The 224,369-nt window shown below is 61.4% G+C and carries 220 protein-coding genes and 1 pseudogene (1 of these 221 running past the window's edge); 90 read left to right on the top strand and 131 right to left on the bottom strand.

Translation table 11 applies throughout. The annotated features are described in order from the left end of the window. The first annotated feature begins 161 nt into the window (after positions 1-161). Positions 162-2,162, top strand: a complete 2,001-nt coding sequence (locus AC1DPR_RS03840; RefSeq protein ID WP_037215007.1) for a copper amine oxidase — start codon at positions 162-164, stop codon at positions 2,160-2,162. 148 nt (positions 2,163-2,310) lie between these two features. Here AC1DPR_RS03840 and AC1DPR_RS03845 read toward each other — a convergent pair whose 3' ends face one another. Then, complete coding sequence (locus tag AC1DPR_RS03845; protein ID WP_477815775.1) at positions 2,311-3,897, bottom strand: DHA2 family efflux MFS transporter permease subunit; 1,587 nt, start codon at positions 3,895-3,897, stop codon at positions 2,311-2,313. Continuing rightward, a complete protein-coding gene (locus AC1DPR_RS03850; RefSeq protein ID WP_018855292.1) occupies positions 3,894-5,009 on the bottom strand; it encodes an HlyD family secretion protein in 1,116 nt (371 codons plus the stop codon). The genes AC1DPR_RS03845 and AC1DPR_RS03850 overlap by 4 nt, the downstream gene beginning before the upstream one ends. 131 nt (positions 5,010-5,140) lie before the next feature. On the opposite strand from AC1DPR_RS03850, the gene AC1DPR_RS03855 reads away from it, so the two are divergent. Next, positions 5,141-5,830, top strand: coding sequence for a TetR/AcrR family transcriptional regulator (locus tag AC1DPR_RS03855; protein WP_477815776.1), 690 nt, complete (start codon positions 5,141-5,143; stop codon positions 5,828-5,830). A 121-nt stretch (positions 5,831-5,951) separates the two neighbouring features. Here AC1DPR_RS03855 and AC1DPR_RS03860 read toward each other — a convergent pair whose 3' ends face one another. The 16 genes from AC1DPR_RS03860 to AC1DPR_RS03935 all read right to left on the bottom strand — a co-directional run bounded on the left by AC1DPR_RS03860 (position 5,952) and on the right by AC1DPR_RS03935 (position 24,012). Continuing rightward, positions 5,952-6,425 (bottom strand): hypothetical protein, encoded by a 474-nt coding sequence (locus tag AC1DPR_RS03860; protein ID WP_477815777.1) that lies wholly within the window; start codon positions 6,423-6,425, stop codon positions 5,952-5,954. Positions 6,426-6,491: 66 nt separating this feature from the next. Next, complete coding sequence (locus AC1DPR_RS03865; RefSeq protein ID WP_477815778.1) at positions 6,492-8,732, bottom strand: xanthine dehydrogenase family protein molybdopterin-binding subunit; 2,241 nt, start codon at positions 8,730-8,732, stop codon at positions 6,492-6,494. An 11-nt stretch (positions 8,733-8,743) separates the two neighbouring features. Then, positions 8,744-9,232 (bottom strand): (2Fe-2S)-binding protein, encoded by a 489-nt coding sequence (locus AC1DPR_RS03870; RefSeq protein ID WP_018855288.1) that lies wholly within the window; start codon positions 9,230-9,232, stop codon positions 8,744-8,746. Beyond that, positions 9,229-10,599 (bottom strand): c-type cytochrome, encoded by a 1,371-nt coding sequence (locus AC1DPR_RS03875; RefSeq protein WP_477815779.1) that lies wholly within the window; start codon positions 10,597-10,599, stop codon positions 9,229-9,231. Before AC1DPR_RS03875 ends, AC1DPR_RS03870 begins: the two co-directional genes overlap by 4 nt. Positions 10,600-11,083: 484 nt before the next feature. Beyond that, entirely contained in the window at positions 11,084-11,785 is a 702-nt protein-coding gene (locus AC1DPR_RS03880; protein WP_246733555.1) for a gamma-glutamyl-gamma-aminobutyrate hydrolase family protein, read from the bottom strand. 223 nt (positions 11,786-12,008) lie between these two features. Then, the gene (locus AC1DPR_RS03885; RefSeq protein WP_192240658.1) at positions 12,009-13,151 is read right to left on the bottom strand and encodes a M24 family metallopeptidase; all 1,143 of its coding nucleotides are present in this window, start codon (positions 13,149-13,151) and stop codon (positions 12,009-12,011) included. A gap of 260 nt (positions 13,152-13,411) precedes the next feature. Further along, complete coding sequence (gene msrA, locus AC1DPR_RS03890) at positions 13,412-13,933, bottom strand: peptide-methionine (S)-S-oxide reductase MsrA (RefSeq protein WP_018855284.1); 522 nt, start codon at positions 13,931-13,933, stop codon at positions 13,412-13,414. Positions 13,934-14,067: 134 nt separating this feature from the next. Next, positions 14,068-14,460: a hypothetical protein gene (locus AC1DPR_RS03895; RefSeq protein WP_018116705.1), complete on the bottom strand. Its 393-nt coding sequence runs from the start codon at positions 14,458-14,460 to the stop codon at positions 14,068-14,070. A gap of 108 nt (positions 14,461-14,568) precedes the next feature. Next, positions 14,569-15,873, bottom strand: a complete 1,305-nt coding sequence (pncB, locus tag AC1DPR_RS03900; protein ID WP_018116706.1) for a nicotinate phosphoribosyltransferase — start codon at positions 15,871-15,873, stop codon at positions 14,569-14,571. 171 nt (positions 15,874-16,044) lie between these two features. Further along, positions 16,045-16,350 carry a hypothetical protein gene (locus AC1DPR_RS03905; protein ID WP_018116707.1) on the bottom strand — a complete coding sequence of 102 codons (306 nt, stop codon included), beginning with the start codon at positions 16,348-16,350 and terminating at the stop codon, positions 16,045-16,047. Positions 16,351-16,440: 90 nt separating this feature from the next. Continuing rightward, a complete protein-coding gene (locus tag AC1DPR_RS03910) occupies positions 16,441-17,400 on the bottom strand; it encodes a 2-hydroxyacid dehydrogenase (protein ID WP_026371528.1) in 960 nt (319 codons plus the stop codon). A gap of 8 nt (positions 17,401-17,408) precedes the next feature. Then, positions 17,409-19,046: an ABC transporter ATP-binding protein gene (locus AC1DPR_RS03915; protein WP_018855281.1), complete on the bottom strand. Its 1,638-nt coding sequence runs from the start codon at positions 19,044-19,046 to the stop codon at positions 17,409-17,411. After that, on the bottom strand, positions 19,043-20,191 hold the full coding sequence (locus tag AC1DPR_RS03920) for an ABC transporter permease (protein ID WP_018116710.1): 1,149 nt from the start codon (positions 20,189-20,191) through the stop codon (positions 19,043-19,045). The genes AC1DPR_RS03915 and AC1DPR_RS03920 overlap by 4 nt, the downstream gene beginning before the upstream one ends. Next, positions 20,191-21,285 (bottom strand): microcin C ABC transporter permease YejB, encoded by a 1,095-nt coding sequence (locus tag AC1DPR_RS03925; RefSeq protein WP_018116711.1) that lies wholly within the window; start codon positions 21,283-21,285, stop codon positions 20,191-20,193. The genes AC1DPR_RS03920 and AC1DPR_RS03925 overlap by 1 nt, the downstream gene beginning before the upstream one ends. Before the next feature lie 157 nt (positions 21,286-21,442). Next, positions 21,443-23,281, bottom strand: coding sequence for an extracellular solute-binding protein (locus AC1DPR_RS03930; RefSeq protein WP_018855280.1), 1,839 nt, complete (start codon positions 23,279-23,281; stop codon positions 21,443-21,445). A gap of 116 nt (positions 23,282-23,397) precedes the next feature. Continuing rightward, complete coding sequence (locus tag AC1DPR_RS03935) at positions 23,398-24,012, bottom strand: TetR/AcrR family transcriptional regulator (protein WP_018116713.1); 615 nt, start codon at positions 24,010-24,012, stop codon at positions 23,398-23,400. A 51-nt stretch (positions 24,013-24,063) separates the two neighbouring features. On the opposite strand from AC1DPR_RS03935, the gene AC1DPR_RS03940 reads away from it, so the two are divergent. The 7 genes from AC1DPR_RS03940 (at position 24,064) to AC1DPR_RS03970 (ending at position 30,741) form a co-directional block, all read left to right on the top strand. Beyond that, positions 24,064-24,636 (top strand): hydrolase, encoded by a 573-nt coding sequence (locus AC1DPR_RS03940; protein WP_477815780.1) that lies wholly within the window; start codon positions 24,064-24,066, stop codon positions 24,634-24,636. Between the two features lie 118 nt (positions 24,637-24,754). Next, positions 24,755-25,825 (top strand): penicillin-insensitive murein endopeptidase, encoded by a 1,071-nt coding sequence (gene mepA, locus AC1DPR_RS03945; RefSeq protein WP_477815781.1) that lies wholly within the window; start codon positions 24,755-24,757, stop codon positions 25,823-25,825. 91 nt (positions 25,826-25,916) lie between these two features. Then, complete coding sequence (locus AC1DPR_RS03950; protein WP_018116716.1) at positions 25,917-26,297, top strand: methylglyoxal synthase; 381 nt, start codon at positions 25,917-25,919, stop codon at positions 26,295-26,297. Positions 26,298-26,333: 36 nt separating this feature from the next. Continuing rightward, complete coding sequence (locus AC1DPR_RS03955; RefSeq protein WP_018855276.1) at positions 26,334-27,359, top strand: glucokinase; 1,026 nt, start codon at positions 26,334-26,336, stop codon at positions 27,357-27,359. A gap of 95 nt (positions 27,360-27,454) precedes the next feature. Next, complete coding sequence (locus AC1DPR_RS03960) at positions 27,455-29,242, top strand: ABC transporter ATP-binding protein (RefSeq protein WP_018855275.1); 1,788 nt, start codon at positions 27,455-27,457, stop codon at positions 29,240-29,242. Between the two features lie 17 nt (positions 29,243-29,259). Continuing rightward, positions 29,260-30,084, top strand: a complete 825-nt coding sequence (gene dapB / locus AC1DPR_RS03965; protein WP_018855274.1) for a 4-hydroxy-tetrahydrodipicolinate reductase — start codon at positions 29,260-29,262, stop codon at positions 30,082-30,084. A 21-nt stretch (positions 30,085-30,105) separates the two neighbouring features. Then, entirely contained in the window at positions 30,106-30,741 is a 636-nt protein-coding gene (locus AC1DPR_RS03970; RefSeq protein WP_018855273.1) for a 2,3-bisphosphoglycerate-dependent phosphoglycerate mutase, read from the top strand. 64 nt (positions 30,742-30,805) lie between these two features. Here AC1DPR_RS03970 and AC1DPR_RS03975 read toward each other — a convergent pair whose 3' ends face one another. Continuing rightward, the gene (locus AC1DPR_RS03975) at positions 30,806-31,219 is read right to left on the bottom strand and encodes a winged helix-turn-helix transcriptional regulator (RefSeq protein ID WP_477815782.1); all 414 of its coding nucleotides are present in this window, start codon (positions 31,217-31,219) and stop codon (positions 30,806-30,808) included. A gap of 86 nt (positions 31,220-31,305) precedes the next feature. Between AC1DPR_RS03975 and AC1DPR_RS03980 the strand changes: the two genes are divergently transcribed. Next, positions 31,306-32,172 (top strand): oxidoreductase, encoded by an 867-nt coding sequence (locus AC1DPR_RS03980; RefSeq protein WP_477815783.1) that lies wholly within the window; start codon positions 31,306-31,308, stop codon positions 32,170-32,172. Between the two features lie 59 nt (positions 32,173-32,231). Here the strand turns inward: AC1DPR_RS03980 and phnF are convergent, their stop codons facing one another. Then, entirely contained in the window at positions 32,232-32,963 is a 732-nt protein-coding gene (gene phnF, locus AC1DPR_RS03985) for a phosphonate metabolism transcriptional regulator PhnF (RefSeq protein WP_477815784.1), read from the bottom strand. A 98-nt stretch (positions 32,964-33,061) separates the two neighbouring features. Here phnF and phnG point away from each other — a divergent pair, with 98 nt between their 5' ends. From phnG to AC1DPR_RS04030, 9 genes are all read left to right on the top strand, one after another. Beyond that, complete coding sequence (phnG, locus tag AC1DPR_RS03990) at positions 33,062-33,529, top strand: phosphonate C-P lyase system protein PhnG (protein ID WP_018855269.1); 468 nt, start codon at positions 33,062-33,064, stop codon at positions 33,527-33,529. Then, positions 33,529-34,152, top strand: coding sequence for a phosphonate C-P lyase system protein PhnH (gene phnH / locus AC1DPR_RS03995; protein ID WP_113470504.1), 624 nt, complete (start codon positions 33,529-33,531; stop codon positions 34,150-34,152). The genes phnG and phnH overlap by 1 nt, the downstream gene beginning before the upstream one ends. 3 nt (positions 34,153-34,155) lie before the next feature. Continuing rightward, on the top strand, positions 34,156-35,265 hold the full coding sequence (locus AC1DPR_RS04000) for a carbon-phosphorus lyase complex subunit (protein WP_018855267.1): 1,110 nt from the start codon (positions 34,156-34,158) through the stop codon (positions 35,263-35,265). Next, positions 35,262-36,143 carry an alpha-D-ribose 1-methylphosphonate 5-phosphate C-P-lyase PhnJ gene (locus AC1DPR_RS04005; protein ID WP_018855266.1) on the top strand — a complete coding sequence of 294 codons (882 nt, stop codon included), beginning with the start codon at positions 35,262-35,264 and terminating at the stop codon, positions 36,141-36,143. Before AC1DPR_RS04000 ends, AC1DPR_RS04005 begins: the two co-directional genes overlap by 4 nt. Next, a complete protein-coding gene (gene phnK / locus AC1DPR_RS04010) occupies positions 36,140-36,916 on the top strand; it encodes a phosphonate C-P lyase system protein PhnK (protein ID WP_018855265.1) in 777 nt (258 codons plus the stop codon). Before AC1DPR_RS04005 ends, phnK begins: the two co-directional genes overlap by 4 nt. 64 nt (positions 36,917-36,980) lie before the next feature. After that, positions 36,981-37,691 (top strand): phosphonate C-P lyase system protein PhnL, encoded by a 711-nt coding sequence (gene phnL / locus AC1DPR_RS04015; protein ID WP_018855264.1) that lies wholly within the window; start codon positions 36,981-36,983, stop codon positions 37,689-37,691. Next, positions 37,688-38,305, top strand: coding sequence for a DapH/DapD/GlmU-related protein (locus AC1DPR_RS04020; RefSeq protein ID WP_018855263.1), 618 nt, complete (start codon positions 37,688-37,690; stop codon positions 38,303-38,305). The genes phnL and AC1DPR_RS04020 overlap by 4 nt, the downstream gene beginning before the upstream one ends. 356 nt (positions 38,306-38,661) lie before the next feature. Beyond that, positions 38,662-39,063, top strand: coding sequence for a hypothetical protein (locus tag AC1DPR_RS04025; protein ID WP_018116731.1), 402 nt, complete (start codon positions 38,662-38,664; stop codon positions 39,061-39,063). A gap of 78 nt (positions 39,064-39,141) precedes the next feature. Then, positions 39,142-39,672 (top strand): ribonuclease H family protein, encoded by a 531-nt coding sequence (locus tag AC1DPR_RS04030; protein ID WP_113470506.1) that lies wholly within the window; start codon positions 39,142-39,144, stop codon positions 39,670-39,672. 153 nt (positions 39,673-39,825) lie between these two features. On the opposite strand, the gene AC1DPR_RS04035 is transcribed toward AC1DPR_RS04030, so the two are convergent. Further along, entirely contained in the window at positions 39,826-40,038 is a 213-nt protein-coding gene (locus AC1DPR_RS04035; protein ID WP_016552344.1) for a hypothetical protein, read from the bottom strand. A gap of 262 nt (positions 40,039-40,300) precedes the next feature. Here AC1DPR_RS04035 and phnC point away from each other — a divergent pair, with 262 nt between their 5' ends. From phnC to AC1DPR_RS04075, 8 genes are all read left to right on the top strand, one after another. Continuing rightward, positions 40,301-41,146, top strand: a complete 846-nt coding sequence (gene phnC, locus AC1DPR_RS04040; RefSeq protein WP_018116733.1) for a phosphonate ABC transporter ATP-binding protein — start codon at positions 40,301-40,303, stop codon at positions 41,144-41,146. Positions 41,147-41,234: 88 nt separating this feature from the next. Continuing rightward, complete coding sequence (phnD, locus tag AC1DPR_RS04045) at positions 41,235-42,140, top strand: phosphonate ABC transporter substrate-binding protein (RefSeq protein WP_018855261.1); 906 nt, start codon at positions 41,235-41,237, stop codon at positions 42,138-42,140. Positions 42,141-42,210: 70 nt separating this feature from the next. Then, a complete protein-coding gene (phnE, locus tag AC1DPR_RS04050; RefSeq protein ID WP_113470507.1) occupies positions 42,211-43,182 on the top strand; it encodes a phosphonate ABC transporter, permease protein PhnE in 972 nt (323 codons plus the stop codon). A gap of 8 nt (positions 43,183-43,190) precedes the next feature. Then, the gene (phnE, locus tag AC1DPR_RS04055; protein WP_018855259.1) at positions 43,191-44,531 is read left to right on the top strand and encodes a phosphonate ABC transporter, permease protein PhnE; all 1,341 of its coding nucleotides are present in this window, start codon (positions 43,191-43,193) and stop codon (positions 44,529-44,531) included. A 131-nt stretch (positions 44,532-44,662) separates the two neighbouring features. Further along, positions 44,663-45,358 carry a DUF1045 domain-containing protein gene (locus tag AC1DPR_RS04060; protein ID WP_477815785.1) on the top strand — a complete coding sequence of 232 codons (696 nt, stop codon included), beginning with the start codon at positions 44,663-44,665 and terminating at the stop codon, positions 45,356-45,358. 13 nt (positions 45,359-45,371) lie between these two features. Continuing rightward, entirely contained in the window at positions 45,372-46,511 is a 1,140-nt protein-coding gene (locus AC1DPR_RS04065; RefSeq protein WP_018855257.1) for an alpha-D-ribose 1-methylphosphonate 5-triphosphate diphosphatase, read from the top strand. Continuing rightward, positions 46,508-47,107: a phosphonate metabolism protein/1,5-bisphosphokinase (PRPP-forming) PhnN gene (gene phnN, locus AC1DPR_RS04070; protein ID WP_018855256.1), complete on the top strand. Its 600-nt coding sequence runs from the start codon at positions 46,508-46,510 to the stop codon at positions 47,105-47,107. The genes AC1DPR_RS04065 and phnN overlap by 4 nt, the downstream gene beginning before the upstream one ends. A 14-nt stretch (positions 47,108-47,121) precedes the next feature. Beyond that, a complete protein-coding gene (locus AC1DPR_RS04075; protein WP_018855255.1) occupies positions 47,122-47,631 on the top strand; it encodes a GrpB family protein in 510 nt (169 codons plus the stop codon). Between the two features lie 434 nt (positions 47,632-48,065). Here the strand turns inward: AC1DPR_RS04075 and AC1DPR_RS04080 are convergent, their stop codons facing one another. Together AC1DPR_RS04080 and polA are read right to left on the bottom strand one after the other, a co-directional pair. Further along, a complete protein-coding gene (locus AC1DPR_RS04080; protein WP_018855253.1) occupies positions 48,066-50,414 on the bottom strand; it encodes a DNA translocase FtsK in 2,349 nt (782 codons plus the stop codon). Positions 50,415-50,586: 172 nt separating this feature from the next. Next, on the bottom strand, positions 50,587-53,586 hold the full coding sequence (polA, locus tag AC1DPR_RS04085; RefSeq protein ID WP_477815786.1) for a DNA polymerase I: 3,000 nt from the start codon (positions 53,584-53,586) through the stop codon (positions 50,587-50,589). A gap of 422 nt (positions 53,587-54,008) precedes the next feature. On the opposite strand from polA, the gene AC1DPR_RS04090 reads away from it, so the two are divergent. The 3 genes from AC1DPR_RS04090 to AC1DPR_RS04100 all read left to right on the top strand — a co-directional run bounded on the left by AC1DPR_RS04090 (position 54,009) and on the right by AC1DPR_RS04100 (position 57,221). Then, a complete protein-coding gene (locus tag AC1DPR_RS04090; protein ID WP_016552356.1) occupies positions 54,009-54,425 on the top strand; it encodes a MarR family winged helix-turn-helix transcriptional regulator in 417 nt (138 codons plus the stop codon). Positions 54,426-54,629: 204 nt separating this feature from the next. After that, positions 54,630-56,018, top strand: coding sequence for a M20/M25/M40 family metallo-hydrolase (locus AC1DPR_RS04095; RefSeq protein WP_018855251.1), 1,389 nt, complete (start codon positions 54,630-54,632; stop codon positions 56,016-56,018). A 471-nt stretch (positions 56,019-56,489) separates the two neighbouring features. Next, the gene (locus AC1DPR_RS04100) at positions 56,490-57,221 is read left to right on the top strand and encodes an SH3 domain-containing protein (RefSeq protein WP_018855249.1); all 732 of its coding nucleotides are present in this window, start codon (positions 56,490-56,492) and stop codon (positions 57,219-57,221) included. A gap of 183 nt (positions 57,222-57,404) precedes the next feature. Here the strand turns inward: AC1DPR_RS04100 and AC1DPR_RS04105 are convergent, their stop codons facing one another. After that, positions 57,405-57,587: a hypothetical protein gene (locus AC1DPR_RS04105; protein ID WP_018855247.1), complete on the bottom strand. Its 183-nt coding sequence runs from the start codon at positions 57,585-57,587 to the stop codon at positions 57,405-57,407. 167 nt (positions 57,588-57,754) lie between these two features. Continuing rightward, positions 57,755-58,075, bottom strand: coding sequence for a GCG_CRPN prefix-to-repeats domain-containing protein (locus AC1DPR_RS04110; protein WP_026371524.1), 321 nt, complete (start codon positions 58,073-58,075; stop codon positions 57,755-57,757). 233 nt (positions 58,076-58,308) lie between these two features. Between AC1DPR_RS04110 and AC1DPR_RS04115 the strand changes: the two genes are divergently transcribed. The 5 genes from AC1DPR_RS04115 (at position 58,309) to AC1DPR_RS04135 (ending at position 66,479) form a co-directional block, all read left to right on the top strand. Continuing rightward, complete coding sequence (locus tag AC1DPR_RS04115) at positions 58,309-60,648, top strand: transglycosylase domain-containing protein (protein ID WP_018855245.1); 2,340 nt, start codon at positions 58,309-58,311, stop codon at positions 60,646-60,648. Between the two features lie 236 nt (positions 60,649-60,884). Then, positions 60,885-62,804, top strand: a complete 1,920-nt coding sequence (gene dnaK / locus AC1DPR_RS04120; protein ID WP_018855244.1) for a molecular chaperone DnaK — start codon at positions 60,885-60,887, stop codon at positions 62,802-62,804. 85 nt (positions 62,805-62,889) lie between these two features. Next, the gene (gene dnaJ, locus AC1DPR_RS04125; protein WP_018855243.1) at positions 62,890-64,023 is read left to right on the top strand and encodes a molecular chaperone DnaJ; all 1,134 of its coding nucleotides are present in this window, start codon (positions 62,890-62,892) and stop codon (positions 64,021-64,023) included. Between the two features lie 209 nt (positions 64,024-64,232). Continuing rightward, complete coding sequence (locus AC1DPR_RS04130) at positions 64,233-66,125, top strand: TPR end-of-group domain-containing protein (protein WP_477815787.1); 1,893 nt, start codon at positions 64,233-64,235, stop codon at positions 66,123-66,125. A 147-nt stretch (positions 66,126-66,272) separates the two neighbouring features. Next, positions 66,273-66,479: a hypothetical protein gene (locus AC1DPR_RS04135; RefSeq protein ID WP_018855241.1), complete on the top strand. Its 207-nt coding sequence runs from the start codon at positions 66,273-66,275 to the stop codon at positions 66,477-66,479. A 10-nt stretch (positions 66,480-66,489) separates the two neighbouring features. On the opposite strand, the gene AC1DPR_RS04140 is transcribed toward AC1DPR_RS04135, so the two are convergent. After that, on the bottom strand, positions 66,490-66,858 hold the full coding sequence (locus tag AC1DPR_RS04140; protein ID WP_018855240.1) for a helix-turn-helix domain-containing protein: 369 nt from the start codon (positions 66,856-66,858) through the stop codon (positions 66,490-66,492). A 318-nt stretch (positions 66,859-67,176) separates the two neighbouring features. Between AC1DPR_RS04140 and mbfA the strand changes: the two genes are divergently transcribed. Beyond that, the gene (gene mbfA, locus AC1DPR_RS04145) at positions 67,177-68,160 is read left to right on the top strand and encodes an iron exporter MbfA (protein ID WP_477815788.1); all 984 of its coding nucleotides are present in this window, start codon (positions 67,177-67,179) and stop codon (positions 68,158-68,160) included. Positions 68,161-68,314: 154 nt separating this feature from the next. On the opposite strand, the gene AC1DPR_RS04150 is transcribed toward mbfA, so the two are convergent. Both AC1DPR_RS04150 and AC1DPR_RS04155 read right to left on the bottom strand, forming a co-directional pair. After that, positions 68,315-68,914, bottom strand: a complete 600-nt coding sequence (locus AC1DPR_RS04150; protein ID WP_018855238.1) for a transglutaminase-like cysteine peptidase — start codon at positions 68,912-68,914, stop codon at positions 68,315-68,317. Positions 68,915-69,064: 150 nt separating this feature from the next. After that, positions 69,065-69,865: an alpha/beta hydrolase gene (locus AC1DPR_RS04155; RefSeq protein WP_018855237.1), complete on the bottom strand. Its 801-nt coding sequence runs from the start codon at positions 69,863-69,865 to the stop codon at positions 69,065-69,067. A gap of 179 nt (positions 69,866-70,044) precedes the next feature. On the opposite strand from AC1DPR_RS04155, the gene infC reads away from it, so the two are divergent. Then, the gene (infC, locus tag AC1DPR_RS04160; protein WP_025658610.1) at positions 70,045-70,581 is read left to right on the top strand and encodes a translation initiation factor IF-3; all 537 of its coding nucleotides are present in this window, start codon (positions 70,045-70,047) and stop codon (positions 70,579-70,581) included. A 251-nt stretch (positions 70,582-70,832) separates the two neighbouring features. On the opposite strand, the gene AC1DPR_RS04165 is transcribed toward infC, so the two are convergent. Next, positions 70,833-71,216, bottom strand: a complete 384-nt coding sequence (locus AC1DPR_RS04165; protein WP_477815789.1) for a hypothetical protein — start codon at positions 71,214-71,216, stop codon at positions 70,833-70,835. A 253-nt stretch (positions 71,217-71,469) separates the two neighbouring features. Here AC1DPR_RS04165 and AC1DPR_RS04170 point away from each other — a divergent pair, with 253 nt between their 5' ends. From AC1DPR_RS04170 to pheT, 7 genes are all read left to right on the top strand, one after another. Beyond that, positions 71,470-72,015, top strand: coding sequence for a PepSY domain-containing protein (locus AC1DPR_RS04170; RefSeq protein ID WP_477815790.1), 546 nt, complete (start codon positions 71,470-71,472; stop codon positions 72,013-72,015). 5 nt (positions 72,016-72,020) lie between these two features. Beyond that, a complete protein-coding gene (locus AC1DPR_RS04175; protein ID WP_018855233.1) occupies positions 72,021-72,686 on the top strand; it encodes a response regulator transcription factor in 666 nt (221 codons plus the stop codon). After that, entirely contained in the window at positions 72,683-74,035 is a 1,353-nt protein-coding gene (locus AC1DPR_RS04180) for an ATP-binding protein (RefSeq protein ID WP_018855232.1), read from the top strand. The genes AC1DPR_RS04175 and AC1DPR_RS04180 overlap by 4 nt, the downstream gene beginning before the upstream one ends. Before the next feature lie 231 nt (positions 74,036-74,266). Beyond that, entirely contained in the window at positions 74,267-74,470 is a 204-nt protein-coding gene (gene rpmI, locus AC1DPR_RS04185; protein ID WP_007529267.1) for a 50S ribosomal protein L35, read from the top strand. A 39-nt stretch (positions 74,471-74,509) separates the two neighbouring features. Then, positions 74,510-74,914, top strand: a complete 405-nt coding sequence (gene rplT, locus AC1DPR_RS04190) for a 50S ribosomal protein L20 (protein ID WP_007798644.1) — start codon at positions 74,510-74,512, stop codon at positions 74,912-74,914. Between the two features lie 274 nt (positions 74,915-75,188). Next, positions 75,189-76,271: a phenylalanine--tRNA ligase subunit alpha gene (gene pheS, locus AC1DPR_RS04195; RefSeq protein WP_018855230.1), complete on the top strand. Its 1,083-nt coding sequence runs from the start codon at positions 75,189-75,191 to the stop codon at positions 76,269-76,271. A 15-nt stretch (positions 76,272-76,286) separates the two neighbouring features. Beyond that, on the top strand, positions 76,287-78,710 hold the full coding sequence (gene pheT / locus AC1DPR_RS04200; protein ID WP_018855229.1) for a phenylalanine--tRNA ligase subunit beta: 2,424 nt from the start codon (positions 76,287-76,289) through the stop codon (positions 78,708-78,710). Between the two features lie 279 nt (positions 78,711-78,989). Here pheT and AC1DPR_RS04205 read toward each other — a convergent pair whose 3' ends face one another. Next, positions 78,990-79,349: a nuclear transport factor 2 family protein gene (locus AC1DPR_RS04205; protein ID WP_018855227.1), complete on the bottom strand. Its 360-nt coding sequence runs from the start codon at positions 79,347-79,349 to the stop codon at positions 78,990-78,992. Between the two features lie 101 nt (positions 79,350-79,450). After that, entirely contained in the window at positions 79,451-80,446 is a 996-nt protein-coding gene (locus AC1DPR_RS04210) for an aldo/keto reductase (RefSeq protein WP_018855226.1), read from the bottom strand. Between the two features lie 125 nt (positions 80,447-80,571). On the opposite strand from AC1DPR_RS04210, the gene AC1DPR_RS04215 reads away from it, so the two are divergent. Continuing rightward, on the top strand, positions 80,572-81,462 hold the full coding sequence (locus tag AC1DPR_RS04215; protein ID WP_018855225.1) for a LysR family transcriptional regulator: 891 nt from the start codon (positions 80,572-80,574) through the stop codon (positions 81,460-81,462). 39 nt (positions 81,463-81,501) lie between these two features. On the opposite strand, the gene AC1DPR_RS04220 is transcribed toward AC1DPR_RS04215, so the two are convergent. After that, a complete protein-coding gene (locus tag AC1DPR_RS04220; RefSeq protein ID WP_018855224.1) occupies positions 81,502-81,996 on the bottom strand; it encodes a YciE/YciF ferroxidase family protein in 495 nt (164 codons plus the stop codon). A gap of 158 nt (positions 81,997-82,154) precedes the next feature. Between AC1DPR_RS04220 and AC1DPR_RS04225 the strand changes: the two genes are divergently transcribed. Beyond that, complete coding sequence (locus AC1DPR_RS04225) at positions 82,155-82,772, top strand: hypothetical protein (RefSeq protein WP_025658617.1); 618 nt, start codon at positions 82,155-82,157, stop codon at positions 82,770-82,772. On the opposite strand, the gene AC1DPR_RS04230 is transcribed toward AC1DPR_RS04225, so the two are convergent. Next, on the bottom strand, positions 82,762-83,205 hold the full coding sequence (locus tag AC1DPR_RS04230) for a GNAT family N-acetyltransferase (RefSeq protein WP_018855222.1): 444 nt from the start codon (positions 83,203-83,205) through the stop codon (positions 82,762-82,764). The genes AC1DPR_RS04225 and AC1DPR_RS04230 overlap by 11 nt on opposite strands. A 12-nt stretch (positions 83,206-83,217) precedes the next feature. Next, positions 83,218-84,168: an aldo/keto reductase gene (locus AC1DPR_RS04235; protein WP_018855221.1), complete on the bottom strand. Its 951-nt coding sequence runs from the start codon at positions 84,166-84,168 to the stop codon at positions 83,218-83,220. Positions 84,169-84,347: 179 nt separating this feature from the next. On the opposite strand from AC1DPR_RS04235, the gene AC1DPR_RS04240 reads away from it, so the two are divergent. Next, on the top strand, positions 84,348-85,334 hold the full coding sequence (locus AC1DPR_RS04240) for a Gfo/Idh/MocA family protein (RefSeq protein ID WP_477815791.1): 987 nt from the start codon (positions 84,348-84,350) through the stop codon (positions 85,332-85,334). A 2-nt stretch (positions 85,335-85,336) separates the two neighbouring features. Here the strand turns inward: AC1DPR_RS04240 and AC1DPR_RS04245 are convergent, their stop codons facing one another. Together AC1DPR_RS04245 and AC1DPR_RS04250 are read right to left on the bottom strand one after the other, a co-directional pair. Then, entirely contained in the window at positions 85,337-85,714 is a 378-nt protein-coding gene (locus AC1DPR_RS04245; RefSeq protein ID WP_018855219.1) for a GtrA family protein, read from the bottom strand. Further along, positions 85,711-86,724: a glycosyltransferase gene (locus tag AC1DPR_RS04250; protein ID WP_477815792.1), complete on the bottom strand. Its 1,014-nt coding sequence runs from the start codon at positions 86,722-86,724 to the stop codon at positions 85,711-85,713. The genes AC1DPR_RS04245 and AC1DPR_RS04250 overlap by 4 nt, the downstream gene beginning before the upstream one ends. A 155-nt stretch (positions 86,725-86,879) precedes the next feature. Between AC1DPR_RS04250 and AC1DPR_RS04255 the strand changes: the two genes are divergently transcribed. Then, positions 86,880-88,721, top strand: a complete 1,842-nt coding sequence (locus AC1DPR_RS04255) for a hypothetical protein (protein WP_477815793.1) — start codon at positions 86,880-86,882, stop codon at positions 88,719-88,721. A 3-nt stretch (positions 88,722-88,724) separates the two neighbouring features. Here the strand turns inward: AC1DPR_RS04255 and AC1DPR_RS04260 are convergent, their stop codons facing one another. Beyond that, entirely contained in the window at positions 88,725-88,961 is a 237-nt protein-coding gene (locus tag AC1DPR_RS04260) for a hypothetical protein (RefSeq protein WP_018855216.1), read from the bottom strand. 50 nt (positions 88,962-89,011) lie between these two features. Beyond that, complete coding sequence (locus AC1DPR_RS04265; protein WP_477815794.1) at positions 89,012-89,350, bottom strand: spike base protein, RCAP_Rcc01079 family; 339 nt, start codon at positions 89,348-89,350, stop codon at positions 89,012-89,014. Positions 89,351-89,567: 217 nt separating this feature from the next. Here AC1DPR_RS04265 and xseA point away from each other — a divergent pair, with 217 nt between their 5' ends. Further along, positions 89,568-91,157, top strand: a complete 1,590-nt coding sequence (xseA, locus tag AC1DPR_RS04270) for an exodeoxyribonuclease VII large subunit (protein ID WP_477815795.1) — start codon at positions 89,568-89,570, stop codon at positions 91,155-91,157. 86 nt (positions 91,158-91,243) lie between these two features. Continuing rightward, positions 91,244-92,353, top strand: a complete 1,110-nt coding sequence (locus AC1DPR_RS04275; RefSeq protein WP_112666261.1) for an endonuclease/exonuclease/phosphatase family protein — start codon at positions 91,244-91,246, stop codon at positions 92,351-92,353. A 66-nt stretch (positions 92,354-92,419) separates the two neighbouring features. Here the strand turns inward: AC1DPR_RS04275 and AC1DPR_RS04280 are convergent, their stop codons facing one another. Beyond that, entirely contained in the window at positions 92,420-92,902 is a 483-nt protein-coding gene (locus AC1DPR_RS04280) for a MarR family winged helix-turn-helix transcriptional regulator (RefSeq protein ID WP_477815796.1), read from the bottom strand. Positions 92,903-93,002: 100 nt separating this feature from the next. Between AC1DPR_RS04280 and AC1DPR_RS04285 the strand changes: the two genes are divergently transcribed. Continuing rightward, entirely contained in the window at positions 93,003-93,911 is a 909-nt protein-coding gene (locus tag AC1DPR_RS04285) for an EamA family transporter (RefSeq protein WP_477815797.1), read from the top strand. Here AC1DPR_RS04285 and AC1DPR_RS04290 read toward each other — a convergent pair. Beyond that, the gene (locus tag AC1DPR_RS04290) at positions 93,859-95,112 is read right to left on the bottom strand and encodes an aminopeptidase (protein ID WP_018855209.1); all 1,254 of its coding nucleotides are present in this window, start codon (positions 95,110-95,112) and stop codon (positions 93,859-93,861) included. The two genes, AC1DPR_RS04285 and AC1DPR_RS04290, sit on opposite strands and share 53 nt — an antisense overlap. 119 nt (positions 95,113-95,231) lie before the next feature. Next, a complete protein-coding gene (locus AC1DPR_RS04295) occupies positions 95,232-95,948 on the bottom strand; it encodes a glutathione S-transferase family protein (protein ID WP_477815798.1) in 717 nt (238 codons plus the stop codon). Between the two features lie 77 nt (positions 95,949-96,025). On the opposite strand from AC1DPR_RS04295, the gene AC1DPR_RS04300 reads away from it, so the two are divergent. Beyond that, entirely contained in the window at positions 96,026-96,475 is a 450-nt protein-coding gene (locus AC1DPR_RS04300) for a MarR family winged helix-turn-helix transcriptional regulator (protein WP_018855207.1), read from the top strand. Between the two features lie 2 nt (positions 96,476-96,477). On the opposite strand, the gene ybaK is transcribed toward AC1DPR_RS04300, so the two are convergent. From ybaK to AC1DPR_RS04320, 4 genes are all read right to left on the bottom strand, one after another. Next, on the bottom strand, positions 96,478-96,951 hold the full coding sequence (ybaK, locus tag AC1DPR_RS04305; protein ID WP_018855206.1) for a Cys-tRNA(Pro) deacylase: 474 nt from the start codon (positions 96,949-96,951) through the stop codon (positions 96,478-96,480). 3 nt (positions 96,952-96,954) lie between these two features. After that, positions 96,955-97,305 (bottom strand): ArsC family reductase, encoded by a 351-nt coding sequence (locus AC1DPR_RS04310; protein ID WP_018855205.1) that lies wholly within the window; start codon positions 97,303-97,305, stop codon positions 96,955-96,957. Next, complete coding sequence (locus tag AC1DPR_RS04315) at positions 97,306-98,361, bottom strand: M14 family zinc carboxypeptidase (RefSeq protein WP_018855204.1); 1,056 nt, start codon at positions 98,359-98,361, stop codon at positions 97,306-97,308. It abuts the gene before it with no gap. 65 nt (positions 98,362-98,426) lie between these two features. Beyond that, a complete protein-coding gene (locus tag AC1DPR_RS04320; RefSeq protein ID WP_198011792.1) occupies positions 98,427-98,915 on the bottom strand; it encodes a 2'-5' RNA ligase family protein in 489 nt (162 codons plus the stop codon). Positions 98,916-99,175: 260 nt separating this feature from the next. Here AC1DPR_RS04320 and AC1DPR_RS04325 point away from each other — a divergent pair, with 260 nt between their 5' ends. Beyond that, positions 99,176-99,739, top strand: a complete 564-nt coding sequence (locus AC1DPR_RS04325) for a methylated-DNA--[protein]-cysteine S-methyltransferase (RefSeq protein ID WP_477815799.1) — start codon at positions 99,176-99,178, stop codon at positions 99,737-99,739. Between the two features lie 32 nt (positions 99,740-99,771). Here the strand turns inward: AC1DPR_RS04325 and guaA are convergent, their stop codons facing one another. The 3 genes from guaA to AC1DPR_RS04340 form a co-directional block, all read right to left on the bottom strand. Beyond that, positions 99,772-101,334 carry a glutamine-hydrolyzing GMP synthase gene (gene guaA / locus AC1DPR_RS04330; protein WP_018855201.1) on the bottom strand — a complete coding sequence of 521 codons (1,563 nt, stop codon included), beginning with the start codon at positions 101,332-101,334 and terminating at the stop codon, positions 99,772-99,774. Between the two features lie 93 nt (positions 101,335-101,427). Beyond that, a complete protein-coding gene (locus AC1DPR_RS04335; protein ID WP_112641943.1) occupies positions 101,428-102,066 on the bottom strand; it encodes a 5'-methylthioadenosine/S-adenosylhomocysteine nucleosidase in 639 nt (212 codons plus the stop codon). Then, on the bottom strand, positions 102,063-102,512 hold the full coding sequence (locus AC1DPR_RS04340; protein ID WP_025658634.1) for a PaaI family thioesterase: 450 nt from the start codon (positions 102,510-102,512) through the stop codon (positions 102,063-102,065). Before AC1DPR_RS04340 ends, AC1DPR_RS04335 begins: the two co-directional genes overlap by 4 nt. A 241-nt stretch (positions 102,513-102,753) precedes the next feature. Between AC1DPR_RS04340 and AC1DPR_RS04345 the strand changes: the two genes are divergently transcribed. Both AC1DPR_RS04345 and AC1DPR_RS04350 read left to right on the top strand, forming a co-directional pair. Next, positions 102,754-103,830 (top strand): GH25 family lysozyme, encoded by a 1,077-nt coding sequence (locus AC1DPR_RS04345; protein WP_113470523.1) that lies wholly within the window; start codon positions 102,754-102,756, stop codon positions 103,828-103,830. 44 nt (positions 103,831-103,874) lie between these two features. Beyond that, complete coding sequence (locus AC1DPR_RS04350) at positions 103,875-104,450, top strand: dienelactone hydrolase family protein (RefSeq protein WP_062371425.1); 576 nt, start codon at positions 103,875-103,877, stop codon at positions 104,448-104,450. On the opposite strand, the gene AC1DPR_RS04355 is transcribed toward AC1DPR_RS04350, so the two are convergent. The 7 genes from AC1DPR_RS04355 to AC1DPR_RS04385 all read right to left on the bottom strand — a co-directional run bounded on the left by AC1DPR_RS04355 (position 104,447) and on the right by AC1DPR_RS04385 (position 112,163). Then, positions 104,447-104,899 carry a TspO/MBR family protein gene (locus AC1DPR_RS04355; protein ID WP_018855196.1) on the bottom strand — a complete coding sequence of 151 codons (453 nt, stop codon included), beginning with the start codon at positions 104,897-104,899 and terminating at the stop codon, positions 104,447-104,449. The genes AC1DPR_RS04350 and AC1DPR_RS04355 overlap by 4 nt on opposite strands. A 61-nt stretch (positions 104,900-104,960) precedes the next feature. Continuing rightward, positions 104,961-106,049: a DUF1513 domain-containing protein gene (locus AC1DPR_RS04360; RefSeq protein ID WP_113470524.1), complete on the bottom strand. Its 1,089-nt coding sequence runs from the start codon at positions 106,047-106,049 to the stop codon at positions 104,961-104,963. Between the two features lie 4 nt (positions 106,050-106,053). Continuing rightward, the gene (locus AC1DPR_RS04365; protein ID WP_113470525.1) at positions 106,054-107,151 is read right to left on the bottom strand and encodes an imelysin family protein; all 1,098 of its coding nucleotides are present in this window, start codon (positions 107,149-107,151) and stop codon (positions 106,054-106,056) included. Beyond that, on the bottom strand, positions 107,151-108,689 hold the full coding sequence (locus tag AC1DPR_RS04370; protein WP_477815800.1) for a di-heme oxidoreductase family protein: 1,539 nt from the start codon (positions 108,687-108,689) through the stop codon (positions 107,151-107,153). The genes AC1DPR_RS04365 and AC1DPR_RS04370 overlap by 1 nt, the downstream gene beginning before the upstream one ends. A 47-nt stretch (positions 108,690-108,736) precedes the next feature. Then, a complete protein-coding gene (locus AC1DPR_RS04375) occupies positions 108,737-110,017 on the bottom strand; it encodes an imelysin family protein (protein WP_113470527.1) in 1,281 nt (426 codons plus the stop codon). A 340-nt stretch (positions 110,018-110,357) separates the two neighbouring features. Then, complete coding sequence (locus AC1DPR_RS04380) at positions 110,358-111,647, bottom strand: RsmB/NOP family class I SAM-dependent RNA methyltransferase (protein ID WP_113470528.1); 1,290 nt, start codon at positions 111,645-111,647, stop codon at positions 110,358-110,360. A gap of 153 nt (positions 111,648-111,800) precedes the next feature. After that, positions 111,801-112,163, bottom strand: a complete 363-nt coding sequence (locus AC1DPR_RS04385; RefSeq protein ID WP_018116842.1) for a septal ring lytic transglycosylase RlpA family protein — start codon at positions 112,161-112,163, stop codon at positions 111,801-111,803. Positions 112,164-112,759: 596 nt separating this feature from the next. On the opposite strand from AC1DPR_RS04385, the gene AC1DPR_RS04390 reads away from it, so the two are divergent. Then, positions 112,760-113,974 carry an MFS transporter gene (locus AC1DPR_RS04390; protein WP_113470529.1) on the top strand — a complete coding sequence of 405 codons (1,215 nt, stop codon included), beginning with the start codon at positions 112,760-112,762 and terminating at the stop codon, positions 113,972-113,974. Between the two features lie 7 nt (positions 113,975-113,981). On the opposite strand, the gene AC1DPR_RS04395 is transcribed toward AC1DPR_RS04390, so the two are convergent. Genes AC1DPR_RS04395 through AC1DPR_RS04405 form a run of 3 tightly spaced genes read right to left on the bottom strand, consistent with a single transcriptional unit; the run spans position 113,982 to position 116,707 of the window. After that, complete coding sequence (locus AC1DPR_RS04395; protein WP_018855189.1) at positions 113,982-114,854, bottom strand: SDR family oxidoreductase; 873 nt, start codon at positions 114,852-114,854, stop codon at positions 113,982-113,984. Further along, a complete protein-coding gene (queG, locus tag AC1DPR_RS04400) occupies positions 114,854-116,002 on the bottom strand; it encodes a tRNA epoxyqueuosine(34) reductase QueG (protein WP_113470530.1) in 1,149 nt (382 codons plus the stop codon). Before queG ends, AC1DPR_RS04395 begins: the two co-directional genes overlap by 1 nt. Before the next feature lie 12 nt (positions 116,003-116,014). Next, entirely contained in the window at positions 116,015-116,707 is a 693-nt protein-coding gene (locus AC1DPR_RS04405) for a glutathione S-transferase family protein (protein WP_018116838.1), read from the bottom strand. A gap of 249 nt (positions 116,708-116,956) precedes the next feature. On the opposite strand from AC1DPR_RS04405, the gene AC1DPR_RS04410 reads away from it, so the two are divergent. Next, positions 116,957-117,754 carry an undecaprenyl-diphosphate phosphatase gene (locus tag AC1DPR_RS04410; protein WP_018116837.1) on the top strand — a complete coding sequence of 266 codons (798 nt, stop codon included), beginning with the start codon at positions 116,957-116,959 and terminating at the stop codon, positions 117,752-117,754. Between the two features lie 107 nt (positions 117,755-117,861). Here the strand turns inward: AC1DPR_RS04410 and AC1DPR_RS04415 are convergent, their stop codons facing one another. The 7 genes from AC1DPR_RS04415 to dnaN form a co-directional block, all read right to left on the bottom strand. Then, on the bottom strand, positions 117,862-118,014 hold the full coding sequence (locus AC1DPR_RS04415) for a hypothetical protein (protein WP_007799501.1): 153 nt from the start codon (positions 118,012-118,014) through the stop codon (positions 117,862-117,864). Positions 118,015-118,296: 282 nt separating this feature from the next. Continuing rightward, positions 118,297-119,277, bottom strand: a complete 981-nt coding sequence (locus AC1DPR_RS04420) for a complex I NDUFA9 subunit family protein (protein WP_018855187.1) — start codon at positions 119,275-119,277, stop codon at positions 118,297-118,299. Between the two features lie 112 nt (positions 119,278-119,389). Next, positions 119,390-119,677, bottom strand: a complete 288-nt coding sequence (locus AC1DPR_RS04425) for a DUF1330 domain-containing protein (protein ID WP_018855186.1) — start codon at positions 119,675-119,677, stop codon at positions 119,390-119,392. A gap of 27 nt (positions 119,678-119,704) precedes the next feature. Continuing rightward, the gene (pyrF, locus tag AC1DPR_RS04430; protein WP_018116834.1) at positions 119,705-120,397 is read right to left on the bottom strand and encodes an orotidine-5'-phosphate decarboxylase; all 693 of its coding nucleotides are present in this window, start codon (positions 120,395-120,397) and stop codon (positions 119,705-119,707) included. Between the two features lies 1 nt (position 120,398). After that, positions 120,399-120,986 (bottom strand): histidine phosphatase family protein, encoded by a 588-nt coding sequence (locus tag AC1DPR_RS04435; protein ID WP_018855184.1) that lies wholly within the window; start codon positions 120,984-120,986, stop codon positions 120,399-120,401. 4 nt (positions 120,987-120,990) lie between these two features. Next, entirely contained in the window at positions 120,991-121,584 is a 594-nt protein-coding gene (gene pmtA, locus AC1DPR_RS04440; protein WP_018116832.1) for a phospholipid N-methyltransferase PmtA, read from the bottom strand. 117 nt (positions 121,585-121,701) lie between these two features. Then, positions 121,702-122,820, bottom strand: coding sequence for a DNA polymerase III subunit beta (dnaN, locus tag AC1DPR_RS04445; protein ID WP_018116831.1), 1,119 nt, complete (start codon positions 122,818-122,820; stop codon positions 121,702-121,704). A 270-nt stretch (positions 122,821-123,090) separates the two neighbouring features. Here dnaN and rsmI point away from each other — a divergent pair, with 270 nt between their 5' ends. The 9 genes and pseudogenes from rsmI (at position 123,091) to AC1DPR_RS04490 (ending at position 132,142) form a co-directional block, all read left to right on the top strand. Continuing rightward, a complete protein-coding gene (gene rsmI / locus AC1DPR_RS04450) occupies positions 123,091-123,993 on the top strand; it encodes a 16S rRNA (cytidine(1402)-2'-O)-methyltransferase (protein WP_018116830.1) in 903 nt (300 codons plus the stop codon). Further along, a complete protein-coding gene (locus tag AC1DPR_RS04455) occupies positions 123,983-124,387 on the top strand; it encodes a YraN family protein (RefSeq protein ID WP_477815801.1) in 405 nt (134 codons plus the stop codon). Before rsmI ends, AC1DPR_RS04455 begins: the two co-directional genes overlap by 11 nt. Positions 124,388-124,474: 87 nt before the next feature. Beyond that, on the top strand, positions 124,475-125,773 hold the full coding sequence (locus AC1DPR_RS04460; protein WP_113470533.1) for an extracellular solute-binding protein: 1,299 nt from the start codon (positions 124,475-124,477) through the stop codon (positions 125,771-125,773). A gap of 76 nt (positions 125,774-125,849) precedes the next feature. Next, complete coding sequence (locus tag AC1DPR_RS04465; RefSeq protein WP_018855179.1) at positions 125,850-126,731, top strand: ABC transporter permease subunit; 882 nt, start codon at positions 125,850-125,852, stop codon at positions 126,729-126,731. Positions 126,732-126,740: 9 nt separating this feature from the next. Continuing rightward, positions 126,741-127,583, top strand: a complete 843-nt coding sequence (gene ugpE / locus AC1DPR_RS04470) for a sn-glycerol-3-phosphate ABC transporter permease UgpE (RefSeq protein WP_113470534.1) — start codon at positions 126,741-126,743, stop codon at positions 127,581-127,583. 11 nt (positions 127,584-127,594) lie between these two features. Continuing rightward, on the top strand, positions 127,595-128,692 hold the full coding sequence (locus AC1DPR_RS04475) for an ABC transporter ATP-binding protein (protein WP_477815802.1): 1,098 nt from the start codon (positions 127,595-127,597) through the stop codon (positions 128,690-128,692). Between the two features lie 99 nt (positions 128,693-128,791). Then, a complete protein-coding gene (locus AC1DPR_RS04480; RefSeq protein ID WP_018116824.1) occupies positions 128,792-129,301 on the top strand; it encodes a cupin domain-containing protein in 510 nt (169 codons plus the stop codon). A gap of 96 nt (positions 129,302-129,397) precedes the next feature. Continuing rightward, positions 129,398-130,345, top strand: coding sequence for a glutathione synthase (gene gshB / locus AC1DPR_RS04485; RefSeq protein ID WP_018855176.1), 948 nt, complete (start codon positions 129,398-129,400; stop codon positions 130,343-130,345). Positions 130,346-130,611: 266 nt separating this feature from the next. Then, a pseudogene (locus tag AC1DPR_RS04490) lies at positions 130,612-132,142 on the top strand (YifB family Mg chelatase-like AAA ATPase). 48 nt (positions 132,143-132,190) lie between these two features. Here the strand turns inward: AC1DPR_RS04490 and cysK are convergent. Both cysK and AC1DPR_RS04500 read right to left on the bottom strand, forming a co-directional pair. Then, positions 132,191-133,153: a cysteine synthase A gene (cysK, locus tag AC1DPR_RS04495; RefSeq protein WP_113470535.1), complete on the bottom strand. Its 963-nt coding sequence runs from the start codon at positions 133,151-133,153 to the stop codon at positions 132,191-132,193. 132 nt (positions 133,154-133,285) lie between these two features. Further along, positions 133,286-133,903 carry a LysE family translocator gene (locus AC1DPR_RS04500; RefSeq protein ID WP_018116817.1) on the bottom strand — a complete coding sequence of 206 codons (618 nt, stop codon included), beginning with the start codon at positions 133,901-133,903 and terminating at the stop codon, positions 133,286-133,288. Positions 133,904-134,109: 206 nt separating this feature from the next. On the opposite strand from AC1DPR_RS04500, the gene AC1DPR_RS04505 reads away from it, so the two are divergent. Next, positions 134,110-134,628 (top strand): Dps family protein, encoded by a 519-nt coding sequence (locus tag AC1DPR_RS04505; RefSeq protein ID WP_018855168.1) that lies wholly within the window; start codon positions 134,110-134,112, stop codon positions 134,626-134,628. Between the two features lie 32 nt (positions 134,629-134,660). Here AC1DPR_RS04505 and AC1DPR_RS04510 read toward each other — a convergent pair whose 3' ends face one another. Then, positions 134,661-135,557: a DMT family transporter gene (locus tag AC1DPR_RS04510; protein ID WP_018855167.1), complete on the bottom strand. Its 897-nt coding sequence runs from the start codon at positions 135,555-135,557 to the stop codon at positions 134,661-134,663. A gap of 103 nt (positions 135,558-135,660) precedes the next feature. Between AC1DPR_RS04510 and AC1DPR_RS04515 the strand changes: the two genes are divergently transcribed. Beyond that, the gene (locus AC1DPR_RS04515) at positions 135,661-136,131 is read left to right on the top strand and encodes an Lrp/AsnC family transcriptional regulator (RefSeq protein ID WP_025658657.1); all 471 of its coding nucleotides are present in this window, start codon (positions 135,661-135,663) and stop codon (positions 136,129-136,131) included. A gap of 1 nt (position 136,132) precedes the next feature. Here AC1DPR_RS04515 and AC1DPR_RS04520 read toward each other — a convergent pair whose 3' ends face one another. Further along, positions 136,133-137,035, bottom strand: a complete 903-nt coding sequence (locus tag AC1DPR_RS04520; RefSeq protein ID WP_477815803.1) for a GNAT family N-acetyltransferase — start codon at positions 137,033-137,035, stop codon at positions 136,133-136,135. Beyond that, positions 137,032-137,502, bottom strand: coding sequence for a dUTP diphosphatase (dut, locus tag AC1DPR_RS04525; protein ID WP_018855164.1), 471 nt, complete (start codon positions 137,500-137,502; stop codon positions 137,032-137,034). Before dut ends, AC1DPR_RS04520 begins: the two co-directional genes overlap by 4 nt. Positions 137,503-137,592: 90 nt before the next feature. Between dut and AC1DPR_RS04530 the strand changes: the two genes are divergently transcribed. After that, a complete protein-coding gene (locus tag AC1DPR_RS04530; protein WP_018116811.1) occupies positions 137,593-139,176 on the top strand; it encodes a peptide chain release factor 3 in 1,584 nt (527 codons plus the stop codon). 54 nt (positions 139,177-139,230) lie between these two features. Then, on the top strand, positions 139,231-139,752 hold the full coding sequence (gene tsaA, locus AC1DPR_RS04535) for a tRNA (N6-threonylcarbamoyladenosine(37)-N6)-methyltransferase TrmO (protein ID WP_113470537.1): 522 nt from the start codon (positions 139,231-139,233) through the stop codon (positions 139,750-139,752). Between the two features lie 3 nt (positions 139,753-139,755). Here tsaA and AC1DPR_RS04540 read toward each other — a convergent pair whose 3' ends face one another. Together AC1DPR_RS04540 and betC are read right to left on the bottom strand one after the other, a co-directional pair. Next, positions 139,756-139,965 carry a TOBE domain-containing protein gene (locus AC1DPR_RS04540; RefSeq protein ID WP_018855162.1) on the bottom strand — a complete coding sequence of 70 codons (210 nt, stop codon included), beginning with the start codon at positions 139,963-139,965 and terminating at the stop codon, positions 139,756-139,758. Between the two features lie 54 nt (positions 139,966-140,019). Continuing rightward, entirely contained in the window at positions 140,020-141,534 is a 1,515-nt protein-coding gene (betC, locus tag AC1DPR_RS04545; RefSeq protein WP_113470538.1) for a choline-sulfatase, read from the bottom strand. A gap of 182 nt (positions 141,535-141,716) precedes the next feature. On the opposite strand from betC, the gene AC1DPR_RS04550 reads away from it, so the two are divergent. Continuing rightward, positions 141,717-142,619 carry a choline sulfate utilization transcriptional regulator gene (locus tag AC1DPR_RS04550; protein ID WP_113470539.1) on the top strand — a complete coding sequence of 301 codons (903 nt, stop codon included), beginning with the start codon at positions 141,717-141,719 and terminating at the stop codon, positions 142,617-142,619. A gap of 8 nt (positions 142,620-142,627) precedes the next feature. Here the strand turns inward: AC1DPR_RS04550 and otsA are convergent, their stop codons facing one another. From otsA to AC1DPR_RS04580, 6 genes are all read right to left on the bottom strand, one after another. Continuing rightward, positions 142,628-144,004 carry an alpha,alpha-trehalose-phosphate synthase (UDP-forming) gene (gene otsA, locus AC1DPR_RS04555; RefSeq protein WP_477815804.1) on the bottom strand — a complete coding sequence of 459 codons (1,377 nt, stop codon included), beginning with the start codon at positions 144,002-144,004 and terminating at the stop codon, positions 142,628-142,630. Positions 144,005-144,045: 41 nt separating this feature from the next. Further along, positions 144,046-144,840 (bottom strand): trehalose-phosphatase, encoded by a 795-nt coding sequence (gene otsB / locus AC1DPR_RS04560; RefSeq protein ID WP_113470540.1) that lies wholly within the window; start codon positions 144,838-144,840, stop codon positions 144,046-144,048. Positions 144,841-144,929: 89 nt separating this feature from the next. Continuing rightward, positions 144,930-146,393, bottom strand: a complete 1,464-nt coding sequence (locus AC1DPR_RS04565) for a S10 family peptidase (protein ID WP_192304089.1) — start codon at positions 146,391-146,393, stop codon at positions 144,930-144,932. A gap of 147 nt (positions 146,394-146,540) precedes the next feature. Further along, entirely contained in the window at positions 146,541-147,833 is a 1,293-nt protein-coding gene (locus AC1DPR_RS04570; protein WP_113470542.1) for a CynX/NimT family MFS transporter, read from the bottom strand. Beyond that, the gene (locus tag AC1DPR_RS04575; RefSeq protein WP_018116802.1) at positions 147,830-148,507 is read right to left on the bottom strand and encodes a FadR/GntR family transcriptional regulator; all 678 of its coding nucleotides are present in this window, start codon (positions 148,505-148,507) and stop codon (positions 147,830-147,832) included. Before AC1DPR_RS04575 ends, AC1DPR_RS04570 begins: the two co-directional genes overlap by 4 nt. A 449-nt stretch (positions 148,508-148,956) precedes the next feature. Beyond that, positions 148,957-149,868: a pirin family protein gene (locus tag AC1DPR_RS04580; protein WP_112666230.1), complete on the bottom strand. Its 912-nt coding sequence runs from the start codon at positions 149,866-149,868 to the stop codon at positions 148,957-148,959. A gap of 259 nt (positions 149,869-150,127) precedes the next feature. Here AC1DPR_RS04580 and AC1DPR_RS04585 point away from each other — a divergent pair, with 259 nt between their 5' ends. After that, positions 150,128-150,937 carry a class II glutamine amidotransferase gene (locus AC1DPR_RS04585; RefSeq protein ID WP_113470543.1) on the top strand — a complete coding sequence of 270 codons (810 nt, stop codon included), beginning with the start codon at positions 150,128-150,130 and terminating at the stop codon, positions 150,935-150,937. Here AC1DPR_RS04585 and coaBC read toward each other — a convergent pair. Then, complete coding sequence (gene coaBC / locus AC1DPR_RS04590; protein ID WP_018855154.1) at positions 150,927-152,135, bottom strand: bifunctional phosphopantothenoylcysteine decarboxylase/phosphopantothenate--cysteine ligase CoaBC; 1,209 nt, start codon at positions 152,133-152,135, stop codon at positions 150,927-150,929. The two genes, AC1DPR_RS04585 and coaBC, sit on opposite strands and share 11 nt — an antisense overlap. Before the next feature lie 123 nt (positions 152,136-152,258). On the opposite strand from coaBC, the gene AC1DPR_RS04595 reads away from it, so the two are divergent. Beyond that, positions 152,259-152,663: a DUF2946 family protein gene (locus tag AC1DPR_RS04595; protein ID WP_113470544.1), complete on the top strand. Its 405-nt coding sequence runs from the start codon at positions 152,259-152,261 to the stop codon at positions 152,661-152,663. 63 nt (positions 152,664-152,726) lie between these two features. After that, a complete protein-coding gene (locus tag AC1DPR_RS04600; protein ID WP_477815805.1) occupies positions 152,727-154,097 on the top strand; it encodes a PepSY-associated TM helix domain-containing protein in 1,371 nt (456 codons plus the stop codon). A gap of 130 nt (positions 154,098-154,227) precedes the next feature. Here the strand turns inward: AC1DPR_RS04600 and AC1DPR_RS04605 are convergent, their stop codons facing one another. Further along, positions 154,228-154,965, bottom strand: a complete 738-nt coding sequence (locus tag AC1DPR_RS04605) for an SDR family oxidoreductase (protein WP_018855151.1) — start codon at positions 154,963-154,965, stop codon at positions 154,228-154,230. Positions 154,966-155,097: 132 nt separating this feature from the next. Further along, positions 155,098-155,862, bottom strand: a complete 765-nt coding sequence (locus tag AC1DPR_RS04610; protein ID WP_113470546.1) for an SDR family oxidoreductase — start codon at positions 155,860-155,862, stop codon at positions 155,098-155,100. Positions 155,863-155,988: 126 nt separating this feature from the next. Between AC1DPR_RS04610 and AC1DPR_RS04615 the strand changes: the two genes are divergently transcribed. Further along, positions 155,989-156,894: a LysR family transcriptional regulator gene (locus AC1DPR_RS04615; RefSeq protein ID WP_113470547.1), complete on the top strand. Its 906-nt coding sequence runs from the start codon at positions 155,989-155,991 to the stop codon at positions 156,892-156,894. On the opposite strand, the gene AC1DPR_RS04620 is transcribed toward AC1DPR_RS04615, so the two are convergent. Next, the gene (locus AC1DPR_RS04620; protein WP_018855148.1) at positions 156,895-157,767 is read right to left on the bottom strand and encodes a LysR family transcriptional regulator; all 873 of its coding nucleotides are present in this window, start codon (positions 157,765-157,767) and stop codon (positions 156,895-156,897) included. A gap of 97 nt (positions 157,768-157,864) precedes the next feature. Between AC1DPR_RS04620 and AC1DPR_RS04625 the strand changes: the two genes are divergently transcribed. After that, entirely contained in the window at positions 157,865-159,145 is a 1,281-nt protein-coding gene (locus tag AC1DPR_RS04625) for an MFS transporter (protein WP_113470549.1), read from the top strand. Positions 159,146-159,169: 24 nt separating this feature from the next. Here the strand turns inward: AC1DPR_RS04625 and AC1DPR_RS04630 are convergent, their stop codons facing one another. From AC1DPR_RS04630 to ubiE, 9 genes are all read right to left on the bottom strand, one after another. Beyond that, positions 159,170-160,048 carry a DMT family transporter gene (locus tag AC1DPR_RS04630; protein WP_113470550.1) on the bottom strand — a complete coding sequence of 293 codons (879 nt, stop codon included), beginning with the start codon at positions 160,046-160,048 and terminating at the stop codon, positions 159,170-159,172. Between the two features lie 136 nt (positions 160,049-160,184). Further along, positions 160,185-161,846: a urocanate hydratase gene (locus tag AC1DPR_RS04635; protein ID WP_113470551.1), complete on the bottom strand. Its 1,662-nt coding sequence runs from the start codon at positions 161,844-161,846 to the stop codon at positions 160,185-160,187. Positions 161,847-161,900: 54 nt separating this feature from the next. Beyond that, positions 161,901-162,230 carry a TfoX/Sxy family protein gene (locus tag AC1DPR_RS04640; RefSeq protein ID WP_018855144.1) on the bottom strand — a complete coding sequence of 110 codons (330 nt, stop codon included), beginning with the start codon at positions 162,228-162,230 and terminating at the stop codon, positions 161,901-161,903. 4 nt (positions 162,231-162,234) lie between these two features. Continuing rightward, a complete protein-coding gene (locus AC1DPR_RS04645) occupies positions 162,235-163,332 on the bottom strand; it encodes a DUF917 domain-containing protein (RefSeq protein ID WP_113470552.1) in 1,098 nt (365 codons plus the stop codon). Next, positions 163,332-164,597: a Zn-dependent hydrolase gene (locus AC1DPR_RS04650; RefSeq protein WP_018855142.1), complete on the bottom strand. Its 1,266-nt coding sequence runs from the start codon at positions 164,595-164,597 to the stop codon at positions 163,332-163,334. The genes AC1DPR_RS04645 and AC1DPR_RS04650 overlap by 1 nt, the downstream gene beginning before the upstream one ends. After that, a complete protein-coding gene (locus tag AC1DPR_RS04655) occupies positions 164,594-165,976 on the bottom strand; it encodes a dihydroorotase (protein WP_477815806.1) in 1,383 nt (460 codons plus the stop codon). The genes AC1DPR_RS04650 and AC1DPR_RS04655 overlap by 4 nt, the downstream gene beginning before the upstream one ends. 30 nt (positions 165,977-166,006) lie before the next feature. Then, positions 166,007-167,590, bottom strand: coding sequence for an aromatic amino acid lyase (locus AC1DPR_RS04660; RefSeq protein ID WP_018855140.1), 1,584 nt, complete (start codon positions 167,588-167,590; stop codon positions 166,007-166,009). Between the two features lie 89 nt (positions 167,591-167,679). Next, the gene (gene ubiB / locus AC1DPR_RS04665) at positions 167,680-169,254 is read right to left on the bottom strand and encodes a 2-polyprenylphenol 6-hydroxylase (RefSeq protein ID WP_018855139.1); all 1,575 of its coding nucleotides are present in this window, start codon (positions 169,252-169,254) and stop codon (positions 167,680-167,682) included. A 56-nt stretch (positions 169,255-169,310) separates the two neighbouring features. After that, complete coding sequence (gene ubiE / locus AC1DPR_RS04670) at positions 169,311-170,087, bottom strand: bifunctional demethylmenaquinone methyltransferase/2-methoxy-6-polyprenyl-1,4-benzoquinol methylase UbiE (RefSeq protein WP_018855138.1); 777 nt, start codon at positions 170,085-170,087, stop codon at positions 169,311-169,313. A 151-nt stretch (positions 170,088-170,238) separates the two neighbouring features. On the opposite strand from ubiE, the gene mutM reads away from it, so the two are divergent. The 5 genes from mutM (at position 170,239) to AC1DPR_RS04695 (ending at position 175,966) form a co-directional block, all read left to right on the top strand. Continuing rightward, positions 170,239-171,129 carry a bifunctional DNA-formamidopyrimidine glycosylase/DNA-(apurinic or apyrimidinic site) lyase gene (mutM, locus tag AC1DPR_RS04675; RefSeq protein ID WP_112641833.1) on the top strand — a complete coding sequence of 297 codons (891 nt, stop codon included), beginning with the start codon at positions 170,239-170,241 and terminating at the stop codon, positions 171,127-171,129. Between the two features lie 14 nt (positions 171,130-171,143). Beyond that, positions 171,144-171,917 carry an enoyl-CoA hydratase gene (locus AC1DPR_RS04680; protein WP_018855136.1) on the top strand — a complete coding sequence of 258 codons (774 nt, stop codon included), beginning with the start codon at positions 171,144-171,146 and terminating at the stop codon, positions 171,915-171,917. A 185-nt stretch (positions 171,918-172,102) separates the two neighbouring features. Continuing rightward, a complete protein-coding gene (gene rpsT, locus AC1DPR_RS04685) occupies positions 172,103-172,381 on the top strand; it encodes a 30S ribosomal protein S20 (protein WP_016552476.1) in 279 nt (92 codons plus the stop codon). 836 nt (positions 172,382-173,217) lie between these two features. After that, entirely contained in the window at positions 173,218-174,765 is a 1,548-nt protein-coding gene (gene dnaA, locus AC1DPR_RS04690; RefSeq protein WP_026371516.1) for a chromosomal replication initiator protein DnaA, read from the top strand. A gap of 121 nt (positions 174,766-174,886) precedes the next feature. Then, the gene (locus AC1DPR_RS04695; RefSeq protein WP_477815807.1) at positions 174,887-175,966 is read left to right on the top strand and encodes a saccharopine dehydrogenase family protein; all 1,080 of its coding nucleotides are present in this window, start codon (positions 174,887-174,889) and stop codon (positions 175,964-175,966) included. Here AC1DPR_RS04695 and AC1DPR_RS04700 read toward each other — a convergent pair. From AC1DPR_RS04700 to gcvA, 4 genes are all read right to left on the bottom strand, one after another. Further along, positions 175,963-177,090 carry an ABC transporter substrate-binding protein gene (locus AC1DPR_RS04700; RefSeq protein WP_477815808.1) on the bottom strand — a complete coding sequence of 376 codons (1,128 nt, stop codon included), beginning with the start codon at positions 177,088-177,090 and terminating at the stop codon, positions 175,963-175,965. The genes AC1DPR_RS04695 and AC1DPR_RS04700 overlap by 4 nt on opposite strands. Continuing rightward, positions 177,087-177,836: a siderophore-iron reductase FhuF gene (gene fhuF, locus AC1DPR_RS04705; RefSeq protein WP_113470555.1), complete on the bottom strand. Its 750-nt coding sequence runs from the start codon at positions 177,834-177,836 to the stop codon at positions 177,087-177,089. The genes AC1DPR_RS04700 and fhuF overlap by 4 nt, the downstream gene beginning before the upstream one ends. Before the next feature lie 4 nt (positions 177,837-177,840). After that, positions 177,841-180,018, bottom strand: a complete 2,178-nt coding sequence (locus AC1DPR_RS04710) for a TonB-dependent siderophore receptor (protein WP_477815809.1) — start codon at positions 180,016-180,018, stop codon at positions 177,841-177,843. Between the two features lie 136 nt (positions 180,019-180,154). After that, complete coding sequence (gene gcvA / locus AC1DPR_RS04715) at positions 180,155-181,039, bottom strand: transcriptional regulator GcvA (protein ID WP_169679247.1); 885 nt, start codon at positions 181,037-181,039, stop codon at positions 180,155-180,157. 214 nt (positions 181,040-181,253) lie between these two features. Here gcvA and AC1DPR_RS04720 point away from each other — a divergent pair, with 214 nt between their 5' ends. Next, positions 181,254-182,171 carry a DMT family transporter gene (locus AC1DPR_RS04720; protein WP_062371337.1) on the top strand — a complete coding sequence of 306 codons (918 nt, stop codon included), beginning with the start codon at positions 181,254-181,256 and terminating at the stop codon, positions 182,169-182,171. On the opposite strand, the gene hemW is transcribed toward AC1DPR_RS04720, so the two are convergent. From hemW to rph, 4 genes are read right to left on the bottom strand one after another with little or no spacing between them, the layout of a single operon-like run. Beyond that, entirely contained in the window at positions 182,168-183,343 is a 1,176-nt protein-coding gene (gene hemW, locus AC1DPR_RS04725) for a radical SAM family heme chaperone HemW (protein WP_018855128.1), read from the bottom strand. The two genes, AC1DPR_RS04720 and hemW, sit on opposite strands and share 4 nt — an antisense overlap. A gap of 35 nt (positions 183,344-183,378) precedes the next feature. Then, entirely contained in the window at positions 183,379-184,023 is a 645-nt protein-coding gene (rdgB, locus tag AC1DPR_RS04730) for an RdgB/HAM1 family non-canonical purine NTP pyrophosphatase (RefSeq protein WP_025658695.1), read from the bottom strand. A 7-nt stretch (positions 184,024-184,030) separates the two neighbouring features. Next, on the bottom strand, positions 184,031-184,447 hold the full coding sequence (locus tag AC1DPR_RS04735; protein ID WP_018855126.1) for a VOC family protein: 417 nt from the start codon (positions 184,445-184,447) through the stop codon (positions 184,031-184,033). Next, positions 184,444-185,163, bottom strand: coding sequence for a ribonuclease PH (gene rph / locus AC1DPR_RS04740; RefSeq protein WP_062371335.1), 720 nt, complete (start codon positions 185,161-185,163; stop codon positions 184,444-184,446). The genes AC1DPR_RS04735 and rph overlap by 4 nt, the downstream gene beginning before the upstream one ends. 175 nt (positions 185,164-185,338) lie before the next feature. Between rph and hrcA the strand changes: the two genes are divergently transcribed. Next, positions 185,339-186,427, top strand: coding sequence for a heat-inducible transcriptional repressor HrcA (gene hrcA, locus AC1DPR_RS04745; protein ID WP_018855124.1), 1,089 nt, complete (start codon positions 185,339-185,341; stop codon positions 186,425-186,427). Positions 186,428-186,432: 5 nt separating this feature from the next. On the opposite strand, the gene AC1DPR_RS04750 is transcribed toward hrcA, so the two are convergent. Beyond that, a complete protein-coding gene (locus tag AC1DPR_RS04750) occupies positions 186,433-186,867 on the bottom strand; it encodes a GFA family protein (protein WP_018855123.1) in 435 nt (144 codons plus the stop codon). Between the two features lie 219 nt (positions 186,868-187,086). On the opposite strand from AC1DPR_RS04750, the gene grpE reads away from it, so the two are divergent. Further along, a complete protein-coding gene (grpE, locus tag AC1DPR_RS04755; RefSeq protein ID WP_018855122.1) occupies positions 187,087-187,707 on the top strand; it encodes a nucleotide exchange factor GrpE in 621 nt (206 codons plus the stop codon). A gap of 30 nt (positions 187,708-187,737) precedes the next feature. On the opposite strand, the gene AC1DPR_RS04760 is transcribed toward grpE, so the two are convergent. Then, complete coding sequence (locus tag AC1DPR_RS04760; RefSeq protein WP_169679244.1) at positions 187,738-188,682, bottom strand: nucleoside hydrolase; 945 nt, start codon at positions 188,680-188,682, stop codon at positions 187,738-187,740. A 260-nt stretch (positions 188,683-188,942) separates the two neighbouring features. Here AC1DPR_RS04760 and AC1DPR_RS04765 point away from each other — a divergent pair, with 260 nt between their 5' ends. Then, a complete protein-coding gene (locus tag AC1DPR_RS04765; protein ID WP_062371331.1) occupies positions 188,943-189,374 on the top strand; it encodes an Hsp20 family protein in 432 nt (143 codons plus the stop codon). A gap of 49 nt (positions 189,375-189,423) precedes the next feature. Then, complete coding sequence (locus tag AC1DPR_RS04770; protein ID WP_007799651.1) at positions 189,424-189,681, top strand: BQ00720 family protein; 258 nt, start codon at positions 189,424-189,426, stop codon at positions 189,679-189,681. Between the two features lie 6 nt (positions 189,682-189,687). Here AC1DPR_RS04770 and trmB read toward each other — a convergent pair whose 3' ends face one another. From trmB to AC1DPR_RS04855, 17 genes are all read right to left on the bottom strand, one after another. Then, positions 189,688-190,389, bottom strand: a complete 702-nt coding sequence (gene trmB / locus AC1DPR_RS04775; protein ID WP_018855118.1) for a tRNA (guanosine(46)-N7)-methyltransferase TrmB — start codon at positions 190,387-190,389, stop codon at positions 189,688-189,690. After that, a complete protein-coding gene (metK, locus tag AC1DPR_RS04780) occupies positions 190,386-191,639 on the bottom strand; it encodes a methionine adenosyltransferase (RefSeq protein WP_018855117.1) in 1,254 nt (417 codons plus the stop codon). The genes trmB and metK overlap by 4 nt, the downstream gene beginning before the upstream one ends. A 182-nt stretch (positions 191,640-191,821) precedes the next feature. Then, complete coding sequence (locus AC1DPR_RS04785; RefSeq protein WP_018855116.1) at positions 191,822-192,241, bottom strand: helix-turn-helix domain-containing protein; 420 nt, start codon at positions 192,239-192,241, stop codon at positions 191,822-191,824. A gap of 152 nt (positions 192,242-192,393) precedes the next feature. Then, a complete protein-coding gene (gene lnt, locus AC1DPR_RS04790) occupies positions 192,394-193,995 on the bottom strand; it encodes an apolipoprotein N-acyltransferase (protein WP_477815810.1) in 1,602 nt (533 codons plus the stop codon). A 76-nt stretch (positions 193,996-194,071) separates the two neighbouring features. After that, positions 194,072-195,223, bottom strand: coding sequence for a hemolysin family protein (locus tag AC1DPR_RS04795; RefSeq protein WP_026371511.1), 1,152 nt, complete (start codon positions 195,221-195,223; stop codon positions 194,072-194,074). Further along, positions 195,220-195,735, bottom strand: coding sequence for an rRNA maturation RNase YbeY (gene ybeY / locus AC1DPR_RS04800; protein ID WP_018855113.1), 516 nt, complete (start codon positions 195,733-195,735; stop codon positions 195,220-195,222). The genes AC1DPR_RS04795 and ybeY overlap by 4 nt, the downstream gene beginning before the upstream one ends. After that, positions 195,735-196,784 (bottom strand): PhoH family protein, encoded by a 1,050-nt coding sequence (locus AC1DPR_RS04805; protein ID WP_025658708.1) that lies wholly within the window; start codon positions 196,782-196,784, stop codon positions 195,735-195,737. Before AC1DPR_RS04805 ends, ybeY begins: the two co-directional genes overlap by 1 nt. Positions 196,785-196,803: 19 nt before the next feature. Beyond that, the gene (miaB, locus tag AC1DPR_RS04810) at positions 196,804-198,213 is read right to left on the bottom strand and encodes a tRNA (N6-isopentenyl adenosine(37)-C2)-methylthiotransferase MiaB (RefSeq protein WP_477815811.1); all 1,410 of its coding nucleotides are present in this window, start codon (positions 198,211-198,213) and stop codon (positions 196,804-196,806) included. Positions 198,214-198,261: 48 nt separating this feature from the next. Continuing rightward, positions 198,262-199,059, bottom strand: coding sequence for a lyso-ornithine lipid O-acyltransferase (gene olsA / locus AC1DPR_RS04815; protein ID WP_025658710.1), 798 nt, complete (start codon positions 199,057-199,059; stop codon positions 198,262-198,264). Positions 199,060-199,088: 29 nt separating this feature from the next. After that, positions 199,089-199,517: a Fur family transcriptional regulator gene (locus tag AC1DPR_RS04820; protein WP_007789354.1), complete on the bottom strand. Its 429-nt coding sequence runs from the start codon at positions 199,515-199,517 to the stop codon at positions 199,089-199,091. Positions 199,518-199,554: 37 nt separating this feature from the next. Next, on the bottom strand, positions 199,555-200,055 hold the full coding sequence (locus AC1DPR_RS04825) for a GNAT family N-acetyltransferase (protein WP_018855109.1): 501 nt from the start codon (positions 200,053-200,055) through the stop codon (positions 199,555-199,557). After that, complete coding sequence (gene tsaB / locus AC1DPR_RS04830; protein ID WP_477815812.1) at positions 200,052-200,711, bottom strand: tRNA (adenosine(37)-N6)-threonylcarbamoyltransferase complex dimerization subunit type 1 TsaB; 660 nt, start codon at positions 200,709-200,711, stop codon at positions 200,052-200,054. The genes AC1DPR_RS04825 and tsaB overlap by 4 nt, the downstream gene beginning before the upstream one ends. A 102-nt stretch (positions 200,712-200,813) precedes the next feature. Beyond that, positions 200,814-201,380, bottom strand: a complete 567-nt coding sequence (locus AC1DPR_RS04835; RefSeq protein WP_018855107.1) for a NifU family protein — start codon at positions 201,378-201,380, stop codon at positions 200,814-200,816. Between the two features lie 110 nt (positions 201,381-201,490). Beyond that, positions 201,491-201,982: a universal stress protein gene (locus AC1DPR_RS04840; RefSeq protein WP_007789346.1), complete on the bottom strand. Its 492-nt coding sequence runs from the start codon at positions 201,980-201,982 to the stop codon at positions 201,491-201,493. A gap of 82 nt (positions 201,983-202,064) precedes the next feature. Beyond that, positions 202,065-202,490 carry a cupin domain-containing protein gene (locus tag AC1DPR_RS04845; RefSeq protein ID WP_018855105.1) on the bottom strand — a complete coding sequence of 142 codons (426 nt, stop codon included), beginning with the start codon at positions 202,488-202,490 and terminating at the stop codon, positions 202,065-202,067. Between the two features lie 101 nt (positions 202,491-202,591). Then, entirely contained in the window at positions 202,592-203,656 is a 1,065-nt protein-coding gene (gene trpS / locus AC1DPR_RS04850; protein WP_018855104.1) for a tryptophan--tRNA ligase, read from the bottom strand. 97 nt (positions 203,657-203,753) lie between these two features. Next, the gene (locus AC1DPR_RS04855) at positions 203,754-204,149 is read right to left on the bottom strand and encodes a VOC family protein (RefSeq protein ID WP_192240317.1); all 396 of its coding nucleotides are present in this window, start codon (positions 204,147-204,149) and stop codon (positions 203,754-203,756) included. A gap of 401 nt (positions 204,150-204,550) precedes the next feature. Here AC1DPR_RS04855 and AC1DPR_RS04860 point away from each other — a divergent pair, with 401 nt between their 5' ends. After that, positions 204,551-204,976, top strand: a complete 426-nt coding sequence (locus AC1DPR_RS04860; protein ID WP_018855102.1) for a YcbK family protein — start codon at positions 204,551-204,553, stop codon at positions 204,974-204,976. A 3-nt stretch (positions 204,977-204,979) separates the two neighbouring features. Here AC1DPR_RS04860 and murJ read toward each other — a convergent pair whose 3' ends face one another. From murJ to mutS, 4 genes are all read right to left on the bottom strand, one after another. Continuing rightward, positions 204,980-206,560, bottom strand: a complete 1,581-nt coding sequence (gene murJ / locus AC1DPR_RS04865) for a murein biosynthesis integral membrane protein MurJ (RefSeq protein WP_169679236.1) — start codon at positions 206,558-206,560, stop codon at positions 204,980-204,982. 10 nt (positions 206,561-206,570) lie between these two features. Further along, on the bottom strand, positions 206,571-209,480 hold the full coding sequence (locus tag AC1DPR_RS04870) for a [protein-PII] uridylyltransferase (protein ID WP_169679233.1): 2,910 nt from the start codon (positions 209,478-209,480) through the stop codon (positions 206,571-206,573). Between the two features lie 105 nt (positions 209,481-209,585). Continuing rightward, complete coding sequence (locus AC1DPR_RS04875; protein ID WP_113470564.1) at positions 209,586-209,861, bottom strand: hypothetical protein; 276 nt, start codon at positions 209,859-209,861, stop codon at positions 209,586-209,588. Between the two features lie 3 nt (positions 209,862-209,864). Further along, positions 209,865-212,597, bottom strand: a complete 2,733-nt coding sequence (gene mutS / locus AC1DPR_RS04880) for a DNA mismatch repair protein MutS (protein WP_169679226.1) — start codon at positions 212,595-212,597, stop codon at positions 209,865-209,867. Between the two features lie 111 nt (positions 212,598-212,708). On the opposite strand from mutS, the gene AC1DPR_RS04885 reads away from it, so the two are divergent. Continuing rightward, positions 212,709-214,994, top strand: a complete 2,286-nt coding sequence (locus AC1DPR_RS04885; protein ID WP_477815813.1) for an NADP-dependent malic enzyme — start codon at positions 212,709-212,711, stop codon at positions 214,992-214,994. Between the two features lie 54 nt (positions 214,995-215,048). Here the strand turns inward: AC1DPR_RS04885 and olsB are convergent, their stop codons facing one another. From olsB to AC1DPR_RS04910, 5 genes are all read right to left on the bottom strand, one after another. Continuing rightward, positions 215,049-215,924 (bottom strand): l-ornithine N(alpha)-acyltransferase, encoded by an 876-nt coding sequence (olsB, locus tag AC1DPR_RS04890; RefSeq protein ID WP_018857739.1) that lies wholly within the window; start codon positions 215,922-215,924, stop codon positions 215,049-215,051. A gap of 109 nt (positions 215,925-216,033) precedes the next feature. Then, the gene (locus AC1DPR_RS04895; protein ID WP_477815814.1) at positions 216,034-218,304 is read right to left on the bottom strand and encodes a hybrid sensor histidine kinase/response regulator; all 2,271 of its coding nucleotides are present in this window, start codon (positions 218,302-218,304) and stop codon (positions 216,034-216,036) included. 56 nt (positions 218,305-218,360) lie between these two features. Next, on the bottom strand, positions 218,361-218,864 hold the full coding sequence (gene lspA, locus AC1DPR_RS04900; RefSeq protein WP_029867569.1) for a signal peptidase II: 504 nt from the start codon (positions 218,862-218,864) through the stop codon (positions 218,361-218,363). Next, a complete protein-coding gene (locus tag AC1DPR_RS04905; protein ID WP_026371839.1) occupies positions 218,861-219,721 on the bottom strand; it encodes a TrmH family RNA methyltransferase in 861 nt (286 codons plus the stop codon). Before AC1DPR_RS04905 ends, lspA begins: the two co-directional genes overlap by 4 nt. Further along, the gene (locus tag AC1DPR_RS04910) at positions 219,711-220,817 is read right to left on the bottom strand and encodes a class I SAM-dependent methyltransferase (RefSeq protein WP_025658725.1); all 1,107 of its coding nucleotides are present in this window, start codon (positions 220,815-220,817) and stop codon (positions 219,711-219,713) included. The genes AC1DPR_RS04905 and AC1DPR_RS04910 overlap by 11 nt, the downstream gene beginning before the upstream one ends. A 120-nt stretch (positions 220,818-220,937) precedes the next feature. Between AC1DPR_RS04910 and AC1DPR_RS04915 the strand changes: the two genes are divergently transcribed. Both AC1DPR_RS04915 and AC1DPR_RS04920 read left to right on the top strand, forming a co-directional pair. Next, the gene (locus tag AC1DPR_RS04915) at positions 220,938-221,390 is read left to right on the top strand and encodes an SRPBCC family protein (protein ID WP_018857734.1); all 453 of its coding nucleotides are present in this window, start codon (positions 220,938-220,940) and stop codon (positions 221,388-221,390) included. A gap of 45 nt (positions 221,391-221,435) precedes the next feature. Further along, positions 221,436-221,891: a GNAT family N-acetyltransferase gene (locus tag AC1DPR_RS04920; protein WP_025658727.1), complete on the top strand. Its 456-nt coding sequence runs from the start codon at positions 221,436-221,438 to the stop codon at positions 221,889-221,891. On the opposite strand, the gene AC1DPR_RS04925 is transcribed toward AC1DPR_RS04920, so the two are convergent. The 4 genes from AC1DPR_RS04925 to sppA form a co-directional block, all read right to left on the bottom strand. Then, complete coding sequence (locus AC1DPR_RS04925; protein ID WP_018857732.1) at positions 221,885-222,790, bottom strand: S1C family serine protease; 906 nt, start codon at positions 222,788-222,790, stop codon at positions 221,885-221,887. The two genes, AC1DPR_RS04920 and AC1DPR_RS04925, sit on opposite strands and share 7 nt — an antisense overlap. 157 nt (positions 222,791-222,947) lie before the next feature. Then, on the bottom strand, positions 222,948-223,280 hold the full coding sequence (locus AC1DPR_RS04930) for a hypothetical protein (protein WP_018857731.1): 333 nt from the start codon (positions 223,278-223,280) through the stop codon (positions 222,948-222,950). A gap of 122 nt (positions 223,281-223,402) precedes the next feature. Then, positions 223,403-223,702 (bottom strand): integration host factor subunit beta, encoded by a 300-nt coding sequence (locus tag AC1DPR_RS04935; RefSeq protein WP_003544934.1) that lies wholly within the window; start codon positions 223,700-223,702, stop codon positions 223,403-223,405. Between the two features lie 30 nt (positions 223,703-223,732). Further along, a protein-coding gene (sppA, locus tag AC1DPR_RS04940) for a signal peptide peptidase SppA (protein WP_112665779.1) crosses the window boundary here: on the bottom strand, positions 223,733-224,369 show its 3' portion. 314 nt of this gene lie beyond the right edge of the window; 637 of the gene's 951 nt are visible here — the last part of the coding sequence; the start codon falls outside the window, past its right edge — the gene reads right to left on this strand; the stop codon is at positions 223,733-223,735.

Below are 224,369 nucleotides of genomic sequence, written 5' to 3' on the forward strand. Positions count from 1 at the left end.
TTGGTTCGAGAACCGAAGGGCGAGGAACCACCTGTCCAGCGGAAGCACGAGATTTAGCCGATCGGCGAAAACGTCGATCAACACGAAACCGAACCCAAGGAAAAGCTGCCAGTTGAAGGCGTTTTGCCCCTTGTGTTCTTTCATTGGAGGAGATTATGACAATGAAGCGATATCTGGCTTCGGCCAGCCTCGTGCTGGCGCTTGGCGCGCCCGCTGCCTTCGCCCATCCGCTGGATGGCCTGACGGCGGAGGAATACCAGAAGATCAACAAGATCCTGCGCGACGAGAAGGTGGTGGACGACAATACGCTCTACCCGCTGATCGAGCTTAAGGAGCCGGCCAAGGCCGACGTGCTTTCCTGGAAGGACGGCGACAAGCCGCTCGACCGCGAGGCGAAGGTACAGCTGACGAGCCCGCAGGGCTTCAAGGAAGCCGTCGTCAACATCACCACCGGCAAGGTCGAAAGCACGACGCCGATCAAGGGCCAGCCGATGGTCCTCTTCACCGAATTCATGGACGCGCTGGCCGGCGCGCTGCAGAATCCGGACATGGTGGCGGGCCTGAAGAAGCGCGGCCTGACGCCGGAGCAGGCCTTCTGCCTGCCCCTGACGGCCGGCAACTTCTTCACCGAGGAATACAAGAATTCCCGCCTGATGAAGGTGCCCTGCTATCGTGTGCCGGATGGCTCCAACTACTACGCAAAGCCGATTGAAGGTCTCTTCGCCGTCTACGACATCGGCAAGAAGAAAGTGCTGAAGGTCATAGACAACGGTGCCATCGAAGGCCCGAAGGACAATTGGGGCTATACCGAGAAGGAAGTGGAGGCTCGCGAGCCGCTGCGCCCGAAGATGAACATGGCCACGCTTTCCCAGGAAGGCGGCCCGAACTACAAGATCACAGGCAGCCATCTCGAATGGGACCTGTGGCGCTTCAACTTCCGCGTCGACAAGCGTCCGGGCCTGGTGCTTTCCAACCTCGACGTCAAGGACGGCGACAAGTGGCGTTCGGTCATCTACCAGTCGCACCTGTCGGAAGTCTTCGTGCCCTACATGGACCCGACCGAAGGCTGGTACTGGCGCACCTACATGGATAGCGGGGAATACGGTTTCGGCCTGTTCCTGAGCCCGCTGCGCGCCGGCGTAGACTGCCCGAGCTACGCTACCTTCCTGCCGGCGACGATTGCCGACGACAAGGGCAATCCACTGACGATTCCGGATGCGATCTGCGTCTTCGAGCGCTCGATCGGTGATCCGGCCTGGCGTCACTTCGAGGTCTTCGCCCAGACGCCCGAAAAGCCGCTTCCGGCTGAAGGCCGCCCGGCCACCGAGCTGGTCGTGCGTACGGCTTCTGAAGTCGGCAACTACGACTACCTGATGGACTATCGCCTGCAGCAGGACGGCCAGATCCGCATCATGATCGGTGCAACCGGCCTTGATGCGGTGAAGGGTGTCGCATCGACCTCGATGAACGATCCGACCGCCGCTGCGGATACCGCCCACGGCACGCTGATCGCGCCCAACCTTGTGGCCGCCAACCACGACCACTACTTCAACTTCCGCATCGACTTCGACGTCGACCAGCCGGCCAACCACTTCGGCACCATGGACATCGTTCCCTCCAAGGTCGACCCGAAGAACCCGCGCCGGTCGATGTGGGAAGTGCAACACACCATGCCGAAGACGGAGATGGAAGCTCGCTATCAGCTCTCGGCGATGAAGCCGCGCTATTTCATGATCTCCGATCCGTCGCGCGAAGGCTATCTCGGCCAGGAACCGGGCTGGATGGTCCATCACGGCGACGTGGCCTACGGTCCCTTCGATTTCGCCAAGGACCCGCCGATGAAGCGCAATGCCTACATCGAGTACTCGGTTTGGAATACGGTCTACAATGCGGACCAGCAGTATGCAGGCGGCAAGTTTGCCATGCAGAGCGACGGCTCCGACACACTGCCGGAATGGGTGAAGGCGAATAAGCCTCTGATGGGCAAGGATGTCGTGACCTGGTTCACTGCAGGCTTCCACCACATCCCGCGCATGGAAGACTGGCCGGTCATGTCAACCGAGTGGAAGACCATCCACATCGAGCCGCACAACTTCTTCGCCCACAACCCGGCGCTGACGATCCGCAACGTTCCGCCTGCGATCCAGAACGCCCAACAGTAAGCGAACATACGATGACGAAGGGGCGCCCACTGGGCGCCCCTTTTCCTCTGCCTTGCCCATTCACCGAGTACGATCCTTGTGATGGATCGAACCGCAGTCTTGAGCTTGCCAATCGGCGCGACACTGCGATGTCGCGCGCATGACATATTCAGTGTCCAGCGACGAGCCCCGCCGCAGCGGTCTTCTTGGGTTGCCGCAGCAGCAAGACGACTGGCGTCATCGCGATGATCATAACGCCCATCAGCCAGAAGCAATCGCTATAGGTCATAACGAGCGCGTTGCGTTCGATGAGGCTCGACAGCTGCGATATTGCGCGAAGCTTCGCCGTGGCCGCATCGATGCCTTGGCTGACACCGCTCACCGCAAGGCGCGCCTGTCCGGCGATCGAATTTGCCGTGAGCGCCTCGCGTATGGTGTCCGAATGGGCAGCGCTGCGCTGGTCGATGACGACGCCGCTCAAGGCGAGGCCCATCGAGCCCCCGAGATTGCGGGCCATGCTGTAGATACCGGCGCCGTCGGCCGCATTTTCGCGTCCGATAGCGGCCATGGAGACCTGGTTGAGCGGCATCGCAGCCAGGATCTGTCCCACGCCCCGCAGCAATTGCGAGATGGTGAAATCACCTCCGGCGCTATCCGGACTAAGCCCGATGTCGACGAAGCAGCTTGCCGCGAAGAAGACCAGGCCGAGCGCGACCATGATCCGCGCGTCGAAACGGCCGACGACACGGGGAAGGACCGGAACGAGCAACAGCACTGGAACTGCGGACAGAGCCATGATGCCGCCCGCCTGTCTTGGATTGTATCCGGCGATCGTGCTCAGGAACTGTGGAAGGATGAAGGTCGCGCCGTAGGTGGCTGCCCCCACGGCGAGGGCGATCAACGTAGCGCTGGCGAAGGCACCATTCCGGAGCAAGGAGAGCTTGATGACCGGGTCGGCACTGGTCTTCTGAGTCACGAACAGCACGACGAACCCGAGGAGCGAGGCGAGGCTCAGCTGCACGATCATCGGAGACTCGAACCAGGCCTCGCGTTGCCCCTCTTCGAACACGACCGTCAGGCAGCTGAACGCCAACGTCATGCCCGCGATTCCCCACCAATCCGCCTTGGCCAACAGCCCAAGGTTTGGACTTTGGCGCGGCAGGCCGACAAGCAGCAGAACAGCGAGCGCGATGCCGACAGGCAAATTGAGGAAGAAGCACCATCTCCAGGTGATCTCTTCGGCGAGATATCCTCCGAGCACCGGTCCGAGGATCGGCCCGATGAGCACGATGACGCCGAAGATGCTCATTCCGACAGGCATCTGGCGGGGCGGCAGCCGGGTTCTGACGATGACCTGCGCGGTCGGTATCAAGGCGCCGCCGAAAAATCCTTGCCCGACGCGCCCGATGATCATCGCGAGCAGGCTGTCGGACAGGCCGCAGAACATGGAGAATAGAACGAATGCCGTGGTCGTCACCAGAAGCAATGTTCGCAGCCCCAACAGACGCGTGAACCATGCGGTCAGGGGGATCATGATGACCTCGGCAACGAGGTATCCCGTGCCTATCCAGGTCCCCTCTGTGCCGCTGGCTCCGATGGCTCCCTGGATTTGCGGCAGCGCGGTGTTGGTGATCGAGATGTCGAGCGTGGCCATCAGCGCGCCGATCGCGCCGGCGACGACGGCGACCCAGTCGGTGAGGCTCGCGGCATCCGGCTGAGGCGCAGCCGCCTGGACCGATATCGTTTGCGCGCTCATTGCACCGACGCCACCTTGTCGAAGGTCGAAACCTTGGTGTTGACCGAGACTTCAATGGAGAGGCCGGGCAGCAGCGGCGGCATCTTCTGTCCCGTCTCCAGCTTGATGCGGACAGGAACACGCTGGACGATCTTTGTGAAGTTGCCCGTCGCGTTCTCCGGAGGCAGCAGGGCGAATTGCGCGCCTGTTCCCGGCGCGAAGCTGTCGACGACACCTGTGACCTTGAAATTGGGATAGGCGTCGATCGTGACCGTGGCGGGCTGGCCCGCGTGCATGTCCCCGATCTGCGTTTCTTTGAAGTTGGCCACAAGGTAGATGTCGTCGGTTGGAACGACCGTCATCAGCTGCGTGCCGGGCTGGACGAATTGTCCGACCTGGACCGTGCGATCGCCGATCCTGCCGGAGATCGCACTACGAAGCACCGTGTCGTCGAGATCAATTTCTGCCTTGCCGAGGCTCTCTTGGGCGGCAACCAGTTGCGCATGGGCCTGTTCGACCTGCGCCTTCAGGGCGGTCGTCTGCTGCCGGGCCGCAGCAAGGACAGCCTGCTTCAGCCGAACAACGGATTTCGCCTGTTCGAGCGCGCTCCTCGCCTGCTCGCCCTTGTGCTGGCTCTCGATGCCGCGGGCGGCGAGGGGCGACGTCCGGTCGAAGTCCTTCTGGGCGAGTTCGGCATTCTCGGTCGCGTTTTCGAGGTCGGCCGCAGCCTGTGCAATCACAGAGTCCTGCTGCTTGATGTCGGCCTCGCTCTTGGCGACGTCCGCCTGGCGGGCGTTGACGGTGGCCTTGGCCTCGCGGACCGCCATTTCGTAGCGGCGGGGATCGATCTTGACGAGCGGCTGGCCCGCCGTGACCGTCTGGTTATCGGAGACATATACCTCCGCGATCTGCCCGGAAAGCACGGGGGCCATCGAGACCTGATCGGCGCGAAGATAAGCATTGTCGGTGCTCTCGATAAAGCGTCCGTTCTTATGCCAGTCGTAGCCATAATAACCGCCGCCGATGGCGACAATGGCTCCAATGGTGGCCAGCGCATATCGCGCGCGGCTGCGCTTCGTTTGTATTTTTGCTTCCGGCAAGGAAGCGGTTTTTGGGGAGACAATAGCGTCCATGGTCAAGTCGCTTGGTGTTCGTTGAATTGCGTGAATTATTACACGCGTAATAATTCTGTCAACTGGAAGAATTTTTACAGATGGAATAAATTTTATCGTCATGGTATTGTCCGCTGGACAAGGAGTGATTGATGACGAGTTTGAGACGACGCAATGCCGAGAGCGGCTACCCAAGGGGTGACGAAACCAAGGCGAGGATCATCAAGACGGCAATCTCGTTGTTCGGTGAGAACGGATTTGCTGGCGTTTCCGCCCGGGAGATCGCCAGCGCGGCAGGCGTGCCGGCACCGTCCTTGCAGTATTATTTTGAGAACAAGGAAGGTCTTTACGAGGCCTGCATCGCGGACATTCATGCCTCCGCTTGGGAAGCTATCGGACCTGTCACGTGTGAGGTCGAGGAACTCCTCACGGCCAAAGCGGACGCGGACAAGGTCATCGACGGTTATTGCAGAATTCTGGAGGCTCTCGCGGATTTTCTGTTCGCGATGCCGGATGCGGCCAGCCGTGCGTTGTTCGTGGCCCAGCATCGTTCGCCGTCAAATTCGCCGACCAGTAAATCGAGCGGCAAAAGTGCCACGGGCAGGCGAATTCAGGAGTGTTGCGCTGCCATCGTCGCTCGCGCCTCCAGAAATCGTCTAACTGACGAGGAGATCGGCATGGTGTGTACCACGATCAACGGGCAGCTGATTATCGTCCATCTTGCTCGGGAGCATGTGGAAGACATGATGGGCTGGCAGGAAATCACACCCGAGAGGATCGAGGCCCTGAAATCGGTCGTGAGAAAACACACAACCGTCATCCTGAATTCCTATCGATCATGACGTCTTGAGGGAACCTGGGCACGGACACGGCGGGGCAAGCGTACACGCCAATCTTCCTTTTGCTCGTCCCCGTTCTGGGTCGCCAGAATAAGCCCCTTCGACCTCAAGCAGTGCTCTGAGTTCACGGCGCAACATCGGACCCGTCGCTCCCTTGAGGCGAGGAAGGGGAGAGCCACCAATAATTGGCTGCCAACAGGGCTACAAATGCCAGAACGCTTAAGACAATGTCGATGACGTTCAAGTCAGGCTTGAGCATTTTGCGGGCCACGACAAACGCGAGCAGCTCCAGTATCGCCCTGAGGTCATGAGTGACGAGCGTGCGGACGAGTTCTATGGCGATCACCAGCAACAACACCCGATAGATCAACTCATAGAATGTGTCCGTCTGCCCCCAACTCATCGCTAAAAGAGTCTGCGCGCTGCTCAGGCCAAAAACGGCGACCCCGCCAAGGATCACCAGCGCCAGGATGCGCTCTAGCCAGGTCGCTATCGTCTTGAAGCTGTTCGATATGCGATCGTTCGCGTCCATCGTTGAAGCATCCTCTTGTCGGTGCAGCAGTCGCGAGACCTGGAAGCCCGTCAGGATCAGCGTCACGGCGTTCTTGATATCGGTCGCTCCGCGTCATTTCCTCCCAGCGGCTATCGGGCCGGCATAATCGGCCTAAGCACCGAGCGTTGTCTTTACCCTTTCCCGAGTATAGGGCAGATCGTAAAGGCGCTTGCCTGTCGCGTGCTTGAAGGCGTTGGCAATGGCTCCCCCCGTCGGTCCTTGGGCGGCTTCCGCGACACCGAGATAAGGCTGGCCGGGATTGTCGACAACATGCACCTCGATGCTGTCCGGAACCGCGCTGAAGCGCAGGATCGGATAGGCCGACCAGTCGGGGCTGGTGATCCGTGTATTGTTGAAATGCACCGCCTCGTAGAGTGTCCAGCTCATCGATTGCAGGATGCCGCCCTCGATTTGGTTGACGATGGCGTCTGGTGCAACGGCCTCGCCGCAATCGACGGCGGATACGACGTGCGAAATCTGGATGATGCCCGTCTCGGCATCGACCTCTGCTTCGAGCGCGATGGCCAGATAGGCGGCATGGTTCTTGTATTTCGCGAAGGCGAAGCCACGTCCCTTGCCCGCCGGTAGCGGATCATTGTTCCAGTTGAACTTGTCGGCTGTGACCTCGATCACTTTCCGGGCCCTTGGGTCCTTCATGTGCCGGAGCCGGAACTCGACGGGGTCAGCCCCGGCCGCTTCCGCAAGCTCGTCCATGAAGCTCTCGATGGAGAAGACGTTGCAATAGGCACCAAGTCCGCGAAGCGCCGAGACGCGGACCGGCATGTCGGCCAGGAAATGCCAGTTCACGCGCTGGTTCGGGACGTCGTAGAGCGGAATGGCGTTGCGATCGCCATTGCCGAGCGGCGATATCTGCAGCTTGGCCGCATCCGGCGGGAAGTGCTTGGCCATCAGTCTCCCGGCGATCAGCGAGCCGGCAGAACCCGGACGCGTACCGTGGTTGTTGCTCCACAGATCGTAGTGCCAGTTGACGATGGTTCCCTTTTCATCGAGCGTCGCGTTGGCGCGGGTCAGCATGGCCGGACCGTAGGGTTCCCACAGATGCTCCTGATCGCGCATCCATTGCACACGCACCGGACGGCCGGGAAGGGTGGTGGCGATCAACGCCGCATCGGCCGCGGCATCGTCGGCGCCGTTATGACCGTAGCAGCCCGAGCCTTCCGTATGGATGCAGCGCACCTTGTCCTCCGGCATGCCGACCATTTGCGCGATCGCCTTGCGGTCCGGATAGACGCCCTGGGTATGCGTCCAGACAGTCAGCGCATCGTCCTTGAAAACGGCGACTGCCGCGGAAGGGCCGATGGAGCCGTGCATCTGGTAGGCACGGGTGAACTGAGCCGAGAGCGTCTTGACGCCCGCGGCTGTGTCCGCGCCGACCGACGTGACGGTGCCGACCTCGCGGACGTTGGCTTCGAGCCATGCGGGAATCTGCTCCTGGTCCGGAAGCACGGCCTGTTCCTGCCATTTTGCGATGGCGGTCATGGCGCGCATCGCCTTGACCGCTTGGAACTCCTGCTCGGCCACGACGGCAAGGAAATCACCGTCGCGCACAATGGCGATCACGCCGGGCATGGTCTTGATCTTGGTTTCGTCCAGCTCGACAAGCTTGGCCGAATAGCTCGGCGGCCGCACAACCCGGGCATGCACCATGCCCTCGGGACGCATGTCCTGCACATAGGCTTCGCCGCCAGTCACCTTGCCGGGAATGTCGATGCGGGCAAAAGGTTTGCCGATGGCGTGATAGCTGTAGGGCGACTTGATCTTGGTATTGGGGTCGGCCTCGATGTGCAGCATCTGCTCGGAGACCAGTTCGCCGTAGCCGACCGAAGCACCGTTCGGGGCGATAACTTTTCCATTTTCCGCCTTCAGTTGATCGGCCGGGACGCCGAGCTTGCCGCTCGCCTGGGCGATCAGGATCTGGCGGACCTGAGCGGCCGCATAGCGGATCGCAGTGCCGCTGTTCTGGATCGTCTGACTGCCGGCCGTATAGCCCTCATTCGGTGTGATTGCCGTATCGGCGGTGATCAGATGGATCTCCCTCGGCGCTACCTCAAGTTCTTCGGCAGCGATCTGGCGCAGCGAGGTTTTCGTACCCTGGCCAAGTTCGGCCTTGCCGGTGAAGACGGTAATCGTACCGTCCGCATCGATGCGGATCCAGGCATCCAGCGACGGTGTGTCGGCGAGGCTGCCCTGCAGCTTTGCCGGAGGCTTGGGTGCGGTTGGCACCTCGCCTTCCTGAGCGGAAGCTTCGAGCGGGATGGTGAAGCTGACGACCAGGGCGCCGGTGCCGGCGAGGAAGGTTCGGCGGGTGATGTCGAAAGTAGGCGCGTTCATCGTCTTCCTCCTCAACCAGCTGAAACCGGGGTGGCGGAGGCCGATTTCATCAGCTCGCGCGCCCGCTGGACGGATTTCAATATCCGCATATGCGTGCCGCAGCGACAGAGATTGGGTTCCAGCGCCGTGCGGATATCGGCATCGGTGGCGTCCGGTTTCGATTCCAGGAGCGCCTGCGCCCGCATCATCATGCCAGCGATGCAATAGCCACATTGCGCCGACTGTTCCGCGATGAAGGCCTGCTGCATCGGTCCGGGATTGTCGATCGTGCCGAGGCCCTCGACCGTCTTGATCCGCCGGCCTTCGAGCAACATGATGGGGATGAGGCAGGAGAAGACTGCCTTGCCGTCGACCATGACCGTGCAGGCGCCGCACTGGCCCATTCCGCAGCCGAACTTGGCTGCATTCAGCTTGAGGTCGTTGCGCAGCACATAAAGGAGCGGTGTGGAGGGATCCGCCTCGACCTCGTGGACCGCGCCATTAACGTTGAGCTTCATCATTGGTCTTGCGCTCCTATATCATCGGGGCCGCGCTCAATGCCGTCGGACGGCCGGACGCTGACCTGGAACTTCCCACTTCTGGTATCGGCAGCGCGCGCCGCGACGTCCGGCCAGGCAGGCTGGCCGGCAAAGGTCTCGCGCAGATAGGCAAGCAAATCGGTCAGCTGTTCGTCGGTCATCGCCGCGGCGAAGCCCGGCATGATCGCACTCTGGCGGCCACTTGCCGCCGGCAGGCCGAAGAGCACCATGTTGATCGCATTCTGCGCGTCGGGCGCATTGATCGTGCTGCTCAGGTGAAAATTGATCCCGCCGAAAGGAAGGGGGCGGCTCCCGTCATGACAGGTGGCGCAGGCGGCCTGATAGATCGCCGCGCCACGGCCGGCGGGTGTATCGGTTGGAGCGCTGGCGAGCACGAAATCCTCGCCGATCTTCTTGCGGATCTGCTCGCCCCTTTGCTGGCGTTCGGGCGAGGGTGTGCCCATCAGCGCGGCGACATAGGTGGCGATCGTTTTGACGTCGGAATCCGGAAGCAATCCGAGATTGCCGGTCACCTCGCCCATCGGGCCGTTGGTTACGCCATGGTCGGCATGCCAGCCCTGGCGCAGATAGGCAAAGAGACTGTCTTGCGTCCACGGGATCGGGGCCGGCGAACTGGGGTTGAGCGCTGGCGCGCTCCAGCCTTCCGCCTGACCACCGGCGAGATGCATGCCCGCCCTCTCGGCGCCGAACATGTTGCGCGGCGTGTGGCAGGCACCGCAATGGCCGAGGCCGTTTACGAGATAGGCGCCGCGGTTCCATTCCTCGCTCTCGGAGGCGACCTTCTGGAAGGGGCCTTCGTTGAAGAAGAGCAGCTTCCAGCCGGCGAGCACGAGGCGAATGTTCAGCGGGAACGGCAGTTCGTTTGCCGGCGGCGACTGCTTGACCGGCGGTCGGGTCATCAGGAAGGCATAAAGCGCCTTGTTGTCCTCATCGGAAACGAGCGTGAAGTGATCGAAGGGGAAGGCAGGATAGAGATGCTTGCCATCGCGGCTGACGCCTTCGCGCATGGCACGGTTGAAGGCCGCCTCCGACCAGGTGCCAATGCCGGTTTCCGGATCGGGCGTAATATTGCTGGAATAGATGGTGCCGAATGGGGTCGGCAGGGCGAAACTGCCAGCGAAGGAACGGCCGCCCGGTTGCGTATGACAGGCTGTACAGTTGCCGACCGCGGCCAGCATCGCGCCCTTGTGGATTAGCGCCTGATCGAAGGATGTGCGATCCGGTCGCCTGATCGGCGCAATCGCGGATTTCCAGGCAATTGCAAAGAAACCCGCACAGGCAACGATCACAACACCCAGCAGGCCGAATAGGAAATGTTTCAATCTCACTTAATGCTCCTCGGCTCCCCTGATGGCAGAAAGCGCAGCCACAGGAAAAAGCCCATCTTCAGGATAAGATGATGAAAACATTCATGATATTGTATCGTTCAGGGAATATATGTCGCGCTTGACATCCGTCAATTCACGCGTGTGTGACCGCTCAGATACGTGAAACTGCGTGAAATCGCGTGGTGAATATTATCCTGAAAACATCTGAGCGCCGGCTCGGGTATGCTCTCCAATTCCATGCAAGCCGAAGTACAATTCGCTCCTTCGTGGAGCTTCCCTAATTGATTTTCGCGGTTGTCCGCGACCTCACGGCACAACAGTCAAATAACCGGGCCGCCGTCGCCAGCCTCGCCTTCTTCATTCGACTAACCGGAAGCTGATCCATGGAACTCCGTGGCAGATCACCGGTATAGAGCTGCGACGATGGCGTTAGGCCGGTTGCTGAAATGGATGTACGCAGAAGAAGAGCTGTTCTGCTGGAGCGTTACAAGCGCTGGTTCGCCGCTTTGACGAACGCGTCAAATATTCGAGAGCCAGGGTGGTCTGCGGGATCAAACAATTCCGGATGCCACTGTACCCCCATCGCGAAAGATAGCGAGGGTACCTCAATCGCTTCGACAACGCCGTCCAAGCCACGGGCAGTAGCAACGACACTGTCGGACAGCTCTACGATTGCTTCCCTGTGGAAGGTGTTTACGCTGAATGTCTCGGCAGCAAAGATATCAGCCATTCTTGTGCCGGCTTGGATGGTTACCTCATGGAGCGGATTGCCGCGGTCATGATTGATCGCACCCGACCAGGAGGAGTGCACATCCGAAACCATGCGACAACCATGTAGGCACCCGAGCATCTGCATCCCGTTGCAAACGCCGAGCACTGGTTTATCGCGGGCAAGGAACCCCTTCATCAGCGCTATCTCGACTGCGAGACGATCAGAGATCGGGTAGCGAGACTGATCGCCGTCGACGTACCACTGTTTCGGAAAGTTGATGCGCCCTCCGACACTTAAAAACCCATCGAATTCATCAACCACTTGGTCTACGAGGTCTGGCACGTAGGGAATGCCGTATGGAAATCCCCCTGCACGATCAATGGCTGCAAAGTAGCGTTTCGAAATATCATACCGGTCACCACCAGCACTGGTGTTTTCGTCCATGATGACGGCGATCGTGGGTCTGCGCTTCATTGGGTTGCTACCTTGATCCATCCGGGAATCGCGCGGGATTTCTATCAAGTCGTATCAGGGCGTGCCACGCCAGTCACCCTTTCGACGGACGCTCGACGTGGCTTCGTCATATTGCGTTTTTGAATCTCGATTCCGGTAGCGCGGATCGCGCCAGGCATCCCAGGTGCCGACGACAGAAAGGCAATTATCGAGGTGCAAGTCTTGCGAACTCTGCACCAAGAGATCACGCAAAGGGTTCGGTCGGGCCCTTCGCCGGCTTCGTGAACCACTCAGCTCCGGTCTCGGTCATGTGGATGTGGTCTTCGAGCCGGATGCCGAAGCGACCGGGGAAGACGATCATCGGTTCGTTGGAGAAGCACATGCCGGATTCCAGCCGGGTGGCGTTGCCGCGAACGATATAGGGCTCTTCGTGGATTTCCATCCCGAGACCATGTCCGGCGCGATGCGGCAGGCCGGGTAGGGCGTAATCCGGACCGAGGCCATGTTCGGCCAGTACACGGCGGGCGGCATCGTCGAGACTGCCGCAAGAAGCGCCAAGCCGGGCGGCCTCGAACACCGCCTGCTGGGCCTCGCGCTCGATTGCCCAGGCGGCAGCGAATTCCGTCGTTGGCTCCTCCAGCACGTAGGTTCGGGTGAGATCCGAATGATAGCCGTCGAGCCGGCAACCCGTATCGACGAGAACAACGTCGCCCGGTGCATAGATCTGGTCACCATCGGCGCCGTGAGGAAGCGACGTCGCTAGTCCGAAGGAAACGATGCAGAAGCTTGATCCGCCCTCGGCGCCCAGTGCGCGGTGCTGTTCGTCGATATGACGCACGACTTCCGAAGACCTGACGCCCGGCTTGATGAAGGAATGCGCGCGGCGATGCACCTCCAGCGTCAGGCCCATGGCATGCTGGATAAGAGCGATTTCGGTCTGGGACTTCCTGAGCCGCAGGTCGCGGATCAGTCGTCCGCCGTCGACGAGCCGGTCGGCGCCAAAGGCGCCGGCAAGCAGGTGGTAGATGAACAGCGGCAGGGCATCGTCGAGCGCTAGTCTGGCATTTGCCGGCAGCAGCGAGGCGATCAGCGCCGCGGTCGCTTCATCTTCCTGCCAAATGACGATTTCACCCGGCAGACGCGGCAGGCTCTCGACCCTGCTCTTTTCGAAGCCCGGCGCGATGTAGCGGACACCCTTTGGCGTCACCAATGCGCCAAGCAATCGTTCGCTCGGGTGCCAGTCGAGGCCCGTGAAATAGCGGAGGCTCTCCGTCGAGCCGAGCAGGCAGCCGTCAAGAGCTTTATCTTCGAGTGCGGCCTGCAGGCGCGCGAGGCGCTGGCGCCGTTCGTCATCGGTGATCTTCGCAACGGGATGGGACCAGGACATATCGGAGTTTCCTTGTTCGCGGAGCCGGATGGTGAGCCGCCTATACGATCATGTCGTCAGATTGTCGACAGTGATCCACCCGATTCATTCTCGATGCGAAGCTGCAGTTCGGTGGTCAAGTGGCACCCTGCGGCCGCGGGTTCAATGCGTGCTGTCGCTGTCCGCTGTTCACCGACGTCCATACAAAAAAGGCCCTGCCGTGACGGCAAGGCCTTATTTTGTCTAGAGCATACGATCCCCACTGCGGATCGAGGAATGCCTCATTGGCCAGCCGCGGCCCTTTGCTCGCGTTTCGGCAATTTCCAGCCTGGCCGTACAAAGTGGCAGGTATAGCCATTCGGGATGCGTTCCAGATAGTCCTGGTGCTCGGGTTCCGCTTCCCAGAAATCGCTGACCGGAACAACCTCGGTAACGACCTTTCCGGGCCATAGACCCGAGGCGTCTACGTCGGCGATCGTGTCCTCGGCGGTCGCACGCTGTTCGTCGTTGGCGTAGAAGATCGCCGACCGGTAGCTGGCGCCGAGATCATTGCCCTGCCGATTCACCGTTGTCGGGTCATGGATCTGGAAGAAGAACTCGAGGATGTCGCGGTAGCTGGTCTTGGCGGGATCGAACAGGATCTCGATCGCCTCGGCATGATTGCCGTGATTGCGATAGGTCGCATTGGCGACCTCGCCACCGGTGTAGCCCACGCGAGTGGATACGACGCCGGGGAACCGCCTGATGAGGTCCTGCATGCCCCAAAAGCAGCCGCCCGCCAGTACTGCACGATCTACGGTCATTGGAAACGTCCTTTCCAGTCAAACAATGGGCGGTAAACATCGGCACCCATTTCTTGCGACATTAAATGGGGACTGGCGTGGCATTTTGCCAGACTGCGTATCGCCGCCGCCGTTTCAGGATTGGCGGTTGAAAACTACCGCTTCATATCCGGACAGACATATGGAGCCTTTGCAGCAGCATAGGTCCGCTCGACGATATCCTTGCCGGCAGTGATTTGAAGGGTGAGGCCATCGGCTGAAACGGCCTTGATCCTGGCGTGTATGATGGCGCCGTCCTCATCCCATGAAATCTCCTTGGAAGACGCCTGTTTCCAAGTCCTGAGAGCATAGGTTTCCCAGCAGGAGTCGATCAGTAATTTGCCTTTCGGCAGGAAGATCATCATCGGGCCTGGCAGGTCGGACTGGGCTTTGGTCTCGATCCACGGCGTGCCAATCAGCGAAGACGTGGCGGCTTTCTCGGCAGCGAGGGTCGGTGTCGCGAGTGCCACCGCGGCAATACTGATTGCGGCAACTGAGGCTTTCTTCAAAGTCTTTCTCCATAAGCGGGGAATCATCCCGCCGAGCATCAGTCACGGTTGGGCGACAATGTGGCCGGAGCGCAAGGGAATGTGTTTGGAGAGAGCCAGGCGGCAGCGCTAGACGAGCACCGCCTGGTCGACGCGGTCTTCGGTTCCGAAGAACTTCAGGTAACGCTGGACCTCTGTAGCGTCGCCGGTCGCTTTCTGCGGATTGTCCGACAGTTTTACGGCCGGCCGGCCGTTGGCGTCGCTGACCTTGCAGACGATGGAGATCGGGTTGAGCCCCGAGATTTCCGTCGGCGCGCAGCCCGCGAAGTCGTTCGTCAGGTTGGTGCCCCAGCCGAAGCTCATGCGCACCTTGCCTTCGAAATGCTTGTAGGTGTCGATGATCGCGTCGACATCGAGCCCGTCCGAGAAGATCAGCAGCTTCTGACGCGGATCGCGGCCCATTTTCTTCCACCAGTCGATGATCTTTTCGCCGCCTTCGATCGGCGGGGCGCTATCCGGCCGGAAGCCCGTCCAATCGGCGACCCATTCGGGTGCGTCGCGCAGGAAGGCGGCCGTGCCGAACGCATCCGGCAGCACGATCAGCAGGTTGCCGCCATAAAGCTTGTTCCAGTCGCGTAGAACCTTGTAGGGGGCATTGCGCAGCTCCGCATCGTTCTTGGCCAATGCGGCCGCCACCATCGGCAGCTCGTGGGCGTTCGTCCCGACAGCTTCGAGGTCGGAGTCCATGGCGAGCAGGACGTTGCTGGTGCCGGTGAACGCAGGACCAATGCCTTCCTTCAGAGCCTCGACGCACCAGCGCTGCCACAGGAAGCTGTGGCGGCGGCGTGTGCCGAAATCCGAGATCCGCAGCCCCGGCAATTCGCGCAGCCGCTCCACCTTCTCCCACATCCGTGCCTTGGCGCGGGCGTAGAGCACATCGAGCGTGAACGGTCCGAGCGCCTTCATCGCGGAGCGCGAGCGCAGCTCGTTGATGATGGCAAGTGCCGGAATTTCCCACATGGTCGTGTCCTTCCACGATCCGTGGAAGTCGAGCACATATTGACCATCGCGTTTCGACAGCTCGTATTCGGGAAGCTGGAAATGAGAGAGCCAGGCCAGGAATTCAGGCTCGAAGATCTGCGCGCGCCCATAGAAACTGTTACCAGCGAGCCAGATCATCTCCTTCTTGGAGAGGCGGAGCGAACGCGCATGGTCGAGTTGCTCCCGCAGTTCGCCCTCGTCGATCTCTTCGGCCAGCAGCACGCGTTTGGTGCGGTTGATCACCGTGAACGTCGCGTCGACGTCTGGATAGAGCTTCCAGATCATCTGCAGCATGAGCAGCTTGTAGAAGTCTGTGTCGATCAGGCTGCGAACAATCGGATCGAGCTTCCAGGTGTGATTGTAAACGCGCCTTGCGATATCGGTCTTGGCCATGAACTCCGCCCATTCCCAAACCGGACACGTCGCGTCATAAGCCGACGCACGAAGACCGGCTCGTGCGTTTCTTATCGAAAAATCAGCCGGTAAAGTCCAGCGCAAACAGAAAAGCAACCTGCCGGCCGTCCGACAGGATGCTTCGTAGTGACCGCGTGACCCGCCCCGTTTCTATTGCGCGGGGGCATTCGGCGTAGCCGGTGCCGGGTTCGATGCCGGCGGCTGAGACGGTGCCGGTGTTGGCTGCTGCGACTGAATCTGCTGTCCTGGCTGCTGCGGAGCAACCTCCACGGCTTCCTTCTTGCCCCAGATTTCGACCGGGATCCACACGATGAAGGCGAGCACCAGCGCGACGAGCAACACCATCAGGACACGGGTGCCCATGCGGCCTTGCTTCGCCTTGACCGGCGAAATCGTTTCCTCGGTATGAACCTTGCCATCCGCTTCTTCCCAGCGCGTTTCCGTCTGCTGAGCCATGCTTGTCTCCTTCCGATATCACGCGAGCCGACATCGGCCTGGCACCTCATCTCGGAGAAAAACGAATGGAAAGCGGCATGGTTCCTGCCGTCAGTAACCGCTCTGCCTGTCGACGACGAATTGCAACGGCTCGCCGCCCTCGTAGCGGGCGATTTGGCGTTCGACATGCCGGAAAAGGGCGGTTTCGTCGGATACGGCCGCGTCGTGCGGTGTGATGAACACGTTCTCCAGCCCCCAGAGCGGATCATCGGAGGGCAGGGGCTCGACGGCGAAGACGTCGATCGAGGCGCCGCCGAGCACGCCGCCTTCGACCGCGGCGACGATATCGGCCTGCACCTGGCTCTTTCCGCGCCCAGCATTGATGAACACTGGCTTGCCGAGCGCGCCGCCCTGCCGCAGCTTTGAAAACAGCGCTGCATTGTAAAAGCCGGTCGTCTCGGGCGTTAGCGGCAGTAGCCCGACGAGAAAGTCCGTCTTGGACAGGAACTCATCGAGTTGATCGGCGCTGAACGTCTCGACGCCTTCGATTTCCTTGCGGCTGCGCGACCAGCCGATGACGTTGAAGCCCATGACTTTCAGCTTGTAGGCCGCGTCCTGGCCGAGCACGCCAAGGCCCATGATGCCGACGGTGATTTCGGCCGCCTCCGGCGGTACCAGCCTGCCCCAGATGCGCGCCCGCTGATCCTTGTCGTGCTGATGCTGCTGCCGGAGATGCATGAGGCACTGCATCACCACCCATTCGCTCATGCGAGTCGTCAAACTGCGGTCGGAGAAGCGAACGATCGGCACATCGGGCAGGCCCGGCAGGTTCATGAAGCTGTCGACGCCGGCGCCACCCGAGAAGATGACCTTGAGATTGGGGGCGCGGTTGAAAAGGTCCGGGTCCGGCTTCCAGAGAAGCGCATAGTCGATGCCGGTCAGATCGCGATCCTTGTTGGCGGGATCGGCGAGATTGATGCTGCCGCGATCTGCAAAGGCGGTTTTCAGGATGCCGGCAACGGTGTCTGGATCGAACTTCAGATCGACGAGAATGGGCGGCTTTGCGGGCATGATAATCTTCACTGTTGGACGGCGGGCGTCGGGACCGCCTCGATGTTGAAGGCGGCAGCCATCAGGGCCTTGGTATAGTCGTCCTTCGGCGCACCGAAGATGTCGGCGGACGATCCTTGTTCGACGACCTTGCCGAAACGCATGACGATGACGTCGTTCGCCAGCGCTTTCACCACCTTCAGGTCGTGGCTGATAAAGAGGTAGGCGAGATCGTGCTTCTTCTGCAGATCGCGCAGGAGGTCGACGACCTGCGCCTGGACGCTCATGTCGAGCGCCGATGTCGGCTCGTCCAGCATCACGAAGCGGGGTTTGAGCACCATGGCGCGGGCAATGGCGATGCGCTGACGCTGTCCGCCGGAGAATTCGTGCGGATACCGCCAGCGAGTGAGTGGATCGAGTCCCACTTCCTCCAGCGCCCAGCAGACACGCTGGTCGCGCTCTTCGTAGGAGAGCGACCGTTCATGCACCTTGAGCCCCTCGGCGATGATGTCGCCGACGGACATGCGGGGGCTGAGCGAGCCGTAGGGATCCTGGAACACGACCTGCAACTGGTTGCGCAGCGGCCGCATTTCCGTAAATGAATAGCTGGCTATATCCTTTCCGACGAAGCTGATCCGGCCCTGCGACGAGATCAGCCGCGTCAGCGCGAGACCGAGCGTCGTCTTGCCGGAACCGGATTCGCCGACGACGCCGAGCGTTTGGCCCGCGCGCAGCTGCAGATCGATGCCGTCGACGGCCTTCACATGATCGACGACCTTGCGCATGAGCCCGGCCTTGATCGGGAACCAGACGCGGATATCCGATCCCTGCATCACGATGGGCTTCGAGGAGTCTGTACGCGGTGGCTCGCCACGCGGCTCGGACGCCAGGAGATGCCGGGTATAGTCGTGCTTCGGGTTGCGGAAGACCTCTTCCACCGTGCCGGTCTCGACGATCTTGCCCTTGGTCATCACGCAGACCCGGTCGGCGAACTTGCGCACGATGCCGAGGTCGTGGGTGATGAAGAGCATGGACATGCCATGCTGGCCCTTCAATTGCCGCAGCAGTTCAAGGATCTGCGCCTGCACGGTGACGTCGAGCGCGGTCGTCGGCTCGTCCGCGATCAAAAGCTCCGGCCGGTTGGCGAGCGCCATGGCGATCATCACGCGTTGCCGCTGGCCGCCGGAAAGTTCGTGTGGGTAAGCCTTCAGCCGTTTTTCCGGTTCGCGAATGCCGACCTGGTTGAGGAGTTCGAGAATCCGCTTGCGCGCGGCCTGTCCCTTCACACCCTGATGCAACTCGAGAATCTCGGCGATCTGCTTCTCGATCGTGTGCAGCGGGTTGAGCGAGGTCATCGGCTCCTGGAAGATCATCGTGATGTCGTTGCCACGCACCTCACGCAACGCCTTGTCGGATGCCTTCAGGAGGTCCTTGCCCTTGAACAGGATTTCGCCGGAGGGATGGCTGGCCGCGGGGTAGGGGAGCAACCGCAGGATCGAATTGGCGGAGACGGATTTGCCCGAGCCGGACTCGCCGACCAGCGCCACGACCTCGCCCTTGCGGATCTCGAAGGAGACGTGATCGACAGCCAGCGATGTGTCGCCGCCCTGGTGGAATGCCACCGAGAGATCGCGAACGGACAGCAATGTTTCGGCAGCGTCACTCATTGAAACGTCTTCCTGGGATCGAATGCATCGCGAACCGCCTCGCCGATGAAGATCAACAGCGACAGCATGATCGACATGGTGAAGAACGCGGTCAGCCCGAGCCACGGCGCCTGCAGGTTGGCCTTGCCCTGTGCGATCATCTCGCCGAGCGACGGCGAGCCCGGCGGCATGCCGAAGCCGAGGAAGTCGAGCGAGGTCAGCGTCGTGATCGAGCCCGACAGGATGAACGGCAGGAAGGTCAGCGTCGCGACCATCGCGTTCGGCAGCAGGTGGCGCCACATGATCGTCCGGTTGCCGACGCCCAGCGCTCGCGCCGCCCTGACATACTCGAAATTGCGAGCCCGCAGGAACTCGGCGCGCACGACGCCGACGAAGCCAACCCAGGAGAAGAGCAGCATGATCCCGAGCAGCACGAAGAAGCCGGGAGGCAGGATCGCCGCGATGATCAGGAGAATGTAGAGCACCGGCATCGACGACCAGATCTCGATGAAGCGTTGCAGCAGCAGATCCGTCCAGCCGCCGAAATAGCCCTGGATGGCGCCGGCGGTGACGCCGATGACGGCCGAGCAGATGGTCAGCACCAGACCGAACAGCACGGAGATGCGGAAGCCGTAGATGACGCGGGCAAGCACGTCTCGTGCCTGATCGTCCGTGCCGAGCCAATTGAGATTGCCGAAATTGCAGCCGGGATCGGCCGCTCCCTGCGGATATCCGGAGCAGCGCTCTTCCTTGCTCATCAGCCAGAAGGGCGGAGTCGGCGCAGAATGCGGGATGTTCGAATTGACCGAACGATAGGAGTAGCGGATCGGCGGCCAGATCATCCAGCCATTGGCATTGATTTCGTCCGCGATGACGTCGGAGCGATAGTCCGTTTCGGCGAGGAACCCGCCGAACCTCTCTTCGGGATAGTTGACCAGGACGGGGAAGAGGATCTCGCCCTTGTAGCTGGCGACGATCGGCCGGTCGTTGGCGATGAACTCGGCAAACAGGCTGAGCACGAACAGCACAAGGAACAGCCACAAGGACCAGTAACCGCGCCGGTTGGCCTTGAAATTCTTCCAGCGGCGGATGTTGGTCGGCGACAGCAGGCCCTTGCGCGGCGGCTTGACCGGCGTTGCGGTCGTCGGATTGGCGGCGGTGTCCATCAGACCTCCCTCCGCTCGAAGTCGATGCGCGGATCGATCCATGTGTAGATCAGGTCGGAAATCAGGCTGACGAACAGGCCGAGCAGCGAGAAGATGTAGAGCGTCGCAAACACGATCGGATAGTCGCGGTTGACGACCGAGAGATAGCCGAGCCGCCCTAGGCCATCGAGCGAGAAGATGTTCTCGATCAGCAGCGAGCCGGTGAAGAAGGCGGAGATGAAGGCGCCGGGGAAGCCGGCGATGATGATCAGCATGGCGTTGCGGAAAACGTGGCCGTAGAGCACCTGCCGTTCGTTCAGCCCCTTCGCCCGGGCGGTCACCACATACTGCTTCTTGATCTCCTCGATGAAGGAGTTCTTGGTGAGCAGCGTCGTCGTCGCGAAGGCTGCCAGGGAAAGCGAAATCAGCGGCAGCGTCAGGTGCCAGAAATAGTCGAGTGGTTTCTGCCACCAGGCGAGCTGGTCGAAATTGTCGGAGACGAGGCCTCGCAGCGGGAACCAGTCATAGAAGGATCCGCCGGCAAAGAGCACGATCAGCAGGATACCGAACAGGAAGCTCGGAACCGCATAGCCGATGATGATGACGCCAGAGGTCCAGACGTCGAAGGTCGAGCCGTCCTTGACCGCCTTCCGGATGCCGAGCGGGATCGAGATGCCGTAGGAAAAGATCATGATCCAGACGCCGAGCGAAGCCGAGACCGGCAGCTTCTCCTTGATCAGGTTCAGCACGGAGGTGTTGCGGAAGAAGCTTTCGCCAAAGTCGAAGCGGATGTAGTTCCACATCATCTCGCCGAAGCGCGTCAGCGGCGGCTTGTCGAAGCCGAACTGCTTTTCGAGCTTGGCGATGAGCTCAGGATCGAGCCCCTGGGCGCCGCGGTATTTCGAGCCGCCTTCGTCAAGACCGCCGCCGCCGAGAAGGTCGCCGCCGCCTCCGGAAAGCCGCGAGTCCGCGCCCTGCGCATCGCCGGTCAGTTGCGCAATCACCTGCTCGACCGGACCGCCGGGTGCGAACTGGATGACAGTAAAGGAGATGGCCATGATGCCGATGATCGTCGGGATCATCAAAAGCAGGCGGCGAAAGATATAGGCGCCCATTAGTAAGGACCTTTCCGGGAAAGCTTGCGTCGAGCGCTGTCCAGTCTATCGCCGTTCAATCCGTGCGGTCTCCTCGTGGTGTGGGCAGGCACGTTACGCCTTGTCCTGATTCGCATGGTTCATTTGGAGCCCAGCCGTCAGGCCAATGCAAGCCTGCTCATTTTGCCGCGGCGGATGACCACCAAACATCGGGGAAGCCGGTCGCATAGGTCGGATATTCGGCCGGCCGCGTGACGGTGTTCCAATAGGCGATCGATTGCGTGCCGCGATAAAACAGCGGCACGACATAGTGCCCCGCTAGGAGCACGCGGTCGAGCGCCTTGATCGCCGCAACCTGCTCGTCGCGGTTGGGGGCGAAGATCACCATGCGGATCAGTGCGTCGATCGCCGGATCGGCAATGCCCGCATAGTTGCGGGAACCCTGCTGGTTAGCCGATCCCGAGCCCCAATAGTCGGCCTGCTCGTTGCCGGGGTTCATCGTCTGCGCCCACACATTCCAGATCATGTCGTAGTCGAAGCTGCGCACCCGGTTGGTGTATTGCGAGGCATCCACGGTCCGGACGCGCGCATCGATGCCGATCTTCTTCAGATTGTTGGTATAAGGCACCGCCCAGCGTTCCAGCATCGGGCTCGACAGCAGGATCTCGAAGCTCATCGGCTTGCCGGTCTTGGTATTGACCATGCGGTTGCCCTTGATCTCCCAGCCCGCTTCCTTGAACAGCCCGATCGCCTTGCGCAGGTTGTCGCGGCTCTTCTGCGGATCGCCGCCGACCGGATTGGTATAGGGCGTAGTGAAGACCGCGGGCGACAGCTTGTCCTTGAGGCCACCAAGGATCTCCAACTCCCGGCCCTCAGGCAGACCCGAGGAGGCAAGCTCGGTGTTCCAGAAATAGCTGTCGATGCGCTTGTAGGTGTTGAAGGCGACGGTGCGGTTCAGCTCCTCGAAGTCGAAGCCGTAATTCAGCGCCTCGCGAACCTTTTCGTCCTTGAAGATATCGCGACGGGTGTTCGGCACCAGAGCCTGCATGATGCCAGTGGCGCGCAGTGCGTTGGGGACGTCCTCCTTCTTCACGCGCCCGTCCTTGACGGCGGGGAAATCATAGCCGGTCGCCCAGCGTGCCGCCTGCGTCTCCTGCCAATAGTCACTGTTGCCGGCCCGGAAGGCCTCGAACTCCACGTCCCGATCGCCGAAATAGGTGTAGGTGATAGAGCCGAAATTGTTCTGGCCAACATTCACATTGAGGTCCTTGCCCCAGTAGTTGTCGCGCAACTCGTAGCGGATCGTCGCGCCCGGCGCGAAGGCAGCGATCTTGTAGGGGCCGGATCCCATCACCGGCTCGAGCGTCGTCCTGGAAATGTCGCGCGGCTTGCCGTCCGGTCCCGCGCCCTCCCACCAGTGCTTCGGCACCACGGTCAGCTGTCCCAGGATATTGGGAAGCTCCTTGTTGTTCTTCTCGTCGAAGGTGAAGGTCACGTCGCGTTCGCCCGTCTTCTCGGCCTTTACGACATGCTTGTAGTAGTTGGACAGGAGCGGATTGAGCTCCTTCGATTTGTCGAAACTGAAGACGACGTCATCAGGCGTCACCGGCTTTCCGTCGGCCCACTTGGCTTCCGTGCGCAGCCGGAAGGTCGCGCTCGACACGTCGTCGGGAAAGGAAAGCCCTTCCGCCAACAGGCCGTAGGAGGCGAGCAGCTCGTCGTCGGCCGATTTCATCAGCGTTTCGAAAGGCAGCGTCAGACCGACTGCCGTTTCGCCCTTCGAAAGCAGCGGATTGAAGGTGTCGTAGGTGCCGGAGGCGGAAAGCCGCAAGTTGCCGCCCTTCGGCGCATCCGGATTGACGTAGTCAAAATGCTTGAATCCCGGCTTGTATTTCAGCGCGCTGATGACGGAACTGCCGATCTGGAAATTTGGCTCCTGGGCAACGGCCTGCAAGGGCAGCGCCATTGCGCCGAGAAGAGAAAACACCACACCAAATTTCGACCACGTAAGCGCCATTCGCCAACCCCGATTGTTTTTCTGCTTTCGCCGACAATAGGCGAAAAACAGGCGAAAAACAGGTGAGCCAACAGTTTTTGTCCGGCTCGCGGGATCGTGACCAAGGCTGCGGCCCGTCAGGTCGTTGCTTCCTCCAGTCGTTTCCTCAGCATTCCACGCAGTTCCGCCGTCATGCGTGGGTCGCCTCCGAGATCCGGATCGTGCGCTGCGGTCACGATGATCCGAAGGAGTTCAAGCACCAGTGCCGCAAGCAACTCCACGTCGTCGCCAATCGACGGCGCGGCCTTGCGCAGCAGCGCGGTGATATTGCCGCGCAGTTCTGCCCGCGATTGCACCTTGCGTTCCTTGGGAATGTCCCGGCGCGCCGCCAGCACAGGGAACTCACGATGCTCCTCGAGAAAGGCGCCAAGTCGGGCAAATATCGCGTCGCCGATTTCCGCCGCACGCTTGCCGTCCACGGTCGCCTGCAGATCCACCAGCGCCGCGTTGAGCTGCCGCAGCCGTTCGAGATGGAGCGCTTCCGCCAGAAGCACCTTGGTCGGGAAGAACTGGTAGAGCGAGCCGATCGAGGACTTCGCCTCGGCAGCGATCTCGGTCATCGTCGCGGCTTCGTAGCCTTTGTCGAGAAACACCCTGGCTGCCGCCTCGGTCAGAACGGCAACGCGCTCCCGCCCGCGCTTCTGCTTCGGCGAACGTTTCGTCGGATCCAGGCTTGATTTTTGTGAGGGCATCCTCATACTTTCAATTGTGAGGATATCCTCATATCTATTTTGGAGCCTTCCATGTCCCTCTACGATCCCAAGACCACGGCCCTGATCTCCATCGATCTGCAGGGCTTCATCATTTCCAGGCCTGTCGCGCCCCATTCCGCCCAGCAGGTAATCGAAAATACCGCCACGATCGCCAAGTCGCTGAAATCCGCCGGCGGCACCACGATTTTCGTGACTGTCGGATTTTCCGCAGACTATGCCGATGCTGTCAACCAGCCGACTGACGAGCCGATTGTCTTCCCACAGGGTGGACTGCCGGCCGAAGCCCTGCGCGAGCCGCTTGAGATCGCGGCGCTCACGCCCGATGTGCGCATCACCAAGCATCAATGGAGCGCCTTTTACGGGACTGAAATCGACCTGCAACTGCGCCGCCGCGGCATCAAGACCGTGATTCTCACCGGCATCGCCACCAATTTCGGTGTCGAGGCCACCATTCGCGATGCCTTCGCGCACAATTATGCGGTCATCGCCGTCGAGGATGCGATGACGACGTTCTCGGCCGAGATGCATGCCTTTGCCTGCGAGCGCATCTTCCCGCGCCTTGCCCGGGTGCGCAAAACCGCCGACATCCTTGCTAACGCCTGAGCCTCACAATGCTGCCTGACTGGGCATGGGCGAAAACATCGATTCACCAAAATTGCTTTTCACGGTAGATTCGATCGCAAATCACTCGGCCGCGGCCCGCAGACGCTCAGGACATGGCATGGCTCTCCATACCACCAGGACTTTCCAGACTTTTTTGAAATTGGCATTCGCCGGCGTGCTCGGCGCAAGCCTTGTTGCCGGCGAAGCCGGCGCCGAACAGAAGCAACCGAGTCCCGGGAGCGCCAAGGCGATTTTCGGTTCCGTCTCCCTGCCGAACCAGGGTGCGGCGCAGCCTTTCGGCTTCTATGCGAAAGGCTGCATGTCCGGCGCTGTCGCGCTGCCGGTCGATGGGCCGACCTGGCAGACCATGCGGCTTTCGCGCAATCGCCGCTGGGGCAATCCGGCGATGATCTCGCTCCTGGAGCGGCTGTCTCGTGATGCGGCACAGTATGATGGATGGCCGGGCCTGCTCGTCGGCGACATCTCGCAGCCGCGCGGCGGGCCGATGTTCAACGGCCATGCTTCGCACCAGATCGGACTTGATGCAGATGTCTGGCTGACGCCAATGCCCGCTCATCCCCTGAGCATCGAGGAACGTGAAACGCTGCCTTTCACGACGATGTTGCAGAAGAATGCGTTTCTGACGATAAATCCCAATGTCTGGACCGAATCGCGCGCCCGCCTGTTGATGCGCGCGGCGAGCTATCCGCAGGTCGAGCGGATCTTCGTCAATCCGGCCATCAAGAAGAAGATGTGCGACACCTGGACGGGCGACCGCACCAATCTCGGCAAGCTGCGGCCGATCTACGGTCACGATTCACACTTCCACATCCGCATCAAGTGCCCGCCGGGCACAACCTCTTGCAAGCCGCAAGCGCCGGTGCCCGCCGATGATGGATGCGGCAAGCCGCTCGCATGGTGGTTCACGAAGGAACCATGGGCGCCGCCGAAGCCGCCAAAGCCCGGCACGAAGCCCGCCAAGCCGCGCGAAGTCATGGTCTCCGATCTTCCGAACTCCTGCTCGTCGGTTCTCGCAGCGCCATCCGTCGACTCCATTCAGGCCGCGACGTTTGGTGGAACCCCCGGCGCTCCGGCGATTGCGCCGATGGCGGTGATGCCTGCAGCGGCATCCGACGATGCACTGCCTGACATTGGCCCGGTGCCGGACGACAAGCCGTCCGGTGAGTAGGCGTTGCCATGGGGGCGACGGTCTTTCAAAAGACGGACGCTTCGTATAGAAGCAGCCAAATCGATTGAATTTTCAGGCGGAGGTCCTTTTCATGGCCGGCGGCAAGTGCCTTGCATTGATTGCGCATGACCAGAAGAAGGACGACATGGCGGAGTTCGCACGCCGCCACCGCGAGACATTCGCGAACTGGAAGATCGTCGCCACCGGCACGACCGGCGGCCGCGTGTTGGAGGCTGCTCCAGACCTCGACGTGACACGCTTGAAGAGCGGCCCGCTCGGCGGCGACCAGCAGATCGGTGCCCTGATTGCCACAGGCGAAGTCGACGTGTTGATCTTTTTTGTCGATCCTCTGACGCCGATGCCGCATGATGTCGATGTCAAGGCTTTGATGCGGCTTGCAATCGTTTACGATATCCCGATGGCGCTGAACGAAGCGACCGCCGACAAGCTTATTGCCACCCTTCACGCGTAACCGGCGCTTGAATAGCGCGCACGCACGGAACCTGCCATGCCCCAGCTCGATACCCGCGACACCGCCATGCCCTTCCCGATCCTGATCGGCGATATCGGCGGCACCAATGCCCGTTTTGCGATCATCCCCGACGCCACGGCAGAGCAGATCCATTTTCCGAATGTCCGCACCGCCGATTTCGAGACGATCGACGATGCGATCCGAAGCTGCATTCTCGAAAAGAGCAGCCTGCGGCCGCGCTCGGCGATTCTCGCCGTCGCCGGACCGATCAGCGCGGACGAGATCCCGCTGACGAACTGCGACTGGGTTGTCCGCCCGCGCACGATGATCGCTGGACTCGGCATCGAGGACGTGCTCGTTGTCAACGACTTTGAGGCGCAGGCCCTGGCAATTGCCAACCTCTCGGACGAGAACCGCGAGCGCCTTGGCGATGCGTCGGGCAAAATGGTCGCATCCCGTGTCGTCCTCGGCCCCGGCACCGGCCTCGGCGTCGGCGGCCTCGTCCATGCACGCGGCTCATGGATTCCGGTGCCGGGCGAGGGTGGTCACGTCGATCTCGGGCCACGCACCGCGCGAGACCTGCAGATCTTCCCGCATGTGGAAACGATTGAGGGCCGTGTCTCGGCAGAGCAGATCCTTTGCGGCCGTGGTATCGTCAATCTCTACTTGGCGATCTGCACGGCGGATGGCATCGAGCCCGTTTACGCCGACCCTGCTGATATCACCTCGCACGCGCTCGCCGGCTCCGACCCGGTTGCCGTCGAGACGATCAGCCTGTTCTCGACCTATCTCGGCCGTGTCGCCGGCGACATGGCGATGATCTTCATGGCCCGCGGCGGAGTCTTCCTTTCCGGCGGTATCTCGCAGAAGATCCTGCCGGCGCTGAAGAAGCCGGAATTCCGTGCCGCGTTCGAGGACAAGGCGCCGCATTCCGAGCTGCTTTCGACGATCCCGACCTATGTCGTCACCCACCCGCTTGCGGCTGTCGCAGGGCTCTCGTCCTATGCCCGCAACCCCGAGAGCTTCGGCGTCTCGACCGACGGCCGCCGCTGGCGGGCGTAACACTCTGGTCAAAAGGCTGCCAACTCTTTATAGACCCGCGCGAGCGCACGCAGTCATGAGGACATGCGTGTCCTGACACACAGGAAGACTGATTTTTGCAAGCACCGGACACCAAGCAGACGCCCGTAAACAGCGACAGCATCACCGGCATCTTGAAGCGCATCATCGCAGAGAACGGCCGGGATCATCTCTGGGGCTATGTTTTCGCGATCAGCTGCCTCGTCATCGTTGCCTTGTCGACGGCGTACACCGCCTGGATCATGAAGTCTGTCATCAACGAGGCGTTCGAACACCGACGTGCCGACATCGTCTGGGTGATCTGTTTCACCATCTTCGTAGCCTTCGTGTTGCGCGGCTTTGCAAGCTACGGTCAGGCGGTGGTGCTGTCGAAGATCGGCAACAACATCGTGGCGCGGTACCAGCAGCGTGCCTATGCGCACCTGATGAAGCTGTCGCTCGGATACTTCAACCAGACACGCTCGGCTCACGTCGTTGCACAGCTCAATCAGAACATCGGCGGCATCCGTGATGTGATGAACCTGACGATCACGTCGACGGTGCGCGATCTCCTGACGTTCGTCTCCCTGCTCGCCGTTATGATCATTCAGGATCCGCTGCTCAGCCTGGCGGTGTTTGTTCTGGCGCCGCCTCTTCTTTATGCACTGCGATACGTGTCGAAGCGGCTTCGCGTGGCAACCAAGGAGGCGATCAACGTCAACAGCCACGTCGCCGGTGCGATGCAGGAAACCATCCAGGGTATCGCCATCGTCAAGGCCTTCACCATGGAGCGCCAGCTCGAGCAGAAGGTCGACAAGCTTGTCCAAAGCGCGGAATGGCGCGCCAACCGCATCGCCCGCCTGTCCGAACGCACGGCGCCACTTACCGAAAGCTTCGCCGGCCTGGCGGTGGCGAGCGTCCTTGCCTATGCCGCTTACGGGACGATCTATAACAACATTCCGCCGGGCGCGTTCTTCTCCTTCGTAACGGCATTGCTGCTCGCCTATGATCCGGCGCGCCGCCTCGCACGTCTTCAGGTGCAGATGGAGCGTGCTGTCGTCAACGCCCGCATGATCTATGAATTCCTCGATACGGTGCCGCATCAGCGCGATGTGCCCGGCGCAAAGCCGCTCGTCGTGACGGAAGCCAAGATAGAGTTCCGCAATGTCTCCTTCGCCTATGGCGACGATGAAGTTCTTCGCGATGTCAGCCTTGTTGCCGATGGCGGAAAGACGACGGCGCTCGTCGGGCCGTCGGGCGCCGGCAAATCGACGATCATCACGCTCATTCCGCGCTTCTACGATCCGAAGGCAGGCCAGATCCTGATCGATGGTCAGGACATTGCGCATGTGACGAAACGGTCGCTGCGCGAGCAGTTGGCCTATGTCTCCCAGCAGCCCTATCTCTTTGAAGGTTCGATCCGCGACAACATCCGCTACGGCCGCCCGGAGGCGACGGATGAGGATGTTGAGCGCGCCGCGCGCCTTGCCTATGCGCACGAGTTCATCCTGGCGCAGCCGCAAGGCTACGACACGCCGGTCGGCGAGAACGGCGTGACGCTTTCCGGCGGCCAGCGCCAACGGCTTTCGATCGCCCGCGCCCTTGTCCGCAACGCGCCGATCCTGCTCCTGGATGAGGCGACCTCGGCACTGGACACGGAGTCGGAAGCCGCGGTGCAGAAGGCACTCGATGGCGCCATGGTCGGACGCACGGTGGTTGTCATTGCCCACCGCCTGTCCACCGTTGTCCGCGCCGACAAGATCGTCGTCATGCAACAGGGCCGCGTCATCGAAGAAGGCAATCACGATAGCCTTGCGCAGCGTAGCGACGGTCTTTACGCTCGCCTCAACAATCTTCAGAGGCCAGCCGCCTCGGATGCCCGCTGATAGGATGATCGACTGACATGACCGATGCTGCGATGAAACTGGTTGTAGTTGGCGCGGCAGGGCGCATGGGGCAGACGCTTATCCGTCTCATCCACGCCATCGATGGCGTGACGCTGCATGCCGCGGTCGAACGTCCGGGCTCTCCCTTCGTCGGCAAGGATGCTGGCGAAATTGCCGGTCTCGGCGCGAATGGCGTTATCATCGGCGATGATCCGCTGGCGGCCTTTCTGCATGCCGAAGGCGTCCTCGATTTCACGTCGCCCGCCGGCACCGTGGAGTTCGCGGCGCTGGCTGCGCAGGCGCGCATTGTCCATGTCATCGGCACGACCGGCTGCTCTGCTGATGACGATGCGAAGATCGCGGCTGCGGCGCGTCACGCCCGTGTCGTCAAATCAGGCAATATGGGGCTCGGCGTGAACCTGCTCAGCGTTCTTGTCGAGCAGGCCGCTCGTGCGCTGGATCCCGCAGACTGGGATATCGAAGTGCTTGAAATGCACCACAAGCGCAAGGTCGATGCCCCTTCGGGCACGGCGCTGCTCTTGGGTGATGCGGCTGCCAAGGGTAGGGGCGTCGATCTCGCCTCGCATTCGGTGCGGGTGCGCGACGGCCACACCGGTCCGCGCGAGCAGGGCACAATCGGGTTTGCCACGCTGCGCGGCGGCTCGGTTGTCGGCGAGCATTCGGTGATCTTTGCCGGAGAAGGCGAAACGGTGACGATGTCGCACAGCGCCACCGATCGCTCGATCTTCGGCCGCGGTGCCGTCAAGGCAGCGCTCTGGGCGCGCGACAAGAAGCCCGGTCTCTATTCCATGCTCGACGTGCTCGGGCTTTCTTCAAAGTAATCTATTTCGGAGGCATTTTTCATGAGCGGCACTCTCGTCCTCGTTCGCCACGGCCAGAGCGACTGGAACCTCAAGAACCTTTTCACCGGCTGGAAGGACCCTGAACTGACCGAGCTCGGCATTCAGGAAGCCAACACCGGCGGCAAGGCGCTCGCCGATTACGGCATCAAGTTCGACGTCGCCTTCACCTCGGACCTGAAGCGCGCCCAGGACACCCTGAAGATCATTCTCGACAACGTCGGTCAGCCGGACCTCAAGACCTTCAAGGATCAGGCGCTGAACGAGCGCGATTACGGTGATCTTTCCGGCCTCAACAAGGATGACGCCCGCGCCAAGTGGGGTGAGGAGCAGGTCCACATCTGGCGTCGCTCCTACGACGTACCGCCTCCGGGCGGCGAAAGCCTGCGCGACACCGGTGCCCGCGTCTGGCCTTACTACCTGACGGAAATCCTGCCCAGGGTCCTGCGCGGCGAAAAGGTGCTGGTCGCTGCCCATGGCAACTCGCTGCGTTCGCTTGTCATGGTGCTCGACCGCCTGTCCAAGGAACAGATCCTCGCGCTCAATCTCGCGACGGGCGTTCCCATGGTCTACAAGCTCAACGCCGACTCGACCGTCGCTTCCAAGGAAGTGCTCGGCGATATGTCCGGCGCGCATTGACATCAAGGCGCCGCGCATCTGTTGTTGCTGCGCGGCGCTTTTCCAACTTGTTGGCACCGGCTTTTTAGCCTTCTGACGTGCTTTCCGCCTGAGGCGCCTTCTTCCGGGCAGCCTCGAAATCCGGTAGACGATTGGCGATCCACTGCCAGAGCGTCACCACCTCCACCAGAAGCTCACCGCCAAGCGGCGTCAATTCGTATTCCACGCGTGGCGGCACCTGCGGGTAGAGCGTCCGCGTCACTAGGCCGTCGCTCTCAAGCGTCCGCAGCGTCTGCGTCAGCACCTTCTGGCTGATCCCATCCACCCGTTCCAGAACGCGCGAAAAGCGCAAGGGGCCTTTTGCCTCAGCCAATATGTGCATGACGCGCAGCGGCCATTTGGCACTGGCGCGCTCCAGCATCGCGCGCGCAAGCGCGTCCTCCTCGTCCGTCAGCGTTTCACAGAAGTCGAATGTATGATCGTTCAGGACAGTTACCATAAGGTATGTATAGATCCTCAGGGTACCTTCTTTCAAGATGAAACTGCCTCGCCTATATCCCTCGTGACGGATCAAGGAGGTTTCTGATGTCACAGGTTTGGTTGATTACAGGCAGTTCCCGCGGCCTCGGCAGGGCGCTTGCGGAGGCGGTGCTGGCGGCAGGGCACAAGCTGGTCGCGACAGCGCGCGATCCTTCGCAGCTTGAAGACATTAAAGAGCGCTATGGGGACAACGTCCTGACGATATCTTTGGATGTCACCGACGAACAATCGGCTGCTTCCGCCGTGAAGGCGGCGGTAGAAACGTTCGGCCGCCTCGACGTGCTCGTCAACAATGCGGGCTACGGCGACGTCGGATCGATCGAGGACACCAGCCTTGCCGATTTCCGCGCCCAGATCGAAACCAACCTGTTCGGAACGATCATCGTCACCAAGGCGGCCCTGCCGCTGATGCGTGAGCAGGGCTTCGGCCACATCATCCAGTTTTCTTCCGTCGGCGGCCGCATCGGCCCCGCCGGTCGCGCGCCCTATGCCGCGGCCAAGTGGGGCGTCGAGGGTTTCTCGGAAGTTCTCAGCAGAGAGGTTGGCCCGCTCGGCGTCAAGGTAACGATCATCGAGCCGGGCGGCTTCCGGACCGATTTCGCCGGTGCGTCCACGCAACTTCGCGAGGGTCGCCCGGAATACGAAGACACGGTCGGCAAGATGGCTCGCTACCAGCGCGACTATAACGGCAAGCAGCCGGGCGACCCGGCGAAGGCGGCTGCTGCTGTGGTCTACATCGCCAGCCTCGCCGAACCGCCGCTGCGCTTGCTGCTCGGCAGCGATGCGGTGCGCGGCGTCGAACAGAACGATGCCGTCAGGGCGGAGGCCCATCGGCAATGGCGCGACCTCAGCGTCTCCACCGATTTCGAACCCGGGGCGGGTGCGGGAAAGTTCCCTTGGGAGGGAAAATAGCCTTTTCGCTCGCGGGCTATGGCAGAAATCCCTGGGTCCCCGACACGACTCGCCTTCGCTTAGTTCTCGATCGTGAACTGCACGCGATCCGCTGAAAACCGCGTGATCGCGTATTGCACCGGAACGCCCTCGAGATCGGTGTTGACAGCCTTGGTGATGAGCACGATCGCTCCCGGTGTCAGTTCGAGCGCGGCAAGGTCGGCGTCATCGGCATGGGCGGCGGTGATCTCCGTCGTCGCGCGGACATAGTCGGAGAGGCCGAGGTCGGCAAAGGCGCGGGTGATCGATTCCGTCTTCTCGTAGACTGCGGGCAAGCCCGCAAAGCGTTCCGCCGGAAACCAAGCCGTTGCGCACGAGACCGGCCGGTCGTCGGCCTTGCGCACCGTCTCCATGCGGATCACGGGCGCCCCCGCCCGCAGCTTCAGCCAGCGCGCCACCTCTTCGTCCGCTCTTTCCTCTCTGTGACTGAGCAGCAGCCCGCGCATCGCGCGCGCCTGCTCGCCGATCCCGGCCGTGAACCGCGTCCGCCTGGTGATCGGAAAGTTCAGACGCTCCTTGCACTCAATCAGCGTGCCGCGTCCCTGCACGGCGCGCACGATCCCTTCCTGGGCAAGGGCTGCGATCGCGCTTCTGACCGTATGCCTGTTGACGCCGAACTGCTGCGCCAGAAGCGTCTCGGCCGGCACCATGCCGGTCTCGTCATAGGCACCGGCGCTGATCGCCTGGCGGATACGATCGGCGATCTGCCGCCAGAGCGCCACGCCCGTCTGTCTTTGTACCTGCCCAGCCATTTCGCTCCTCGATGTCACACGCTTGTCACGTCCGCGTTTTAAGCCTAAACATATCTTGTATAGTTGTCTATATCAATAGACATTTAAAGGATGTGGCGATGACCTTAGCGGAAAAGAATGAGACGGCGGCAGGTGGGCGCAAGCGCGTCGTCGACCTGCTTGCTCGCGCGGAACGGCAGGAATTGCTGGCGGCATGGGACAAGCTGGCGGAAAAGCCTGCGGTCCAGCCGGTGCGTGGACCGGAAACGGGCCTCGTCATGATTCGCGGCCGGATGGGTGGCGGCGGTGCGCCATTCAACCTCGGCGAGGTAACGGTCACCCGCGCCACCGTGCGCCTCGCATCGGGCACCGTCGGTCACGCCCAGGCGCTCGGCACCGATCACGAGAAGGCCCGACTTTCAGCCATCTTCGACGCCCTCTGGCAGGAGCCGGTAACGCAGCCGCTTGTCGAGCAGGCGCTTCTTCAGCCGATCGCTTCCCGCGTCGCCGATGCCGATCGCCGCAAGGCCGACGAGACGGCGGCAACGCGCGTCGATTTCTTCACCATGGTTCGCGGAGACGACTGATGAGCCTCAAGACGGAAGTTCCTAAGAATGACGTATTGGCCGGAGGCTTCGCCGAGCCGGTCTTCCACGCCCAGAGCGTGTTCAAGCTGATGATGGATGCGATGGCGCGTCCGGGCACGATCCAGACGGTCGCCCCCGATGCTCTGCCGCCGGCCCCGCTCGGCGTTGCATCAGGCGCGATCGCCCTCACGCTCTGCGACCATGACACGCCCGTCTGGCTGTCATCAGGGCTGGCAAAATCCGCTGTGCCGCAATGGCTCGGCTTCTATACCGGTGCGCCGGTGACGCCGGAGAAGGCCGAAGCGCGCTTCGCCTTTGTCGAAGCCGGAACACCTCTGTCGTCGTTCGGTCTCTTCGCCGCAGGCACGCAGGAGTATCCGGACCGTTCGACGACCGTTGTCATCGAACTGGCGGATATCGAAGGCGGCCGCAAGCTGGCGCTCATGGGCCCCGGCATCAAGACGGTCACCGACATCGCGCCGCTTGGCCTGCCAGATACCTTCCTCCGCCTCTGGACGGAGAACCGCGCCCTCTTCCCGCGCGGCATCGACATCGTGCTGACCTCGGGCAGCCGGTTCGTCTGCCTGCCGCGCACCACCAAGATCACCGCGACGGAGATGTGACCCATGTATGTTGCTGTCAAAGGGGGCGAGGCCGCCATTGCCAACGCCCATCGCCTGCTGGCGGATCGCCGTCGCGGCGACCGTTCGTTGCCGGCTATCGGTATCGACCAGATCGTGGCGCAGCTGGCGCTGGCCGTCGACCGTGTCATGGCCGAAGCCTCGCTCTACGATCGCACGCTTGCAGCGCTTGCCGTCCGCCAGTCGCGCGGCGACATGATCGAAGCGATCTTCCTGCTTCGCGCCTATCGCACGACGCTACCGCGCTTCGGCTATAGCAAGCCTGTTGACACCGCCCGCATGAAGATCGAGCGTCGCGTCTCCGCCACCTACAAGGATCTGCCCGGCGGCCAGCTGCTCGGCCCGACCTTCGACTACACGCATCGCCTTCTCGACCCTTCGCTACTGACCGACGAAGCCGTCGAAGAACCGACGCTTCGCGAGGCAGAAACCGGCCGCGTCATGCGCGTTTCGGAAATCCTGGCGCAGGAAGGCCTGATCGAGGGCGATGGCGAAATGCCCGAGGATCACGAGATCGGCGACCTGACCCGCGAGCCGATGGAATTCCCGATGACGCGCGATCTGCGCCTTCAGGCGCTCGCCCGTGGCGACGAAGGTTTCCTGCTGGCGCTCGGTTATTCCACGCAGCGCGGTTACGGCCGCAACCATCCGTTCACCGGCGAGATCCGCATCGGTGAGGTCGACGTCGAATTCGACGTTCCCGAACTCGGCTTCGCCGTCTCGCTCGGCACCATCCAGGTGACGGAGTGCCAGATGGTTAACCAGTTCAAGGGTTCGTCCAAGGCGCCACCGCAGTTTACCCGCGGCTATGGCCTGGTCTTCGGCCAGAGCGAGCGCAAGGCGATGTCCATGTCGCTCGTCGATCGTGCGCTGCGCGCCGAAGAACTCGGCGAGGACATCACGGCTCCGGCACAGGACGAGGAATTCGTCATCTCGCATGCCGACAATGTGCAGTCGACCGGCTTCGTCGAACACCTGAAGTTGCCCCACTACGTCGACTTCCAGGCGGAACTCGATTTGGTTCGCCGCATGCGCAACGAATTCGAAGCCAACCGCATCGGCGGCGATGACACGATCAAGGAGGCTGCGGAATGACCGATCTAGCCAGCTACAATTTCGCTTACCTCGACGAACAGACGAAGCGCATGATCCGCCGCGCGATCTTGAAGGCGATCGCCATCCCCGGCTACCAGGTACCCTTCGCCTCGCGCGAAATGCCAATGCCGTACGGCTGGGGCACCGGCGGCGTGCAGGTCACGGCCTCGATCGTCGGGCCGGATGACGTGCTGAAGGTCATCGACCAGGGCGCCGACGATACGACCAACGCCGTCTCGATCCGCGCCTTCTTCCAGAAGGTCGCAAGCGTCGCAGTGACGACGCATACCAAGGATGCAACGATCATCCAGACCCGCCACCGTATCCCGGAAGAAAAGCTCGCCGCCAACCAGGTGCTGGTCTACCAGGTTCCGATCCCGGAACCGCTGCGCTTCCTCGAGCCGCGCGAGACCGAAACCCGCAAGATGCACGCGCTTGAGGAATACGGTCTCATGCATGTGAAGCTCTATGAGGACATCGCGCATAACGGCCGCATCTCCAAGACCTATGCCTATCCGGTCAAGGTCGCCGGCCGCTACGTCATGGACCCGTCGCCGACGCCGAAGTTCGACAATCCGAAAATGCACATGTCGGAGGCGCTGCAGCTCTTCGGGGCAGGGCGCGAGAAGCGTATCTATGCCGTTCCGCCCTATACCGAAGTCGTCAGCCTCGATTTCGACGACTATCCCTTCGAGATCCAGCGCTTCGGCAAGCCCTGTGCGCTCTGCGGCGCGGAAGAGGTCTATCTCGACGAGGTCATCCTCGATGACAAGGGCGGGCGCATGTTCGTCTGCTCCGACACTGACCATTGCGAAGATCGCCGCGCCCATGGGCATGCCGGCGAGATGTTGGCACCCAATCAGGAGGCCGCCGAATGAGCGACACCCCGCTTCTCAAAGTCAACGACGTCTCGAAGTTCTACGGCAACCGTATCGGCTGCCGGAAGGTCTCCTTCGAGCTCTGGCCCGGCGAAGTGCTCGCCATCGTCGGTGAATCCGGCTCAGGCAAGACGACGCTGCTCAATTGCATCTCGACGCGGTTGATGCCGACCGCCGGCAGCGTCGAATACCACATGCGCGACGGCGCCTATCGCGACCTCTACCGCATGAACGAGGCCGAGCGCCGCTTCCTGATGCGCACGGACTGGGGTTTCGTGCATCAGAATCCGGCTGACGGTCTGCGCATGACGGTGTCTGCGGGTGCCAATGTCGGCGAACGCCTGATGGCGATCGGCGACCGCCACTACGGCAACATCCGCTCCACAGCTATCGACTGGCTGCAGCGCGTCGAGATCGACGAAGGCCGTATCGATGACCAGCCGCGCGCCTTCTCCGGCGGCATGCGCCAGCGTCTGCAGATCGCCCGCAATCTGGTGACCGGCCCGCGTCTGGTGTTCATGGACGAGCCGACCGGCGGCCTCGACGTGTCGGTGCAGGCACGCTTGCTCGATCTCGTGCGTGGTCTCGTCAACGATCTAGGCCTTGCCGCGATCATCGTCACCCACGACCTCGCCGTCGCGCGCCTGCTGTCGCACCGCATGATGGTGATGAAGGATGGCCATGTCATCGAGCAGGGGCTGACCGATCGCGTCCTCGACGATCCGCGCGAGCCATACACGCAGCTCCTCGTTTCCTCCATCCTGCAGGTCTGATCGCGAATGCTGTTCGGACTCCGGCTACAGGTGTCCGTGGCAAGCGAAACTAAGGAAAGAAATCATGGCAACGCCACTCGTTGTTTCTGAAGTCGTCAAGAGCTTCACCATGCACCTGCGCGACGGCATCAAGCTGCCGGTCGTTTCGGACGTATCCTTTTCCGTCGCATCCGGGGAATGCGTGGTCCTCGGCGGCCCTTCGGGCATCGGCAAGAGCTCGCTCCTGAAGATGACCTATGGCAACTATGCCGTCGATAGCGGCCAGATCCTCATCAAGCATCATGACAAGATCGTCGATCTGGCGACCGCTGACCCGCGCACGATCATCGACGTTCGTCGCCACACACTCGGCTATGTCAGCCAGTTCCTGCGAACAGTGCCGCGTGTCGCGGCGATTGACGTTGTTGCCGAGCCGCTGGTCGCCCGCGGCGAGAAGGCGGAAACGGCGCGGGAGAAGGCGGCAAACCTTCTCTCGAAGCTGAACCTGCCGGAAGCGCTCTGGCAGCTCCCGCCCGCCACTTTCTCCGGCGGCGAGCAGCAGCGCGTCAACATCGCCCGCGGCTTCATCACCGAGCATACCGTCCTGCTCCTCGACGAGCCGACGGCCTCGCTCGACGCCAGGAACCGCGCCGTCGTCGTCGGCATGATCGAGGAAAAGAAGAAGGCGGGGGTCGCCCTTCTCGGCATCTTCCACGATGAGGAAGTGCGCGAGGCCGTCGCCGACCGCATTATCGACGTTCAGAAGTTCTCGCCGCGAAAGGCAATCGCCGCATGAGCCGCAGGATTGGCCTCGAGCCCTATTTCAATGAAACGGCATCCGTGAAGAACGCCACCTTCGGCCGCTTCACGGAGGTCTCGGAGCGTTGCCGCATCGAGGAAGTCGAGTTCGGCGACTATTCCTATGTCATGCAGGACGGCGCCATCTGGTGCGCGACGATCGGCAAGTTCGTCAACATCGCCGCCTCGGTGCGCATCAACGCCACCAACCACCCGACCTGGCGCGCAACGCTGCACCACTTCACCTATCGCGCCGCCGACTATTGGCCGGATGCCGATATGGAGACCGATTTCTTCGAATGGCGTCGCTCCAACCGCGTCGTCATCGGGCATGACGTCTGGATCGGCCACGGTGTGACCATCCTGCCCGGTGTTACGGTCGGCAATGGCGCGGTCATCGGCGCCGGTGCCGTCGTCTCCAAGGATGTTGCCCCTTACACCATCGTCGGCGGCGTCCCCGCCAGGCTGATCCGCGAACGCTTCCCGAAGGAGGTCGGCGAACGGATGGACAAGCTCGCCTGGTGGGATTGGGAGCACGACCGCCTGCGGGTCGCGCTGGCCGATTTCCGCGCGCTGAGCGCCGAAGATTTCCTCGCCCGCTACGAAGCATGATCGGGCGCCCCAGACTGGGGCGCTCATTCTGCCCGGAGCTTGACCGGCCCAAAATCGGCCGGCCGACCGCCGTTGCTCGCGGCACGCCTGGGTGCCTAAAACTTTGCAGCCGACGAAGCATCGGCTCACCCCATTGTCACAATAGTCGCGCCTGTCTCTGCTAAGAAAGAACAGGAGACGACCCCTGTTTGCCGCAAGGATAACCACGCGTCTTGGGCGTGGATGAGCTTGCGTGAATGCCAATTCCTGTAAGAATCGGAAACACATTGTGACTAAGTCTTTACAAAAGCTACCCTTTTCCGACTTGTCTCGTAAACCTACTTCATGGATATTAGACTGATCTTGAGGAAGTCATCATGATCAGAATGATTGAAGATCCGGCGGAATTGGCCGGCGAAGATATCACTGGTAAGTATATTCTGCGCAAGCTCAACTATCATTGGTTCGCCTACGGCAAGGCTGCGATCGTGACCGCCTGCAAGGGCACGATCCTGGAGCTTGATCGTGAGGAAACGGTCTATTCCGAGCATTGGGGCCGCCGCGCCTACACGGGAACCGGCAAGCGCTATCCGGGTGGTATCTGTCCGATATCGGCGGTCGCCTGCGTCTGCGATACGCCGGACGACGTAAATGCCGTCATCCAGCTCGATGTCGACGCGCAGGACGAGTTCTACCGGTTGATCGCCAAGACGGAAGCCAAGGTTCGCGCCCTTGCGTCTTCTTCAGAGAACACGGTGTTTCTGGCGGCTGCCGAATAGGTCTGGCGTTCCTGGTGGTTCGGTATAAGACCGAGCCTCCCGCGATCGGTCCTCGCGGATGGATGTCACAAGGCGCAAATGACCGACAACACCGACACTATTCTCCTTGCTGAAAATATTGGCTCCAGGCACGATCTCCACGTCTTCGCCGACGGTTGTTACGAACCCGATTCAGGGGAGGGCGGCTGGGCATTTGTGGTCTTTCGCGACGATGCCGAAGTCGCCTCCGGTTTTGGCTGCGTCAGGGACACCGCCAGCAATGCGACCGAACTGGTCGCGCTGCTCGAAGCGGTGGCGTGGATCAACAGCAATGCAGCGGGGGAAACAGCCGTCGTCTGGTCCGACTCCGTTTACGCCGTCAAAGGCTGCAATCACTGGCGCCACATCTGGAAGAACAACGGCTGGAAGAAGATAAGCGCCAACGCGAAGGTCCGAAGCCGCACCATCGCAAATCCGGATTTTTGGAAGGCGATAGACGCTCAACTCTCGCGCAATCGCCTGCTGACGATCGCCTGGTGCAAGGGTCATTCGGGCCTTGCCGGCAACGAGCGCGCGGATGAACTCGCCGAGCGCGGCCGCCTGTCACTGCGTGGCAAGGGTATCCGATGAAAGTTGACCCAAGTCGGCCCGCGCGCGGAAGTGAGGTTCCGATAGGCGCCGCCGGCACGTAACCATCGCTCGCAGCTGTCCGTAACGCCTTGAGGCCAGGTGGCTGCACGCGCCGCCGTCGCCGTTGCCGCAATCAACTCTTGGCTTCGGCCCTCACGCCCATGGGTTCTTCGCCAGCTGCCATTCACCGGTCTCGTCAGGTTCGACGCGCTTGTTGCCGCGGTAGAAGATCGGCAGTCCGGTCTTCTTGTCCATGGAAAAGCGGCTGGGCGTGAACTTCTCGTCCTCGTGTCCGCGGATGGCGAGAGCGAGGGCCTCTTTGAACTTCCCGTCTTTGCACAGGCTTTTGAAGAGTGTCTGGTCCATCGCTTTACTCCACTATCGTCGGGTCCCGGATTGCCTGCCATCGACTGGCGGTCCGGTCAACCGTCAATGGCGACAGGCCGGGGGTTGAAATCGCGAGGCGAGACGCCGACCGGCAGGCTCTTATCTTCAGGCAAACCGGCCGGGCTTCGTTATCCCCCAAAACTCGATTATGACAGTCCTTACATAAAACTGACATTGGAGCTTCATGAACCGGGACTAATGCACTCCCTCATATCGCATCTGGACTATGAGGAAGAGCATGATGTTCGAACTGAAGAATGTCACCCGCCGTTTCGGAAAGAAGACAGCTGTTGATTCCGTGACGCTCGACATTCCTCAGGGCCAGATGGTCGGCATTATCGGCCGTTCCGGCGCCGGTAAGTCCACGCTTCTGCGCATGATCAACCGTCTGCAGGAGCCGACGTCGGGCTCGATCCATTTCGCCGGCGTCGAGGTTTCCAGTCTCCGTGGCCAGGCGCTGCGCAACTGGCAGCGCGATTGCGCGATGATCTTCCAGCAGTTCAATCTCGTTCCGCGTCTCGACGTTCTGACCAACGTCATGCTCGGTCGTCTCAACCATCGTTCGACCACGATGAGCCTGCTCGGTCTTTTTAGCCGCGAAGAGCGCATCCACGCCATCGCTGCCCTTGAGCGTCTCGGCATCGAGCAGACGGCTTTGCAGATGGCCGGCACTCTGTCGGGCGGCCAGCAGCAGCGCGTGGCGATTGCCCGCGCCCTGATGCAGAACCCGAAGATGGTGCTCGCCGACGAGCCGATCGCCTCGCTCGACCCGCTCAATGCGAAGATTGTCATGGACGCGCTGCGCGATATCAACGAGCGCGAAGGCATCACCGTCATCACCAACCTTCATACGCTCGATACGGCCCGCAACTATTGCGAACGCATCGTCGGGATGGCCGCTGGCCGCGTCGTGTTCGATGGCAGGCCTTCCGAATTGACCGCCGATGCCGTCAAGCAGATCTACGGCACCGACAAGGATGGCGCCAGCATCGACGAGACGATGACCTCGACCTCGATCAACATTCCCGCGGCCGTTGCCGCCAATCAATCCGCCGGCTTGCAACCGCTGGCGCTGGCCGGTCTCTGAGAGGGGCGGCCTCGATCGTAAGCCCGCGTTATGGGCACCTTCTTCTAACCAGAGATCGCCGGGGACACCGGTCAATCAGGAGAGTACCATGTTGAAGAAAGCACTCTTTGCCGCGACGGCGCTGTTTGCGCTTGCCGGCGTCTCGCATGCCGCAGACCTCAAGGAATTCCGCGTCGGCATCCTCGGCGGCGAAAACGAAGCCGACCGCCTGCGCAACTACGCTTGCCTGGCTGACCACCTGAAGACCGAGTTCGGCTTCGAGAAGGTTTCGCTCTTCCCGGCTGCTGACTATGACGGCGTTATCCAGGGTCTGCTCGGCGGCACGCTCGACTTCGCGGAGCTCGGCGCTTCCGGCTACGCCGCCATCGCCATCAAGGACGACAAGGCCGTTACGCCGATCCTGACGACGGTTCAGAAGGACGGCTCGACGGGCTACCACTCGATCGGTCTCGCCCTGAAGTCCTCCGGCATCAAGGACATCAAGGACGCAAAGGGCAAGAAGCTCGGCTACGCCGATCCGGACTCCACCTCGGGCTACCTGATCCCGCTGACGCAGATCCCGAAGGACACTGGCATGCCGAACGACCAGTACTTCGCGTCCACGCAGTTCAACGGCGGCCACGAGAACAACCTTCTCGCCGCTTACGACGGCAAGGTCGACATCGCTGTTGATGACTCCTCGGGCATCGGCGATTTCAAGGACGGCTACACCTCCGGCACCTTCCGCAAGGCCGTCGACAAGGGCACCGTAGACCCGAACAAGCTGGTTGAAGTCTGGCGTTCGCCGCTGATCCCGAACGGCCCGCTCGTCGTTCGCAACGAACTCGGCGCTGATTGGCAGGCCAAGCTCACCGACTTCTTCATGAAGCTCCCGGAAAAGGATGCCAAGTGCTTCGCAGCCATCGAAGGCGGCGACTACCAGGGCTACACCAAGGTTCAGGCTGACTTCTACAACGCCATCATCGACGCTCGTAAGGCTGCCATCGGCGGTTGATCGATCCTGACAGTTGGAGGGCGGCCGTCACAAGCCGCCCTTTTTCCTGCGAAGAAAGCGGACACCCTTCATGACTTTTGCCGATCCCAACGCCCAAGCGCCCGCCGTCCAGCAAAGCGCAAGTGAAATCGGTGACGCCTGGAGCAAGATGGTGGCCCGCCGTCGCCTCTATACCGGTCTCGGGCTGGTGATCCTGCTGGCTGCCTTTGTCGCCTCGGTACGGTTCGCAGACGAAAGCAATGCCGGCCATTTCTTCGAACGCCTGCCGCATCTCTTCGATTTTCTGAGCTGGCTCATTCCCAAGGATTGGAATGACGTCTGGCGCGCCCTGTTCGATGTCGCAAGCCCGATCCAGAAGACCGGCGAGGAGTACAATTTCGCCGAGGGTCGCGTCTATGTCTGGGGCGATTTCTATATTCCCGAATATTTCCATTTGATGATCATCACGATCAACGTCGCGCTGGTCTCGACTCTCATCGGCTTCATCTTCGCCGTGCCGCTGAGCTTTCTCGTGGCCCGCAATCTGGCACCATCCAATCCGCTGCGCATCGTCGCCAAGCGTCTGACGGAATTCCTGCGTGCCTTCCCCGAGATCGTCATCGCCGGCCTGTTTTCGGCCATCCTATCGATCGGTCCGGTTGCCGCGATCATCGCGGTCAGCCTGCACACTATCGGGGCGCTCGGTAAACTCTTCTATGAGGTCGTCGAAAACATCGACATGAAGCCGGATGAAGGCATGAAAGCCGTCGGTGCCAGCTGGTCGGAGCGCGTCCGCTTCGCCGCGATGCCGCAGGTCATGCCGAACTTCGTCTCCTACGCACTGCTGCGCCTCGAGATCAACGTCCGCGCCTCCACCATCATCGGTGCCGTCGGCGGCGGCGGTATCGGCGAGGAGCTGAAGCTCTCCATCTCGCGTGGATTCGGCGCCAAGACGATGGCGCTCGTTCTCCTGCTTTTCATCACAATCGTTGCGGTCGACCAGTTCTCCGCATGGCTGCGCCGCCGCCTCGTCGGCGAGCACGCCTTCCTTTTGCAGCATTGAGGTCCGCCATGACGGTGATCGACGCCAACCGGATGCACGAGATCGAGCAGCGCTATCCGGAATATTTCAAGCGGTCCTTCAAGCAGCGCTTCGGCGGCCTGATGATCGTGATCGCGACTCTCGTCTATGCGCTTTACGCGACCTGGTTCTTCGACCTGCCGAAGCTGCTTGCCGAAGCTCACTGGGAGCGCGTCGGCCTCTATCTCAGCCAGTGGGTCAGCTATGACGTGCAGCCGGAGTTCCGCATCGGTGATGATGGCATCACGGTCAAGTATCCGCGCTTCTCGCCGCTCGGCGACGATCCGCATCCCGACTGGGTTGTGAACAATCCCGATGGCAGCGTCACAGCCTCCGTCATGGGCACAAGCCGCACAGTCACGATCTCCAGCAAGGAAACGGTTCTCACGGCTCATGGCATCAGCGTGCCGGTGGACGTCTCCAGCGGCGCCCCGAAGGTCGTCGGCCCGGTCCCTGCCTGGATGACGGTCTACGATGACAACGTCCTTGCCGATCTCGGATTTGCCGGCGATGTCAGCATCTCGGTCGATCGCGTGAAAGTCCGCAAGCGCTTCCTCGGTTGGGCGAATTTCGTCTTCGACACGCAGTCGCCGTTCTTCGACAAGCCGGCGACCGAGGTTATCAGCCTGATCGTTTCGGGTCCGGACCTGAAGCCCGGCCAGTCCAACCTGTCGCTTGCCTTCGATAATATCTGGCACAACAGCGCCTGGCAGCACGGCGACGTCTGGACCAAGCTGTTCCAGACCATCGTGATGGCCTTTTTGGGAACGCTGCTCGGCGCGTTGCTTGCTTTCCCGCTGGCCTTTCTGGCTGCGCGCAATATCACCCCGAACAAGGTCCTGAACCAGGTCCTGAAGCGGTTCTTTGATTTCCTGCGCTCGGTCGACATGTTGATCTGGGCGCTCTTTCTGACCCGCGCCTTCGGTCCCGGTCCCTTGGCCGGCTCCGGCGCGATTTTCCTCACGGAAACGGGCACGCTCGGCAAGCTCTATTCCGAGGGTCTGGAAAACGTCGACAACAAGCCGCGCGAGGGCATCAAGTCGACCGGTGCCTCCACCGTGCTCACCCATCGCTACGGCATCATCCCGCAGATCGTCCCGGTCTTCGTCAGCCAGACGCTCTACCAGTGGGAATCGAACGTACGCGGCGCAACGATCATCGGCGCGGTTGGCGCTGGCGGCATCGGTCTCAAGCTGTGGGAAGCGATGCGCACCAACGCGAACTGGGAAAACGTCGCCTACATGGTGCTGCTGATCCTGATCGTCGTGTTCCTGTTCGACATGGCGTCGAACGCCCTGCGTCACCGTCTGATGGGGACCAAGGCCTACTGAAAAAAGCGCGGGATCGTTCAGGACCATCATCATTCTGTCACGGAAATCTTTTAGCCGGAAGCCAGCTTGCGGTCGTGGTCAAATCACTGAAGACTGCGACCGCACTCCGAGCGATTCCCAGGATACGAGCCTTGCGCTACGCACTCTATTTCACACCGCCGAAGGATGACCCCTTGAACGGCACGGCCGCGCTCTGGCTCGGCCGCGATGCCTTCACCGGTGAAATTTATCCGGCTCCCGATTGTCCGGACCTGCCAGCCGCCGAGCAGTTCGAACTGACAGCCGATCCTCGCCGCTACGCTTTCCACGCGACGATCAAGGCACCGTTCCATCTGGCCGCCTCCGTCACCGAAAAGGACCTGATCCAGGTGGTCGAGGATTTCGCCGCCCGCACGTCCGCCTTCGACATTCCCGAGCTGGTGCTTGGGCAGTTGGGTAAATTCTTTGCGCTGGTGCCCGCTTTTCTGCATCCGCCGCTTCAGGATTTCGCCGCCACGGTGGTAAAATCCTTCGAACCGTTTCGCGCCGCGTTGTCGGATGCGGATATAGCGCGCCGCAACCCGGAGAAACTGAGCGAAAGCCAGAGGGCCAATCTGTTGCGCTGGGGCTATCCCTATGTGATGGATGATTTCGGGTTCCACATGACGCTGACCGGCCAGGTGCCGCAGGAGCGTGCAGGCGTGATGAAGGCCATTCTGGCGGAGCGTTTCGCCGCCTTTATCGGCCGCCCGCTCCTCATTAGCGGCCTTGCCGTTTTCGTCGAGGAGGCGCGGGGCGCGCCGTTCAAAGCCCATTCCTGGTGGCCGCTCGCCGGCGCTAAAAATTGAAAGACCATATTCGATGACCAAAGAAACAGTCTTCTCAAATGCCCGCATCGTTCTCGAGAATGAGATCGTTGAAGGATCGGTCCTCGTCCGCGATGGCAAGATCGCCGATATCTCGACGGGCAGTTCCCGCGTCGGTGAGGATTTCGAAGGCGATTATCTGATCCCGGGTCTCGTCGAACTGCACACCGACCATCTGGAAGGTCACTATTCGCCGCGCCCCGGCCTGCGTTGGCACAAGACGGCGGCAATCCAGGCGCACGACGCACAGATCGTCACCTCAGGCATCACCACGGTTTTCGACTGCCTGCGCATGGGCGCCGACGAGGACGGCGGCTTCGAACATGGCGAGATGCGCGAAATGGCCGATGCGATCCAGAAGGCCGAGCAGGAGGGCCGCCTGCGTGCAGAGCACCTGCTTCACCTGCGCTGCGAGGTCTCCGCCGACAACGTGCTGCAGCACTTCGCCGATTTCGAGAACGATCCCTATGTCCGTCTTGTCTCGCTGATGGACCACGCGCCCGGCCAGCGGCAGTTCCAGACGATGGACCAGTACATCTTCTACTACCAGAAGAAGCGCGGTCTCTCCGATGCGGAGTTCGCCAAGTTCGTTGATCGTCGCGTGTCCGAATCTGACCGCAATTCCACGCCGCACCGCACGGCCATTTCCAAGGTCTGCGCCGAGCGCGGCATCACCGTCGCCAGCCACGACGACGCGACGCTCGCCCATGTCGACGAAGCCATCGAGAACGGCGTACGCCTCGCCGAATTCCCGACCAGCTTCGACGCCGCCAAGGCGTCGCACGAGCATGGCATGAGCGTGCTGATGGGCGCCCCGAACATCGTGCGCGGCAAGTCGCATTCCGGCAATATCGCCGCCCGCGATCTCGCCGAACGCGGCGTGCTCGACGTTCTGTCCTCTGATTACGTCCCGCTCAGCCTGCTCTACGCACCCTTCCTGATTGCCGACGAGGTGGAGAGCATTTCGCTGCCGAAGGCGATCGCCATGGTCACCGCGACGCCAGCTCGCACGGTTAGCCTCAACGACCGCGGCCGCATCGCCACTGGCCTGCGCGCCGATCTCGTCCGCGTTTTCCGTGATCACGGCGTGCCGGTCACCCGTGCTGTTTGGCGTGAAGGGCGCCGTGTCGCATGAACCCGTCGCACGAACCTCACATCGTTCCAGGTACCGAGCACGGCATCATGGTCGTCGTCGTCGGCCCGAGTGGCGCCGGCAAGGACACGCTGATGGCGCTCGCCGCCAAGCACTTTCGGGGTCGTCCTGAGGTGCATTTCGTCCGACGCGTCATTACTCGCCACACCCATGCCGGCGGCGAGCAGCATCTCGCCGTGTCCGACCAGGGCTTTGCGTCGATGGAGCAGGCCGGGAGCTTCGCGGTCTGGTGGGAAGCGCACGGCTTGAAATATGGCATTCCAGCTGAAGTGTCGGTGTCGCTCGCGCAGGGAAATCTGGTCATCGCCAATGGCTCGCGCTCGGCGCTTCACCATTTCAAGGCTGTTTTCCCGCGGCTCAAGGTCATCAATGTGACGGCGACTGCCGAGGTTCTGGCAAGCCGACTCGAGGCGCGCGGTCGCGAGACGCATGAAGACATCATGGCGCGGCTCGCCCGCGGCCCGCTGACGGTGCGTGGCGACTACGACGTGACCGACGTCGATAACAGCGGCTCGCTTGAAGACGGCGAGCGCAGGATCGTGGATGCGCTGAACCGCTTCCTCACCGAAGTGGCTTAGGATCGGGAGGTACGATGGCAATCGTTGTCGTTCCTTACGATCCCGAGTGGCCACGGCTTTTCAACGAGGTCAAAGCAGAGCTGCAGCCGGTGCTATCCGACTTGGCACCGGTGTTTCATCATGTCGGCAGCACATCGGTTCCGGGCCTTGCCGCGAAGCCCAAGATCGATCTGCACGCTGCTTTCCGCAACGAGGATGGGTTGCTGACCGCGATCGAGCGGGTAAAAGGCCTCTCCGTCTACGCGTTTCACGGTGACAAATACAACGACCAGAGCTGGACCTTCACCTGCGGCAAGGGCTCCTATGGCGCGCGGCTCTATCTCTGTTCATCCGATAACCGTGTGCTCCGCGATCGCATCGTCTTCCGCGATTACTTGCGGGCGCATCCCCAGCGGGCGCAAGCATACGCGGCGCTGAAGCTTCGCCTGATGAGCGAGGCGAACGACGATTGGGCCTATTACACAGGCGGCAAGACCGACTTCGTACGCGAGACCTTACGTCTCGCGGCTGGCGAAGTGGACTGATGTCACGGCGCAATTTTGTTGTGCGTGGAAAAAATCGAACGAACTTTCAGTGATTTGGACGAACTGATCTTCCTCGTCGATCCCCGCGCCAACGATCTGGCGCACACTGATGACGTCATTGGACAGGGAGCCGGGTCGCGAGCCGGATCTGACAAAACGGGTTGAAAGTCCAGCGTTCGATGATGTTTGCAGGAGGAGGATCGCAGGCGTCAGGACCGGCGATCAACCGCAACGGAAAGGCCGAGAGACGCTCCTGTCGGCCTGGAAGCGCGGGGACCTCGATGCAATCGGGCAGGCGGTACCGCCTGACAATCCACATAGACCACAACCGCTGCCTGCCCATTCCCAGCCAGGCCAAGCCGTACCGGAGCATTCTCCGGCGCGGACATTACTGCTGGCAGCGGCACCCCTTGTGGGATGCCGCTGCCACTGCGTTATTCGCCTTCGCCGCGTCCAGCGACGATCTCGCGCTTGCCGACATGATTTGCCGGGCCGACGAGACCTTCCTTCTCCATGCGCTCGACGAGCGAAGCCGCACGGTTGTAGCCGATGCCGAGCCGGCGCTGGATGTAGGAGGTCGAGCACTTCTTGTCGCGCATCACGACCTTGACCGCCTGCTGGTAAAGCTCGTCGCCGTCTTCGGAGCCCATGGTGCTCTTGTCGAAGACTGCGCTGTCCTCTTCTTCCCCGTCCTCTTCTTCCTCGTCAGCGGTGACGGTGTCGAGATATTCCGGCCGACCCTGCGTCTTCAGATGCGCGACGACCTTCTCGACTTCGGCATCGGAAACGAACGGTCCGTGCACGCGCGAAATCCGCCCGCCGCCCTGCATGTGCAGCATATCGCCCTGGCCGAGCAGTTGTTCCGCGCCCTGTTCGCCAAGAATAGTGCGGCTGTCGATCTTCGACGTCACCTGGAAGGAGATACGGGTCGGGAAGTTCGCCTTGATCGTGCCGGTGATGACGTCGACCGACGGGCGCTGCGTCGCCATGATCAGGTGGATACCGGCAGCACGCGCCATCTGCGCCAGGCGCTGGATCGCCCCTTCGATTTCCTTGCCGGCGACCATCATCAGGTCGGCCATTTCGTCAACGATGACGACGATATAGGGCATCGGCGTCAGGTCCATCTCCTGGCTCTCCTCGATCGGAGCGCCCGTGCTTCTGTCGAAGCCGGTCTGGACCATGACATGGATGGTCTCGCCCTTGTCGCGCGCCTGCGCCACGCGGCTGTTGTAGCCGTCGATGTTGCGCACGCCGAGGCGTGACATCTTGCGATACCGATCCTCCATCTCGCGCACCGCCCACTTCAGCGCCATGACGGCCTTCTTGGGGTCGGTGACGACGGGCGTCAAAAGGTGCGGGATGCCGTCATAGACGGAGAGTTCCAGCATCTTCGGATCGACCATGATCAGGCGGCACTGCTCGGGCGACATCCGGTAAAGCAGCGACAGGATCATGGTGTTGATGGCGACCGACTTACCCGAACCGGTGGTGCCGGCAACGAGCAGGTGGGGCATCTTTGCGAGCTCGGCGATGACGGGTTCGCCGCCGATCGTCTTGCCGAGGCCGAGCGCCAGCTTGTAGCCGCTCTTCTCGAAATCCTGGCTTTCGATCATCTCACGGAAGTAGACGGTCTCGCGCAGCGCGTTCGGCAATTCGATACCGATGACGTTGCGGCCGGGAACCACGGCGACACGCGCCGACAGGGCCGACATCGAGCGGGCAATATCGTCGGCGAGGCCGATGACGCGGGAAGACTTGACGCCCGGTGCCGGCTCGAACTCGTAAAGCGTGACAACAGGGCCGGGGCGGACATGGATGATCTCGCCCTTGATGCCGAAATCCTCGAGAACACTTTCCAGAAGGCCGGCATTCTGCTCCAGCGTCTCCTGCGACATGATCTCGCCGACACGTTCAGGCGGCTCCTGCAGCAGCGAATGAGACGGGAATTCGTAGCCTGAGGCATCGACCCTCGAGGCGACGACCTTCGGTGCGGTAAAACGCGGTGCCGGTGCGAGCGGCTGCGGCGCCAAAGCGCGAACTGGCAGCGGAGCGATAGGCTGCACTTTCGGCTCGACTTGCGCCGCTTCTTCCACGCGGCTGTGTTCGGTCGCGACCGGGTTTTGCGCGGCGCGGCCACGCGTCAAACCGGGAGAAGGCGCGACAGCGGCTGGGGTGACCGGCTGAGGCACCGAAGCTACGGCCATTGCGGGCTGTTGCCGACCAGGCCGCCACTCCATGACGCGGAACCGGCTGATGATCGATTCGGGGCTGACCTCTGCCTTCGGCAGGGAGACCGGCGGCAACAGGATCGGTTCGGCCGCCGCTTCCTCGAAGGCCATGACCTCCCAGAATGCGAAGTCCGAGATGGCAGCCAGTTCCGTGGCTGCGCGGACAACAGTGTGAGTCTCGGGCTCGACCGACATCAACGGCAATGCGGTGGCAGTCGGCTGCACCTCGATCGCCGGCGCGATCTCCGCTTCGTAGACCTCGACCGGAGCGTTCGCGACAACAGGTGCCTGCTGTTCCACGCTCGCGCCGATTTCCGTCGCAACGCGTTCCTGCAGCGCAAGCGGCGGCGTGCGAAAGGGCGGCGCCGGTACGCGCTTCGGATTGATCAGATTCTCGGGCGTGCGGGTGAACCGCACATTCGGAGCCAGTGAAAAATTGCTCTGCCAAATTGGTGCCGTAGGCTTCTCGCCTGCGTGTTCCTGCAGCTGTTCACCTTCGACTTCCGCGGAAATCTCCTCGGCCCCTGTCAGATTGGTTCTCGGAAAGCGCATACGACCGCTACTCACTCATGATTAGCAACTAATATCGGCTTTCGAATTAGGAAATGAAGGTTAATAAGTTCCTTCCATCCGCGCGGTCATTCGGCGAAAAACAAAAGGAAAAGCATTTTATATCAATGTCTTGGAAGGCAATTAAAATTTTAATGAATTTTCGACGAAGCGCTCAGTGCGCTTCGTCCCAGTTGGTGGCCGAACGCGCGTCGACTCTCAGCGGCACCCGCATTTCGAGCGCCGGCATGGTGGCGTTCTCCATCACCGAAACGATGATCGGCGTCGCCTTTTCGACGTCTGCGTCCTCGACTTCGAAGATCAGTTCGTCGTGCACCTGTAGGAGCATGCGCACGCGGTCGCCAAGCCCTGCTTCGGCCAGCGCCGGCTCCATCTTGATCATGGCCCGGCGAATGATATCGGCGGCTGATCCCTGGATCGGCGCGTTGATCGCGGCGCGCTCGTTGAAGGCGCGAACCGACGGGTTGGACGAGCGAATCTCCGGATAGTTGATTCGCCGCCCGAAGATCGTTTCGACGTAACCCTTGTCACGCGCCATCTGCTTGCGGCTGTCCATGTAGTCGCGGATGCCGGGGAAGCGCTCGAAATACTTCTTGATGTAGTCGCCCGCTTCCGAGCGCTCGATCGAGAGCTGATTGGCAAGGCCGAAGGCTGAGATACCGTAGATGATGCCGAAGTTGATGGCCTTGGCGCGACGTCGCACTTCTGACGGCATGCCCTCGACAGGCACGCCGAACATCTCCGATGCGGTCATCGCATGAATGTCGACGCCGTCGGCGAAGGCCTGCGTCAGCTGCGGAATCTCGGCGACGTGGGCGAGCACGCGCAGCTCGATCTGGCTGTAGTCGGCCGAAATCAGCTTATGGCCCGGCGACGAGATGAAGGCCGTACGGATCTTGCGGCCTTCCGCCGTCCGAACCGGAATGTTTTGCAGGTTTGGTTCCGAGGAGGACAGGCGACCTGTCGTCGTCGAGGCCAGCGAATACGAGGTGTGAACCCGCTTCGTCTGGGGGTGCACGTATCCCGGCAGCGCATCCGTGTAGGTGGACTTGAGCTTGGTCAGCTGGCGCCAGTCGACGATCTTGCGCGGCAGTTCGAAGCCCGCGGCGGCGAGGTCTTCGAGAACGCTTGCCGAGGTCGACCATTGGCCGGTCTTCGTCTTCGTACCGCCGGCAAGTCCCATCTTGCCGAACAGGATGTCGCCCAGCTGCTTCGGCGAGCCGATGGTAAAGCGACCGCCTGCAAGCTTGAAAATTTCGTCCTCGAGTGCCGCGGCGCCTTGTGCGAGATCTCCGGACAGGCGCGAGAGGATCTGCCTGTCGACGGTGATGCCGCGTTCTTCCATGCGTGCCAGGACCGGAAGCAAGGGCCGCTCGAGGCGTTCGTAAACCGTGGTTAGCTTCTCGGCGGCAAGGCGCGGTTTCAGCACCAGCCAGAGCCTGAGCGTGATCTCCGCATCCTCGGCGGCGTAGTGCGTCGCGCGATCGATATCGACGAGGTCGAATGTAACGTTCGACTTACCGCTGCCGGCCACGTCCTTGTAGGCGATCGGCGTGTGGCCGAGGAACTTCTCCGACAACGGGTCCATGCCGTGCGCGCCGGTGCCTGCGTCGAGCACGTAGGAGATCAGCATCGTATCGTCGAAATTCTTGGTTTCGACCCCGTAGCGCTTCATCAGCAGGTAGTCGTATTTGAGGTTCTGGGCGACCTTCAGGATCGACTCGTCTTCCAGCAGTGCCTTCAGCCGGGGCAGGGCATCTCGCATCGGGATCTGGTTGTCCGCAAGCCCGCCGCCGAGCAGATCGCCGACGCCCGTCTTGTGGGCGATCGGGACGTAGGCGGCGCGAATGCTGGTGCCGGTGGCGTTCCTGTCGTTGTCGGCAATCGCCATCGAGAAGCCGACGAGCTCCGCCTGCATCGCATCGAGCGACGTGGTCTCGGTGTCGAAGCCAACCAGTCCGGTTTCGCGCGCATCGGCAATCCATTTGTCGAGCGTCGCGATGTCGCGAATGGTGACATAGCGCGAGTGGTCGAAGGGCAGGGAGGCAAAGGCCTCGGCGCGCGCCTTGGCAAGATCGCCCGGCCGGAAGGTACCCTCGCGACCATTCGCGCCGTTCGCCTTTGCCGGAACGGGCACGGCCTCGCCGGCAACGTCGGGAATGCCGCCGGCAACCGGCTCGGGCTTTGCGGCGTCGAGATCCGGCCCGCGCGCTGCCGCACCCCACTGGACCGGAACATCCACGGCTTCGATCGCGCTGGCATCGCAATCGCAAGCCTCGGCCACGCGCCGCGTCAGCGAGGTAAACTGCATTGCCTTCAAGAAGCCGATCAGCTTCGGTCCGTTCTGCGGCTCAAGGATCAGGTCTTCGACCTTGAGTTCAAGCGGAACATCGGTGCGCAGCCGCACGAGCTCGCGCGACAGGCGGGCCTTGTCGGCATTCTCGATGATCGTCTGCCGGCGCTTCTCCTGCTTGATCTCGGTCGCGCGTTCGAGAAGCGTGTCGAGATCGCCGTAGTCGGCAAGCAGTTGCGCCGCCGTCTTCGGGCCGATGCCGGGGATGCCAGGCACGTTGTCGACCGAGTCGCCGGTCATCGCCTGGAGATCGATCATCTTCTCGGGTGGAACGCCCCACTTCTCGATGACATCAGGAATGCCGATCTGCTTGTCCTTCATGCTGTCGTACATGTGGACGTTGGTCGTCACCAGCTGCATCAGATCCTTGTCCGAAGACACGATCGTCACGTCGGCGCCGAGCGCCTCGGCCTGGCGAGCATAGCTTGCAATGATGTCGTCGGCCTCGAAGCCCTCCGTTTCGATGCACGGGAGGTTGAAGGCCCGTGTGGCATGACGGATGAGACCGAACTGAGGGATGAGTTCGTCGGGCGGTGTCGAGCGGTTCGCCTTGTAGGCGTCGTAGAGATCCTTGCGGAACGTCTTTGCCGAATAGTCGAAGATGACGGCCAGATGCGTCGGGGTCGCGCCAACCGATGTGTCGCGCGCATCGGTCAGGAGTTTCCACAGCATGTTGCAGAAACCCGACACGGCGCCCACCGGCAAACCGTCGGATTTGCGGGTCAAAGGGGGAAGTGCGTGAAAGGCTCGAAAGATAAAACCGGAGCCGTCGATTAGGAAGAGATGATCGCCTTTTTTCATGGCGTCATGGATAGCGCGGCGACCTTGGAAGGTCCATATAAAGTTCCGAGGGTGAAAAGTTTCTGGCTCACCAAAGTGTTACTAATTTGTAATAGTCAATCCTCGGCTTTCCCTTGAAAAGCCACATTCCCGATCACAAATGATTACTACCGGCGTTTGATCGTGTTTGATCGCGTCGAGGGTCTGATAGCTGGCTTGTCCCCCGCCGCTTCGGACTTGGACAAAGGCCTTATCCCCTCTCCGGGCCTTTGTCCCCATTTTAAAGCCGCCATAGCCAGACCTCCAGGCTATGGCGGCTTTGTTTTGCTGCTCTATCTTTCGAACATAGCCTGCGATGAAGCATTTGTGATGCGTCGTATGCGATTTGTTGCAATGTTTCATCGAGTTTTCTGCGACTAATTGAGAAGATGGGAATTAATCGAATGGACTCGGGAGCTTACCTTGCCAGCCAGCTGGCCAAGGGCTTCGCTCGTTCGCTCCAGCAGCGCGCGGCGCGGCTCGGCTTTTCGCCCGGGCAATTCCCCGTTCTTCTCGAACTCTGGGCCGAGGACGGGCTGACGCAGAAGCAGTTGCTGGCCCGCGTCGACATCGAACAGGCGACGATGGCGAACACGCTTGCGCGCATGGCGCGCGACGGGTTGATCGATCGTCGTCCGCATCCGTCCGACAAGCGCGCGCAGCTGATCTTTCTCACGGACAAGGCCAAAGGCATGGAAGACGACGCCATCGAGGCGGCGCGTGAAGCGGACCTGGCCCTGTTTCAGGGCTTCAAGAGCTTCGAGCGCGAACTGACGCTCGAGTACATCCGCCGCCTGCTCGACAATGCCAAGAAGCTGTAATCGACACTGTTCCGCCGCCGTTATGGTCGAACTCCTCCGCATGCGCTGAAAAGAACTCTCGCCCGCCGCCAGCTATTCGTGCTCTCGTCCCCCGGGTGTGTCTGACGCGCCCATCTCTCGCCATTGGCTCCCTGCCTGCTTTTTCGTCTCGAAAGCGACCGGCCTTTGGTCTATCGTCCCGCCGAATTTCAAAAGGAGTCGAAAATGACTGACGTAATGCCGGTGCTGTCGCGTGCGGACCAGAATTTGACATCGAGCCTCGACAAGCTGTTCGAGCTGTTGCGGATCAAGTCGATTTCCACCGACCCGGCCTACAAGGCCGAGTGCCGCAAGGCGGCTGAATGGCTGGTTTCCTATCTCGAGACCCTGGGTTTCGAGGCGTCCGTGCGTAACACGCCCGGCCACCCCATGGTCGTGGCCCATCACGCCGGCGCAAGCGCCGACGCCCCGCATGTGCTGTTCTACGGCCACTACGACGTGCAGCCAGTCGATCCGATCGAGCTCTGGGAGAATGATCCCTTCGAACCGTCGATCAAGGATGTCGGCAACGGCCGGAAGATCCTGACGGGCCGCGGCACCGCCGACGACAAAGGCCAGTTGATGACTTTCGTCGAGGCCTGCCGTGCCTACAAGGAAGTCAAGGGTGCACTGCCTTGCCGCATCACCATCCTCTTCGAAGGCGAAGAGGAATCGGGTTCGCCGTCGTTGAAGCCTTTTCTTGAGGCCAACGCCGCGGAATTGAAGGCGGACTATGCGCTCGTGTGTGACACCAGCATGTGGGATCGCGATACGCCGGCAATCGCAGCAGCCCTTCGTGGTCTTGTCGGCGAGGAAATCGTCGTGACGGCCGCCGACCGCGATCTGCATTCCGGCTTGTTCGGCGGTGCCGCGGCGAACCCGATCCATATCCTGACTGCCGCGCTTGCCGGACTGCACGATGACACCGGCCGCATCACCCTTGAAGGCTTCTACGACGGCGTCGAGGAAACGCCTGCCAATATCAAGGCATCCTGGGAAACGCTCGGCAAAACGGCGGAAACCTTCCTGGGCGAGGTCGGCCTGTCGATCCCGTCGGGCGAAAAGGACCGGTCGGTTCTCGAGCTCACATGGGCGCGTCCGACCGCCGAGATCAACGGCATCTGGGGCGGCTACACCGGTGAGGGCTTCAAGACGGTGATCGCAGCCAAGGCTTCGGCCAAGGTTTCCTTCCGCCTCGTCGGGACCCAGGATCCGAACGCCATCCGCGAAAGCTTCCGCAGCTACGTCCGCTCGAAAATCCCGGCGGACTGCTCGGTCGACTTCCATCCGCATGGCGGTTCGCCGGCCATCCACCTCTCATATGATTCGCCGGTGCTGACGAAGGCCAAGAATGCGCTCTCCGACGAGTGGCCGAAACCGGCCGTGGTGATCGGCATGGGCGGATCGATCCCGATCGTCGGCGACTTCCAGAAGATGCTCGGCATGGAGTCGCTGCTTGTCGGCTTCGGTCTCAGCGATGATCGCATTCACTCGCCGAACGAGAAGTACGAACTCGCTTCCTACCACAAGGGCATCCGTTCTTGGATCCGCATCCTGGAAGCGTTGGCCAAATAGGCTGGAAAAGCGTTCGTCTTTGAACGCCAGAAAAACAAAAAGGCCGGAACGAGCCGGCCTTTCGTCATCCGCTTCACTTCGATGCCAGTACATCCGTGGTCAAGGAGGAAGCGAATGTTGCAGCCAGACTGATCGGGAAAGGTTAACCAACGGTTAACGCGGAGCCTCGATCAGGACGGTGGAAGCGGCAACGTTGCTGGCGCGCACAGCTTTCCATCGGCTGCAATATGTTGGTTCGCACGTCGGAATGCCGAGCGCGCGTTTCAAGTAGATGTGTTGCATTTTTGAATTTTGAAGCGCCCACGCGTTCAAGTCAGGTTCATCGGCGCGGACTACAAATCATTGAAAGAAAAGGTGATTGAGCTGAAATCGGCGCGAGGCGACGAACGCCGAAGCCGTGCCCGGGCGCTTGCGCACCTTTTCGGAAAACACAAGCGGCGCGGTCTCCAGCGTCGTCAGAGGAGTTGAAACGTGAAGTCCATCTTGATGAAGGCCGCTGCAGCGGCCGCCCTCTTGCTCGCGCCGGCGATTGCCGAGGCGGCAGAGGGATATGCGACAGCCAACGTCAACATGCGGGCCGGACCAAGCACGCAATATCCCGCTGTAACCGTCATTCCGGCCGGTGAATCGGTGGAAATCCATGGCTGCCTCGCCGATGTGCCTTGGTGCGACGTGGAGTTCTACGGTGGGCGCGGCTGGGTCGCAGGTCGCTATGTGCAGGCGCTCTACCAGAGCCGTCGCGTCTATGTGGGTCCGGAATATTACCGTCCCCTCGGAATCCCGACCGTGGTCTTCAGCGTCGGAAATTACTGGGACCGCTATTACCGCGGTCGCGATTTCTATCGGGAGCGCGATCGTTGGCGTCGCAATCCTGTTTACGATCGCCCGCCCGCTGTCGTTCGCCCGGTGCGGCCGCCAGAATTCGACGGAAACCCCGGCCCCGGCCGTCCACGACCCGATTTTGATCAGGGTCCCGATCGGAGGCCCGATGGAAACCGCGGACCGGACCGTCGTCCCGAGCAACCGAATTTCGACCGCGGCCCCGGCCGCCAGGATTTCCAGGGACGGCCCCATGACAATCGTCCGGATTTCCAGCGCCCGCCGCAGGGCAACGACGATGGGAACTGGCGTCGCGGCGGTGAGGGCCGTCGTGGGCCTCCACGCTGCCCGCCGGGTGATCCGGCCTGCGGCAACCAGCAGTGACGCATCGGGGCGGCCGCGAGACCGCCCTTTATATTGGGGAGATGAGAAGGCCCGGCGCTCTGGGAGAGACACCGGGCCTGATCGCGATCGGCGCGTTTGAGGGGGAGACGGCCGACCTTTAGCGAAACGTGTAGGGCGTGTTTCGCTAGGGCGTTAATCCACCAGCTCGCTAATGGTTCCCTGTTACCAGAGAGAAACGGAACGCTGCCGACCGGCGAGGAGGTCGCGCAATTCCGCGAACGGGCCGTGAAGCATCTTCAGGCGGCTCTCTTCCATTTTTGTCAGCCGGTAGCGGCGTGCAAACTCGTGCACGTCCCAGACTTCACGCAGCTTGAATTCTTCGCTTTTGGTAATGTCGATGGTCATGGATGCCTACATATTGCGCATGCTGCGCTAATCTCAGGCGCAATTCGGCGTGCTATACGTCAGATTTGTGACAGTCGCAACGAATGGCAGCCATGCCAAAAAAGCGGGGCTTGGTAAACGAATTATAACAAAGCCCAGGCTGAGCGGCCCGGGCCTTGCTGTCTTAATCAGCGCCAATCGCGTCCGCGCACCCACGGTGGCGGGCGATCCCATCCGTAGGATCGCTCATAGCGCCAGTCATGGCGCGGCGGGCCGCCCCATCCGTAGCGGCGATCGGCGCGCCAGCCGTAACGCGGCGGTGGCGGTCGGTCCCAGTTCGGCCGGCAATTGCCCCACCGGGTCAGGTGATAGCCGCGCCCGCAGGCGTAATCGACGAGTACCGTATTCTTGGCCGCAACGCCGTTCAGCGGCGCGACCGGCATCGCTTCAGTCGCGGTAACGCCAAATCCACACATGGCGATCGCAGCTGCAATCATTCTCATACGCATCTCTGCACCTCTGTTATGCAAGTCCCTTGCACATGGATTAGAGAGCCGGTTCGGTGAACGGGGGCTGAACCAAATTTGACATTGTTGGGGCAAGGGCGGGCCGGTCTAGCCACTTCTTAACCACCCCTTAAATCGCCGCATTTAAAGTTCAACCGGGCGGAGAACCGTTTGGCAAAGCACGGTTTCTGCGGCGTCGCCGCGCAAGGAGCGAAGAAGGGGCGTACCGGTACTAGATGGCGGGCAGAGGCAAATCACGCGACAGGATCGAACCTTCCTTCGGCGGTCGCGACGACCGCGACGATGATGACGATTTTTCGCTCGACGCCGATGACCGTGTCGTCAGGGGACGTTCGACCAAGCGATCGCCGTCAAAATCGTCTCGCGCGCGCCAACCCGAAAGACGCAGACGTGGTCGTCGCGAACGCGAGGGTGGAAGCTTCTTCGGCTTCATTCGTCGCATCCTCTACTGGTGCATCGTTTTCGGCATCTGGGCCGGGATCGGCGTGGCTGGCCTCGTCGTCTACTACGGGTCGCGCATGCCGAGCGCCAGCACCTGGGCCATTCCGGATCGCCCGCCGAACGTCAAGATAACTGCCGTCGATGGCAGCGTCATCGCCAATCGCGGCACGACGGGCGGCGAAGCGCTCGCGCTCGAAGACATGTCGCCCTACATCCCGGAAGCGATCGTCGCCATTGAAGACCGCCGCTTCTATTCGCATTTCGGCGTGGATCCCCTTGGCCTCGCACGCGCCCTCGTCACCAACCTGACGACCGGCCACATGGTTCAGGGCGGCTCGACGCTGACACAGCAGCTTGCAAAGAACCTTTTCCTGTCGCCGGACCGCACGCTTGAGCGTAAGGTGCAGGAAGTCCTGCTCGCGCTATGGCTGGAGCAGAAATACACCAAGGACCAGATCCTTGCGATGTACCTCAACCGCGTCTTCTTCGGCTCGAACGCCTATGGCGTCGAAGCGGCCTCGCGTCGCTACTTCAACAAGTCCGCACGCGACGTGAACCTCGGTGAAGCAGCCCTTCTTGCCGGACTCGTCAAGGCGCCGTCGCGGCTGTCGCCGGCGCGCGATCCCGAGGCCGCCAATGCCCGCGCGCAGGTGGTCCTGCAGACGATGCGCGAGCAAGGCTATATCACCGACGACGAGGTGAAGACCGCGATGTCGCAGACGCCAGCCAAGGCGAAGCGCTACTGGTCGGGCGCCGGCCACTATGTCGCGGATATGGTCATGGACCAGCTCCCTGGCCTGATCGGCGACGTCAAGGAAGACATCGTCGTCGATACGACGATCGACAAGACGCTGGAGAAGCGCGCGGAGCAGTCGCTGAACGATGTGCTCGGCAAGGATGGCGCCAAGCTCGATACGTCGCAGGCAGCCCTGGTTTCACTCGATGGCACCGGCGCAATCCGCGCGCTCGTCGGCGGCAGGGATTATGCCGACAGCCAGTTCAACCGCGCCGTCACCGCCAAGCGCCAGCCGGGCTCGTCCTTCAAGCCGTTCGTCTATGCAGCGGCGTTGGAAAAAGGTCTGACGCCGTTTTCGGTGTTCAACGACGCGCCGATCCGCATCGGCGATTGGACGCCTGAGAACTACGAGAAGAAGTACAATGGCGAAGTGACGCTCGCGACGGCGCTTGCAAAGTCGCTGAACACCGTCGCGGCCCAGTTGGTCATGTATGACGGGCCGGACCAGGTGATCAAGCTCGCGCACCGCCTCGGCATCGAATCGGAACTGCAGCCCAATGCCTCGATCGCTCTTGGTACGTCGGAAGTGTCGCTGACCGAGCTCACCGGCGCCTATGCCGCCTTCATGAATGGCGGCTACAAGGCGACGCCGCATGTGATCCGACGCGTAACGACGGCTGACGGCAGCAAGGTGCTCTACGAAAATACCTACGACAACCCGCCCCGTGTCCTGTCGGAAGCGATTGCCGCCAACATGAACACGATGATGATGGGCGTCATCAACCAGGGAACGGGCAAGAGCGCCAAGCTTTCCGGTTGGCAGGCCGCGGGCAAGACCGGCACGACCCAGAATTCGCGCGACGCGCTCTTCGTCGGCTTCACCAGCAACCTCACAACCGGCGTCTGGTTTGGCAACGACGATGGCAAGCCGATGAAGAAGGTGACGGGCGGCGGCTTGCCGGCCAAGGCCTGGCAGGAATTCATGGTCGCCGCGCACAAGGGACTGTCGCCGGCGCCACTGTTCGGCAACGGGCAATTCATGGCTGATCCGGCAGCCAATCCCGGCTTCGGCGACCAGCCGATGGCGTCTGCGGAGCCCGGTATGGCGCCGCCGCTTGAAGAGCCGACGACAATCGGCAGCATTCTCTCCGGTGTCTTTGGTGAAAGCGCCGAGCGCTATCCACAGGCGAATGACCGGCCAAGACGCCAGCCGATCGCCCCGGTCAATGGCGGTCCGGTGCCGCCCGCCGACATCGCCGATGACGGTGGTTATGGCTACGGTGATGCGCTGCCGCCGGGTGATATTGGCGAGCCTGAACCGTCGCCGGCGCACCATCGGAAACGGACGACCTTGCTTGACTTGATCATGGGACAATAGTCGACGGGTTTTGGCCAGAAAAACGCCATCGTCCTGTGCGTGCCAAAATTAGCTGTTGGGCGCTTTTTTTGCCGGTTTTCTGGCTAGTTCTCGCCTTGCAGTCCCGAAAACCGCTCCTTATATACGCGGCATCACCGCAATCACGATTGCGTTAATCTTAAAGACCCATCCCGTAAGGGGCTGTCAGGGAAATGCCTTCTCGGGGTTCCGACAGCTTGCTTCAAGGAGAGAATGACATGGCAAAAGTAATTGGTATCGACCTCGGAACGACAAATTCCTGCGTCGCTGTCATGGACGGCAAGGACGCGAAGGTCATTGAGAACGCCGAAGGTGCGCGCACGACGCCTTCGATCGTAGCATTTTCCGAAGATGGCGAACGCCTCGTCGGTCAGCCGGCCAAGCGCCAGGCAGTCACCAACCCCACGGATACGCTGTTCGCAGTGAAGCGCCTCATCGGCCGCCGCTACGACGATCCGACGGTTGAAAAGGACAAGGCTCTCGTTCCTTTCGAGATCACCAAGGGCGACAACGGCGACGCATGGGTCAAGGCCCGCGGCACCGGCTATTCGCCTGCCCAGATCTCCGCGATGATCCTTCAGAAGATGAAGGAAACCGCTGAATCCTATCTCGGTGAAAAGGTCGAAAAGGCCGTCATCACCGTTCCCGCATACTTCAACGACGCACAACGCCAGGCAACCAAGGATGCCGGCAAGATCGCTGGCCTCGAAGTTCTGCGCATCATCAACGAGCCGACGGCGGCAGCCCTTGCCTACGGTCTCGACAAGAAGGACGGCAAGACCATCGCCGTTTACGACTTGGGTGGCGGTACCTTCGATATCTCGATCCTCGAAATCGGCGACGGCGTCTTCGAAGTGAAGTCCACCAACGGCGATACCTTCCTCGGCGGTGAAGACTTCGACATGCGTCTCGTCGAATACCTCGTTGCCGAGTTCAAGAAGGACAACGGCATCGACCTCAAGGGCGACAAGCTGGCTCTGCAGCGCCTCAAGGAAGCTGCCGAAAAGGCAAAGATCGAACTGTCGTCCTCGCAGCAGACCGAAATCAACCTGCCGTTCATCACCGCTGATGCAACCGGCCCGAAGCACCTGACGCTGAAGCTGACCCGCGCCAAGCTCGAAAGCCTGGTCGAGGATCTGATCCAGCGCACGATCGCACCGTGCAAGGCTGCTCTCAAGGATGCCGGCGTCACGCCAGCCGAGATCGACGAAGTCGTTCTCGTCGGTGGCATGAGCCGCATGCCGAAGGTCCAGGAAGTCGTCAAGCAGCTGTTCGGCAAGGAGCCACACAAGGGCGTCAACCCTGACGAAGTCGTGGCACTCGGCGCAGCCATCCAGGCTGGCGTTCTGCAGGGCGACGTCAAGGACGTTCTGCTTCTCGACGTAACCCCGCTGTCCCTCGGCATCGAGACCCTCGGTGGCGTCTTCACCCGTCTGATCGAGCGTAACACGACGATCCCGACGAAGAAGTCGCAGACCTTCTCGACCGCCGACGACAACCAGCAGGCCGTCACCATCCGCGTTTCGCAGGGCGAGCGCGAAATGGCTGCCGACAACAAGCTGCTCGGTCAGTTTGACCTCGTTGGCCTGCCGCCGGCACCGCGTGGCGTTCCGCAGATCGAAGTCACCTTCGACATCGACGCGAACGGCATCGTGCAGGTTTCGGCCAAGGACAAGGGCACCGGCAAGGAACAGCAGATCCGTATCCAGGCTTCTGGTGGTCTCTCCGACGCCGACATCGAAAAGATGGTCAAGGACGCCGAAGCCAATGCCGAAGCCGACAAGAAGCGCCGCGAGGCCGTGGAAGCCAAGAACCAGGCTGAAAGCCTGATCCACTCCACGGAAAAGTCGCTGAAGGATTATGGTGACAAGGTTTCCGAGGCCGACCGCACCGCGATCTCCGATGCGATCGCTGCTCTGAAGTCTGCCGTCGAAGCAACCGAGCCGGATGCTGAAGACATCAAGGCAAAGACCCAGACCCTCATGGAAGTCTCCATGAAGCTCGGTCAGGCGATCTACGAAGCACAGCAGGCTGAAGGCGGTGCGGCAGCAGACGCATCCGCGGAAGCCGGCGACGACAATGTCGTCGATGCCGACTACGAAGAAGTCAAGGACGACGACCGCAAGAAGTCCGCCTAAGCGAGACGAGACGGTCTAGCTTGAAACTGACGTTCCGGCTGCCCACCACGGCAGCCGGAAAACCATTTCCGGGGTCTAATCCTTAATGGCAAAAGCCGATTTTTACGAAACGCTGGGTGTCGCCAAGACGGCGGACGAAAAAGAGCTGAAAAGCGCCTTCCGCAAACTCGCCATGAAGTACCATCCGGACAAGAATCCGGGCGACCACGACGCCGAGCGCAAGTTCAAGGAAATCAACGAAGCCTACGAAATGCTCAAGGATCCGCAGAAGCGTGCGGCCTATGACCGATATGGTCACGCTGCCTTCGAGCATGGCGGCATGGGCGGCGGCGGCATGGGCGGCGGCTTTGGCGGCGGCGGATTTTCCGACATTTTCGAGGATATCTTCGGCGAGATGATGGGCGGCGGCCGCCAGCGGCAGCGCTCTTCGGGCGGCCGCGAGCGTGGCGCCGATCTTCGCTACAACATGGAAATTTCGCTGGAGGAGTCCTTCTCCAGCAAGACGGCGCAGATCCGCGTGCCAACTTCGATCACTTGCGACGTCTGCTCCGGCTCGGGTGCGAAACCCGGCACGCAGCCGAAGACCTGCGGCACTTGCCAGGGCTCGGGTCGCGTGCGCGCTGCCCAGGGCTTCTTCTCGATCGAACGGACCTGCCCGACCTGTCATGGTCGTGGCACGATCATTCCCGATCCGTGCACGAAGTGCCATGGCCAGGGCCGCGTCACCGAAGAGCGTTCGCTGTCCGTGAACATTCCGGCCGGTATCGAAGACGGCACCCGCATCCGCCTGCAGGGCGAGGGCGAAGCCGGCATGCGCGGCGGTCCGGCGGGCGATCTTTACATCTTCCTGTCGGTGAAGCCGCATGAGTTTTACCAACGTGACGGCGCCGACCTCTACTGCACCATTCCGATCTCGATGACGACGGCGGCACTCGGCGGCACCTTTGACGTGGCGACGCTCGATGGCACGAAGTCGCGTGTGACGGTGCCCGAAGGCACGCAGGCCGGCAAGCAGTTCCGCCTGAAGGGCAAGGGCATGCCGGTGCTCCGTTCGCCGCAGACGGGCGACCTCTATATCCAGATCCAGATCGAGACTCCACAGAAGCTGACAAAGCGCCAGCGCGAACTTCTCCAGGAGTTCGAGCAGCTCTCCTCGAAGGAGAACAATCCGGAATCGACCGGGTTCTTCGCGCGCATGAAGGAATTCTTCGAGGGCTGATCGACCCTATATGAAATGTAACAAAGGCCCGATTGCTGCTGCAGCCGGGCCTTTGTTGTTTGCTTCGTCAGGTCGCCTACGCAGGGTTGTCTCAACGTTCGAACGTCAAAAACACCTTATTATCCCGGGTCGACCGAATGAATGGTGGGACATTGAGATAATAAAAGGCTAAATTAGTGTGACGAAAACCGTACAGCGTCGAGGGACACTTGGAACGCCGTCTCGCAGCCATCCTCGCAATCGACATCGTCGGCTATGGCCGGTTGATGGGCATAGATGAATCCGGAACGCTAAGTGCGGTGAAAACCTGCCGCACGGAGCTGCTCAATCCGAAGATTGCACAGCACCGCGGACGCATCGTCAAGCTGACCGGCGATGGCATGCTGGCGGAATTCTCCAGCATCGTGAATGCTGTCGCCTGCGCCGATGAGGTGCAGCGAGAGGCCGCGCAACGAAACCTGTCGGTGCTCGAAGACAAACGTATCGAATTTCGGATCGGCATCCATCTCGGCGACGTCATTGTCGAGGAGGGCGATATCTTCGGGGACGGCGTCAATGTTGCTGCGCGGCTGGAGGCGCTGGCTGAGCCAGGAGGCATTGCCGTTTCGGCCACCGTCAAGGACCATGTCGGCTCACGGCTCGACCTGTCCTTCGAGGATCGCGGGGAACACCGCCTCAAGAACATCAAGGAACCGGTCCGGGTCTATATGATTTCGCCGCAGCGGGCGCTGCCACTGAAAGTGAACAAGGCGGCTTTGACCGCAGCCCGAAAAAAGCACAAGCAGCTTGTCGCCGTGCTGCCCTTCACTAACATGAGCGGCGATGCCGAGCAGGAGTATTTTTCCGACGGCATCACCGAGGACATCATCACCGACCTCTCGAAGGTGTCGAACCTCTACGTGGTCGCCCGCAACACCGCCTTCACCTACAAGGGCAAGTCCGTGCAGGTGAAGCAGGTGGCGTCGGAACTCGGTGTCGACTTCGTTCTCGAGGGGAGCGTGCGCAAGGTCGGCCAGCGCGTCCGCATCACCGGACAGCTGATCGATGCGAGAAATGGCGGGCACCTTTGGGCGGACCGCTTCGATCGCGACCTCACCGATATTTTCGCGATCCAGGACGAGATCACCCACGCAATCGTCGATCAACTCAAGATCAAGCTGCTACCCGAGGAGAGGCAGGCGATCGCAGCCGAGCCGACAAGCAATGTCGAGGCCTACACCTATTATCTGCGTGGACGACAGCTGTCTCACACCTGGACAAGGCCCTATCTACTTCTGGCCCGGCGCATGTTTGCAACGGCCGTTGCGTTGGATCCGGAATATGCCCGTGCCTATGCCGGCATGGCGGATTGCGAGTCGGCGCTGCGCGATTGGCATGCGGGTGAGTTTACACTGCAGGGGATACTCAATCTGAGCGCCAAGGCGCTGGCGCTCGATCCGAATCTTGCCGAGGCGCATGCGTCGCGCGGACTGGCGCTGCACCAGGACGGGCGAGACGAGGAGGCTCTTGTCGAGTTCGAAAAGGCGCTGGCGCTGGAGCCCGATCTCTATGAAGCGAATTTCCACTATGGTCGCTTCCTTTTCATGGAGGGCAAGTTCGAGGGGGCAATCACCTTCTTCACTAGGGCGGCCGAGATCCGCCCCGACGACTATCTCTCGCCCATTCATCTGATGAGCGCATGCCGGTCGCTTGATCTCGAGGAGGAGCGAGCGCATTGGGCGCGCGTCTGCATCGAGCGTGCGGAAGAGGCCTTGGAGAGGCATCCGGAAAACTCGGGGCCGGCCCATCGCGGTGCGCTCGCATTGGCTCACATGGGCGATGCGGAACGCGCTAAGGAGTGGGTCAAGCGCGCGCAGATGATTGATCCGGATGACATCGTTGCGCAATACAACATCGCGTGTGTCTATGCTTTGTTGGACGAATGCGACGCCGCACTCGATCTGTTGGAAGAACTGCTGCCGCAATCGTCCTGCTATCACATCCTATGGTTCAAGCATGATTCGGACCTCGATTCGGTGCGCGATCACCCGCGGTTCGAGAAAATGCTGGATGCGATCGCGGCATGCTCGGCCTCGCTGGAGTACCGGGTCGCGTCAGAATAGCGCCGGCGCTTGCCGGGTGTTCCATTATGAAACAAGCAAAAATGCACGTCTGCCTTGCGTTAACGCAGGCAGTGAATGCCGCTTTGCAAATAGAAGCAAAGCGGCCAGTATCCTTTCGGGGATCAACCAAAAACAAGGGCAACTTCCATGACGGCAGCAGCCACTTCTTTTTCTTTGCAGTCCGATGATGTCGATGTGCTCGCCGGCGCGCTCTATTCCTGGTGTGCCGAGCGCAACATCAAGCTGCGCAGCCAGCAGGGACTTTCCATCGCGAGCATCGCGATCGATCTCTACCATGCTGGCCATCGGACGCAGGACGACTTGCTCATCGCGCTTCACGCGTGCGAGCACTGACCGACAGGGTTCAGCGCAAAGCCTCGATGTAGCTTTCACCGGTCATGATCGACAAGATGGTCTTGACGGCCTCCTTGCCTGCCGCAGAGCGAAGCTTGTCATAGTGCAGGGCAAGCTCATAGGCTTCGGGGCTCAGCCCTGGCCGCGCTGATCCGTCAGACGGGTTGGCGCCCTCGAACAGTTCCGAAATATCAACGCCCAGAAAAACCGCGATCTGGTGAAGCTTGCTTGCGGATACGCGGTTGGTGCCTTTCTCGTATTTCTGAATTTGTTGAAAAGTCAGCCCCAGCGCCTCGCCCAGTTCCAGCTGCGATATGCGTCGTTTGGCCCTCAGTGTCCGTACATTTTTACCAACAATAATATCTACCGGATCTGGCACCGTTATGTTCCCTTATAAATGCAATCAATACGCATAGTACTATGCCCGCCTTCCATAATATCTCAATCCCATGAGTTGTAAATTTCAACCCGCTTTTGTTATGGTTTTTTGCCCAATAATCATACACTTTCGGCGTAGATGTAGACTGTAGCGTGCACGTTATTTCCGATGCCAGCTAAAGGCGGTGCACGTACGCGAAGCTGTGCGTCGTTTTACTTGCCGCGGCCATGCGTCAATTCACTGGCTTCCATGCCTGTGAAAACTTGACCGACGCGCCGGCAGCCTCTATTTTAGAATAATTCTAAAATTGAGGTTGTCATGCTGTCCAGGCTTTTTTGGTCCTCCAAGCGCTCGTTCGATTCTTTGTCGGAACAGGAAATACTCGCACTCGCCATTGGGGCCGAAGAGGAGGACGCGCGCATCTATCTCGCCTACGCCGACATGCTGCGCAGCAACTATCCCGCGTCCGCTAAAATTTTCGAAGAGATGGCCGAGGTCGAGGACACCCATCGCAAGTCCCTGATCGAAATCTATCGCCAGCGGTTCGGTGAACGCATCACGCTCATTCGCCGGGAACATGTTCAGGGTTTCTATGAGCGCAAACCCGACTGGCTGCGACGCAACCTGTCGCTCGAGAAAATCCGCGGTCAAGCCGAAGCGATGGAGCAGCAGGCCTATCGCTTCTATGTCGAAGCGGCACGGCGCGTCACGGACGCGCAGACCCGGCAGTTGCTCGGTGACCTCGCCTTGGCGGAGCAGGGCCATGAGGACATTACTCACATGCTCGTCGACAAGCACACGCCGGCCGACGTCAAGGCGGAGGAAGATCACGCTGCCCGCCGCCAACTGGTGCTCACCTATGTGCAACCCGGCCTTGCCGGCTTGATGGATGGCTCGGTATCGACCTTGGCGCCGATCTTCGCAGCCGCCTTTGCGACCCAGAACACCTGGCAGACCTTCCTTGTCGGCATGTCCGCCTCGGTTGGCGCCGGTATCTCGATGGGCTTCACAGAAGCGGCACATGACGACGGCAAGATTTCAGGCCGCGGATCGCCGATCAAGCGCGGCATCGCCTGCGGCGTCATGACCGCGCTTGGCGGTCTCGGCCACACCTTGCCCTATCTCATCCCGTACTTCTGGATCGCAACGACGATGGCCGTGATCATCGCGATCTTCGAACTCTGGGCGATTGCCTTCATCCAGAACAGATTTATGGAAACGCCATTCCTGCGCGCTGCCTTCCAGGTGGTCGTGGGCGGCGGTCTCGTTCTCGGTGCCGGCATTCTGATCGGCAATGGATAAAGCGAGCTCCGGCACTACGGAGCGATCGACGCGCTGAATTGATCTGGCGCGCGAATGCACAGGCGATGCGCCGGAATGACGCGCTAGACTAACTGGCGTCGTGCATAAAAAAGGCCGGCGTTTCGCCGGCCTTTTTCGTTCAATCTACTATCGCTTATCGCAAAGCACCGACCAGAACGTCGCGGCCATTTTCGATGGTGACCCAGCGACCGGCATTGTTGCTCGACTGGCGCTTGATGAAGGAGTAGGGCGTGTCGAACCATGGCTTGATGTTGGACGCCAGGTTGTCGAGCACGAAGTCGCCGTTGCTGGTGCGCAGCGTCAGCACGGCATGACCTTCGCCATCGGGCTTGCGGACCACCGTGAGAAGAAGATTAGCCGGCGAAATTCCGCGCTGTATCAGGATGCGGCGCTTCAGCAGGGCGAAGTCCTCGCAGTCGCCTGCGGTCGTCGGATAAGCCCAGACCTCATCCTTGCCGTAGATTTCCTTGTCGGTCATCGGCGTGATGTTGTTGTTGACCATCGTGTTGACGGACCGCACCATTCCCCATTTCCCTTCCGACATCTCGGCCGGCGAGACGTTGCGGTTTGGGCCGCATTCATTGCGATGGCTCTGGCAGAAGTCGTAATGGCCGATCGGCTGGGACGTCGCAGCGCCGGTAACCATCGAGAGATTGTTGGTGGAAGCCGGCGTTGCGGCTGTAGACATAGCAAACATGGCCATCATGGCCACGACGAAACCCTTGATCCGCACGCCCGCTGTTCCCTTGCATCGCCCATGTATTGTTAACAAAAAGTTAACGGACGGAGGCTCGGAGAGTCAATCGTTACTTCTGGGGAAGGTGCTACTACCCGCCAATATGGTTAAAATCCGTTAGGATTTGGCACACATGGATCGTTTGGCCTAGCGGATAAGCCCTTTGACGGCGGCGAGCATGCGCTCGATGTCCTGGGGCCGCGACAGCCGGTGATCGCCATCACGCACGAAGGTCAGCACGACGTCGTCGGCGGGGAGATGCTCCACGAGCTTCATAGCGTGCTGATAGGGAACGTCCGGATCCTTCATCCCCTGCAGGATATGGACCGGGCAGCCGGTCTCGATGATGCCGTTGAGCACGCTGTTGTCGCGCCCGTCCTCTATCAGGGTTCGCGTATAGATGTTTGGCTCGGGGCTGTAGGCCGACCGCTCTTCGAAGTAGCCGCGCTCGGCCAGCGAGGCCTTCTCCTTCTTCGTGAGGTTCGGCTCGATCAGATCGGAGGTGAAGTCGGGAGCCGGCGCAATCAGCACCATGCCCGCGAGCTTCGGCCCGTCCTGCCGCTTGGCGAGTTCCTGCGCCAGCCTGAGCGCAATCCATCCGCCCATCGACGAGCCGACGACGAGGATGCGCTCGGGCGCCGCGTGGAGGATTACCGCAAGCGCCTCCTCGAGCCAGCGCGAGATCGTCCCGTCGGTGAATTTGCCGCCGGACAGGCCGTGGCCGGAATAGTCGAGGCGCAGGCAGGCAAGGCCGTTTTCGGCCGCGAACCTGTCCAGCTCCACCGCCTTGCTGCCGCTCATGTCAGAGCGGTATCCGGAGAGCCAGACGAGGGTTGGGCCGGCCGTTTGGCCAGGTTGGCTGCGCGCAATATAGGCGATCTCGCGCGCAGCTTCGCCCTGTCCGACGGTAAGATATTGTTGGTTGTAAGTGAGATTTGCGTCAGACATCGCGGAACTCCAGTTGTTTTGGCCTATAAAACAGATTCTTGACAGGCTGACAGCAGGTGATTTTTCCGCTAAAGGATGGTACCGACTCCGTTGCAGCAATGGTGAAACGACATTTGTACTTCCGTCATCGGGAGTGCCCGGGCTGCAGCGATCCGAAACAACGCGAGGAGAATACGACCATTCGCAGACCCTTTAAAGCCGACGCGCCCGTAAAGGAAGGGCCGCGCTCGAACCGGGAAATTCGCATCCCCCGAGTTCAGCTGATTGATGCTGAAGGACAGAACTTGGGTGTTGTGCCCACCGACCAGGCCCTGAAAATGGCTGAGGAAGCCGGCCTCGACCTGGTGGAAATCTCCCCCAATGCCGAACCGCCTGTATGCAAGATCCTCGATCTGGGCAAGCTGAAATATGCCAACCAGAAGAAGGCTGCCGAGGCGCGCAAGAAGCAGAAGATTGTCGAAGTTAAAGAGATCAAGATGCGCCCTAACATCGACACCCATGACTATGAGGTGAAGATGAAGGCGATGGGCCGTTTCTTTGAAGACGGTGACAAGGTCAAGGTGACATTGAAGTTCCGCGGCCGTGAAATGGCGCACCAGGAACTTGGTATGAAGCTGCTGCAGCAGGTGAAGGCCGACACGACCGAATATGCCAAGGTCGAAGCCGAGCCCAAGCTCGAAGGCCGCCAGATGATGATGGTACTCGCGCCGAAGTGAGGCGCGTCGTCACTCTCCAATCAAAGCCGTCCGTAAGGGCGGCTTTTGTATTTTGGGGCTGTGGTCGGACCAATCTGACAGGATGCTGACAAACGCACTCAACAGTCTGTCAGAGAGACTTTGGCAATCTGTTCTCAACAAGAAGAGAGCAGAAGGCAAAGATCATGAAGAAGACCATTTCACACGCGTTATTGGCTTCCGTCGCCGCAATCACGGTGACCTTGTCGCTCCCGACAATGCAGACGTTCACGTCAGGGCATTTTTCGTCGTTGGCATTCGCTCGCGGCGGCAGCGATGATGGCGGTGGAAGCAGCAGCAGCGGCAACAGTGGATCCAGCCATAGCGGTGGCAGTGATGACAACAGCGGCAGCGGGCGTGGCGGTGATGATCATAGCGGTCGCAGCGGTCATGACGACGGCGATGACGATCACGGCCGTGGACGTGGACGCGATGACGGAGCCAACCATGACGCCAATGACGACAATCCTGGCGAGCACCGCGGCGGCCGCAACGACAATCGCCCGGAAGTGACCCTTTCGGTGTCCGAAGCGAGCCTGACGGGACTGCTGAACGGTTCGCTTGTCGCCGTCGATCAACTCGGCCGGCGCCTCGAGGTCGAGGTTGAGCTTGAGCATGGGGCACACGAGGTGATCGCGCATCCTCACAGAGGTGACTTTATTCGAAATCCTGGCGCAATCACCAGCGTCAACATACTTCCCGCTTCGGCGCAATAATCTGCCCGGCGCGGTCTTCCGGCCACCCCTTCGGAAGAAGGAACTCCGCCGCGCCCCGGCGGAGTTCCTGGTTTATCGGAGCCTTGTCTGGTCGCGATAAAGTGTTCAGTGTAGGTTCCGCGATTGCAGAAGCATTGAGGTACATTGAAGTTCAATGAATAGAAGCCGTCGCAGTTTCATGACGATGTTGATGCTGGCCATAGCGCTCTCTGCGGCCGGCCCGATGTTCGTTTCCCATGCTGAGGCCAAGGATGGTGGCAGCGATGATGGCGGCGGCAGCAGCGGTGGGAGCGGTTCGAGCGGAGGCAGCGGCTCGTCGGGCTCTGGTTCGTCCGGATCCTCGGGTTCCAACTCGGGCAGCGRCAGTTCCAATTCCGGTCGTGGCGGCCACGACGATCACGGGGATGATGACGGCGGCGACGACCACGGCGGAGGCGGAGGCGGCGGTAGCAGCGGCCGCGGCAGTGGCGGCCGGAACACCGATTCCGATCGCGCGCGCGACGCCGTTCGCGAGGGCCGGATCCTGCCGCTGAAGACCGTTCTGCAGCGGATCGACGCAAAACGCTACGGTCGGGTCATCGACGTCAATCTCCATCGATCCATGTTCGGCGATGTGTATCAAGTGAAAGTTCGCGACGGGACGGGCGCGATCAGGACATTGCGAGTCGACGCCCGCAACGGAGCATTGCTGGGAGGGTAGGGGCTATGCGTATCCTGTTGGCGGAGGACGATCCCAATATTTCCGGCCATGTGGTCGAACAGCTTGGGCGGGAAGGCTATCGCGTCGAGGTATTTGCAAGCGGGCCTGCCGTATGGGAAGAGGGCGAGACGGGCGATTACTCAGCCATCATCCTAGACCTCGGATTGCCCGGCATGGATGGCCTGTCGATCCTGAAACGCTGGCGCGGCGCGGGCATCAACACGCCGGTTCTTGTTCTCACTGCCCGCGGCTCGTGGATGGAGCGTGTCGACGGCTTTGATGCGGGAGCCGATGACTATCTGCCGAAGCCGTTTCGTACCGAGGAGCTGCTGGCTCGCCTGAGAGCGCTCCTGCGGCGCACCGGCGCCATCGCATCGCGCGTCAAATCCGCCAACCGCTTCACTCTCGATGAAAGCGCAAGGCGCGTCACCTTCGATGGACGCGAACTTGATCTCAGTCCGCTCGAATACCGGATGATAGCGCTTTTCATCGGCAAGCCCGGTGAGGTCCTGAGCCCGACCGAACTGGCGAGCCAGGTTCAGGGCCGTGATGACGATGCCGCCAAGAATGCCGTGGAAGCTATGGTGGCGCGGCTGCGCAAGAAGACGGACAGCGACGCCATCGAGACCCGGCGCGGCTTCGGCTATGTTCTTCCGGGGCGACCTCGGTGATCCACTCGCTGCATTTTCGCCTCGCTGCCGGAGCGCTTGTCGCGATCGCGCTGGCGTTGATGCTCGTCTGGGCGGTGCTTAGCCACCTGTTCGCGGATTATCTGGCCGACCAGTATTCCAACGAAATGACGTCGGTGATGGATTCGCTGGCGGCGCGGCTCAGCGTGGAGAATGGCGCTCTTGAATTGAAGAACGAGCCTGCCGACTCGCGCTTCCAGATCCCCGCCGGCGGCCGCTACTGGCAGATCTCTCCCGATGGCAACGAGGAGCCGCTGCGGTCTCGCTCGCTGTGGGACGAGGAGATCACCGCGGATGACCTGTCGAAGGACATGTATTGCGGGTTCCGGGAAACGGACGGGCCGGATGGCTCGCCGCTGCTGGTGTCGATGAAGACGATGGCGCTTGGCGAAGGCGCCGCAAAGAAGAATTTCACCGTCTATGCGGCTTTCTCCAAGCCCGAGATGGAAGCGGCGCTTGAAAGCTATCACCGGCCGTTGCGGCTGATGCTGCTTTCGACCGGCGGCATGCTGCTCCTCGCGGCGTTCTTGCAGGGGTGGGTGGGCTTGCGCCCGCTGGTGCGGCTTCGCGAGCGCGTTGCGGATATCAGGGCCGGCCGCAGCTCACATATCGGCACGCAGGGGCCGAGCGAGGTCAAGCCGCTGGTTCGTGAAATCAACCTGCTGCTCAGCGAGCGGGAGACGGCGATCGAGCGCGCCCGCGCGCGTGCCAGCGACCTCGCCCATGGTTTGAAAACGCCTCTCACGGTGCTGTCTCACCTGGTTGAAGCCTTGCCCGAGGACCAGCGCGAAACGGCTCTGCAACAGATCGAGCTGGTCCGCCAGCGCGCCGACCGACAACTGCAGGCCGCCCGCATGGGAGTGGAGCAAATGGCCACGACGTCGCTGCTCGGCATTGCAGGAAAGCTCGTCAATGTGCTGACGCCTTTCACCGAAGAGAAAGGGATCGACTGGCATCTCGATATCGACCCCGCCCTGACGGTTCAGGCGGACCCCGCGGATATCGCCGAGGCACTCGGCAACGTACTCGACAATGCCGTGCGCTTTGCCAGGACGCGCATCGATCTTTCCGCCGGTCGCTTACAGGATGATGTCGTGCTCAGCGTTTCCGACGATGGACCCGGCGCCGATCCTGGTAGCTACGACCTGATGCTGAAGCGCGGTGTCAGGATCGATGAAGGCACGGCAGGAACTGGGTTAGGGCTGGCGATCTCGGGCGATATCCTTGAGGCTTACGGCGGCAGGCTCGATCTTTCCGCCTCGCGGTGGGGCGGGCTGCAGGTGAAATTGATGCTTCCGGCCATGGCGAGCCGGCCTCCCGCCATTGCTTAGAAGATTCATTGGCCGCCCCGTTGCACTTTTATGACGCTGCGGTTATAAGCGCGCGTCCGAACTGACCGGCAGGGCATGCCGTGGCGGTTTCGAATGCTTGCGGAACGGTTCATCACCGGAGCCGCAGATCAACAACAAACGCTCCCGCACCTTGTTGCGACGGCCGGAAACCGGGCATCGCAAGAAGGCTTCTTTGATGAAGTGCAGGGGGTCCAGAAACGGAGTAGCAAAATGCCCAAGATGAAGACGAAGTCTGCTGCCAAGAAGCGGTTCAAGATCACCGCGACCGGCAAGGTCAAGGCTGCAGCTGCTGGCAAGCGCCATGGCATGATCAAGCGTACCAACAAGTTCATCCGCGATGCACGTGGCACGATGGTTCTCGCAGAACCCGATGGCCGCAAGGTCGTGAAGAACTACCTGCCGAACGGTCTCTAAGACTATTCCGCGAACGCTTTAGATTAAGGAGATCATGAAATGGCACGTGTAAAAAGAGGCGTTACCGCCCACGCCAAGCACAAGAAGGTTCTGAAGGCCGCTAAGGGCTTTTACGGCCGTCGCAAGAACACCATCCGCGCTGCGAAGGCTGCTGTCGATCGTTCGAAGCAGTACGCTTACCGCGACCGCAAGATCAACAAGCGCAACTTCCGCGCCCTCTGGATCCAGCGCATCAACGCCGCTGTCCGCGAATTCGGCCTGACCTACGGCCGCTTCATCGACGGCCTGAACAAGGCTGGCATCGAAGTCGACCGTAAGGTTCTCTCCGACATGGCAATCCATGAGCCTGAAGCATTCGGTGCACTCGTTGCTGCCTCCAAGAAGGCTCTCGAGTACCTGAAGGACGCCGGTACGAAGAACGAGTTTGAAGCAGCCGTCAACTAAGCCGGCGCTGTCAGAGCTTTTGCTTCGATGATTTAGGACCCGCGCTGGCCAGGCTTGCGCGGGTTCTTTGCATTTGGCGCGATGGCGATTGAGACGGCATTGCCCGCGATGGGCCGTTCCTCTCTCGACGTCGCGGGCTTTTTGTGGTGTGCCCGGTTGATTGGCCGCGTGCACATGGGTAGTGATCTGCGACGCTTCATCGTGGCGCTTGAGCTATTCGATGCATGTTTTCGTGAATTATCGACAAGACTGACGCCCTGTGAGGCAGGAAAAGATGACCGAACTCGAAACCCTGGAAAAGCAACTTCTGTCTGATGTGGCAGCCGCTGCCGACGAGCCGGCGATCGAAGCCGTGCGTGTTGGCGCGCTCGGCAAGAAGGGTTCGGTCTCCGAGCTCCTGAAGACGCTCGGTGCAATGACGCCGGAAGAGCGCCAGACGCGCGGCGCTGCCATCAACGCACTGAAGAACGCCGTCACCGACGCAATCACCGACCGCAAGGCGGAGCTGAAGAAGGCCGCGATCGATGCGCGCCTGAAGGCCGAGACGGTCGACGTCAGCCTGCCGGTACGCTCTTCGCCAGCCGAGCGCGGCCGTATCCATCCGATCAGCCAGATCATCGACGAAATCACCGCGATCTTCGGCGACATGGGTTTCTCGATCGCCGAAGGTCCGGATGTCGAGACCGACTACTACAATTTCACGGCGCTGAACTTCCCGGAAGGCCACCCGGCCCGCGAGATGCACGACACCTTCTTCTTCAATCCGGATGAAAACGGTGAGCGCAAGGTGCTGCGCACGCACACCTCGCCGGTACAGGTGCGCACCATGGAAGCGCAGAAGCCGCCGATCCGCATCATCATCCCCGGCAAGACCTACCGCCAGGATTCGGACGCCACGCACTCGCCGATGTTCCACCAGGTCGAAGGCTTGGTCGTCGACAAGAAGGCGAATGTCGCCAACATCCGCTGGGTGCTCGAAGAGTTCTGCAAGTCCTTCTTCGAGGTCGACAGTGTGACGATGCGCTTCCGCCCGTCCTTCTTCCCGTTCACCGAGCCGTCCTTCGAAGTCGACATCCAGTGCGACCGCTCCGGTCCGATCGTCAAGTTCGGCGAAGGCACCGACTGGATGGAGATCCTTGGCTGCGGCATGGTGCATCCGAACGTGCTCCGCGCCGGCGGTCTCGATCCCGATGAATACCAGGGCTTTGCCTGGGGCATGGGCCTCGACCGCATCGCCATGCTGAAATACGGCATGCCTGATCTGCGCGACTTCTTCAACGCCGACGTCCGCTGGATGACCCATTACGGCTTCCGCCCGCTCGACATGCCGACGCTGTTCGGCGGCCTGAGCGCGTAAGGGAGGATAGAGATTATGAAGTTCACACTCTCCTGGCTGAAGGATCATCTGGAAACGGATGCGACCCTCGATGAAATCTGCACCCGCCTGACCGAGATCGGGCTCGAGGTCGAGGACGTCGATGACAAGGCGGCGTTCAAGCCCTTCGTCATCGCCAAGATCCTGACCGCCGAGAAACACCCACAGGCCGATCGCCTCAAGGTTCTCTCCGTCGATACCGGCAAGGGCGCCCCCGTCCAGGTCGTCTGCGGCGCTCCCAATGCGCGCGCCGGCTTGATCGGCGCCTTCGCGGCCCCCGGCACCTATGTTCCCGGCATCGACGTGACGCTCACCGTCGGCAACATCCGCGGCGTCGAAAGCCACGGCATGATGTGTTCAGAGAAGGAGCTGCAGATCTCCGACAGCCACGATGGCATCATCGATCTCCCCGAGGATGCGCCGGTTGGTGAAAGCTACGCCGCCTACGCGCATCTCGACGATCCCATGATCGAGATCAACCTGACGCCGAACCGTCCGGATTGCACTTCGATCTACGGCATCGCGCGTGACCTGGCTGCTTCCGGCCTCGGCACGCTGAAGACACGCCCGGCACCGTCCTTCACTGTTGAAGGCGAGACGCCGGTGAGGCTGACGCTCGACCTTGACGATCCGAAGCTCTGCCCGGGCTTTGCGCTGCGTCTCGTACGCGGCGTCAAGAACGGCCCGAGCCCGAAATGGGTGCAACAGCGTCTGCTCGCTATCGGTCTTCGCCCGATCAACGCGCTCGTCGATATCACCAACTACATGACCTTCGACCGGGGTCGCCCGATGCACGTCTTCGACGCCGCCAAGGTCAAGGGCAACCTGACCGTCCGTCGCGCCAAGGACGGCGAGACGGTGCTTGCGCTCGATCAGCGCGAGTACAAGCTTGGGCCGAATAATGTCGTGATCGCCGATGCCGATGGCATCGAGTCGATTGGCGGCATCATGGGCGGCGAGCATTCCGGCTGCGACGAGAACACCACCGACGTCTTGATCGAGAGCGCTCTCTGGGATCCAATGAACATCGCGAAATCAGGCCGCGGCCTCGGCATCATCACCGATGCCCGCTACCGCTTCGAGCGCGGGGTCGATCCGGAGTATATGGTTCCCGGTCTCGAGCGCACCACCGAGCTGGTGCTCGAATTCTGCGGCGGCACGGCCGCCAAGGCAGAGGTCGTCGGCTACATGGGTTATGACGCAAAGATCGTCGACTTCCCCTTCTCCGAGGTCAAGCGCCTGACGGGTCTTGAGGTTTCCACGCAGGAAAGCACCGAGATCCTGACGCGCCTCGGCTTCAAGGTTACCGGTTCGGGCGAACGCGTTTCCGTCGCCGTTCCCTCCTGGCGTCCCGATGTCGATGGCAAGGCCGACCTCGTCGAAGAGGTCATGCGCATCCACGGCGTCGACAACATCAAGCCGGCGCCGTTGGAAAGCCATGCAGCCGTCAACGGCAGGATCCTGACGACGCTGCAGATCCGCACTCGCATCGCCAAGCGCGCGCTTGCCTCGCGCGGCATGCTGGAAGCCGTCAATTGGTCGTTCATCTCAGAGGATCAGGCAAAGCTCTTCGGCGGCGGCTTGCCGGCACTCAAGCTTGCCAACCCTATTGCTGCCGATATGTCCGACATGCGCCCCTCGCTGCTCCCCGGCCTGCTGACGGCTGCCCAGCGGAATGGCGACAAGGGCTATGGCGACGTTGCGATCTTCGAGGTGTCCGGCACCTATGAGAACGACCGGCCGGAAGGCCAGCGCCGCGTTGCCGGCGGCGTCCGTCGCGGCACGGCATCGATGTCAGGCGCAGGCCGCATGTGGTCGAACGCTGCCAAGGGCGGCGGCAAGCCGGTGGACGTCTTCGACGCCAAGGCCGATGCGCTGGCCGTGATCGAAGCCTGCGGCCTGCCGATGGGCAACATCCAGATCGAGCAGGGCGGTCCCGAATGGTTCCACCCCGGCCGGTCCGGTACGATCAAGATGGGTCCGAAGGTCGTGCTCGGCTATTTCGGCGAGTTCCATCCCTCGACGCTGGAAGCGCTCGATGTCTCGGGCGCGCTCTGCGGCTTCGAGGTCTATGTCGACGCCATGCCCGAGCCGAAGAAGAAAGCCACCCGCACCAAGCCGGCGCTGGAACTGTCTGCCTTCCAGGCCGTCAAGCGCGACTTTGCCTTCGTCGTCGACAAGTCGGTGGAAGCCGGCGCGATCATCAAGGCCGCGACCGGTGCCGACCGCAAGCTGGTCACATCAGTCAATGTCTTCGACATCTTCGAGGGTCCGTCACTCGGTGAAGGCAAGAAGTCGGTAGCGATCGAAGTGCAGATCCAGCCGGTCGAGCGCACGCTGACCGACGAGGATTTCGAGGCGCTGACTGAGAAGATCGTTGCCAGCGTGACGAAGTTCACCGGTGGTGTTCTCAGAGCCTGAGGCCAAGATCTCCCTTAGCAAAGGGCCGGCGATCATTTCGCCGGCTCCGACTGCTGACGAAGTGTTCTTTTTGCGGAACGTTCGGTTTCTCCGTCATGCCGGCCTTGTGCCGGCATCCAGCGGCACCGCGCCTGTGGTGCGAAAGGCCTTTTGCGCGCAAGGACTTGCGCGCGCTGGACCCCGGCTCATCGGCCGGGGTGACGACGGAGAGAGCTTCCATCCCAATATGCTATAAGGCTTTGTCAGCAAGCTGGGCCGGCGATCGTCTCGCCGGCTTTTTTATGTGTGGAGATAGTAGAGCTTGTTGACGATCGTCCAGCGGCCGTCGATTTTCAGCATCGAGAGGTAATCGGTGAAGCGCATGCCGGCGAAATCGTCGCTGACCTTCACGCACGCCGCATCGCCGACGATGTCAAGCATCTGGATGTCCATGTGCGGCTGGGTTGTGGGTGGTGCCGAACCTTCGGCGACGATCGCGGCAATGAATTCTTCCCGGTTCAGCCACTCGACCGCGTTCTCGTAGTGCCCGATGATGTCGCACTGCGGATGGAAGGCCTTCCGCAATGCAGCTTCGTTGGCGAAGGTCATGCCCTCGACGTAGAGATGGACGACTGCTTCGATTGCCTGCTGGTCCGACATGTCTCACCTCGCCAGGAACATGCCCAATAGCATAGTGCAGCGAATGGGTGCGGCAAGATCGCCGGATGCGGCAGGGGGCAATCGATGCCTCCGCCTTTCGGCTAGAGGTTGGTCATCGCGAGCGACGCGTCGGAGTAGCGCTTGCCGGCAATCTTATCGAGCGAGATGGTCTCTGTCAGTTCGGTCAGCTCCGTCTTGCTCAGCACGATATCGGCTGCGGCGGCGTTCTGCTCGAGATGGTTCACCTTGCGAGCGCCCGGGATCGGCACGATGTCGTCGCCCTGGTGCAGGACCCAGGCGAGCGCCAGCTGTGCGGTGGTCACGCCCTTCTCCTTAGCGAGTGCCTCGAGCTTGGCCACGAGCGCGACATTGGCGTCGAAATTGTCCGACTGGAAGCGCGGCAGCTGGCGCCGGAAATCGTCGGCGCCAAGATCCTCCGGCTTCTGGATCGCGCCCGTCAGAAAGCCACGGCCAAGCGGGCTATAGGGCACGAAGCCGATCCCGAGTTCGCGGCAGGTGTGGAGAACGCCGTTTTCCGGGTCGCGGGTCCAGAGCGAATATTCGCTCTGCAGTGCTGCGATGGGGTGGACGGCATGGGCGCGGCGGATCGTGGCGCTGCCGGCTTCCGAAAGGCCGAGTGCGCGAACCTTGCCTTCGCGTACCAGCTCGGCCATCGCGCCGACGGTCTCCTCGATCGGCACATTGGGGTCGACACGATGCTGGTAGAAAAGGTCGATCGTTTCGACGCCGAGCCGTTTCAGAGAGGCTTCTGCCACTCGCTTCACGTTTTCCGGGCGGCTGTCGACCCCGGTCAGGGCTGCGGCGCCGGATTTATTCGGATCCAGCTTGAAGCCGAACTTGGTGGCGATGACGACGCGGTCGCGCACGGGCTTCAATGCCCGGCCGAGGAGCTCTTCATTGGTGTAGGGGCCGTACATTTCGGCCGTGTCGAAGAAGGTGATACCGAGATCGACGGCACGGTTCAGCGTCCTGATCGACTCGTTTTCGTCACTGGCGCCATAGGCGAAGCTCATGCCCATGCAGCCGAGGCCGACGGCAGAGACTTCAAGGTCGTTTCCGAGTTTGCGGGTTTTCATGCGGGGCTCCTTTGTGAGCGAAAGGTCAAACCACGGTCGATGCCGGGTACTGATGAAACCTAGCGCCCCATCAGCCTTCAAAAAATAGGTGCAATCCGTAACAGGCTGTTCTAATCGTTCGATCAATGAACCGCACGCAGCTTGCCCAACTCGTCGTTCTCGCCGCCGTTTCCGAACGACGAAGTTTTCGCGCGGCCGCCAAGGAGCTGGAAATTGCGCCATCTGCCGTCAGCCACGCGATCTCGCGCCTGGAAGAAAGCCTCGGCGTCCGGCTGCTGGCACGGACGACGCGCAGTGTCGCGCCGACGGAGGAGGGGCGTCTGCTGCTGCAGCGCCTGAAGCCGGCGCTTGATGAAATCGGGATCGCGCTAGAAGCGGTCACCGAGGCGGGTGGAAGGCCGGCCGGAAATCTGCGCATCTCCGCGCCGCGTTTTGCCTCGGATATCCTGCTTGCGCCGCGGCTTGGCGAATTCCTGAACCGCTATCCTGATATCACGCTCGAAATCGCCAATGAGGATGGGTTCACCGATATCGTTCGGGAAGGATTCGACGCCGGCATTCGCCTGGAGGAGAGCCTCGAGGCGGACATGATCGCCGTGCGGGCCTCGCCGAATCTGACCACGGTGATTGCGGGTTCTCCCGACTATTTTGAGCGGCACCCGAAACCCTTGCATCCCTCCGATCTGGTTCACCACCGCTGCATCAAGCGGCGTTTTACAAACGGCACGATCTATCGCTGGGAATTCGAAAAGGACGGCCAGGAGCTGGTTGTGGGAGTCGATGGTCCCTTGATCGTCAGTGAGGACAGGCTGGGATTGATCGCGGCGCTGAATGGCGTGGGGCTCGCCTATTTGTTCGACCTGCGCGTCGAGCACGAACTGGCAAGCGGCAAGCTCGTCCGTGTGCTGGAGGACTGGTGTTCGCCCTATCCGGGGCCATTCATCTACTATCCGAGCCGGCGCCAGATGCGGCCAGCTCTGCGTGCCTTCATCGACTTCTTCCGTTATGTCGGGTGAAGCGGAGGGATGCCGTTGGGCATCCCGCCGGATCGACGGTCAGGCCGCGGCCTTCTGGTTGGCAGCCGTCATGGCCAGCTTCGACAATGTCTTGTCGGTTGCCGCTTCTTCCTGCAGCGTCTTGTCGAGCAGGGCAACGACGTCCTTCTTGCCGAGGGTCTGCGCCCAGGTCTTCAGCGTGCCGTAGCGGGCGATCTCGTAGTGCTCCACTGCCTGCGCAGAGGAGATGAGACCGGCATCGATAGCCGGCGAGCCCTTGAACTCATCGATGATCTCTTCGCCCTCGGCAATGATGCCCTGGATCGCCTCGCAGGTCTTGCCCTGGGCGCGCTTGCCGACGAGGTCAAAGACCTGCTGCAGGCGCTCGACATGTCCCTCGGTCTGCTCGCGATGCTTTTCGAAGCCGGCCTTCAGCTCTTGCGATTGAGCCGCCCGCGCCATTTTCGGCAGGGTGCGCAGGATTTGCCGCTCGGCAAAATAGATGTCCTTGAGCGTATCGTAGAATAGATCGTCGAGGGTCTTTTCTTTGGCCATTGTCTCTACCTTCCTGGGTGTGGGGGATCCGCGCTTCCTTGGTGGGGAGCTACGGACGCTAGGGAAAGACAAGAGGTAGCTAATTGTTCCGGTCGTTTTCGGGTTGCGTTGATCGCCGGGGGAGGCAGAGTGAGACGTTCAACCAACGGGAGCTTTTCGTGAAGAAACCTGGATCGATGAAGGGCCTGGAGGAACTCGGGCGTGCGCGCCTTTCGAAGAATTTCTTCCTCCGTGATTTCCTGCATTCCGAAATCGCCGATTTCTATCGCATTCCGAATATCCCCGAAAATCCCGATCTGGCGATCGAAGCGGGAAGGCGGCTCTGCGAGGAGTTGCTGGAACCGCTGCAGGCGACGTTCGGCCGGCTGCACATCCGTTCCGGCTATCGCTCGCCTGAGGTCAACCAGTTCGGCAACCGCAACAACCTCAACTGCTCGTTAAATGCCGCGACGGCCGCCGATCACATCTGGGACCTGCGCGATTTCGATGGCTGCATGGGTGCCACCGCCTGTGTCGTCGTCCCGTGGATGGTCGACAACTACAGCAACGAAGAGGACTGGCAGAGGCTGGCATGGTGGATCCACGATCATCTGCCCTATGCCTCGCTCTGCTTCTTCCCGAAGCTCTGGGCCTTCAACATCCAATGGCACGAACGCCCGCGCCGGGTCATCCAGAGCTATGTGAGGCCACGCGGCATCCTGACGAAGCCGGGCATGGGGAACTGGGAGGGCAGCCACGCCGGCTTGTATGAGGGCTTCCCGCCGCTCAGAAATTGATGCGGTAGCGGATGTGCCCGTCGTTCTCGACATAGCTGTCGTAGAGCGCCCGCGCCGTCTTGTTCTGTTCGCTGGTGTGCCAGTAGAGCCGCGACCAGCCGTTCTTCTTGCAGAGCGAAACGAGATCGTCCATCAAGGCGCGGCCCGCACCCTTTCCGCGTGCGGCCGGATCGACGAAGAGGTCTTCGAGATAGCAGTCCTTGCCACGGATCCAGGTGCCCTCATGCGTCAGGCTGAGGGTGAAACCCATCATCTTGCCGTCCACCTCGGCGACACGCATGAAGATCGCAGACGCCGGATCGAAGACCCGGCGCCATGTCGCATCGGTGATGTCAGGATCGACCGTGACCTCGTAGAAGGCGAGATAGCCGGCCCAAAGCTCGCGCCAGCGCGCTTCGTCCTCGGGCTTCGCATCGCGGATCGTCACGGTCATCGGTCCCTCCCGTCAGGCGGCGCCGGCCCTGTCGAGCAGCGCCATCGCGTCATCGGAGAGTGAAAGCGTCGCTGACTTGGTCAAGCTCTGAAGCTGCGACAGGCTGGTAGCACTGGCGATCGGCGCCGTCACGCCCTTCTTTCTGAGCAGCCAGGCAAGCGCGATCTCTGCCGGCTTGGCGCCGGTTTCCGCCACGACCTTGTCGAGCGCTGCCAAAATGCGCAGTCCCTTGTCGTCGAGATATTGCGCCACCCGGCCTTCGCGGGCGCGGCCTTCCGTATCGGCCTTCGTGCGATACTTTCCGGAGAGAAAGCCGGCGGCAAGGCTGAAATAGGTGATGACGCCGATATCTTCCTTGACGCAGAGATCAGCCAGCGGTCCCTCGAAGCTCGCGCGTGCATAGAGATTGTATTCCGGCTGGATGACATCGTAGCGCGGCACGCCGGCCCTCTCGGCGGCATCGAAGGACGCCTGAAGCTGCGTGGCGTCGAGATTGGAGCAGCCGATCGCGCGGATCTTGCCCTGCTGCTTCAGCTTGGCGAAGGCGCCGAGCGTCTCCTCATAGGGCGTGTTCTCGTCCGGCCAATGCGAGAGATAGAGGTCGATATAGTCGGTCTGCAGCCGGCGCAGCGAATCCTCAACCGCCTTCAGGATATAGGTTTCCTTCAGCGTCTTGCCCTGACCCATGTCGGAGCCGACCTTGGTGACGACGACAGCCTTGTGGCGGGACACCTTGCCGCGCTTCAGCCACTTGCCGATGATCTCCTCGGACTCGCCGCCCTTGTTGCCCGGCACCCACGCTCCATAGACGTCGGCCGTGTCGATCGTGTTGAAGCCCGCGTCGAAGAAGGCATCGAGAATATCGAAGGACGTCTTCTCGTCGGCGGTCCAGCTGAAGACGTTGCCGCCCAAGACGATCGGGGCGATCGAAAGGCCGGTTTTTCCAAGACGGCGCATATCCATAGCGCTCTCCTAAAGTGCAGGATTGATTGAAATCGTTGACGCGGCAGAACACCGCCGAAGTCTAACCTAGCGTGGCTTCGAACGAATGGAAACCAACTCCGCGATTTGTGATCGCGCCATTGCGCCGCCGTGGCCGGCTTACTAAGGTGCGCAAAAATCGAACCAGAAGGACCCAGGCTATGCTGCGTTTTGGTATTCTTTCGACCGCAAAGATCGGCCGTGAACTCGTCGTACCCGCCATTCAGGATGCGGAAAACTGCGTCGTGACGGCCGTTGCGAGCCGCGATCTGGCGAGGGCTCGCGAGATGGCGGATCGTTTTTCCGTTCCGCACGCCTTCGGCTCCTACGAGGAGATGCTCGCTTCCGACAAGATCGATGCCGTCTATATTCCGCTGCCAACCTCGCAGCACGTCGAGTGGACGATCAAGGCCGCCGATGCCGGCAAGCACGTGCTCTGCGAAAAGCCGATCGCGCTCAAGGCAGACGAGATCGACAGCCTGATTGCCGCCCGCGACCGCAACAAGGTTCTCATCACCGAAGCCTACATGGTCACCTACGCACCGGTCTGGCGGAAGGTTCGCTCGCTGATAACGGACGGCGCGATTGGCACAATCCTACATGTTCAGGGCGCCTTCACCTATTTCAACCGCGACCCCGGCAACATGCGCAACATTCCCGAACTCGGCGGCGGCGCGCTGCCTGATATCGGCGTCTATCCGACGATCGGCGCACGCTTTTCCACCGGCAAGGAGCCGCTGCGCGTCCAGGCCGTCACCCGCCGCGACCCGGAATTCGGCACCGACATCTATTCCAGCGTCAAGGCCGATTTCGGCGATTTTGAACTGACCTTCTATATCGCTACCCAGATGGCGAACCGCCAGGTCATGGTTTTCCATGGCACCGACGGCTTCATCGAGGTGAAGTCACCGTTCAATGCTGACCGCTGGGGCGCCGAGGAGATCGAACTCACCAACCGCAGCCACAATGAATCAACGATCTTCCGCTTCCCCGACAGCCGCCAGTACAAGCGCGAAGCCGAGGCCTTTGCGCGCGCTGCCAAGGGTGAGAATGAAGAGGTGGTGACGCTGGAGAGCTCGAAGCTCAGCCAGAAGTTCATCGATGCGATCTACCGCGCCAGCGAGAAGGACGGCTGGGAGCCCGTCTGAGCTCAGTCGCCTCGAAAAACGAAGCGGGAATAGCCGACGAAGCTGAAGACCGTGGACGCGGCGGTGGAAAGAACCATCGCCGCGAGTGGCTGCAAGTCAGGTAGCCGCAGCAGCAGCGCCGAATAAAGCCCATAGTTCACCAGCGCCGCCGTCACCCCGACGGAGCCGTAGCGAAATCCCTCGACGGCGAGCGAGTGTCCCGAGCGATCGAAGGTGAATGTTCTGTTGAAGATCCACGTCGCTGCCATTGCCAGAGCGATCGCGATCACGCGAGCAATGAATGGGCCAAGCGGCGTGATATGCAGCAAGAGCGCAAGAACGCCCGCATCGACCATAAAGCCAAGGCCGCCAGCAATCCCGAAGCGGAGCAGCTTCTTCATCTGGTGCTGATCTTGGCCGACTGTTGATGATAATCGTCGAGATCATCAGCCAGCAAGGGTGTCTGCTCGCGCGGGCGCGGAGCCATAAGGCTCATATAGTGGATGCGAAGCTGCTCTGCGCGGGCGCGCGAAACGGAATCGAGGATCACGCCGGCGGTAAACATCATGAACGACACCATGATCAGTGCCATAGACAGGACCCATGTCGGCATTCGGCTGACGAGACCCGTTTCAAAATACTCGAAGAGGACGGGCGTCATGAATCCGAGACTCGCTGACATAAAAATCGCGCTGATGATGCCAAAGAACACGAAGGGCCGCGTTTCCTTCATCAGCATCGCGAACATCCAGAGGATCTTGGCGCCATCCTTGAAGGTCGAAAGCTTCGAGTGAGAACCTTCCGGCCGACGGCCGTAATCCAGTTCCAGCTCGCTGACAGGCAGCTTCAGACGCGACGCATGCACGGACATTTCCGTTTCGATCTCGAAGCCTCCCGAGACGGCAGGGAAACTCTTGACGAAGCGTCGCGAGAAGACGCGGTAGCCCGAGAAGATATCGGTGAAATCGGTACCGAAGATCGTCCGGTACAACATGTTGAAGATCTTGTTGCCGAAGGCATGCCCCTGCCTGCCGGCATCCGAATGGACGCCGCGCCGTGTGCCGACGACCATGTCGGCGCGCTCCGTCAGCAGGGTGCGGATCAGTTCCTCAGCATCGTCGGGCGAGTAGGTGCCGTCGCCATCGGCCATGATGTAGATGTCGGCGTCGATGTCGGCGAACATGCGCCGGACAACGTGGCCTTTGCCCTGCCGACGTTCGCGCACCACGTGGGCACCTGCAAGCATCGCGTGGAGTGCCGTGCCATCCGTGGAGTTGTTGTCGTAGACGTGGATGGGGGCGCCCGGCAACGCAGACTTGAATCCCCGGACAACGGCGCCGATCGTCGAGGCCTCGTTGTAGCAGGGCAGGAGCACGGCAATATTCAGATTGTCGATACGCGATCCGGTCATGATCACACCCGCGGCGAAGAAATCTCGGCAAGAATAGACGGCGCGCGTTAACAAGTGGCTATGGAGCCGGCGAAAACTGCGCGTGAGCAGGACTTTTACGGTTTCTTGACCGGCGAACGGTAGGATCTTGGCACTCAAACGGTGAGATCCGCTTCATGACGAATGTAGCCCAGATGATCCCTGGTTCCACATCGGCATCGCCGTTCGCCAAGCTGCGCGCCATGATGACCCGGTTATGGCCATCGGTGCTTTTTTACAGCGCTGTCCTTATTGCCGCGATCCTCGCTCTGAAGCTGCCTAGCGCGACCGACTACGTCGGCGCCGATAATGATGACGGCATGCGGCTTGTCGAAGTGCGTGATTTCCTGAATGGGCAGGGCTGGTTCGACCTCATGCAATACCGCATGGGACTCGGTGATGGTACGCTGATGCACTGGTCCCGGCTGATCGACCTTCCGATCGCGACGCTGATCCGGTTTTTCGGCTTCTTTTTCCCGCAAGAGCGGGCAGAGGCGGTTGCGCTGGCCGTCTGGCCGCTGTCGCTGATCGTTCCGAGCCTGTGGGCCATGGGACTTGCCGGCCGCCGCATCGGCGGCACGTTCGGCATGCATGTCGCCTTGGGGCTCACCGCTCTGCTCCTGGTTCCGAACAACCGCTTTCTGCCGGGCGCCATCGACCACCATAACGTCCAGTTTGCACTGGTCGCCATCATGACGGCGATGTTGCTCGACGAAAACCATCGGCCGCTCAGCTACGCCGTCGCCGGGCTGGCGGCCGCGATGGCGATCGCGATTGGGGCTGAAACGACGCCGTTCGTGGCGGTGGTATGCGTTGTCGTCGCCGTTTCGTGGGCTTGGGAAGGCGAGCCGTTCGCGCGCGCTGCCAAGGCTTTCGGGCTCGCCCTGGCTCTGTCCATCAGCCTGCTTTTCGTCGGAACCGTACCGCCAAGGCTTTATTCGGCCGTGACCTGCGATAACCTGTCGCTCGGCTATTACAGTCTTGCGGCCATCGGCGGCGGGCTGTTGCTCTTTGCCGCCACGTTCGCGAGCGGACGGAGCCGACTGCTGCGATTTGCGGCCGTCGCAGGGATCGGCGCGGTCGTGCTCGTCTCCGCCGTCACGATCGCTCCGCAGTGCCTTCATAGTCCGCTGGCCGACCTCGATCCGCTTCTTGTCGAGCTCTGGTTGGACCGCGTGCAGGAGGCACAGTCGATCCTTGGCGCCAATTGGCAGGACCCTTTTACGCTTGGCTTCTACTATTCGACTGGGGCTTTTGCGCTTGCCGTCTGCGTGTTCCGCCTCGCTTACGGCGATCGCGTGCGGGTCCATCTTGTTCTGCTGTCCCTTCTCGCCGTCAGTTGGACAATCGCCGCGGTGCAAGTGCGCGGCACCGCGTTTTCCAATCTTCTTGCAATCCTGCCGCTGACATTGCTGATCATCGACATGCGCCGGTTATCGGCCAGTGACAGCGAAGATGTCGCGGCCGCCTTTTGCTACCTTTCCACGGTTCTCTTAAGCGTGGCGGCGGTGTGGGGGTTAGCGGGGGGGCTTATCGGCATGCAGATGGGGAATGGTGAAAGCATCCTGCAGACCGCACCCGCAAAACCGTCCTGCTCGTCGAAGTCGTCCATCGCGCCTTTGGCCGATTTGCCGGCCGGCCTGGTGGTCGCGCCGTCGGACGTCGGTGTGTCGATCCTTCGCTTTACCGGCAATCGCATACTGGCGGCGCCGTATCATCGAAACCAGGGCGGCATGCTGACGGAAATACATATTGGCCTGGCAGAACCGCAGGAAGCCGAGGCCTTCCTGAAGGGGGTCGGGGCTACGGTCCTTGCCTATTGCGCCGACAATCCGCAGACCAGGGAGCTTACGAAAATGAAGCCGGACGGCCTCTATTCGCAACTGGCGAAGGGCGTCGTTCCGGCTTACCTGCAATCCATACCGACGCCCGGGGGCGCGCCCATCCGGCTCTTCCGTTACATGCCCACCGGCTCGTAAGGCCTAGATGAAGCGTCGGCGGTCCCGGCTGCGATCGAAGGCGTAGAGGCCAAGCAGGCAGATCATGAGACCAGCGTCATAGCAGACGATGGCGGCCGCAAGATCAAGAATGGATGTGGATGAGACCCAGGCCGCACCAGCATAGGCGACGCAGATGAGGCAGCCGACCAACACCATCGAAAAGATCGAGCGCATTGGCGCGGTAGCGAAACCAAGTGTTGTGGTCGTCAGAGCGATCATCAGCCTCTCCTGAGTCGCGGCAGCATAGGCGTGTCCATCTTACCGAACAATTAATCTCGCGGCTTATTACCTTTTTCCCCAGTGGTTGCAACCGGCACGATTCCGGCCTGCAGCACAAAGGCAAGCGAGGTCAGCCCAAGAATGCTCTCTGCCGTGGTGCCGGTGGCGTGGACCCGAGAGATTCGAAGTGGCAGGACCGAGCCGTCTGGAACCGAAGCAAAGGTGAGCGCCTGCCCAGACGCCACGGTCACGACAAGGTCTCCACCGATGCCGATATAGACTGCCCTCGTGATCTCAACGAGGTCAAGACTGTCATTGGGGATGATGGCGAAACCGGCGCTAGCGGGACCGGTGAGCGAAGGGCCATGGGAGGCGAAACGATCGGACATGGAAAACTCCTCTTGTCGGTTGTCCGATCTTCGCTCCGCAAGGATTGCCGGGGGAAACGGAGAGGTGATCGATTCGCCTGCTTTCCGGTTCGGCCGATCTAAGCTGTTGATGCTGAACGAAAAATAAGGGTGCCGCCGGCTTTGGCTACGGAAGAGCGCATAAAATCATCCCCCTTTGGAGGCTGCTCTTTGCCGCCTCATCGGCTAGAACAGGATCATGAGCAACGTCTTCGAGAATGATTCGCCGAGCAATCTTACCGAGTACTCGGTTTCGGAGCTGTCCGGCTCGATCAAGCGCACGGTCGAGACAGCCTTCGACCAGGTGCGCGTGCGCGGCGAAATTTCCGGATACCGGGGCCCGCACTCTTCCGGTCACGCCTATTTTTCCTTGAAGGATGACCGGGCCCGTATCGATGCCGTCGTCTGGAAGGGCAACTTCTCAAGGCTGAAATTCCGTCCCGAGGAAGGGATGGAGGTAATCGCCACCGGTAAGATCACGACCTTCCCGGGTTCATCGAAATATCAGATCGTCATCGAGACGCTGGAGCCGGCCGGCGCCGGCGCGCTGATGGCGCTGATCGAAGAGCGCAAGCGCCGGCTTGGCGCCGAGGGCCTGTTCGACCCGTCCCGCAAGCGGCGGCTTCCCTTCATGCCAAAGGTGATCGGTGTCGTGACGTCGCCCACAGGCGCCGTCATTCGCGACATTCTCCACCGCATCTCCGATCGCTTCCCGGTTCATGTCATTGTCTGGCCGGTAAAGGTGCAGGGCGAAGGCTCGGGCGAGGAAGTCGCCAATGCCATCCGAGGCTTCAATAGCTTCGAGACGCGTGGGGACATGCCCCGCCCTGATGTCCTGATCGTCGCGCGTGGCGGCGGCAGCCTCGAGGATCTCTGGAGCTTCAATGACGAAATCGTCGTTCGCGCGACGGCCGAAAGCCAGATTCCGCTGATCTCTGCGGTCGGCCACGAAACGGATTGGACGCTGATCGACTACGCTGCCGATGTGCGTGCACCGACCCCGACCGGTGCGGCTGAAATGGCCGTTCCCGTGAAGGCCGAACTGGAGGCGCAGACGGCCGCTCTTGGCGCCCGCCTACAGGGTTGCATRAGCCGCCGCATGGATCACCATCGCCAGTCCGTCCGGGCGCTGGTCCGCGCGCTGCCGTCGCTGGATCAGCTCTTGGCGCTGCCGCGTCGCCGGTTCGACGAGGCTGCCGCCGGTCTCGGCCGCGGCCTCGAACTCAACACGATCAACAAGCGCCGCAGCTTCGAGCGAACGGCGGCGCATTTGCGGCCCGATGTCCTCTCGAACCGCATCACCGAGCGCCGCCAGTATCTCAACGAACGGATCACGCGTGCGGAGCGCACGATCGAGCGTTTTATCGAGCGTTCCAGAGCTCCAGTCAGTCGTGCGGATGCTATTTTTGCGACATTGCCGGCTCGTCTGAAGACGCAGACATCGCGGCTGCGCGACCGTCTCGCCAATCTATCGCGTCACGCCGACACAGCGGTGGCGCATCAGCTGACGCGGGCACGCGGCGAGGTCGCGGCGCAGTATCGCGTGCTGCAGTCGTTGTCCTACGAGAATGTCTTGAAGCGCGGCTTTGCAGTTATCCGGGACGATGAGAATAGGCCGGTGTCACAGGCTGCAATGTTGTCCGCAGGCTCGGGTATCTCAATCCAATTCGCGGATGGTCGCGTCGGCGCGGTGACCACCGAGGGGCTCCCGTCTTCATCCACGCCGAAGAAACGAGCACAAAAACCACAGGATGAGCAGGCGCCGCCAAAGCAAGGCACTCTCTTCTAGATAGGTGCTGACGACCCAATCCTGGGCGACATCATTGAAATGCAACATATACGTGTCATTATCCTCGATAAACGGGAGGACGTGACATGAGACTTGCATCCTTCAATGTCGAAAACCTGTTCGACCGCGCAAAGGCGATGAACCTGGAAACCTGGGCCGACGGCCGGGTTGTTCTCGACCGCTTTGCCGAACTGGAGAAATTGCTGGGGCAGGTGACCTACAGCGAAGCCGACAAGGCGCGCATGGCCACGCTGATCATCGAGCTCGGCATGGAGGAGAGTGATACGGGTCCCTTCGTCATTCTTCGGCGCAACAGGGGCAGTCTTCTGAAACGGCCGAGAGCCGGCGGTGTGGTCATCACCGCCAACGGTCGCATCGACTGGGTCGGATCGCTGGAATTGCGTGACGAGCCGATCAACGAGATCGCCATGCAGAACACGGCGCGCGTCATGAGTGATCTCGAGGCCGATATTCTCGGCATCGTTGAAGTCGAGAGCCGGCCTGTGCTCACCGCTTTCAACACCCAGGTGCTGCCGGCCGTTGGCGGCAACCCCTTCACGCAGGTCATGGTGATCGACGGAAATGACGAGCGGGGCATCGATGTCGGGCTGATGACCCGAAAGGGTTTAGCGCTCGACATCATGCGCAGCCATGTCGATGACAGGGACGCGGCAAGCAACCCGATCTTCTCGCGCGATTGCCCCGAATATTACGTGACGACGCCCGGGGGAACGACGCTGCTTGTCATGGTCAATCATTTCAAGAGCAAGGGTTTCGGCAGCGCTCAGTCCTCCGATGCTCGCCGGCACGCGCAAGCGCAGCGGGCGCGCGAGATCTACGAGAAGCGTCTCGCGGAAGGATTCGACCACATCGCACTGATCGGCGACCTCAACGACACGCCGGATAGCGCCCCGCTGGCGCCGTTGAAGGAGAGCACGTTGAAGGATGCCTTTACGCATCCCGCGTTCGATGACGGCGGCTTTCCTGGGACCTTCGGTCTTGGCAACGCCGGAAACAAGATCGACTACCTGTTCCTGTCGCCGAAGCTCTTTGACAAGGTCGAGCGAGGCGGTGTCTTCCGCAAGGGCGCCTGGCCCGGAAGCCGGCCGAAACGCTGGGAGACCTATCCGGAACTCACCGAGCCGAAACACGCGGCGTCGGATCATGCCGCCATCTGGGTTGACCTGCACATCTGAGGCCAAAGACAGGGAGGCTGCCGTCCGTCGATGTCACGGCACACACGAGGAGGGCTGCTGGCCCGGCTACTCGAATGTCGCCAGAAACTTGCGTAGCAGGGCGTCGAGCTGGGCCTTCTCCTCCGCGCTGAAACCCTGCATCAAGCGTTGCTGATTGGCGACGTGGAGGCCGACGGCACTTTCCACGGCGGCAAATCCGGCTTCGGTCAGGGCGATGAGAACACTTCGCCGATCATCCGGATTGAGAACGCGCTCGACCAGGCCCGCTTTCTCCAACTGGTCGATCCGGTTGGTCATGGTGCCGGAACTGACCATCGTCATGGAGAGCAAATCGCCGGGGGAGAGCCGATATGGCTCGCCTGAACGCCTGAGGGTTGCCAGCACATCGAAGGACGAGGAGGAGAGCCCCTGCTGCTGCAGCACGTGGTCGACCTCGCGGGCGAGGTGCGTCGTCAGCCGCTTCAGTCGCCCCATAATGCCCATCGCCTCGGTATCGAGGTCGGGGCGCTCGTTTTTCCATTGCGCAAGTATCTTGTCGACGCGATCCATCGGTCAGCCCGTTCTTCTGCGAAGACTGTTATCATCGCGTATCTTGACGTCAAGATAAATAGCGCTACGCTGTATTTATCTTGATGTAGAGATTCTTGGGATGAAGAAAACTCAAGCACCGCTTTCCGAGGCGCTGATCACGGCGTTGGCTCCGACGATCTGGGGCAGCACCTATTTCGTCACGACATCCTTTCTTCCGCACGGATATCCGCTGACGGTCGCCTTCCTGCGGGCTCTGCCGGCCGGGCTTCTGCTGCTTGCGATCGTCCGGCAGCTGCCGCAGGGAATCTGGTGGCTTCGCGCCTTCGTGCTCGGCGGCCTGAATTTCTCGTTCTTCTGGGCAATGCTGTTCGTGTCGGCCTATCGTCTGCCGGGCGGTGTTGCCGCGACCGTCGGAGCCATTCAGCCGCTCATCGTCATCCTGCTGTCGCGCATCTTCCTCGGCCGGCCGATCCACGCCGTTGCCGTTGGGGCCGGCGTGGTCGGGATGACAGGTGTGGCACTTCTCGTGCTCACACCCAATGCGGCGCTCGATCCGATCGGCGTTGCCGCCGGCATTGCGGGGGCGGTTTCGATGGCATTCGGCACGGTGCTGACGCGGCGTTGGGTTCCGCCGGTTTCGAATCTGGCCTTTACCGCATGGCAACTCACGGCCGGCGGCATCCTGCTCGCGCCCGTCGCCTTCTTCGTCGAACCCACACTGCCGGTGCCGACCGCGGCCAATGTGCTGGGCATCGCCTATCTTGGCCTGATCGGCGCAGCGTTCACCTATTTGCTGTGGTTCCGGGGGCTCGCGCGTATCGAACCGTCAGCTGCGGCCTCGTTGGGCTTCCTGAGCCCGGTCACCGCCACCTTTATCGGTTGGCTGGCTCTCGGGCAAAGCCTGACGCCCGCGCAGATCTTTGGCTTCGCGATGGTGCTCGCGAGCGTCTGGCTCAGTCAGCGCACGATGTCGGTCAGGCCCACTCGCCCTGACGCATCACCGGAACCCGCGAGCCGTCCGGCTTGATGCCGTCGATATCGACCTGGCCGGAGCCGATCATCCAGTCGATGTGGATCAGGCTCGAGTTGCCGCCTTGCGCCTTGATCTGCTCCTGCGTCAGGCTTGCGCCGTTGACGAAGCACTTCGAATAGCACTGGCCGAGCGCGATGTGGCACGAGGCGTTCTCGTCGAACAGCGTGTTGTAGAAGAGAATGCCGCTGGCCGAGATCGGCGAGGAATGCGGCACCAGCGCCACTTCGCCCAAGCGGCGCGCGCCCTCATCGGTATCCAGCACCTTGTTCAGCACTTCCTCGCCACGCGAAGCCTTCGCTTCGACGATCCGGCCGCCTTCGAAGCGAACCCGGATGTTGTCGATCAGCGTGCCCTGATGGGACAGCGGCTTGGTGCTCGAAACATGGCCTTCGACGCGCAACGCATGCGGGGTCGTGAAGACTTCCTCGGTCGGAATGTTCGGATTGCAGGTAATGCCGTTCTTGGCCGTCGACGAGCCGCCGTGCCACTCGTGACCGTCGGCAAGACCGACCGTCAGATCGGTGCCAGGTCCCCTGAAGTGCAGCGAGGCGAAGCGCTCGCCATTCAGCCAGTGCGAGCGTTTGGCGAGATTGGCATTGTGCTCGGCCCAGGCCGCAATCGGGTCTTCGACATCGACGCGCGACGCCGCGAAGATCGCCTTGGCGAGCTTGGCAACGGCGATTGCTTCCGGATCGTCAGGGAAGACGAGCGCTGCCCAGGACGGGTTGGGGTAGGAGACGATGTTCCAATTGATGTCGAAATTCGAGATCTTTTCCAGCGCCGGCTTGTAGGCCGCCGAGTTCGCCCGGTTGGCACGGCCGACCTTTGCCGGATCCTGTTCCGAAAGCAGCATCGGATTGTCGCCAGAAACCGCAAGGCGTGCAGTGCCTTTGGCATAGGCCTTGGCCATGCCGTCGTAGAGCCAGTCGGAGGCGCGATCGAAGCTCTGATCACTGCCATATCGGTAGCGCGCCAGCGTCGAATCCTCGTCCGAATAGAACGCCGTCACCAGCCCGGCACCTGCCATATAGGCATGCTGGGTAATCAGGCGCACGAGGGGCAGGGCGACGACCGGGGCCGTGATCACGAGATCCTGGCCCGTCTGCAGCTGCAGCCCGACCTTGACGGCCACCTCCGCCAGTTTCTCAAGCTTTACGGGATCCACGGAGGTCTGGCTTTGCGGCATGAAATTCATGATCGGTCACTCCTCGAACAAAACGGATTGGCCGGTAGACTTAGACCCCTTTACGGCGAAATTGAAGCTCGCTTGTCGACCGATGGCAGCTCTTTGCCGCCATCGGCCCACACGCGGGATTAGGCCGCCGAAACGGATGGCTGCTGCAACAGCACCGCGTCGTGGCGCTTCAGGAAGGCCATCAGCCGGTCGGCATAGTCAGGTCCGACGGCGGCCTTCACGCTCGGTCTCTCGGACAGCGCTGTCCGCCAGGCCTGGACGCGGGGCAGGCCGGCAAAAATGCCGCTGCCGCCGATGGCGTCGAAGACGTCGAAGTAGCGAAAGATCGGCGCAAACACGGCATCGACCAGGCTGAAGTCCACGCCCGCAAAGTAGGGGCCATCCTTCAGTTCCGCCTCGATGGTGGCGAACTTTGATGCGAGCACCTGCCGCTTCGCCTCCAGCTGCGCGCGATCCTGCGTCGTTTCGTAGACCCAGAGATCGGAGAGGATCGAAGAGCCGAACTCCATCCAGCCGCGGTGGCGGGCGCGTGTCAGCGGGTCGGATGGATGAAGGCGGCGGCCGTCCTGCGTCTCCTCCAGGTATTCACAGATTATGCTGCTTTCAAAGAGCACGTCCTGACTGCCGTCGCTGAGGCGAATGCAAAGCAGAGGCACCTTGCCGAGCGGCGAGACCTCAAGGAACCAGCGCGGTTTGTCCGCGAGGTCGATATTCACGCGCTCGAACGGCACTCCTTTTTCCGCAAGCGCGATCGCGGCGCGCTGTACGTAGGGGCAAAGGTGGTGGCTGATGAGCAGCAGAGCGGAACCGGATACTTGAGGTGGCAAATGATCCATCGTGGCAATCTCCATTGTAGATGCAATTGCATGTAATAACTGTTGCGCCAGGATTCAAGATAGATGTAAATGCATGTATGGGTGAAAAGACGAATAGAGCCACGCCCTCCGATGCGGTGATCGATGCCTGGATCGGGCTGATGCGCGCGCAGCAGCGACTGCTCGGTCAGATCGAAGCGGATCTCAAGCAGGCCGGGCTCCCAGCGCTCGGCTGGTACGACGTGCTCTGGGAACTGGTGCGGTCGCCGCAGGGCAAGTTGCGGCCATTCGAGATCGAAGAACGAACGTTGCTAGCCCAATACAATCTTTCGCGACTGATCGACCGCCTCGAGAAGGCAGGGCTGGTGCAGCGCCAGAGCTTCGATCAGGACGGGCGCGGGCAGTGGGTGGTCGTTACCGAGGAGGGACGCGCGCTGCAGAAGCGCATGTGGAAGGTCTATGCCAGAGCCATCGAGGAAAACTTCGGCGCCAAGCTGAGCGAGGTCGACGTCGCGACGCTGACCTCGCTGCTGTCACGCTTCAGCTGAGATCAGGCAATGAGGGGCGCGGCGGCAGCCTTCAGCGTCTTCAACGCGTCCTTCGGGTCCAGCCGAACCTGCAGGCCGCGTTGCCCGCCGTTGATGTAGACCTGCGCCTCCGTCAGCGCTGTTTCCTCGATTGCTGTCGGGACGAGCTTCTTCTGGCCGAACGGGCTGATGCCGCCGACGTGGTAGCCAGTCAGGCGCTCGGCATCGGCGGGCTTCATCATGTTGGCGGACTTTCCGCCGAAGGCGCTTGCGAGCTTCTTCATGCTGACTTCACGATCCGACGGCACGACGACGCAGACCGCTTTGCCGTCGACCTCCGCCATCAGCGTCTTCAACACGCGATGCGGCTCCTCGCCAAGCGCTTCTGCCGCCTGCAGGCCAACGCGCTCCGCATTCGGATCATAGTCGTAGGTATGGACCGTGAAGGCAATTCCGGCTTGGCTCAGAACCTGCGTGGCGCGTGTGGTTTTCGACATCGATCAGGCCTTGAAGAAGCTGCCGTAGATCTCGGGCTTGAAGCCGATGAGCAACTTGCCGTCTGCCTCGACAACCGGCCGCTTGATCATCGATGGCTGCTCCAGCATCAGCGAGATCGCCTTGCCCTCGTCGAGATTTTCGCGCTCGGCCTCGGGCAGCTTCCGAAAGGTCGTGCCTGTTCGGTTGAGCACCGTTTCCCACCCGGCTTCCTTCGTCCAGGCCTGCAGATGCGCGCGATCGATCCCGACAGCCTTGTAGTCATGGAACTGGTAGGCGACGTCATGCTCTTCCAGCCAGGTTCGGGCCTTCTTCATGGTGTCGCAGTTCTTGATGCCGTAGATGGTGACGGTCACTTAGTCCTCCAGCGTTCCAGGCTTGCGTGTTGCCTTGCTGGCGGTCTTGCAAGCAATCTTCATCAGGTCGGCGCGCCGGCGAACCAGCCGTTCGGAGCTGCGCGTCACGATCAGGCCGGCCTGTGGTGCACAAATCTCGATGCTGCCGTCAGCCATGCCGGGGCGGGTGATCAACGTGGCAAGCACATCGCCTTCGCCAACCCATTCGCCGATGTTGCGTTGGAAGAGAACCGTGCCGGCCTCCGGCGCGCGGACCACCTCGATATTGTCGAGCGGGACAGCGGGGCCATCGAAAGCGGGCAGCGAGACCGGGGCATCGATTGCGCCGCGGCTTGCCAGGAATTTCCACAATCCCTCGGCATCCTTCTTCGCCATCTCGGGATAGACGTCACGCCGGCCGCGAAGCTCGACGGTGACAGACAGCTTGCCGGGCAGGCGCGATTGTTTCTCTAGGGTCTCGTATTTCCAGGCAAAACCGACGGCCTCCTCGAAGGCGGAACTCTCGCCATCGGAGAGAAGAACGGCTTCCATCTCCATCGCAGAGGCCAGATCGGCCGCCTCCGGCCAGAATGCCTCGTCGATATAGGCATATTGCAGGGATTCATCATCGCAATGCAGATCGATCACCAGATCGCAGCCGAGCGCCATATGCAGCAGCTGGCGCTTCAGTTTTTCGACGGCCGAACGGCGCTCGAGGTCCTCAAGCAACCCGTCGCGATCCTTCACCGAGATCAGCGGAAACTCCCTGTTGAAATTGGTGCGCGATCCAAGATCGAAGCGGCCCTGAAGTTCGCCGAAATGCGACTGGGCCGCCCCGATCGGATTGGCATGCGGGACGACGATGAAGTCGCTCTTGATCTGACCGGCGTTTTCCGACTGGCGCAGTCTTTCACACAGGAAGTGAACCAACGCCGTGCCCGGCAGCTCGTTGGCGTGGAGAGCCGCCTGAATGTAGACCTTCGGTGCCTTGGGATCGCTGCCATTGAAATGAAGAACCGGCAAACGCCACTCGATACCCGCCGTGTCACCGGCAATAATGATCTCGGACGTGTTCATGTCGTTCTCCGCTTGATGCCTTGTCGCAGGAGCTTTAAGCGAGTTCGATAGCCGGAGGCAAGGTGTTATCCGCGCGCATGAAGCGGCCAGCGCCCGAGCTCTTCGTAGCCTGCTTGACCCCGGCGATTGTGCAGCAGAACGAATTCGCGCGCAGCCATCACGACCGGCCTCCGCAGGGCGATCCGCGGCACCACGTCCTTGTCGCAGAGGAGCGTGGCGTGAGGTTGAAAGTTCGGGTTCAGATTGGCGTCTGCGCCCAACCGGTGTATCTCGATCGCGATTTGCACATGCAGTTGCCGTAACAGTTCCCGTCCGCCATTGCCGGCGAGTACGATCGCGTTGTCCTGCGGCAGCAGGAAGGTGATGATATGGTCGAAGACGAGCTCGAACTGACACGCCTCGATCGCCGTTCCTGCCTGGCGTGCCGCCGCGATGACCCCTTCGGGAATGCGGGCGCTCTTGCCGACACAATAGAGCGAGACATGCACGGCCGCCGGCGGACGCGGCGATGCGAGGGGAAGGTGTTCCCGCTGTAGCCACTGCTGGATCGACACGCATTCGTCGAGCGATTGCGGATCCGGCAATATCGCAAAGAAAAGACTCTCTCTGGCGAAGCGCGATGGTTGTTGGCGCGTCTTCGGCGAAGCGAAATCGAAAGATGCCTGCTAACATTTGATCTTGAAATGGCAAGAACAAAAAAAGAACATACGGGCGAGCGATCGACCGGAGCAAGCTCGTGCGACGCAAGAAACGGGTTGAATTCGGGCCGCGACGGCACGATCTTCGGAGAAGAGCAGCAGGGAGGCAATGACCCATGCAACAGGCAATGCATCGCTATCTGATTTTCGAGACGAGCGGTGGCTTCTGCGGCATCGCCTGGAATGATGTCGGCATTACGCGGTTTCAGCTGCCGACGTCGAGTGCCGAGGCAACCGAGCGATTGCTCCTTCGCCGCATTCCCGGCGCTGAGCCGGCAAAGCCGACGGCTGCCGTTGCCGAAGCTGTTGCCGCAGTGAAGCGCTATTTCAGCGGAGAGCCGACGGACTTCTCAACCGTAAAGGTCGATCTCGCTGGTCAGGATGCCTTCTTCAGGCAGGTTTACGATGCTGCCCGCCAGATCGGCTGGGGCCACACGACCACCTACGGTGCGCTTGCGAAACAACTCGGCGTAGGGCCGGAGGCCGCCCGCGACGTCGGCCAGGCGATGGCGAAAAATCCGGTCGCCTTGATCATCCCCTGCCATCGCGTGCTAGCGGCCGGAAACAAGATCGGAGGCTTCTCCGCGCCCGGCGGCTCAACGTCCAAGCAGAGGATGTTGGAGCTCGAAGGCGTTAGCCTGGCGCCGCCAAAGCCGGTGCAGCAGTCACTTGATTTCTGATGGATGTCGCCTCGATTGAGGCGACTCTCAAGTCATTCCCACTCGATGGTGCCGGGCGGTTTCGAGGTCACATCATACACGACACGATTGATGCCGCGCACCTCGTTGATGATGCGGGTTGCGGCGCGCCCGAGGAATTCCATGTCGTAGTGATAGAAATCCGCAGTCATGCCGTCGACGGACGTCACGGCGCGGAGCGCGCAGACGAACTCGTAAGTGCGGCCGTCGCCCATGACGCCGACGGTCTGGACAGGCAGCAGCACGGCGAAGGCCTGCCAGATGGCGTCGTAGAGGCCGGCCTTGCGGATCTCGTCGAGATAGATGGCGTCGGCTTCGCGGAGAATCTCCAGCTTTTCGCGGGTGATGCCACCCGGGCAGCGGATCGCGAGACCCGGACCCGGGAAGGGGTGGCGGCCGATGAACGAGTCGGGCAGGCCGAGCTCCTTGCCAAGCACGCGCACTTCGTCCTTGAAGAGTTCGCGCAGCGGCTCGACGAGCTGCATGTTCATGCGCTCGGGAAGGCCGCCGACATTGTGGTGCGACTTGATCGTCACCGACGGTCCGCCGGTGAAGGAAACGCTTTCGATCACATCAGGATAGAGCGTGCCCTGGCCGAGGAAGTCGGCGCCGCCGAGCTTCTTGGCCTCTTCCTCGAAGGTCTCGATGAACAGGCGACCGATGATCTTGCGCTTGGTCTCTGGATCGGAAACACCCTCGAGCTCGCCGATGAACTTGTCGGATGCGTCGACGTGGATGAGGTGCAGATTGTAGTGTTCGCGGAACATGGCGACGACGTTGGCCGCCTCGTCCTTGCGCATCAGTCCGTGGTCGACGAGCACGCACGTGAGCTTGTCGCCGATCGCTTCGTGGATCAGTAGTGCTGCGACCGAGCTGTCGACGCCGCCCGAAAGGGCGCAGAGGACGCGCTTGTCGCCGACCTGCTCGCGGATCGCTTCGACCGCCTTCTGGCGATAGGCCGACATCGACCAGTCACCTTTGATGCCGGCGATGTTGTGAATGAAGTTGCCGATCAGCTTGGCGCCATCGGGCGTGTGCACGACTTCCGGGTGGAACTGCACACCATAATATTTGCGCTTCTCGTCGGCGATGAAGGCGTAAGGCGCGTTCGGCGAAGTCGCGACGACCTTGAAGCCTTCAGGCAGCGCCGTCACGCGGTCGCCATGGCTCATCCAGACCTGATGGCGGGAGCCCTTCGACCAGAGGCCTTCGAACAGTTGGTTGTCTTCGTCGACTTCGAGGAAGGCGCGACCGAATTCGCGGTGATGACCGCTCTCGACCTTGCCGCCGAGCTGCATGCACATCGTCTGCTGGCCGTAGCAGATGCCGAAAACGGGCAGGCCGCTGTCGAAGATGATCTGGGGCGCGCGGGGCGAGCCTTCATCAACCGTCGAGGCCGGGCTGCCGGACAGGATCACGGCTTTCGGCTGCAGGCGCTTGAAGCCTTCTTCGGCGGACTGGAAGGGAACGATCTCGCAGTAGACACCTGTTTCGCGCACGCGGCGTGCGATCAGCTGGGTTACCTGGCTGCCGAAATCGACGATGAGGACGCTGTCTGGATGTGCTGTCTGGGTCATGGCGAGCCTTTAATGAAAAGCACCCGGTCTTGCAATGCGCGAAATCCCCCGGCCGAGGATTTTATTGTGCTGATTGTCCCTATCCCGCAGGGGTTAGAACCAGAATACGCCGTCTTCCAGAGCCGTAAACAGGCTGTCGACGGCATAGGAAAGCTTGCGGTCGATGACATGCAGGTATTCTGTCCAGCCGGAAATGTGCTGCAATTCTTCGACACCGTCGGAAATCCCGCGCAGGCCGATCAGCGGCAGTTCGTAAGCCTGGCAGGCGCGCAGGATTGCGAAGGTCTCCATGTCGACCATATCGGCGGCGATACCATTATAGGCCTGCCCGGACACGACGTTGCCGCCGGTCGACAGGCTTGCCTCCGGAATGCCTGGGATTCTAAGCGGCAGGTCGATGGTGGCAGGGAGATCGAGGAACGGCGTGCGCCCCTTCTCGAAACCGAGTGGCGATGCATCCATGTCGCGATAGGATACGGAGGTGGCCTGATAGACCTCGGTCTGCTCGAGCTTTGCCGAGCCCGCCGAGCCGAGCGAAACGACGAGGTCGGGCAACTCATCGGCCTGCGCTAATTGCGCCAGCGCCCGGGTGAGGATGATTGCCGCCTCGACGGGACCGACCCCCGTCATCAGCGGCTCGAAGCGGGAGCGTAGGAACGGACCGTACTCGGCCTCCGCCGCCATCACGAAGAGAATGGATTTGCCGGCGACCGATTTCAGCTCAAACTTCATCCCGAAATGCCCTCTCTGCCACGGATGATCATCATGGTGCTTGTCATGGAAGCGATCAGCTTTGCCGGTCCGTCGCCGATCGCATAGCCGCGCCCGTCCGCAACGATGATGTTCGATCCCGGCTTGGTGATTTCGCCCCTGAAGAGGAAGCGATCGCCACGGCCTGGCGACAGCAGGTTGACCTTGAATTCGATCGTCAGAACGGATGCCTCGGCGTCGATGACGCTGTAGGCCGCCAAGCCGCAAGCGGAATCGAGGGCAGCGGAGATCACGCCGGCATGCAGAATTCCGTGCTGCTGGGTGAGCTTGACGTCGAAAGGCAGTTCGATCTCCACCAACCCCCGCCCGACGCGGGTCAGTTCGGCGCCGAGCGTATGCAACGCCGCCTGGCGGGTAAAGTTCTGGCGGATTCGCTCGTGGAAATCGCCGCTGTCGTTGTCGGTCATCATCGCGCCTTTCTTGCGATCGCGAAAGTGGCATGCTGCGCCGCATCAGACAAGCGCTTCCCGGAAATCTGTTGGCAGAGTGCTCCCGGGCCATGCGGCCGCTTGTCTGACGCGCATGCAAGTGCCGGGCGTAAAGATTGGATTCAGTCTTTTTTGGTAAATCTCCGTTAGCCATTGCTTTTCGATGGGTCCCTGGCGGCAGCGAATCTGTCGTCGACAATTGTTTTGCGTGCGGGTTCTTATGCGTCTATTGGCTGCGCCAGCTTTCTTCCTTGCTTGTCTCGCCTTGTCGGGCTGCACGTCCAGTTTGGGACCGGACAGCCTCGTCGCGGGAATCCCGTCGCGGGAGACGACCAGCTCGGTCGCACGCCCAATCGCGCCCGTGCCGGCCAGCGTCATGCCGGCGAGCCCTGTTCCCTCACCTGATGTCGCCGAGGCGCCAACGCCAGCCGCGCCGCAACAGGAGGAATTGGCCTGGGCCGGCCCGGCGTCTCAGCCGCAAGCCTTCACACAACAGGCCGGAGTGGCCACCGCTCCCGTGCCGTCGGAAAGGCCGATGGCAACGGCAGTGCCAGCCGTCCTGACGCCCGCAGCGCCCGAAATTGACGAGACGCCGCGCACACGTTCGCGGGTCTACAGTCATCGTTTCCGCGACGTCAAACCGATCAATTTCGGCTCTTCCTCGCCCAGAAAGCTTGCCGTCCATGGCGTCGACGTTTCGCGCTGGCAGGGCGACATCGACTGGGACAAGCTGAGAACGCAGGGTGCGAATTTCGTCTACATCAAGGCGACCGACGGCGGTGACCATCTCGATCCGATGTTCCGGAAGAACTGGCGCGACGCCAAGCAAGCTGGGATGAGGCGGGGCGCCTATCACTTCTTCTATTGGTGCCGCACCGCGGGCGAACAGGCGGACTGGTTCATCCGCAACGTTCCCCGCGAAGCCGGGGCTCTGCCACCGGTCATCGACGTCGAATGGAACGGCGAGTCGAGCTGCAAGCGGCGGGTCTCGCCCGAGAAGGTTCGCGAGAAGATGCAGGTCTTCATGGACAAGCTCGAGCAGCACTATGGCCAGCGGCCGATCATCTACACCGCGCCGGACTTCTATCGCGACAACCTCAAGGGCGCCTTCCTGAACTATCCCTTCTGGCTGCGTTCGGTTGCAGCCCACCCGTCGAAGGTTTATCCCGGACGCCGGTGGGTATTCTGGCAGTATTCGGGCTCCGGCATCTCGCACGGCGTTGATGGCCGCATTGACCTGAATGTGTTCCACGGCAGCGAAGCCGACTGGCACGACTGGGTCGCCAGATCGGACTGAGGTGCTGCTCGTCTCGCCCGCGCGAAACAACCGGGAGGTTCGCCATGGCAGAGGTTGTGCTGTTTCACCACGCGCTTGGATTGACGCGAGGCGTCATCGCTTTTGCTGGCGATCTGCGGGCCGCCGGGCACGTCGTACATACGCCTGACCTGGTTGCCGGCCGGACGTTCGACACGCTGGAGCAGGGCGTGCAGCACGCCCAGGAGACCGGCTTCGGCGAGATCATTCAGCGTGGAGCCCGCGCCGTGGATGGCCTTGCAGCCGATCTCGTCTATGTCGGGTTTTCCCTGGGAGTGCTCCCGGCACAATATCTGGCTCAGACGCGTGCCGGTGCGCGGGGTGCGATCTTCCTTCACGCCTGCTTGCCGCGTTCGGAATTCGGCTCGGCCTGGCCGAAAGGCTTGCGGGCTGAGATCCATGCCATGGACGCCGACCCGTTCTTCGTTGGAGACGGTGATATCGAGGCGGCGAAGGCGTTGGTTGCCGAGTCGGCGGATGTCAGGCTTTTCCTCTATCCGGGGGACGCGCATCTTTTTTCCGATCGGTCGCTCGCCGCCTTCGATCCAGCGGCGGCAGCCGTTCTCGAACGGCGCGTGCTCGATTTTCTCGCTGATCGCTAGTTCAAATAGACGATCGCGGCGTTGAGCAAGGTCGCGAAGCCAACCCAGGCTGCATAGGGCACGAAGAGCAGGGCGGCGGTCCGATCCGAATTCCAGCGGTTTGCGGCAAAGGCGAGGATCAGTCCGAGCAACAGCACAATGACGACGAGCGAGGCCGACAGCATTCGCAGGCCGAAGAAGAACGGCGACCATAGAAAGTTCAGCACCATCTGCCAGGCCCAGATAAGCATGCCGACAGACAGATGCCCGCGCAACCACGTCCGTGCCCCGGCAATACCAATCAAAACATAGAGGGTGAGCCAGACAGGCCCGAATATCCAATCAGGTGGATTGAACGGCGGCTTGGCGAGAGATTGATACCATTCCTCCGGCAGATTGTTGACGCCGATGGCGAGCCCCCCGCCGAGCGCGATGGCGACGAAGACGACGTAGGTCAGGGCTTTGCTCATTCGCCGGAAATAGGGCGGCTGGACTCTCCAGCCAGATCGCTAGCGATCTTTTGCGCACAATTCAGACGGCCGCAATGCGCACGATATGCTGGTCCCAGGTAACGTCGCTCTGCGTCGACAAAAATCCGCCTTCATAGGATGACACGGCAAAGCCGGCCTTGGCTGCGGCAATCCCTGCCGCATCCGGCACAATCTCTTCACGAAGCACGCGTCCGCTCTTCGCATCGATCGTCACGGACGCGCCGCCCTTGGGAGACGTGACGCCGACGAGCCCTTCACCGCGATTGATTGCGATCGCGCCGACATAGTTGGCAAGCCGGCGTGTCGTCTCCTCCGGCAGATCGACGAAGCGCAGGTCTTCGCCTTTGGCAAAGGAGCCGACGAGCGGCGGCAGGTCGTTGCGGTGCCCTTCATACTGGCAGGCAAACCAGATGCGGCCCCTCGCGTCGACATCGACGTGTCGGGTGGAGAGCTGCACCCACTGCGATGGGAGGGAGTGCTTTTCGATCAGGGCTCCGGTTGCCGCATCGATCAGCGTCAGCGAAGGCTGCATGTTGGAGAGGTTGAGCTTGGCGCGGCCGAAATCCGGATGCGTTTCAATGCCGCCATTGGCAACGATCAGCATGCGCCCGTCGTCGGACACGGCCATGTCATGCGGACCGACACCGTAGGTCTCGAACTCTCCTATGCGCTCAAAACGCCCGGTTGCATCGTAGAGGCCGATCATGCCGCGGTTGGCGTCGAAGGCGTTCTCGCTGGCATAGAGAATCCGGCCGTCCGGCGAGAAGGCGCCATGGCCATAGAAGTGGCGCCCCTCGGCGGCTGCAATGGTGATCGGCTCGTTTTTGCCGCGGGGATCGAAGATCATCGCATAGGTGCCGGGGCGGCGCGCAAAGGCGACGGTTTTTCCCGTCGCGTTGCTGAAGGCCATGCCATGGGCGCGTGCGGGAAGGGCGATTTGATCGACGATCTCGCCGCGCTCCGTGACCGTCGCAACGGCGTAGGATCCGTTCGCGGTCCGCATCCCTGACGCATAGATCGCATCCGCGCGCTCAAGTGCCATGAGCGCTCGCGGCTGTAGGGCAGCCAGGAAAGTCAGCCCGGCCGCCTTGACGAAACTGCGCCGATCGATCGCGGAGCTATTCCACATGGATTCAGTCGCCGTCCGAGAAGGAGAAGCCCGCTGAAAGGCCGATTGCCGCGCCATAGTCATCGCTGATCTTGGTGATCAGCTCGCGCGTGCTGACCAGAAGAGCATCAAGCTTTGCCCTCTCGGCGCCGCTTGTTGCAACTTCGATATCGGGGTTGAGCTTCTGCAACGCCTCAAGCAGCGACTTCAAATTGGCATCGATCGTGTCGGCGATCGGCTTCTGGTCGGCTGGCAAGAGCTCGGCCATGCCGGCTTTTTGCCAGAGTGTGCGAAGTCCCTCGACGTTGGCCGTCATCGACTTCCAGGTGTTCCCGGAGCGCCAGTAGATCGCCATGCGTGGACGAGGCGTGGCGTCCTTGCCCTTGTAGAACTGCTCGAGCCGCTGATCGCGAACGGTCTCCGCGCCATGAACGAGGATGCCGAGCAAAGCGGTTATGGCCTCCTTGTTGTCCATGAAGTCTTCGCTTTGCGGGCCGGGATGCTTCCAGCTTCCCTGCACGCCATCGGGCTTTTCCCAGGCCGCGACGACCTCGCCCGCCTCACGCTGGATGTTACCGGCAATCGCAGCGCCGTAGAGGCATCGGAAGCTGTTCTTCTGCGTCGTCAGGTCTTCCGAACCGGTGCCGTGGAGCACGTATTCGAGCGCAGTCAGCCCCTGCAGCGCGACGCTCTTGCCGGCGATTGCATCGACAGTCGTATCCTTGGGATCGGCTTTGGCGATCAGAGCCTGAACCTGCTTCAGGGCGACGCCCTTGCGATCGGGGTAGAACAGGATGTGCTCGAAGAGATTGTCCTGGATCACTGGTCCAGTCTGAACGATCTCAATGACCGACCAATAGCGGATCATGTCGTCGAGTGCTGACCGCGCCTTGTCCAGCTTCTGCTGCGTCGCGTCCTCGCAGAGGTCCTTCATCGCCGTTGTCAGGCGTGCTGCCGATTGCTGGGCATTGCGATAGCCTGGGCGGATCACCTCATCGACCGCCCGCTGCATGACTCCGGAGACCGCCTCCTCGTTCAGACCGGCTTGCGGTGCGGGAGGAGTCTGGGCGAAGGCAGAAGTAGCAAGGACAAGGGAGAGGACAAGAGGTTGCCAAAGGCGCATCAAAGGGACTCCAGGAATGTAATCAGTGCCTGCCGGTCATCCCCGGGCAGGGATGCGAAAGCGTCACGCGCCTTTTCAGCCTCGCCGCCATGCCAGAGAATCGCTTCGGTGAGATTTCTGGCGCGGCCGTCGTGGAGGAAAAAGCTGTGCCCGCTGACAGTCTGGGTCAGACCTATACCCCATAGCGGCGGCGTGCGCCATTCACGTCCGTTCGCGCTCCCGACTTGTTGTCCGTCCGCGAGACCCTCTCCCATGTCGTGCAGCAGGAAGTCGGAATAGGGCCAGATCAGCTGGAAGGCTTGAGCCTTGTCGGCGCTGTCGCGCCGCGTGACGAACTTCGGCATGTGGCAGGAAATGCAGCCGCTTTGGTAGAAGATTTTCTTGCCCTGAAGGGTCGCGGGGAAGCTCGTCTTGCGGCGGGCAGGAACGGCAAGGTTGGCCGAATAGAAGGTGACGAGGTCGAGGATCGGGCCGGGGGCCTCCTCCTTGCCAAGCCGCTTCTGCACGCCGGTCGGCATCTTCCCGCACTTGGCTTCGGCTTCTGTGCAATCGCCATGCGGGTCGGGTCGGTCCGGCGTCGAAATGCCAATGTCATTGGAGAAGGCATCCGCGCTCTGGTCGCGCACGCTCGCATTCTGTGCCTTCCAACCGAAGCGCCCGAGCGCAACTTTGCCGGTGCGATGGTCGCGTACGATGGCCGCCTTGCCGTGGATGCCGTCGCCGTCCGCATCGTCCGGATCGGCGTGGGCAAGGATGTCCGCTTCAGGGATGGCCTCGATCAGCCCGAGCCCGATCATCGCCGGCGCAACGCGCGGCGAGATCCTCGTTGTTGGGTCGAGTGGCCCATAGCCGAGGTCGGTCACTTCGTATGTCGGACGGCGGAGCGAGATGGTCTCGCCGTCGCCGAGCGTCACGGGCTCCTCGGTGTAGCGGATAGCCATCTTGCCCTCTGAGGGAAGCCCTGGAATCGCAAGATCCTGCAACTGCTGGCCGTAGATTGGGTCCGGGAAATTGACGACTTCGGCGCTGGCAATCGCCCGCTGCTCATCAGGCGTTGTCGCCGGGCGCGACAGGCGCAGGAACATCGAGGTGGCACTGACGCCACCTTCCGGCGGCTTGCCGCGGCCGTCGTTCAAGTGGCAACTCAGGCAGGAGCGGGCATTGAAGAGCGGCCCCAGACCATCTGAGGCCTGCGTCGAGGAAGGGGCGGAGACCCAGAGCTTCTTGAAAAGGGCATGTCCGAGCCGGAACGGCTGTTCTTCTTCAAAGGGGATTGTCGCCGAGATATGCGAAAAGGAATCCTGCGTGACCGGATCGATGGAGGTGGCGCCGCCGGCCTGCATCGCTTCGTATTGCTCGGCCTTGGAAAAATCCGTGGTCGGCCGCGTGACATCGGCGACGCGCTTCATATCCGCGTCGGAAAGGTCGCTTCGTTTCGTCGGAAGATCGAACCCGGATGCCAGCGCAACGGAGAATCCGGCAATCGCGGCGCAAAATGCTGCGCAACTGAGAAGACGACGAGCCGGTCTGGGAGGCATTCGAGAGTTCGGGCCGCTGCGTCGAACGAAGCGGCCCGCCTTTTCACTTATTGGAAGACCGCGCCAGGATTATCCAAGCTGTCGGAACCTTCAAGCTTCACCGTGCCGAGATCGAGTGCGGCAATAACGCGCTGCACCGTCTTGGTCTGGTCGACGAGACCGTCGATGGCGGCCTGAACGACGGCGTTGCCCTTCTTGTTGCCTTCGCCGATCATCTGGTCGTACTTCTCGACGTTCAGACCGCGCTTCGCCATGACATTCATTGCCTTGAGCGTCGCGTCGAGTTTGGCCCGCATTTCCTTGTCGAGCTTCTCGTCCTTGTCTGCGACGAGATCGTGCAGCGACGGTCCCTTCATCTTCGTGCCGTCGACGCGGGTGTAGTCGCCCGTGTAGGCAGCGGCGATGCCGATCGCGTCGTTGAGGTGCGAATTGAAGGTGTTGTCCGAGAAGCAATCATGCTCTTCTTCCGGATCGTGCAGCAGCAGGCCGAGCTTCATGCGCTCGCCGGCCAGTTCACCGTAGGAGAGGGAGCCCATTCCGGTCAGAATGGCAACGAGACCGGCTTTCGGATCGGCTTCGACATGCTTGGTGGCTTCGCCCTCCGGAGCCCAGTTGTTGGTCATTTCCTGAAGGTCGGAGACCAGCAGCGTCGAGGCGGACTTCAGATATTCGGCACGGCGATCGCAATTGCCGTGCGTGCAATTCTTCAGGTCGTAGTCCGTGGCAGGGCGGTTGCCAGCTCCGGGACCGGTGCCGTTCAGGTCCTGGCCCCAGAGCAGGAATTCGATGGCATGATAGCCCGTTGCGACGTTGGCTTCGACGCCGCCGGCTTCGGCCAGCGTGCCGGACAGGAATTCAGGAGTCAGCTTGGACGCGTCGACATCCTTGCCGTCGATCTTGATCGTCTTGTTGGCGATGACATTGGCGACGTAGAGCGCGTTCTCGTCGCTCTCGGTGCCGTAGGACGCATCGACGTAATCGATCAGGCCTTCGTCGAGGGGCCAGGCGTTGACCTTGCCTTCCCAGTCGTCAACGATCGGGTTGCCGAAGCGATAGACTTCCGTCTGCTGGTAAGGGATGCGTGCCTTGATCCACGCGGCGCGGGCAGCCTTCAATGTCTTGTCGGTCGGGTCCTTGAGCAGGGCGTCGATTGCCGCGTCGAGGGCCTTGGCCGTCGTCAGCGAGTCTTCGTATTTGGCATGCGCAACGTCGGCGTAGTGTTTTACAACTGCAGCAGCATCCGGGGCCGCGTAAGCGGGAATGGCCAGCAGAGCGGCTGGGGCCAGCGCCAGCGCCACGGCTGCGCGGAAATTCTTGTTGAGTTTCATGATCCTCTCCTGTGCGGACTTTCCGTCTGAGGTCCGACGAAAAATCTCTTCGCCCAAAAGCAAACTGGTGTCAAACACTCTAGTTTGGAATGATTTTAAGTGTATTCGCGCGGTCTGACGAACCTCTTGTTGTTTTGACACCCCCTGCTTCTCCGTCATTCCGGCCTTGAGCCGGAATCCAGCCCGCCGCGCGTCTGCGGGGCTGAAGAGTTTTTCGCGATCAAGGACTTGATCGCGCTGGATACCGGCTCGAGGCCGGTATGACGGCGATGGGTATCTCGCCCTCAGAAAATCAATTGAGTTGACGGCTTTGTCAGAAGTCTGCCGGCTGAGCGAGGGCTCAGCCTTTCCTCTGCATGCGGCAGAAGAAGAAACCGTCCGTATCGGTGGAGGCGGGTGTCAGCGTGATGGTCTTGCCGTCGGACGAACGAGGACGTGGGCTGTCCTTTCCGAACAGTCCATCCCACGCAGGCAGGGCGCTGACAATCTCGTAGTCGCCGTTTTCTGCGGTGAAACGCCGGACCTGCTCCTCGTTTTCCTGCGGCAGCACCGAGCAGGTCACGTAGATCAGTTCTCCGCCCGGACGGACAAAGGCGCTCGCCTGCTTGAGCGCGTCCTGCTGCTGGGTCGTGCGCTCGTCGAGGTTCTTCGCGGTCAGGCGCCACTTGGTGTCGGGCCGCCGCCGCCAGGTCCCGGTTCCCGTGCATGGCGCATCGACGAGCACCTTGTCGCAGCGATCGCTCAGGCTCTTCAGAGCCTTGGCGTCATCGTGCACCTGGACATTGCGCGTTCCGGCACGCTTCAGCCGTTCGATGATCGGCGCGAGCCGCTTGCGGTCGGCATCATAGGCGTGAACCTGGCCCTTGTTGTGCATCGCCGCCGACATGGCGAGCGTCTTGCCGCCACCACCGGCACAGTAGTCGAGAACCTGTTCGCCGTCTTTTGGGAGCACGAGATCGGCAACGATCTGCGACCCCTCGTCCTGCACTTCGAACCAGCCTTTCTGGAACGAAAGCTCGGCGGTCACGTTTGGCAGCCTTGAGGCGCCTTCGCCGGCGGGAATCCGGATGCCGTAACGCGCGATCGCCGCCTCTTGTGCACCGGCTCTTTCGAGCGCCTTGACTGTCTTGTCGCGGGTCGCCTTCAGGATGTTGGCGCGCAGATCGAGGGTCGGACGCCCGGCGAGGGCCTGCGCCTCGACGATCCAGTGATCGCCGAAGGCGCTTTCAAACGAGGGCTGGACCCATTCGGGAATATCGCCCTGGATGTGAGCGGGCGCGTGGGCCAGCTGGCGGCTGTTGAAAGCGGAAAGCTGAGCTTGCGAAAGCGGGCTTGGTGCGAACTTGTCGTCTGCGAGTTCCGCGGCGAGGCTTTCTGGCGTGAAACCCCATTGCCGGAACATCACGGCGTGGGCGATAACGGATGCGCTGTCATCGTCCATCAGCCAGGCGTGGGAGAGGCGCATGCGAAGGGCATCGTAGACGATATTGCCGATCGCGGCGCGATCGCCCGATCCGGCAAACCGATGGGCAAGACCCCAGTCCTTCAATGCATCGGCGACAGGCCGTCTGCGGGCATCGATATCTGCAAGAACCGAAATCGCCCCTTCGAGCCGACCGCCCAACCGCATTCAAACAGCTCCTATCGCCTGGATCAAAATACCGGGCTTGTGAACAATCCGCAGGAAGCGCGACAGACGCAGCGGATAGTACACAAGTCTAGACCGCGTCGTAGACGCGATTGGCGGCAAGAGCAAGCGACCCGTTCGTGTACGGGCGAACGCTTAGCCTATGACTTCGTAGCAGACCTTTGCCGTGCCACTGCTGACCATGCCAATGTTCTGGGCGGCAGCGCGGGAGAGATCGAGCACGCGGCCGCGAATGAATGGGCCACGATCATTGACGCGGACGACGACGCTGCGTCCGTTTTTGCTGTTGGTAACTTTCAGCTTCGTGCCAAATGCCAGCGAACGATGTGCTGCAGTATTGATGGTCGGGTTCATACGTTCCCCGGAGGCGGTTTTGGAGCGAAGTGCGTACCATGAAGCGCCACCGCAACCATTTGCAGCAAATCCTTCAACGGGAAGGATAGTAGAGCAAGCTGCAATTGTTGCTGCGGCGATGACAGAACGGCAGATTTTCTTCAAAACGGATTGTCCCCTCAATTGTTGAACTCACGCCTTGTGGGCGGTGGGAGGGTTGAATCCGGCCAAGTGTGGCGAAAAAGTGCCCCCAATTATCACGGAATATTACAAAGTGTAATATACGTGATGGCTAGATGCGCGGCATGTGCGCCACAGAAAATCGAATGATTGGGAAAAAAGATAATGAAATCAAGTAAAATTAGAACGTTTTTTGCAAGGCCTGATCCACGCAACCAAAGATCACAAAATTAACGAAAATAATTTTGCGCGATTGCCATAATTAGTGCCTCATTTGCGCAAATTCAGAGGCCGTTAACCATAATCAGGCGCTATATTATATGCGCCGAATGGAGGAAGTAGAAATTTCCTACCCTGAAACCGCGCTATTTGTGATCGACAAATACAATCGCAAGACGAAAAGTCTACCGCCCGCTCTCGCCCCGCAGGCAAGTCGTGATATGCAAGTCGACGGAAGTCGCTGCGGCATAGCATAAAAACGCCCCGGGCGTGTCGAAAACGGTGACATTCAAACGTCTTTAGCTTGCAAGCGCGCAAGCAGTGCGCGCCTCGTTCAAATTGGGCAGGGAGGCTGCGAAATCATGAGCATACCTTATCGTTGGATCATTGTTTCTGCCGGGGCGTTGATGACCTGCGTTGCACTAGGCGCGATGTTTTCCCTGGCAATCTTCCAGGAGCCAATCGCGACCGAGACCGGCTGGTCGCACGCTGGCATTGCGAGCGCGATGACACTTAATTTCATTGTCATGGGGATTGGCGGTTTCCTGTGGGGCACTGCGAGCGATCGCTTCGGCGCGCGGGTTGTCGTTCTGATCGGTGCTGCCGGCCTTGGCCTGGCCCTTGTGTTGGCAAGCCGCGCGGAATCGCTTCTGCAGTTTCAGCTGACCTACGGAATTTTGGTCGGGCTTGCCGCCAGCACCTTCTTCGCGCCAATGATCGCGACGACGACCGGGTGGTTCGAGGAGAACCGCAGCCTCGCCGTCTCCCTGGTCTCTGCCGGCATGGGTGTCGCGCCCATGACGATCTCACCTTTCGCACGCTGGCTCATTTCTGCCTATGATTGGCGAACCGCGATGCTGCTGATCGGCATCACTGCCTGGGTCCTGCTGCTTCCGGCAGCCTTGCTGGTTCGGCGCCCGCCGGCAGAGGCAGGGGACGGCGCGACCGCCACTGCAACAAGCGGGGAACAGCCTTCGCTCTCGCGGGTGTTCCGATCGCCACAATTCATTGTGTTGGGGCTGACGTTCTTCGCCTGCTGCGCTGCGCATTCCGGTCCGATCTTTCACATGGTCAGTTACGCGACGATCTGCGGCATAGCGCCAATGGCCGCCGTCAGCATCTATAGCGTCGAGGGACTTGCGGGGCTCGGCGGCCGGCTTCTCTATGGCGGGCTGGCCGACAGGGTCGGGGTGAAGCCGGTCCTCGTCGCCGGTTTGCTCGTCCAGGCGATTGCGCTTGCGACCTACCTCTTCGTCAGCAGGCTCAGCGAATTCTACGCCCTCGCCATTATCTTCGGCAGCGCCTATGGCGGCGTGATGCCGCTCTATGCTGTTCTGGCGCGAGAATATTTCGGGCCACGCATCATCGGTACGGTGTTCGGCGCGGCGACGATGCTCTCCAGCCTCGGGATGGCCTTCGGTCCTCTTATCGGCGGATGGATCTTCGACACCTTTGACAACTACTCGTGGCTCTTCATCGGATCCGCTCTGGTCGGGCTCGGCGCAGCCGCGATAGCCCTCGCATTCCCGCCGCTCGCACGGGTAAAGGCCGAGCCGGCGCTCGGCGTCTCGATTTGAGGCGTCGCTATCCTCGCCAGCTGTTGCTCTGCATCAGCTGCGCGAGCGAGGCGGGATAGGTCGGGAAGGCGAAGATAAAGCCCGCCGCCTTCAGCTTGGCGTTCGAGACCCGCTTGTTCTCGCCGTAGAAGGACCGCGCCATCGGGGTGAGCTCGGCAGTTTCGAAGGGCTGCTCCGGCGGCGGCTCGACGCCCAGCAGCCGGGCTGCTTCGACGATGACGTCCTGAGGCGGGCCGGGCAGATCGTCGGTCACATTATATATGCCGCCGAGCCCACGGTCGGCGAGGAACCGCGTCGCCGCGCCGATATCCTCAACCCGGATCCGGTTGAAAACCTGATCCTTCTTGATCAATCGCCGTGCGGTACCGCGTTCCAGATTGCAAAGGGCATTGCGGCCTGGCCCGTAGATACCGGAGAGGCGGAGAACCGCCGCCGGAACATTGATGGCGGCGCCGATGGCCATCCAGCCGTCTTCTGCTTCCAGCCGCTCCTTCGAGCGGCCGGAAACCGGCGTGCAGGGCATTTCTTCGGTGACCCAATTTCCCTTGTGATCGCCATAGACGCCGACCGTCGAGAGATAGCCGATCCACTGGAGCTTGGGCATCATCTCCTTCAGACGGTCGCCAGCGAGCCTGATCAGCGCATCACCATTATCGCGCGGCGCAATGGATTGGACGAGATGGGTCGCGCCCCGCATCGCCTCGCTCAATTTCTCGTCCAGCGCGTCTCCGTCAAACACGAAAGCGTCGATGCCCTGGCCACGCAGGGCAGCTGCCTTGTCTTCCGAGCGCGTCGTACCGGAGACACGCGCGCCGTCCGCCATGAAAGCCCTGGCGATCGCCGTGCCCGAATAGCCGCAGCCGAAAATCATCACTTGCATCAAACTGCTCCCGCCAGGCGCCATTCACTCAGGACATCGCTATCCGACTCATCTGGCCTTTGTGCCGCAAAGGCAGAAAATTCGCCAGCCTCGAGAAGGCGCGACAGGGCCCAAATTGCCATGCCGCGTACGACCGGGGAGGGATCCTCTGACAGTTTCCGACACTGCTCGACAAATCGGCGATCGTTCGAATTGCCGGCGGCAATGAGCACATTGCGGATGAACCGATCGCGGCCGATACGCTTGACGGGCGAGCCGCTGAAGAATGTGCGAAAGGCGGCATCATCGAGGCCGAGCAGATACTCGATCGATGGCTCCTTCAAGTCCTCCCGGGCCTGCAGCTTCATCTCGGAGGCCTCATGGGCAAATTTGTTCCATGGGCAGGCGGCGAGACAGTCGTCGCAGCCATAGATCCGGTTGCCGATCAGGGACCGCAACGCCGGGTCGATCGGCCCCTTGTGCTCGATGGTCAGGTAGGAGATGCAGCGCCGTGCGTCGATCTGGTAGGGACCGGGAAAGGCCTTCGTCGGGCAGATATCGAGACAGGCGCGGCAGGAGCCACAGTGGTTAATCTCCGGCGCGTCGATGTTCAGATCCGCGGTCGTGAACATCGAGCCGAGGAAAAGCCATGATCCGTGCTCGCGGCTGACGAGGTTCGTATGCTTGCCCTGCCAGCCGAGGCCGGCCGCTGCCGCGAGCGGTTTTTCCATCACCGGAGCAGTGTCGACAAAGACCTTCACATCCGCCCCGGCGCGCGCCGCAAAGCGTGTTGCGATCTCCTTCAATCGCCCCTTGATGATGTCGTGATAGTCGCGATTGCGCGCGTAGACCGAGATTGCAGCCTTGTCGGGTTTTGTCAGAATCTCGCGCGGATCTTCATCCGGTCCGTAATTGAGGCCGAAGACGACGATCGACCGGACGTCGCTCCAGAGCGTGCGTGGATCGCCGCGCCTGTCGCGGGTCTCCGCCATCCACTCCATCGTTCCATGCCGCCCGGCGTCAATGAATTCGCCGAGCCGCTCCTTGGCTTCCGGTATGGCGTCGGGTCGCGTGATGCGACAGAGGTCGAAACCCAAGGCCTTCGCCTCCGACCGAACGAAGGCGGTGAGGGTATCGCGGCGTTTCTGGTCGTTGTTTTCCATGGCCATTGAAGGCCCTCGTCAGAAATCCAGGTCGGCGTAGTGCGAAACCGGGGTCAGGCCCCGCACGCGCTCGGTGAGCAACGGCCGGAAGGATGGACGCGACTTCAGGCGCTGATACCACTCCTTGACGAGAGGAGCTTCCGACCAGTCGATTTCACCGAGATAGTCGAGAATGGAAACGGCCGAGGCAGCAGCGAGATCTGCATAGCTCATGCGGTCGCCGGCCAGCCACTGTCGGGAGCCGGCAAGCCAGCCCAGATATTTCATGTGCTGGCGGATATTCGCCCGCGCCGTGCGGAGGATCTTGGAATCAGGCGCGCCGCCGCCCTGGTCCGCCGTCATCTGCAGCTTGTAGACCCGCTCGCGGGCGAGCGGCTTGGTCACGTCTGTTTCCATCTTCTGCATGAACCATTCCGTCAGCCGGCGAATCTCGGCGCGCTGGAATGGATCTTCCGCCAGGAGCCGGCGATCACGCTTGAGCACGCCGTGCGTCTCGTCGAGATACTCGGAGATCACAGCCGCGCCGCACAACGCCCGCATGCTGTCATCGACATAAACCGGCAAGGTTCCGGCCGGGTTGAGCGCGAGGAAATCCCGGCGCTTTTCCCAGGTCTGCTCCTCGATCAGGTCCGCCTGATAGCCGTACTCCGTCAGGATCAGCCGAACGAAGCGTGATGCGGATGACATGGGATGATGATAGAGCGTGGGCATTGATTCTCGGATTTTTTGAGGTGTGTGGCATGTTGCGGGAGCGCGATGATCATAGCGCCCTAGTCATGACTTATTCGTTGAAGCTATAGGAGCTTGGCCCTTTCAATACAAGCGAGTCGGGTAGCCAACTCCCTGACAAAGGAGGTGGGCGTGCTCGAAAAACGGATTTTTGTTTTCCCGCCCTGCCTTCGTCATTTCCGGACGCCATAACCCCAATCAAAGCCCGACCAAACTCCACGGAGAGAATGTATGGATTATGTGAACTCTATAATTCTAGGCATAATAGAGGGAATTACCGAGTTTCTGCCGATTTCGAGCACCGGCCACCTTATCATCGCTGAGCAATGGCTCGGCCACCGGTCGGACATGTTCAACATCGTCATTCAGGCGGGCGCGATTCTCGCCGTCACCATTATTTACTGGCGTCGCCTCCTGGATCTCGTCCTGGGCTGGCGTGATCCGCGCAATCGCACTTACGCGGCCAAGCTGATCGTCGCGTTTCTCATCACGGCGATCCTCGGGCTGGTCGTCAAGAAGCTCGGCTTCCAACTGCCGGAGAATGCGACGCCGATTGCCTGGGCGCTGATCATCGGCGGTATCTGGATGATCTTTGCCGAATGGGCCGCCGCTCGTCGACCGCCTCACAAGGAGATTACCTGGCTCGTCGCCATCTTGGTCGGTATTGCCCAGGTGGTGGCCGGCGTCTTTCCGGGAACGTCGCGCTCCGGCGCCACGATTTTCGTTGCCATGCTGGCCGGCACCGGCAATCGCGCCGCCGCGACCGAGTTCGCCTTCCTGGTCGGCATCCCGACCATGTATGCCGCAAGCGGCTACGAACTGCTGAAGACGTTCAAGGATGGCGGGGCTGCAAACGAGGATTGGACGAGCCTCGGCATCGCTTTCATCGTCTCGACGATTGTTGCGTTTATCGCCGTGAAATGGCTGCTGTCCTACATCAGGAGCAACCGGTTTACGGTGTTTGCAATCTATCGCATCATTCTCGGCGCTATCCTGCTCGGCATGGCGGCATTAGGCATGATCGCCTGAGACGCACTTGATCGACGCATCCGAGTCCTTGTGGCGCGGATGCGGATCAGTTCCACTACCGAAAGCAAGGCAAGAAAAAAACCGGCGTGAAGAGCGCCGGTTTTTTATTATCGGCTGATCGAGCCGGTCTCGCAGGGATCGACACCGTAGGCCGGCGAGCACTCACCCTTCACCGCTGCAACCGATCCGGGCGCAATGAAGGAGCCTGCCAGAATAACCAGCGCCGCACACGCAAACAGGAGCGCGATTGACCTACCCATCGAAGAAAGCCTTTCAAAAGTCGTTAGTGCGCCGTCAAGGCGCTGAGTCCATTGGGAAACGCGCGGGGTGTGTAGTCAGTGGAATGATAAATAGCAATAAATGTTCCTGCTAAATTTGGTGTTAATTCCGCTAATTTTTACGTGCGACTTTTATGCAACGAGTGCCGGTCTGCTACAGGGAAAAAAGCGTTCACAACTTCTGCGATTCTGAAAAAACCTTCCACGAGAAACGCCGCCCGTGAAGGTCGCGAGCGGCGTGTTGCTTTGGGAAGGTCGCAGCTCTCAGGCCGCCTTGCCCGATCCGGTGTACTGCCCGTGCGGACGGTACTGCACGAGGTAAGAGCCGATGACCGAGTTCACCAGCGTCGGTGTGACGCCGATACCCTTCAGCGTCCGGCCTTCGGTTTCCGCTTCCTTCGAAACGACATTGTCCTTCTTCAGCAGACGCACCTGGTCGGAGGTGATCGGCGGTGTGACGAACGGAATGAGCGAGGCGATGCTGCCGATGAGCGAGGCAATGCCAAAGGGAAGCGAAACCAGACGATTTTTGCGCCAGGTTGTCTTGAGCATGACCTCGAGACATTCGCGGAAGGTCAGCACCTCGGGGCCACCAAGCTCGTAAACCTGGCCCGCGGTCACCTTGCCCTCGACTGCCTTTGCCACGGCTTCGGCCACGTCGACGACATAGACCGGCTGGAACTTCGTCTTGCCGCCGCCGACCAGCGGCAGCGCCGGCGCGATGCGCGCCATGTCGGCAAACTTGTTGAAGAAGCTGTCCTCGGGACCGAAGACGACGGACGGGCGGTAGATGATGGCATCCGGCTTGATCGCGTGGATCGCTGCCTCTGCGCGGCCCTTGGTGCGGGCGTAGGCTGAATCGGAGTGCGCGTTTGCGCCGATTGCTGAGATGTGGATCAGCTTGGCGCCGACGCCGCGAGCGGCTTCAGCGACAGCACGTGCGCCAAACTCCTGAACCGCCTCGAAGGAGTTGCGGCCGGCTTCGTGCAGAATGCCGACGCAGTTCACGACAAAGTCGGCTCCGTCGACGGCACGGTCGATGGAGTTGCGGTAGCGAAGGTTTGCCTGAACGAAGGAGATCTGGCCGACATTGCCGAGCGGCTGCAGGAAGCCGGCGAGATCCGGGCGGCGAACGGCGACGCGGATGCGATAGCCGCGCTTTGCGAGTTCACGGACGACGTGCCTGCCGATGAAGCCGGACCCTCCGAACACGGTAACGAGTGGCGGCAGGTTGGCAAGGGTCATGACAGGCTCCTCGAAAGGCTCGGTTGTGTGGTCGATCTGGTTTCGTCTTAGACCAATCGCGACCCGACGAAAAGGGTCATCGCGCCGCAGATCTCACGGCTGAGAACTCGTCTTAGATGCCTTCGACGACGACCATTTCGGCGTCGGCGATTTCCTGGCGGATTTTCGCAGCGATCTGGTATTCCGGCGAATTATAGCAATCGACAGCGTGCTGCATCGAGGGAAACTCGATCACAACGTTGCGTGCGCGGGACTTGCCCTCGAGTTCGGTGATCGCGCCGCCCCGGGCGAGGAAGTTGGCGCCATACTTATCGAAGGCCAGCTTTCCTGCTGCGACGTAGTCCTTGTAGCGCTCGACATCACGAACATCGACGCGTGCGATCCAATATGCCTTTGCCATTTCAGGTCCTCCCTGTTTGTCAGGTTATTAAAGGGCCGCCGACATTTCGGCGAGGATTGCGCGAGCCGCTTCGCGGGGATGGGCTGCCTTCACGATTGGGCGGGCAACGACCAGATGACTGGAGCCGGCCTTCAGTGCGTCAGCCGGCGTCATCACGCGCTTCTGGTCGCCCTTGTCGGCGCCGGCAGGGCGAATGCCCGGCGTGACCAGCGCCATATCGGGGCCGATGATCTTGCGCACGGCCGCCGATTCCTCTGCGGAGCAGACGATGCCGCCCATACCGGCGAGGTGGGCCTGTTCGGCGCGGCGCAAAACCAGCGTATGCGGATCGTATTCGTAGCCGGCCGCGACCAGGTCCTGCTCGTCCATCGACGTCAGTACGGTCACGCCGAGCAGGCAGAGGTCGGAGCCCTTGGCGGCCTCGACGGCGGCCTTCATCGCCTTCGGATAGGCGTGCAGCGTCAGCATCGACATGCCCATCTTGACGATGTTCTCAACACCCGATGCAACCGTGTTGTCGATGTCGAGCAGCTTCATGTCGAGGAAGATCTTCTTGCCGCTCTTGGCAAGATCTCGCGCAAATTCCAGGCCGCCGGCAAAAGCCAGCTGATATCCGATCTTGTAGAAGACGACGTCGTCGCCGAGCGTATGGACGATCCTTTCGGCCTCGCCAAGTGTTGGAACATCCAGTCCGACGATCAGGCGTTCGCGTACGTCCATCTCACATCCATCCCTGCCACTCTTCGATAGGCGTCCAGTCGCACGACGGGCGTCGATCCGCAAGGCTGAAACAGTAGAGATTGCCACCGCCTCCCGGTTGATCGCCATCACGCCGGATCGGGCGGCCCTCAAGGTGGCACTTGAGCAGCGTGCCGACGCCTCCATGGCCGACGAATGCGATGGGCAGGGCGGGATTGTGCGACGCGAGGATATCTGTGACGGCGGAAACGATACGCCGTTGGGCGTCGATCGCGCGCTCCCAGCCTTTGAAGCTCGCCTCGGGATGCGCAAAGAACCAGTCGGCCGCCTTCTCGAACTCGGGGGGCGGCATGAAACCGGTCGCCGAGCGGTCGTTCTCATGCATGTCGTGGACGATCTCGACGGTCACCTCCGCTGCGGCTGCAAGGATCTCGGCAGTCTCGATCGCCTTTGTCTCGTCGCTGGAAACGATGCGGCGCAGCTGCTTTGCCCAGCGGCGTTCGGCGGCCTTGTGGGCGCGTGCGGCGCCGATCTCCGACAGCCCCCATTTCGGCACGGGAACCGCTGCGTCGATCCTCACCTGCGGATGGGTGACGTAGAGGCCGAACACCGGGTCAGCCGCGTCGGTAGATCCAGAGCTGTGCCGGCGGAATGTTGCGGACGATAAAGTCGAAGTGCTGGATATGGTAGCGATCCGGCCGCGCGATGATCGGCGACACCGGGCCGTAGGAGATCTGGACAACGGGGCGGCCTGCCGGCAAGCGGTCGAGCAGGCTTTCGAGCAGCGCGATGCGCGCCTGCATCGGGAAATTCAAAAGCGGGACGGCGGATACGACGGAATCGAACGTCTGATCCTTCATCGATCCGAGCGTCTTGTCGAGATTGAACGCATCGCCGTTGATGAAGTTCACGCCCGGATAGAGCCGGACCAGGTGCTCGTAGAAATCCGTCGAATATTCGACGGCGACCAGCTTCTCGGGTTTCACGCCGCGACCAAGAATGGCCTTGGTGATTGCGCCGGTACCCGGGCCGAGCTCAAGGACCGGCAGTCCCGAATGCGGGTTGATGACGCTTGCCATCTTACGGGCCGTTATGGAGGAGGTGGGAACAATCGAACCGACAGTCTTCGGCCCCTGCATCATTCCTTTGAAGAAGCGGATTTCTTCATCGAATTTTTTGCCCAGCCGTTCCTTTAGGCGCAACGCCATGCCCGTCCTCCTAGATATGCAACAAAACAGCCCGCTCTCTAATTGCAGTCAGTTCCGCCGAAAAACAAGGCCTGACGTCGCAATTGGCAAAGTTTGCACCGTAGATGCGACGCGCGGCTAGACGCGCATCGGCATCAGCACATAAAGGGCATCGTCGCCAGCCGTGTCGCGAATGAGCGTCGGCGAGCCGGCGTCGGCGAGCAGGAAGATCGCTTCATCGCCGGAAAGCTGCGCGGTGATATCAAGCAGGTATTTGGCGTTGAAGCCGATTTCCATCGAGTCGGTGTCGTAGCCGACCGCGACTTCTTCGGTTGCGCTGCCGGAATCCGGATTGTTGACGGTGAGCAGCAATTGGCCGTCGGAGAGGGCGAGCTTGACGGCGCGACCGCGCTCAGAGGAGATCGTCGACACGCGGTCGACGGCCTGAGCGAACGTCGTGCAATCGACGCGCATTTCCTTGTCGTTGTTGGTCGGGATGACGCGCTGGTAGTCCGGGAACGTGCCGTCGATGAGCTTCGAGGTCATGACGATCGAGCCGATGCTGAGGCGGATCTTGGCGTCCGAGACTTCCACGGTCACCATCGCATCAGGCACATCGACGAGCTTCTGCAGTTCGCCGACGGTCTTGCGCGGGATGATGATGCCGGGCATGCCCTCCGAGCCGGATGGTGCATCCACGTCGGCGCGGGCGAGGCGGTGGCCATCGGTTGCGACGGCACGCAGCTTCAGGTCGCCCTTGCTCTCGATGGTGTGGAAGAAGATACCGTTCAGATAGTAGCGGGTTTCCTCGGTCGAGATCGCGAACTGGGTGCGATCGATCAGCATCTTGAGATCGGTTGCCTTCAGCTTGAAGGTATGGCTGAAGGTGCCGGCGGTGAGGTCAGGGAAGTCCGACTCCGGTAGGCACTGCAACGAGAACTTGGAACGACCGGACTGGACAGTCATCGAGCCGCCGTCGGTGCTGGTCGCCAGCAGAACTTCGGAGCCATCAGACAGCTTGCGCACAATGTCGTAAAGAAGATGGGCGGGGACCGTAGTGGCGCCGGCCTGTTCGACATTCGCAGGCGTCGCTTCGGTCACTTCGAGATCGAGGTCGGTCGCCTTCATGTCCAGATTCTGTCCGTCGGCGCGCAGCAGGATGTTGGACAGAATCGGGATCGTGTTCCGGCGTTCGACCACGCGATGCACGTGGTTCAGCGACTTCAAAAGGTTGGACCGCTCAATTGTAATACGCATGGGATGCTACCGCTTTCGACCGTTACTGCTTGAGCGCGCAGATTGCGCGCCGCAAGGAATGCCTTTGCCCAAAAGGGACCATAGAGTGGATAGGCAAAATGGCAGGATTTTGAGACCGATTGCAAGAGGCGCGAATGGCCGCGCCAGTGCATTTGCCGTTTTCCGGTGCAATGCACACAGAAATTGCTGCGGCCTTGCCGAACGGCGGGGTCTCGCCCATAAAAGCGGAAACCAGAGGAGAGTATCGATACCTTGAGCAATGACGATGTGATGGCCGATGGCGGCAGGCAACGCAGCTTCCGCCTGCACAATATGTCTGTTCCGGCACGACCGTTGGAGCCGGCGCTTTACCTCGTTGCGACGCCGATCGGCAATCTCGGCGACATCACGCTGCGTGCGTTGGAAACGCTTGCCGGCGCCGATGTGCTGGCCTGCGAAGACACGCGCGTCACCCGCGTCTTGCTCGACCGTTTTGGCATTCAGAACCGCCCCTATGCCTATCACGAACACAATGCCGACGAGGCTGGTCCGCGGCTCCTGCAGGCGCTGGAGGCCGGCAAGTCAGTCGCTCTCGTCTCGGACGCCGGAACGCCCCTGGTCTCCGATCCCGGCTATCGCCTCGCACAGAGCGCCATCGAGGCCGGCTATCGCGTCGTGCCAATCCCCGGTGCCTCGGCACCGCTTGCGGCTCTCGTGGGTTCCGGCCTGCCGAATGATGCGTTCTTGTTCGCCGGTTTTTTGCCGACCAAGGACAAGGCCCGTCGCGATCGGCTGGCGGAGTTAGAGGCGGCCCCCGCGACGCTGATGTTCTTTGAATCGCCGCATCGCATTGCTGCGACCCTTGCCGCCGCCGCCGATGTGCTCGGTGCAGACCGGTCGGCTTGCGTCTGTCGCGAACTGACCAAAGCCTTCGAAGAGTTTCGCCGCGGCACGCTAGGGACGCTGGCTGCCCACTACGCCGATGTCGACAACGTCAAAGGCGAGATCGTGTTGGTCATAGGTCCTCCTCCCGAACGGGTGGTCGAAGCTGCCGATGTCGATGCGATCTTGGCCTATCTGGCAAGAACCCTGCCGACCTCCAAAGCGGCAGCCGAGGCATCGAAGCTGACTGGCGTCTCCAAGAAGGAACTCTACCAGCGGCTTCTCGACATGAAGGGCGGCGATGGGCGATAGGGCTGCTGCTGCCGACCGCCGCAGGGCGCTCGGCCGGGGCCAGGTCTCCGAGTATCTCGCTGCTCTTTATCTTATCCTGAAGGGCTATCGCATCGTCGCGCTGCGCTATCGCACCAAGCTCCGGGAAATAGACATCATTGCACGTAAGCGCAACCTGGCGATTTTTGTTGAAGTGAAGGCGCTGCGCGAGGAGATGAGCGCGATCGACGCCGTGTCTCCTACAGCGCAAAACCGCATCAGAGCGGCCAGCGATCTGTGGCTACAGCGACAACGCGATTATGCTTTGCTTTCGCGGCGTTACGACATCGTGGCCATCCTGCCCGGCCGCCTGCCGCGAACTTTCCGAATGCCTTCTGACGTCATTGCAATCGCGTGCAAAAGAATCCGGCTGTAACAGTCCTGTCATGAAACCATCAAGGAGGCGTCATGGAAGGCCTCTATTGCACTCCTCACCCCAACAATTGGTGGAGAGGGATTAGCCATGTTCAAGAAAATTTCTATGGCCGCCATGGCGGTCAGCTTTTCGGCGTCGTCGTCCTTTGCTGCGACCAACATCACCTGGTGGCACGGCATGGGCGGCCGCAACGGCGAAGTCATCAATGAGGTTGCACAGAAGTTCAACGCTGCGCAGTCCGCCTGCGCCCTGACCCCGGTCAGCAAGGGCACATATGAAGAAGCACTTGCCGCCGGCATCGCGGCCTTCCGTTCGGGCGAACAGCCGAACATTCTGCAGGTCTTCGACGCAGGTGCAGCAACCATCATCAACGCCAAGGGCGCTGTCGTTCCGGCCGAAGACCTGATCAAGGACGCCGGCTACAAGTTCGACCGCAATGCCTTCATTCCCGGCGTTCGCTATTTCTACGCCGCCGCTGACGGCAAGTTCGTCGGCATGCCCTTCAACTCTTCCGCACCGATTATGTACATCAATCCGGAAGCGCTGAAGAAGGCTGGCGTCGAAGCTCCAAAGACCTGGGAAGAGTTCGAAGCAATTGCTCCGAAGCTCAAGGAAGCCGGCTATATCCCGCTCGTCCAGTCGCAGTTGACCTGGGAATTCACCGAGAACTTCTTCTCGCGCAACAACATCCAGTTCGCCACCAACAACAACGGCTACGACAGCGTTGTCGACACCAAGCTCAAGGTCACCGATCCGAACCTCATCATGATGTTCGACAAGCTGAAGGCCTGGTCCGACGAAGGCTACTTCAAGTACTACGGCGCCGGCTGGAACGACAACCAGAAGCCCTTCGAAGAAGGCAAGGTCGCTCTCTGGATCGGTTCCTCGGGCTCCTTCGGCGGCCTGAAGAAGACGGCAACGATGCCCTTCTCGGCAACCTTCCTGCCGTATTGGGGTGCGATCAAGGGCGCCGGCACCCACAGCTTCATCGGCGGCGCGGCGCTCTTCGCAATGTCCGGCAAGTCGGCTGAGGAGAACAAGTGCGTTGCCGACTTCTTCCAGTTCCTGACCTCGCCTGAGATCCAGAAGTTCTACCACCAGGCAACCGGTTACGTCGCCATCACCGAGGCAGCCTACGAGCTCGCCAAGAAGGAAGGCTACTACGACAAGGAGCCGGTTGCCGAAGTCGGTATCAAGCAGCTGAAGCTGGATGATGGCGAATGGTCGAAGGGCTACCGCCTCGGCTTCTACCCGCAGATCCGCGAAATAATGGAACGCGAATACGGCCGCATCTTCTCGGGCGAAACCTCCGTCAAGGACGCTTTCGACACCATCGAGAAGGAAGGCAACCAGCTCCTCGAGCGTTTTGCCAAGACTGCCGGCTGATCTAGCCCATTGCTGAAAGACAACGGTTCCGGGGGCGTTGGCCGTCTCCGGAACCGCTTTGCAAAAAGGTCTCGCCATGAAGCGCGTGCAGTTTTCGTCGCCAACGCTGCCTTATCTCTTCCTGCTGCCGCAGATGGCGGTGATTTTCATTTTCTTCTATTGGCCGTCCGTTCAGGCGGTGAAGTCCTCGTTCTTCCTTGAGGATCCCTTCGGCTTCGGCTCCAGCTTCGTGGGCTTCGACAATTACAAGGGCATCCTCGAAAGCGCGGAGTACCGCTCGATTGCCGGCTTTACGGCGATCTTCACGGCGCTTGTCACGTTTTTCTCGCTGTCGCTTGGCCTCCTGCTGGCGGTCAAGGCGGACGCTGTCATTCGCGGCAGCTCGGCTTACAAGACCGTGCTAATTTCGGTCTATGCGATCGCCCCGCCGGTCGCCGGCCTGATCGGCATGATGTTCTTCGACCAGCACATAGGCCCCTTCGTGCGTTTCGCCGCCTTGTTCGGCTGGGACATGAAGATCGGCCTGAACTACTTCGACACGGCCTTTGCGATGGTGGTCGTCTCCGTTTGGAAGCAGATCCCGTATAATTTCATCTTCTTTCTCTCTGGCCTTCAGGGCATTCCCGTTTCCGTTCGCGAGGCCGCGGCGCTCGACTGCCGTTCGGGCTTCCGCCGCTTCTGGACCGTCATCCTGCCGCTCCTGGCGCCGACCGCCTTCTTCCTCTTCGTCATCAACGTCACCTATTCGCTGTTCGATACCTTCGGCATCGTCGACGTGATGGTGAAGGACAAGGCCGCCAACAATCCGATCACCCTTGTCTACAAGGTCTACATGGACGGCTTCCGTGGCAACGACCTCGGCGGCTCCTCGGCCCAGTCGGTAATCCTGATGATTGTCGTCTTCGTGCTCACGGTCTTCCAGTTCCGCTTCCTTGAGCGGCGCGTTCACTACAATTGAGGGGGCGCAATGTATCGTCTCAAGATAACCGATCACATTATCCTGCTCCTGGGCGTCTTCGTCATGATGGCGCCCGTCGTCGTCGCCTTCTTCACCTCGACGCACGAGGCGGCCGAAATTCACCGCAACGGTTTGACGCTCAGGTGGGGGAACCATTTCGTCGAGACCTACAATGCGGTCCTGAACCGCGAAGGTGGTTTCACCGGACAGGTGACCGGCATGCGGATGCTGATGAACTCGCTGATCCTCGGTACCGGCTTTGCCGTCGGAAAGATCGTGCTGTCGATGCTCGCCGCCTATGCGATCGTCTATTTCCGCTTTCGACTTGGAACGCTGTTTTTCTGGATGATCTTCACGACCTTGCTGCTGCCGCTCGAGGTCCGCATCCTTCCTTCCTACGAGGTGATGCACCAACTGCACCTCATCAACACCTATACCGGCCTGATCGTGCCGCTACTCGCCTCGGCAACCGGCACCTTCTTTTTCCGGCAGTTCTTCAAATCGATCCCGGACGAGCTGCTCGAGGCGGCGCGCATCGACGGCGCCGGCCCGATCAAGTTCTTCTTCGACGTCATCGTGCCGCTCTCGAAGACGATGGTGGCAGCCATCTTCATCATCATGTTCGTCTATGGCTGGAACCAGTATCTCTGGCCAATGCTGATGACCAATGACGAGAGCTTCTACACGCTGGTGCGCGGCATCAAGCAGATCCTGCTGGTCTGGGTCGGCGCTCAGATCCCCGATTACAACGAAGCCTTTGCGATCGCGATCCTCGCGATGCTACCGCCTGTCATCATCGTCGTGGTGTTCCAGCGCTGGTTCATCAAGGGCCTCACCGAAAGCGACAAGTAAAGGAAACGCCGATGGCCGCCATCGAAATCAATCAGGTCTCCAAGATCTATACCGGGGACGTGCATGCGGTGAAATCCGTGAGCATCGACATCAAGGACGGCGAGTTCATCGTCCTCGTCGGCCCCTCCGGCTGCGGAAAATCCACTCTGCTTCGTATGGTCGCGGGACTGGAGGAGATCTCCAAGGGTGACGTGAAGATCGGCAATCGCRTCGTCAACAAGATCGATCCGGCCGAGCGCGACATTGCCATGGTCTTCCAGAACTACGCGCTTTATCCGCATATGTCGGTCTATGAAAACCTTGCCTACGGCCTGCGCAATCGCAAGACGCCGAAGGCCGAGATCGACGCCCGCGTCGCGGAAGCCGCGCGCATGCTGCAACTCGAAGCATACCTCGAGCGCAAGCCGCGCGCCTTGTCCGGCGGCCAGCGTCAGCGCGTTGCCATGGGCCGCGCGATCGTGCGCAAGCCGGCGGCCTTCCTGTTCGACGAGCCCTTGTCCAACCTCGACGCCAAGCTGCGCGTCTCGATGCGCGGCGAGATCAAGCGCCTGCAACGCCGGCTCGGCACCACCTCGATCTACGTCACCCACGACCAGCTGGAAGCCATGACGCTGGCCGATCGCCTGGTGGTTCTGAACGGCGGCGAGATCGAGCAGATCGGCGCGCCGCTCGAGGTCTACCACACCCCGGCCTCGACCTTCGTCGCGAGCTTCATCGGCTCGCCGGCCATGAACCTGCTCAAGGGCGAACTGCATGGCGACAAGCTCGCATTGGGGCCAAGCATGATCGACCTTGCGGGGCTTGCTCCTACATCGGGACCGGTCACCGTCGGCATTCGCGCCGAGGACCTCCGCCTTGCCGGTCCCCGCGAACATGCCATGACCGTTGCGGTAGACTATGTGGAAGAGCTTGGTTCCCAGCGTCTCGTGCATGGAAATCTGGGCGACCAATCATTGACGGCAGTCCTGTCCCCTGAGACAGAGCTGAAGTCGGAGTTGCGCCTGGTGGTGGCTACCGAGAAGCTGCATTTCTTCAATCAGGAAACGGGGAAGCGCATCGGCGATACCGTGTCTCCGCAGGTCGTCCAGGTGAAAACGGAAATCGCCTGACGCCTTGGGCTGGTCATTCAAATTGTACCGACCGCCTGTACGGTGCCTTTACGACTCTCTGCTATCCCGACAAGGACTGGATAGCAGCGGGGGTTGCTCATGGGTATTCATGTGATGCTGGCGAGCGTGGTCGCGATGGCCGCACGAGTGGTGCCCTTTCCGAGTCTTCCGCAACCGGCAGCAAAGACCTTCGTGGCGAAGTCCGGGGATAACTTCGTCATGCACGCGACGCCCATCAACCCGGACTGGATCATCAGCGGCGAGCCGCAGGCCCGCACCGGCGAGCATTCGCGCAGCAATGATGATGCGGCATATACGGCGATCTGGGATTGCACAGCCGGCGAATTCCGCTGGCACTTCTACTGGGACGAAACGGTGATGATCCTTGAAGGCGGCGTCCATATTGTTGCCGAGGATGGCACGGAGCGGACGCTGGAGGCCGGCGACGTTGCGTTCTTCGCGGCGGGCACCTGGGCCTGCTGGCGCGTCGACAATTATGTGCGCAAGGTCGCATTCCTGAGAAAGCCGTTTCCGAAGCCGGTCGCGCTTGTCTACCGGCTTCGCAGCCTGTTGCGCGGCGAGGCGCCGAAGAGCGGCATCGCGGCCTGAGGAATTCGCCCGCTCGTTGCCCCGGACGCCATTGATTGGCGTTGCTTTCAAGGCATCTGCAGCCTACATCTGTCCGGCATCAGCTAAGGGACGGAAATGGCCAAGATCAAGAATGTAGCGGTCCAGATGGACCATGTTGCCGGCATCAATATTGCAGGCGATTCCACCTTTGCGATGAGCCTGGAAGCCCAGACCCGTGGCTACAAGCTCTTCCATTACACGCCTGAGCGCCTGAGCTTCAGGGATGGCAATCTGTACGCCACCGTGGAGCCGATGGTGCTGCGCGACGTCAAGGGCGATCACTTCGAGCTGGGGGCGCCGGAACGCGTGGATCTGTCGACGATGGATGTGATCCTGCTGCGCCAGGACCCGCCGTTCGACATGGCCTATATCACCTCGACGCACCTGTTGGAGCGAATCCACCCGAAGACGCTCGTCGTCAACGACCCGGCGTGGGTCCGGAATTCGCCCGAGAAGATTTTCGTCACCGAATTTGCAGATCTGATGCCGAAGACGCTGATCACCAAGGACGCGGCCGAAATTCGCCGGTTCAGGGACGAGATGGGCGACATCATCCTGAAGCCGCTCTACGGCAATGGCGGCGCCGGCGTTTTCCATTCGACCAGGGACGACCGCAACCTGTCGTCGCTGCTCGAAATGTTCGGTCAGCTGTTCCGCGAGCCCTTCATCGCGCAGCAATATCTCCCGGATGTCCGCAAGGGCGACAAGCGCATCCTGCTCGTCGACGGCGAGCCGGTCGGCGCCATCAATCGCGTCCCCGCCGAGCACGACAGCCGTTCCAACATGCATGTCGGCGGCCGCGCCGAGGCGACTGACCTGACGGCCCGCGAAATCGAAATCTGCAAGCGTATCGGCCCTGCGCTCAAGGAACGCGGTTTCCTCTTTGTCGGCATCGATGTCATCGGCGACTACATGACGGAGATCAACGTCACGTCGCCGACGGGCATTCGGGAGGTCCGCAAATTTGGCGGCGCCGACATCTCAGCCCTTCTTTGGGACGCGATTGAGCGCAAGCGCGCCTAGCGCTTGGCTTCGCCGCCTCATGCGCGGTGAGGAGAGCTTTTTCGCAAAATTATAATGAGTTTGTGAGCGCCCGGATTGGCATCGATCCGGGCGTTTCCTTACTTTGTTCTGCTAGCGCAACCAACCACAACCTGACTACAGCGCAGGCTTGAATTCGTTCTTTTATTGTTCTTGTTCCATTCTGTTTTCTATGAAAGATTGCAATTGTCGACAATGATACGTCGTTAAACTGTAGTGTAGTGGGTTGCGGCACAGGGGATTGGGGCATGGTCGCACGCGTCAGCACGGTTGCATTTCAGGGCATTGAGGATGTTCCGGTCGAAGTTCAGGTCATGGTCGCGCCCGGGCGGGTCGTGACCCAGATCGTTGGGGTTCCGGACAAGGCCGTTGCCGAAAGTCGAGAGCGCGTTCACGCGGCATTGCACGCCTCCGGCCTGGCTCTGCCAGCCAAGAAGATTACCGTCAATCTGGCACCGGCCGACTTGCCGAAAGAGGGCTCCCACTTCGATCTGCCGATTGCCCTCGGCTTGATGGCCGCTCTCGGCGCGATCCCCGCGGACGCGCTCTCCGGCTACGTGGTTATCGGCGAGCTCAATCTCGACGGCACGATCGCTCCCGTTGCCGGGCTACTGCCGGCGGCCATTGGCGCCAACGCGATCGGCAAGGGCTTGATCTGTCCGGCCGAGAGCGGTGCGGAGGCAGCCTGGGCCGGTCCCGATATCGACATCCTCGCGCCGCGCAGCCTCATCGCGCTGCCAATCACTTTCATGGCACCCAGGTCCCGCCCGTCCGGAACCGGCGATCCGCGCGAATACGGCGAACCTGCCTGATCTAGCCGATATCAAAGGGCAGGAGAGTGCCAAGTGGGCGCTCGAGGTGGCTGCGGCTGGTGGCCACAATCTGCTGATGGTCGGTCCTCCCGGCTCGGGAAAATCGATGCTCGCCGCTCGGCTGCCCTCGATTTTGCCATCGCTTTCGGCTGCCGAACTGCTCGAAGTCTCGATGATCCATTCGGTGGCCGGACAATTGTCCGGCGGAAAGCTTTCGGATCGACGCCCCTTCCGGACCCCCCATCATTCGGCAACGATGGCGGCACTGGTCGGAGGTGGTCTTCGAGCGAAGCCCGGCGAGGCGTCGCTTGCCCACCATGGCGTATTGTTTCTGGATGAGTTCCCGGAGTTTTCGCCGCAGGCGCTGGATGCCCTTCGCCAACCTCTGGAAACGGGCGAGTGCATCATCGCACGCGCCAATCATCGCGTGGCTTACCCCGCCAGCATCCAGCTGGTTGTGGCCATGAATCCGTGCCGCTGCGGCATGGCCGGCGAACCCGGCCACAGCTGCGCCCGCGGCCCGCGCTGCATGACGGATTATCAGGCGCGCATATCAGGTCCGCTGATGGATCGTATCGACATCCGCATCGATGTGCTCGCCGTTTCCGCTGTCGATCTCATCCGGTCGATGCCGGTTGAAAGGAGCGCGGATGTCGCCCGCCGCGTCGGCCGTGCCCGCGATATCCAGCGTAGCCGTTTTGAGGCGGCCGGGCTTGAAGGCGTCGGCACCAACGCTCGCTGCTCAACCGCCATGATCGAGAAATACGCCGCGCCCGAACCTGCCGGCCTGCAATTGCTCCGCGATGCGGCCGAGAAAATGAGGTTTTCGGCGCGGGGCTACCATCGTGTGCTGAAGGTGGCGCGCACTCTCGCGGATCTCGACGGTAACGAGACGGTGGGCCGCATTCACCTCGCTGAGGCAATTTCCTATCGCATCGCCGGTGAGCGGCTAAGCACGGCTGCCTGAACAGAAAGGGGCGCCGAGGCGCCCCAGATGCTGCAGAAAAGGCGTTGCCTAGCTTCCAAGGCCATCGAACAGCGCGGTCGAGAGATAGCGCTCGGCAAAGGACGGAATGATCACAACTATATTTTTCCCAGCATTCTCGTCTCGTTGGCCGACCTGGATAGCAGCGGCCAGTGCTGCGCCGGAGGAGATGCCAACGGGCACGCCTTCGAGCCTGGCGACTTCGCGGGCAAGTTCCAGCGCCTCGGGGCCGCTTACCGTAACGATCTCGTCGTAGATATGGGTGTCGAGGATTGCCGGCGCGAAGCCTGCGCCGATACCCTGGATCTTGTGCGGTCCCGGCTGGCCGCCGGAAAGGACCGGAGATTCCGTCGGCTCGACGGCGACCACCTTGATGCCGGGCTTCTTCGACTTCAGCACCTGGCCGGCGCCCGTAATGGTGCCGCCTGTGCCGATGCCGGAAATAAGGATGTCGACCGTACCGTCGGTATCATTCCAGATCTCCTCGGCCGTCGTGCGGCGGTGGATTTCCGGGTTGGCCGGGTTTTCGAATTGCTGCGGGATAATCGCATCCGGGAGCGTCGCAGCCAGTTCCTCAGCCTTGGCGATCGCACCCTTCATGCCCTTCGGACCTTCCGTCAGCACGAGCTCGGCGCCAAGCAGCGCCAGCATCTTGCGGCGCTCGACGGACATGGTTTCCGGCATGGTCAGGATCAGCTTGTATCCCTTCGCCGCAGCGGCGAAAGCCAGCGCAATCCCGGTATTGCCCGATGTTGGCTCGATGAGGGTCGTCTTGCCGGGCGAAATCTTGCCCTGCGATTCCAGAGACTCGATCATCGCGACGCCGATGCGGTCCTTTACGGACGCGATGGGATTGAAGAACTCAAGCTTGGCCAGCAGGTTCGCCTTTACGCCTTTCGCCTTGGCGAGCTTGTCGAGCCGCACGATCGGTGTATCGCCAATGGTTTCGGTGATCGAGGAATAGATGCGGCCGCGGCCAGGTTTCTTCGACATTAGGCTCTCCCTGGGTGAAATGTGCGGAGAGAATAGGGTCAAAGGCGCATGGAAACCAGTCTGGCTTCACCCGCTTGAGGCCATCCTTTGAGAAAAAAACCTTTAAGAACCGAACTTTGCCGGTTGAATTTTTCACGCCGTACGGGTGGCGATAAAGGCTGCCGTACCGGCCAGAATGCCTGCCGCTGTCTTGTTCAGCGCCTGCAGCGCGCGCGGCTGCTTGAGCATGATGCGCGCCCGCGACGCCAGCAGCATATAGGGCACCAGAACCACGAGCAGGACGACGAAGGTGGTTGCCAGGAGGGTGCAGTATTCGCGAGGTCCGACGCTGTTGATATTAATCAGCGTCGGCACCAGGGCGACGTAGAAAAGCATGGTCTTGGGGTTGCCGAGCGTGACCAGCAGTCCGGACAGGAAGCTCATGCCGGCACTGCTTGCCTTCTTGGCCGCGATGTCCTGGGGCAGCAGCCCGGCGGTCCATAGCTTGTAGGCGATGTAGCAGAGATAGAGCGCACCGGCGACCTTGATGACGATGAAGACCTCGGTGAAGGTCTGTGCCACGAAGGCGAGCCCGAGGATGACGGCAGTCAGATAGGTCATGTCGCCCAGCACGAGGCCGAGGCCCATGAAAAACGTCTCGCGAAAATTCGAACCGAGCGCGCGCGCGACGATCGCCGTGATGCCCGGTCCCGGAATTGCCGCCGCGATGAACAGCGCCGCAGCGTAAGCTAAAAGGGCGGTGAATGACATGATGTGGACTCCTGCTTCAGCCGCCTTCTACGCCTGCGGCTCGCTCCATTCAAGGAGCGTCGTTCTGTCATCATGCTGCGGTCGCTTGTCGCTATTGACGCTGCCTGTCGCGGTTCTAGTTCCAAGGCGGTGATTATGGCTGGTGGAGCCTGCATCCCCCCACCGCGCCGACACCTGCCACCCGCCGCTCGCCAAAGGAGACACTGATGAGCCCCACTGCCGCCGAAAAGCGCAAACTCGCCCCGCTCGCCACCCCCACCGACCTGAAAAGCAATGCCATTCAGGATATTTCGGCCGCCCTGGCGGCGCTGCTGGCGGATGTCTTTGCGCTCTACATGAAGACCAAGAATTTCCACTGGCACATGTCGGGGCCGCATTTTCGCGACTATCACCTGATGCTCGACGAGCAGGCCGAGCAGATCTTCGCCACCACCGATGCGATCGCCGAGCGCGCCCGCAAAATCGGCGGCACGACACTGCGCTCGATCGGCCATATCGGCCGCCTGCAACGCATCAACGACAACGATGCAGACTACGTCACGCCTGAGGACATGCTGGCGGAACTGCGTGATGACAACAAGCAGCTGGTCTCGCTGTTGCGCGAGACGCACGATGTCTGCTCAGAGCATAATGATTTCGCGACGACAAGCCTGCTGGAGGTCTGGATCGACGAGGCTGAGCGCCGCACCTGGTTCCTGTTCGAAACGACCCGGCAGCAGAAGTAGCCGGTCCTTTAAACCTGAAAGGCTCTAAATCATCAGCCCGCCCGCGTACGCAACAGCTGCGCGGGCGTCCAGCCAAGGTTCATTCCGGCCGCAGCGACCAGAATGACGGCAGCGCCGACGAGCTGCAGCGGCTGCAAGGCGTGTCCGAAGGCCAAACGGTCCACCAGGATCGCCGCAATCGGATAGATGAATGACAGCGCTCCGATCAGATGGATCGGCAGCTTCTGGATCGCGCCATAAAGCAGCACATACATCAGACCGGTATGCACGACACCCAGGGTAATCAGGATCGACCATGACTGGCCATTTGTGGGCAGCTCAGAAAAATTCACCGTCGGCAGCAACATCAGCACGCCGGTCGCCACCTGGATCAGCGCGATAAGATGCGGCGGCGTTCCTTTGAGCCATTTTGCCGCGATCGCCGCGAGAGCGTAGAAAAAGGCGGCACCGAGCGCCAGCAGGATACCGAGGCCATATCCCTCATGGCCACCCGCCGCGGCCGGCTTGGCCTCGACGATGGCCGCCATGCCGGCAAAGGCCAGCGTCAGCCAAAACAGCTTTGCGGCGGTGATCTTTTCGCCGAGGAACAGGGCGCCCAGCGCAAGCAGCATGAAAGGCTGCGTGTTGTAGACGGTCGTCGCGATCGAAATCGATGCGTGGCCGTAGGATGCAAAGAGCAGCAACCAGTTGAGCACGATGGCCACGCCGCCGAGGACAGCGATGCCTGCCGATTTCAGGCTGATGACGCCCGGTCGCAGCAGCCCCATTGCCGCGCATACGACAAGCAGGCTGATCGCGCCAAAGAGGCAGCGCCAGAACACCACGCCGCTCACCGGCTGGCCCGACATCACCACGAACCAACCGATTGTCCCCGATATCAGCATTGCGGCGGTCATCTGGGTCGTGCCGGCGCGGATTTCGCTCTGCATCACATTTCTCCATCTCGATGGATGAAGACTATTGCGGCAGTGCGCTGCATTATATAGTTTGCATTAGGTTGGTTGCGGCTATTTCCTATCATTGTGAGGTATAATGTCTGTTTCGCCTAATGATAATGTGATCGACGATGTCGACCAGAAGATCCTGGAGGCGTTGGCGGAGAACGCCCGCATCTCGTTGAAGGAACTGGCCCAGGCTGCCGGGCTGTCCTCGCCCAGTGCCGCTGAACGCCTCCGCCGCCTGGAAGAGCGCGGGATCATCGCCGCCTTCACGATCGACATCGACCCGGCCGCACTTGGATATCCGCTGCAGGCGATCGTGCGCGTTCGGCCGCTGCCCGGGCAATTGCATGTCGTTCAGCGGATCATCCAGGAGACGCCTCAGTTCGTGGAATGCGACAAGGTGACGGGAGATGACTGTTTCATTGCCCGGCTCGTCGTCCGCTCGATGCCGGAACTCGACACGATCCTCGACAAGGTTGCGGAGAAGGCCGAAACAAGCACCTCGATGGTCAAGGCATCGCCGGTCAAGCGGCGTCTGCCTCCGCTTTCGCGCGAGCGGTAGCTCAGAAGTCGGCCATCGGCGAGAGCATGGCTGGTCGATCGAAGGCGATGGTGCCGGGCGCTCGGATCATCAGACGCGTGTGGCTCTCAAGAGGCTTCGCCTGTCCACTCCAGTCAAGCTTGTCCGGGCAAAACAGCACATCGACGATCTCAGCCTCGACGTCGAGTGCACCAATGATCGTCGCGAGCGACGGGATACTGCCGCCGACGACGTCGAGCAGCATGACATGTCGCGGCGCGTCCATCTTCCATGCAACTGCGACCCGTTCCCGTTCCAGCCAGCTGATCCTGACGCCAGGATCGAGCTGGGTGTTGATCAGAAACATCGCGGCGCTCTCGCAAACGGCGAGCACGTCCGAAACCGGCTGACGCGTCTTCAAGGCGGCGCTTAACATCTTCAGGTCTGCCGTTTCTCGCGGATTGAGACGCCGGGCCGACCTCTGTGCTTTCGGTACCGTCGGTGCCTTGCCGGAATAAGCGTGCAGCGGCAGCACGCGAAAGCCGTAAGGTCCATAGAGCGCCGGCTTGTCGGTGTAGAGCACGATGGCTTCGAAACCCTTCTCCTCGCACCAGGCGAGCGCCTTTTGGGTCAGGTCGCGATACAAGCCGCGCCCACGCCAAGGCGGGCGAACCGCACCGGACTGGAAGGCGGCAGCATTCAGCGGTCGACCGTTGATAACAAGCGGCATTGCAAAGGCCGAAAGATTGGCGGCAAGCAGGCCATCGCCGTCAAACCAGCCGAAGGGCATGCTGCTCGGGTCCGGCCCGCCCATTTGCTGCAACGGGCCGATATCGATAGCGAATGTGTCTTTCAGGAGATCGACCAGTGCCTGCCAGGCCTTGAGGTCGCCGAAATAGTCTCGGCGGAAGGTCAGGCCGGAATGATCGATACCCTTGGAGGTCATACGCCGGTCGAGCCGAAGCCACCAGCGCCGCGCGCCGTGGCACTCGCCTCGGAGATTTCGCAGATATGGGCCTGGATTGCCGGCGCAATCACCATCTGCGCGATGCGCATGCCCCTCGTGATCTCAAACGGCTCTTCGCCGAGATTGATCAACAGGACTTTTACCTCGCCGCGATAGTCGCTGTCGATCGTTCCCGGCGTATTGAGGCAGGTGAGGCCGTGCTTGAAGGCAAGGCCGGAGCGCGGGCGTACCTGGCCCTCGAATCCTTCCGGAATTTCGAAGACGAAGCCCGTCGGCACCAGCGCACGCTTGCCAGGCTGTAGAATGGTCGGCGCGTCGGCATCAACGGCGGCGCGCAGGTCCATGCCGGCCGCCCCCTTGCTTTCGTAAGTGGGCAGATCGAGGCCCTGGCCATTGGCGAGGCGGATGATGTTGAGCGTCGGGCGCGTATCGGTATGGATTGTCATGGGGCATTAGTTTGCGCCCGATGCGCCAAGGTCAATTGCAATGACGGGCTTTAATCGCTAGATACGCCGCAATTCCACAGGATTCACATCATGGCCGAAAGTCTCGCCGAGGCGGTCTCCCGCCGCCGCACATTCGCTATTATCGCGCACCCGGACGCGGGTAAGACCACGCTCACCGAAAAACTGCTGCTGTTCGGCGGCGCCATCCAGCTTGCCGGCGAAGTCAAGGCAAAGAAGGATCGCATGCAGACGCGCTCCGACTGGATGAAGATCGAGCGTGAGCGCGGCATTTCCGTCGTCACCTCGGTCATGACGTTCGAGTACAAGGACAATGTCTTCAACATTCTCGATACGCCCGGCCACGAAGACTTCGCCGACGACACCTATCGCACGCTGACGGCCGTCGATGCCGCGGTCATGGTGATAGACGCCGCCAAAGGTATCGAGCCGCGGACGCTGAAGCTGTTCGAAGTCTGCCGCATGCGCGACATTCCGATCATCACCTTCATCAACAAGATGGACCGCGAAAGCCGCGACCCGTTCGAGATCCTGGATGAAGTCGAGGAAAAGCTGGCGCTCGATTGCGCGCCGGTGACGTGGCCGATCGGACGGTCGAAGACCTTCTGCGGCTCCTATCACCTCGCAACGAACGAGGTGCGCGGTGCCGACACGCAGGAGATCATGACGAAGGTCACCGATCCCGAGATGGTTGCCCATCGCTTGCCGGAAAACGAGCGCGACGCGTTCGTCGAGGAGACGACGCTGGCGATCGAGGCCTGCAAACCCTTCGACAAGAAGGCCTTCCTCGAAGGCCATCTGACGCCGGTTTTCTTTGGTTCGGCGCTGCGCAATTTCGGCGTTCGCGACCTCATTGACGCGCTCGGCGAGTTTGCGCCGCCGCCGCGCGACCAGGTGGCCGATATCCGCACCGTGCAGGCGACCGACAACAAGATGACCGCCTTCGTCTTCAAGATCCAGGCCAACATGGACCCGAACCATCGCGACCGCATCGCCTTTGCCCGCATCTGCTCCGGCAAGCTCGAGCGCGGCATGAAGGCTCGCCTGTCGCGTACCGGCAAACAGCTCGGTCTCACCGCGCCGCAGTTCTTCTTCGCCTCGCAGCGGCAGCTTGCCGATACGGCCTACGCCGGCGACGTCGTCGGCATTCCTAATCACGGCACGCTGCGCATCGGCGATACGCTGACGGAAGGAGAGTCGCTGGTGTTCCAGGGCGTGCCGAACTTCTCGCCGGAAATCCTGCGCCGCGTACGTCTGGAAGACGCCATGAAGGCGAAGAAGCTCAAGGAAGCGCTACAGCAGATGGCTGAAGAAGGCGTCGTCCAGCTGTTTTCGCCGGAAGATGGTTCGCCGGCTATCGTTGGCGTTGTCGGCGCCCTGCAGCTCGATGTTCTGAAGGAGCGCCTGATGGCCGAATATGGCCTGCCGGTTTCCTTTGAAATGTCGCGCTTTTCCGTCTGCCGCTGGATTTCGGCCGATCAGCCGGCGGAGCTCGAAAAGTTCATCACCGCGCGTCGCGGCGATATCGCGCGGGATCTGGATCATGATCCGGTGTTCCTGGCGCAGGACAGCTTCTCGCTGCGTTACGAGGCCGAGCGCTATCCGGCGATCAAGATGGCCGCCCTCAAGGAATATCACGCCGTCAAGGCGGCGTGATATTGGATTGGATACAACGATCTGCCATGATGCCGTTCCGAAAGGGAGCGGTTCATGGTTTGCGAGAATGAAATCAGGGAAAATGAGGTCGCGGTTGAAGTGCCCCCGGCGACCGACGCTGGCCTAGTGTTCATCGGGCGTATCTCGACGCCCTGGACCTCGCGCATGGAGACACCGCGCCAGGGGCGGCACGACGGTCCGCTCTGCAAAATCGAGATATTCGAGCCTTGGAAACAGGCTCTCCAGGGCGTGGAAGCCTTCGAGCGGCTGGAAATACTTTATTGGCTGGATCGGGCGCGGCGCGATCTTGTTCTGCAAAGCCCCGCCAATAGCGGAAAAGTCCATGGCACGTTTTCGCTTCGCTCGCCGGTGCGGCCAAATCCGATCGGTACCTCGATCGTCAAGCTGGAAGGGGTCGAAGACGGCGTCTTGCTGGTGCGGGGGATGGATTGCCTGGACGGGACACCGCTTCTCGATCTGAAGCCCGATCGCACGCTGTTCAAGCCGATCGCGCCGCCGCAGCCTGGCGATTTCCAGACCGGCGACGACGTGGTACATTATTGCAGGAAAGCCTGACGGTCAGTCGACGGCGATCATGACATCAGAGGCCTTGATGACCGCATAGGCGTCGCCGCCTGCGGCAAGCCCGAGTTCGTCGACCGCTTCGTTGGTGATTGAGGCCGTGACGATGGAGCCGCCGCCGATATCGATCCGGACGTGCGCCGTGGTCGCACCCTTCTTCACCTCGACGATCTTTCCCTTCAAGCGATTGCGTGCACTGATCTGCATCGACGCCTCCTGTTTTGCGTGCGGAGTGTAGTGGCTGAGGTGTGCTGCTGCAATCTACTCGCCGCGCGGATAGCGCTGGCTTTCCTCTAGTACGTTCAGATCCATGTGGTTGCGCATGTAACGTTCTGACGCCTTCTGCAGTGGCTGGTAGTCCCAAGGATAGTACGCCCCATTCCGCAACGCTTCGTAGACCACCCAGCGGCGTGCCTGGCTTTCGCGCACGGCGGCATCGAAATTCTGCAGGTTCCAGCGTTTCTCGGCCAGGGCTGTGAGCTTCGCCAGGACGTCGGCATACCCGGTATCGCCGGCGAGGTTGATCAGCTCTTTCGGGTCCGCCTCCAGATCAAATAGCATCGGCGGGTCCTTGTCGCAGAGCGTCAGCTTGAAGCGGCCATCCCGCAGGCAGACGAGCGGCGCTTCCGACCCTTCCGCGGCATACTCCATGGGCACCGGGCCACGACCGCCAGTGCCTGTTGCAAGTGGCGTCAGGTCCTCGCCATCCGTCCATGGCGCCAGCTTGGCAATGTCGATGCCCGCCAGTGCCGCCAGCGTCGGGGTCACATCAAGCGTCGAGACAGGCTGCCGGATAGAGGCCGGTGTCCAGCCCAGCGCCGCGATCGTCAGAGGCACCCGCGATGAACCGTCGAAAAAGCACATCTTGAACCAGAGGCCGCGGTCGCCAAGCATGTCGCCGTGGTCGGAAACGAACAGAACGATCGTATTGTCCGCCATCCGCCCGCGCTCGAGCACGTCAAGGATCTCGCCGATCTTGTCGTCGATGTAGGAGATACCGGCGAAGTAGCCCTGTCGCGCGCGCCGGATCTGTTCCGGCGTGATGTCGAAGGCATCATAGTCACAGGCTTTCAACAGACGCTGCGAGTGCGGATCCTGCTCGTCGAACGGAATTGTGCCGACCTCCGGATCCAGCGCTGGGGAATTCTCGTAGAGGTCCCAGTACTTGCGGCGCGCGACATAGGGGTCGTGCGGATGCGTGAAGCTCACCGTCAGGCACCAGGGGCGGTCGTCGTGACGGCGCGAGAGGTCGTAGAGCTTGCGGGTCGCGTTGTAGGCGACCTCGTCATCATACTCCATCTGATTGGTGATTTCTGCAACGCCGGCGCCCGTCACCGAGCCGAGATTGTGGTACCACCAGTCGATGCGCTCGCCGGGCTTGGTGTAGTTAGGCGTCCAGCCGAAATCGGCGGGATAGATGTCGGTCGTCAGACGTTCCTCGAAGCCATGCAGCTGGTCGGGGCCGACGAAATGCATCTTTCCCGACAGGGCGGTATGATAGCCCGCCGCCCGCAGGTGGTGCGCGAAGGTCGGGATATCGGACGCAAACTCGGCGGCATTGTCATAAACGCGAGTCCGGCTCGGCAACTGCCCGGACATGAAGGATGCCCGTGCCGGGGCGCAAAGCGGACTTGCCGTATATGTGTTGGCGAAGCGCACCGAACGCTCTGCCAGGGCCTTCAGATGAGGCGCGTGAAGAAAATCAGCCGGTCCGTCTGGAAACAGCGTGCCATTGAACTGATCGACCATCAGAATGAGAATATTCGGGCGCGCCATGCGTATCGTCCTTCAGTTTGCGAGAGCGGGAACTTAGCCGCGTCTGCGGAGGTCTTCTAGTTGGCATCGGCTGCTTAGAGTTCGAGAATCCCTCATGTTTGCCATCTGTTTGATTTATTGATTATCAATATCGCATGACCTGTGAAGTAGGCATTTTTTGACGTCTCCTCTAAGGAATTTTTATGGAAAGCCGTCGTCTCGATCTTGGGTGGATGCGCATCTTCGCGGAAATTGGCAAGACTGGGAGCCTGTCGGCGGCGGCAAGTGTTCTTGGCCTGACTCAGCCGGCCGTGAGCTATCAGATCCGTCGTTTGGAGGAGCAATTCGGCGTCAGCCTGTTGAAGCGGCAGCATCGGGGAGTGGAGTTGACGCCGGAAGGCCAGCGTCTCCTCGATGTCGTGGCAAAGAGTGTCAGCGACATCGATGAACTGGCGCGGCGATTCCGCAACGAAGCAGATCGGCCGATCATCCGGCTGCGCACGGATTATGCGTTTTCCGCGCTATGGCTGATTCCGCGCATGCATGCGTTCCGCGCCCTTTACCCGAACGTCGATATTCAGATTGTCGCGACGCAGCGAGTGCAGGGCGACCGCTCTGATGACGGCGACGTTGCCGTTGTCTTTGGTACGCGCGCGGAGTTCGAGCGCCAGGCCGTTCTGCTCTTGCCGGAAAGGGTCACGCCCGTCTGTACGCAGGGCTTCCTTGATCGCCATGGCGCTATCGTCACGCCGGCTGACCTTGCCCGCGCACGCCTGATCCATCTCGATGCGCCGGAGCCTTCGCCTTGGTTCGATTGGCGGCGGTACTTCGCGCAACTCGGGGTCAGTCGCAATCCTAACGCGGGGCAGGGCGATCTGAGCTTCAACACATACTCTCTGGTCGTGCAGGCCGCTATCGGTGAGCAGGGCGTTGCCATCGGATGGATGGGCCTCGTCGATCCGCTGCTCGCGTCGGGAATGCTGAGAACCGCAGGCCCGACGCTGGAGGCGCCGGACCGGGGTTACTGGCTGTTGCCGCCGCGAACCCGCGACGCTCAAAGCGATCTGCTCACGGCATGGCTTATGGCAGAGGCGGGAATCGTCTGAACTCGCGCTCAGGCAGCCAGGTCATTGAGGAAGTCGTCGCACCAGCGCGACACGTCGTGCTCAAGCAGATAGTCCATCATCCGCTGCCAGCGCTCGCGGCGCTCTTCCATCGGCATGTTCAGGGCGCGCGCCAGCGCGTTGGCCGTTCCTTCGATATCATAGGGATTGACCAGCAGCGCGCCGCTCTTCAATTCGCGCGCCGCGCCTGCAAAGCGGGAGAGCACCAGAACGCCGGGATCTTCCGGGTCCTGCGCTGCGACATATTCCTTTGCCACGAGGTTCATGCCGTCGCGAAGCGGCGTGACCAGTCCGACTTTGGCGAGCCGATAGAGACCGGCGAGGATTGGGCGGCTGACGGAGCGGTTGATATAGCGGACCGGCACCCAGTCCACGGTTCCCAAGGCACCGTTGACGCGGCCTGCCTGCTCCGCGACGGTGCGTTGCATCTGTTCGTATTCCGGCACCTCCGACCGCGATTTCGGGGTGATCTGGAGATAGGTGACCTTGCGCTGGTGGGCCGGATTGTTGACGACGAAGCGCTCGAAGGCATCCAGCCGCTGCGTGATGCCCTTGGAGTAATCCAGCCGATCGACGCCGATGATCAGGTCGCGGTCCTTGATGCTCTGCCGCGCCCTCTGCACTATGTGATGGCTGCCGGCCCTCTTGGCGAACTCGGCAAAGGCGGCCGTCTCGATGCTGATGCCGTAGGCTCCGCCCTTGAAGACCTTACCATTCGCCGTGAAGCGGCCGTCGCCGATGGCATCGCCCATATCCTCGCGGCGAAGGCAACCGGCGAAGTTCTCCAGATCGTGGTCCGTCTGGAAGCCGACAAGATCGTAGGCCGCAAGTCCGTGCATGATCTCCTCGTGAACCGGCATGGTGTAGAGCACATCGGCGGGCGGCCAGGGAATGTGCAGGAAAAAGCCGATGCGGTTCTTGAAGCCCATCTGCCGCAATTCCGCGGCCAGCGGAATCAGATGGTAGTCATGTACCCAGATGATGTCGTCAGGCTTTAGCAACGGCGCCAGCCGATGCGCGAAGAAGCGATTGACGCGGAAATATCCCGCCATCTCCTTGCGGCCGTATTCCGCAAGGTCCAGCCGATAGTGACAGATCGGCCAAAGCACGCGATTGGCGAAGCCGAAGTAGTATTCCTCGACGTCCTTGCCGGTGAGATCGGTCAGTGCATAGGTGATCTTGCCTTCCTCCGTCAGGGAGAGCGGGCCGGGCTCGTTGTTTTCGCTCGACTTGCCGGACCAACCCATCCAGATACCGCCGCGTTCTTCTAGCGCCGCCTTCAGCGCCACCGCCAGTCCGCCGGCCGAGGCTGCGCCCTCCTTCACGGGAGCTGGCACGCGATTGGAAACGATGACGAGACGGGACACGAAAATTCCTTTCCTGGGAGGGCAGCACGTGGTGCTTGGGATCAAACGGCGAGCTGCGCGATCAGTTCCCGCACCGCCGACGCCGAAGGCAGCGTCAAGGCGGCGGTGGTGTCGGAGGGCGAGCCGACCCGAACGGAGAGGCCGCCCTGGCGATTGGCGACACGGAACATCGCCTCATCCGTGACGTCGTCACCGATGGTGATCGGACGCCTGCCGGCAAATGGCGGCATCGAAAGAAACGCCTCTATGGCCTGACCTTTGTCGGCGCTGGCCGGTCGGATTTCGAGAACCATCTTGCCGCGCTGCAAGGTCCAGTCGGGCCCTACCTTGGACAGCATCGCCTCCATGATCGGCTCCACCTCTGCCTGCCTCTGCGGCGCAAGGCGATAGTGAGCGGCAACGGCGGCGCCTTTGTCTTCCACGATGACGCCGTCCAGGCTTTCAGCCGCCCCGCGAAGATCCGCTTTCATCGCTTCGAATGCGCCAGTGGTCTCGGCTTTCGCGACGCTGCCATCAGGTCGACGGAGTTCGGCGCCGTGTAAGCCGGCGATCGGAAAACGAAATGGCGCAAACAGCGCGTCGGCATAGGCAAGCGCTCGCCCTGTTACCAAGGCAAGCGCACCGCCAAGCCTTCGCGAGACCGCGTCAAGCGCCGCCGGCAAAGACGGCGGCACGACAATCGCGTCCGGCATCTCGGCCAGGTCAAGCACCGTCCCATCGATATCGAGAAAAAGAGCGCAGTCTTGAGGGGAGGACGAAAGGGCGCTCAGCAATTCCGTCTGCCCCGAGGCCGGTTGCGGCATCGTGGCAGGAAATGGCTTACTGGGGTATGACATGGTGACTTACCTATGTCGGCATCGGCCGAAGGCAACCCATTTTGGCGTAAAACGCGAGAAAATCTCAGGTTTTCGCGTTGGATACCAGTTCATTCAGCCGGCATTGCAGCGGAACGTCCGGCGAAGAAGGCCCTGGCACCGGCGGTGAAGGCAGCGCGCTGGTCGGCCCGCGTATAGAACATGTGGCCGCCACGATAAACCTTCAGCGCCACGCGCTCGCCGGCAAGCGACGCCGGCAGGTGGTCGACAACATAGCGGCTCACCCCATAGGGCGTCACGAGATCGCTATAGCCATGGGCGATCAGCAGGCGGAATTTCGGATTGGAGGCGAGAAGCTGGCGGATATCGTCGGTAACGCTCGCCTGCCGCATGGAACCGCCGCCACGCCCGCCCCATTCCCACTTGCGATTGATATCGCTGTCGAGCAGCGAATAGGTCATCTCGGTCTTGAATCCGAGTTCACTGCGCGCATAGTCGGCGAAGGCCCCGCCATAGGCACGGGTGAAGCCGTCGAGGATGGCGTCGTCGCCGCGATCGGAGTCTGATTCCGGATAAGGATCGGGCGTCGAGAACGCCGCGTCGTAAGGGCTGACAACGCGCCCGTCCTGCCCTTCTGATTGCTTGGCGTAAGCATTTCCGAGGAAGCCACGGTTCTTCTCAACGACATCTGAGGGGATCCCGGTCATGCCGGCAATTTTCTCGTAAAAGGCCTTAGCGGCTTCGCCTGTTGGCGTCGGGCCGGCGAGTGTCGTGAGATAGTCGCCAAGCGCAAATTTCTCCGCATCGCGCTGTTGCCCTTCATCGAAAGCGCTGCGTCTGTCCATGTGCGCTGCTGCAAGCGAGGGGAATTCGAGTGCCGCGCCGAGCGCAAACTGATCAGCATTGAACATCAGTTGCCCCTCGAGCAGCGGCGAAAGCATGATCGCGCCCGAGACGATAATGCCCTGGCTGTCCTTCAGGGCGCCGGCCACCTTGGCGGCGCGAAAGCCGCCATAGCTCTCGCCGAGAAGATACTTGGGCGAACCGGATCGATTGTTGTGAGTGACATAAAGAGCGATCGCCTTCGCGATGCTCTCTGCGTCGGAATTGACGTTGTAGTATTTGGAGGCGTCGTCGGCCTTGGCGGTCCGGCTCCAGCCAGTTCCGATCGGATCGATGAAAACAAGATCAGTAAAGTCGAGCCAGGTGTGCGGGTTGTCGACCAACTTCGCGTCGGCCCCATCGTCGCCTTTCGGGCCGAAGTCCAGGATACGCGGCCCCATCAGGCCGAGATGCAGGAATGCCGACGCCGCACCGGGGCCGCCATTGAAGGCAAAGGTCAGCGGGCGGTCGGGGGCGCCTTTCTTGGCGACATAGGCCGTGTAGAATATAGCGCCTGTTTTGGTGCCGTCTTGCGCGAAGAGATCAAGCGTTCCGGCCGTGGCCACATAGTCGAGCGTCCGGTCGCCGATCTTCAGTGCGTGTTGGGTGACCGAGTCCTCCGGCAGCAGCTTCAGTACGCCGTCGCTCGATGAGGCCCGTGTGGCAGGTTCGCCTCGACCCTCCTGCGACATGGCGGGTGCGAGTGGCGCCAGCAAGGCTGTTGCAAGCAGGATGGCGGATAGGAAACGCAAAACTTGTCCTCCGACGGAAGCGGTATTGGAGGCGTAACCTAAACATCGCCGTCTGGCGGGAGAAATCAACAGATGGTGAGGGGGGCGTTAGTCCATTTTTTCGATCGTCTGCGCATTCACATATTCCGCGCGGCCGGCGTTCCAGCCGTTGATCGCAGCCCCGGCGCCAAGCGCGACGAAAAGCACGGCCGACCACGCAAAGCTGCCGGTCCAGCCGCGGATGAGCCCGACGACCAGCGGGCCAATCGCCGCAAGCAGGTAGCCCACGCATTGCGCCATGCCGGAAAGATGGGCCGCCACATGCGGATCGCGGGAGCGCAGCACGATTGTCGTCATGGCGACGGCGATCAGGCCGCCCTGGCCGATGCCCTGCAGCACGGCCCAGACCCAGATCGTCGAGAGCGGCGCAAACAGTAGGCCGAGCAAGGCGACGACGGCGACGGCACAGAGCGACGCGTTGATCAGTCGCTGATCCTTGCCCCTCACGGCGATCTGCGGAGCTACAAGGCAAGCCGCGGCCTGAACCATCACCGATACCGAAACGATCGCTCCCGCGGTGACACCGTCAACGCCGCGCTCGCGCAGGATGGGAACGAGCCAGCCGAATACGCAATAAGCCAGAGCAGACTGCAGGCCCATGAAGAGCGTGACCTGCCATGCCAGCCGGTCTCGCCAGAGTCCTTGGACGGAAAAGCCGCTGCGCTTGACCTGGCTCTTGGTGGACAGCACTTGCGGCAACCAGATGATCCCGACGATCAGCGCGGGCAGCCCCCAGGCGGCCAGTGCGCTGGAGAGCGAGTCGCCGAGAACGTGCTCGAGCGGCAACGTGAAGCCCGCAGCACTTGCCGCGCCCGCGCAGAGCGCCATCGTGTAGAAGCCGGTCATCAGCGCGGCGCGATCGGCAAAGTCACGCTTGACCAAGCCAGGCAGCAGCACGTTGCCGACAGCAATGGAAGCGCCGGCGAGCGCGGTGCCGATAAACAGTAGCGGAACGGATGAAAGGCCCCGGAGCGCTGTCCCGAGGGCCAGCAGGATGAGTACCCCCAGAAGCGTACGCTCTGCTCCGATTCGTTGGGCAAGCCGCGGCGCCACTGGCGAAAAAGCACCGAGGCAGACGACGGGCAGGGTGGTCAGCAAGCTGGCGCCGAGCGACGAGAGGCCGAGTTCCGTCTTGATTTCGGGCAGCAGCGCGGAGGCGCTGGAGAAGACCGGCCGCAGATTGAAGGCGATCAGGACGAGACTAACCCCGAGAAGGAAGCGTGCCGCTGCACTGCTGCCCACTGGGGGTTGTGGTTGGGGAACGCTATCGGCTTCGGCATCGATAAGTTGCTCGTCCGCGAGGTCGTAGACCTCCGCGGAGTCCTGAAGGGGGGTGGTCATGAATGGAGCATCCGGTCGAGAGCGCTGATGATGGGAGCCATGAAGCGGCGAACGGCCGCGTCGGCCTGTTGCGGATCGCCGGTGGCGATCGCGTCGATGATGTCGGCATGCGCCTGCAGATCAGGCTCGGGAATCTCATTGTCCAAAGTCGCCGCGATCGTTTCGGCGATCGAGGCGGAGAAGAACTGATAGATCTCAACCATCGCGCGGTTGCCGGAAGCCGCAATGACGGCTTGGTGGAAGGCAAGGTCGCGTTCGACGAAGCCGCTTTTGTCGCCGCCTTCGAAATTGCCCCGCTTGGCGAGAAGCGCCCTCAATTCCGCAATGGTTTGCGGAGTTTGTCGTACCGCGGCCAGCCGCGCCGCCTCGACATCGAGTGCACACCGGGCCTCGAAGAGATCACGCAGACCGGCACGACGCGCCATGGTGAGCGGCAGCCTCGTATCGGTGGTAGACAGCACGTAGGTTCCGGAGCCCTGCCTGGTTTCGAGAAGGCCCTGCGACACCAGCACGCGGACGGCTTCCCGTATGGTGCCGCGGCTGACGGAGAGCATGGACGACAGCGTTGCCTCGTTGGGCAGTTTTTCCCCAACGGCCCAACGCTTACCCAATATCTCGGCGCGGATTGCCTCGATGGCCGTGTCGGCAAGCTTCGTTTTTGCGAGTGGTTGCATCGTCGGTATTCGTAAAGTCATTTGATGACTTTACGAATACGCCAAGATCGTGGGCGTCGTCAATCCTGTGATGGAAAATGAAAAGGGCCGCTCGAGGCGACCCTTTCCATGAGTTCTGGCCTGTAAATGGCCGGACCGTCAAAGCGATCCTAGGAAGGTGGGGCTTAGAGCGAGGGCTGCCTCGCTTTCATCACCACTTCCATGCCTTTTACGAGGTCTGAAATCTCATTAGACATTGGATCACCTTCCTTTCGTTCTGTTGTCGATGGAAAGAAGGTAGGATGATTCGTCCGCGATGCAAGAAAAAACCTCGGCCGAGTCGCTGCCACATCTTCAGGAATGCCCGATTTCATTTCCTCGCTGTCGGGAATACGCCAACGTTTACAATGAAATGTTGTTTCGTTGTGTCGATATACAGATTTAGCGGTAGCGCCTGTGGATAAGCCGGCTCAATGTGCGGCCTTGATGAAGGTGCCGTTCTGCAGTTCCCGCATCGCCTGCATGATCTCCTCTCGCGAGTTCATGACGATCGGCCCATGCCAGGCGACCGGCTCCTCGATCGGCTTGCCCGAAACGAGCAGAAAGCGGATGCCTTCGTCGCCGGCCTGCACGGTCACTTCATCACCGCTGTCGAAGACGACGAGCGTGCGGTTGCCGGACATATCGCGAATGTTCAACTCCTCCCCGTTGACCTCCTTCTCGACGCGGACGCCATACGGCTTGGAGGCGTCGCGGAACGTGCCGGAGCCTACGAAGATATAGGCAAAGGCGTTGCGATAGGTGTCGACGGGCAGGCGCTTCTTCTTGCCCGGCGGCACCGAGACGTCGAGATAGATCGGTTCGGCAGCCACGCCGTCAACCGGGCCCGCCTTGCCCCAAAAGTCACCGCAGATAACGCGTACGGCAGTGCCGTCGTCGTCGACCACGACAGGAATGTCCGCGGATTTGACGTCCTGATAGCGTGGCGCCGTCATCTTTAGCGACGAGGGCAGGTTGGCCCAAAGCTGGAAGCCGTGCATCCGTCCGGCGAAATCGCCCTTCGGCATTTCCTGGTGCATGATGCCGCTGCCGGCCGTCATCCACTGGATGTCGCCGGCGCCGAGCAGGCCGCGATTGCCGAGGCTGTCGCCGTGCTCGACCGTGCCGGCGAGCACGTACGTGATCGTCTCGATGCCGCGATGCGGATGCCAGGGAAACCCACGGATGTATTCGGCCGGATTGTCATTGCGGAAATCGTCCATCATAAGGAACGGGTCGGTCATTGACGGATCCCCGAAGCCGAAGACGCGATGCAGCTTCACGCCGGCGCCCTCCATCGTCGGAGTTGCGGTGCTCATATGCTTTACGGGACGGATCGACATGGCATCCTCTCGAAGGGTTCAACTTGCCCGGGACTATAGCCGCCTGACCGGCATCCGCGAAATCAGCCTGCCCGGCAACGCACTGTTCACAAAAGAAGATGCGCCATTGCGCAATGTGATCGCGTCCGCCGCCGGAAATTTGTCATCTTCCGCTTGCAAGCCACGAGGCCGTTCAGGTCTTATTAACCATCGGATTCGACAATCACTGTCGCGTTTCGGCATTCTCCCGCCTCAGGGCGGGCTCGGGAGTGGAAAGAGCATGTGTCGCTGGGCAGCCTATCGTGGAGACCCCCTCTATCTGGAGGAACTGGTGTCCTCGCCCGCGCACTCCTTGATCGAGCAGTCGCATTGCGCCACCCGCGCCAAAACCCCCACCAATGGCGACGGCTTCGGCATCGCCTGGTATGGCGACCGGCTGGAGCCAGGGCGCTACCGCGATACCTTGCCGGCTTGGTCCGACTGCAACCTGAAGAGCCTTGCGCGGCAGATCCGGTCGCCGTTGTTCTTGGCGCATGTGCGGGCCGCCACCGGCGGCGGCACGCGGCGCGACAACTGCCATCCCTTCACCTTCGGCAACTGGTCCTTCATGCACAACGGCCAGATCTCAGGCTTCGAACGGCTGCGCCGTCCCATGGAGGCCATGCTAGACGATGAGCTTTTCAACGCGCGCGGCGGGACCACCGATTCCGAACTGATGTTCCTGCTCGCCCTGCAGTTTGGCCTGCGCCAGACGCCGATGGCAGCCATGGCGGAGATGATACGCTTCGTTGAGGGCCTTGCCGAAAACGTCCTGGGTTCAGTCTTGGTGCGCTACACGGCCGCCTTTTCCGATGGCAAGTTACTCTATGCGATCCGTTATGCGACCGACCGCAAGGCGCCGACGCTCTACGCGTCTCCTGTCGGCAGGGGCTATTGCCTGGTGTCCGAGCCGCTCAACGACGATGTCGATGCCTGGACGGAGATCCCGGATGGCAGTGCCGTTACGCTTGCCGACATTGGCCTCGATATCGCACCGTTTCGTCCGGCGCTGGCCGTGCCAAAGACCGCCCCGGTCGCGATTACTGCTTGAGCCGTTCAGCGATCATCGCCGCGAGCTTCGTCGCAACCTCTTCCTTCGCAAGGTCTGGCCACTGTTCGATGCCGCTGTGAGCGACGATCTTCACCCTGTTGCGAACGCCGCCCATGATGCCGGTTGCGGGCGAAACGTCGTTGGCGACGATGATGTCAGCCCCCTTGCGTTCGAGTTTCGCCATGGCGTTGCTCTCGACATCCTGGGTCTCCGCCGCAAAGCCGATCACCAGCTTCGGCCGCAGCGTGTGATGACCGACGGTCTTCAGAATATCGGGATTTTCAGTCAGCGCGAGCGTCGGGATGGATTCGCCCGGATGCTTCTTGATCTTCTGGTCGGCGGCCGAGGCAACACGCCAGTCGGCGACGGCCGCAACCATCACCGCGACATCGACGGGAAGCGCGGCGAGAACGGCGTCGCGCATCTGGTCTGCGCGCTCGACGTGAATGACCTTCACACCCATGGGATCAGGGACCGAGACTGGCCCGGAAACGAGTGTCACATCCGCCCCAAGGGCGGAGAGGGCGGCGGCAATCGCGTGCCCCTGACGGCCGGAAGAGCGATTGGCGATGTAGCGCACAGGGTCGATCGGCTCATGAGTCGGCCCCGAGGTGACGATCGCCTTGCGGCCGGTAAGCGGCCTCGGTCCATCGTTGAGCAGCGCTTCCGCGGCCGCGACGATCTCGAGCGGCTCAGCCATCCGGCCGACGCCCGCTTCGCGGCTCTCCGCCATCTCGCCTGACATCGGTCCGATAAAACGGATATGGTCGCCGCGCAGGGTCTCGACGTTGCGCTTGGTTGCCGGATGCGCCCACATGTGCGGGTTCATGGCGGGGGCGGCGAGTACCGGACGGTCGGTCGCAAGCAGCACCGTCGAGGCAAGGTCGTCCGCAAGCCCGTTCGCCATCTTGGCGAGCAGGTCCGCCGTCGCCGGCGCAATCAGCACGAGGTCGCAATCGCGCGCCAGCCGGATATGGCCGACATCCTGCTCGTCCTGGCGGGAGAAAAGATCGGTGAACACATGATCGGCGGCGAGCGCGCCGACGGCAAGCGGCGTCACGAATTCCTGCGCCCCCGTCGTCATCAGCGGTCGCACGGACGCACCCCGCTCTCTGAGCCGTCGGATCAAGTCCAGGCTTTTATAGGCCGCGATCCCGCCTGAAATGATGAGGAGGATGCGTTTGCCGCTGAGAACCATGGCTTTTCCCATCGATTATCTGATTGCATCAAACCCTAAGCCTTTGGGGAATAATAAGCAATCGGCACCGGAAGCGCGTTGGTCGCAGTGACAATGCTGCCCTCTTGTGGCATGGAGCGAAGCATGGGGACCATGCGAAGCATCTTGCGGGATCGGGTATCGGCCAGCGCCGTCGCGCTGCTGGTCGCCTGTCTATTCCTGATCCAAGGACTGCTGAGCGGCACTGTGCAGGGTTCCATGGCGTCCGCCGTCGATCCCTTCGCAATCATCTGCTCTTCAAGCGGACACGGTTCCATCGACGATGCCGGACATGGCAACTTGCCGGCCAAGAAGGCGCCCGAGTGGCCGTGCGGCACGCTCTGCCGTCTGGCATCGGCTGCCATGCCGGCAGTTCTCGCCGCGCAGGCGGCGGTCCTCTACGTCGTAGTCGAAACTGCAATCGACGCAGCGATCCGAACCGATGCTGACGTTTTGCCCGCTTTACGCGGGCGGATCGCTGAACCGCGAGCACCTCCCATTACCGCCTGACGTCATCGCTCGACCTCGCGCGCGTCACGCCGAGGTTCGATTTTCTTACGTTGGGAGTCCTCCATGTCCGATCTTACCATCGGTCGCGAGAGCGTCAGCGCCTCCGCGCGCTCCGCCTCCGACCTCTATCGCGCCGTCTGGCGCTGGCATTTTTACGCAGGCCTTCTTGTCCTGCCCTTCATGATCACGCTGGCGATCACCGGCGGCCTCTACCTGTTCAAGGATGAGATTGACGCGGTGATCCATTCCGAACTCAAGCGCGTCGAAGTGCAGCAAGGCGCAAACCGCGCGGCACCTTCCACGATGGTGGCTGCTGCCCTTGCTGTTTACCCCGGAATTGCAGTCAAGTTTACCGACCCTGCCACGCCCGATGCCTCTGCCGAAGTCACCATCGGCACCGAGGCGGAAGGCAAACTTGCCGTCTACGTCAATCCGTATACCGCTAAGGTGCTGGGCGCGTTGCCGGATCGCGGCACTGTCATGTGGACGATCCGCTACCTCCACAGCCTCAAATATTTCGGCAACTACGCGCGTATGCTGATCGAGATCGCCGCCGGATGGTCGATCCTGTTGGTTGCCACCGGCGTCTACCTCTGGTGGCCACGCCTACAGACAGGCGGTGTTCTCTCCGTTCGCGGCACCCCTAAGCGGCGGGTCTTCTGGCGGGACACTCATGCGGTCACCGGTATCTTCGTCGGCTTCTTCATCGTCTTCCTGGCCATCACAGGCATGCCTTGGTCGGGGGTCTGGGGCGGCAAGGTCAACGAATGGGCCAATGGCAACAACTTCGGCTATCCCGCGGGCGTGCGGGTTGCCGTACCTATGTCCGACGAGCATCTCGACCACGTCGCCAAGACATCCTGGTCGCTGGAGCAGTCGCAAGTACCGCACTCGTCAGGGCACGCCCATCATGCACAGGCGATTGGCCTCGATGACACCGTAGCCACCTTTGATCGTCTTGGCCTGCATCGGGGTTACGCCGTCAACATACCAACCACAGCGGATGGGGTGTTTACCGGATCGGTCTATCCCGACGATCTTTCCAAGCAGCGGGTCGTGCATCTCGACCAATATTCCGGGACGCCGCTGATCGACATGAGCTATGCCGACTACGGTCCGCTCGGCAAATCGCTCGAATGGGGCATCAACACTCATCTCGGTCAGCAGTTCGGGCTTGCGAACCAACTGGTGCTGCTTGCCGCTTGCGCGGCGATCATCCTGCTTGCGGTTTCGGCGGCCGTCATGTGGTGGAAGCGACGCCCAGCGGGCTCGCTCGGCGTCCCGCCGATGCCTGCTGACAAGCGTGTTGTCCGCGGCCTGATCGCGATGCTCGCTGTTTGCGGAGTGTTCTTCCCGCTCGTTGGCCTGTCGCTGGTCGTCATGCTGGCAGCGGACTGGGTCTATATCAGGAGCAGGACGAAGCGTTCGGCGTAAGTGCGGGCCGCGATCCGGTGCTTCTCCTCCCCGCCGTGTCGTCCTCATGATGCCGGCTGATGAACACGGAAAGGCCGCGGAGGAGAGGGGTCCGCGGCCTTCTCAGGCATCCTCTGATGGGTCTCGGTCCTCAGAGGTTACTCATCCCGCCATCGATAACGAGCTCACTGCCGACGATGTAGGGAGCCTCGTCGGAGGCGAGGAAGATGATGGTTTTGGCGACTTCGCCGGCATCGCCGAACCGGCCGACCGGGATCTGTGCCGCCCTTGCCTTGGTGTCGGTTTCCGACATGCCGAGCTTGCCGTAGAGCGGTGTCGCGATGGGCCCGGGGCTGACGGCGTTGACGCGAATGCCGCGGCCGATCAGTTCACCGGAGAGCGTCTTTGCAAGCGTCAGCAGCGCGCCCTTGGTCAGGGCGTAGACGCTCGAATTCGGCATGCCGATATGGGCATTGATCGACGTGTTGAGAACGATCGAAGCCTGCTTCGAAAACAGCGGCAGAAGGGCCTGGATCAGAAAGAAAGGTCCCTTGACGTTGATCGCGACCGACCTGTCGAAGGCTTCCTCGCTCCATTGTTCGAGCGCACCGAACTCCGCCACGCCGGCGTTGACGAAAAGAATGTCGAGATGCCCGAAGCTCTCCTTGATCGCGCCGGCGACGACCTTCTGGCCGGCTGCGTTGCCGGCATCCGCCTGGATGACCAACGCCTTGTCGCCAAATTCGGCACGGGCCGCCGCGACGCTCTTTTCGCTGCTGCCGGTGATGGCAACGCGAGCGCCTTCGGCGATGAATTGACGGGCGGTTTCGAGGCCGATGCCGCTGGTGCCGCCGGTGATCAGGGCTGTCTTGTTCTGTAAGCGTGCCATTGTCGTGAGTTCCTGTGTTCCCGTTGGGCGAGCGCCCGTTGCTGCCTTGGATGATGTGATGAAAATGCCGTCGCGATAATCCGCTCTTTTCCGGAAAGCTTGTCCAGTCAGAGCGGATAGTCGAACGCAGGATCAGGTCCGGGTGATCGATGCGCCACCATCGACCAACGAGGCCGTACCGGTGACGAAGCTCGAGTCGTCGGATGCGAGGTAGAGTACGGAGCGCGCAAGTTCCTCAGGCGCTGCGACACGCTTCAGCGCATGCAGGTTGGTGATGAAGCTCTGCTTGCCCTCAGTGTCGTTCATCTCGCGATACATGTCGGTATCGACCGCACCCGGCAGAACCGCGTTTACGCGCACGTTCTTCGGGCCGAATTCGGCGGCGAGCGCCTGCGTCAGGCCAATAAGGCCGGATTTGCTGGCGGCATAAGCGGCAACGCCGGGAAAGGCGAAGCTGTAGCCGACGAAAGTCGAGGTGAAGATGACGGATCCGCCGCCATCCTTTTCCATCTGCGCGATCTGATGCTTGGCAGCCAGGAAGGAGGCCGTCAGGTTGATCGTCAGCGCTTCGGTGAAACCGGCCTCGGAAACACCGGTGCTCGGGCCGGCTTCGCCAAGGATGCCGGCATTGTTGAAGGCAATGTCGAGCTTACCGTAGCGCTCGACGGCGGTGGCGACCAGCGCCTTGTGATAGTCTTCCAAGCGGACGTCGCCGGCAACTGCAACGGCATATCCGCCGGCTGCCTTGATCTCTGCGACCAGGCTTTCGAGTTCAGCCTGGCGGCGGGCGCCGACGACGACCTTGGCGCCTTCGGCCGCAAAGAGCTTTGCCGTTGCGCGACCGATGCCGGCACTTGCGCCAGTGACGATGGCGACTTTTCCATTCAAGCGGTTCATTGTTGCATCTCCAGTATGGGGGTTGGGATGGCGATTGCCGTCCCTTTCGATGGGCAGAAGATGGCATTTTCTTTTCGTTCGGATTAGTCTCCAAATGGTGGAACTCGAATTCGGATTTGCCGAACGATGATCAGGGTTGAGGGAATAACGTCCTTCGTGGCGATCGTGGAATCCGGCTCGGTCAGCGAGGCTGCCCGACGCCTGCGCCTATCGAAGTCTGTCGTCAGCGAGAGGCTTGCGGAGCTTGAAAAGTCGCTTGGCGGTGTGCTTCTGCATCGCACCACGCGAAAACTCACTTTGACAGAAGACGGCACGGCCTTTCTGGAGCGCGCGACGCGGATCGTTCAGGAAATCGAGGAAGCCACCGCCGAGATGGCGGTGCGCCGAGGCACGTTGTCCGGCCCGCTGCGCATTGCCGCCCCCGTTACCTTCGGGCGCATGCATCTTGGCCCCGCGCTATACCCGTTTCTGGCCGCGCATCCGGAAATCCGACTGGTGCTCGACATCGACGACCGCCGCGTCGATGTCTCCTCGGAAGGGTATGATGCCGTGGTCCGGCACGGTCCGATCGTCGACTCCCGGTTGGTCGTGTGGAAACTCAGTCGCAGCCGTCGGCTTTTGGTCGCGTCACCGGATTATCTCAGCCGCCATGGTGTGCCGAAGACCCTTGCCGATCTCGATGGCCATAAAGGCATCTTCTACACCAACCGGGGCGTTGCGGACTGGCGGTTCCAGACGCCGGATGGAGCCATCGTCGTGCGGGCAAGCCAGGCCGTCGGCATGAACAATGGAGACATGATCCGCGATGCCGCGGCTGCGGGTCTCGGTATCGCGCTTCTGCCAGCCTTCATTGCCGGGCCTGCGATCAGTGCGGGACAGCTGCAGGAGATCGATGTCGGCTACAGGCCGGAAGCCGAGTTCATCTACATGGCGCATCCGGAGGGGCGCAATCCGTCCGCCAAGCTGCGCGCTGTCGCCGACCACCTGCGCAAGACCTTCGGCGATCCGCCCTATTGGGATCCTGCCGGCTGATCAGACGAGGCTCATCATGTTTGCGGCGACGCGCGACCGCTGCGCCTTCAGCATCGCAAGCCCGAGACGCGCCACCAGCGGCGGCCCCTCGATCTGGCGATAGGCGACGCCGTCGAGTGTCAGGTGGGCAATCGAGGCTGGCACAATCGATACGCCGAGATCGGCGGCGACCAGATTGACGACGGATGGGATCTGCGGCGCCTCCTGCGTCACGACAAGCTCGAAACCGGCATCGCGGCAGCCACGCACGATATCATCATAGAGACTGAGGCCAACCGTCCGCGGAAACAGAATGAACGGCTCGCCGGCAAGCGCCGACACGGGCACCTTCTCGTATTTCGCAAGCGGGTGGTGCGCCGGCAAGGCAATCAGCATCGGCTCATCCGCCAGGCGTTTCAGCGTGACGTTCTTCGGATCCTCCAGGCCGGGCCTGATGAAGGCAACGTCGATTTCCTCACGCAGCAGTTTCTCCATCAGCCAGTTGCTGTTCATCTCGGTCAAGGAGAGGCTCACCTCTGGCCACTGCCCGCGAAAGCGACGGATCGTGCCGCTGACCGCCGTGTTGAAGGCTGAGGACGCCGTGAAGCCGAGCGCCAGCCGACCGGTCTCGCCTCGGGTGGCGCGCTGGGCGGCGAGCTTCGCCTTCTCGGCGGCCGCGATGGCAGCGCGACCCTCCGGCAAAAAGGCGCTCCCCGCCTCCGTCAGTTCCGCGCCATGTGGGACGCGATGAAACAGTGCCGCCCCGATCTCGTTTTCAAGATCGCGGATCTGTTGGCTGAGTGGCGGCTGGCCGATGCCGAGTTTTGCTGCGGCGCGGGTGAAATTTCCCTCTTCGGCGACGGCGAGAAAATAGCGGATATGGCGCAACTCCATCGGTATCTCCAAAAGCTATGAAGAATGGTATTTTCATATATTGGACAAATGGCGCGCCGCTGGCTAGATCGAAAGGCGTGAAAGGTTGGTACCCCCAATGCAACGCGCCGCAAACAGCTCGCCAGACGCCTCCGAAACCCATCCCCGTCCGAATCTCCACCTCGTGCGAACGACGGCGGAAATGCAGGAAAAGCAGTTCTTGCTGCGCGGCACGTCACCTTATCGACGTGCCAGCCTCGCCCTCTTCCTATCCGGCTTTGCTACCTTCTCGCTGCTCTATTGCGTGCAGCCACTGATGCCGATCTTTGCCGCGGACTTCGGCGCGAGCCCGGCCGCGAGCTCTCTGTCGTTATCTCTGTCGACCGGCTTTCTCGCCGTCGCGATCTTCTGTGCCGCTGCCGTCTCCGAAAGCTTCGGCCGCCGCAGCCTGATGTTCGCCTCGCTGCTCGGGGCTGCCCTTTGCACGATCGCCTGCGCCTTGGTGCCGAGCTGGCATGCGCTGCTCGTCATCCGCGCGCTTGAAGGGCTGCTGCTTGGCGGCGTGCCGGCCGTGGCGATGGCCTATCTCTCGGAAGAGATCGATCCCCGCGGTCTTGGCGCCTCGATGGGTCTTTACATCGCCGGTAATGCTTTTGGCGGCATGGCAGGCCGCGTCGTCACCGGCACATTGGCTGAGTTCTTCTCATGGCGCATTGCATTGGGTTCGCTTGGCGTGCTCGGCCTTGCCGCGGCAATCGGCTTCTTCCTGCTGCTGCCCGCGTCGCGCAATTTTGCGCCGCGCAAGGGTTTCGATGTCCGCTTTCACGTGAGGGCCTGGGTTGGCCATATAGGCAACCCGGCGCTACCATTGCTCTTCGCCATCGGCTTTCTCGCCATGGGCAGCTTCGTCACCGTCTACAACTACATCGGTTTCCGCCTCGTTCAGCCGCCATACAATCTCAACCAGACGGAACTCGGCCTGATCTTCACGGTCTATCTGTTCGGTATCGCCGCATCCTGGATCGCCGGCCTGCTTGGAGATCGCATCGGCCATTTCATCGTGCTGCCGGCCGGCATTGCGATTGCGGCGGTCGGCGTCGCGGTCACGCTGTCATCCTCGCTGCCGCTGATCGTCTTTGGCATCGTTTTGCTGACATCGGGCTTCTTCGTCGCCCACTCGGTGGCGAGCGCCCTCGTTGGTCGCCTTGCCCGCGGCACCAAGGGGCACGCGTCCGCGCTCTATCTGTTGTCCTACTACATCGGCTCCAGTGTTGCCGGTTCGGTCGGTGGCTATTTCTGGGGTGCCGATGGCTGGAACGCCGTCGTTGCCTTCACGCTGTCGCTGCTGGCGCTTGGCATGGTCGCGGCGCTCACCGCCGCCAAGCTGGCGAAGCGGTAATCTTCGCGAAAAATAATGGGTCGGCTAAACGTTCTTCAAGGTGCGGCGTGGCTGCTGTGACCGCGCCATGCCGCTCCAGAGATACCAGAAGACCGAGATCAGGATGATCACGCCGCCGATGATCGTGGAAAGCGTTGGCGTCTCGGAGAAGGCGAGCCAGACCCAGAGCGGGCCGAGCACGACGTCGAGCAGACCGATCAACCCGGCCTCGCTCGAGGGAATATAGCGGCCGCCGGTCATGAACAGTAGATAGGCGATTCCCGATGTCGTCGACCCGAAGACGGCAAGCACGAGGATCTCCTGCAGGCTCGGTATCGCGTGCGACATCAGTGGCAGGCAGAGCAGCACGCAGAAGCCGGATCCAAGCGCATTGACCGGCGCCAAGCGCAGTGCGGGGTAGCGCCGCGCCGCGACGAGCAGGATGCTGAAGGTCAGCGTCATCAAGAACGCCAGCGCGTTGCCGGCGATGTCCTGGGGCCTCGCGCCGAAACCTGCAACGATCAGAACGCCAACGAAGGCGATCATACTGGCGATGAGCACACGCCTGCTGATCTTCTCCTTCAACCAGACATAAGCGATGGCTGCCGCGACGAACGGGACGGTCGCATAGATCGCCAGCACGTTGGCGACGGTCGTCAGCTTCAGCGCGCCGATGTAGCCATACATCGATATAGCGGCCATGAGACCGAACAGCGGATAGAAAAAGAGCGGTACCTTGCCGGGTTCCGCGCTGATCCGCTTCTTTGCCAGAATGATGATCGTCAGCGCCAGACCGCCAAACAGCGAGCGCCATCCGAGCACGGTCCAGACATCGAGATCGAGCGCGCGGACGAAGAGCCCCGCGGTGCTCCACATGATCGTAGCAATGCTGACGAGGAGCATACCGTAGGTGCGGGGCTGCATGGCGGGTCCGTTCGTTGGAAGGGCAGCGTCGAATCAACACTCGATCTTTATCAGAGGCGCACGACCTGCGATCGATCGGTTGCGCCACGCCATAGCGTAATCGGACAGAAATGTTTCCGAGACAGGTGCCTTAGCGCTATCCGAGCCTAATGTAGGGAACGTCCTTCTTGGCCACCTCGTCGAGCGCCTCGTCATAGCCGGCATCGGCATAGCGCATGACGCCAAGCGCCGTGTCGTTGGTAAGCGCATGGTCGAGCCGCTCGTCGGCAGCGTCGGTGCCATCGGCCACGACGGTGACGCCGCAGCTCGTCATGTAGCCGGCATAGCCGCCGCCGCCGGAATGGACGACGACGAGATCGGCCATCGACGAGCAGAGCATCATCGCGTCGATCAGCGGCCAGTCGGCGATCGCGTCGGAGCCGTCCTTCATCCGCTCGGTCATGATGTTCGGATGCGCCATCGCGCCGGCATCAAGATGATCCCGCGAGAAGGCGACGGGCCCTTTCAGTTCACCGCTTGCTACGAGCTCGTTGACCCGGCGGGCAAGCATCGTGCGTTCACCGTGACCGAGCCAGGCAATACGCGCCGGCAGTCCTTCGAAGGGCACGTGCTCGCGCGCCAACCGGATCCAGTTGGTGATGATCTTGTTGTCTGGGAACATTTCGAGCAGCAGAACGTCGATCCGGGCGATATCACTTTCCGCGCCTGACAGTGCCATCCAGCGGAAAGGGCCGATTGCCCGGGCAAAGAGCGGTCGCAGATAGGCTTCGGTGAAGATCGGAATGTCGAAAGCGTTGGCGACGCCGCCTTCCTTGGCCTGTGTGCGGATAAGGTTGCCATTGTCGAAGACCTCGGAGCCCTTCTTCTGGAAGTCCAGCATGGCAGTGACGTGCTGCACGATCGAAGCTCGGCTTGCCGCCATCAGCTGTCCTTGACCGTCCTCGCGCAGTTCGCGAACCTGCGCAAGGCTCATGCCCTTCGGCACGTAGCCGTAGACGAGGTCGTGCGCGGAGGTCTGGTCGGTGACGATATCCGGCACGATGCCGCGCCGCGCGATCTCGGGATAGATTTCCGCAGCATTGCCGACGAGACCAACCGAAAGCGCCCGCTTGTCCTTCACGGCAGCATCGATCATCGCAAGCGCCGTATCGAGATCCGGCGCGATTTCCTGCAAGTAGCCGATCTCCTGGCGCTTCTTCGCGCGCTCGGGATCGATGTCGACGCAGAGGATGGCGGCCCCCGCCATGCGGCCGGCGAGCGGCTGCGCGCCGCCCATTCCGCCGAGCCCCGCCGTCAGCACGAAGCGTCCGAAGAGATCACCGCCGAACCGGCGCTCGGCAATGCGCATGAAGATTTCATAGGTGCCCTGGATGACGCCCTGGCTGCCGATATACTGCCACGCGCCAGCCGTCAGCCCACCCCAGCAGATCAGCCCCTTGCGCTGCAGCTCGTAGAAGACCTCGGCCTTCGCCCATTGCCCGACGATGTTGCAGTTCGCCATGATGACAAGCGGCGCCTTCGGATGCGTCTTCACGAGGCCGATCGGCTTGCCGGACTGGATCAGCAGCGTCTGGTCCTCGTCCATTTCGGTCAGTGCCTTGACGATGCCCTTGTGCGCCGCCCAGTTGCGCGCTGCCTTGCCGAGCGCGGCATAGACGATGAGATTGTCCGGATCCTCACCGACGGAGAGAACGTTCTCCAGGAGCCGCAGCAGCGCCTCCTGCCGCCAACCCTTGGCGCGCAGCTCCGGCCCGCCCGGTATCGGAAATTTCGGGTGACGTGGATTGGGCTTCGGCATCTTGGTCGTTCCTCTATCTCTGTCTTTTTTGGGTCTCTTGGGCCCAAGCTCCGTTCACTTGGCGGGCAGTGAGCGCACAAAGGCCGTCGCGGTCTCCAGGAGGCGGCGCCGCAAATCGTCATCGCCGTAAATCTCCGCGCCGACCCGGATCCAGCCGTGCATGGCGCGACCGCCGGAAAGCATCTGCACCGCGCCGGGCAAATCGAGCGCCCAGCCGTCATTGCCTTTGCCGAGGCGGACCAGCATGCCGTCTTGTCGGGCGCCGCAAAGGAGATTGCCGTCGAGCAGAAAGGCCAAACCACCGAACATCGGCTTCTCGCTGAGACCGGACATAGTACCCAGCTCTTCCCTCAGCAATTCCTCGAGGCCGACGTCCCGCGCCATGCGATCAGGCCTTTGCCGCGAGCGCGTAGCGGGCAAGCTCGATCCCCATCGCCTTCTCCACCGGGGGATAGACGGTCGGGTCGAGAACGCTTGCCGACAGCGGAATGATGCTCATCGGCACATGCAGGATGAAGACATGCATCCCACCCTTCAACTGACCGACGCTCAGCGGCTCGCCCTCGGGCGAGAGCGTTGTGATAACCGAGGGGAAGGTGGCGATCCGTTTGCCCTCGATGTCGTCGACGGCCATGTATTCGTTCATCACATGCATGGTCACCGCCTTGTCGCCGGAGCCGACGACGATCGTGCCGATGTCGAAGGCCTCCTTGGTATAGACGACGTCCTTCTTGGTGATGATGCCTTCGGCCAGGATGTGCCCGCCTGTTGTCTTGCAGATGGCATCGATCACGGCTGAACCGCCGTTCTTCTCGGCCGCAATGATCGCCTCGCCCAGCGCCAACGCCATCGAGATGCCGCCAAGTGCTGCGTGGGTACGCACATAAGAGGCGCGCAGCGGATTGCGGCAGCTGGCGATGAAGCCGCCCGACTGGTCGGAAGCCGCCCGCAGGATCGGCGAGATCTTCGCCGTCGCCCCCTTCACGACAAGCTCGATGTATCGGCTTTCGGCGCGGTTTCCGCCGACCGCCGTCTGGATCATCTGCTCGGGCGAGCCCGCCATGCCGATCGAGCCCATGTCGCCGGTCGGATGCGCGCGGATATCGCCGACGGCATCGACGACTTTTGTTCCGAGAATGGCGGAGGGCAGCCAGCCGTTCAACGTCGACGACTTGCCGTTCTGGCCGATGATCAGGCCGGACAGTTTTTCGCCGAGTTCGTCCTGCAGCAGCTGCACCGCCTTCACATAGTCGATGCCCTGCATCTCCCAGGGTGTCGTGGAAGCCGGCGCGCCGATCGCGGCGGCCGTCGCGATCCAGTCGTCGTCCTTCAGCTCGTCGATCGACACAAGTTCCGGCTTGCCGACGTTGACCGCTGCATAGCCGAGCATGCGTCCGTGATCCGCCCAGCCGCCGCCGCCGGCGGCATAGACCGACCCGCCCTTGACCGCTGCTTCGACGTCCTTCTCAACGAGTATGCGTCCCATCAGGCATTCTCCTGCTTCAAGCTCTTGTCCATGTCCATGACGGCTTCGAAAAGCACGGCCGCCCCAAGCGCGATGTCGTCGTTCTCGGCCCACTCGTCAGCGGAGTGGCTGCGCCCCTCCTTGCAGGGTACGAAGATCATCGCGGCGGGCGCCACCTTGGCAATCCAGGCCATGTCGTGACCGGCGCCCGATGCCATTCGCCGGTGCCTGGCGCCGACGGTTTCGCAAGCCCTTTCGAGCGTCTTCAATAGCCCGGCATCGCTCGGCGTCGGATAGTTGTCGGAGACGCGCATCGGGCTTTTGATGGACGCTCCGTAAGCGATGGCTAACTTTATGACATGTTCGTCCAGCCACTCGCAGAAGGCCTCCATGTCGTTGCGAATCTCGGCGCGCCCATCGATCAGCAGGACGACCTTCGAGGGAACGACGTTGGCGGCATTCGGCTCGATCCGGAACTCGCCGACCGTCGCCGCAAAATGCCCCGGCGTCTTCGCCCGGGCGGCTGCGGCATTGCGGATATCGAGGACGAGTTGTGCGGCGGCGACCAGCGCATCCGAGCGGCTATCCATCGGCGTCGTGCCGGCATGGTCGGCGCGGCCTTCGACGATGATCTCAATGCGGGTGATCCCGGCGATCGCCGTGACGATGCCGATATCGTTCTTCTCGTCGTTCTCAAGGACCGGACCCTGCTCGATATGCAGTTCGAGAAAGCCCGAAATATCGGGCCTGTTTTGCTGCTGCAGCACGCCCGGGCGCCCGCCGACCTCGGCAATGGCCTCGGCGAGGTTGCGTCCTTCCGTCGCGCGCGAAAGCCAGGCTTCCGGCAGTTGCCCGGTCATGCCTCGGCTGCCGATACAGGAAACGCCGAAGATGCTGACCTCCTCCGCAAGGAAGTCGACGATCTCCAGGTCGTGATCGAGCTCGATGCCCCGATCGCTGAGTGCACGCGCGACCTCAATCGCCGCCACCACGCCGGCAATGCCGTCGAAACGCCCGCCATCCGGCACGGTGTCTGAATGCGAACCGAGCATGATCGTGCCGCGCCCGTCGATGGCGCCCCGCCGCTTGCCGATCAGATTGCCGGCGGCATCGATCCGGGTCTCGAGGCCAGCCGCTCGCATGCGCGCTTCGATATAGGCGCGCCCCTCGAGAAAGAGCGGCGAGAAGGCACGGCGGGTCCAGGGATGGCCGGGTTCAGTGATTCCCGCTAGGGCGTCGATATCCTCGGCGATACGACCTGCGTTGACCGGCAGGTTTCTGGTCATTCTGCGGCTCCCGCGATCACCTGCCTCGGCAGCGGATGGACAAATCGCCCGGTCCCCGGTTCAGCCAGCACCGTCGCGCCATCGGTGATCTTCTCCCCGCGCAGATAGGTCGCGGCGACCGTCCAGGGAAGGCGGATGCCGTTATAAGGGCTCCAGCCGACCACGTTGTTGCCGCTCGCAGCTGCGTCATAGACCGTTTCGCGCGGCTCAAGCACGACGATATCGGCATCCTTGCCTGGCGTGAGCGCTCCCTTCACGTGGTCGAGGCGGAAATGCTTTGCCGGGTTCTCTGCCATCAGCTTGGCCGCCCAGGTCAGCGGGATACCGCGCTCGGCGGCACCCTTGATGAAGAGCGGCACCATCACCTCGAGCCCGGGCACACCGGACGCGTTCGCCAGCATGTCAGGATTGGTCTTGCGATTTTCGGCCCAGCTGACGTGATCCGTCGAAACCAGCCAGACATTGCCCTCGGCAACCCTGCGCCACAGCGCCTCGACCTCGGCACGCGGCCGGATCGGCGGATTGATCTTCGCCTTGCCGCCGAGGCGTTTGACGTCGTTTTCCTCGTCCAGCGTCAGATAGTGAATGCAGCATTCCACCGTCGCCTCGAAACCGTCACGGCGATAGGCGCGCGCGATGTCATAGCCGCGTCCGAGCGAGCAATGGACCACATGCGAGGGGCATCCCGTATTGGCGCCGGTTTCAAAGATGGTGTGCATTGCCAGCAGTTCGGTGATCGGCGGCCGCGACAGCCCATGCGCCCGCCAATCGGTGATCCCGCTTGCTTTCACGCGCTCCATGTAGGTGCGGACGGCCTCGTCATCCTCGTTGTGGACGCCGGCGGTCAGCCCGGTCGGCGCAATTGCGGCAAAGCATTCGTCCAACAGGGCAGGGGGAATGCGCGGAAAACGTTTCGGATCCGTGCCAAACGTCGAGAACTTGAAGGCGGCAACGCCGGCATCCACCATTTCGGCGACCCGCTTGGCGCCTTCCTCGGGATCCACGGTGCCGTAGAGCGCAAAATCGACCCGCGCCTGCGGGCCGGCAGAGGCGATCTTCTTCTTTACCGCTTCCGCCGAACAGACAAGATTGCCTTCATCATAGGGCATGTCGACGATCGTCGTCACGCCGCCGGCAGCAGCCGAGCGCGTCGACCAGATGAAATCCTCCTGGTTCTTCTGCGACAGAGAGTGAACTTGGGCGTCGATTGCTCCGGGCAGGATCAATGCCTTGCCGAGGAGATTGCGTTCGCGGGCGGCAGGCGGTACGCCGAGGCCGATTTCCGCAATCTTGCCATCGCGGACGGCAACGTAGCCGGCTTCCAGAATGCGCTCCGGCAAAACGACCGTGCCTTGCAGAACGAGATCGAAATCAGCCATGCCGCTTGCTCCGTGGCGAATATTGAAGGATCAGATGGCGACCGGTTCCTGGGTCAGGCGCTGCTCGATGCGCGCCAGCGAGCCGAGCGCAAAGAAATCGTCGAAGGATGCGATAGGCACCTCTTCGATCAGCTTGGACATGAAGGCGTCGGAGCCGAATTCTTCCTCGATCGCTTCCACCTCGGCAGAAAGTGGCCGGTCGACCGTATAAAAGTCCGCATGCTTGCGAACGACGTCATAGAGCATTCCGCCGACACCTTTCGGCTTGTCGCCGAGGATGTCCACGGCCTGTGCGGAAAGCAGCGCCTCGAGAGCGGCGAGGCGCATCAGTGCCCGCATCTGACGCTCGAAACGCTCGATCACCAGCGGCAGGAACGCGGCCTCGTCCTCAAGCCCGGCTGCGACCACCAGCGACTGCGCGGAAACCGGGTTCGACATCGACAGCACGCGGGAGAAGATTTCGCCGGCCAGCTTGATAATCGGGCCGAAACCGGTGGCGATACGGCCGGGCGGCACGAGATTGACCGGCAGGTCGCGGCGCTGGCCGTTGCCGAGCAGGACGCAGCGGTTGAAGGCATTGCGGGCCGCGTGCGCCATGCAGAGAGCAGCCGATTCGAGAAGGATCGTCACGTCGAGCGGTAGCGACCCGCCCGAGGTCATCACCCGCCCCTCGACGACGACGGGGTTGTCGTCGGAGCGTCCGGTGGCGGCCAAAATCTTGTGGCCCGTCGTCAGCAGGTTCTCGATCACCGCCCCGAAGACCTGCGCGATCATGCGCAAGCTCAACGGGTCCTGGACGTGGGTCTTGACTGGCCATTGCCAGGCGTCCGACGCATTGCAGAGCCAGGAGCCGATCAGGGCCTCCCGGGAGGTGCCGACATGGCGGACGGAAAGCCACGGGTCGCGGGAGGCGCCGAGCGCGCCTGACGCCATCATCCCCGAGGCCAGCAGCACGCGTATGGAGGCCGCGGCGCTGCGGGTCGCGTCCGCCGCCGCGGCAAAGCTCACCGCGTTGACGCTGAGCGACGCCAGGCTGTCGCGCGGAGCCATGGTGAAGGGCTTCATGCCGGCCGCGGCGAAGGCATCGGCCGCCTGCATGCGCTTGCCACGGTAAATCGCTTCCCCGACGCCGGTCAGCACGGCGCCGATCTGGCCCATGAGACCGATGTCGGCGCAACCAATGGAGCCGGTGCGGCGGACGACCGGGATGATGTCGGCCTCCAGCATGCGCATATAGGCATCGACGAGTTCACGCGTGCAGCCGACCTGTCCCGTCAATGCGGTGTTGATGCGAATGGCCATGGCGTTGCGCACCACGGAGCTCGAAAACGGTGTCCCGGTGCCGAAGTGATGCGCACGTACCAGCCCGAGATTGAAAGCGTCTAGGTCCTCCGGAGACCACTCGACATCCTTCATGGCGCCGACGCCGGTGGTCGCCCCGTAGACGGGCATCCCGGCCTTGATCGCGTCCTCAACGATCCCGCGGGCAATCTCGATGCGGGCCATTCCGGTCGCGGAAGCTGACAGCGCCACCTTGCCCGATCCGACCCTCACCATCTCAGCAAAGCTGAGCGGTTGCCCGGAAAGTTCGATGCGGGGGCGTTCATGCTTCATCTGCCATATCTCCTTGAAAAGTGAGAGTATGCGACGGCGCTACTGAATGGGATATCCCAAATATCGAACACAGCATGCATTGCGATGGATCAGGTGATCACCCAGGCTATATAGAGAAGAGCAAGAGCGATAATCCAGAGGGCGGCCCGACCAGAGCGATTGTGGCGCGCCTCGGATTTGCCGATCGCCTCGGCCGTTTCCGCGTCGAACCGCAATCCATTCTCGCTCATCTGTAGCAGCTGATGGTGAAACTTCTCGGTCTTGGCGGCAATCTCCGGCGCCGCTTCGGCAAGCTTCACAGCCGCCTTCAGCCCGTCCTTGAGATCGGTGACGATGCGCTTCGGACCGAGATTGTTGCGGATCCAATCGCCGACGACGGGTTCGGACGCCTTCCACATGTTGAAGCGTGGATTGAGCATGCGCGACACGCCTTCGACAACGACCATGGTCTTCTGCAGCATGACCAGTTCCGGCCGCGTCGCCATGTCGAAGAGTTCAGTCACCTCGAATAGCAGCGTCAGCAGCTTGCCCATCGAGATCGTCTCGGCAGGCTGGCCATGAATCGGCTCGCCGATCGCGCGGATCGCCTGCGCGAAGCTCTCGACATTGTGGTGGCCCGGCACGTAGCCGGCTTCGAAGTGGACCTCCGCGACCCGGATATAGTCGCGGGTGATGAAGCCGAAGAGAATTTCGGCGAGGAAGCGGCGTTCTTTTTTCCCCAGGCGTCCGACGATCCCCATGTCAACGGCGACGATATCGCCGTGTTCGTCGACAAAGAGGTTACCGGGATGCATGTCGGCGTGGAAGAAGCCGTCGCGCAGCGTGTGGCGGAGGAACGACTGGATCAACGTGTCCGCGAGCAGGTTGAGATCGTGGCCGGCGGCGCGCAGGCCCTCGACATCCGACATCTTCACGCCGTCGATCCACTCCATTGTGATCACGTCGCGGCCGGTGCGCTCCCAATCCACCTTCGGCACACGGAAGCCCGGGTCCTTCTCGGTGTTTTCAGCAATCTCGGAAAGGGCCGCGGCCTCCAGCCGCAAGTCCATTTCGACCTTGGTGGTCTGCTCCAGTGTCTTCGTGACCTCCACCGGCCTCAGGCGCCGGCTAGAAGGCATGAAGCGCTCCTGCATGTGAGCGACGAGGTACATCGCCTCGATATCATGCGTGAACCGCTGGCGCACGCCGGGGCGGACGACCTTGACCGCAACCTTCTTGCGTCCGGCAGGCGTATCGACCTCGGCGGGGTGCACCTGGGCAATCGAAGCCGCTGCAATCGGCTCATCGAAGCTCGCATAAAGCTCCTCGATCGGGCGGCCGAGAGACCCGGCGATGCTCGCCTTGGCCGCTGCGAGCGGAAAGAATGCCATGCGGTCCTGAAGCTGCGACAGATCGTCGGCAAACTCGACGCCGACGACATCCGGACGCGTCGCCAGGAACTGGCCGATCTTCACGTAGGAGGGGCCGAGCCGCTCCACCGCCTGCGCCAGCCGGTCGCTGCGCTTCTTCGATTTCGAACGATTGCGCGCGAACAAGCCGACAAACGACTTGGCGATGCCGACGGACGGCGGAAGATCTTCCGACGGCAGGGCCGAAATTACACCTTCGCGCACCAGAATCCAGCCGACGCGAGAGAGCCGGAAATATGCCCCCAGAGTGCTCATGCCGGATTGCCTGCCTGCGAAAGCCAGCGGGTGAACGATGTGCCCTCAACCATGCGTCAGAGCTTCCAGCCGGAATGAAGGGCTGCGATGCCGCCGGTATAATTCGTGAAGCTCACGCGCGAGAAGCCGGCATTGCGGATCATCTCGGCGAAGTTCTCCTGGTTGGGGAACTTACGGATGGATTCGACGAGATACTGATAGGGCTCGGCCTCGCCGGTGATCGCCTTGCCGAACTTCGGAATGGCGTTGAACGACCAGCTGTCATAGACGCGGTCGAGCAGTGGCATGTCCACTTCGGAGAATTCGAGCACGAGCAGCCGGCCGCCGCGCTTCAGCACGCGATGGGCTTCGCTGAGCGCCACGTCGATGCGCGGCACGTTGCGGATGCCGAAGGCAATCGTATAGGCGTCGAAGCTGTTTGCTTCGAACGGCAAGTCCTCGGCGTTGGCCTCGACGAAAGTCAGGTTGTCGGAGAGCTTCTTGTTGGCGGCGCGTTCGGCTCCGACGGCGAGCATCGAGCCGTTGATGTCGAGCACGGTTGCATGGGCCTGCCGGTTCGAGGCCTCGACGATGCGAAACGCGATATCGCCGGTGCCGCCGGCAACGTCGAGAACCTTGTAGCCGGGTTCCTTGCGCGGATTGAGGGCTGAGATCATCGCATCCTTCCAGACGCGGTGCATGCCGACCGACATGACGTCGTTCATGATGTCGTAGCGCTTGGCGACCTTATGGAAGACCTCGTTGACGAGGCCCTGCTTTTCACCATCCGCCACTTCGCGGAAGCCGTAGGATGTTTCCATGCCGCCTTCGGCGGAGGTACGGCTTTCTGACATCGAAATACTCCATCTATCTGAAATCGGCGCGGCGACCATAGCGAACGGACCCGCGCAGCGCTATCTGTGGGCCACGGTCAAAGCTGCGGCACCTTGGCGCTATAGCGCACAACGCCCGTGGTTGAAACATGTTAGATATAGATGGGTTAAGATGCCGGAATTGCCAGAAGTCGAAACCGTCAGACGCGGGCTTGCCCCCACCATGGAAGGCGCGCGGATCGCCCGCCTGGAACTGCGCCGCAAGGACCTGCGGTTTCCCTTTCCGGACGGTTTGGAGGCGCGGGCAACCGGTCGCGAAATCGTCGCGCTCGGTCGCCGCGCCAAATATCTGCTGATCGATCTCGATGACGGCACGACGATCATCTCGCATCTCGGCATGTCAGGTTCCTTCCGCATCGAGGCAGGACCGCTATCCGATGCTCCCGGCGAGTTTCATCATGCCCGTTCGAAGGATGAAAAGCACGACCACGCGATCTTCCACCTGGAAGGACCGAATGGCATCAGCCGCGTCATCTATAATGACCCGCGCCGCTTCGGCTTCATGGATATGGCGCAGCGCTCCGAGCTTGATCTCAATCCCTTCCTCTTCGGCCTCGGGCCGGAGCCGACCGGCAACGAACTCAGCGCTGCCTATCTGGCGGAACGATTCATGGGCAAGGCGCAGCCGCTGAAGAGCGCGCTGCTCGATCAAAAGAATATTGCCGGGCTCGGCAATATCTATGTCTGCGAGGCGCTGTGGCGCGCGCATTTGCGCCCCACCCGGGCAGCGGCGACTGTCGTCACCAAGACCGGTAAGCCGAGCAAGCAGATGGACCTCCTCGTTGCGTCGATCCGCGACGTCATCGCCGACGCCATCAAGGCGGGGGGCTCGTCCCTGCGGGATCATATCCAGACGGATGGGTCTCTCGGGTATTTCCAGCACTCTTTCTCGGTCTATGATCGCGAAAGTCTACCTTGCCGCACGCCCGGTTGCGGCGGTACGGTCGCGCGCATCGTTCAGGCGGGGCGCTCGACCTTCTACTGCCCTGACTGCCAAAAATAACGGGAGGATTGTCCATGGCCTACGAAACGCTGATCGTCGAAACTCGCGGGGCGGTAGGGCTCATCACATTGAATCGCCCGCAGGCGCTGAACGCGCTGAATTCGACAGTGCTGAAGGAGCTTCTACAGGTTCATGAAGCCTTCCAGGCCGACGACGCTATTGGTGCGATCGTTTTGACTGGCTCCGAGCGCGCATTCGCCGCCGGTGCCGACATCAAGGAAATGCAGCCTCTCGGCTATGTCGATGTCTATAGCCGCGATCTGATGAGCGGCTGGGACGACGTTGCCAAGGTGCGCAAGCCTGTCATCGCTGCCGTCAGCGGCTTTGCGCTTGGCGGTGGCTGCGAACTCGCGATGATGTGTGACATCATCATCGCTTCGGAGACTGCCAAGTTCGGCCAACCCGAGATCACCCTCGGCGTCATCCCCGGCATGGGCGGCTCTCAGCGGCTGACGCGCGCCGTCGGCAGATATAAGGCCATGGATCTGATCCTCACCGGCCGGATGATGGATGCCGCCGAAGCGGAGCGCGCAGGACTCGTTTCACGTGTGGTGGCGCCCGAGCGCCTGTTGGACGAGGCGCTGGAGGCGGCCGCCAGGATTGCCTCGCTGTCGCGTCCTTCCGTTCTGATGGCCAAGGAAGCGGTCAACCGCGCCTTGGAGACGACCCTGGACGAAGGTCTGCGCTTCGAGCGCCGGCTTTTCCATAGCCTGTTTTCCACCGAAGACCAGAAAGAGGGGATGACGGCCTTCATCGAAAAGCGTAAGCCTGCCTTTAAGAACCGCTGAGCCTTGGAGAAAGGCGGCGTTTCCTTGAAAATGCGCGTTGACGTGGGTCGGCTTTAGGGTTATATGCCCGCCCACGGTTCGGGAAGCCACTCCGGTTTTCCGATTATGCTCCCGCATTGCTGTATGAAGTGGCCGCAAGGCCCGCGGTGATGACGGAGTTTGTTCGAATTCTTAGAGAGGCATCCATGGCCAATACAACTTCGGCGAAAAAAGCGACCCGCAAGATCGCCCGCCGTACCGACGTCAATAAGGCTCGTCGCTCGCGCGTTCGTACTTTCGTTCGCAAGGTCGAAGAGGCAATCGCATCTGGTGATGCTGCCAAGGCTAAGGAAGCTTTCCTGGCCGCGCAGCCGGAACTGGCTCGCGCCGCAAGCAAGGGCGTTGTGCACGCCAACACGGCTTCCCGTAAGGTTTCGCGCCTGGCAGCTCGTGTGAAGGCTCTGTCGGTTTCTGCGACCGCATAATCCTTCGTTAATAAACGCAGCATTATGATTAGCCCGGCAACTTTGTCGGGCTTTTTCGATTCCGCCGACTAGCTTCCGTATGGTTAATTCGGCGACGATTTCATGTCGGGCGTGTGACATGAAAAATGCAATGAAAACAAATACTTGTTGTAGGATACTTCAGGTGTGCTCGACTCAGGCCCTACAATCTGCGGTCTGAGCAGAGTCAAGAAGCTTTTTTATTTTTTTCTTTTTATGCGTGTCAAAAATGCCCAGAATCGGAATCCCCTTGATTCAAAAGCGATTCTTTTTTGACATCGATGTGACGCTCAAAAACTGCAGCCGGAGTCAACGGCCCGCTCTTAATTTTGCGTAAAATTCATCGTTGATTCCCGCATTCGATCCTGCCTAAATGCCGATCAACAAGGGGTCCAGACATCACCTGTAAAGGCTTGGTCTGAAACTGCCACGTCGGCAGGGCGATGATCCTGTGCCACTTGTTACGGAGAGTCAAAGTCTTCGGTTTTTCACGCAGTTAGGCATTTTTGACCGCGATGTGGCTGTCGCGGAACGGTGATGTTTTGTGTGTTGGTTGCACGCGTTGCGTGAAGCCGAATTGGGAAGAGAAGTCGTGGCAGGACGATTGGACGCCGGTGTTACGAGGAACGGCATCCAGTCCGAGGGAACGCAGTCGAACCGCATGATGCGGCGCGCACTTTCCCGGGAGCATCTTGCGAGTGGGGCAGTATTTGAGTGAACCGGCAGGCGAGTGGCTCATGAGGGTGCCACTTTCTAGCCATAGCGGGGAAATAATCGGGCGACGAAACAAAGTCGGCCGACGAATGGAAGGCGGCATGATGCAGATGAATACAATGACGGCGGATGTCCTGGAGAGTGGGGACAATGAACCGCAGGCGTTTGGCTCTATTTGCGCCGAGGCGGCAGGGGAAAAGGGAGACATGAAGCATGGTGTACTTTTCGAGCGTGTCAGCGCCCGTCTGAAGGCGCAGGTCGGTCCGGATGTTTATGCAAGCTGGTTTGCACGGCTGAAATTGCATTCGGTTTCAAAGAGCGTCGTGCGCCTGACGGTGCCGACAACTTTCCTGAAGTCCTGGATCAACAATCGGTATCTTGAGCTGATCACCAGCCTGTTCCGGGCCGAAGACTCTGAAATCCTGAAAGTCGAAATTCTTGTTCGCACGGCAACGCGTGGCGTTGGTAAGCCGGCTGAAGAGCCGGTTTCCCCGGAGCCTGTTGCCGCTGCGCAGACGCGCCGCCCTGTGGCGCAGCATGCCGGCCAGATTGCGCAGCAGGCGGTTTCGTCCGCTGCCGCAGCCCGTCCGGCCACCTCCGGCCAGCCGCTCTTCGGCTCGCCTCTGGATTCCCGCTTCACCTTCGACACCTTCGTCGAAGGCAGCTCGAACCGCGTGGCACTTGCCGCCGCCAAGACGATTGCGGAAGCCGGACAGGGCGCTGTCCGTTTCAATCCGCTGTTCGTCCATTCCAGCGTCGGCCTCGGCAAGTCGCATCTTCTGCAGGCGATCGCCAATGCCGCGGTTCAGAACCCGCGCGCACTGCGCGTCGTCTATCTGACGGCAGAGTATTTCATGTGGCGTTTCGCAACCGCGATCCGCGACAATGATGCTCTGACGCTCAAAGACTCGCTGCGCAACATCGACCTTCTGATCATCGACGACATGCAGTTCCTGCAGGGGAAGATGATCCAGCACGAGTTCTGCCACCTGCTGAACATGCTGCTCGACAGCGCCAAGCAGGTCGTGGTCGCTGCCGACCGCGCTCCCTGGGAGTTGGAATCGCTCGATCCACGCGTCCGCTCGCGTTTGCAGGGCGGCGTTGCCATCGAGCTCGATGCGCCGGACTACGAAATGCGCCTCGAAATCCTGAAGCGTCGCCTCGCCGTAGCTCGCGTCGAGGATCCGTCACTGGAAATCCCGGCGGAACTGCTCAACCATGTTGCCCGCAACATCACTGCGAGCGGCCGCGAACTGGAAGGCGCCTTCAACCAGCTGCTCTTCCGTCGCTCCTTCGAGCCGAACCTGACGGTAGAGCGCGTGGACGAGCTTCTTGCCCACCTTGTTGGTTCGGGTGAGCCGCGTCGCGTCCGCATCGAGGATATCCAGCGCATCGTCGCACGGCACTACAACGTGTCGCGCCAGGAGCTGGTCTCGAACCGCCGCACCCGTGTCATCGTCAAGCCGCGCCAGATCGCCATGTATCTGTCGAAGACGCTGACGCCGCGGTCCTTCCCGGAAATCGGCCGTCGCTTCGGCGGTCGCGATCATACGACCGTGTTGCATGCCGTTCGCAAGATCGAGGAGTTGATTGCTGAGGATACGAAGCTCTCGCATGAGATCGAGTTGCTGAAGCGCCTGATCAACGAATAGTCGGGAAACCTTCTGTGCTTTGACGGCCGGGGCATTGCTCCGGCCGTTTTCTTTTGCGCACAATCTTCTGTACGCTGGCTGTGAGGAGCGTGTGCCGCGTGCACAAAAGGGGAGGGAGTTGATGAGTTTCGACAGGATTGCCGTTCTCGGGCTGGGCAAGGTCGGGCGGTTGGCAGCGACGCTCCTGCACGAGGGGGGCTTCGAGGTTCTCGGCATCGATATTCAGGCGCCGACAGAGAGCCTTCCGTTCCAGTGCAGGAGTGGGGACGTTTCCGACCCCACCACCATCGGCGAACTGCTGTCGAGTGTCGAGGCCGTGCTTTCCTGCCTGCCCTATCACCTCAACATCGGCCTGGCGCGCGCTGCCCATCTTGCGGGGATCCATTATTTCGACCTCACGGAAGACGTGCCGACCACAAATTTCATCATCGAACTATCCAAGACCGCGCGCGGGCTGATGGCGCCGCAATGTGGCCTCGCCCCCGGCTTCGTCGGTATTGTCGGATCGAGCCTTGCGGATGGATTCGACAAATGCCGTTCCATTCGCATGCGCGTCGGCGCCCTGCCGCAGCATCCGACCGGTCTCCTCGGCTACGCCTTCAACTGGTCGCCCGAAGGCGTGGTCAATGAGTATTTGAACGACTGCGAAGTGATCGAGGGGGGCATTCGCAAGCTCGTCTCGCCGATGGAATGGCACGAGACGATCTACGTCGAGGGTGTGAAGCTGGAGGCCTTCACGACATCAGGCGGCCTCGGCACCATGTGTGACACCATGCTCGGCAAGGTCGAGAACCTCGACTACAAGACGATGCGCTATCCCGGACACATGGATCTGATGAACTTCTTCTTTCACGAACTCCTGATGCGCGACAGGCGCAAGCTTGCCGGTGAAATCCTCACCAACGCCAAGCCGCCGGTCGAGGACGATGTTGTGTATGTCCACGTGGCAGCGGAGGGCACGGAGAACGGCAACCTGCGCCGCAAGGAGTTTGTGCGCGCCTACTATCCGATCGAGATAGCAGGCGCTCGCCGCACGGCGATTGCCTGGACGACATCGGCCTCGGTGGTTGCCGTGATCGAAATGGTGCGCGAGAACCTGCTGCCGTCCACCGGCTTCCTGCATCAGGAATACATTCCGCTGGAGATGTTCCTCAACACGCCGACCGGCAGTCTTTTCAAGACCGGTGCGCCTGGACGTTAACCCGCCAAGCTAGTCCAGTATGCCCCCTCGAACGGGACCGCAGCGAAACGCTCGTTGATTTCGGCGAGGCCGCCCTCCGGATCGAGATCGCCGAACAGGTCAGGCCTTACCCAGGATGCCACGGCTTCCGCCGCCAGCACATTCAGCGGCACGGCGTTGAAGAAGTTCCACATGCCATGCACATTTCCCTCGCGCACAGCCTTCAGTGGGGCAAGGGCGGGTGCCTGAACGGTTTCCTGGAGCGACCGACGGGCTTCTGCGGGATCGACGCCAGGGCCAATCGAGAAGACGGTGTAGACGCCACCCGGCGAGCCTGTGGCGATATAGACGTCCGGCTCCGCCGCGATGATGTATTCCGCCGTCACCGGCCCGCCCTGCGGCGGTAGGTTCTTGTCCGCGATGTTGCGTCCGCCGGCAAGCGTGATCAACTCGCCGAGGCCGGTCCTGCCGATCGCCCAGCTGCCCCGTGTTGCGCTCGGGAAGGCGTCCATCAGCACCAGCGGCGCATCCTCGCCTCTCCCTGCCGACTCTGCCTTGATGCGCTGCACCCGCTTTTCGAAGAACTGCGCATAATCTTCCGCTTGCCGATCGCATTCCAGAACGCGGCCGAGGAGGCGAATGTCTCGCGGGGTGTTCTTCAGTGGATCGAGATTGAAATCGACGACGATGACAGGCACGCCGATCGATTGGAGATAGTCGATGGCACGTTCGCCTTGTTCGCCATCGGCCTGCCACCTGCCCATGATTGCAAGGTCCGCCTCCAAGGAGAGTGCGGCCTCAAAGTTCATGCCATCCGCCTGCCCATTGCTGACCAGCGGGACCTTGTCGAGGGCCGGAAACTTGCTGCGAAAGGCGTCGTAGATGAACGGATTGTCCGTCTTCATGTCGGTCGCCCAGCCAGCAAGCAGGCTGACCGGATCCGGATGGATCAGCGACAGCGCGAAAAGATTGAATCCCGTTCCGAGGATGATCGACTTCGGCTTCCTTGAAATCGTCACCGTTCGACCGACCGCGTCGGTCACGGTCAGCGGCCAGCGCGTCTCGGCCTTCAAGAGAGCCGGCGCGCAGAGCGTCGTGGACGCGGCGGCGAGAAAGCCACGTCTCGTGATCGTGGAAAGGGTCATTGTACGTTCCTTTGGCTCGGAAGAGCGCAAGGCTTGCCGCAGCTCGGCACGTCGGGCAGCATGTAGCGCAAGCAGCATATCTTCCGCCGGGCGACGCGCTCACCATCCTCCTCGACATATCGGACGCTGCCGCAAAGAGGATTGACGCCGCCATCCGGCAGGCAGCCGCGCACGAACACCGTGAGATCGGGGCCTTCAGCTGGCCGGGTCAATCGCAGCGCATAGTCGAGATAGACAGCGGCATTGTTCCAGCACAGCTTGGCCGAAATACCGCAAGCGTTGAGTTTCGCGACCGCCTCGGGAAGATGTTGCTCCAACAATGGACCTATCGCCCCGAACCCGTCGTCCTCCTCGACCGCGGCATGCCCGCCCCGGTGTGGAACGCCGAACGCCCGTGGCAGCCCGTTCTCCTGCAATGCGATGGTCATCTCATCGAAGGCGATCGGCAGCGCTTGCGCGGCGAGGCGGCGCGCCAGCACGTAGGGGATGGAAAGAGTGGAGAAGTAATATAACGACCACATCGAGACGACGGCGCGCCTGTCGCTGTCTCCACATGCCTCGGCATAACGATCAATCGCCTGCCTGAACCCGCCGTCACCGAAGAAGCGCGGCAGCGGTACCCCGTCCGATAGCTCGGTTGAGAGTACCATCTTCTCGCTGCACCACGCATGCTCGCCGGCGAAAGCCGGCGAGAGAATCGAGGCGCTCTGGCCTCGATCGGCGACATGGTGCTGTGCGCTCGCCATCAGCTCACCATGTGTAGCGCAGGCTGCCGATCACGGCGCGGCCCTGGTCGCGATAGCAGAAGCCCGCCGAGCAGACGGCCTCCCGGCGGTCGAAGAGGTTGGTGGCGTTCACCTGCAGGCTCAGGCCGTCGTATTTCTTGTCCAGCGCCGCGAAATCATAGCTGATGGCGGCGTCGAAGAGGACGCGTGAGCCGTTCTGCGCCGTGTTGGCGTCGCTGGTGTAACTCTTGCCGAGATAACGGGTGCCGAAGCCGATGCCGAGGCCGTAGACCGGGCTGCTCTCCTGGAATGTGTAATTCGCCCAGAGCGAAGCCATGTGCCTCGGAACCGACGAGACGGAATTGCCAACGGTCCCGGTCGTTCCTTCCAGGATCTCGGTATCGGTGTAGGTATAAGACGCGACCAGCGACAGGCCGTTGTCGAGGCTCGTGTTCGCTTCGAGTTCCAAGCCACGGGAGCGAATCTTGCCGCGCTGCACCTGAATGTTCGCCGGTCCTGTCGGCAGGTTCACGACCTCGTAGTAGAGGCTGTTCTTCTGGTCGATATTGAACAGCGCAGCCGTCAGCAGCGTGTTGCTGTTCGGGAGCAGGTACTTGACGCCGATCTCTTCCTGCTCGCTTTCCGTCGGCTTGAAGGGCTGGTCCGTCTCCTGGTTGATACCGGCATTGGGTGCGAAGGCGGTGGAGTAGCTGGCATAAGGTACAATGCCGAAATCGGTCTCGTAGCCCAAGCCGACACGGCCGGAGAATGCCTTGTCCTTTTGCGAGAGGCTGGTCAGAGCGTTCGTGCTGAGGTCGGTATTGTCGGTGTCGGTCGAAACCCAGTCGTAGCGCCCGCCGACGGTGAGTATCCATGCGTCATAGCGGATTTGGTCCTGCAGGTAGGTGCCGACCTGCCATTGATCCTGGATGGTGCGCGTGTCGAAGTCGATCGGTGCAACGGGCGCTCCCGCGGTCGGATTGTTGGTGTCGAGCGGCGGCGACACGCCCCGACCATCGAGCGAACGCCAGCGCAGCTTGGTCAGGTCCAGGCCCGCAAGCACCGTATGGTCGACCGCCCCCGTTTCGAACTTGGCTTCCAATTGATTGTCGATGACGAAGGCCGTCAGCCGCTCGTCGAACGTGCCGGCGCTGCGGTCGAGGAGACTTGGATCGACCGCGTTGGGGGCGTAGGCAAAGGCCCAGTCGGCGTCGATGTTGAGCGTCGATGCGCGGGCGTTCTGGCGGAACACGAAGACGTCGTTCAGCCGGTGCTCGAATTCATAGCCGATGCGCGCCTGGTTCTGGACTGAATCGTTGAAGGCCGGATTGCCTGCGAAAATGTCGGTTACGTTGCCGGCCGGATCATTGTAGTAGGCCGCCGTCCCACCGGTCTTGGTTCGGGAATACTCGCCGAGAATGGTAAGCTTGGTATCCTCGTCCGGCTTCCACATGAAGGCTGGCACGATATAGACGCGGTCGTCGGGAACGCTGACCTGTTCCGTGTTGGCATCGCGGTAGAGGCCAGTCAGGCGATAATAGAAGGGGTCCTCATTGTTAACGGGACCTGAGAGGTCGAACTGGGTCTGATAGCGTTGGTCGGTACCATACTGCAGCTGAACTTCGTGAAAAGCGTCTTCCGTCGGCCGCTTGGTGATGAGGTTGTAGAGACCGCCGGCGCCCGTTGCTCCATACAGCGCTGAGGATGGTCCACGCAGGATTGAGACACCTTCGAGGCCGTAAGGCTCGGTCTTGAAGAGTGACGAACCTGCGCCGGGCTGACGAAGGTTATCGCGGAAGATCCCCGTATAGGTCACGTCGAAGCCGCGTACCGAGAATGAATCGAAGCGCGGATCGAAGCCGTAAGCACCGACACGAGTGCCCGGTGTGTAGGCGACCGTATCGAGCAGGCTCTGCGGATTGCGGTCCCTCAACTGCTGCTCGGTTACGGACGAAATCGACTGAGGAATCTCGATGAACGGCGTGTCGGTCTTCGTGCCTGTCGCGCTGCTCTTGCCGACATAGCCGTCAGCCTGGATCACGCCGCCGCTGCCGCCATTGACGATGATATCTTCAAGAACCGTCGCTCCGTCTTGCTGCCCCGCGGCATCCTGTGCCGCAGCCGGCGCGAGAAGATGGGCGAGCACCACGCCCGTCAAAGCTGATGTGGAAAGGAATCGAGAAGAAAATTGAAGATTATTCATTGGCTTATCACACCGGAAGGCTCATTGCAGAATTTTATCTGGAGTGTAATAGTCAAGAAAAAGCCCGAAGAAAACCCTATTTTATGATTGAAATGCTCCACTTTTTAATCAGCATGACAAATCAGCCACAGTCAGGTCAGGCCTGTGCCTCGGTCAGCAGCCAGCGGCGAAAGGCCGCCGCTGCCGGTCGCTCGAGCGCGGGGCCCGGATAGACGAGGTGGAAGGCAAGGCGGCTTGCGATCCCAAGCGGGAAAGGCGTGATCACCGCACCTTCCTTCAGGTCCCGCTCCAGAAACGAGCGTCGCATCAAGGCAAAGCCGAGCCCGGCCTTCATCGCGTCATAGGCTCCGTTGCCATGCATGAAGATCGGCCCGCGCGACGGATCGACCCCCGTTGCGCCGGCCGCTTCCAGCCAGAGCTGCCAGTCATGGCGATAGACGTCATGGATCAGTTGGAAACCAGCGAGGGCGCCGGGCGACGGATTGCTCCCCAGTTCAGCGGCAAGCTTTGGCGTGCAGACCGGCACGAGTTCGTCATCGACGAGCCGCTCGCTGATCAGGCCGTCATACCCGCCGAGCCCGTGGCGGATTGCGAGGTCGATGCCGTCACGCTGAAAGTCGAGCACGCGGTGCGATGCGCTGATGCGAACGTCGATTTCAGGGTGCATCGCCTCGAAGCGCCCGAGACGCGGCACGAGCCAGTAGGTCGCAAATCCCGCCGTGCAGGTGACGTTGAGGACGGCGCCGCGTCCCCGTGCCGTGATTGCCGCCGTCGCCTCCCGGACCAGACGGAATGCTGCCCTAAGCGTCGAAAAATAATCCGCGCCCTCAACCGTCAAGGCCAGCGCGCGCGTCTTGCGCTCGAAGAGCTTGACGCCAAGCGATGCTTCCAGGTCACGGATCTGCAGGCTGACGGCGCCCGGCGTGACGTTGAGCTCTTTTGCCGCAAGCGTCATGCTGAGGTGTCGCGCGGCGGCTTCGAAGGCCCTAAGTGCTGAAAGAGAGGGAAGATAGTCGCTCATGGTTTAGCTCAGCTATATCATGGATCGAGAAAGACTCGTTTGTCTCCTGCCAGGCATCGCAATAATATCAGCATGAAAGCTGTCGAAAAAGCTGATTTAAGCTGCGCGATGAGCGAGAATTAATCGAGAATGGCCGCGTTCGAGACGCGCAACAATCGGGTGGTGGCAGCCAGCGGCTGGATGTATTCCGGTCAGGCTGACTAGGGAGAAGATAATGCAGCAGAAACAAATGGGCCTTGCCGAGTGGGGAATGCTGCTGGTGTTGTCCCTGTTATGGGGCGGCTCCTTCCTCTTCAACGGTATTCTGGTGAAGACCCTGCCGCCGTTCACGATCGTCGCGGGCCGGGTCCTGATTGCCGCACTTGCGCTGAACCTTATCGTCCGAGCCACCGGCCATGCGATGCCGCGCGACGCTAGGTCCTGGGCTGCGTTCTTCGGCATGGGCATCCTGAACAACATGATCCCCTTCTGCCTCATCGTCTGGGGCCAGACGCACATCGCAAGCGGCCTTGCCTCGATCCTGAATGCCACGACGCCGCTCTTCGGTGTCGTCGTCGCGCATTTCCTGACAGCGGACGAAAAGATGACCGGCAACCGCCTGCTCGGCGTCCTCGTTGGCTTTGCTGGTGTTGCCTACATGATTGGCTTCGACGTGTTGCGTGATCTCGGCTCGAACGTGCTGGCGCAGCTTGCCGTGCTCGGTGCTGCGCTCTCCTACTCCTTCGCCGGGATCTTCGGCCGACGCTTCCGCCAGATGGGCATGGCGCCGCTCATTCCCGCCGCCGGACAGGTTACCGCTTCGACCATCCTGATGCTGCCGATCGCGCTCGTCGTGGATCAACCTTGGACTTTGGCCGCCCCGTCACTCGAGACCTGGATGGCCTTGCTGGGCCTGGCCTTGCTGTCGACGGCGATCGCCTATGTGTTGTTCTTCCGCATCCTGGCAACGGCAGGGGCGACAAACCTCATGCTCGTGACCTTCCTGATCCCGGTCAGCGCCATCCTGCTCGGCGCAGCTATTCTCGGCGAGCAACTGCAAGCCAAGCATCTGATCGGCATGGCGATGATCGCGATCGGCCTTGCGGCGATCGACGGGCGGTTGTTTTCCCTGGGACGAAAGCGGCCGGCCTAGCAGGCGAGGTCGGCTACGACGGAATCGAGGATCAGCATACCCGACGGCGTGCAGCGAAGCCGGGAATTGCCGATCCGCTCGACGAAGCCGTGTTCCAGCAGGAATTCTTCACGCTTTGGGTCGAGATCGCGGCCTGAAAGCTGTTGCCAGCGGGCGAGATCGACACCTTCCTTCAGGCGTAGTCCCATCAACAGCAGTTCGTCCGCCTGCTCCTCGTAGCCGAGTTGTTCCTGATCGAGGATGCCGTGGCCGTCGCGCTCGACGAGATCGAGCCAACTTTCCGGCTTCCGCTCGGTCGCCGTCGCGATCTTCATCGCGCCGCGCGTCAGCCGCCCGTGGGCGCCGGGGCCGATACCGGCATAGTCGCCGTAACGCCAATAGGTGAGGTTGTGGCGGCTCTCCGCGCCGGGGCGCGCGTGGTTGGACACCTCGTAGGCCGGCATTCCTTCGCGAGCCGTGATCTCCTGCGTCGCTTCGTAGAGCAATGCCGATTGATCGCCGTCCGGAACGACAAGCTTGCCCGCCTTGTGAAGGCCGTAGAAGGGCGTGCCTTCCTCGATCGTCAGCTGGTAGAGCGAGAGGTGATCGACCGCGTAGGAGATCGCCTCCTTCAGCTCGCGCTCCCATTCCTCGACAGTCTGGTTCGGGCGAGCATAGATCAGGTCGAAGGACATGCGCGGAAAGATGTCGCGTGCCAGCTTGATCGCCTTCAGCGCGTCGGCAACGTCGTGCAGCCGTCCGAGAAACTTCAGGTCGCGGTCATTCAAGGCTTGGACGCCAAGCGAGACGCGGTTGACCCCGGCGGCGCGATAGCCCCGGAAACGCTCCGCCTCGACGCTGGAGGGGTTCGCCTCCATGGTGATCTCGATACCGTCTGGCATATGCCAATGCTTGGCAATACCATTGAGAATGGCCGAAACCGTCGAAGGGTTCATCAGAGAGGGCGTGCCGCCGCCGAGGAAGACGCTCGTCACCGTCTTCGGCCCGCTCAATTGGCGCACCGTTGCCATTTCCTTCAGGAAGGCCGCAGTGAAGCGCTCCTGATCGACCGGCTGGTGGCGGACATGGCTGTTGAAATCGCAATAGGGGCACTTGGCAGCGCAGAACGGCCAATGCACGTAGACGCCGAAGCCGGGTTCGCCGGTATCGGGCAGAAGAGCGGCATAGCGCATCAGGTCAGGCTGTTCCAAAGTGTCCACGTTTGCCCTTAGGCTTCCAGGCAGGTTTCGACGAAAATCTTGAAGGCGCGGGCGCGGTGCGACAGGGCCTCTGCGTCGCCCGGCTTCCAGCCGTGTTTTTCTTCCCCGCTCATCTCTCCAAAGGTAGTGTCATAGCCCTCGGGTTGAAAGACCGGATCGTAGCCGAAGCCTTGGCTGCCGCGCGGCGGCCAGACGACAGCGCCCTCGACTTCACCGCGGAAGAGCTCCGTATGGCCGTCCGGCCAGGCAAGGCAGAGCACGCTTACGAAGCGGGCGGTACGCTGTTCCGGCTTTGAAGCGCCGGCCTTGTCCAGCGCCGCCTCGACTTTCTCCATCGCCATCGCGAAGTCGCGGGTCCCGTCGGGCTTCTCGGCCCAGTTGGCGGTATAGACGCCAGGATCGCCGCCGAGCGCATCGATGGCGAGGCCGGAATCATCCGACAGCGCCGGAAGTCCAGCGGCTTCCGCAGAAGCGAGCGCCTTGATCTTTGCGTTTTCCTCGAAGGTGGTGCCGGTTTCGTCAGGCTCCACGAAGTTCAATTCAGCCGCCGACTTCGCGGTGAAGCCGAAGGGGCCGATCAGGTCCTGGATTTCCCGGATCTTGCCGGCATTGTGGCTGGCAACGACAATGGTCTTGGTTTCGAGCTTGCGCATAATTGTCCTATTCGAGGCCCCAGATACGGGCTTCAGCGCATTCAAGGCTGTTGCCCGCTGGATCGCGGAAATAGATCGATCGGCCGCCCTGCGGCCAGGTGACTTCGGATTCGATGGCGACACCCTCCGACATCAACCGGGTGGCAATCGCATCGAGATTTTCGCCCGAGACGCGGAAACAGGCGTGTCCCGCACCGCTTGTGCCATGAGGCGGCACCTGCAGCGCGGTCGGTGAGGGCGGCTTGATCGTTTCTTTCGGATTGAAAATCAGCAGCACGCCGGGGCCGCAGCGAAAGAAGACATGCCGGTTGCCGCTCCGCGAGATCTTCGAAAGACCGAGAACGCCTTCATAGAAGGCTTCGACCTTGTCGAGATCCTCAGCATAGAGCGCCGTCTCCAGCATGCCTTCCAGCACGTCGTTCATCCGGCGATCGCCTGCTTTTGCATCGCCACGAGTTCGGCAATGCCCCCCTTGGCGAGCGTCATCAGCGAAGCGAACTCCTCGTCGGTAAAGGGCGTGCCTTCGGCGGTGCCCTGAATTTCGACGATACCGCCAGTGCCGGTCATCACGAAGTTCGCGTCGGTCTCGGCCGAGGAGTCTTCGAGATAGTCGAGGTCAAGGACCGACTGGTTTGCGAAGATGCCACAGGAAATGGCCGCGACATGGTCCTTGAGCACGCGCTCGACCTTGAGCATGTTGCGGCTCTCCATCCATTTCAGGCAGTCGTAGAGCGCAATCCAGGCGCCCGTGATCGAGGCGGTGCGCGTTCCGCCGTCCGCCTGGATGACGTCGCAATCGAGGGTGATCTGGCGCTCGCCGAGCTCCTTGAGGTCGACGACGGCGCGCAGCGAGCGGCCGATCAGGCGCTGGATCTCCTGGGTGCGACCGCCCTGCTTGCCGGCCGCAGCTTCGCGCTTCATGCGATCGCCGGTGGCGCGCGGCAGCATGCCGTATTCGGCCGTAACCCAGCCCTTGCCGGTGTTGCGCAGCCATGCCGGCGGCTTTTCCTCGACGCTCGCCGTGCACAACACATGCGTATCGCCGAACTTCACCAGACAGGAGCCTTCCGCGTGCTTGGAGAAATTGCGCTCGAAAGAGACCTTGCGCATCTGGTCGGTTTTTCTGCCTGAGGGCCGCATACTATTCTCCTAATCATCGTGCCGAAGGCGTGAGCAGGCTTCGGGTAGATCATGCGTGCTATGGTGTTGAGAGCTTCTACGATTGGCAGCGTCCATTTGCAATTTCCCTTTTGCCGCTGCGGAGAGATTGGCTATATTTTGTCGGATCATCGTCAGCACGGGTACGCAAGGTTTCATGGAGTTCAGATCGACGTCGGTTTCAGAGGCAGTGGCTGCGCTGGATGAACGCTCCAAGGAAATCTTTCGCCGCATCGTGGAGGGCTATCTGGAAACGGGCGAACCGCTCGGTTCCCGCAACCTTTCGCGAATCCTGCCGATGTCGCTGTCGCCGGCGTCCGTACGCAATGTGATGAGCGATCTGGAAGAACTCGGCCTCATCTATTCACCGCATGTCAGTTCCGGGCGTCTGCCGACGCAGATCGGCCTGCGCTTCTTCGTCGACGCCTTCATGCAGGTGGGCGATCTCTCGGCCGAGGATCGTGCCAACATCGATCGGCAGGTGCGCGCCGAAAGCCGCGACAATCCGATGGAATTGATGATGAACGAGGCGAGCCGAATGCTCTCGGGCATTTCGCGCGGCGCCGGACTTGTCATCACCTCGAAAAGCGATCCTGTGCTCAAGCATGTCGAGTTCATTCGCCTCGAGCCGACCAAGGCGCTTGCGGTGCTCGTTGGCGATCACGACCAGGTGGAAAACCGCATCATCGAGCTTCCGGCAGGCGTCACATCATCGCAATTGACCGAGGCCGCAAACTTCCTCAACGCGCATATGACCGGCCAGACGCTGCCGGAACTGCGCAATCAGCTGAGCCGACTGAAGGACGATGTCCGCCGCGAACTCGACACGCTGTCGCAGGATCTCGTCGAGCGCGGCATCGCTGTGTGGTCCGGCAGCGCGGACGAAGGCAAACCGGCTCAGCTCATCATTCGCGGCCGCGCCAATTTGCTCGCCGGTCTCGCCGGTGCCGACGATCTCGACCGCCTGCGAATGCTGTTCGACGACCTCGAGAAAAAAGACAGCTTGCTGGAACTCCTCAATCTGGCCGAAAGCGGGCCAGGTGTGCGCATTTTCATCGGCTCGGAGAACAAGCTCTTCTCGCTCTCCGGCTCGTCGTTGATCGTTGCGCCTTATCGTGACGATGACGACCGCATTGTCGGTGCCGTGGGAGTGATCGGGCCGACGCGTCTCAACTACTCGCGCATCGTCCCGATGGTCGATTATACCGCTCAGCTTATGACGCGACTGTCACGCGGCGCGAAGTAGCGCGGCTACTCAGGCAACGTGTCGCCCGAGCCGCCCATCTCCGCGGGCATGTCTTTATATTTGGGCAGGCCGTCACGAATGCGCAGCACGCTCTCCTGATAGTTCACGTGCAGCGCCGGGGTGTAGTCGAGATCCGGCAGAAGTGCCGCGTAGACGTCGGTGACGCCCCAGGTCGGGTGCTCGGTGTAGAGATGCCCACCGCACAGCTCGCAGAACTTCCGCACGCTGGTATCGGACTTCTGATAGCCCTCGACATGCTCTCCGCCTTTAGTGACCCGGACAGCCTGCGGCTGCCAGAGCGTGAAGGCATTGACCGGCCCTGCGGACCAATGCCGGCAGGAGGCACAGTGGCAGTATCCCATCGCCACCGGTTCGCCGGTAGCAACAATCTCCACGGCGCCGCAGAAGCAGCGCCCGGAATAGCTTTTCTGATCGCTCATGGTAGCAGCTCCCTGACCCAGGATTAGGCCGAAGCAAGAAAGGTTTAGGTAGCTCTAAAATAAAAGAACTTTAGCGCGAGCAAGTCAAGCTGGCCCTCTCGCTCAACCCGGCATGAGTTGCCCCGCATCGCGCGCTTTTCAGTCACGCAGACTTGATTTTTGCCCGTCAAAGCTCGATATCGGGCACATCCTAAAAGACACCAATCACCGGAGAACGTCATGACTGACGAAACGACGAAGAACGGACCTGACGCAGCCGCGGCCGAAGCCGCAGCGGACGCCGCCGCAAACGTCGAGAACGAAGCCACCGCACAGCCCGATCCGCTGGAACTTCTGAAGGGCGAGAACGCAGAGCTGCGCGACCGCTATCTGCGGCTTGCTGCCGAGATGGATAACCTGCGCCGCCGCACCGAGCGGGAAATCAAGGACGCCAAGACCTATTCGGCTGCTGGCTTCGCCCGCGACATGTTGGCCGTTTCGGACAACCTGCGCCGCGCCATCGATGCGATTCCGGAGGAAGCAAGGGCTGCCGCTGATGCCGGCCTGACAACGCTGATCGAGGGTGTCGAGATGACGGAACGCTCGATGTTGGCGGCGCTCGAGCGCCACGGTGTCCGAAAGCTGGAGCCGGTTGGCCAGAAGTTCGATCCGAATTTCCACCAGGCCATGTTCGAAGTACCGAACCCTGAGGTGCCGAACAACACCGTTGTTCAGGTCGTTCAGGCTGGCTACACGATTGGCGAGCGTGTTCTGCGCCCGGCCATGGTCGGCGTCGCCAAGGGCGGACCGAAGCTGGTCGAACCCGAAACCAATTCGGTTTTCGACCAGAAGGACGCCTGATCCCTCAGGCGCCCGTCAAACAATCCGAAATCAGATGCGGGCGAAACGCTCGATCAGCAGATCGAAAAATCCGTCCGCATCGACATCGCGCATGACCTGCGCATTGCGCTTGCGGTGGGTCACGTGCCACCAGTCGACGACGGTCATGCCGGCAGTCAGTTCCGACTTCACCTCGATCTCGACATTGCAGGTCCGCCCCTTGAAAAGCTCCGGCTTCAGCAGATAGGCGATAACCGTCGGGTCGTGCAGCGGGCCGCCGTCCGAGCCGTATTTCTCGACATCGAAGCGTTCGAAGAATTCCAGCATCTCGACCATGGCGATGGCCGGGCGTGTGCCGAGATCAGCCATGCGCTTGACGCGGTCCTTGCCTGTCAGAAGCTTGTGCGTGACGTCGAGCGGCATCATCACGATCGGAACGCCGGAGCGGAAGACGATGTCGGCTGCCTCGGGATCCACGAAGATGTTGAATTCGGCGGCCGGCGTAATGTTGCCACCCTCGAAGAAGCCGCCGCCCATCATGACCAGTTCATGGACGCGCGGGATGATGTCGGGCGCCTGCTGGAAGGCCAGGCCAATATTGGTCAGCGGCCCCAGCGTGCAGAGCGTCACTGCGCCTTCCGGCTCGCTGCGCAGCGTCTCGACGATGAAATCCACCGAATGCTGCGTCTGCAGCGGCATCGTGGGCTCGTCGAGAACCGGACCGTCGAGGCCGGTCTTGCCATGCACGTGCTCCGCGGTCACCAGCTTGCGCGCAATCGGCTTGTCGGCGCCGGCAAAGACCTTCGTATCGGTGCGACCACAGAGCTCGCAGACGATGCGCGCATTGCGGCTGGTGTAGGACAGTGGCACGTTGCCGGCGACCGTGGTGATGCCGAGTACATCGAGCTCTTCCGGGCTGCCAAAAGCCAGCATGATGGCGGCTGCGTCGTCCTGACCGGGGTCAGTGTCGATGATGATCTTTCTAGGGTTTGCCATTCCGATCGTTCCCATCCTCGTGGTGCGCGTCTTCGTGGCATGCACCGTTTGTTTATATTTCCGTCGCAAATCGGCACAGCCGGCGCGGGCAGGATTTGATGCGAGTCGGCGCCTGCTTTGTCAAGGTCGGACCCTTGCTGGCTTCCCGGGAGCGAGCATGGACGTCCGCCTTGCGCCCGGGCTCGGCAATTCCCATATTGTCGGCAGTCGGATGCTGCATTTCAGGTCCGGCAAGGTCGCTTGAATCAAGGACTTGAAAGATGAGCCGCATGACGCCTTTCGCGAGCCCGCTGCTTTTGGGCTTTGACGCCATGGAGAAGACGCTGGAGCGCCTTTCCAAGGCGAGTGATGGCTATCCCCCCTACAATATCGAGCGCGTTGCTCCTGACCGCGCTTCCGGCGATCCGGAAAGGCTGCGCATAACCCTTGCCGTCGCGGGATTCGCTGAGGACGACCTCGATGTCTCCGTCGAGGAAAATCAGCTGTCGATCCGCGGCCGTCAGGCAGAGCAGGGAGAGCGCGATTATCTCTATCGCGGCATCGCCGCGCGTCAGTTCCAGCGGACCTTTGTTCTGGCCGACGGCATGCAGGTTTTGGGCGCTTGCCTCAAGAATGGGTTGCTGTCGGTGGATCTCATCCGCCCCGAACCGAGCCGCATGGTGAAGAAAATTAACATTTCGGTCTCACAGTAGGACAACGGCGCATGTTGAGCCGTTGGTCCCTTCTCTTGGAGGTACAGGAATGTTGATGAAAGAAGCCAATTCGCACCTGACCAAAACCGAACTTGCCGGCATCGGCAACGGCGAGGTCGCCTATATCCGCAAGATGCGCAACGAAGAAGTTGCCAAGTGCTTCCCGGAAGCGCCAGACATCGATCCGAGCGTTGACCTCTGGGCGCTATTCGGCGCCGATGGCACGCCGATCCTTTTGACGGATAATCGCTCCAGCACCTTCTTCAAGGCCGCTGAGGATGAGCTGAAAACGGTGAGCCTGCACTAGGCAGGCTCAGACGCGCTTGAATGTGAGATAGGCGGAAGATCTGCCTTCACGCCGTGCCTTGGCCTCGTAGCGTGTGCTCGGCCAGCCCTCGTAGGGCGTCAGCCAGTCTGCCGCATTCTGTGCTAGCCATTCGAAGCCGCCATGGTCGCGGCATTTGAGCAGCGTCCAGTTGACGTAGGTATCGATATCGGACGCAAAGCAGAACAGCCCGCCCGGCTTCAGCACGCGGTGGAATCGGTCGAGGTTCGTCTTCGACACGAAGCGGCGCTTCCAGTGCTTCCGCTTTGGCCACGGATCCGGGTAAAGCAGGTCGATCTGGTCGATCGAGGCGTCCGGCAACCAATCCAGCAATTGCGTCGCATCATCGTTGTAGACACGAACGTTCCTGGCGCCTGCCTTGTCGACGCTCGTCAGCAGCTTCTGCATGGAATTGATGAAAGGCTCGACCCCGATAAAGCCGGTCGAGGGCATTTCCACGGCGCGATGGATCAGATGCTCGCCGCCGCCGAAACCGATTTCCAGGCGCAGCCTTTCGGTCGGCACCGGAAAGAGGGTCTTCAGCGGCTCGGGCGGAGCCGCTGAAAGATCGATGAGGAACGCCGGAAGCAGGGTGTTCAGTCGCTCTGCCTGATGTTCGCGCAGAGCCTTTCCCTTGCGGCGACCGAAGAAGGCTTCGGTCGCGCGTCCGCGACGCTCCATGTCGGTCATGCTGCTTCCTTGACCTTGACGGCGTCCTTGAGCGCCTTGACGAGGTCGGTGCGTTCCCAGGAGAACGAGCCGTCGCGGCCAGCCTTGCGACCGAAATGGCCGTAGGCCGAAGTCTTGGCATAGATCGGCTTGTTGAGGTCGAGGTGACGGCGGATGCCTGTTGGCGACAGGTCCATGTTCTTGCGGATCGCGGCTTCGATCTGGTCTTCCGTCACGCCCTTGCCGGTGCCGTGCAGGTCGACATAGATCGACAGCGGCTGTGCGACGCCGATAGCGTAGGACAGCTGGATCGTGCAGCGGTCGGAAAGACCAGCGGCAACGACGTTCTTCGCGAGGTAACGGGCAGCGTAAGCGGCCGAGCGGTCGACCTTGGTCGTGTCCTTGCCGGAGAACGCACCGCCACCGTGCGGAGCAGCACCGCCGTAGGTGTCGACGATGATCTTGCGGCCGGTGAGGCCGGCGTCGCCGTCAGGACCGCCGATGACGAACTTGCCGGTCGGATTGATGTACCAGTTGCAATCGTCGGCGATCGGCAGATCGCCGAGGGCTTCGCGGATATAGGGCTCGACCACCGCGCGAACCTTCTTCGAATCCCAGCTTTCGTCGAGATGCTGGGTGGAGAGAACGATCGACGTGACTTCGGCAGGCTTGCCGTTCACGTAGCGCACCGTCACCTGGCTTTTGGCGTCCGGGCCGAGCTTTGCAACTTCGCCGTCGCCCTTCTTGCGGGCAGTCGCGAGCAGCTGCAGGATCTTATGGGAGTAATAGATCGGCGCCGGCATGAGGTCAGGCGTTTCCTTGCAGGCGTAGCCGAACATGATGCCCTGGTCGCCGGCACCTTCGTCACCCTGCTGGTCGGCGGCACTATCGACGCCCTGGGCGATGTCGGCGGACTGCGAGTGCAGGAGCACGTCGATCTTCGCCGTCTTCCAGTGGAACCCGTCCTGCTCATAGCCGATGTCCTTGATGGCGCGGCGGGCAGCGGCCTTGAACTTCGAAGGGTTGATGACGTCGTTGCCGTTCTTGTCCTTCTTCATCAGGCTCGGCGGCAGGCGCACTTCACCGGCGATCACGACGCGGTTGGTGGTTGCCAGGGTCTCGCAGGCAATGCGCACGCCCCAGGGGTTGACGCCGGTCTTGGCGGCTTCGCGGTAGACCAGATCCACGATCTCGTCGGAGATCCGGTCACACACCTTGTCCGGGTGACCTTCGGCAACTGACTCGCTGGTGAAAAGGTAATTCGCGCGCATTCCGGGATTCCCCTCAAAGAACAAAAGCTGCCTAGTAGGTACTCAGTTCGCATCAGAAAAACAAGCGTAGAAGGACATAAATATATCTTTATATCTGCTGCAAAGTGGCAAATTTTGCCCCAAAAATGCCAAAAGCGGCCGTTGCGACCGCTTTTGTCTCTGCTCCGAATTTTGAATGGCGGTTATTCGCTGTCGGCTTCGGCGGCGAGTGCCTTCACCAGCTCGACGACTTTGCGGCGAACCTTGGGATCGGTGATTTTTACAAAGGCGCGGTTGAGTTGAAGCCCCTCGGACGACGAAAGAAAGTCGACCACATAGTTGGAGCTGGAGGCTTCCGCCATGCCGGACAGGCCGGAGGATTGTTCGCCCGGCGCGTCCTCGAAGAAGAAGGAAACCGGAACGTTCAAAATGCTGGAAATATTCTGGAGGCGGCTGGCACCGACACGGTTGGTGCCTTTTTCGTATTTCTGGATCTGCTGAAAGGTGATGCCGAGGCTCTCTCCGAGCTTTTCCTGGCTCATTCCGAGCATCGTTCGCCGAAGGCGAATGCGACTGCCAACGTGTACGTCGATGGGGTTCGGCCGCTTCTTGTTCTCAATCATGGTCCTGCCCTAACAAAAATTTTCAACCTTGTTCAAACCGGCATGCCCAAACCCATCCCCAAAACGCCACGTTGCAAAGTCTTGATTAACCACCTTGAAACATACGCTAAGAACGCCGATCCGAACCACTATGCAATTTTAGGGGTTTTCGGTCAATTCTGCTTGAAAACTAAACCAAAACGCGAAACCAGCGCAATTGCAAACAGAAGTATCTCGATCAACCGGAAGTAAGTTTGGCGCGGGTAACCCGGATCGCGCTGGGCGTCGAAACGCTCGATGGTTGCGTCGACAAAGCCAGTTTCATTGAGGCCGAGACCCGCAATGACCTCGCCACGGGCGTTCACGATGGCTGAAATTCCGCTATTGCCATTTCGAATCAGCGGCAAGCCGGTCTCCACGGCACGCAACCTAGCCTGTTGAAAGTGCTGGTAGGGGCCGGGTGTTGCACCGAACCACGCGTCGTTCGTGACATTGAGAATGGCATTGGCGGCGCCTAGGTCGCCGGTCATCTCGTCGGGGAAAATGATCTCGTAGCAGACGAGGGGATAGAACTTGATCCCCGTGGGCAAACTCAGAAGCTGGCGCGTGGCGGCGGGTGAGAAGCCGCCTGGCATCTCGACCACATTCTGGATGCCGAAATCGTCGAGGATACTCTCGAACGGCACGTATTCGCCGAACGGCACGAGATGCACCTTGTCGGCCGCGCCGGCAATCTGCCCACGGCCGTCGATGACGTATATCGAATTGTAGTAGCGAGGCGGATTGCCAGGCCCCATGTCCTCCACCCTGACAGCGCCGGCAATCAGGATCTGATTGTCGTCGAGCGTGTCCGCGATCCGGCTGAGCGCATCCTGATTGTCGGTCAGGATGAAGGGAACGGACGTTTCCGGCCAGACAATGATGTCCGGTTTCCGCCCGCCGTCCTTCGGAGGCTCGACGGAAAGCTTCAGGTGCTTCTCGAAGATAGCAGCGCGGTCGGCGTCGCTGTCCATCTTCGCCGTCTGCTCGATCATCGGCTGAACCAGGCGAATGACCGGGCTCGGGGAGTCGGATGCAGGCGCGGGTTGCGGGCCATAGAGGATATAGGCGCCATAGCCGATATGTGCGGCGAAGAGCAGGGCTGCCAGCGAGAGCCCGAGCTTTGCGCCCTGCCGGGTGCCGAGGAGTGCGGGAGCGGCGAAGATGAAGACCGAGAGCGACGTGATGCCCATGATGCCGATGACGTGCGCCGATTGCATCATGAGCGGCACGGGCGTCATGCCGTAGCCGATAGCGTTCCAGGGGAAGCCGGTGAAAAGCACGCTCCGCAGCCACTCCAGCAACCCGAAGCTCGCCGCAAGCGCCGCAATCCGCCCCATGCCATCGGACCACATGGTTCGCGCCAGCGCCGCAGCAATGCCGTAGAAGATGGCGAGCACGGCAGGCAGGCCGAGGATCGCCAGCGGCAGCGCCCAAGCGAAGGCCTCCGCGTCGATCATCAAAGCGTGGCCAAGCCACCAGAGACCCGCGACGAAATAGCCGAAGCCGAAGAGCCAACCCACGGTAAAAGATGGCCACAGTCGCCCAATGAGCCCGCTTTCCGGAGCGGCAGCCGAGCCGTCGATCAGCCAGACGAGCAGCGTGAACGACACGAACATTGCGGCAAAGAAGCCAAATGGAGGTAGGGCCAGAACGCCGACGGCGCCAGCAAGGACCGCCAACGCAACCCTCTTGAACCCCCAGGCCAGGATAACCCTGTCCGCAAGCCGCTCCATGCGCACTCCCATCAAGCTGCGAATCAACCCGCTCGCAGTCTTTCAAAAAAGCCGCCGTTTGTCGTGCGTTGCGGCATCAGGTCGACGTGGAGGCGTCGGTTTGCCTCTCCTCGCCGTGATCCGAACCGGGCGTGCTGTCGCCGTCGATCTTGACGCGGCGACGGATGGCCTGACGCTTGCGGGTGATCCTCACGCGCTTGATCCGGCGCGGATCGGCGTCGAGGATATGGAACTCGAAACCGGGTAGAGCCTGCACGACCTCGCCACGCACCGGAATACGCCCGAGCTCGGAGAAGATCAGGCCGCCCAGCGTGTCGACTTCGTCGACCTGTTCGGTGATGTCGAAGTCCGGCCCGATCGCCTCGGCGATCTCCTCCAGTTCGACACGGGCATCCGCGACGAAGACGTCTTCGGAGACGCGCTTGAACATGACTTCATCGTCGTCGTGCTCGTCATCGATGTCACCGACGACCATCTCGACGATGTCCTCGTGCGAGGCCAATCCATCGGTGCCGCCGTACTCGTCGATGACCAGCGCCATCTGCGTGCGGTTGACCTGCATGCGGCGAAGGAGGTCCGACGCAAGCATCGACGGCGGAACGAACAGGATCTTGCGGATGATCCCGGCCTCCGACAGCGTCTTCTGTAGGTCGACGCGGCTGAGGTCGAAATTCGGCTTCGCAGCGCGTGTAGGCTTCTGCAAGTGTTCGGGTGAAACCTCGACCAGAGGCTCTGTCGACTTGACTGTCTTGGTGCTGCCGCGGCGCTTGTTGCGCGCCTGCTTGGCGACGTAGGACAGGAGATCGCGGATATGCACCATGCCGCGCGGATCATCGAGCGTATCCGCATAAACAGGCATGCGCGAACGGCCAGATTCCTCGAACAGGATCATCAGTTCGCCGATCGTGATGTTCTGATCGACGGCTTCGATATCGGCCCGCGGCACCATCACGTCAGCAACGCGCACTTCCCGGAAGCGAAGGATGTTGTGCAGCATTGCCCGTTCATCGGGCGAAAAGACGTCACCGTCGGCAGCGTCGGTCAGCAGCGCATCGGCGATGTCCTCGCGAAGGCGCGAGCCCTGCTGTGGTCTCAAGATACGCGCGGCGCGCGTCCAGAAGGATTGGGGTCGTCCAGACTGCCTACTACTACTGCCACCCTCGTCAGAAGAGGAGGATTGGTCGGCGTCCTTGGCCTCCGCGGCCGGTCTCGTCGTAAAGTCGCTCATGGTTCCATTTTAAGGTCTTGACCCTCGTATGGGTCAGATAGGCCGAGTACCGCTAAAATGCGAGTCTCGAGCCCCTCCATTATCTCGGCTTCAGCGTCATTATTATGATCGTAGCCGAAGAGATGCAAGAAACCATGCACCATCAAGTGGGTCAGGTGGTCGTCAAAGCTCTTTTCGAGCTCGACTGCCTCCCGCTCAACGGTCTCTCTTGCGATAATGATGTCGCCCAACATCGGTCCCGGCACGTTGCCCGGCTTGACCGGGAAGGCCGGAAAGGAAAGCACATTGGTCGGCTTGTCCTTGCCGCGCCACTCGGCATTGATGTCCTGGATCGAGGCATCATCCGTGAAAACAAGCGAAACCTCGGGCACCATCTTCGGAAAGGGCTGCTTGACCGTTTCACGCAGATAGGTGGCGGCTGTTTCCAGCACCCGATCCGCCAATGCATGTAGCGCATCCTCGGAGGGCCAGTCGCCCTCTTCGATGCTGATCTGAATGTCGAGTTCGGCCATCAATCCTGCCGGCTGGCTTCCTCTGCTTCCGCGATATAGGTCGAGTCGTAGGCCTTGACGATGCGGCCGACAAGCGGATGACGTACGACATCCGTATCCCGGAAGCGGACGATCGAAATGCCTTCGACGCCATTCAGTAGTTGAAGGGCCTCCACCAGTCCGGATTTGACACCACGCGGCAGGTCGATTTGGCTCGGGTCGCCGGTGACGATCATGCGGGAATTCTCGCCAAGACGCGTCAGGAACATCTTCATCTGCATCGAGGTCGTGTTCTGCGCTTCGTCGAGAATGACGGCAGCGTTTGCGAGCGTCCGGCCGCGCATGAAGGCGAGCGGAGCGATTTCGATAACACCGGCCGTGATTGCCCGATCGACCTTGTCGGCGGGCATCATGTCGTAGAGCGCGTCATAGAGCGGGCGGAGATAGGGATCGACCTTTTCCTTCATGTCGCCGGGCAGGAAGCCGAGCCGCTCGCCGGCTTCCACCGCCGGGCGGGAAAGAATGATCTTCTCGACAAGACCCCGTTCGAGGAGCTGGGCCGCATGAGCGACGGCGAGATAGGTCTTGCCGGTACCCGCCGGACCGACGCCGAAAACCAGTTCGGCCCGTTCCAGAGCGCGCACGTAGGCGTCCTGGGTCGGCGTTCGCGCGACGATAGTCTTCTTGCGGGTCGAAATCTGCGCCATGGTGAGCTTGGCTTTGCGCTCCATCGTCGGCAGGCTCAGTTGATCGTCTGCGGCGACCGCCATGCGGATCGCGCCTTCAACGTCGGATCGCTCCACGCTGCCGCCTTTCTGGAGTTTCTCATAGAGGTAATCGAGTGTACGCCGCGCCTGGTTGGTGGCGACAATGTCTCCCGAGATAACGACGGAATTGCCGCGCGCTCGAGCGTCGATGTGGAGACGCTCTTCAAGCAGCTTGAGGTTCTGGTCGAACTGACCGAACAACTCACTGGCGAACCGATTGTTCTCGAACGTCAGAATAAAGTGATTGGCGTCGCTCGCAATGCGTGGGTGGCGCGGTGAAGAAACCAATTCTTGTCCGTTCAAGCGGTCGAGCTCCTAGGGTTTAGACCTCAGCCTCTGCTATCTCGGCAAACAGGCTGTTGGTTCCGGTTCCGGTGATTCGCACGTTAATAATGTCACCGATTTGCAATGCTTTTGCATCAACATTCACGGACTGAAGCCACGGAGAACGGCCGATAAGCTGTCCTGGCATGCGACCGGGCTTTTCGAGCAACAGTTCGATCGTTTTCCCGACACAGGATTCGGCAAATTCCTGCTGTTGCTTCAGAAGAAGCACCTGCAGGCGTTCTAGCCGTTCTGCCTTGATCTCTTCCGGCACCTGGTCCTTCAGTTCCGCACCGGGCGTGCCCGGCCGTGTCGAGTACTTGAAGGAGAAGGCCTGCGCATAGCGCACCTCCTCCACGAGACGGAGTGTATCTTCAAAATCCTGGTCTGTCTCCCCCGGAAAACCGACGATGAAGTCTCCGGAAAGGGCAATGTCTGGGCGAGCGGCGCGGATGCGCTCGACGAGGGTCAGGTATTCGGCGGCCGTATGGCGCCGGTTCATCGCCTTCAGGATGCGGTCGGAGCCGGCCTGCACCGGCAGATGCAGGTAGGGCATCAGCGCGCGCAGGTCCCGATGCGCCTCGATCAGGCGATCGTCCATGTCGCGAGGATGGCTTGTGGTGTAGCGCAGACGCGCAAGTCCGGGGATCTCGGCCAGCCGGTAGAGCAGGTCTCCGAGCGTCCATTCCTGATCATTCGGGCCGACACCATGCCAGGCGTTGACGTTCTGGCCGAGCAGCGTGATTTCGCGCACGCCGCCTTCCACGAGCTTCTGTGCTTCCTCGACGATCTGGCTGACAGGCCGAGATACTTCCGAACCGCGCGTATAGGGCACGACACAGAAGGTGCAGAACTTGTCGCATCCTTCCTGAACCGTCAGGAAGGAGGTTACGCCGCGAGAGCGGATTTTCTTGCTCTCGGCGATCGGCAGATGCTCGAACTTGTCTTCGAGGGCATATTCCGTGTCGACGATCCGCTGCCCTTCCTTCGCCTTGCGCAGCGCTTCCGGCAGGCGGTGATAGGTCTGCGGACCGATGACGACGTCGACGGCGGGCGCCCGGCGCAGGATTTCCTCGCCTTCCGCCTGTGCCACGCAACCGGTCACGCCGATCATGAACTCCCGGCCTTCCTTGTTGCGCTCCTTCTTCATGTCGCGCAGGCGGCCGAGCGCCGAGTAGACCTTTTCGGCAGCCTTTTCGCGGATATGACAGGTATTCAGCAGAACAAGGTCTGCCTCTTCCAAGACTTCCGTCGACTCGTATCCGTCACGCGCGAGGGCATCGCTCATGCGTGTCGAGTCATAGACGTTCATCTGGCAGCCATAGGTCTTGATGAACACCTTGCGGCTGTTGCTGCCATCACGGAGATCGGTCTCCGGGGCATGAAGAAGGGCACTGTCCTGGGTCATGGGCGGCTATTTAGTGGTTTTTCATGCGCGAGAAAAGGAAATCTTGCCTCAGGCCGCTTTGCGACCGCGCAATGCTGCGCCAAGCATCGTGCGGATGCGACGAGCGATGGTCGTGCTGACTTCCTTGCGGTTGCTGTTCGCACGATATTCGACGGCTTCGCCGAAACAGACTTCCACCTCAAAGGCGCCGCATCGCAGCATGTCTTTCAGATGCGGGAACATCTCCACATCGCCCGGCCACGAGGCAAGCGGGCGATGATAGCGCCCCATCGGCAGACCGTGGACGCCGGTATAGGCCACCGCGACCGGTTGGACGACGACTGCTCCGGTCGGCGAAGCGGGAACCGCCATGGCGGCGGCGCCAAACAGCGACGATTTGACCTCCAGAAGCCGGTTTCCATCCGACGTCGTGCCCTCCGGAAACAGGACGACGATCTCGCCATCCGCCATTCGGGTCGCTATCTCGTTCGCCTGATGACCGGTCTTGCGCTTTTCCTCGCGCACGACGAAGACGCTCTTCTGCAGCTTCGCCAGCGTGCCGAAAATCGGCCAGTCGCGCACCTCGATCTTGGCGATGAACGCAACGTCGGCAACCGCGGAGAGCACCATGATGTCCATCCACGAGGAATGATTGGCGCACAGCATCAACGGCCTGTGCGTTTCCATCTTCCCATGGACGCGAATCCGGATGCCGAGACAGAAACAGACGATGCGATGCCAGACGCGGGGCAGCCAGCGCCGCAGCTTCCAGTCGAAGCGGAGCGCCAAAAGCTGCCAGGGCATGAGCAGGAGACTGGCGACGAAAATGACGATACCCGCAAAGGCGACGCGCAGCCAGGCGATCAAGACGAAGACTCCATGGCTGCGATCATGTCTCAGCGCTCGTCCGGCTTGAGCGGGATGCCGTAAAGTTCCAGCCGGTGGTCGACCAGCTTGAAGCCGTGCTCGCGGGCGATGCGCTCCTGCAATGCCTCGATCTCGGGCGAGTGAAACTCGATCACGACACCCGACTTGAGGTCGATGAGATGGTCGTGATGCTCTTCCGGCACCGTCTCATAGCGCGAGCGGCCGTCTCGGAAGTCATGACGCTCGATAATGCCGGCGTCTTCGAACAGCTTCACGGTGCGGTAGACTGTCGAGATCGAAATCTTCGCATCGACCTTCACCGAGCGGCGATAGAGTTCTTCCACGTCGGGGTGGTCGGCGGATTCTTCGAGTATGCGTGCGATTACACGGCGCTGCTCGGTCATGCGCATGCCGCGTTCAGCGCAAAGCTCCTCGAGGGTCTTGGCGACGTCAGTCATGGGCTGCCTTCCGATAGTCAACGTTCAAGCAACGGAACTAGCGAAGAACGCGCTTCATGACAAGCGCTGTGGAAACCGCGCCCTTGGCATCCTTGTAGTATCCCCGGCGTTCGCCGACCTTCTCGAAGCCGAGCTTGCCGTAGAGCCCGAGTGCGGCCGCATTGCCGTCGTCGACCTCGAGAAAGATGCTCTCGCCACCGCGCAGTTTCGCTTCGCGCATGGCAGCCTGCATCAACCGCCAGCCGAGGCCGGCGCGCGCGACCTTTGTCTGCACGGCGATCGTCAGGATTTCCGCTTCGCCGGCGACTTGGCGCGCCAGCACGAAGCCCGGCAACGGCTTCTTGAGGAATGCATTGGTTTGGCGGGCCACGAAGCCGAAGACGGTATCCTGGCTGAGCAGGCTGTAGAATTCGCCATCGCCCCACGGGCGGGCGAAACGCTCGCCGTGCAGCGCGGCGACCGCGCGGCAATCATCGGCATCCATCGCGACGATTTCAAATTCCGGCTTCAAGGTCAAATAGGATTCCAACATCGTCATACTCGCGCAATTGCGAATCCGGCCTGCGGCTTGGCATCGGGTCCGCGCAGATAAAGAGGTTTAGGCTTTCCAGCAGACGGATCGGCGTCGGCACCGAGGCGCGCCACCAAAGAAATCGGGAAATGGTTGGCATGGTCGCCGATAGCGTCCGGCTTCAGGAGGGGCGTGGCCGAACCGGTTATTTCGCCATCGAATGCCGCAGCAACCGTCTGCGCTTCCTCGACAGTCACGGCGCGCGCTTCGTCGAGCGGTTCGCCATCGGCATTGAAGGCCTGCAGGTAGATCTCGTTTCGCTTGGCATCCATGGCTGTCAGCACCGGGCGCCCGGGCGTCTTTTGCCGCTGCGCTTCAGCCATCACCGCAAGCGTGGTGATGCCGACGGCCGGAACGCCGAGCGACAGCGCAAAGCCGCGGGCAGCGGCGACACCGACGCGAATGCCCGTGAAGGAGCCAGGACCGATGGTGACGGCAATACGATCGACGGCCGAAAGCGCCAGGCCCGCCTTATCCATCGCGCGGTCGACGATCCCCATCAGATGCTCAGCATGCCCCTTGCCGATCATGTCCGATGCCTCCCCCAGCATCGTATTCCTGCCGCTGTCATAGAGAGCGGCAGCGCAATCCACACCTGCGGTGTCGAGCGCCAGTATGATCATGGCATCAATTTCCGAATAAAGCGTTCCTCAGCGTCCATACAATCACCCTGCCGCGCTTGCAATTGCTGCGCCAGGACGAATGCCGGAACAGGGGCGTCGCCGTCAGGCGGCGACGACTTCCTCGACTTCCGGAACGAAATGGCGAAGCAGGTTCTGCACGCCATGCTTCAGCGTCGCCGTCGAGGACGGGCAGCCGGAGCAAGAGCCCTTCATGTTGAGATAAACCTTGCCGTCCTTGAAGCCGCGGAAGGTGATGTCGCCACCATCCTGTGCAACGGCCGGCCGCACGCGTGTGTCCAGCAGCTCCTTGATCGTCAGCACGATCGACTCGTCGGCTTCGTCGAAGAATTCGCCGCCGGCATCGAGATCTTCGGAAAGAATCGATGCATCGCCCATGACAGGCTTGCCCGACATGAAGTGTTCCATAATCGAGCCAAGGATCGCCGGCTTCAGGTGCTGCCACTCGGCATTGTCCTTGGAGACGGAGATGAAGTCATAACCGAAGTAGACGCCGGTCACGCCCGGGATTTCGAACAGACGAGCCGCGAGCGGCGATGCCTGGGCCTCGTCGGCGCTCCGAAACTCGGCCGTGCCGTTTTCCATCACGACCCGACCCGGCAGGAACTTCTGCGTGGCGGGATTCGGTGTGGCTTCGGTCTGAATAAACATGTCGCTCTCCGTGCGGCGGGCAGTGGCCCAGGCCGTCTTTAGAATTCTTCAAAAAAGAAAATAAGCCGATTGGCAACTCTATTCAAGAGACTGGCACTCAAGAAATGGCTTTATGCGAGGGCATCCAGCTCCTCGTCGGTCAATGTATCCGGCAGGACAGTGACGGGGATCGGAAATGTCGCGCCACGCCCGGCGATCGACGACACCAGCGGCCCCGGTCCCTCCTTTGCCGAGCTTGCGGCCAGCACCAGGATGGCGATATCACGGTCTTCTTCGATGACGGCGTTGATCTGTTCCGTGGCGCTTCCCTCGCGGATGACGATCTCAGGGTCGATGCCGATCGTTTCGCGAACCACATGCGCCGCCTTGGCGACTACTGCTTCCGCTTCCTCGCGCGCCTCGGCGCGCATGATTTCCTCCACACCCAGCCACTGCTGGAAGTCGCCCTCCGGAATCACGTACATCAGCACAAGGCCGCCATTCGAGTTCTTGGCGCGCCGACCGGCGTAGTGGACGGCGCGGGAGCATTCGGGCGTATCGTCAATGACAGCCATGAATTTGCGGCGATGACCTTCGAGCCGGGAGAGTCGTTTTGATACCATGGGGCGGACTCTGACACCTGAACCTGAAGATTTGCAAGCCCTCGTTTGGTCGCCCTCGAAGGATCGCCTGCGTGCTGTGTAGTCAGGCCGGAACCAGTCCGTAGAGACGCATGATCGCCTTCACATGTTCGATGTCAGGCTTGCCCTGAACATTGATGGCCGACGCCATCTCCTCGAAATAGCGCCTGCCGATCAGGCCGGGCGTCATGGTGATCAACGCCTTGGCGGTTTCGCCATGCAGGTTCTCGTGGGTGTGGACGTAACCGCGCGGAATGAACAGGGTTTCCCCTGCTGCGATCTCGTGTTTGCGCCCGTCCAGCGTCGTCGACATCGTGCCGGACAATCCGTAGATCACTTCGTCGACGTCCCGGTGGTAATGGGGGGCGGGGACGCGTGCCTGGGGCGGGACCGTGAATTCGAACATCACGAGACCGCCGGCACTCTGATCCTCGTCGATCAGAAACCGGATCTCCATCGTGCCGATCTGGATGAGGTTGCGATCTCGCATCGAAGCCTCCTGACGGTCGTTTCAACAGACTACGCCGCAGGTCTGGCTTCGACAAGCCCGGGGCGGCAAAGGTCGCCCCGGGCAAGCTCTTGAGGCCTATCTCAGTACAAGAAGCCGACGATGTCGCGCACTTGCTTCATCGTCACCTCGGCGCGGGCCCGAGCCCGTTCACTGCCGTTGCGCAGGGTCGCGTCGATGTGACTGGTGTCCGACATCAGGCGGCGCATCTCGGCGGTGATCGGCGAGAGCACATTGACGGCGAGATCGACGAGCGCCGGCTTGAAGACCGAGAACTGCTGCCCGCCGAATTCGGCAAGCACGTCAGCTTTCGACCTGTCAGCGAGCGCCGCGTAGATGCCGACAAGGTTGTCCGCTTCCGGGCGACCCTTGAGACCGTCGACTTCACTGGGCAAGCCGTCAGGATCGGTCTTGGCCTTGCGGATCTTCTTCGAGATCGCCTCCTCGTCGTCCATCAGGTTGATGCGCGAAAGATCTGATGGATCCGACTTCGACATCTTCTTGGTACCGTCGCGAAGCGACATGACACGCGGCGCCGGGCCATCGATCAGCGGCTCGACCATCGGGAAATAGGCATGCACCGGCTCGTTGCCGACGGTGATGTCGATGCCATAGTCCGTCTTGCGGATATGCTCCGCGTAGTCGAGGTTGAACTTCATGGCGATGTCGCGGGCGAGTTCAAGGTGCTGCTTCTGGTCGTCGCCGACGGGGACATGCGTCCCGCGATAGACGAGGATGTCGGCAGCCATCAGGCTCGGATAGGCGTAGAGACCGAGCGAGGCCTGCTCGCGGTCCTTGCCGGCCTTGTCCTTGAACTGCGTCATGCGGTTCATCCAACCGATGCGCGCTACGCAATTGAAGATCCATGCGAGTTCTGCATGCTGCGGCACGGCCGACTGGTTGAAGACAATGTGCTTTTCCGGATCGATGCCAGAGGCGATGAAGGCGGCGGCGATCGAGCGGATCTGGTTCGGCATATCCTCATGGACGAGCTGCGCCGTCAGCGCGTGCATATCCACGACACAGTAGATGCAGTCGTTGCCTTCCTGCAGTGCCACGAACTTGCGGATCGCGCCGAGATAGTTGCCGAGATGGAGATTGCCGGTCGGTTGGACGCCGGAAAAAACGACTTTCCTGAATTCGTTCATTATGTCCTCGATTAGGCTGGTGGAGGGCCCCAGGGTCTGTAACCCATGTTGCTAACGGGCGCGCTTATGCACGCGCGCGCTCCCGCAATCAAGGGGTTCAGCCTGCGGCGTGTTCGATCAGATCGAAGGTGTTGCCGTAAGGATCCGCAAACACGGCGACGGTCCCGTAGCTTTCGTGCCGCGGCGCCTCGAGAAACTGCACGCCCTTGGCCAGCATCGACTCATGGTCGCCTGCGAAATCGTCGGTCTTGAGAAAGAAGCCGACACGCCCGCCCGTCTGGTTGCCCATTGCCGCCATCTGCCGATCGTTGGCCGCCTGCGCGACCAGAAAGGCTGCGCCGTCGCTGCCCTTCGGTCTGACGACGACCCAGCGCTTGCCATCCGGCTGGACGTCATCCTGGAGGCAATCGAAGCCGAGCGCGCCGCAGTAGAAGTCCTTGGCGCGATCGTAGTCGTCGACGACGAGCGTTACGAGGAAGAGCGATTGGGACATTGCAGGCTCCGATTTGTCGTGTCGTGTTGTTGCCGGTTGCGGGGGCTCGGTCAAGGATCATGCTCCTCGCGCCGACGGGAGCGCCTTCGCGACCGTGAGGTCTAGCAAGCGTTTTGACACACATTGCACCCGGCGGGGATTGGAGGTGGTATTTGCACGAGAAACGCTATGAACGGGAGATTGGCGATGAATTGCTTGCTGTGAATATGTCAAGAAAATTTACGCAGCTTGGAAATTTATACCACCTCTGAGGTAGAGCTAATTCATCAATTGGCCGTAAATTGTGTTACGGTTCCGTAACGGTAGGTAAAGAATTTCACAAAAAGGCCATTTTTGGGGTGAGCGTTCCATTCGCCAAAAACTGCGCCGGCGATGCCGGCGCATTTCGAGGGGAGGGAACCATGCATTCGGCATTTTCCATCGCACTCGCCGGCCTGTTCAGTCTGTCGTGTTTCGACAGTGCCGACGCCCAGAACGTCAGAAGAGTTGCAATACCGCCGCTCAAGCATAAGGAAACGCTTGCCTACTCGCTGCAGACCGTCAGCGTCCAGGCGAACTGCTTCCCGCCGCGGCTACGCGGCGTTCTTGCTTATATCGCCGCCAAGACCGGTCGCCGTCCAATGGTAACCTCGGGGTTCCGGGCGCACGGTCGATCTCATTCCCAGCATCGCTACTGCGCAGCCGCCGATATCCGGATCCCCGGCGTTTCGGAGCGCACCATCATTGCGATCGCTGAATCGGCACCAGGAATCGGCGGGATCGGCCGTTACTGCAACGGCATCGTCCATGTGGACGTAGGCGCCAAACGACGATGGACCTATTGCTGAGGCTCAACCGTCTACCTTTGCAGCCGGCTTGCGATTGAGATTGCGCCGGATCATGCCGAGATTTGCGCCGCCGATCAGGAATGCGGTCGCGAAGTAGACAGCCATGGCGATCACGATCAGAAGGCCGAGCGTGCCGACCTTCGTCGTCAGGTGCGCGCTTGAGGCAAGCCACGGCTCCCAGCGGTGCTGCAGGTACATGATCACGCCGCCCATGACGGCCGCCGACACGACGAGCAGCGCCGTGCGCCGCGCCAAGGCCCATTCCCAGGTGAGATGGCGACGACGCAGCAGGGTGGTGAAGAGCAGTACGGTGCTTATCCAGCCTGCCGTCGCTTCCGCGACTGCAATGCCGGGAGCGCCGAGGAACGGGAAGAGCGTCAGCGCCGTGGCGCAATTGACGCCAACGGCGATGGCGGAAAAGCGCATCGGCGTCCTGGTGTCCTCGCGCGCGTAGAATCCCGGCTGCAGCGCCTTGATCAGCACGAAAGCCGGCAGGCCAATGCCGTAGATGGCGAGGATGGAGCCGACGATGGAGGTGTTTTCCTGATGGAAGGCACCGCGCTCATAGAGCACACGGATGATTTCGTCGGAGAGAATCCAGAGCGCGAAGGCAGCGGGGATGGTCAGGAACAGTACGAATTCCATCGACCGGTTCTGCAGGTTTGCGGCCTCGCGCAGATTGCCGCCCTTCAGGGCGCGGGCGAGTTCCGGCAGCAGCACCACGCCGACGGCGACGCCGACGACGCCGAGCGGCAGCTGATAGATACGGTCGGCATACTGGAGGGCTGCAATGGCGCCTTCGCGCGAGGACGCAATCGCCTGGCCGATCATCTGGTTGATCTGGGTAATGCCGCCAGTCACCGCCGCGGGGATCGCGAGGATCAGCAGTCGTTTGACGTTGGGCGTGAAGCGCGGGAAACGCAACCCGATGCTCATGCCGGCGTGGAGCACGCCGAAGTAGACGACGGCGAGCTGCAGGATACCGGCGACGAGCACGCCCCAGGAGAGATACCACGCGGTCTGCAGGGGCTCCGCGTCGATATAGAGCGCGTAGAACAGCGCGCCGATCATCACGACGTTGAGGAAAACGGGCGCAATCGCGGCGGCGAAGAAATGATGGAGCGAATTCAGCATGCCGCTCATCATCGCCGTCAGCGACATGCACATGAGGTAGGGGAACATGACCGCCGCCATGCGCACGGTAATGTCGAACTTGTCCGGATCGTTGGTAAAGCCCGGCGCGATGACGAAGCGCACGAGCAGGGGCATGGAGAGCTCCATCACGATGGTGATGAGCAGCAGCACCGAAAACAGCACGCCGAACACTTCTTCAGAAAAGCGCTTGGCACCATCGGTGCCGTTCGCCTCGATTTCCTTGGCAAAGAGCGGCACGAAGGCGGCATTGAAAGCGCCTTCCGCAAAGAGCCGCCGGAAGAGGTTCGGAAAACGGAAGGCGGCATAAAAGACGTCGGCCATCGGACCGGTGCCGAGTGCGGCCGCCATCAGCGTTTCACGGGCGAAGCCGAAGATGCGGCTGCCGAGCGTGGCGCCGCCGACGGTGGCGAATTTTCTAACGAGGCTCATGCGTTTGGGCTCATGCGGGCGAATCCGCCTTCTTTTCTGTTTGCATCGCGGCGCTGGCCGTAGCAGGCGGCGCGATGATGCCGGAGGGCATGCGCTCGCGCAGCTCGTCCTGTTCCTCGGCCATCACGGCCTTGAGGCGCGCGGTGATATTCGAGCGCTTGCTGTCGCCCGAGATTTTCTGGCCGACGAGATCGGTCACGTAGAAGGTGTCGATGACCTTCTCGCCGAAGGTGGTGATGCGGGCCGACTGAATGTCGAGCGAGAGATCCGATAGAACCGCTGTGATTTCCGACAGCAGGCCGGGTCGGTCAAGGCATTCGACTTCGATGACCGTGAACTTGTTCGACAGACTGTTGGAGATGTTGACCGACGGCGGGATGACGAAGGCCTTGCTCTTCTTGCGGTTCTTGGTGCGGGTCGCGATGACCTCGGGCAGTCGCTTGCGGCCGGAAAGCACGTCCTCGATCATCCGCCCGATGGTGCCGGCGCGGCGAAGCTCGTCGGCATCGTCCTTGAACTCGCGGCTGACATGGATCGTGTCCAGCGCGCGCCCATCCGACGTCGTGAAGATTTGCGCGTCGACGATGTTGGCACCGGCAGCGGCACAGGCACCGGCGATGACGGCCAGGAGGCGCGGATGGTCAGGCGACAATACGGTGATCTCGGTGATCGCGTGGAAACTGTCGGTCCGCACCATTGTCGCCAGCGCTTGGCCGGCCTTGTCCGCCTGCCGGATGAAGCCGGCGTGCCGGACCTGATCTTCCAGGGGAACGGAGAGCAGATAGGGCTGGTAGTGCAGCTTGCTATAGATCTTGCGATCCTTCTGGCTCCAGTCGGAGAGCGCGTTGTAGAGCGCTTCGGCTGCGAAATTGGCGCGCTCCTTGCGCGAAACCTCCGAGAAGCCGCCGGCAAGCAGCAGTTCCGTTTCATAGTAAAGCGTGCGCAGCAACTGGCCTTTCCAGCCGTTCCAGACACCGGGACCGACGGCGCGGATGTCGCAGATCGTCAGGATCAGCAGCATCTTCAGCCGGTCGAGCGACTGCACCACATCGGCGAAGTCGGTGATCGTCTTGCGGTCCGTAAGGTCGCGCGTCTGCGCGACCATCGACATGACCAGATGCTCCTGGATCAGCCAGACGACCAACTCTGTCTGCTTCTGCGACAGGCCGAAACGGGCGCACAGCTTGCGGGCGACACGGGCGCCGGCAATGGAATGGTCTTCTTGGCGGCCCTTGGCAACGTCGTGCAGCAGCACGGCAAGGTAGAGCGCCTCGCGGTCCTCGATGCCGGGCATCAATTTATTTGCGAGCGGGTGCAGGTCGTCGGCCTTGCCCTTGTCGATTTCCGACAGGACGTCGACGGTGCGGATCAGATGCTCGTCCACCGTATAGTGGTGGTACATGTTGAACTGCATCATCGCGACGATCTTGCCGAATTCGGGAATGAAGCGGCCGAGCACACCGGCCTCGTTCATGCGCCGCAGAATGAGCGCGGGGTCGCCCTTCGAAGTCAGGATCGACATGAAGAGGCGATTGGCCTCATCGTTTTCGCGCAGATCGCTGTCGATGAGGTTGAGCGAGCGCGTCACCCGCTTCAGCGCATCGGGATGGAATTCCAGCCCGTTGATGTCGGCAACATGGAACAGGCGGATGATGTTGACCGGGTCGTGCTTGAAGACATCCGGGCTTGCAAGCGCGATACGACCGCGGTCCTCGACGAACTCCGTGCTGCCGGCGATCTTGCGGCTGCGGTGCGCAAAGCGGCTGATGACACCGGTGAGGCCGGGCGTCGACTTCGCCTGCTGATCCTCGAGCGCCGCGCAGAGGATGCGCGTCAGGTCGCCGACGTCCTTGGCGACGAGGAAGTAGTGCTTCATGAAGCGCTCGACGGCCGAAAGGCCGGGTCGCGAATGATATCCAAGCGCTTCGGCGATCTCGCGTTGAATGTCGAAGGACAGCCGTTCCTCGGCCTTTCCGGTCAGGAAATGCATGTGGCAGCGCACCGCCCAGAGGAAGTCGTCGGCCTTCTCGAAAACGCGATACTCGTGCTTGGAGAGAACCCCGAGTGGCACCAGCTCCGCCGTGTCGCGAACATGGTAGTAGTATTTCGAAATCCAGAAGAGCGTGTGCAGGTCGCGCAGGCCGCCCTTGCCTTCCTTGACGTTCGGCTCGACGAGATAGCGCGTGTCGCCCGCCTTGCGGTGGCGCTCGTCACGCTCGGCAAGCTTGGCGGCGATGAATTCGGGGCCGGTGCCGGTGACGATTTCCTTGTCGAAGCGCGTCTCCAGTTGCGTTTCCAGCGATCGCAGGCCACAGATGTAGCGCATCTCGAGGATCGCCGTGCGGATCGTCATGTCCGACTTCGACAGCGCAATGCACTCTTCCAGGGTGCGCGTTGCATGGCCAACCTTGAAGCCCATGTCCCAGAGGACGTAGAGCATGAATTCGACTGCTTTGTGCGTCTCCTCCGCCGGCTTCGGCTGGAACAGGAACAGAAGGTCGATATCGGAGCCTGGCGCCAGCGTGTCGCGGCCATAGCCGCCAACGGCGGTGACGGCGAACTTGTCCTTCTGCTTCGGAAAGACGTGGGTGCAGACGAACTCGTAGAGGACCGTGACGATCTGGTCCTGCAGCCAGGAAATACGGCGGGCACAATTGATGCCGCTGCCATCGGCAGAAAGCAACTCGCGCGCTATCTGTCTACCTTCGCTGCTCGCCTTCTTGAGGATCGCCAGCAGATCGGACCGCATGACGTCGGGCCGCGTCTTGTTGGACTCGGCCACCGCGTCGCACGTCTTCGAGAGATGATCGGTGTCGAGGATATCGGAGAAATCGATGTCGTTCGTCGTCGCCATGCGCGGGGCGGCTTCCTGTTCGCGTGGCGCAGCCGTGTGCTGCTGCTCCTCTCGTTTCGTCTGCATGCGCTATAGCCTCTTTGCCCGCCGATGACACGGGCTTTCATACTGCAGAACCTTTAATTTTGGCGAAAAGGTGTTGCCGCGCGCGAAAGCGGCGGCATCGGGCGATCAGGCAGCGATCTGAGCCTGTACGGAATAGAGCACCTGCCGCGTTTCGCTGGTGATCGCCTCCAGCGTCTCTTGGTCGCACTCGCGGTAGCCGGCTTTGGCAACACACGAGGAAAGTTCCAGAATCCGGGCGCAGCAGCGGATGATCTGCAGCAGGCCGAAGGGCGAAGCCCAGCCGCGCGGGGTGCCGTGCTCATCCGCAAGCCGCAGCGCTTCAAGCGCGTTGAAGATCGCCGCAAGCCTCTGGGTCTCGTTGAACAGCCGATCCATGAACATCGGCTAGCCCTGCTTCAGCTTCTTCTTGAGGTCGTAGAGCGCGCCCATCGCCTCGCGCGGGGTCATGTCGTCGAGGCTCATGGCCTTTAGCGCTTCTTCCACCTTCGATGGGCCACGGCTGGCATCCTCGCGCCGAACCGCCACCTGGAACAGAGGCAGGTCATCGATGAGCTGGCTCGCCGGGTTCTTGCGGTCGGCGTCCTCGAGGCGTGTCAGCACGTCGCGGGCACGCGCCACCACCGAGGCCGGCAGGCCGGCAAGCCGGGCAACCTGGATGCCGTAGGAGCGGTCGGCAGCACCTGGGCCGACCTCGTGCAGGAAAATCACGTCGCCGTCCCATTCCTTCACGCGCATCGTCGCGTTCGATAACCGTGCAAGCTTTTCCGACAGCACCGTCAGTTCGTGGAAGTGGGTGGCGAAGAGGCCGCGGCAGCGGTTCCCTTCGTGCAGATGTTCGACGGCGGCCCAGGCGATGGAAAGGCCGTCGAAGGTAGCCGTACCACGGCCGATCTCGTCGAGAATGACAAGGGACCGGTCGGTCGCCTGATTGAGGATCGCCGCCGTTTCGACCATTTCGACCATGAAGGTCGATCGGCCGCGCGCAAGATCGTCGGAAGCGCCGACGCGCGAGAACAGCCGATCGACGATGCCGATATGGGCTGACGTCGCCGGCACGAAGGACCCCATCTGCGCGAGGATCGCGATCAGTGCATTCTGACGCAGGAAGGTCGACTTACCGCCCATGTTCGGGCCGGTCAGCAGCCAGATCGCGCCATCCTTTCCGCCGGAGACGGGAGAGAGATCGCAGTTGTTGGCAACGAACGGGCCAGATGATTGCCGCCGCAGCGCCTGTTCGACGACAGGGTGGCGTCCGCCTTCGATCGCAAACATCTTCGAGCCGTCGACCAGCGGCCGGCAATAGGCCTGCTCGTCTGCAAGCAGCGCAAGGCCGGCGGCAACGTCGATAACGGCGAGCGCGCGAGCGCCTGCCTTGATTGCTTCCGCTTCGGCGACGACGGCCGAGGTCATGTGGTCGAATGCCGCCAGTTCGATAGCAAGCGCCTTGTCGGCGGCGTTGGCGATCCGGCTTTCCAGATCGGCAAGCCCGGTGGTGGTGAAGCGCATCGCGTTCGCCATCGTCTGGCGGTGGATGAAGCGACCCTTGGCCTCCGGCGTATCTGTCATCGGCCCGGCATTGCCGGCAGTAACTTCGATGAAGTAGCCGAGGATATTGTTGTGCTTGATCTTCAGCGATTTGATGCCGGTTTCCTCGGCATATTGCAGCTGCAGGCCGGCAATCACCCGGCGCGATTGATCGCGCAGCGCCCTGACCTCGTCCAGTTCGGTGTTGGCGCCGTCCCGCAAGAAGCCGCCGTCGCGCTTCAGCAGCGGCAGCTCGTCGCCCAGTGTTTCGGAAAGCAGCGTTGCGAGGCCGGCCGGGAGGGCCTCGAGGCGCGAAAGCGCGAGCTTCAGCTCTTCCGGCAGCAGTGCTTCCGACAGCAGCCGGGCGACATCGCCCGCAGCACTCAGGCCCTGACGGATGGCGGCAAGGTCACGCGGCCCGCCACGGTCGAGTGCAAGACGCGAAAGCGCGCGCGGCATATCGGGAACATGCTTGAGATGGTGGCGCAGGTCGCCGCAAAGCGAAGGCTCCTCCATCAGGAAACCGATCGAATCCAGCCGCTCATTGATCCGGATGGGATCGGTCAACGGCGACATCAGCCGTTCGGCCAGCAAGCGTGCCCCGCCGCCCGTCACGGTACGGTCGATCGCCTTCAGCAACGAGCCGTTGCGATCGCCTGAAAGCGTGCGGGCAAGTTCGAGATTGGCACGGGTGGCGGGATCGATGAACAGCGTTGACGCGCCGCTTTCGCGCTCCGGCCGGCCGAGCGGCGGCCGTTCGGCGATCTGTGTCTTCTCGACATAGGCGACGGCTGCAGAGGCGGCGGCAAGCTCGGCGCGCGAAAAGGTGCCGAACCCATCAAGCGTAGAGACATTGAAATAGCGCGCGATCCGCCCCTCGGCGGTGGCGCTGTCGAAGAGCACGGATGGTTGCGGAACGGCGGTGCGGCCGAGTACGTCGAAAACAGGTTTCAGCTCGGCATCGTGAAAGATCGTATCGGGCACGATCAGTTCACGCGGATCGATCCGCAGGATATCGGCAAGCAGCCGCGAGCTTTCGGTCTCGGCCAGGCGGAAGATTCCGGTCGAGATGTCGATCCAAGCCAGCGCCAATACCGGCTCGGCGCTGCCGCGAATCCGGGTAAGTGCCATCAGATAGTTCGATTCCGACGGCGAAAGCAGCTTTTCCTCGGTAATTGTGCCCGGCGTCACCAGGCGGATAACGTCGCGTTTCACGACGGACTTGGATCCGCGCTTCTTGGCTTCGGCCGGGTCCTCGACCTGCTCGCAGACGGCAACCCGGAAACCGAGGGCGATCAGCTTCTGCAGGTAGTCGTCGGCCGCATGAACAGGCACGCCGCACATAGGAATGTCCCGCCCCATGTGCTGGCCGCGCTTGGTCAGCGTGATGCCCAGTGCACGGGAGGCTTCCAGAGCATCCTCGAAGAACAGCTCGTAGAAATCGCCCATGCGATAGAACAGCAACGAGTCAGGGTTGTTGGCCTTGATCTCGATGAATTGCTCCATCATCGGCGTTGCCGAGGCGCGGCTTTCTTCCGTGGCCAGCTCGGCAGCCGAAAAGGCTTCTATTCCAGTGTCTATTCGTTCGTTCACGGAGATGCATTTTTTCCAAAAAAGAGGTGCCAACCCTAGCCGCCCGCCGCTATAGATGACAACCGCGATTGAGGAAGAGCAAGGCGTCACCCACAAGACGTTGGAGGAAAAATGCCCGACACCGAGAAGAAGCAGCGGCCGGTTACATCAGTGACCGACAACGAGGCTCTTGAGTTCCACGCCATGGGGCGGCCCGGAAAGCTGGAGATCAACGCCACGAAGCCTATGGCGACCCAGCGCGATCTGTCGCTCGCCTATTCGCCTGGCGTTGCCGTTCCGGTGAAGGCAATCGCCGCCGATCCCGCCACCGCCTATGATTATACGACGCGCGGCAACATGGTCGCGGTCATCTCGAATGGTACCGCAATTCTCGGTCTCGGCAATCTCGGTGCACTGGCCTCCAAGCCTGTTATGGAAGGCAAGTCGGTGCTATTCAAGCGCTTTGCCGACGTCGACTCCATCGATCTCGAAGTCGATACCGAAAACGTCGATGAGTTCATCAACTGCGTCCGCTTCCTCGGTCCCTCGTTCGGCGGCATCAATCTCGAAGACATCAAGGCGCCCGACTGTTTCATCATCGAGCAGCGTCTGCGCGAACTGATGGACATCCCGGTTTTCCATGATGACCAGCACGGCACGGCGATCATTGCTGCCGCTGGTCTCATCAATGCGCTGGAACTGACCGGTCGCGACCTGAAAACGACGAAACTCGTCTGCAATGGCGCGGGTGCAGCAGCCATCGCCTGCGTTGAGCTCATCAAGGCCATGGGCTTCGCGCCCGAGAATATCGTCCTTTGCGACACCAAGGGCGTTATCTACCAGGGCCGCACCGAGGGCATGAACCAGTGGAAGTCGGCGCATGCGGTCAAGACCAAGGCGCGCACGCTCGAGGAGGCGATGAAGGGCGCGGACGTGGTTTTTGGCCTCTCGCAGAAGGGCGCGTTCTCCGAGAGCATGATCCGCTCCATGGCTGATCGCCCGATCATCTTTGCGATGGCCAATCCCGATCCGGAAATTACGCCCGAAGAGGTTACCCGCATCCGCGACGACGCCATCATGGCAACGGGTCGCTCCGATTATCCGAACCAGGTCAACAACGTSCTSKGYTTYCCSTAYATCTTCCGTGGCGCGCTGGACGTCCGTGCGACCACCATCAACGACGCCATGAAGATCGCTGCTGTTGAGGCGCTGGCAAATCTCGCCCGCGAGGACGTTCCTGACGATGTTGTTGCCGCTTATCAGGGCAACCGCCCGCGCTTTGGTGCGCAATACATCATTCCGGTGCCGTTCGATCCGCGCCTGATCTCGGCGATCCCGGTTGCCGTGGCACAGGCAGCGATTGACAGCGGCGTAGCGCGCAAGCCGATTACAGATATGGCGGCCTATGCCCGCGAACTTTCCGGCCGCCGCGATCCCATCGCCTCGACGCTGGCGAGCCTCTACGAACGCGTTCGCCGCCGTCCAAAGCGGGTGGTTTTTGCCGAGGCCGAAGAAGAGCAGGTCATGCGTGCGGCAATGTCCTACGCAAACCAGGAGCTCGGCACGGCGATCCTGCTCGGCCGCGAAGACCTGATCCACCAGACCGCCGAGCGCGCCGGCATCGACCTCAATCGGCCGGGGCTGGAAATCGTCAACGCACGTATCTCCACCCGCGTCGAAACTTATATCGACTACCTCTATGCGCGCCTGCAGCGCAAAGGCTACCTGCATCGTGACGCACAGCGTCTGATCCATCAGGATCGCAACCACTTCGCCGCTTGCATGGTGGCGCTTGGTGACGCCGATGGGATGGTTACTGGTATCACCCGCAACTATTCGACGGCCCTGGAAGATGTGCGCCGCTGCATCGACATGAAACCCGGCCATCGGGTCATCGGCGTATCGATCGCGCTGTGCCGCGGCCGGACGGTGTTCGTCGCCGATACAGCGGTTCACGATATGCCGAACGCCGAGGAGCTCGCCGATATCGCTGTCGAGGCCGCAGGCTTTGCGCGCCGCATGGGCTATCAGCCGCGCGTCGCCATGCTTGCCTATTCGACCTTCGGTCATCCGTCGGGCGAACGCTCCGAGCGTGTGCGCGAGGCGGTGAAAATCCTCGACAAGCGCCGCCTCGATTTCGAGTATGACGGCGAGATGGCGGCCGACGTGGCGCTGAACCGCAAGGTCATGGAGCAGTATCCGTTCTGCCGCCTGTCCGGCCCGGCCAACGTGCTCGTCATGCCGGCCTTTCACTCAGCCTCGATCTCCACGAAGATGCTGCAGGAGCTTGGCGGTTCGACTGTCATCGGCCCGATCCTCGTCGGCCTCGACAAGGCCGTTCAGATCACTTCGATGGGCGCAAAGGATTCCGACATCGTCAACATGGCGGCGATCGCCGCCTATACGGCTGGATCGTGAAATAAAAACGGAGCGGGAGGCATCCTCCCGCTCCGTCTTCCATCTGCTTGAAAGTCAGCTCGCGAAACGACCGGCGTCGGCGCCGTAGTAGTTCAGGTAGCGATCGGAAATGCTGGCGATCGGCAACACGATCAGGACATCCGTCGTATTGAAGGCCTTGTCGACCACGGCGGTCGAACCGACCATGGCGCCGAGGCGCAGGTAACCCTTGATCAACGGCGGCAGTGCCATCAGCGCCCGCTTCGGGTTGACGGCTTCGGCCGGCATCAGATCCATGTCGCGCGCAAGGTGCGGAAGAGCGGCGACGGCCCACTCATCCTTCGCGGCGACGTTGTGATGCAGGAAGGACAGTGCCAGCGCATGGCTTTCCGGGTGGATGCCCGGGAAGGAGGCGCAACCGAACATGGCGCCCATGCCATGCTTTAGCGCATAGGCCCAGTTGCCCTGCCACAGAAGCTCGACCGTGCGCTTGGTGCGGTAGTCGGGCAGCACACAGGAGCGGCCGAGTTCCATGAACCGTTTGTCCGGATGGCGAGCAAGCAGCTCGTCGATGGCGAATTCCGAAGCCGAGTAAAAGCCGCCGTTCGCCATGGCGACTTCCTGTCGCAGCAGGCGATAGGTGCCGACGATCTGGTCCTCGCTGTCACCCTCGATCGAGCGGTCGAGCACGAGCAAATGATCGCAGAACGTGTCGTAGGAATCGAAATCGCGCTTGCGGCGCATGGCCTCCGGCGAAAGCTGTGCCCCCATTTCTTCGACGAAGACGCGGAAGCGGACGGCCTGGGCGGCATCGATCTCGCTGGCCGTTCGGGCAAGGCGAGTTTCGAGATTGCCGATGCGGCCGAGAACGTCGCCTTCCTTTAGCGCAAGCGTGGTCGATGGCCGGGGGGTCTCGGCGACAGCGTCACAGTTGAGGGCGTCTGCTGACATGGCGATTCTCCCGTTGCCGGCTTTTGACACGCCATAAAACACTTATATGCGACAGGAAAGTGACATCATATAGCCGCCATACGCAAGAAGCGTGCCGGTTATTTGATGGCTACCGCGCTTCCGCGCGGCGGGCCGAAAGCGCAGCAACAGCTTGGACTTCCGTCAGCAACCTTATCGGGTCAACCGGCTTTACCATGACGCGGTTTGCACCATTCAGCAAGACTTGTCTACGGGATTCATCGCGCTTGTCGGCGGTGAGCACGAGGATCGGAACAGGCGGAAGATCGAGCCGGCGTTCGTGCCCGCGTAGCCGGCCAAGCATGTCGATGCCGTCGCCTCCTGGCATGGAAAGGTCGCTGATGACAATGTCAGGGCGCACGCTTCCCTCCGACAGCGCGGCGTCGAGCAGCGTCTCGAAGTGCTCGACGTGCTCGACGGTATGACCGGCTTTTTCGAGCATGGCGCGAATGAGCATCGCGTTGATCGGGTCGTCTTCCGCCAGCAGGATACGCAGCCCACTCTGGATTCCCGCTTCCGGAATGGCAACGCTGAAACCGGGCTGGTTATCGTTCAACGCATCGCGCTTCTCCATGCCGCGCATCCGTCCACGCAGCACGTCGATCAGCGATTGCTCGCGCAGCGGCCGTATCAGCCACGCGTCGAATAGGTCGAGCGGATGGGCGTTGCGCTCCTCGGGGTTGACCAGGAAGATTTTGCGCAGTCCCAGTGCCGCGATTTCGCCACGGTCGGCAAGGTGCTCGGCGAACTCCGTCGACATCCGGTGGTCGACGATGATGTCGGTTGGCCTGCGGTCGCCCGCAGCCATGGCGAGCAACATGTCATGGGCGCTCGCACCGTCGGTGACCAGGTGGCAATCGCCGCCGAGCGTTGCGATCGTCTCCGATATCGCTTTGCGCGCCGAACCGGCCGGTGCCAGCAGCAGCACGACGCTGCCTGCAAGCACGGCCTTGTGGCGACTACGGCGTTCCTCCGGAATGGCGATCGGAAAGCGGATGCTGAACTCGCTACCGGCTCCCTTTTCGCTCGTCACCGTAAGTGTGCCGCCAAATTCGCGCATGATGCGGGCGGAGATGGAGAGACCAAGCCCTGTCCCGGCGCTCTTCTCGACCAGCGTTCCGCCCTGCTCGAATTCGCCGAAGATGCGGTTTTGTTCTTCCTCGGTCATGCCGGGGCCGGTGTCGGTGACACTGATCAGCACGTTGTTCGCCTGCAGCGATGCCTGGACGAAAACGCCGCCCGCCTGCGTGAATTTCACGGCGTTGCCGATCACGTTGAACAGGACCTGACGCAGGCGCGCCGGATCGAAGCTCATCATGTCTGGAAGGTCGGAGGATACCGTTGTCCCAATCTCGATGCCCTTTTCATGGGCGCGGTGGGCCAGCATTTCGACGACGCTTTCAAGGAGTTTGCGCAGCGATTCTGCGCGGGGGCGCAATTGGAAACGACCGACCTCGATGGTCGAGAAGTCTAGGAGGTCCTCGACCAGCTGCGTCAGCGCATAGCCGGATTGGCGGATGCCCGTCAGATAGTTCTGCTGTTCCTGCGTCAGCCGTGTCTCGGTCAGCAGATGCGTCATGCCGAGGATGCCGGACAGCGGAGTGCGGATTTCATGGCTGACCGTGGCAAGCAGGCGTGATTTGGCTGCGCTGTTGTACTCGGCCTTCTGCCGGGCCTCCTCGCGGGCTTGTGCGGTCAGCCGTTCGTCGGTGATATCGCGAGCGATGCTCTGCAGCAGGAGCCGTCCGTCGGCGGGGTCGCGGGTAACGACGTCACGCCAGAAAAAGATGCGTTGGCCTTCCGGCGTCGAGATCTCCACCTCGAAGCGATGCGGTGCCGAGCCCGGTCGAAAGGCGATGCCAATCTCCTCACACGTCAGTCCCTCTGGATTGAGCCTGCCGGTCAGCCGACGAAATGCCTCGTTGGCGCCAACGATGCGCCGATCCATGTTCCGTGTGACGGTAATGTCGCCAAGCGCGTCGTGGATCTCCGCAAAGAGAGCCGCCCTCTGGCTCCATGCGGATGAAACGCCGGTGAGGTGTTTCCGCAACGGGCGTTGTCTGGTGGTTGCGAGCATCGCGAGCAGGACAACGAAGGACAGCGCGGCAACGCCGAGCCCCACCGATGGCAGCAGAGGGCCGCCCGCCTGCGCCACGACAACAAGGAGAAAGCCGCCAACAAGGCCGAGACCGCCCAACCACCAGGATAGAAGCTTGCGGCCGACGCGGCTGCGTTGGAATTGCGGTGAAACGAACTCGGCTTGATAGGCAACAATATCCGAGTCCCGCTCACCGTGGCGATGAGCGGTATGCCGCCCGAACGCGGCGGCAAGTCTGTCGTGCAATTGACCGAGACCTTGCATGCCCGCCGGAATAGCATGGCGGCGGTTCCAAATGCCTTCAGCAAACCGCTAAGATTTTAACGGTCTGCGTTTTTAGGTTGTATCAGCTCGTCCAGAATCACGCATCCCGCGCCGATCGTGATAAAACTGTCGGCCAAGTTGAAGACGGCGAACGACCATGTCTCGGTGTGAAACAGGATGTAGTCGATCACATGCCCGTAGAGGAAGCGATCGATCAGGTTCCCGAGCGCGCCGGCGATGATCAGCGCGTAGCCGAGGTGAGCGAAGGTGCGCTGCTTGTTGGTGCGGTGCCAGAGCCAGATGACGAAAGCGACGATGATGAGGCGCATGCCGACGATGAACCAGCCGTCCATGCCCGAGAGCATCGAGAAGGCGACGCCGAGATTGTAGGTTCGGTAAAGCGCCAGCATCGGGAAAAGATGCACCGGCTCCTGCAGTGGTAGGGTGTGGTCGACAACGATCTTGACGATCTGGTCGAGTGCAACGGCGATGACGATGAAGATCAGGATTGGCAGCGGCCGGGCAAGCAGCGTCGGTCGTTCTAGCGTCTGTTCGGTCATTTGGCCTCGTCGAGTGAGAGGAGGTGGCGGCGCGCCTCGAACAGCATGACGGCGCTGGCGACGGCAAGATTGAGCGAGTCGGCACGGCCCTGCTGCGGAATGCGGGCAAGCGCATCGGCTTCCTTGGCAAGATGCTCGGGCAGCCCGGACTGCTCGTTGCCCATCAGGATCACCACCGGCTTCTTCTTGTAGTCGATGGTACGGTAGTCAACTGACCCTGCCAGATGCGTAGCAACGACGGAAGCTCCAGCGTGCTTCTTCCAGGCAATGAATTCTTCCGCCGTGGCGCGTGCAACGGGAACGGCAAACACCGAGCCCATGGTGGCGCGCACCGTTTCGAGCGAGAAGGGATCGGTCGTCTCGCCGACAAGGATGACGCCAGAGGCGCCGGCAGCGTCGGCTGTGCGGATGATCGTGCCGAGGTTGCCGGGATCGCGCACGCGATCGAGGGCGATCCAGGTTTCACCCGGCCTTGGGTGGATCTCGCGCAATGGCTTCCAGCGGCTTTCGAAGATGCCGACCACCATCTGCGGATTGTCGCGACGGGTGATCGAGGAAATCACCTTCTCGCTGACCTCGAGCACCAGCCCACCGGAGGCGACCGTCTTTGCCGCCATCTGCTCGACCAGCGGCTTGCCCTTGGCCGCTTTGGCATAGACAAGCGTGCGGATCGTCCAGCCGAGTTCGATCGCGTCGATGACCAGCTTCAAGCCTTCGGCCATGAAGGTGCCGCTCTGCTCGCGGGTCTTCTTGTCGCTGAGCGCCTTAATGTCCTTGATGATCGGATTGGCGAGCGAGGTAACCTCTTTCACGTGCCCGACCTTATGCGGGCCGTGGCCCCTGTGTTCATGGCTCATTTGGGTACCAACGGGAGAAGAGTGAGGTGGAGAGTGCGCGGCCCGGCGCCTTGCCGTCCAGCCCGGCCTCGCGAAGGACGAGCTCGCCGGATTCGACGACACCGCCGGCCCCGCGCATGGTCTCGCGCATCAGTTCATGGATCGAATAGAAGCTGGCCCGGATCGAATAGGCCGTCAACACAAGTCCAACCGCCTTCGGAGACAGGATTTCACGGCAGATATCGAGCATCAGCGGCAGGTGCGCGAAAAGATGCCAAACCTCGCCGTTCGGGCCGCGGCCGAAACTCGGCGGATCAGTGAGGATGATGTCGTAGGTGTTGCCGCGGCGTTCTTCCCGCAGGATGAATTTCATCGCGTCTTCGCAGATCCAGCGGATCGGCGCCTTCTCCAGCCGGCTCATCGCCTGGTTTTCGCGCGCCCAGCCGATCGCCTTCTTGGAAGCATCGACATGCGTAACCTCGGCGCCGGCAGCGGCGGCAACCAGGGAGGCAACACCGGTGTAGCCAAAGAGGTTCAGAACCTTCAATGGCCGCTTGGCGGCCTCGACCTGTTGCTTCATCCAGGTCCAGTGGGCGATCTGCTCGGGAAAGACGCCGACGTGGCGGAAAGAGGTGAAGCGGCCGAGGAAATCCACGCCGAGCAGATTGAGCGGCCAGGTCTCGCCGAGCGCTTCCTTGGGAAAGCGCCAGCGCCCGGTGCCTTCCTCGTCCGTATCGCCGGTGAAGACGGCATCGACCTTTTCCCAGGTTTGCTTTGGCAAGGACGGTTGCCAGAGCGCCTGGCCCTCCGGGCGCACGATCCGGTAGGGGCCGTATTGCTCCAGCTTCTCGCCGTTGCCGCTGTCGATCAGATGGAAGTCGCCTGCGCCAAGGGATTCAAGGATGACGGGCACGCGTTCAGCCGGACGCTCGCCAGTCCGCACCATCAGCGGCCGGTCGATTGCCGTAGGCACGGAGGCAGGTTCGCGCACCCTTTCACGGGCCGGCGCCGGCTTCGCTGCGGGCTTTGCCGGGCGCGGGCCTCGATCGTCGGCGCGGCGTCCGCCGGAGGGGCCGGCGGCGGGTTTCTGGCCTGGCCGGCGTTCTTTTTGTCTCAACGTAATCTTCCGCGTGCTTCAATTCGATAGAGCCCGTGCAAATAGCATTCCGTTTCATCTTGGCAAAGCGCTTTCGGGCTGTGATAAATTGAGCCACATCGAAAAGGGGAGGATTTTCGGATGGACTTGACCGGCGAAGAACGGATTGCCGCACCCCGGGATGTCGTATGGGCGGCACTCAATGATCCCGAGATATTGAAGCAGTGCATTCCGGGGTGTCAGAACCTGGAGATGAAGTCCCCGACGGAGCTCATGGCAGTGGTGAAGGTCAAGATCGGTCCGGTTTCGGCGACGTTCAACGGCGAGGTCTTGCTCTCCAACATTCAGGCGCCGGAAAGTTACACGATCTCGGGTGAAGGTAAGGGCGGTATTGCCGGCTTTGCCAAGGGCGGCGCTGATGTCGTATTGAAGGATGAGGGCGGGGAGACGGTCCTGCAGTATGAAGCAAAGGCCCAGGTTGGTGGCAAGATTGCCCAACTCGGCGCGCGGTTGATCGACTCAACCTCCGCTAAGCTGGCGCAGCAGTTCTTCTCCAGCTTCAACGCCGCCGTCAGTGCCAAAGCCGCAGAATAAGGGTCGGAATTGACAGATTTCTCCATTCAGACGACGTCACCATCCGTGAAGTGGACCATCAGATCGCCACTTCAATCGGAGTTGGAAAGGCTGGCCGACATATATCTGGCCGTCCGCCGCGAAACATTCACATGGGTCGATCCGGCCAGCTTCCGCCACGAGGATTTCAGCGTCCACACACAGGGCGAAGACCTATGGATTGCAGAAGCGCCGAACGGTGAGACCGCGGGCTTCATGACCCTGTGGCCGCCGGACGATTTCATTCACATGCTTTATATCAGCAAGTCCTGGCAAGGGCAGGGGGCGGGCGCCGCCTTGCTCGCTACGCTGCCGAACTGGCCGCTCAGGAAGTATCGGCTGAAATGCCTGGTCAAGAATGAGCGTGCGAACGCCTTCTATCGATCCAAGGGGTTCATCGTCACGGGATCCGGCTCATCGGCGGAAGGCGACTACGAAGAGATGAGTTTCTACCCAGCCGCCCGGGATGCGCAGGCCTATTGAAGCTGCGGCTTCTTCAGGAAAGCATTGCGATCGGCGGACCTGATGCGCAGCCACGCCTCGCGTCCATTGCGCACCACCCGCATCGGGATTTCCGCGCCGGCTGGGCCGCTGCTCCAGACCTTGCGATAGAAATCGGCAAGTCCATCGACCTCGCCGTCGCGGATCTCGGAAATGATGTCGCCTCGGCGCAGGCCGGCCTCGTCCGCAGGACTTCCGTCGGCGACGCTCATAACGATCACATCGCCGTTGCTTTCTGCGGAGAACGCGCCGAGCCATGGACGCGGTGGCTTGTTGACGCGGCCCTGGGTCATCAGGTCGTCCAGAATTGGCGGAAGCAGATTGATCGGCACGATCATGTTGATATCGACGGCGTCGCCGCCCTGACTCATCTGCAGCCGCAGTGACCCGATGCCAAGCAGCTTGCCGTCGCCATTAATGAGTGCCGCGCCTCCCCAGGAGGGATGCGCAGGCGTGGTGAAGATCGCCTCATCAAGCAGATATTCCCAATAACCCGCGAATTCCTGCTTTGCCACGATCCTGGCTTCCACGAACTGGCCGATTCCATCCGCCAGTACGACGGGATCACCGAGGTTAGCGCCGATGTCGTCGCCGAATTCCAATGCCGGCAGGCCGAGGTCACCCAGTGCTTGAAGCAGGCCGAACCCGGTCTCCTGATCGTAGGCGAGAGGATGGGCCGCGACAACGCGCCCGTCTAGCGTGGTCAGCCAGACTTCCTCGGCCTCGGTGATCAGGTAGCCGATGGTGAGGACCAGTCCGGATGGCTTGATGACGACGCCACTTCCCTCCCGGCGCGTGCCGAGTGTGCCGGCCGTAAAGGCATCATCAGGAATTGAGGAGCGAACGGCCACGACTGACCGCAGGATTTCGTCGATATTCATGGTCTCATCCTCGCAAGGCAGGGCTCGTATGCCGCGAAACGACTGTGCCTAGCAGATGTGCAGTGGGTCACATTTTATATAGCTATGAAGCCGGATCTATGGCTGCAAGTGGTTGCATAGCTGAATTTCGGCCCGCTGTCCGCCCTTGGCGTGCGCGTCACCTCGACGGCAGATGGCCCGCAATTTCCTCGGCGTGGGTCTTGTGGCGGTCCGCCTCGGCCTGCCAGCGAACGGCCGCTTTCGCTTCGGTTCGCGCGCGCTTGCGGTATTTGCCCTGATTGAGCCAGGTGGCTGCCGAGCCGACCAGCATGCCGATGATCAGCGTGATGAAAAGAAACACGAAGAACGGCGCTGACAAGGAAAGGACTTGGTCGTCCGGCCGAAACGGGTTGAAGGCGAGCGTCACCACCTGCCTGTTGGCGACGCAGAAGATGATCAAAATGATTCCGAGTGGTAAAAAAATCAAAAGGTTGGTGATCTTCTTCGCCATGCTCGGCCTCCGTATATCAACGCCCGTCGACTTTGACGCAGCGCTTTGATCTGGTCAGCAGGATAGTGGGCCGAGAGCCAAGTTCAAGTGCGGGCTTGCCGCAGGCTGCATCAGGGAGAGGATCAATCCTCTTCGTCGGCCTGTCCCGGGTTGAGGCGCTCACGCAGCTCCTTGCCGGTCTTGAAGAAGGGAACCCACTTCTCCTCGACGAAAACGGTATCGCCGGTACGCGGGTTGCGGCCGGAGCGGGACGGGCGGTTCTTCACCGAGAAGGCGCCGAAGCCGCGCAACTCGACGCGATTGCCGGCCGCGAGCGCGTCGGTTATCTCATCGAGAACCGCGTTGACGATATTCTCGACGTCACGATGATAAAGATGCGGGTTGCGGGCTGCAACGATCTGCACCAGTTCGGACTTGATCACTTTCGTCCCCCTTAAATTATTGATTTCTTATCAATCATTGCCAACCTGCCAAACTGAAAGGAGCCCGTCAAGGAGCAACTTCTGCGGCAGGATTCCGCCGAGGTCACGCGCCTTGGCAAGATCGTCATAACCAAGCAGCGTGAGGATATGAGACGCGCTGTCCGCGAGCAGGAAAGCTGTGTTTCTTCTCTTGTCCCAATCGACCTCAGGTAGGTTCTTGCTGACCTTGCGCGTCTCAAGGTAGGCCCTGATCTCGTCATTTCCGCCGATCTGGTCGATCAGCTTGACCTTGAGCGCCTGACGGCCGGTGAATATCGAGCCGTCCGCAAGCTTCTGCACCTCATCATGCGGCAGCTTGCGCCGCTCGGCGACGAGATCGACGAACCAGCCGTAGCTGTCGAGAATCATGTTGTTGATCATGGCCTTGGCCTCTTCGCTCGCCGGATGGAATGGCGACGGTTCGGCCTTCAAGGGCGACGATTTGATTTCTTCCATCGAAACGCCGATCTTGTCGAGCAGCGGCCTGATCTGCGGATACTGGAAGATCACCCCGATCGAGCCGGTGATCGAGCTGTCGCCGGCAATAATCATGTCGCCGGCGGTCGCGATCATGTAGCCGGCGGAAGCGGCCAGCGTGCGCACGTCGGATACGACAGGCTTCTTGGCG

It is taken from the genome of Rhizobium sp. 01T417 (assembly GCF_056398905.1).

Excerpts from the sequence above, each read along its gene's own strand:
- AC1DPR_RS03840 (WP_037215007.1), top strand. The coding sequence starts at position 162 with ATGAAGCGATATCTGGCTTCGGCCAGCCTCGTGCTGGCGCTTGGCGCG.
- AC1DPR_RS03845 (WP_477815775.1), bottom strand. The coding sequence starts at position 3,897 with ATGAGCGCGCAAACGATATCGGTCCAGGCGGCTGCGCCTCAGCCGGAT.
- AC1DPR_RS03850 (WP_018855292.1), bottom strand. The coding sequence starts at position 5,009 with ATGGACGCTATTGTCTCCCCAAAAACCGCTTCCTTGCCGGAAGCAAAA.
- AC1DPR_RS03855 (WP_477815776.1), top strand. The coding sequence starts at position 5,141 with ATGACGAGTTTGAGACGACGCAATGCCGAGAGCGGCTACCCAAGGGGT.
- AC1DPR_RS03865 (WP_477815778.1), bottom strand. The coding sequence starts at position 8,732 with ATGAACGCGCCTACTTTCGACATCACCCGCCGAACCTTCCTCGCCGGC.
- AC1DPR_RS03870 (WP_018855288.1), bottom strand. The coding sequence starts at position 9,232 with ATGATGAAGCTCAACGTTAATGGCGCGGTCCACGAGGTCGAGGCGGAT.
- AC1DPR_RS03880 (WP_246733555.1), bottom strand. The coding sequence starts at position 11,785 with ATGAAGCGCAGACCCACGATCGCCGTCATCATGGACGAAAACACCAGT.
- AC1DPR_RS03885 (WP_192240658.1), bottom strand. The coding sequence starts at position 13,151 with ATGTCCTGGTCCCATCCCGTTGCGAAGATCACCGATGACGAACGGCGC.
- msrA (WP_018855284.1), bottom strand. The coding sequence starts at position 13,933 with ATGACCGTAGATCGTGCAGTACTGGCGGGCGGCTGCTTTTGGGGCATG.
- pncB (WP_018116706.1), bottom strand. The coding sequence starts at position 15,873 with ATGGCCAAGACCGATATCGCAAGGCGCGTTTACAATCACACCTGGAAG.
- AC1DPR_RS03905 (WP_018116707.1), bottom strand. The coding sequence starts at position 16,350 with ATGGCTCAGCAGACGGAAACGCGCTGGGAAGAAGCGGATGGCAAGGTT.
- AC1DPR_RS03910 (WP_026371528.1), bottom strand. The coding sequence starts at position 17,400 with ATGCCCGCAAAGCCGCCCATTCTCGTCGATCTGAAGTTCGATCCAGAC.
- AC1DPR_RS03915 (WP_018855281.1), bottom strand. The coding sequence starts at position 19,046 with ATGAGTGACGCTGCCGAAACATTGCTGTCCGTTCGCGATCTCTCGGTG.
- AC1DPR_RS03920 (WP_018116710.1), bottom strand. The coding sequence starts at position 20,191 with ATGGACACCGCCGCCAATCCGACGACCGCAACGCCGGTCAAGCCGCCG.
- AC1DPR_RS03925 (WP_018116711.1), bottom strand. The coding sequence starts at position 21,285 with ATGGGCGCCTATATCTTTCGCCGCCTGCTTTTGATGATCCCGACGATC.
- AC1DPR_RS03930 (WP_018855280.1), bottom strand. The coding sequence starts at position 23,281 with ATGGCGCTTACGTGGTCGAAATTTGGTGTGGTGTTTTCTCTTCTCGGC.
- AC1DPR_RS03935 (WP_018116713.1), bottom strand. The coding sequence starts at position 24,012 with ATGCCCTCACAAAAATCAAGCCTGGATCCGACGAAACGTTCGCCGAAG.
- AC1DPR_RS03940 (WP_477815780.1), top strand. The coding sequence starts at position 24,064 with ATGTCCCTCTACGATCCCAAGACCACGGCCCTGATCTCCATCGATCTG.
- mepA (WP_477815781.1), top strand. The coding sequence starts at position 24,755 with ATGGCTCTCCATACCACCAGGACTTTCCAGACTTTTTTGAAATTGGCA.
- AC1DPR_RS03950 (WP_018116716.1), top strand. The coding sequence starts at position 25,917 with ATGGCCGGCGGCAAGTGCCTTGCATTGATTGCGCATGACCAGAAGAAG.
- AC1DPR_RS03955 (WP_018855276.1), top strand. The coding sequence starts at position 26,334 with ATGCCCCAGCTCGATACCCGCGACACCGCCATGCCCTTCCCGATCCTG.
- dapB (WP_018855274.1), top strand. The coding sequence starts at position 29,260 with ATGACCGATGCTGCGATGAAACTGGTTGTAGTTGGCGCGGCAGGGCGC.
- AC1DPR_RS03970 (WP_018855273.1), top strand. The coding sequence starts at position 30,106 with ATGAGCGGCACTCTCGTCCTCGTTCGCCACGGCCAGAGCGACTGGAAC.
- AC1DPR_RS03975 (WP_477815782.1), bottom strand. The coding sequence starts at position 31,219 with ATGGTAACTGTCCTGAACGATCATACATTCGACTTCTGTGAAACGCTG.
- AC1DPR_RS03980 (WP_477815783.1), top strand. The coding sequence starts at position 31,306 with ATGTCACAGGTTTGGTTGATTACAGGCAGTTCCCGCGGCCTCGGCAGG.
- phnF (WP_477815784.1), bottom strand. The coding sequence starts at position 32,963 with ATGGCTGGGCAGGTACAAAGACAGACGGGCGTGGCGCTCTGGCGGCAG.
- phnG (WP_018855269.1), top strand. The coding sequence starts at position 33,062 with ATGACCTTAGCGGAAAAGAATGAGACGGCGGCAGGTGGGCGCAAGCGC.
- phnH (WP_113470504.1), top strand. The coding sequence starts at position 33,529 with ATGAGCCTCAAGACGGAAGTTCCTAAGAATGACGTATTGGCCGGAGGC.
- AC1DPR_RS04000 (WP_018855267.1), top strand. The coding sequence starts at position 34,156 with ATGTATGTTGCTGTCAAAGGGGGCGAGGCCGCCATTGCCAACGCCCAT.
- AC1DPR_RS04005 (WP_018855266.1), top strand. The coding sequence starts at position 35,262 with ATGACCGATCTAGCCAGCTACAATTTCGCTTACCTCGACGAACAGACG.
- phnK (WP_018855265.1), top strand. The coding sequence starts at position 36,140 with ATGAGCGACACCCCGCTTCTCAAAGTCAACGACGTCTCGAAGTTCTAC.
- phnL (WP_018855264.1), top strand. The coding sequence starts at position 36,981 with ATGGCAACGCCACTCGTTGTTTCTGAAGTCGTCAAGAGCTTCACCATG.
- AC1DPR_RS04020 (WP_018855263.1), top strand. The coding sequence starts at position 37,688 with ATGAGCCGCAGGATTGGCCTCGAGCCCTATTTCAATGAAACGGCATCC.
- AC1DPR_RS04025 (WP_018116731.1), top strand. The coding sequence starts at position 38,662 with ATGATCAGAATGATTGAAGATCCGGCGGAATTGGCCGGCGAAGATATC.
- AC1DPR_RS04030 (WP_113470506.1), top strand. The coding sequence starts at position 39,142 with ATGACCGACAACACCGACACTATTCTCCTTGCTGAAAATATTGGCTCC.
- AC1DPR_RS04035 (WP_016552344.1), bottom strand. The coding sequence starts at position 40,038 with ATGGACCAGACACTCTTCAAAAGCCTGTGCAAAGACGGGAAGTTCAAA.
- phnC (WP_018116733.1), top strand. The coding sequence starts at position 40,301 with ATGTTCGAACTGAAGAATGTCACCCGCCGTTTCGGAAAGAAGACAGCT.
- phnD (WP_018855261.1), top strand. The coding sequence starts at position 41,235 with ATGTTGAAGAAAGCACTCTTTGCCGCGACGGCGCTGTTTGCGCTTGCC.
- phnE (WP_113470507.1), top strand. The coding sequence starts at position 42,211 with ATGACTTTTGCCGATCCCAACGCCCAAGCGCCCGCCGTCCAGCAAAGC.
- phnE (WP_018855259.1), top strand. The coding sequence starts at position 43,191 with ATGACGGTGATCGACGCCAACCGGATGCACGAGATCGAGCAGCGCTAT.
- AC1DPR_RS04065 (WP_018855257.1), top strand. The coding sequence starts at position 45,372 with ATGACCAAAGAAACAGTCTTCTCAAATGCCCGCATCGTTCTCGAGAAT.
- phnN (WP_018855256.1), top strand. The coding sequence starts at position 46,508 with ATGAACCCGTCGCACGAACCTCACATCGTTCCAGGTACCGAGCACGGC.
- AC1DPR_RS04075 (WP_018855255.1), top strand. The coding sequence starts at position 47,122 with ATGGCAATCGTTGTCGTTCCTTACGATCCCGAGTGGCCACGGCTTTTC.
- AC1DPR_RS04080 (WP_018855253.1), bottom strand. The coding sequence starts at position 50,414 with ATGCGCTTTCCGAGAACCAATCTGACAGGGGCCGAGGAGATTTCCGCG.
- polA (WP_477815786.1), bottom strand. The coding sequence starts at position 53,586 with ATGAAAAAAGGCGATCATCTCTTCCTAATCGACGGCTCCGGTTTTATC.
- AC1DPR_RS04090 (WP_016552356.1), top strand. The coding sequence starts at position 54,009 with ATGGACTCGGGAGCTTACCTTGCCAGCCAGCTGGCCAAGGGCTTCGCT.
- AC1DPR_RS04095 (WP_018855251.1), top strand. The coding sequence starts at position 54,630 with ATGACTGACGTAATGCCGGTGCTGTCGCGTGCGGACCAGAATTTGACA.
- AC1DPR_RS04105 (WP_018855247.1), bottom strand. The coding sequence starts at position 57,587 with ATGACCATCGACATTACCAAAAGCGAAGAATTCAAGCTGCGTGAAGTC.
- AC1DPR_RS04110 (WP_026371524.1), bottom strand. The coding sequence starts at position 58,075 with ATGCGTATGAGAATGATTGCAGCTGCGATCGCCATGTGTGGATTTGGC.
- AC1DPR_RS04115 (WP_018855245.1), top strand. The coding sequence starts at position 58,309 with ATGGCGGGCAGAGGCAAATCACGCGACAGGATCGAACCTTCCTTCGGC.
- dnaK (WP_018855244.1), top strand. The coding sequence starts at position 60,885 with ATGGCAAAAGTAATTGGTATCGACCTCGGAACGACAAATTCCTGCGTC.
- dnaJ (WP_018855243.1), top strand. The coding sequence starts at position 62,890 with ATGGCAAAAGCCGATTTTTACGAAACGCTGGGTGTCGCCAAGACGGCG.
- AC1DPR_RS04135 (WP_018855241.1), top strand. The coding sequence starts at position 66,273 with ATGACGGCAGCAGCCACTTCTTTTTCTTTGCAGTCCGATGATGTCGAT.
- mbfA (WP_477815788.1), top strand. The coding sequence starts at position 67,177 with ATGCTGTCCAGGCTTTTTTGGTCCTCCAAGCGCTCGTTCGATTCTTTG.
- AC1DPR_RS04155 (WP_018855237.1), bottom strand. The coding sequence starts at position 69,865 with ATGTCTGACGCAAATCTCACTTACAACCAACAATATCTTACCGTCGGA.
- AC1DPR_RS04165 (WP_477815789.1), bottom strand. The coding sequence starts at position 71,216 with ATGCTCAAGCTCAACCTCGACCTCGAGGCGCCGGCCGAGTTGATCGAC.
- AC1DPR_RS04175 (WP_018855233.1), top strand. The coding sequence starts at position 72,021 with ATGCGTATCCTGTTGGCGGAGGACGATCCCAATATTTCCGGCCATGTG.
- rpmI (WP_007529267.1), top strand. The coding sequence starts at position 74,267 with ATGCCCAAGATGAAGACGAAGTCTGCTGCCAAGAAGCGGTTCAAGATC.
- rplT (WP_007798644.1), top strand. The coding sequence starts at position 74,510 with ATGGCACGTGTAAAAAGAGGCGTTACCGCCCACGCCAAGCACAAGAAG.
- pheS (WP_018855230.1), top strand. The coding sequence starts at position 75,189 with ATGACCGAACTCGAAACCCTGGAAAAGCAACTTCTGTCTGATGTGGCA.
- pheT (WP_018855229.1), top strand. The coding sequence starts at position 76,287 with ATGAAGTTCACACTCTCCTGGCTGAAGGATCATCTGGAAACGGATGCG.
- AC1DPR_RS04205 (WP_018855227.1), bottom strand. The coding sequence starts at position 79,349 with ATGTCGGACCAGCAGGCAATCGAAGCAGTCGTCCATCTCTACGTCGAG.
- AC1DPR_RS04210 (WP_018855226.1), bottom strand. The coding sequence starts at position 80,446 with ATGAAAACCCGCAAACTCGGAAACGACCTTGAAGTCTCTGCCGTCGGC.
- AC1DPR_RS04215 (WP_018855225.1), top strand. The coding sequence starts at position 80,572 with ATGAACCGCACGCAGCTTGCCCAACTCGTCGTTCTCGCCGCCGTTTCC.
- AC1DPR_RS04220 (WP_018855224.1), bottom strand. The coding sequence starts at position 81,996 with ATGGCCAAAGAAAAGACCCTCGACGATCTATTCTACGATACGCTCAAG.
- AC1DPR_RS04230 (WP_018855222.1), bottom strand. The coding sequence starts at position 83,205 with ATGACCGTGACGATCCGCGATGCGAAGCCCGAGGACGAAGCGCGCTGG.
- AC1DPR_RS04235 (WP_018855221.1), bottom strand. The coding sequence starts at position 84,168 with ATGGATATGCGCCGTCTTGGAAAAACCGGCCTTTCGATCGCCCCGATC.
- AC1DPR_RS04240 (WP_477815791.1), top strand. The coding sequence starts at position 84,348 with ATGCTGCGTTTTGGTATTCTTTCGACCGCAAAGATCGGCCGTGAACTC.
- AC1DPR_RS04245 (WP_018855219.1), bottom strand. The coding sequence starts at position 85,714 with ATGAAGAAGCTGCTCCGCTTCGGGATTGCTGGCGGCCTTGGCTTTATG.
- AC1DPR_RS04250 (WP_477815792.1), bottom strand. The coding sequence starts at position 86,724 with ATGACCGGATCGCGTATCGACAATCTGAATATTGCCGTGCTCCTGCCC.
- AC1DPR_RS04255 (WP_477815793.1), top strand. The coding sequence starts at position 86,880 with ATGACGAATGTAGCCCAGATGATCCCTGGTTCCACATCGGCATCGCCG.
- AC1DPR_RS04260 (WP_018855216.1), bottom strand. The coding sequence starts at position 88,961 with ATGATCGCTCTGACGACCACAACACTTGGTTTCGCTACCGCGCCAATG.
- AC1DPR_RS04265 (WP_477815794.1), bottom strand. The coding sequence starts at position 89,350 with ATGTCCGATCGTTTCGCCTCCCATGGCCCTTCGCTCACCGGTCCCGCT.
- AC1DPR_RS04275 (WP_112666261.1), top strand. The coding sequence starts at position 91,244 with ATGAGACTTGCATCCTTCAATGTCGAAAACCTGTTCGACCGCGCAAAG.
- AC1DPR_RS04280 (WP_477815796.1), bottom strand. The coding sequence starts at position 92,902 with ATGGATCGCGTCGACAAGATACTTGCGCAATGGAAAAACGAGCGCCCC.
- AC1DPR_RS04285 (WP_477815797.1), top strand. The coding sequence starts at position 93,003 with ATGAAGAAAACTCAAGCACCGCTTTCCGAGGCGCTGATCACGGCGTTG.
- AC1DPR_RS04290 (WP_018855209.1), bottom strand. The coding sequence starts at position 95,112 with ATGAATTTCATGCCGCAAAGCCAGACCTCCGTGGATCCCGTAAAGCTT.
- AC1DPR_RS04295 (WP_477815798.1), bottom strand. The coding sequence starts at position 95,948 with ATGGATCATTTGCCACCTCAAGTATCCGGTTCCGCTCTGCTGCTCATC.
- AC1DPR_RS04300 (WP_018855207.1), top strand. The coding sequence starts at position 96,026 with ATGGGTGAAAAGACGAATAGAGCCACGCCCTCCGATGCGGTGATCGAT.
- ybaK (WP_018855206.1), bottom strand. The coding sequence starts at position 96,951 with ATGTCGAAAACCACACGCGCCACGCAGGTTCTGAGCCAAGCCGGAATT.
- AC1DPR_RS04315 (WP_018855204.1), bottom strand. The coding sequence starts at position 98,361 with ATGAACACGTCCGAGATCATTATTGCCGGTGACACGGCGGGTATCGAG.
- AC1DPR_RS04325 (WP_477815799.1), top strand. The coding sequence starts at position 99,176 with ATGCAACAGGCAATGCATCGCTATCTGATTTTCGAGACGAGCGGTGGC.
- guaA (WP_018855201.1), bottom strand. The coding sequence starts at position 101,334 with ATGACCCAGACAGCACATCCAGACAGCGTCCTCATCGTCGATTTCGGC.
- AC1DPR_RS04335 (WP_112641943.1), bottom strand. The coding sequence starts at position 102,066 with ATGAAGTTTGAGCTGAAATCGGTCGCCGGCAAATCCATTCTCTTCGTG.
- AC1DPR_RS04340 (WP_025658634.1), bottom strand. The coding sequence starts at position 102,512 with ATGACCGACAACGACAGCGGCGATTTCCACGAGCGAATCCGCCAGAAC.
- AC1DPR_RS04345 (WP_113470523.1), top strand. The coding sequence starts at position 102,754 with ATGCGTCTATTGGCTGCGCCAGCTTTCTTCCTTGCTTGTCTCGCCTTG.
- AC1DPR_RS04350 (WP_062371425.1), top strand. The coding sequence starts at position 103,875 with ATGGCAGAGGTTGTGCTGTTTCACCACGCGCTTGGATTGACGCGAGGC.
- AC1DPR_RS04355 (WP_018855196.1), bottom strand. The coding sequence starts at position 104,899 with ATGAGCAAAGCCCTGACCTACGTCGTCTTCGTCGCCATCGCGCTCGGC.
- AC1DPR_RS04360 (WP_113470524.1), bottom strand. The coding sequence starts at position 106,049 with ATGTGGAATAGCTCCGCGATCGATCGGCGCAGTTTCGTCAAGGCGGCC.
- AC1DPR_RS04365 (WP_113470525.1), bottom strand. The coding sequence starts at position 107,151 with ATGCGCCTTTGGCAACCTCTTGTCCTCTCCCTTGTCCTTGCTACTTCT.
- AC1DPR_RS04370 (WP_477815800.1), bottom strand. The coding sequence starts at position 108,689 with ATGCCTCCCAGACCGGCTCGTCGTCTTCTCAGTTGCGCAGCATTTTGC.
- AC1DPR_RS04375 (WP_113470527.1), bottom strand. The coding sequence starts at position 110,017 with ATGAAACTCAACAAGAATTTCCGCGCAGCCGTGGCGCTGGCGCTGGCC.
- AC1DPR_RS04380 (WP_113470528.1), bottom strand. The coding sequence starts at position 111,647 with ATGCGGTTGGGCGGTCGGCTCGAAGGGGCGATTTCGGTTCTTGCAGAT.
- AC1DPR_RS04390 (WP_113470529.1), top strand. The coding sequence starts at position 112,760 with ATGAGCATACCTTATCGTTGGATCATTGTTTCTGCCGGGGCGTTGATG.
- AC1DPR_RS04395 (WP_018855189.1), bottom strand. The coding sequence starts at position 114,854 with ATGCAAGTGATGATTTTCGGCTGCGGCTATTCGGGCACGGCGATCGCC.
- queG (WP_113470530.1), bottom strand. The coding sequence starts at position 116,002 with ATGGCCATGGAAAACAACGACCAGAAACGCCGCGATACCCTCACCGCC.
- AC1DPR_RS04405 (WP_018116838.1), bottom strand. The coding sequence starts at position 116,707 with ATGCCCACGCTCTATCATCATCCCATGTCATCCGCATCACGCTTCGTT.
- AC1DPR_RS04410 (WP_018116837.1), top strand. The coding sequence starts at position 116,957 with ATGGATTATGTGAACTCTATAATTCTAGGCATAATAGAGGGAATTACC.
- AC1DPR_RS04415 (WP_007799501.1), bottom strand. The coding sequence starts at position 118,014 with ATGGGTAGGTCAATCGCGCTCCTGTTTGCGTGTGCGGCGCTGGTTATT.
- AC1DPR_RS04420 (WP_018855187.1), bottom strand. The coding sequence starts at position 119,277 with ATGACCCTTGCCAACCTGCCGCCACTCGTTACCGTGTTCGGAGGGTCC.
- AC1DPR_RS04425 (WP_018855186.1), bottom strand. The coding sequence starts at position 119,677 with ATGGCAAAGGCATATTGGATCGCACGCGTCGATGTTCGTGATGTCGAG.
- pyrF (WP_018116834.1), bottom strand. The coding sequence starts at position 120,397 with ATGGACGTACGCGAACGCCTGATCGTCGGACTGGATGTTCCAACACTT.
- pmtA (WP_018116832.1), bottom strand. The coding sequence starts at position 121,584 with ATGGCGTTGCGCCTAAAGGAACGGCTGGGCAAAAAATTCGATGAAGAA.
- dnaN (WP_018116831.1), bottom strand. The coding sequence starts at position 122,820 with ATGCGTATTACAATTGAGCGGTCCAACCTTTTGAAGTCGCTGAACCAC.
- rsmI (WP_018116830.1), top strand. The coding sequence starts at position 123,091 with ATGGCCGATGGCGGCAGGCAACGCAGCTTCCGCCTGCACAATATGTCT.
- AC1DPR_RS04455 (WP_477815801.1), top strand. The coding sequence starts at position 123,983 with ATGGGCGATAGGGCTGCTGCTGCCGACCGCCGCAGGGCGCTCGGCCGG.
- AC1DPR_RS04460 (WP_113470533.1), top strand. The coding sequence starts at position 124,475 with ATGTTCAAGAAAATTTCTATGGCCGCCATGGCGGTCAGCTTTTCGGCG.
- AC1DPR_RS04465 (WP_018855179.1), top strand. The coding sequence starts at position 125,850 with ATGAAGCGCGTGCAGTTTTCGTCGCCAACGCTGCCTTATCTCTTCCTG.
- ugpE (WP_113470534.1), top strand. The coding sequence starts at position 126,741 with ATGTATCGTCTCAAGATAACCGATCACATTATCCTGCTCCTGGGCGTC.
- AC1DPR_RS04480 (WP_018116824.1), top strand. The coding sequence starts at position 128,792 with ATGGGTATTCATGTGATGCTGGCGAGCGTGGTCGCGATGGCCGCACGA.
- gshB (WP_018855176.1), top strand. The coding sequence starts at position 129,398 with ATGGCCAAGATCAAGAATGTAGCGGTCCAGATGGACCATGTTGCCGGC.
- cysK (WP_113470535.1), bottom strand. The coding sequence starts at position 133,153 with ATGTCGAAGAAACCTGGCCGCGGCCGCATCTATTCCTCGATCACCGAA.
- AC1DPR_RS04500 (WP_018116817.1), bottom strand. The coding sequence starts at position 133,903 with ATGTCATTCACCGCCCTTTTAGCTTACGCTGCGGCGCTGTTCATCGCG.
- AC1DPR_RS04505 (WP_018855168.1), top strand. The coding sequence starts at position 134,110 with ATGAGCCCCACTGCCGCCGAAAAGCGCAAACTCGCCCCGCTCGCCACC.
- AC1DPR_RS04510 (WP_018855167.1), bottom strand. The coding sequence starts at position 135,557 with ATGCAGAGCGAAATCCGCGCCGGCACGACCCAGATGACCGCCGCAATG.
- AC1DPR_RS04515 (WP_025658657.1), top strand. The coding sequence starts at position 135,661 with ATGTCTGTTTCGCCTAATGATAATGTGATCGACGATGTCGACCAGAAG.
- AC1DPR_RS04520 (WP_477815803.1), bottom strand. The coding sequence starts at position 137,035 with ATGACCTCCAAGGGTATCGATCATTCCGGCCTGACCTTCCGCCGAGAC.
- dut (WP_018855164.1), bottom strand. The coding sequence starts at position 137,502 with ATGACAATCCATACCGATACGCGCCCGACGCTCAACATCATCCGCCTC.
- AC1DPR_RS04530 (WP_018116811.1), top strand. The coding sequence starts at position 137,593 with ATGGCCGAAAGTCTCGCCGAGGCGGTCTCCCGCCGCCGCACATTCGCT.
- tsaA (WP_113470537.1), top strand. The coding sequence starts at position 139,231 with ATGGTTTGCGAGAATGAAATCAGGGAAAATGAGGTCGCGGTTGAAGTG.
- AC1DPR_RS04540 (WP_018855162.1), bottom strand. The coding sequence starts at position 139,965 with ATGCAGATCAGTGCACGCAATCGCTTGAAGGGAAAGATCGTCGAGGTG.
- betC (WP_113470538.1), bottom strand. The coding sequence starts at position 141,534 with ATGGCGCGCCCGAATATTCTCATTCTGATGGTCGATCAGTTCAATGGC.
- AC1DPR_RS04550 (WP_113470539.1), top strand. The coding sequence starts at position 141,717 with ATGGAAAGCCGTCGTCTCGATCTTGGGTGGATGCGCATCTTCGCGGAA.
- otsB (WP_113470540.1), bottom strand. The coding sequence starts at position 144,840 with ATGTCATACCCCAGTAAGCCATTTCCTGCCACGATGCCGCAACCGGCC.
- AC1DPR_RS04565 (WP_192304089.1), bottom strand. The coding sequence starts at position 146,393 with ATGTCGCAGGAGGGTCGAGGCGAACCTGCCACACGGGCCTCATCGAGC.
- AC1DPR_RS04570 (WP_113470542.1), bottom strand. The coding sequence starts at position 147,833 with ATGACCACCCCCCTTCAGGACTCCGCGGAGGTCTACGACCTCGCGGAC.
- AC1DPR_RS04575 (WP_018116802.1), bottom strand. The coding sequence starts at position 148,507 with ATGCAACCACTCGCAAAAACGAAGCTTGCCGACACGGCCATCGAGGCA.
- AC1DPR_RS04580 (WP_112666230.1), bottom strand. The coding sequence starts at position 149,868 with ATGTCGATCCGTCCCGTAAAGCATATGAGCACCGCAACTCCGACGATG.
- AC1DPR_RS04585 (WP_113470543.1), top strand. The coding sequence starts at position 150,128 with ATGTGTCGCTGGGCAGCCTATCGTGGAGACCCCCTCTATCTGGAGGAA.
- coaBC (WP_018855154.1), bottom strand. The coding sequence starts at position 152,135 with ATGGTTCTCAGCGGCAAACGCATCCTCCTCATCATTTCAGGCGGGATC.
- AC1DPR_RS04595 (WP_113470544.1), top strand. The coding sequence starts at position 152,259 with ATGGGGACCATGCGAAGCATCTTGCGGGATCGGGTATCGGCCAGCGCC.
- AC1DPR_RS04600 (WP_477815805.1), top strand. The coding sequence starts at position 152,727 with ATGTCCGATCTTACCATCGGTCGCGAGAGCGTCAGCGCCTCCGCGCGC.
- AC1DPR_RS04605 (WP_018855151.1), bottom strand. The coding sequence starts at position 154,965 with ATGGCACGCTTACAGAACAAGACAGCCCTGATCACCGGCGGCACCAGC.
- AC1DPR_RS04610 (WP_113470546.1), bottom strand. The coding sequence starts at position 155,862 with ATGAACCGCTTGAATGGAAAAGTCGCCATCGTCACTGGCGCAAGTGCC.
- AC1DPR_RS04615 (WP_113470547.1), top strand. The coding sequence starts at position 155,989 with ATGATCAGGGTTGAGGGAATAACGTCCTTCGTGGCGATCGTGGAATCC.
- AC1DPR_RS04620 (WP_018855148.1), bottom strand. The coding sequence starts at position 157,767 with ATGGAGTTGCGCCATATCCGCTATTTTCTCGCCGTCGCCGAAGAGGGA.
- AC1DPR_RS04625 (WP_113470549.1), top strand. The coding sequence starts at position 157,865 with ATGCAACGCGCCGCAAACAGCTCGCCAGACGCCTCCGAAACCCATCCC.
- AC1DPR_RS04630 (WP_113470550.1), bottom strand. The coding sequence starts at position 160,048 with ATGCAGCCCCGCACCTACGGTATGCTCCTCGTCAGCATTGCTACGATC.
- AC1DPR_RS04635 (WP_113470551.1), bottom strand. The coding sequence starts at position 161,846 with ATGCCGAAGCCCAATCCACGTCACCCGAAATTTCCGATACCGGGCGGG.
- AC1DPR_RS04640 (WP_018855144.1), bottom strand. The coding sequence starts at position 162,230 with ATGGCGCGGGACGTCGGCCTCGAGGAATTGCTGAGGGAAGAGCTGGGT.
- AC1DPR_RS04645 (WP_113470552.1), bottom strand. The coding sequence starts at position 163,332 with ATGGGACGCATACTCGTTGAGAAGGACGTCGAAGCAGCGGTCAAGGGC.
- AC1DPR_RS04650 (WP_018855142.1), bottom strand. The coding sequence starts at position 164,597 with ATGACCAGAAACCTGCCGGTCAACGCAGGTCGTATCGCCGAGGATATC.
- AC1DPR_RS04655 (WP_477815806.1), bottom strand. The coding sequence starts at position 165,976 with ATGGCTGATTTCGATCTCGTTCTGCAAGGCACGGTCGTTTTGCCGGAG.
- AC1DPR_RS04660 (WP_018855140.1), bottom strand. The coding sequence starts at position 167,590 with ATGAAGCATGAACGCCCCCGCATCGAACTTTCCGGGCAACCGCTCAGC.
- ubiB (WP_018855139.1), bottom strand. The coding sequence starts at position 169,254 with ATGAGCACTCTGGGGGCATATTTCCGGCTCTCTCGCGTCGGCTGGATT.
- ubiE (WP_018855138.1), bottom strand. The coding sequence starts at position 170,087 with ATGTCAGAAAGCCGTACCTCCGCCGAAGGCGGCATGGAAACATCCTAC.
- mutM (WP_112641833.1), top strand. The coding sequence starts at position 170,239 with ATGCCGGAATTGCCAGAAGTCGAAACCGTCAGACGCGGGCTTGCCCCC.
- AC1DPR_RS04680 (WP_018855136.1), top strand. The coding sequence starts at position 171,144 with ATGGCCTACGAAACGCTGATCGTCGAAACTCGCGGGGCGGTAGGGCTC.
- rpsT (WP_016552476.1), top strand. The coding sequence starts at position 172,103 with ATGGCCAATACAACTTCGGCGAAAAAAGCGACCCGCAAGATCGCCCGC.
- dnaA (WP_026371516.1), top strand. The coding sequence starts at position 173,218 with ATGCAGATGAATACAATGACGGCGGATGTCCTGGAGAGTGGGGACAAT.
- AC1DPR_RS04695 (WP_477815807.1), top strand. The coding sequence starts at position 174,887 with ATGAGTTTCGACAGGATTGCCGTTCTCGGGCTGGGCAAGGTCGGGCGG.
- AC1DPR_RS04700 (WP_477815808.1), bottom strand. The coding sequence starts at position 177,090 with ATGACCCTTTCCACGATCACGAGACGTGGCTTTCTCGCCGCCGCGTCC.
- fhuF (WP_113470555.1), bottom strand. The coding sequence starts at position 177,836 with ATGGCGAGCGCACAGCACCATGTCGCCGATCGAGGCCAGAGCGCCTCG.
- AC1DPR_RS04710 (WP_477815809.1), bottom strand. The coding sequence starts at position 180,018 with ATGAATAATCTTCAATTTTCTTCTCGATTCCTTTCCACATCAGCTTTG.
- gcvA (WP_169679247.1), bottom strand. The coding sequence starts at position 181,039 with ATGAGCGACTATCTTCCCTCTCTTTCAGCACTTAGGGCCTTCGAAGCC.
- AC1DPR_RS04720 (WP_062371337.1), top strand. The coding sequence starts at position 181,254 with ATGCAGCAGAAACAAATGGGCCTTGCCGAGTGGGGAATGCTGCTGGTG.
- hemW (WP_018855128.1), bottom strand. The coding sequence starts at position 183,343 with ATGCGCTATGCCGCTCTTCTGCCCGATACCGGCGAACCCGGCTTCGGC.
- rdgB (WP_025658695.1), bottom strand. The coding sequence starts at position 184,023 with ATGCGCAAGCTCGAAACCAAGACCATTGTCGTTGCCAGCCACAATGCC.
- AC1DPR_RS04735 (WP_018855126.1), bottom strand. The coding sequence starts at position 184,447 with ATGAACGACGTGCTGGAAGGCATGCTGGAGACGGCGCTCTATGCTGAG.
- rph (WP_062371335.1), bottom strand. The coding sequence starts at position 185,163 with ATGCGGCCCTCAGGCAGAAAAACCGACCAGATGCGCAAGGTCTCTTTC.
- hrcA (WP_018855124.1), top strand. The coding sequence starts at position 185,339 with ATGGAGTTCAGATCGACGTCGGTTTCAGAGGCAGTGGCTGCGCTGGAT.
- AC1DPR_RS04750 (WP_018855123.1), bottom strand. The coding sequence starts at position 186,867 with ATGAGCGATCAGAAAAGCTATTCCGGGCGCTGCTTCTGCGGCGCCGTG.
- grpE (WP_018855122.1), top strand. The coding sequence starts at position 187,087 with ATGACTGACGAAACGACGAAGAACGGACCTGACGCAGCCGCGGCCGAA.
- AC1DPR_RS04760 (WP_169679244.1), bottom strand. The coding sequence starts at position 188,682 with ATGGCAAACCCTAGAAAGATCATCATCGACACTGACCCCGGTCAGGAC.
- AC1DPR_RS04765 (WP_062371331.1), top strand. The coding sequence starts at position 188,943 with ATGAGCCGCATGACGCCTTTCGCGAGCCCGCTGCTTTTGGGCTTTGAC.
- AC1DPR_RS04770 (WP_007799651.1), top strand. The coding sequence starts at position 189,424 with ATGTTGATGAAAGAAGCCAATTCGCACCTGACCAAAACCGAACTTGCC.
- trmB (WP_018855118.1), bottom strand. The coding sequence starts at position 190,389 with ATGACCGACATGGAGCGTCGCGGACGCGCGACCGAAGCCTTCTTCGGT.
- metK (WP_018855117.1), bottom strand. The coding sequence starts at position 191,639 with ATGCGCGCGAATTACCTTTTCACCAGCGAGTCAGTTGCCGAAGGTCAC.
- AC1DPR_RS04785 (WP_018855116.1), bottom strand. The coding sequence starts at position 192,241 with ATGATTGAGAACAAGAAGCGGCCGAACCCCATCGACGTACACGTTGGC.
- lnt (WP_477815810.1), bottom strand. The coding sequence starts at position 193,995 with ATGGAGCGGCTTGCGGACAGGGTTATCCTGGCCTGGGGGTTCAAGAGG.
- AC1DPR_RS04795 (WP_026371511.1), bottom strand. The coding sequence starts at position 195,223 with ATGAGCGACTTTACGACGAGACCGGCCGCGGAGGCCAAGGACGCCGAC.
- ybeY (WP_018855113.1), bottom strand. The coding sequence starts at position 195,735 with ATGGCCGAACTCGACATTCAGATCAGCATCGAAGAGGGCGACTGGCCC.
- miaB (WP_477815811.1), bottom strand. The coding sequence starts at position 198,213 with ATGACCCAGGACAGTGCCCTTCTTCATGCCCCGGAGACCGATCTCCGT.
- AC1DPR_RS04820 (WP_007789354.1), bottom strand. The coding sequence starts at position 199,517 with ATGACTGACGTCGCCAAGACCCTCGAGGAGCTTTGCGCTGAACGCGGC.
- AC1DPR_RS04825 (WP_018855109.1), bottom strand. The coding sequence starts at position 200,055 with ATGACGATGTTGGAATCCTATTTGACCTTGAAGCCGGAATTTGAAATC.
- tsaB (WP_477815812.1), bottom strand. The coding sequence starts at position 200,711 with ATGATCATACTGGCGCTCGACACCGCAGGTGTGGATTGCGCTGCCGCT.
- AC1DPR_RS04835 (WP_018855107.1), bottom strand. The coding sequence starts at position 201,380 with ATGTTTATTCAGACCGAAGCCACACCGAATCCCGCCACGCAGAAGTTC.
- AC1DPR_RS04840 (WP_007789346.1), bottom strand. The coding sequence starts at position 201,982 with ATGGTATCAAAACGACTCTCCCGGCTCGAAGGTCATCGCCGCAAATTC.
- AC1DPR_RS04845 (WP_018855105.1), bottom strand. The coding sequence starts at position 202,490 with ATGCGAGATCGCAACCTCATCCAGATCGGCACGATGGAGATCCGGTTT.
- trpS (WP_018855104.1), bottom strand. The coding sequence starts at position 203,656 with ATGAACGAATTCAGGAAAGTCGTTTTTTCCGGCGTCCAACCGACCGGC.
- AC1DPR_RS04855 (WP_192240317.1), bottom strand. The coding sequence starts at position 204,149 with ATGTCCCAATCGCTCTTCCTCGTAACGCTCGTCGTCGACGACTACGAT.
- AC1DPR_RS04860 (WP_018855102.1), top strand. The coding sequence starts at position 204,551 with ATGCATTCGGCATTTTCCATCGCACTCGCCGGCCTGTTCAGTCTGTCG.
- murJ (WP_169679236.1), bottom strand. The coding sequence starts at position 206,560 with ATGAGCCTCGTTAGAAAATTCGCCACCGTCGGCGGCGCCACGCTCGGC.
- AC1DPR_RS04870 (WP_169679233.1), bottom strand. The coding sequence starts at position 209,480 with ATGCAGACGAAACGAGAGGAGCAGCAGCACACGGCTGCGCCACGCGAA.
- AC1DPR_RS04875 (WP_113470564.1), bottom strand. The coding sequence starts at position 209,861 with ATGTTCATGGATCGGCTGTTCAACGAGACCCAGAGGCTTGCGGCGATC.
- olsB (WP_018857739.1), bottom strand. The coding sequence starts at position 215,924 with ATGTCAGCAGACGCCCTCAACTGTGACGCTGTCGCCGAGACCCCCCGG.
- AC1DPR_RS04895 (WP_477815814.1), bottom strand. The coding sequence starts at position 218,304 with ATGCAAGGTCTCGGTCAATTGCACGACAGACTTGCCGCCGCGTTCGGG.
- lspA (WP_029867569.1), bottom strand. The coding sequence starts at position 218,864 with ATGACCGAACAGACGCTAGAACGACCGACGCTGCTTGCCCGGCCGCTG.
- AC1DPR_RS04905 (WP_026371839.1), bottom strand. The coding sequence starts at position 219,721 with ATGAGCCATGAACACAGGGGCCACGGCCCGCATAAGGTCGGGCACGTG.
- AC1DPR_RS04915 (WP_018857734.1), top strand. The coding sequence starts at position 220,938 with ATGGACTTGACCGGCGAAGAACGGATTGCCGCACCCCGGGATGTCGTA.
- AC1DPR_RS04925 (WP_018857732.1), bottom strand. The coding sequence starts at position 222,790 with ATGAATATCGACGAAATCCTGCGGTCAGTCGTGGCCGTTCGCTCCTCA.
- AC1DPR_RS04930 (WP_018857731.1), bottom strand. The coding sequence starts at position 223,280 with ATGGCGAAGAAGATCACCAACCTTTTGATTTTTTTACCACTCGGAATC.